Origin of the sequence: Micrococcus antarcticus, from assembly GCF_044872765.1 — a bacterium.
Lineage (GTDB): Bacteria > Actinomycetota > Actinomycetes > Actinomycetales > Micrococcaceae > Micrococcus.
Genome location: NZ_CP085253.1, coordinates 2152905 through 2383590 on the forward strand (window position 1 = coordinate 2152905; position 230686 = coordinate 2383590).

Below are 230686 nucleotides of genomic sequence, written 5' to 3' on the forward strand. Positions count from 1 at the left end.
GTCCGGGGAGTACACGAACAGGCCGTCCGACGCGCCCGGGGTGGCGTCGACGGCGTCGCCGCCGGTGCCCGCCGTCTGGATGTAGTAGCCGTTGTAGCCGCCCGTGGAGTACACCGCGGTGACGACGCCGGTGGTGGCGACGGACTGGCCCTCGAGCGGGGACACGGCGCCGGTGCCCTGGATCTCGGCGATGGTGACGTGCTCCACCGGGGCGGGCTCGACCGGGTCGACCGGATCGACGGGGTCGGTCGGATCCGTGGGCTCCGTGGAGGAGCTCGTGGAGTTCATCGGCGTCACGTCGGCGGTGACGGTGAAGTCCGCGGAGTTGTCGTTCGTGTCCACGCCGTCCGCGCGGGTCAGAGACTTCGGGTCCGCGTTGGCCGAGGGGGCGCCGGAGGGAGCGGTCTCGTAGGTGTTGGTGGAGCCGTAGCCCAGCAGGTCGGCGACGCCGGCGGTCTCGTCGGTCACGGAGCCGACGGGCAGACCCGCCAGGGTGCCCGCCTGGTCCGCGAGCACGATGGCGCCCTTGGTGCCGGCGGGGTTGAACGAGCCGCCCGCGTTGAGGTCCGGCGTCGGGAGCGCCTCGCCGGAGGTGCCGTTGGAGCCGCCCTGGATCAGGAAGTGGCCGTGGGCCGGGACCACGCCGCTCAGGGCGACGGTGTTGTTGGTGGCGCCCGTGCCGGTGCCGGAGCGGTACTGCAGCGACCAGCCCTCAAGCGAGATGGGCTCGTCCGTGGGGTTGTAGAGCTCGACGAACTTGTCGGTGTACACCGCGTTGGCGGAGCCGCCGTTGGTGTACGCCTCGTTGATCACGAGGCTGTCGCCGGAGGGGGAGGCCATGGCTGGGCCGGCCACCACGGCGGGGGCCAGCAGGGTGAGGGCCGCGAAGACGGCGGCGGGGCGCGTGCGGCGCAGGGAGATCGGCATGATCGTTGTCTCTCTTCTCAGTCTGTCGTCGTCTCAGCGGCCGGTGGGGGCGGTGCCGAAGGCCTTGCGGAAGCGCACGAGCGCACCCGCACCGAGCGCGGCGATCCCGGCGAGCCACCACGCGGCCTCATCGCCGGTCTGCACCTTGGTGGGGACGGTGTGCTCGGCGGTGTCGGACTCGGCCGGCTTGGCGGGCTTGGCCGGCTTCTCCGGGTGGCCGGGCTGCGCGGGCTTGGCGGGCTTGGCCGGCTTCTCCGGGTGGCCGGGCTGCGCGGGCTTGGCGGGCTGAGCAGGCTCGGCGGGCTCGCCCGGCTTGCCGGGGTTCGCGGGGACGGCCGGCTCGGCCGGCTGAGCCGGGGTGGTCGGCTCGGTCGGCTCGGTCGGGTCGGTCGGCTCGGCGGGGACCTCGGCGGCCAGCACCTCGAGGGCGTGGCGCACCACGGTCTCGGTGCCGTCGGCGTAGCGCACGGTCATGCGCAGCTCACCGGCGCCGGCGGTGGCCGGGGCGGTGATGCCCGAGAGGGTCACGGTCTCAGCGCCGGCGGGCACCTCCACGGTGCCCAGCTCCACGGCGGTGCCGTCCGTGCCCACGAAGGCGACGTCCACGGCGGTGGCGGCGGGGGCGCCGTCGGAGTCGATCACCAGGTCGCCGAGGGTGAGGACGATCTCCTCGCCCGCGGTCACGGTGGCCGGGGCGCCAGTGACCGGCACGCTCTTCTTCGCGTAGTCGGGGGCGACGGCGCCGTCCTCGGCGGCCTGGGCCCGCGCGTAGTCCTCGACCGCCTGGGAGTCGAGCAGGCCCGTGTTGACGAAGTTCTCACGGCCCTGCGCGAAGGCGGAGTAGCCGTCGGGGGCCTTGGCCGGGTCGCCGAGGGCCACCCAGGTGTCGTCCGCCAGGAAGGACTGCGTGGCCACGGTGTACATGGCGTCCATGTCGATCGGCTCGCCGTCGATCCAGATGCCGGTGACCTTGTCGCCCTGGGCGCGGGAGTCGTCGTAGGTCCAGGTCAGGTTCTCGGACCAGCCGAGGGTGAAGCGGCGCTCGCCGTCGCGCCAGTTCTGCTCGATGGCCTCCTTGATGGAGGAGCCCGGGATGTCGAAGTAGGCGATGGTGTTGCCGAACGGCGCGACGTCCAGCAGCTCGCCGAGGGTCAGCTGGCCGGTGAGGTCGCCCTTGGAGGTGAACGTGCCGCCGTCGTTGAACTGGTCCTCGAGCAGCTCGGAGCGCAGGCCGCCGGGGTTGGTCACGCCGAGGTCCACCTCGGGGTTGACGGCGGAGGCGGCGTGCTTCACGGCGTCGCCGACCCAGTTGCCCAGCGTGGTCTCGGCCATGCGGGTGCCGCCGGCCTTCCACGGCTTCCCGGCCTCGATGAGCTTCCGGTAGTCGGTGGTGATCGAGCCGTCCAGGTCGGCGACGACCTCGGACTGCATCTCCTCGAAGACCTTCACGGCCTCCTGCTCGATCTCGTAGACCTCGGCGGTGACGGCCGACTCGGCGGCTGCCTCGGCGGGATCCTGGGTGGAGCGCTCCAGCATCTGCTGCGTCACCGAGGTGACCTCGCCGGAGGCGTCCAGGGTGAGCTCGACGGCGGCGAGGTTCTTGCCGGACTGCGCGGCCTGCATCACGGGGCGGGCCACGCCGCCGTTCTCGGTGGAGTACTGGTAGAGCTGGTGGGTGTGGCCGTTGAAGATGACGTCCACGGCGGGGACGGTGTCCTCCACCATGCGCTGGAAGACCTCGCGGTCGGCGAGCTCGGAGGCCAGGTCTCCGCTGCCGGCGGCGCCGTCGTGGTACGAGGCCACGATCACGTCCGCGGAGCCCTCGTTCTCGATCTGCGTGGCCACCGCGTTGACGGCGTCCACCATGTCGATGACCAGGTTGCTCTCGAGGCCGGCGCCCGTGGTGGTGGCGTACAGCTCGTTCGGGGAGGCGCCGATCACGGCCACGCGCACGCCGTTGACCTCGCGGATCACGTGGGAGGTGAGGACGGGCTCCTTGGAGGTCGGGTCCACGAAGTTGGCGGAGAGCACCGGGAAGTCGGCGCGCTCGGCGACGCGGCCCTGGAGGTCGTCCAGGCCCTTGTCGAACTCGTGGTTGCCCGCGGCGAGGGCCTCCAGGCCCAGGGCGTTCATGATGTCGATCGTGGGGTTGTCCTGCTGCACGTTGGAGACCGAGGCGGAGCCGCCGATCAGGTCGCCCGCGGAGGTGAGCAGCACCGAGTCCGCGCCGTGCTCGGCCTCGAACGCGGTGCGGTAGTCCTCCACGGTGTCGGCGAACTGGGTGCCCGAGTAGCCGGAGGAGAGGGCGCCGTGGAAGTCGTTGAACGAGAGGATCGAGATGGTCTTCTCGTCCGCCGCGGACGTCTCGACGGCGAGGGCGGGCATGGCGCTCGCGGGCGCGAGGATCAGGGTGGTGCAGACGACGGTGGCCGCGGTGCGGCGGCTGAACAGGCTGGACATGGTTCTCCCCGGGGTGCGTGGTGATGAGGCGGTGCCGCGCGGTGCGTGGCGCATCACCCCGATCACAGCACCGTGAGGTGACCTCCGGATGAACGCCGGGTGGGGAGAGAATGACGGGTGAGTGGGGCCAGCGCCGGGCGGCGGCGGCCTGTGCGGGCCGCCGCCGCCCGGGACGGCGCGGATGGTGTGGGATTCGAACCCACGGTGCAGGGTTGCTGCACACCGGTTTTCAAGACCGGGTCCTTCGGCCGCTCGGACAACCATCCTCGACCGCGGTCCGCTCTCGAACCGCTCGGGCAACTCTACCGACTCGCCCCGCGGGAGGCTCGGGCCCGGTGGCCGCCGCGCCGCGGGCGGGGAGATGATAGGAGGAGGAGTCAGGGCGCGGAACGAGGCGAGGAGACGTCATGGACGAGCACGGGACGAGTGCAGAGGCCGGGCACGGGGAGATGCTCGCGGTGCGGTACACGGGCGGGGAGGGCGACGCCGGGATCCGGGCCGCGCGCGAGGCGCGCCCCGCCGTCGGGCCGGGGGAGGTGCTCGTCCGCGTGGCCGCCGCGGGGCTGAACCGGGCGGACCTGATGCAGCGCGCCGGGGTGTATCCGCCGCCGTCGGGCGCCTCGGAGATCCCCGGCCTCGAGGTGTCGGGCACCGTCGTGGAGGTCGGCCCGGCGGCCGGGCTGCCGGGGGAGGGCCGGTTCGCCGTGGGCGACGAGGTGTGCGCGCTGCTCGCCGGCGGCGGGTACGCGGAGTACGTGGCCGTCCCCGCGGGCCAGCTCATGGCGGTGCCGGACGGGGTGGACCTGGTGGACGCGGCCGCCCTTCCGGAGGTGGCGTGCACGGTGTGGTCCACGATGTCCGAGCGAGGCGGCGTGCGCGCGGGCGACGTCGTGCTCGTGCACGGGGGCTCCGGCGGGATCGGCTCGTTCGCCGTCCAATACCTCGCGGCGATCGGCGGGCGCGTCCTCTCCACGGCGGGCGGGCCGCAGAAGTGCGAGCGCGTCCGCGCGCTCGGGGCCGAGGACGTCTTCGACCACCGGGCCGCCGAGCCGGGCGCGTTCGCGGAGTGGGTGCTCGAGCGCACGGGCGGGCGCGGGGCGGACGTGATCCTCGACGTCGTCGGCGGGCCCTACCTGGACGCGAACGTGCGGTGCCTGGCGGAGGAGGGCCGGATCGTCGTGATCGCCGCGCAGGGCGGGGTCAAGGCCGAGGGGTTCAACCTCATGCGGCTCGTGGCCAAGCGCGGGTGGCTCACGGGCGCCACGCTGCGCTCACGGCCGGTGGTGGAGAAGGCGCGGATCGTGGCGGGGACGGAGAGGGCCGTGTCCCCGCTCGTGGCCGCGGGGCGGATCGACCTGTCCGTGGCGGCGCGCTTCCCGTTGGCCGAGGCGGCCGCCGCGCAGGAGTGGTTCGACCACGCCGCGCGTGCGGGCAAGGTCCTGCTCGTGACGGACCCCGCCGACGCGGATCACGCGCCTGGCGAGCCCGGCGACGGCGCCGCGGAGGCCCGCGCGTGAGGGGGCCCTTCGCCCGCTTCCGGCAGGGGCGCAGCGACGACCGGGAGCTGGGCACCGGCCTGTGGCGACGCAGCCACGACCGCTTCGTGCGCGCGATGGACCGCTACTGGCAGGTGGTTCAGGACGCGCGCAGCCCCAGCGCGCTCACGCCGGAGGAGCACAACGGCGTCGTCCACGCCGGCAACGTGCTCGCGGACCGCGTCCCCGCCGTGCGGGCGCTGTGCGTGCGACTGCAGGAGACCCACCCCGGCGACGGCGAGCACATCCCCACCGCGGTGTCCGAGGTGCACCGGGAGCTCTCCCGGGCCTCCCACGAGCTCGCCGCCACGGCCCAGGCCGCCGCGATGTTCCGGCTGGGCCAGGGGACGGCGGACGCCGTGAGCCGCCACGCGGAGCGGACGCTCGGGCACGTGGCACGCGCGGAGGAGCTGGCGTCCCGGGGGTGATCCGCCCGGGCGCACGCCCGCGCCGGTCCCGGAACGGGAAGGACCCCGCCGCCTCGAGGAGGTGACGGGGTCCGTGGGAGCCCCCTGCCGGATTCGAACCGGCGACCTGCTCTTTACGAGGGAGCTGCTCTGGCCAGCTGAGCTAAGGAGGCACGTGACCGGCAACGGCCACGGCAGTCCATCCTACCCGGTTCGGAGCGCCGATTCCACCGGCACCCGATATGCGATCGTGACCGGATCCTCCGGCGGCGTTCACCCGGCCGCCATGCGCCCGTCAGCTGGCCGGGATGGACTGGGGTCCAGCCGATCCCACCCTTGGAGCCGTCCCATGCGCCTGCACCCCGCCGCCCCCGTCCGTCTCGGCCCGGGCCACACCGTTCCCCGGGCCGTGGGCGGGGGGCCCGCCGAGCCGTCCGCCGTCCCCGCCCGGTCTCCGCGCCCCTCGGACGTCCCGCTGCGCCTGGCCGTGGTGGACATGTCCGGGACCTCGATCGTGGAGGGAGGGCTGCAGGACACCGCGTTCTCCGAGGCCCTCGCGGCACACGGCGTGACGCCTGGGACGCCCGAGCACGATCGGGCGGTCCGCACCTTCGAGCAGCAGCGGGGCACCTCCCGCAGCGCGGTGTTCCGAGAGGTGTTCCCCGAGCGCGCGGCCGCGCTGGCCGCCACCCGCTCCTTCGAGACCGCCTTCGACCGGCTGCTCGCCGAGCACGGCGTGCGGGCCGTGCCGGGGGCGGAGGAGGCGCTCACGCGCCTGAGGGAGCTCGGCCTGGACCTGTGCCTGTGCACCGGATACGCCCGCCACACGCAGAACATGATCCTCGAGTCCCTGGGCTGGATGGGCCTCGCGGACCTCAGCCTCTCTCCCGACGACGCGGGCCGCGGCGTGCCCTACCCGGACATGACGCTCACGGCCCTGCTCGCCCTCGACCACGAGGACGTGCGCAGCGTGCTCACGGTGGGGGACACGGCCGCCGACATCCTGGCGGGGCGCCGCGCGGGCGCGGGGCTGGTGGTGGGCGTGCGCTCGGGGGAGGGCGACGCCGGGCAGCTGTGGGAGGCCGGCGCCGACCACGTGGTCGACTCGCTCGGCCAGGTCCCCGGGCTCGTCGAGGTCCGCGGCTGACTCAGCCGCGAGCGCCGGAACGGGCCCGGCGCGGCAGGAGCGCGAGCATCATGGCCTCCAGGGCCAGCTGCTCCGGCACGTTGCCGGCGAGCCGGGTCCGGGCCTGGGCCACGGCGTCGATCCGGGCCACCACGTCCGCCGAGGAGCCCGCGGCCCCGCGTGCGTACGCCTCGATCTCCGCGCGGCGGTGCTCGTTGATCAGCTCGCCCTCCGCGCCCAGCTGCACGCGCAGCACGTCCCGGAAGAGGCCGATCACGTCGATCATCGCCCGGTCCAGCGCGTCCCGCACGGAGCGCTTGCGGCGCCGGGCCTGCTCCTCCTCGAGGCGCTTGACGTGATGGCGCAGCTTGGGCGGCACGGCCTCCGAGCCCTCGATGCCGAGCGCGCGGCGCAGCCCGGCCAGCTCCTCCGCGTCCCGCGCGGCCGAGGAGGACTCCGCCTCGGCGCGGGAGACCTCGGCCAGCTCGGCCGCCGTCGCCATCGCATCGGAGACCGCGGTGGCCCGCAGGGGCAGGGAGAGGACGGCCTCCCGGCGGCGCAGCGCCTCGGGGTCCCGGGCCAGGCGCCGGGCCATGCCCACGTGGGACTGCGAGATCCGGGCGGTGAGGAGCGCGGTGTCCGTGTCCAGCCCGTCCCGGCGGTGCAGCAGCGCGGCCACGTCCTCGACGGCCGGGATCCGCAGGGTCACGAGCCGGCAGCGGGAGCGGATGGTGGGCAGCACGTCCGCCGGGGAGGGCGAGCAGAGCATCCAGACGGTCCGCTCCGGGGGCTCCTCGATGGCCTTGAGCAGCACGTTGGTGGCCCGCTCGGTCATGCGGTCCGCGTCCTCCATGAGGAAGATCCGCCACCGGCCCGTGGCGGGGGTGGACTGGCCGGTCTCCACGAGGGCGCGCACGTCCTCGATCCGGTAGCTCACGCCCTCCGTGGCCAGCACGGTGACGTCCGGATGCGTCCCCGCCAGGGCGGTGCGGCACGCGTGGCACCGCCCGCAGCCGCGCTGCAGGGGATCGGGGGACTCGCACTGCAGGGCGGCGGCGAAGGCGCGCGCCGCCGTCGAGCGCCCGGAGCCGGGAGGGCCGGTGAAGAGCCACGCATGCGTGGGGCGCTCCTCGGCCGCGGCGCGCCGCAGCTGGGCCACGACCGCGTCCTGGCCCGCGAGGTCGGCGAACACGCCGGCGGTCTCCGGCGCCGTCTCCCCGATCATCGGGCCGCCGCCGTCAGGACGCGCTCCACGATGCGGCGGGTCAGCTCCTCCGGCGGGCGCGCCGCGTCCAGCACGAGGTAGCGCGCGGGCTCCTGGTGGGCGCGGGCCAGGAACGCGGCGCGCAGGGTGCCGTGGGCCGAGGCCGTCTCCTGCTCCATCCGGTCCGGGGCACCGCCCCCGGCGCGCTCGCGCCCGGTGCGGCGACCGGCGGCCGTCTCCGGTTCCGCGTCCAGCAGCACGGTGAGGTCCGGGACGAGCCCGTCCGTGGCCCACGCGTTCAGCTCGGCGATCCGCGGCGCGCCCAGGCCGCGCACGGCCCCCTGATAGGCGATCGAGGAGTCCACGTACCGGTCCGTGATCACGACGCGCCCGGCCGCGAGAGCGGGGCGCAGCGTGCGCTCCACGTGGGCGGAGCGGGCCGCCGCGAAGAGCAGGGCCTCCGTGCGCGGATCCACGGGGGCGTGCGCCGGATCCAGGATGAGCGCCCGGAGGAGCTCGCCCAGGTCCGATCCGCCGGGCTCGCGGGTGAGCAGCACGTCCCGTCCGGCCGCGCGCAGGGCCTCAGCGAGGGCGCGCGCCTGCGTCGACTTCCCGGAGCCGTCCGTGCCTTCGAGGGCGACGAACAGGCCGGGATGCGCTGCTCCGGGGTGCTCGGGCGAGGTGCTCACCCCCCGAGCCTAGACGGAGGGGTGGACGCCGAGGCACCCTGTGGACGACGCCGCCCGGCGCCCCCCTGCCTCTAGACTGGCGGGCATGAGCGCTCCCATGGTCTTCGCCCTCACGTTCGAGCACTGGCTGTTCCAGGCGATGGCGCTCGTGGCCGTGGGCGTCGAGATCTGGGCGTTCGTGGACGTGCTCCGCCGCGGCCCCGCCGAATTCCTGCGTGCCGGCCAGCGGGACCGCAGCTTCTGGCTGCTGCTCACCGGCATCGCGCTCGCGGTGGGCGCGATGGGCCTGCTCATGGGCGCCGGCCTCGGCATGTTCAGCATCGCTGCGGTCTGCGTGGCCGCCGTCTACCTCGCCGGTCCGCGCGGAGAGCTGCGCCTCTACAGCCGCTGAACGCTCCGCCTGCTCGGCCGCTGAGGGCTGCGGCTCCGCGCCGCTCCCGCCCGCATCACGCCGACGGCGCCACCGCGTCCCAGCGCACGCTCAGCTCCCCGCGCCGCCACTGGTGCGCGCGCCCCAGCACCGGCCACCCCTCGGTCCGCAGAGCGTCCGCCGTCGCGATCCAGCGCTGCCTCGGCCCGTAGGGCGCGAGCGGGGCGAAGCGCTCCCACGCCGCGTCGGCGGCGGCGAGGAACCGGTGCACGGGCTCGCCGGGCACGTGCCGGTGGATGAGGGCCTTGGGGAGGCGCTCGGCGACGTCGCTGGGCCGGGCGAAGGCGCCGAAGCGCATCGCCACCGTGAGCGAGTGAGGCCCCTCCGGGCGCAGGTCCACCCACGCCGCCCGCCGCCCGTCCTCGGAGCACGTGCCCTCCACGAGCACGCCGCCCCCGGCGAGGCGGGACCGCATCATGGCCCACACGTCGGGCACATCCTCCTCGCGGTACTGGCGCAGCACGTTGAAGGCCCGCACCACCGTCGGCGCGCGGGGGACCGCCAGTTCGAAGCCGCCCACCTCCCATGTCAGCCCGGGGACGCCGGCTGCGCGCTCACGGGCACGGGCCACGCGTGCCGGGTCGATCTCCAGGCCCGTCAGCTCGAGCTCCGGGTTCACGGCGCGCAGGCGGTGGAACATCTCGACGGCGGTCACGGGCTCGGCGCCGAAGCCGAGGTCCACCACGAGGGGCCTCGGGGTGCGGCGCAGCAGGGGGCCATGGACGTCGGCGAGCCAGCGGTCGACCCGGCGCATGCGCTGGGCGAAGGTCGTGCCCCGCGTGACGTGCCCCTGGGGCCCGCGCGCCACGCCGCGGGCCGCCGTCACGGGCGCGCGCAGCCGCCGGGCCTTCTCCACCATGGCCGCCAGCCTAGGCGAGCGCTCCGGCCGCCGGCGGACGTCGGAGGCGGGCCGCAGCGGGGGCCGTCCCTGGCCCGGCGTGAGGGGGCCCCGCCTATCATGGGGCCATGGCGAACACCACTTACACGCTGGTCCTGCTGCGGCACGGCCAGAGCGACTGGAACGAGAAGAACCTCTTCACCGGCTGGGTGGACGTGCCGCTCACCGAGAAGGGCCGGGCCGAGGCGACCCGCGGCGGTGAGCTCATGGCGGCCGAGGGCATCGCCCCGGACGTGCTGCACACCTCCCTGCTGAAGCGCGCCATCACCACCGCCAACCTCGCGCTCGAGGCCGCGGACCGCCAGTGGATCCCGGTCAAGCGCGACTGGCGCCTGAACGAGCGCCACTACGGCGCCCTCCAGGGCAAGGACAAGGCCCAGGTGAAGGAGGAGTTCGGCGAGGAGCAGTTCATGGTGTGGCGCCGCTCGTTCGACACCCCGCCGCCCGCACTCGACGACTCGTCCGAGTTCTCTCAGGCCGGGGAGGAGCGCTACGCCGAGCTGGGCGACGACGCCCCGCGCACCGAGGCCCTGAAGAACGTCATCGACCGCCTCCTGCCCTACTGGGAGGGCGAGATCGTGCCGGACCTCAAGGCCGGGAAGACGGTGCTCGTGGCCGCCCACGGCAACTCGCTGCGCGCGCTCGTGAAGCACCTGGACGGGATCTCCGACGAGGACATCGCCGGCCTGAACATCCCCACCGGCATCCCGCTCGTGTACGAGCTGGACGAGGACCTCAAGCCCGTCACCCCGCACGGCCGCTACCTGGACCCGGAGGCCGCCGCCGCCGGTGCCGCCGCCGTGGCCGCGCAGGGTCAGAAGCACTGACGTCCCCACGCGCGACGACGGGCCGGGCCCCCTCCTGTGAGGAGGGGGCCCGGCGCGTGGTGCAGGAGGAGTCAGGCGCCGTTGGCGTCCGCGCCGCGGTGGTGGTGGCATTCGCCCGTCACCAGGTAGCGGACCTTCAGCGCGACGGCGAGACCGTGGTCGGTGAACCGCTCGAAGTATCGCGAGGCCAGGGTGACGTCGGTGGTCGTGGAGGGCGAGGCTGTCCAGTCGGGTGACGCGATGGCCCGGAACACGGACAGGTGCAGGGCGTTCACGTCCACGTTCAGGGCGTGGATGCGGTCCGCGTGGGCCAGGTCCAGGGTCTCGAGCAGGAGGACGGCCTCCTCGGCCACCTCGACGGCGGCGTCCGCCAGCTGCGTGAAGACGGGGCGCACGGCCTCCGGGATCACGTGCTCCGGGTACCGCAGCCGGGTGAGCTGGGCGATGTGCCGGGCGAGGTCGCCCATGCGCTCCAGCGAGGAGCTCATCCGCAGCGAGGCGACGACGGTGCGCAGGTCCGTGGCCACCGGGGCCTGGAGGGACAGGAGACGGACGGCCTGATCGTCGAGGGACTCCTGGAGCATGTCGATGCGGGCGTCCTCGGAGATGACCCGCTCCGCTCCGTGCACGTCCGCGGTCTCGAGCGCCGTGCGCCCGTCGAGGGCGGCGCGGTGGACGAGGCGGGCGATCTCCACGAGGTCGCGTCCCAACCGGTCGAGGTTGGCGCGGTACAGCTCCCTCATGACGTCCTCTCCGCGTGCGGGCGCACCGTCTGCCGTGCTTCCTGCCGTGCTGCGCCCCTTCAATGAAGCATTCACCATGTCAGGTGGAGGTGAACACGGCATGAACGGCGCCCGGCGGCGGATCGACGCTCTCCTGGCCGCCCGGTCGCCCCGTGCCGCAGGCTAGGCTGGGCGCGTGGATCCCGTCATCATCGGCCTCCTCTGCGGACTGGTCGGACTGCTCATCGGAGTGGCCTCCATGCTGGCCTTCCGGGCATCCGAGCGCTCGCGCACGGTGGACCTGGCCGTCGAGGAGCCCACTCTCGCTCCCGGCACCGCGGAGGTTCTCTCCGTCATCGGCCGTGCCTACGTGGTGGTGGACGCCGTCGACGGCGTGGTGCGCGCCAATCCGTCCGCCTACGCCTTCGGCCTCGTGCGGGGCCACTCCCTCGTCCACGAGCAGCTGCGCGAGTTCACGGGCGCCGTCCGCTCGGACGGCGTGATCCTCGAGCGGCGGATCGAGCTCTCGCGCGGCCCGCTGGCCCCCTCGAGCCTCGTGGTGGAGCTGCGGGTGGCCCCGCTGGACGAGGAGTACATCCTCATCCTCGCCGACGATCGCACGGACCTGACCCGCACGGAGGCCATGCGCCACGACTTCGTGGTCAACGTGTCCCACGAGCTGAAGACGCCCGTGGGTGCCATCTCCCTGCTCTCGGAGGCCATCGGGGACGCGGCGGAGGACGAGGAGGCCGTGCGCCGCTTCGCGATGCGCCTGGGCATCGAGTCGAAGCGGCTCACCGCCCTCGTGCAGGACATCATCGAGTTCTCCCGGCTCCAGGCCAAGGACGTGGTCCAGGAGGGCCGCGCCGTCGACCTGCGGACCGTGGTCCTCGAGGCCGTGGACCGCCTGCGCCTCACGGCGGAGGCCCGCGGCATCACCCTGAAGGTCGGCGGCCGCATGGACGCCATGGTCCACGGGGACCCGGACCAGCTGATGACGGCGGTGCGCAACCTCATCGACAACGCGGTGCGCTACTCCCCGGACGGCACCACCGTGGGCATCGGGCTGAGCGCGCACGACGGGCTGGCCCAGGTGACCGTCACGGACCAGGGCATGGGCATCAGCCCGGAGGACCAGGAGCGCGTGTTCGAGCGCTTCTACCGCGTGGACGCGGCCCGCTCCCGCCAGACCGGCGGCACGGGCCTGGGCCTGAGCATCGTCAAGCACGTGGTGATCAACCACGGCGGCGAGGTCACGCTGTGGTCCCAGCCGGGACGCGGCTCCACCTTCACCATCCGGCTGCCCGAGTGGGAGGACGACGGCAGCCCCGTCGTCGGCGGGCAGGCCGGCACCCATGTCACGCAACGCCGCGGTCATCGAGTGACCGCATCGGCCGCACCCCGGAAGGAGATCAGCGCATGAGCCGCATCTTGATCGTGGAGGACGAGGAGTCGTTCAGCGACCCGCTGTCCTACCTCCTCAACAAGGAGGGCTTCGAGGTCACGGTGGCCGCGGACGGCAACGAGGCGCTCGCGGAGTTCGAGCGCTCCGGTGCGGACCTCATCCTGCTCGACCTCATGCTCCCGGGGATGTCCGGGACGGAGGTCTGCCGCCAGGTGCGCCAGCGCTCCAACGTCCCGGTCATCATGCTGACCGCCAAGGACTCGGAGATCGACAAGGTCGTGGGTCTGGAGATCGGGGCGGACGACTACGTCACCAAGCCCTACTCCTCCCGTGAGCTCGTGGCCCGCGTGCGCGCGGTCATGCGCCGCCAGGGGGAGCCCGAGGAGCTCGTGGCCTCCGCCGTGGCCGCCGGCCCGGTGCGCATGGACATCGAGCGGCACGTGGTGGCGGTGGACGGCCAGCAGGTCTCCCTGCCGCTCAAGGAGTTCGAGCTGCTCGAGATGCTGCTGCGCAACGCCGGCCGCGTCCTCACCCGCGGCCAGCTCATCGACCGCGTGTGGGGCTCGGACTACGTGGGGGACACCAAGACCCTCGACGTCCACGTCAAGCGCCTGCGCTCCAAGATCGAGCCGGACCCCTCGAGCCCGCGGCATCTGGTGACCGTCCGCGGCCTGGGGTACAAGTTCGAGGCCTGAGACCGGCCGGCCTCCGCGCGGGACGACGTCGGCCCCGCACCTCCGGCGAGGAGGATGCGGGGCCGACGTGGCGGTGCTGGGCTCAGTGGCCCTCGCCGTAGTGCAGGCTCTCCTCGTGGAGGTGGCCCTCGAGCTCCTCGTCCGAGGGGCTGACGCCCTCGGGCAGCAGGTCGCGGTACTGCTCCTGCGTGGCGGACATCAGCGGCACCCGGGCCTCGGTCTCGAAGCCCTGTCCCTTGATGACCACGGGGAGCAGCTCGCCGACCCAGGCGTCCTTGCGCTCCAGGGCGATGTCCTGGTCTTCGAGGACGACCGTCTCACCGGCGGGCACGTCGACGGTGGCGGAGCCGCCCGTCGGCGTGGTGAAGGTGTACGCCATGTCCTGGTCCGAGGGGTTCTCCAGGGAGCCGATCAGGCGCGCCGGACCCGAGTCCCCTGCGCCCACGAGGAGGAGGTTGGAGTAGCGGATGAACCCCTCCGAACTGCCGTTGACGCCGTCGGAGGCGGAGTACTGGATGCCGGTGGCGACGGGGCTCACGGCGGAGCAGCCGGTGACGCCCAGGAGGGCGGCGGCGGCGACGGCGCCCGCGGCGAGGCGGCGCCGGGCGGGCCGGGTGGCGGCGAACTTCACGGGGTTCTCCTACAGGTGCGAGGGCGGAGGGGCCCGGTCGGGGCCTCACCCGTCAGGGTACCGCATGGCCGGATGCCGCCCCCTGATCGCTCCGGCGGCCCCACTACCACAGGGAGCGGCCTGGAGAGGGGGGACGCGCGCGGGGAAATGGCTTATCCGTGATAGAATGAGCCGTCTGGAAAGGGGCACATCACATGGTTTTTGAGGTCGGAGAGACCGTCGTCTACCCCCACCACGGTGCTGCGCGGATCGAGGAGATCAAGATGCGCACCATCAGGGGTGAAGAGAAGATGTATCTCAAGCTCAAGGTGGCGCAGGGTGACCTGACCATCGAGGTCCCGGCGGAGAACGTGGACCTCGTGGGAGTGCGTGACGTCGTGGACTCCGAGGGTCTGGACCACGTGATCGAGGTGCTGCAGGCCGAGCACGTCGAGGAGCCCACCAACTGGTCCCGCCGGTACAAGGCGAACCTGGAGAAGCTCGCCAGCGGTGACGTCAACAAGGTCGCCGAGGTCGTCCGCGACCTGTGGCGCCGCGACCAGGACCGCGGGCTGTCGGCCGGGGAGAAGCGCATGCTCTCCAAGGCGCGCCAGGTGCTGGTGTCCGAGCTCGCGCTCGCCAAGAAGACCTCCGAGGAGGAGGCCGAGGGCATGCTGGACAAGGTGCTCGAGGGCTGACCCTCCGCCGTCGCGGACGGATCGGAAGACATGGGCAGGATCTGCGTCGGAGACGCAGGTCCTGCCCATGTCTGCAGGTCCTGCAGTGCGGGCCGTCCCTAGGATGGGGGCCATGCCCACCGCGCTCGTGATCGCCGCCGCCGGCTCCGGCACCCGCCTCGGCGCGGGGATGCCCAAGGCCCTCGCCCCGCTCGCGGACGGGCGTGCCCTCCTCGCCCACTGCCTGGACGCCGTCGCCGCGGCCCGGGACGCCGGAACGTCGCTGGACGCCGTCGTCGTGCTGGTCCCCGCGGACCCGGACGGCGGTGCGCGGGTCCGCGCGGTCGTCGCCGAGGGGCGGGCCCGGCTCGGGGCGCCCGTGGCCTGCGTGCCCGGCGGCGCCGAACGGGCGGACTCCGTGCGCTCCGGGCTCGCCGCCGCCGACCGCGCCCTGGGGCGCGGGGTGCCCGGTCCGCGCCACGTCCTCGTGCACGACGCCGCCCGCGCGCTCACGCCGCCGGCCGTGTTCGCCGCGGTGCAGGAGGCGCTGGACGCCGGCGCCGTCGCCGCGATCCCCGGAGTCCCGCTGACGGACACGGTGAAGGAGGTCGTGCTGGCGGACGCAGGAGCGGCGCCGGGCGAGCGGACCCTGCGCCTCACGGTGCGCGGCACCCCGCCCCGCGGCGGACTGCGCGCCGTCCAGACCCCGCAGGGCTTCGACCTGGACGCGCTGCTCGCCGCCCACGAGGCCGTCCGCGCCGATCCCGCCCGGGACGCCGCCGCCCTCACGGACGACGCCATGGTGATGGAGGCCGCGGGCCATGCCGTCGCGGTGGTGCCCGGCCACGCCGAGGCGTTCAAGGTGACCACCCCGCTGGACCTGGACCTGGCGGCCGCGCTCCTCGCGCGCCGCCCCGCCGACCGCACGCCCGACGAGAGGACCGCCATGGCCGACGCCACCGCCACCCAGACCCCCGCCCTCCCCGTGCTGCCCCGCACCGGCATCGGCACGGACATCCACCAGTGGGCACCCGAGGACGCCCCGCGCCCGCTGTGGCTCGGCGGGATCCACTGGCCCGGCGAGCGCGGCGTCGCCGCCACGTCCAACGGCGACGTCGCGGCCCACGCCATGTGCAACGCGCTGCTCTCCGCCGCGGGCCTCGGCGACCTCGGCGCCGTCTTCGGCACGGATCGCTGGGAGATGAAGGACGCGACGGGCGAGGCCATGCTGCGCGAGGTGCTGCGCCTGCTGGCGGAGGCCGGCTTCCGTGTGGGCAACGTGGCCGTGCAGGTCATCGCCCCGCGTCCCAAGGTGGGCACGCGCCGGGCCGAGATGGAGGCCGCGCTCTCGGCCGCGCTCGACGGCGCCCCCGTGTCCGTCAGCGCCGCGACGACGGACGGGCTGGGGTTCATCGGAGCGGGCGAGGGGCTCGTCGGGCTGGCCACGGCGCTCGTGGTGCCCGCCCACTAGGCTGAACCCGTCCCCGACCGCCCTGCTCAGGCTCGCTGACCCACGACTCTCTGACACAAGACAAGGACGCCGCCCCATGGCCCAGCGCTTCTATGACACCCGCACCGCGCAGATCAGGGACTTCGAGCCCCTCGTGCCCGGCCAGGCCTCGGTCTACTACTGCGGGGCCACGGTGCAGGGGATGCCGCACGTGGGCCACGTGCGCAGCGCGATCGTGTTCGACGTGCTCATCCGCTGGCTCGAGGCCACGGGGCTGCGGGTCACCTCCGTCCGCAACGTGACGGACATCGACGACAAGATCCTCGACCGCTCCGCCGCCTCCCACGCCCCCGGCTTCGAGGCCTCGGATCTCTACCCGGCGCAGGAGCCGTGGTGGGCGCTGGCCTACCGCTTCGAGAACGCCTTCGACGCCGCCTACCTCGCGCTCGGAGTGCGCCGGCCCACCTATGAGCCGCGCGCGACGGGCCACGTCCCGGAGATGTTCGCGCTCATCCGGCGGCTCCTGGACGGCGGTCACGCGTACGCCGCGGCCGACGGCTCCGGGGACGTGTACTTCGACGTGCGCTCGTGGGAGCGCTACGGCGAGCTGACCCGCCAGCGCGTCGAGGACATGCAGGACGCCCCCGACGCAGACCCGCGCGGCAAGCGCGACCCGCGCGACTTCGCCCTGTGGAAGGGCGCGAAGGAGGGCGAGCCCGCCACCGCGGTGTGGGTGTCCCCGTGGGGTGCGGGCCGCCCCGGCTGGCACCTGGAGTGCTCCGCCATGTCCACCAAGTACCTGGGCGCCGAGTTCGACATCCACGGCGGCGGCCTGGACCTGCGCTTCCCGCACCACGAGAACGAGCTCGCCCAGTCGGCCGCGGCCGGCGACGGGTTCGCCCGCTTCTGGCTGCACAACGGCCTCGTCACGTACGAGGGCGAGAAGATGTCCAAGTCCGTGGGCAACACCATCTCCCCGGAGGAGATGCTCGGCATGGCCCGCCCGAAGGCCGTCCGCTACTTCCTCGGCCAGGCCCACTACCGCTCCCAGCTGGACTACCGTCCCGGCGCCCTCCAGGAGGCCGCCGCCGCGGTGGAGCGCATCGAGAACTTCGTGGACCGCGCCCGTGCGCAGGCCCCCGACGACGCCGCCGGCACCTCCGGCGCGCCGCTCGCCGAGCGCGTGCCCGCGGCCTTCCGCGCCGCGATGGAGGACGATCTCAACGTGCCGCAGGCGCTCGCGGCCGTGCACGAGGCCGTCCGCGCGGGCAACACGGCGCTCGCCGCGGGTGACGCCGCCGCCACCGCGGCGCGCCTCGCGGAGGTCAGCGCGATGACGGCCGTGCTCGGCCTCGACGACGTCCCGGAGGCGGGCGCGGGCGGCGCCGGTCCCGCGGCGGCCGCGCTCGACTCCCTCGTGCGCTCGCAGATCGCGGCCCGCGCCGAGGCCCGCGCGGCCAAGGACTGGGCCGCCGCGGACCGCATCCGGGACGCGCTGGCCGCGGCCGGCGTCGTGGTGGAGGACGGCGCCGAGGGCGCCACGTGGCGCCTGGAGGGCTGACACCTAGACTGGAGGCCGATCCGGCGCGCCGAGCAGGCGGCGTCGACCCCAGCCCCACCCACAGCAGGAGTCCCCTCATGTCCACCGCACCCCGCTCCGGCGGATCCCGCAAGCCCCAGGGCAAGAAGGGCCCGCTGAAGGGCACCGGCGGCCACGGCCGCAAGGCCCTCGAAGGCCGCGGCCCCACGCCCAAGGCGGAGGACCGCACGTACCACAAGGCGCACCGCTCGAAGCAGCTGGCCGAGCGCTCCGCCGCGAAGCGCCCCGGCGCCGGCCCGCAGCGCGCCGCCCGCCCCAAGCTCTCCGACGAGACGGTCTCCGGGCGCAACCCCGTGGTCGAGGCCCTGCGCGCCGGCATCCCCGCCAAGGCGCTGCACGTGGCGGTGCGGATCGAGGTGGACGACCGCGTCCGCGAGGCCCTGCGCCTGTGCGCCGAGCAGGGCGTGCCGGTCATGGAGAACACCAAGCCCGAGCTGGACCGCCTCTCCGCCGACGCGATCCACCAGGGCCTCGTCCTGCAGATCCCGCCGTACGAGTACGCGGACGCGCTCGACCTGGCCCGAGAGACCCTCGAGAAGGGCGAGAAGGCGCACCTGCGCACCGCGCCGCTGCTGATCGCCCTCGACGGCATCACCGACCCCCGCAACCTGGGCGCCATCATCCGTGCCGGCTCCGCGTTCGGCGCGGACGGCGTGATCGTCCCGGAGCGCCGCTCCGTGGGTGTCACGGCGACGGCGTGGCGCACCTCCGCGGGCGCGGCGGCCCGCGTGCCTGTGGCCCAGGCGGGCAACCTCAACAACACCCTCGCGGAGCTGCACCGCATGGGCTACTTCGTGCTCGGCCTCGACGGCGACGGCGACGTCTCCCTGCCCGGCCTCGAGCTCGCCACCGAGCCCCTCGTGCTCGTGGTGGGCGCCGAGGGCAAGGGCCTGTCCCGCCTCGTGCGCGAGCACTGCCAGCAGATCGTCTCGATCCCGATCGACTCGACCATGGAGTCCCTCAACGCCTCGATGGCCGTGGGCATCTCCCTCTACGAGATCTCGACGCGCCGCGCCGGCGCGCGCTGAACCCCCAGCGGTGCCTGTCCGGCCGTCGGCCCCCGCGGATCCCCTCCCGAGGATGCGCGGGGGCCGTCGGCGTCAGGGCTGATGTCGTCTGGGCCGGACGCCTCTGTGCCGAGGACATCCGTTCCCCGCGGCGCGTGGTCGACGTCACAATGTCCACATTTTCATGGGCCATATTGCGCGTGATGCAGTTCACGCTGCACAGTGATGGTCACTGTGACCACGCGACCACCCCCGCGGGCGCAGCCCCCTGACGCACCCTGCCTGCAGAACGAGGTCCTCGTCCCATGAACCACCGCTCCCTTCGCATCACCGCCGCCCTCGCCGCCGTCGCCCTCGGGCTCACCGCGTGCGGCGGGTCCGGCTCGGCCGACTCCGCCTCGTCCTCGGCGGCGGGCTCCGCCGGGGACTCCTCCGCTGCGGTCGAGGAGTACACCGTGGGCATCAACCAGCTGACCACCCACCCGGCCCTCGACGCCACGCGTGAGGGCTTCAAGGAGGCCTTCGCCGACGCCGGCCTGAAGGTGGAGTTCGATGAGCAGAACGCCCAGGGCGACCAGGCGACCGTCACCTCCATCGCCTCCACCTTCGCGTCCGCGTCGGACGTCGACCTCGTGGCCGCGATCGCCACCCCGGCTGCCCAGGGCACCGCCTCCGCCGTGAAGGACAAGCCGGTCGTGTTCATGGCCGTCACGGACCCGAAGGCCGCCGAGCTCGTGAAGGCGGACGACGCCCCGGGCGGCAACGTCACCGGCGTCTCCGACCGCAACCCGGTGAAGGAGCAGCTGCAGCTGCTCAAGGACGTCAAGCCGGATGCCAAGACCGTGGGCATCGTCTACAACTCGGGCGAGGTCAACTCCAAGGTCCAGGTGGACCAGGCCAAGGCTGCCGGCAAGGACCTGGGCCTCGAGGTGAAGGAGGCCACGATCACCAACTCGTCCGAGGTCCAGCAGGGCGTCCAGGCGCTCGGCGACGTGGACGGCATCTACGTCCCCACGGACAACGCCGTGGTCTCCGCGCTCGAGACCGTCCTGTCCTACGGCAAGGACAAGAAGGCGCCCGTGATCTCCGCGGACACCGACTCGGTGGAGAAGGGCGCCCTGGGCACCTTCGGCATCGACTACAAGGAGCACGGCAAGCAGGCCGGCGAGATGGCGGTGAAGATCCTCCGGGACGGCGCCAAGCCGGAGTCCACCCCGGTCGGCTTCGCCGACCCCGCCTCCCTCGAGCTGGTCCTGAACAAGGAGGCCGCGACGTCCTTCGGCGTCGAGCTCCCCCAGGAGCTGCTCGGCAGGGCCGACGAGGTGATCGGCGGCTGACCGCCCTCCTCCGGTGATCCCGGTCGGCCCCGGACGCGCCCGTGTCCGGGGCCGATGCGCGGATCCCGCGTCTCTTCCCCTCCCGGCCCCGCCTCCGAAAGGCCCCCCATGATCACCGCAGTGGAGCTCGGTCTGATCTACGCCGTCATGGCACTCGGCGTGTACCTGACCTTCCGCATCCTCGACTTCCCCGACCTCACGGTGGACGGCTCGTTCACCACGGGCGCCGCCACGGCGGCCGTCCTGATCACGAACGACGTGCCCGTCGCCCTCGCCCTGCTCGCCGCGTTCGTCGTCGGCTGCCTCGCGGGCCTCGTGACGGGCCTGCTGCACACGAAGGGCCGGATCGACGGGCTCCTCGCCGGCATTCTCACCATGATCGCGCTGTACTCGATCAACCTCCGGATCATGGGCAAGGCCAACATCCCGCTGCTCGGCCAGGACACGCTGTTCACCTGGCTCGCGGACATGGGCCTGGCGCGGAGCATCGGCTCCGTCGTGGTCCTGTTCCTCGGCGTGTTCGTGCTCAAGCTGGTCATCGACTGGTTCCTGCACACGGACCTGGGTCTCGCGCTGCAGGCCACGGGCGACAACGAGGAGATGATCCGCTCCTACGGCGTCTCCACGGACCGGATGAAGATCCTCGGCCTCATGCTCTCCAACGGCCTCGTGGGCCTGTGCGGCGCGCTGCTGGCCATGTACCAGGGCTTTGCGGACATCAGCATGGGCATCGGCCTGATCCTCGTGGGCCTCGCGTCCGTGATCGTGGGCCAGGCGATCTTCGGCCAGCGCACGGTCTTCATGGCCACGCTCGCCGTGATCGTGGGCGCCGTGCTCTACCGCATCATCATCCAGCTCGCGCTCAACGCGGGCCTGAACCCCAATGACATGAAGCTCATCTCCGCCCTGCTCGTGGTCCTTGCGCTCCTCCTGCCGCGGTTCGGGTTCGCGAAGCGGCTGAGCCTGCGCTCGCGGCACACCACGGCCGAGCCCGTCTCGCAGCGGACCGGCGCCCCGACGCCGGCCGACGACGCGGTGGCCGAGGGCGCCGCCGCGTACGCATCCGCCCCGAAGGAGGCACCCCGTGCTTGAGATCCACGACGTCTCGAAGACCTTCTTCCCGGGCACCGTCAACGAGCGCCGTGCCCTGCGGGGCATCGACCTGCGTCTGGCGGAGGGCGACTTCGTCACGGTCATCGGCTCCAACGGCGCCGGCAAGTCGACCATCCTCAACACCATCGCAGGCAAGCTGACGCCGGACTCCGGCACCGTGAGCGTGGGCGGCCGGGACGTCACCCGGATGCCCGACCATCGACGCGCCTCCTGGATCGGCCGCGTGTTCCAGGACCCGACGGCCGGCACCGCGCCCTCGCTGAGCATCGAGGAGAACATGGCGCTCGCGTGGCGCCGCGGCCACACCCGCGGCCTCTCCCGTGGCGTGACCGCGTCCCGCCGTGCGGTGTTCCGGGAGGAGCTCACCAAGCTCGAGCTCGGTCTCGAGGACCGCCTCACCTCGAAGGTGGGCCTGCTCTCGGGCGGCCAGCGCCAGGCGCTCAGCCTGCTCATGGCCACGTTCTCCGGGCCGAAGATCCTGCTGCTGGACGAGCACACGGCCGCGCTGGATCCGTCCCGTGCCGAGCTCGTCACCCGCCTGACCCGGCAGGTGGTTGCGGAGCGCTCGCTCACCACGCTCATGGTCACGCACAACATGTCGCAGGCGCTCGAGGTGGGCGACCGGCTGATCATGATGCACGACGGTCAGGTGATCCTCGAGCTGGATGCGGCCCAGAAGGCTCGCATGACCCCCGCCGACCTCCTCGCGGAGTTCGGCAAGATCAAGGGCGCCGTGGTGGATGACAAGACGATGCTCTCCTGATGCCCCGGTCCCGGGCGGGTCGGACCCGCCCGGGACCGGCCAGGCATTCATTCGGGGGCCCGGTCGCGGTAGCGTCGGGCGCGTGAGCACCTCGAAGAGCGCCCCCGTCAGCGACGTCCGCCTCTCCACCGTCACAGGCCGCATCCCGGTGACCGCCGTCCAGCCGGTGGTGCTGGACGGCCGCTTCCCGGCCAAGGCCGTGGTGGGGGAGGACGTCCCCGTCCGCGCGACGGTGTTCCGGGAGGGCCACGACGCCGTCCGCGCCACCGTCCGTCTCCTCGATCCGGACGGAGCCGAGGTGCAGCGGGTGCCGATGCGCCCCGGTCGCCCGGGCCTGGACGAGGTGCTCGGCACCCTGCGTCCCGCCGAGACGGGCCTGCACCACTTCGTCGTCGAGGGCTGGCACGATCCCGTGGGCACATGGCGTCACGCCGCCACGGTGAAGATCGCCGCGGACGTGGACGTGGAGCTCATGCTGGCGGAGGGCGCCGCCCTGTTCGGCCACGCGGCGCAGGATGCCGAGCGCCCCGCCGAGGACCGCGCCGCCTTCGAGGCCGCCGTCCGCGGGCTGTCCGACGCCGCCCTCACGCCCGCGCAGCGCCTCGCCGCCGCCGAGTCCGCCGACGTCGCCGCGGCCCTGGACGCCCGTCCGATCCGTGAGCACGTCACCAGATCCGAGCTCTACCCGCTGGACGTGCAGCGCGAGCTCGCCGGCCGCGGCGCGTGGTACGAGTTCTTCCCGCGCTCCGAGGGGGCACGGTTCGAGGAGTCCACGGGCACGTGGCACTCGGGCACCTTCGCGACGGCGGCCCGCCGCCTCCCCGGGGTCGCCGCGATGGGCTTCCAGGTGGTCTACCTGCCGCCGATCCACCCGATCGGCCGCGCGCACCGCAAGGGCCCGAACAACACCCTCACCGCCGGCCCGCAGGATCCGGGCTCGCCGTGGGCGATCGGCGCGGCCGAGGGCGGGCACGACGCCGTCCACCCGGACCTGGGCACGCTCGAGGACTTCGAGGCGTTCGTGGCCGCGGCCGCGGAGCTGGACCTCGAGGTGGCCCTGGACCTCGCCCTGCAGTGCGCCCCGGACCACCCGTGGGTGGCCACCCACCCCGAGTGGTTCACCACCCGCGTGGACGGCACCATCGCCTACGCGGAGAACCCGCCGAAGAAGTACCAGGACATCTACCCGCTGAACTTCGACAACGACCCGGACGGCCTCTCCGCCGCGGTGCTCGACGTCGTCCTCGGCTGGGTGCGGCGCGGCGTGCACATCTTCCGCGTGGACAACCCGCACACCAAGCCCCTGTGGTTCTGGGAGTGGCTCATCCGCGAGGTGCGCGAGGTGGAGCCGCGCGCGGTGTTCCTCGCCGAGGCGTTCACGCGCCCCGCCATGATGCACGGGCTCGGCCAGGTCGGCTTCCAGCAGTCCTACGGCTACTTCACGTGGCGGAACACCCGCGAGGAGCTCGCCGAGTACCTCGCGGAGATCAGCCATGAGACCGCCGGCTTCTACCGCCCGAACTTCTTCGTGAACACCCCGGACATCCTCACGGAGTATCTCCAGACGGGCGGCCCCGGGGCGTTCCGCATCCGCGCCGCGATCGCCGCGACGTCCAACCCGCTCTGGGGCGTCTACGCGGGCTTCGAGCTCTTCGAGCACGTGCCGCGCCCGGGCGCGGAGGAGTACATCGACAACGAGAAGTACGAGTACCGCCCGCGCGACTGGCAGGGGGCGGAGGCCGCCGGCGCCTCGCTCGCGCCCTATCTGACCCGCCTCAACGAGATCCGGGCCGCGCATCCGTCCCTGCGGGACCTGCAGAACCTCACGCTGCACGGCTCCACCCACGAGGACCTGCTGGTCTTCTCCAAGACGCGATCGGCCGCCCCGGAGGGCGCGCACCGCGACGCCGCCGCGGTGACCGACGCCGGTCCCGCCGAGGACACCGTGATCGTGGTCGTCACCACGGACCCCCACGGGGTCACCGAGGCGACGCTGCGCCTGGACCTGGACGCGCTGCAGGTCCGGGCCGAGGACCGGGACGAGGAGGGCCGCTTCGAGGTGGAGGAGCTGCTGACCGGGCAGCGCTGGCACTGGGGCGCCGAGCCCTACGTCCGCCTCGACCCCGAAGCGCCGGCACACGTGCTGCGCGTCGTCCGCCGCGGCTGAGCCGCCCTCCCGGCGCACCCCCGCCGACCCCGACCGTGACCCCTGAACAGGAAGATCCCATGGCCCCCCGCACCGTCGCCCCCCTCCCCGTCGACCCGGAGGTGCTGGCCGCCGTCGCGGAGGGCCGCCACCATGACCCGCACAGCGTGCTCGGGGTGCATCTCCACCCCGACGGCGCCGGGGTCACCTACCGTGCGCTGCGCCCCTTCGCGCGGACGGTGACGGCGGTCCGCGCGGCCGACGGCTCACGCGTCGAGCTGGAGCACGAGCACGACGGGGTGTTCGTCGGCGCCGGGCCCCTGACCGCGGCAGGCCCCGGAGCCGTGGGCGAGTACCGGCTCGAGGTCGCCTATCCGGGCGCGGAGGGCGAGGCCGACGCCGTGGAGGCGTGGGACGACCCCTACCGGCACCTGCCGACGCTGGGCGATCTGGACCTGTACCTGATCGGCGAGGGCCGGCACGAGCGGCTGTGGGAGGTGCTCGGCGCCCGCGTGCACCGGGACGCGGCGGGCGAGGCCATCGGCACCGCGTTCGCGGTGTGGGCGCCCAACGCCCGGGCGGTGCGCGTGGTGGGCGAGCACAACGGCTGGCAGGGGCGCACCCACGCGATGCGCTCCCTGGGCTCCTCAGGCGTGTGGGAGCTGCTCGTCCCCGGCGTGGGCCACGGCGCGCGCTACAAGTTCGAGATCCTCGGCCCGGACGGGCTCTGGCGTCAGAAGGCGGACCCCATGGCCCGCTGGACCGAGGTGCCGCCGGCCACGGCCTCGCGGGTGCTGGACTCCACCTACACGTTCACCGACGACGCCTGGATGGAGCGGCGCCGCGCGACCGATCCGCACGAGCAGCCGCTGAGCATCTACGAGGTGCACCTCGGCTCGTGGCGCCCCGGGCTGGACTACCGGCAGCTCGCCGAGCAGCTCGTCGAGTACGTGCAGTGGCTGGGCTTCACCCACGTGGAGCTCATGCCCGTGGCCGAGCACCCGTTCGGCGGCTCGTGGGGCTACCAGGTCACCGGCTACTACGCGCCGACGTCGCGCTTCGGCACCCCGGACGAGTTCAAGCACCTGGTGAACGCCCTGCACGAGGCCGGGATCGGCGTGATCGTGGACTGGGTGCCGGCCCACTTCCCCAAGGACGAGTGGGCGCTGGCACGGTTCGACGGCACGCCCCTGTACGAGCACCCGGACCCGCGCCGCGGCGAGCATCCGGACTGGGGCACGTACGTGTTCGACTTCGGCCGTACGGAGGTGCGCAACTTCCTCGTGGCCAACGCCCTCTACTGGCTGGGCGAGTTCCACGTGGACGGGCTGCGCGTGGACGCCGTCGCCTCGATGCTCTACCTGGACTACTCCCGCGAGGACGGCGAGTGGGAGCCCAACATCCACGGGGGCAACCACAACCTCGAGGCGATCGGCTTCCTGCAGGAGGCGAACTCCGCGGCCTACCGGCTGCACCCGGGGGTGCACATGATCGCGGAGGAGTCCACGGCGTTCAGCGGTGTGAGCGCTCCCGTGAGCGCGGGCGGCCTGGGCTTCGGCAAGAAGTGGAACATGGGCTGGATGCACGACACCCTGGCGTACCTCTCCGAGGACCCGGTGAACCGCCGCTGGCACCACGGCCAGTGGACGTTCTCCATGGTCTACGCGTACTCCGAGAACTACGTGCTGCCGCTGTCCCACGACGAGGTGGTGCACGGCAAGGGATCGCTCCTGCAGAAGATCCCCGGCGACCGCCGCCAGCAGCTGGCCACCCTGCGCGCGTACTTCGCGTACATGTGGGCGCACCCGGGCAAGCAGCTGGTCTTCATGGGCGCGGAGTTCGCCCAGCCCTCCGAGTGGTCCGAGGGGAACGGGCTGGACTGGCCCGTCTCCTGGGACGAGGCCCACCGCGGGGTGCAGCTCACGGTGCGCGAGCTCAACGCGCTCTACCGCGTGAAGCCCGCGCTGTGGTCCGCGGACCACAGCCCCGAGGGGTTCGCGTGGGTGGACGGCGGGGACGCGGACGGGAACACCCTCGTGTTCCTGCGCCGGCCTGCGGGCGGCGGGGGTCAGGCCGAGGCGTCCCCCCTGCTGTGCATCACGAACCTCTCCGGCTCCGCGCGCCAGGGTCTGCGCGTCGGCGTGCCGAGTGCGGGGGAGTGGACGGTGGTGCTGGACACCGACGACGCCGACTTCCACGGGGACGGATGGCGCGAGCAGACCGGCCAGGTCGAGTCCCCCGTCGCCGAGCCGGGCGAGTGGCAGGGGCAGCCGGCCCACCTCACGGTGAACGTGCCGGCGCTGAGCACCCTCTGGCTGCAGCCTCACCCGGGCACGGGCGACGAGCCCATGGCGCACGGCACGGTCACAGCAGGGGAGGCGGACGTGGCGGGGACCCCGGTGGTCGACCCGCAGGCCCAGGAGCCGGTGACCGAGCCTCACCCGTCCGACCGTCCCGAGGCCGCCCGCCGAATGTGAGGCAGGCCATGGCGGAGCGCCGGCACGCCTGAGTGAGGTGAACGTCGGATGAACGCTGCGGAACCCCCGTGATCATGCGGGTGGAAGGTGATCGGGGGCGGTGCACGCGGTGCACGGCCCCCGATTTTGCGTGGGGGTCGTGGTGTGTGTAGAGTTCCATCTCGTGCTGAGGCGCGGTTCGAGGAATCGGACGGCCGGGTGAAGAACATGGAATCCGCGGATTCTTGCCGAGAATGGCAGGTCCAGGGCGGATGTGCTCACACAGTGTGCAGTGTTCCTGTGAGGGGATGCTGGTATTCCTGAAGAGATGATCTGGTTTGACTACTGGTGATCGTGTGGTAGGCTTTTGTAGCCTTCTTCATGAATTTTCACTGGATGACGACGTCGGATGACGGAGTTGACAGGAACTGATCGTGTGGTAAGGTTGCGAAACCGGATCACGTGAACAGCTGCTGAAGACTTCGGAAACGGGGTTGACAGGGTCTGATCGGATGGTCTAGGATGGAGAAGTTGCTCCAGAGCGAAACGTTCCGCGAGGCGGGATGGTGAGTCTGGAAGCGCCTGTTGTTTGAGAACTCAATAGTGTGCCAAGTTTGTTGATGCCAATTGTTTTAACACATTGGTTGACCATACACCCCGCACCCCCGTGTGAGTGGTGGTGGTCTGCCAGCGATTGAATTGATGTCATGACACTTATTTCCGGGTGTTGTGAGGTCGTTCTGTAATTTTTTTACGGAGAGTTTGATCCTGGCTCAGGATGAACGCTGGCGGCGTGCTTAACACATGCAAGTCGAACGATGAAGCCCAGCTTGCTGGGTGGATTAGTGGCGAACGGGTGAGTAACACGTGAGTAACCTGCCCTTGACTCTAGGATAAGCCCGGGAAACTGGGTCTAATACTGGATAGGAACGTCTACCGCATGGTGGATGTTGGAAAGAATTTCGGTCATGGATGGACTCGCGGCCTATCAGCTTGTTGGTGAGGTAATGGCTCACCAAGGCGACGACGGGTAGCCGGCCTGAGAGGGTGACCGGCCACACTGGGACTGAGACACGGCCCAGACTCCTACGGGAGGCAGCAGTGGGGAATATTGCACAATGGGCGAAAGCCTGATGCAGCGACGCCGCGTGAGGGATGACGGCCTTCGGGTTGTAAACCTCTTTCAGTAGGGAAGAAGCGAAAGTGACGGTACCTGCAGAAGAAGCACCGGCTAACTACGTGCCAGCAGCCGCGGTAATACGTAGGGTGCGAGCGTTATCCGGAATTATTGGGCGTAAAGAGCTCGTAGGCGGTTTGTCGCGTCTGTCGTGAAAGTCCGGGGCTTAACCCCGGATCTGCGGTGGGTACGGGCAGACTAGAGTGCAGTAGGGGAGACTGGAATTCCTGGTGTAGCGGTGGAATGCGCAGATATCAGGAGGAACACCGATGGCGAAGGCAGGTCTCTGGGCTGTAACTGACGCTGAGGAGCGAAAGCATGGGGAGCGAACAGGATTAGATACCCTGGTAGTCCATGCCGTAAACGTTGGGCACTAGGTGTGGGGAACATTCCACGTTTTCCGCGCCGCAGCTAACGCATTAAGTGCCCCGCCTGGGGAGTACGGCCGCAAGGCTAAAACTCAAAGGAATTGACGGGGGCCCGCACAAGCGGCGGAGCATGCGGATTAATTCGATGCAACGCGAAGAACCTTACCAAGGCTTGACATGTTCTCGATCGCCGTAGAGATACGGTTTCCCCTTTGGGGCGGGTTCACAGGTGGTGCATGGTTGTCGTCAGCTCGTGTCGTGAGATGTTGGGTTAAGTCCCGCAACGAGCGCAACCCTCGTTCCATGTTGCCAGCACTTCGGGTGGGGACTCATGGGAGACTGCCGGGGTCAACTCGGAGGAAGGTGGGGACGACGTCAAATCATCATGCCCCTTATGTCTTGGGCTTCACGCATGCTACAATGGCCGGTACAATGGGTTGCGATACTGTGAGGTGGAGCTAATCCCAAAAAGCCGGTCTCAGTTCGGATTGGGGTCTGCAACTCGACCCCATGAAGTCGGAGTCGCTAGTAATCGCAGATCAGCAACGCTGCGGTGAATACGTTCCCGGGCCTTGTACACACCGCCCGTCAAGTCACGAAAGTCGGTAACACCCGAAGCCGGTGGCCTAACCCTTGTGGAGGGAGCCGTCGAAGGTGGGACCAGCGATTGGGACTAAGTCGTAACAAGGTAGCCGTACCGGAAGGTGCGGCTGGATCACCTCCTTTCTAAGGAGCATTAGTGCCCGTTGCATCACCGCGTGTGTGATGGCGGGTTGCTCATGGGTGGAACATCAACGAATGGTGCTGGGGAGTGTCCTGGTTCTGGCTGAGTACGCCGGCTGTTTGCAGCTGGTTGGAATGGTTGGGGCTGGTGATGGTTTCTGGTGTTGGCACACTGTTGGGTCCTGGGACAGCAGGCGCCTGGCAGCCTTTTGGGGTTGTTGGGTGGTGTTGTTTCTGTTTCCCTTGCTTGGTGAGTCGCATCGTTGTGGTGTGGTGAGCGGGTGTGGGGGTTGTTGTTTGAGAACTGCATAGTGGACGCGAGCATCTTATTTTTGTTGCTGCACTGTTGATCGCCGTGTTTCCCCCTGGGGACGTGGTGTGAGGTGTGGTGACGCCGAAAATGACATCTTAGTTATATTTGCTCATTTTAGGGCTTTCATGTGTGTGAAAGTTTCTAAGGGCGCATGGTGGATGCCTTGGCAACAGGAGCCGAAGAAGGACGTGGGAATCTGCGATAAGCCTGGTGGAGTCGATAACCGGACGTTGAGACCAGGATTTCCGAATGGGGAAACCCCGCACGACGTGTCGTGTGACCGCCCGTTGAACACATAGACGGGTTGGAGGGAACGTGGGGAAGTGAAACATCTCAGTACCCACAGGAAGAGAAAACAAAAGTGATTCCGTTAGTAGTGGCGAGCGAACGCGGATGGGGCTAAACCGTATGTGTGTGATACCCGGCAGGGGTTGCATGTGCGGTGTTGTGGGCCCCTCCTTGTCATGTCTGCCGGCATGGCGCGGTGAGGTGCGGGTGTATAGACGAACCGCTTTGGATGGCGGACCGTAGAGGGTGAGAGTCCCGTAGTCGAAATGCATTCCGCCGCCGTTGGAGGGTTGCCCGAGTAGCACGGGGCCCGAGAAATCCCGTGTGAATCTGCCAGGACCACCTGGTAAGCCTGAATACTACCTGTTGACCGATAGCGGATAAGTACCGTGAGGGAATGGTGAAAAGTACCCCGGGAGGGGAGTGAAATAGTACCTGAAACCATGTGCCTACAAACCGTCGGAGCCTCCTTGTAGGGGTGACGGCGTGCCTTTTGAAGAATGAGCCTGCGAGTTAGTGATACGTGGCGAGGTTAACCCGTGTGGGGAAGCCGTAGCGAAAGCGAGTCTGAATAGGGCGATTGAGTCGCGTGTCCTAGACCCGAAGCGGAGTGATCTACCCATGGCCAGGTTGAAGCGCGTGTAAGAGCGCGTGGAGGACCGAACCCACTTCAGTTGAAAATGGAGGGGATGAGCTGTGGGTAGGGGTGAAAGGCCAATCAAACTCCGTGATAGCTGGTTCTCCCCGAAATGCATTTAGGTGCAGCGTCACGTGTTTCTTCCCGGAGGTAGAGCTACTGGATGGACGATGGGCCCTACAAGGTTACTGACTTCAGCCAAACTCCGAATGCCGGGAAGTGAGAGCGTGGCAGTGAGACTGTGGGGGATAAGCTTCATAGTCGAGAGGGAAACAGCCCAGACCACCGGTTAAGGCCCCTAAGCGTGTGCTAAGTGGGAAAGGATGTGGAGTTGCTGAGACAACCAGGAGGTTGGCTTAGAAGCAGCCATCCTTGAAAGAGTGCGTAATAGCTCACTGGTCAAGTGATTCCGCGCCGACAATGTAGCGGGGCTCAAGTACACCGCCGAAACCGTGGCATTCAGCTTTTGTTGGATGGGTAGGGGAGCGTCGTTCACGAGGTGAAGCCAGCGAGTGATTTCTGGTGGATTGTGGACGAGTGAGAATGCAGGCATGAGTAGCGAAAGACGGGTGAGAAACCCGTCCGCCGGATGACTAAGGGTTCCAGGGTCAAGCTAATCTGCCCTGGGTAAGTCGGGACCTAAGGCGAGGCCGACAGGCGTAGTCGATGGACAACGGGTTGATATTCCCGTACCAGTGAAGAACCGTCCCTGCTGAGCCGGTGATACTAACCGCCCGAACCATCCCAAACCTGGTCTTTGATCAGGATGGTGGTGGGGAGCGCGGGACCTGAACCGGGGAGGCAAGCGTATTAACAGGTGTGACGCAGGAAGGTAGCCGGGCCAGGCAATGGAATCGACCTGGTCTAAGGGTGTAGGGCTGCTGGTAGGTAAATCCGCCAGCTTTGTGCTTGAGACCTGATGGGCGCCCACTTGGTGGGTGATCCGGTGATCCTATGCTGCCTAGAAAAGCATCGGCGCGAGGTTCAAACTGCCCGTACCCTAAACCGACACAGGTAGTCAGGTAGAGAATACTAAGGCGATCGAGAGAATCATGGTTAAGGAACTCGGCAAAATGCCCCCGTAACTTCGGGAGAAGGGGGGCCCCAACCTTGAGCATCACTTGCTGGTGTGAGGGGATCGGGGCCGCAGAGACCAGGGGGAAGCGACTGTTTATCAAAAACACAGGTCCGTGCGAAGTCGTAAGACGATGTATACGGACTGACTCCTGCCCGGTGCTGGAAGGTTAAGAGGACCCGTTAGCTTCGGCGAAGCGGAGAATTTAAGCCCCAGTAAACGGCGGTGGTAACTATAACCATCCTAAGGTAGCGAAATTCCTTGTCGGGTAAGTTCCGACCTGCACGAATGGAGTAACGACTTCCCCGCTGTCTCAACCGTGAACTCGGCGAAATTGCATTACGAGTAAAGATGCTCGTTACGCGCAGAAGGACGGAAAGACCCCGTGACCTTTACTATAGTTTGGTATTGGTGTTCGGTGTGGCTTGTGTAGGATAGGTGGGAGACTTTGAAGCGGGCACGCCAGTGTTCGTGGAGTCATCGTTGAAATACCACTCTGGTCACTCTGGATATCTAACTTCGGCCCGTGATCCGGGTCAGGGACAGTGCCTGATGGGTAGTTTAACTGGGGCGGTTGCCTCCCAAAATGTAACGGAGGCGCCCAAAGGTTCCCTCAGCCTGGTTGGCAATCAGGTGTCGAGTGCAAGTGCACAAGGGAGCTTGACTGTGAGAGTGGCAGCTCGAGCAGGGACGAAAGTCGGGACTAGTGATCCGGCGGCTCGTTGTGGAACGGCCGTCGCTCAACGGATAAAAGGTACCTCGGGGATAACAGGCTGATCTTGCCCAAGAGTCCATATCGACGGCATGGTTTGGCACCTCGATGTCGGCTCGTCGCATCCTGGGGCTGGAGTAGGTCCCAAGGGTTGGGCTGTTCGCCCATTAAAGCGGTACGCGAGCTGGGTTCAGAACGTCGTGAGACAGTTCGGTCCCTATCCTCTGCGCGCGTTGGAAATTTGAGAAGGTCTGTCCTTAGTACGAGAGGACCGGGACGGACGAACCTCTGGTATGTCAGTTGTACCGCCAGGTGCATGGCTGATTAGCTACGTTCGGGATGGATAACCGCTGAAAGCATCTAAGCGGGAAGCCGGCTTCGAGATGAGATTTCCTTGCCCCTTGAGGGTGTGAGGCCCCCAGCGAGAACACTGGGTTGATAGGCTGGATGTGGAAGCGAGGACTGAAGACTCGTGGAGCTGACCAGTACTAATAGGCCGATGATTTTTACACACATGTTCCTTCTGCTGCTTCAAGCGGGAGGGGTGATGGTGCTTGCGTCCACTGTGCGGTTGTCTGATTGCAACCGGTCCTGTTCCTTGTGGGGGTGGGGTTGAGAATTGAAGAGTGTGTCACTGTTGTGTGACCCGATGGTTTCCCGCTGCGCCTGTTTGGGTGTGTAGGTGGGGTTAGGGTTACGGCGGTCATAGCGTGGGGGAAACGCCCGGTTCCATTCCGAACCCGGAAGCTAAGGCCCACAGCGCCGATGGTACTGCAACCGGGAGGTTGTGGGAGAGTAGGTCGCCGCCGGACATCTTTTGAGGCAAAGGCCCCGCATTCGTGCGGGGCCTTTGCTGCGTTCAGGGGTCTTCTCCGCTCCGTTCCACCACGGCGAACACGGGGAAGCCCCGAGCCCTCAGTCCTCCAGCAGCTCTCCCTGGGCCTCCAGGGCTGAGGTCAGGACACGCGTGAGCCGGCGCCGTGATCCTTCGACCCGCCGGCCCAGGACCTCGATCTGTCGAGCGAACTCGTCGGCGTGCCAGGGCTTCTGGTCGTCTGGGATGGCGAGGAACGCGTCCACGGCTCGGGGGAGGTGCCGCTGCAGGACGTCGAGCACGTCGAGAGCCTCCGCTGCGCGCGCGGCGGCCATCCGATCCCAGGCAGGAAGCAGTGCCTCCACCCCGGCATGGAGGTCCCACAGTTCCCTCCACGTGTCCGGGCGCAGACGGTCACTCTCCCGCGTCAGCAGCTCGCGGAGGCCGTCGGCGGCGGCCTTGAGGTCCTCCCTCGGGGCCAGGCTCTCACGGACGCCTCGCGGCCGGTCCTCGGCACGAGCGGGCATGTCGGCGCGGGAGGAATGCCTCCAGGGCGGCCAGTGCATCTCTCCTCCTCTGCTGTCACCTGCGGCGGCGTCGTGACCATCCTGCCTGACGAGCGGGGGCATGGGCTGGTTTGGCTCCGTCACTCCACCGTGGTAGTGTGGCTCCCTGTTGGATTCCGGTCTTCGACCGCCAACGGGGTGTGGCGCAGCTTGGTAGCGCGCGTCGTTCGGGACGACGAGGCCGCAGGTTCAAATCCTGTCACCCCGACCACAGGGAAGGCCCCCGCTCAGCTGAGCGGGGGCCTTCGTCGTCGGCACCGTCGAGGTGCCGAGCAGCCGTCGTCATCCCCGTTGCCGTGGACGGTGCCGACCACACGGCGGCCGGCGGTGCCCCACCGGGCCGCGCCTGCCTGCTCGAACAAGCGGGAGGGGCGGGACGCGCGTCCCGCCCCTCCCGTTCTGAGGCCGTCAGGGACGACCGTTGCCCTTGCCGGGGTGGCCGTCGCGGTGTCCCGGGGGGACGCCGTCCTTGAGGCCCTTGCCCTTGCCGGGGTGGCCGTCGCGGTGTCCCGGGGGGACGCCGTCCTTGAGGCCCTTGCCCTTGCCGGGATGCCAGGGGGCAGGTCCCGGCTCCACCTCGGCGGGCGGCTCGGTGGGGGACACGACGACGAACTCACGCACGGCGCTGAGGTCGACGGCGCCGTACGGGTCCTCGGTGCGGATGTACCAGCCGTACTCGCCGGGCGTCAGGCCTGCCCAGGTCGAGCTCACGGTGGAGCCGGAGGCCACGTCGGCCTGCTGGTCGATGAGCTTGCCGGTCAGCACCTCGACGGTGACGGCGTCGGTCCCGAGGGTCTTGGTCCGCGACTCGATGCCGAGCTGGGCGTAGGACACCTCGAACTCCTGGTGCTGCGGCTCCAGGGACGGATCATCGGCGTTGTAGTCCTGCAGGGACGGCGAGTAGGTCCGGGCGAGCATCCGCTGCCCCTCGTTGTCGAAGTGCAGCAGGCGCAGGTATCCCAGGCCGCCCTCCGCGAGGCCCTGGTAGTCGAAGAGAACCTGCGTGACCTGACGGTCGTCGACCCCGTCCCCGTCGTCGTCGAACCCGTCGACGCGGGTGAAGGCGTCGTGGTAGTGACCCGAGAACACCAGGGAGACGTTCGGGTTGGTCGCCACGACCTCGTCGTAGATCCGCTGCGGGATCGGTCCGAGGCCGCCGGTCGTCAGCATGTACTCGTGGAGGTTGAGGACCGCGGTGCGCTCGGGGTACTGGGCCAGCACCTCGTTCATCCAGGCGATCTCCTCGTCGCCGGCCCCCCACCCCTGGTACAGCATGATGAAGTCCACGCCGTCGACCGTGATGAGGTCGTAGTGGCCCCGGTTGTCCTCGTACGACCCGCCGTACCAGGGGTTGCCGTCGAACCGCTCCGCGCCGAAGAACGTGCCGTAGGGCCCGTAGTCCTCAAGGGCGTGCCCCACGTCGTGGTTGCCGGCCAGGACTCCATACGGCAGACCCGCTTCGTCGAGCATCCGGTAGGCGTCGTCGGCGCGCTCCCACTGCTCCGGCTTGTCCCACTCGTCCACGATGTCGCCCGTGTGGAAGACGTAGGCCAGGTTGAGCCGCTCGCGCGCCTGGAGGAAGTACTCGTGGATCGCGAGCTGATGCTCGTACCAGGTCTCGTTGTAGTACTGCGTGTCCGACTCCCAGCCGAGGGTGAAGTCGTACTCGGAGCGGGGCACGTCCTCCGGGTGGCCGCCGGCCACCGCGGACTCGCGGGTGCTCAGGTCGGTGTGGGCGAAGCCCTCCGAGTGCTGGACGAGCAGCTGGACGCTGCCGTCGCGCACGTGGTCTGCGACGTCGACGAGGCCCTCGAGCGTGAACTCCGTCGGGTTGTCCCCGGTCGTCAGGGCGCGGTCGAGCTCCTCCCAGCGACCGGTGGCGGTGTTCAGCACCGAGAGGATCACCTTGGCGTCCGGATTGGCGCTGCCGTCCCAGGTGACGCGCACCTTCCCCTCGGCGGTGACGTCGTCGACGGGGACCTCGAGGAGCTGGTACGGGAATGCGTCGTCCGAGCTCACGACGTGCTCACGGCCGTCGTCGGCGCCCATCAGCTCGAGCGCCGCGGCGTCGGCCACGACCTTGCCGTCCCGCTCGGTGGCCGCGGCCACGGTGGTCTCACCGGTCCACACGTCGAGGCCCTCCTCGCCCGGAGCGACCTCCCGGCCCGCGTAGAAGTCGACGTCGAGCGCATCGCCGCTGGGGTCCGTGACGGTCGCGGACAGCTCCACGTCCGGGCCGTCGACGGCTGCGCCGTCCGCCGGTGACACCGGCGTCGCCCCGGGCTGCTCGACCGGGGTCGTGAACGTGATCGTCCGGGTCGAGGTGTTGCCGACCAGGTCCCGCGCGGTGAGCACGAGCCGGTGCTCGCCCGCCGGCAGGCTCAGCGAGCTGATCTCATGGGGAAGCTCGACGGGCGTGCCGTCCAGCTCGGCGGTGAGGACGTCCACGCCGGCCCCGGCATCGGAGGCAGTGGCCTGAAGGGTGTGGGCGCCGCGGACCTCCGCGCCGTCGGCCAGGTCGATGCTGATCTCCGGTCCCGTGTTGTCCACGGTGACGGTCCGGGTGACCGTCGTGGTGCCGTCCGTCGCCGTCACGGTGTGCTCGCCGTCGGCCACCGTGGTGGTGTCCCAGTCGAACGCGGTCGCGGAGAAGGCGTCCTGGGGCAGGTGGAAGGAGGCGTCGACGTAGTCGTTCTTGCCCGCGGAGTCGCCCATGGGGATCCACTGCGTGCCGTCCTCGAGGCCTGCCGGGCGCAGGGTGCGGCCGTCCGGCAGGACGAGGCGCAGGTTGCGGATCTGGAAGTCGTCGTTGTTCTCGTCCGGGTCGATCTCCGGCCAGGCCTTGGTGCCCGCATAGACGCTGAGCGTCAGCGGCTCCCCGGCGGTGATGTGCTCGAGCGGCACGTCGACGGGCACGGTGACCTCTCGGTCGTAGAAGCCCTCGTCGAAGATGTGCAGCACCTCGTCACCGACGAGCACGCCGTTGCGGAAGAAGGCGTCGGTGCTGGTGGCCTCGAAGGCGAACACCGGGCGACCTTCGAGTGCGGCCTCGGTGCCCTCCACACGCACGCCGTCCACCGCGACGGTGGTCGTGGAGGGGTAGGCGTCGCCGCCGGCGGTGATCCGTTCGCGGCCGGAGACGACCTCGCCCTCGGCCACGGACAGGCGGACGCCACTCTGATCGACGCCCGCGACCGGCACACGGTGGGTCTCCAGCTCCGTGGTGTGCGTGCCGTCGGAGGCCACGACGGAGTACTCGACCCACCGCTGACCGGTGAGGTCGACTGCGTTGATGACGTGCCGGTAGAGGTCGCCTTCGGCAGCCCGCAGGGTGTGCGTGACGGGCTCGGCCATGCCGGAGGTCCGCACCGCCACGGTGACCGTCTTGACCTGGACGTCGTCAGCGATGTGCAGCTCGATGGGGAAGTCCGCCGCCGGGTCGACCTCGGTGGCGGTCCGGTCCTCGATGACGGGTCCGGCGGCGTCCGCGGCGGGAAGCATGAGGCCGGCGGGGACCTGCTCGGTGGTAACGCTGCCGGGGGAGGCGGGGGCGGTGCCGACGAGGGTCTGCCGGTTCGGGTCAGCCGGGTCGACGGCGTACTGGATGCCCTGGTCGGCGATCGCGTCGTCCGCGCCGTTCAGGTTGTAGTAGGCCGTGTTCACCGGGAACCCGGTGTTCGTGACGATCTGCAGGCCACGCGGGCTGCCGTTGGCCATGCCGCCGGTGTGGATCTCCACCAGCTCGGCTCCGGCCGCGAGGTCGGTGCCGAAGTGGGTGTTGAAGTCGTCCGATGTGAGGTGGTCGTTCTTGCCGTTCTTGATCCAGAACACGACGGTCTCGCCCGGCTGGATGAGGAAGGAGGCGGGATCTGCCGGCCACGTGACGACGTTGTTGTTGGTCAGATCGTCCGCGGGGTAGAGGTAGTCGAGCGTGTAGTCGCCGAAGTCCACCGGTTCGGAGGTCGCGTTGTAGACCTCGATGAACTCGTAGCCGTCTGCGCCGTCGACGTTCGCCGTGTCAGGAGTGACCTCGGTGATCTGCAGCGGCGCCGTGGCCAGCGAGGGATCGGGCACCGGCGCCGGCTCCCCGGGATCGGGCTCCGGGGTCGGGGAGGCGAGCGCGTCGGACGAGACCTGGCCCGGGGTCGGGACGGCCGGCCCCTCCAGCAGCGCGGTTCCGGCGTCGCCGTCGTCGTCCACGCGGAACTGTGCGGTGCGGCCCGCCGAGGTCGAGCCCGCGGGATAGAAGGACCACGTCGTCGTGCCGTCGGGCAGGGTGAGGCGAACGCCCCGCTCACCGCCGTTGGCCATGCCGGGCTGGCCCTCCACGCGCACGAGGCGGTAGTCGGTCCCGGCGCCCTCGGTGGCCCAGTAGTCGCGGAAGTCCTGCTCGGTGCGGGCGAAGCTGTCAACGGTGCTGCTCGTGTAGGAGAGCCACAGCACGACCGTCTCGCCCGGCTGCACCAGCGTGCCGGACGGCACCTTCAGGGCGACGTCGCGGGACGTGTCGTCGCTGTCCGCGTAGATGTAGGCGAGACCGGCCTGCGACAGGTCGACGGCGGTGTCGCCGGTGTTCCGGACCTCGATGAACTCGAAGTGGTCGGAGCCCGCGGTGTCCGGGGCGATCTCGGTGATCATCAGCGCCGGCAGGGTGGGCGCGGCGCTGGCGGGCGAGGCCGCGAGCGGCGAGGCCACGAGGGCGGCGGCAGCCGTCAGGGCGACGAGCTGACGTGATCCGTGGGGCAGGGGAGCCATGGGTGATCCTTCGGGTGACGGACGGGTGACTTCCGCACTGTTCCAGTCGTGGGCGACGACGATTCGATCGTTCGGCCACGGGAAGGTGAACGGTCGACGACGGCCCGGCCGTGAGGGCACTTCCAGCGCCTGACAAGGACGCGGAGGGCGTGGGGTGTGGTGCCGTTGGGGGTGTGCGCCGCTCTGAGGAGGCCGTGGGGAGGATCCGGATGGCGGGGCCGTGGCTCTGAGGGGCGCGGCGGAAAGGTATTGACTGTCGATAGGATCCGGTCGAAACTCGGGTCATGACACATCGCCTCACCACCTGGGTGCTCCAGGCGCTGCTCGCGGTCGCCGGGGTGCTCATCCTCCTCCTGCAGGTGATCGGCCTGCCGGCCCTGGGCGCGGAGATGGCCCGAGAGCTCCCCGCCGAGGCCCACATGCGCTGGCCCATCACCGTTCTCGCGATCCTCGGCCTGGCGTGCGTCCAGGGCGGGATCGTGTGCACCATCCGCCTGTTGGCCCTGACCCGGTCGGACCGCATCTTCACCTCCCGCGCGCTGCCATGGGTGAACGCCATCGTGGGCTCCTTCCTCGGCGGCGCTCTCGTGTGCGCGGCCACGCTCACCTATCAGTCCGCCACCGTCGCCGGCCCGCCGCTGTGGCTCCTCCTGCTGTTCGCCGGTGTCGCCACGGGCCTGGCCATGGCGCTGCTCATGCTCGTGATGCGGGCCCTCCTGGTGCGCGCCACGCGGCTGCGCACCGAGATGGACGAGGTGATCTGATGCCCATCGTGGTGAGGATCGACGTCGAACTGGCCCGCCGCAAGATGTCCGTGGGGGAGTTCGCCGAGCGGGTGGGCATCACGCCGGCCAACGTGGCGGTGCTGAAGAACGGGCGGGCCAAGGCGGTGCGGTTGACCACCCTCGATCGGATGTGCGAGGTCCTGCAGTGCCAGCCGGGAGATCTGCTGGAGTGGGTCCCTGAGGGCGACGACGTCGGCGCCCGCGCCTGAGGCAGGCCAGGCCCGGCGGAGCAGGCGCCGGCGCCCCGCTCAGAAGCTGCCCGACGAACCGGAGCCCGAGAACGAGCCGCCGGAGGAGCCGTAGCCGGTGCCCGAGCCCGTCGAGCTCTGGTGGGACGACTCCACGGAGGAGACGCCGGCGCGGTAGCCGGCGTCGAACGAGGTGATCGTCCAGTACGTCCGCCAGCCGTCGCCGGCGTCGAGGATCGAGCCGCGCGCGTCCCGCGGACGACGGCGATGTTCGTCCAGCCCCTCCTCCATGAGCCGGGTGTCGTCCGAGTCGTCCTGGGCGAGCGAGACGGCCTGGGCGACCTGCTCCAGGAGGTCGGTGAGCCGGCGGCGGAGGCGGTCGAGCGACTCGAGCGCCGCCTGCGGGGTGACCCTCCGCTCGCTCAGGCCGGCACCGGTCGACTCGAGCTCGCCCAGGGCCTCGGTGCGGAAGGACTCGAGTGCGCCCAGCGGGGCCGCCGCGCCCGCGACCCCGTCGAGGTGCTCGCGCAGGTCGCCGACGTGGTCCAGGTCCGAGCGCAGGGGCCCGGCCTGGCGGTCCCAGGCGTCCTCCCAGCCGGGGAGGCGGTTGAGGAACGTGTTCGCATCGGCGATCGCGTCGTCGAGGCGGTCGAGCTCCGCGACGTCGTCGCGCAGGCTGTCGGCGTCCTTCCTGAAGGACTTCGCGTGACGGCGGCCCGGCGGCACGGCGTCGAGGTCCTCGAGCCGCCGCGTCGCGTCGAGGGTGGACTGGTGGAAGCCCCGGAACCGCTCCATCAGGCGCGCGCCGAACGGGTCGTCGGTCGGCACGGTGGAGGCGTTCACCTCCGTGGCGTCCCAGTCCATCGTCACGCTGGTGAGGTGGGTGCGGGCCGCGTCGAGGTCGGCCTCGGCCTTCCGGCGCTGGGATCGCCGGGTGGCGATCACCGCCGCGGCCGCGGCCGCCCCTCCGACCGCGACGCCGCCCGCGCCGAACCACAGGCCCGGCTCCTCGTGCAGCGGCCGCCCGATGTGGGAGGCCGCCGAGTCCACGATGTCCACGACGGCGTCCGTCCACCGCGCGTCGCGGGCCGCGTCCTTGCCGTCGTCGCGGACGGCCGCCTGTGTGTCCGTGCTGAGCCTGCGGTCCTCGCCCTGGTACACGCCGAGCATCCGGTTGTCCGGGTCCACGGCGACGATCACGAGCCCGTCCGCCCACTTCTGCCCGTCCGCGCTCAGCCAGTCGGGCCGCTGCGTGCGGGCGTGGTCGAGGACGCGCCCGTTGAAGGCCTGGGACCGGCGGTCCTCGTCGAGGTCCCGGATGTCCGGGCCGCGCTCGGTGAAGACGGCGACGCGCGTGGGCTCGCGGAACTCGATCTCCGCGAGGTCGCGCAGCAGCTGGTTCCGGTCGAGGATCCCCGCGGTGTCCGCGAGGTCCACCTGCTCGGCCGGGACGGCGCTCGCGGCAGGCGCGAGGGCGAGGGCCGCGGCCGCGGACGTCCCGGCGACGGCCCCCGCCGTCAGGGCGGGAGTCCCCGCACCGGCCACCGCGGCGGCAGCCAGGGCCAGGGCGGCCGCGCGAGAGGCGGTGCGGTGCGGGCCCGAGCAGCGCGGGGAGGAGAGCGGAGCGTCGGGCGTCGGCCGGGTCATGGCGGTCCTCTCGGGGTCCGGGTGATCAGTCGATGACAGCCTACGCACAGGCGCGGGCGGCGTCGGCGTCATTCCCGCGGCCACGCGTCCGGTCGCGCATCCGGCCACTCCGGAGAAGAGCTCATGCGGCGGGACAGCTCCTCGAGGTCTCCGCCTGAGCCGAACGCGGGGCCGCCGGGCTCGAGCCGGACTCCCTCCTCGAACCCCTGGTACACGACCCCGTCGAAGCCCATCGCGTGGACGAGGTCGATCACCGTGTCCCGGGCGCGCAGCCGCTCCCGTCCGCCGGGGAGGGCATGCCCCCCGCCGTCGGTGTGCCGCTCCGTGCCGATGGCGAGCGCCCAGCGCGGTGCCTCGGTGCGGCCTGCGACGCCCAGGTCGTGGTGCGAGATCTCGGAGAACGCGCGGACCAGGGGCGCCGTGAGCCCGGCCGCCGCCCAGCGCGCGGCGAGGCGCTCCGTGCCGAGTCGTGGGTCGCCGTCGTGCGGGTCCATCCAGTCCGGCAGGGGCTCGGCCTCCCAGGTGTTGGTCATGTCCACCACCGCCCGGGTGGCGGGCCCGGCGAACCAGGCGGGGTCGACGTCGTCGAGGGCCTCGCGCGGCACGGCGACCACGGTCAGCTCCGCCTGAGCGAGGTCCTCCGGGGCGACCGCCACCGCCTCCGGGGCGTAGATGCCGAGGTGGCGCTGCACCGCCGCGGGCCGGCGCGTGGCGGCCATGACGACGTCAGGCGCGGCGATCCAGGGATGGAGCCGGGGGATGCGCGCGAGGGCGCGGGCGAGCGCGGTGCCGGCGCGGCCGGCCCCCAGGATCCCGACGGTCGACGGGAGATGCGGGAACCGGGGGAGGGCGGGGTCCACGGACGTCGGGCTCATGGGACCATCCCATCACGGGAGGAGGGAACGAGCCCTGCGTCGTCGTCCACGTCCGGCGCCGATGGGCCCCACAGCGCAGGGCTCGTCTCTCAGGTGGTCCCGCCCCGCACCGACTGTTCACCGCCGCGCCACCGGCCCGGCGTCTGCGCGCCGTACCGTGGCCGCCGTCGTCGTCCCCTCCCGAAGGAGTCTCCCCATGCGTCCCCTCCGCACCCTCAGTGCCGCGATCGCCGTCGGCGCGCTCGCGGTGACCGGCGCCGTCGCCTCCGGCGCGGCTCCCGCCCCGCACGCCAAGGCCCGCGACGCCGTCGAGGCCGGACCGGCGAAGGCCGTCGAGGCCCGCACCAAGCACGACGTGCGCATCGCCACGTACAACGCGTCCCTGAACCGCGGCGCCGAGGGCCAGCTGGTCCGCGACCTCTCCACGCCGGACAACGCGCAGGCCCAGAACATCGCCGAGGTCGTGCAGACCACGCGCCCCGAGATCCTGCTGGTCAACGAGTTCGACTTCGACGCCGCCGGTGAGGGCGCCCGCCTGTTCCAGGAGAACTACCTCTCCGTGGGCCGGAACGGCCACGAGCCCATCGAGTACGCGTACCGCTACACCGCTCCCGTGAACACGGGCGTCCCCTCGGGCCTGGACCTGAACAACGACGGCACGGTCGGCGGCCCGGACGACGCGTGGGGCTTCGGCCTGTTCCCGGGCCAGTACGGCATGGTCGTCTACTCTCAGCACCCCATCCTCGAGGGCAAGATCCGCACCTTCCAGGACTTCCGCTGGCAGGACATGCCGGGCAACGTCATGCCCACCGACTTCTACAGCCCCGAGGAGCAGGAGCAGCTGCGCCTGTCCTCGAAGTCCCACTGGGACGTGCCCGTGCAGGTCGGCACCACGACGCTGCACCTCCTCGCCGCGCACCCCACCCCGCCGTCCTTCGACGGCCCGGAGATGCGCAACAAGCGCCGCAACCACGACGAGATCCGCCTGTGGGCCGACTACGTCACCGGCGGCAAGACCGCCGAGTACCTCTACGACGACGCCGGCGTGCACGGCGGCCTGGACCGTGGCGAGCGCTTCGTCATCCTGGGCGACTACAACGCCGACCCGGTGGACGGCGACTCGTGGGACGGCGCGATCGACCAGCTTCTCTTGCACTCCCGCATCCGCGACCCGAAGCCCACCTCCGCGGGCGGCGCCGAGGCGTCCGTGCTGCAGGGCGGCGCCAATCTGACGCACGAGGGCGACCCGAGCCTCGACACGGCCGACTTCAACGACAGCCCGGCCCCGGGCAACCTCCGCGTGGACCTGGCGCTGCCGTCCAAGAACCTCCCGCTGCGCGGCGCCGGCGTCTTCTGGCCCGAGAAGGGCCAGCCCGGCTCCGAGCTGACCGGCGAGTATCCGTTCCCCACCTCCGACCACCGCCTCACCTGGGTGGACGTGAAGGCGCCCGGCAAGCGCTGAGGCCCCTCAGCTCCAGACGAGCCCTGTGTCGTCGCGCCTGTCCGCCGCGGACAGGCGCGACGACGCAGGGCTCGTCGCCGTCTGCGCGGATCAGCAGAGCTCGTTGCGCTGCCGGCCCAGCCCGGTGATCTCCACCTCCACGACGTCGCCGGCGCGCAGCCACGGGCGGCGGCCCTCCTCGTCCTTGCGGGCCAGCGCGACGCCGGCCGGGGTGCCGGTGAGGATGAGGTCGCCCGGGTTCAGCGTGATCAGCTGCGAGGCGTAGGCCACGAGCTGCTCGGGGGAGAACACGACGTCGGCCACGTGGCTCTCCTGCCGCACCTCCCCGTTCACGTGGGTCAGGATGCGGGCGCCCTTGGACAGCTCGTCCGGGGTGACGAGCCACGGGCCCACGGGGGTGGAGGCCTCCCAGACCTTCCCCTGGAGCCACTCGGAGGTGCGGCCCTGGAAGCCGCGCATCGAGACGTCGTCGGCCACGGCGAACCCGGCGATGTGCGCGCGCGCGTCCTCGACCGCGATGCGCCGCCCGGGCTCGCCGATCACGATGCACAGCTCGCCCTCGTAGTCCACGCGGTGGTCCTCCTCGGGGACCTCGATCGGGTCCAGCGCGCCCGTGAGCGACTGCGCGAACTTCGCGAACAGCGTGGGATGCTCGGGGCGCTCCTGGCCCGTCTCCGCGATGTGGTCCGTGTAGTTCAGCCCCACGCAGATCACCTTCGTGGGGAACGGGATGAGCGTGTCGTACACCAGCTGCGTGGTGTCCAGCAGGAGGGAGTGGTCCTCCTTGGCGGCGCGCAGTGCCTGCTCCACGCGCTCCTTCTGCTCCTGCGGCGTCGAGGTCAGGTGCTCGCCGACGTCGCGGCAGCCGGGGAGGGCCACGGCGCGCACCGCGACCTCGGGGTCATCCGGGTGCACCGAGGTGATGACGGCGGCGAAGGTGTCCCCGGGGTAGGCGGCGTCGGAGTCGGGCTGGCGGAACGTGGCGAGCTTCATGCGCCCATCTCACCACAGGGCCCCATGAGACGCTGAGGGCATGAGCACAGCCGAGCACGCCGCCGCGTCCCCGCTGATCCTGGGCACCATGGGATGGGGCGTCCCCGTCGACGACGGCGAGGGTCCCCACAGCGCAGGCCCCGGCGCCGGCGCCGACGTCGCCCTGGCGCGGGCGCGCGGCGCGCTGCGCGCTGGCCTCGAGGCCGGCATCACGGTGCTGGACACCGCGGACATCTACGGCGGCGGCCTCTCCGAGTCGACGACGGGGGCCCTGCTGGCCGAGCTGGACCCGGCCGAGCGGGGGCGCCTGCGTGTGCAGACGAAGGCCGGGATCGTGCTCCCCGGGCAGGACCCCGCGGGAGGCGGCGCCACGCGCTACGACTCCTCTCCGGCGCACGTGCGCCGCGCCCTCGAAGGCTCGCTGAGCCGCCTGGGCGCGGGCGCGGTGGAGACGCTGATCATCCACCGCCCGGACGTGCTCACTCCCGTGGAGGACACGGTGCGGGCGTTCCTCGACGCGCGGGAGGCCGGGCTGGTGCGCCGGCTCGGGGTGTCCAACCTCGGCACCGGTCGCCTCCTGTCGTTCCAGCGCGCCCTCGGCCGCCTCGCCGCAGACGGCACGGGCCTGGCCTGCGCGCAGCTCGAGCTGGGCCTGCACCACCGCACCCTCGTGGAGGCCGAGGTCCTCGCCAATCACGGCGCGGCCCCGGCCACCGCCGGCGCGGCGGACCTGGGGCGGGTGTGCGCCGAGGAGGGGATCGAGCTTCAGGCCTGGGGTCCGCTCGGCCAGGGCCGCTTCACCCCGGGCTCGGACGGCTCGGTGCCCACCGACCCCGCCGAGGCCGCTGCACTGGCCTCGGCGGGCGGGCCGGCAGCCGTCGTGGCGAAGGTGGCGCAGGAGCTGGGCGCGGGGCGGGAGGCCGTGGTCCTCGCCTGGCTGCTCAAGCTGCCGTGGGGCGTGCGCCCCGTGGTGGGAAGCCAGGACCCCGCCCGACTTGCGGCGTGCGCCGCAGCGCCCGAGGTGGCCGCCGCGATGGATGCGGCGCAGTGGCATCGGCTCTGGACCGCCGCGCGCGGCGAGAACCTGCCCTGACCCCGCCCTCCGGGGCGGAGCGGGTGAATCCGCGTCCGCGGCACGAGCACTCGATGTGACATGGCCCACAATGGAGCCATGGACTTCTCGCGTGTGGACCTCTGGACGCCCTGGATCCTCTACTGGACGGCCGCGGTCGCGGCCGTGGCGGGCGTCGCCCTCGTGGTCGCGGGGGCGTGGCGCGCGCACCGGCACCGCCGGTTCGCGGCGTCGACGGGGCGCAACCAGGACGTGCGGCTGCTGCGGGACACCCGCACGCAGCGCCGCGTGGGCATGGGATTCCTCGCGGTGACGGGGCTGCTGCTGGGGCTCGGCGTCTGGCTGCACCTCAGCGGGCTCGCCGCCCTCCGGGAGAACCTCGTGCGGAAGTACGGCTACACGGCCGTGGAGGGCATCCGGCAGTCCGGCAGCGGCTTCACGGCCGACCTCACCACCGCGGACGGCACGGTGCTGGAGGACGAGCTGGTGCTCCTCGAGCCCACGGGGGAGCCCCTGGTGGGGGAGGACATCTTCGACGACGTGCCCGGGGGGCGCTGAGCCCCCTCGGCGCGGGCGGCGACGTCCGGTCCTCCTGCCGCGTCCGGAGCCTCTGTTAGCGTCGGCGGAGTGATCCCCGCTGAGCGTCCCGTGCCCGCGTCCACCTATCGGCTCCAGGTCAGCCCGGACCTCCCGTTGCCCTCCGTGGCCGAGCTCGTGCCGTACCTGCACCGGCTCGGGGTGGACTGGCTCTACCTCTCCCCGCTGCTCGCCGCGGAGCCGGGCTCGGACCACGGCTACGACGTCGTGGACCCCAGCCGCGTGGACCCCGCCCGCGGAGGCGCCGAGGGCCTCGCCGAGGTGGCGCGCGCCGCGCACGAGGTGGGGATGAAGGTCCTCGTGGACATCGTCCCCAACCACGTGGGAGTGGCCACGCCCGAGGCGAACCCGGCGTGGTGGGACCTGCTGGCGCACGGCCGGGAAGCGCAGCACGCCGCGTGGTTCGACGTGGACTGGGGGGCCGGGGACGGCCGTGTGCTCATTCCCGTCCTGGAGGACGGTCCTGAGGGAGGCGATCGCGGGGACGACGCCGCGATCGAGCGCCTCGTGGTGGTCCCGGGCGAGGGGCCGGACGCCGGCCGGCTCCTGCACTGGGACACCGCCTATCCGCTGGCCCCCGGCTCGCTCGAGCATGCCGAGGCCGCCACCGGCCTGGGCGCCGCTGAGGTGTTCGCCGGCGCCCGCCCCGAGGACGATCCGACCCCCGAGCGCGCCCGCCTGGCCCACGCCGTGCACGAGCTGCAGCACTACCGCCTCATCGGCTGGCGCCGCGGGGACGCCGAGCTGAACTACCGGCGCTTCTTCACCGTGACCACCCTCGCGGGCGTCCGCGTCGAGGACCCGGAGGTCTTCGACGCCACCCACGCGGAGATCGCCCGATGGGTGCGCGAGGGGCTCGTCTCGGGGCTGCGCGTGGACCATCCGGACGGCTTGGCGGACCCGGCCGGCTACCTCCGCCTCCTGCGTCGACGCGTGCTGCCGCAGGGCTGGCTCGTCGTGGAGAAGATCCTGGAGCCCGGCGAGCTCCTGCCTGCGGCCTGGGACGCGGACGGGACCACCGGCTACGACGCCCTGGGCGAGGTCGAGCGCGTGTTCATGCCCCGTGCTGCTGGGGGGACGCCCGAGGAGGACGCGGCCCGCCGGGCGGAATGGCACGAGCTGATCGCCGAGGCCAAGGAGGACGTGGCCACCGGCTCGCTCGCGGCCGAGACCGGGCGCCTCGTGCGGGAGGCCCGCGCGGCCGGCGTCCTCGGCGCCCACGACGACGAAGCCCTCACCGCGGGCCTGGCGGAGGTGCTCGCCCAGCTGCCCGTGTACCGCACCTACCTCCCCGTGGGACAGGGCCACCTCGAGGCGGCCGTCGAGGCGGCCGCCGTGGAGCGACCGGAGCTCGCACCCGTGCTCGCGGACCTCTTCGCGGTGCTCTCGGACCCGGAGTCCCCGGTGGCCCGACGCTTCCAGCAGACCTCCGGCATGGTGATGGCCAAGGGCGTGGAGGACCGCTCCTTCTACCGGTATGCCCGGTGGGCCAACCTCAACGAGGTGGGCGGGGATCCCGCGCACGTCGCCCTCACCCTGAGCGGGTTCCACGCCGCGCAGCAGGCACGGCAGGCGTCCTGGCCCTCCTCCATGACCACACTCACCACGCATGACACGAAGCGCAGCGAGGACGTGCGCGCCCGCATCGCCGTGCTGGCCGAGGACCCCGAGCGCTGGGCGGCCGATCTGACGCAGCTGTGCGCCCTCCACCCGTTGGGGGAGCCGGACGCCGCGCGCCTGGTGTGGGAGTCCATCGTGGGCGTGTGGCCCACGGACGGCACCGCGCCGGACGCCGAGCGCGTGCTCGGCTTCCTCCAGAAGGCGGCGCGCGAGGCTGCCGTCCACACCACGTGGACGGACCAGGATGCCGACTACGAGGCCCGCCTCGCGGAGCTGGCCCACGCCGTCACGGCGGCGGACGGCCCCGCGCGCGGCCTCGTGCAGGCGGTGGCGGACCGGATCTCCGAGGCCGGGCTCGCGGTGCAGCTGGGCCACAAGCTCGTGCAGCTCACGGCGCCGGGCGTCCCGGACGTCTACCAGGGCACCGAGCTCCCGTTCCCCTCGCTCGTGGACCCGGACAACCGCCGCCCGGTGGACTTCGCGGCCCGCGCCGCCCTCCTCGACCGCCTCGACACGGGGTGGCGCCCCACGCGCCAGGACCCCGACGCGGCCAAGCTCGCCGTGGTCGCCGCGGCGCTGCGCACCCGCCGCGACCGACCGGAGCTGTTCACGGGATACCGCCCGCTGGACGTCTCCGGTCCGGCCGCCGAGCACGCCGTGGCCTTCAGCCGCGGCGGCGCCCTCGCCGTGGCCACCCGCTGGCCCGCCACGCTCACCGAGCGCGGCGGCTGGGGGGAGACCACCGTGACCGTCCCCGCCGGGGCGTGGGAGGACGCCGTGACGGGCCGCCGCGTCCAACCGGACGAGCGGGGCGCCGTGCGGCTCGCCGAGCTGCTGCACGACCTCCCGGTGGCGCTGCTCGTGCCCGCCGCCTGACCGAGCCGTCCACCCCAGGAGACCCGCCATGCGCGACCACACCGCCCCCGACACCGCCCCCTCCCGCGCGCCGCAGGCCGCCGCGGACGTCGTCGCCGCCCCCGTGCCGGATGCGGGCCTCGGCCTGCGCCGCATCGGGGTCGATCCGGTGGACCCCACCGGTGCGGAGCCGGAGGCCGCGGCCCAGGCGCGGCGCACCCCCTACGCGGTCTGGGCTCCGCACGCGCAGACCGTCGAACTCGTGCTCGTGGACGCCGTGCCCGGGTCGCGGCACGACGCGCAGGACCGCTGGGCGGGCGCCCGCGCGGTGGCCATGGACCGCGCGGCCGGCGGGTGGTGGACGCCGTCGCAGGACCCGGCGACCGTGCTCGGCACCCCGGCCCCCGCCGACCCCGGCTACGGCTACCGCGTGGACGGCGGCGACCCCGTGCCGGATCCGCGCTCGCGCCGCCAGCCGGACACGGTGCACGGGCCCTCCCGCCGCGACGTCGAGGGCGCGGACTTCGCGTGGACGGACGCGGACTGGCGCGGGCCGGCCGGCGTGCTCGCGGATCCGGCCGCCCCGCAGGGCGGGGGGCTGCGCGGCGCGGTGCTGTACGAGCTGCACGTGGGGACCTTCACGGCGGAGGGGACGCTCGAGGCCGCGATCGAGCGGCTTCCCCATCTCGTCGAGCTGGGCGTGACCCATCTCGAGCTGCTGCCCGTGAACTCCTTCAACGGCCCCCGCAACTGGGGCTACGACGGCGTCGCGTGGTTCGCGGTGGACGAGTCCTACGGCGGTCCTCAGGCGTACCGGCGCTTCGTGGACGCCGCGCACGCCGCGGGGCTCGGCGTGGTGCAGGACGTGGTCTACAACCACCTCGGCCCCGCCGGGAACTACCTCGGGGCCTTCGGCCCGTACCTCACCGCGGGGGACACCGGCTGGGGCGAGGGCGTCAACCTGGACGGTCCGGACTCGGACGAGGTGCGCCGCCACATCCTGGACAACGTGCGCATGTGGATCGAGGAGTTCCACGTGGACGGGCTGCGCCTGGACGCCGTGCATGCCCTGCGGGACACCCGCGCCGTGCACCTCCTCGAGGAGATGGCCGCGCTCGCGGACGAGGCCGCGGCCCGCGCGGGCCGCCCCGTGCCGCTCATGGCGGAGTCCGACCTCAACGACCCCCGGCTCGTGCTCCCGCGCTCCGCCGGCGGGCTGGGGCTGGCCGCCGCGTGGAACGACGACGTCCATCACGCCCTGCACGTCGCGACGACGGGCGAGACGGGCGGCTACTACGCGGACTTCGCGCCCCTGGAGGCGGTGGCCAAGGTGATGGAGCGGGCGTACTTCCACGACGGCACCCGCTCGACGTTCCGCGGACGGGACCACGGGCGTCCCGTTCCGGCGGACGTGCCGAACGAGGCGTTCATCGTGAGCATCCAGAACCACGACCAGGTGGGCAACCGCGCCGCCGGGGACCGCACCGGGGCGACTCTGAGCGAGGGGTCGCTGGCCGCGGAGGCGGCCCTCCTGCTCACCGGCCCGAACGTGCCCCTGCTCTTCATGGGCGAGGAGTTCGCGGCGAGCACACCGTGGGCGTTCTTCACCTCGTTCCCGGACGAGGAGCTGGGCGAGGCGGTGCGCCAGGGCAGGCGTCGCGAGTTCGCCGCGCACGGCTGGGACCCGGCCGACGTGCCCGACCCCCAGGACCGGGTCACCCGCGACTCCGCGGTGCTCGACTGGGCCGAGCCGGGGCAGGGCCGCGGGGCCCGCGTGCAGGAGACGTACCGCCGCCTCATCGGGCTGCGCCGCACCCTGCCGGCACTCACGGAGCCGCGGCGCTCGCTCACCCGCGCGTGGGTGGACCCCGAGCGACGGCACGTGCGCCTCGAGCGCGGACGGGCCGAGCAGGCGGCGTGCGGCGACGTCGTGCTCCTCGCCGCCCTCGGCGACCTCCCGCTCACCGTCCCGGAAGACCTGCGGGGCGCGCACGTGCTCGCCGGCCACACCGACGCCGGCCCGCTCGCCGCGGACGCGGAGGCGCCCGCCGCCGCGCCGGTGGAGGTGGCCGCGCCGGGCTTCCTGCTGCTGCGGCGCTGAGCCGGCTCAGCCCGCGCCGGGCTCCGGGTCGGGCACGGCCCGCAGCATCGTGGTGGTGGGGTGCAGGGCGAGCGCGTCCTCGTCCCTGCGGGCGCGCAGGATCGTGTCCACGTAGGAGTCCACGGCCTCCTGGAGGGGCACGGCCGCGCCGCGCGCCTCGGAGAGGTACCAGCGGTGCTCGAGAAGCTGGTGCATGATCTCGGCAGGCTCGAGCTTGGCGCGCAGCTCGAGTGGGACGGAGTGCACCACGGGATCGAAGACCTCCACGACCCAGCGGTGGGCGGCCCCCTCCATGTCCAGGTACGGGTCCCAGGCCCGCCGGGCCGCGTCGATGTCCACGAGCAGGCGTCGGGCCTGGTTCTCCTGCACGTGCAGGCCCGTGAGCCGCTCGAGGCGGCGCCGGTGGAACCCTGCGAGGACCTCCGTGGGCCGGGCCGTCATCATGCCGGGGGCCTCCGCCGCCCGCAGGGAGTACTCCTCCACCTCGAAGCCGAGCTCGCCGAGGCGGCGGAATCGGCGGTCCATGCGCCACGGCTCGGCACGGGGGAAGGCGACCGGAGCGGTCAGCTCCTCCCACAGCCGGCGGTACGAGTCCACCATGAGGTCGGGGGTGGCCGCGGGGTCCACGTCCGGGTCGGCGAGCCCGCTGGCCAGCAGGTCCAGCAGCTCACCGCCCACGTTCACGCGGGCCACTTCGAGATCGTGCGCGCGCTGGCCCGTGGAGAGCCGTTCCCGCAGCTCGCCGGTCTCCGCGTCCACCAGGTGCGCCGCGAATCCGCCCGCGTCCCGGCGGAACAGCACGTTGGAGAGCGAGACGTCGCCCCAGAAGAACCCCTCCAGGTGCAGCTCCACCAGCAGGGTCGCCAGCGCCTCCATGAGCCGCACGAGGGTCGGCCGCTGCAGCCGCTCGGAGAACACGGCGCGGTAGGGCAGGGAGAAGCGCAGGTGCCGGGTGACCAGTGCCGCGGGCAGGGGCGTGCCGTGGTCGCGGGTGCGTCCGGTGACGACCGCGACGGGCTCCACCGAGGGCGGCGGGCGGTCCGCGAGGCGGCGCAGCAGCCGATATTCGCGGAAGGCGAGCTCCTCCGTGGTCTCCTTGACGGCCACGATGCTCCCGCCCACGTGGGCGAAGCGCACCACGTGCCGCGAGATGCCGCGTGGCAGGGCGGCGAGGACGTCCTCCGGCCACTCCTCGAGCGGCGTGGACCACGGCAGCGCGAGCAGGGCCGTCGCGGGGTCCTCGGTCGCGTCGCCGGACGGGGCGCCGGTGACGGTCAGGCGGTCGGCGGGGGAGGGGGCGTTCGTCTCCGGGGGGGCCATGCCGCCGATCCTCCCAGACTGGGCGGATATGCTCACCTCGCGCATCGCGAGCCCGGCCCCGGCAGGTGCCCGCGCCCGCCGCCCGGAGCGCACCGGGACGCACACTTCGACCCCAGGAGGACCCTTGGCCAGCAGCAGAGCCTCGACGCCGTCGACCGACGCCCGAGCGCGCGCCCGCCGCATGCAGGAGGAGCAGCAGCGCAGGGACCGCCGCCGCCGCTCCCTCTGGATCTGGGGCGCCGTACTCGCCGCCGCGCTCGCGGCCGCCCTCGTGGTGGCGCTCGTGGCGAACCAGGGCCGCGACGCCGCCGCCGAGGCCGGGCCCCTGCCCGCCGTCGCGAACACCGAGGGCGGCGTGGCCCTCACCTCCACCACCGCGCTCGCCGACGGCGGGGAGGACGTCGGCGAGGTCAAGGCCGCCGACGTGCAGGTCCCCGAGGGCGCCGGCGGCCAGCCGGAGAGCGTCCCGGGCGCCGAGGCGCCCGCGGACGGGGAGCCCCACCACGTGGTGGTGTACGCCGACTTCAACTGCGTGCACTGCGCCGAGTTCGAGAAGAGCAACGCCGAGCAGCTGAACACGTGGCTCGACGAGGGCAAGGCGACCGTCGAGTACCGGATCGTCGACTTCCTCAGCACCCCGGGCAACCAGAACTACTCGGCGCGCGCCGCGAACGCCGCGTACTGCGTGGCCGAGCAGAAGCCCGAGGCCTACAACGCCTTCGTCGAGGGTCTGTTCGCGGCCTACCAGCAGCACGGGGGCAAGGGCATCTCCGACGACGAGCTCGTGGACCGCGCCGAGGAGCTCGGCGCGGACATCTCCTCCTGCGTGAAGGACGACGCCTACCGGCCCGCCGTGGCGTACGCGACCGCCAAGGCCAAGGCCGCCGGCGTCGGCGGCACGCCGACCGTCCTCATGGACGGCAAGAACTGGGCCATCGACGGCGCCGAGGACTCCTTCGGCGACTGGGCGTCCGCCAAGATCGAGGGCTGATCCCGGTATCCTTCAGGGGGTCGGTGCCGCGCCCGCGCGGACCCGGCCCCCTGCCCGCCCCCTTAGCTCAGCTGGCCAGAGCATCTGCCTTGTAAACAGAGGGTCACCGGTTCGAATCCGGTAGGGGGCTCGCGACGACCTCTGCATCCGTGCTGGTCAACTCCGCGCGTCGTGCCCTAATGTGAGCCTCGTCACCCCCGGTGCCCGATCCCTCGGACTCCACCGCAGGCGGTGGCCCGTCCCCTCTTGGAGCAGCACGATGACGCCCTCTCCCCCCTCCCGCACGCGTCGTCTCGGCGCCCTGCTCGCCGCCGCCGTCGTGGCCGGCAGCGCCCTCGGCGCCTCGCCGGCCGTCGCCGTCGATGCCGCCCCCGACGCCTCACGCCCCGCGGCCTCCGCCCCGGCGCGCACGGCCGCGTCCACCGCCGCGGACCCGAACGCGGACGGCTACGACTCCTTCATCGTCACCTACAAGGAGACCGCGTCCGTCTCCGGCCCGAAGGGCAGGGCCCTCGCGTGGGGCAAGGCGGCGAAGGAGGCGGGCGTGTCCGTGAAGGAGCTGCGCGAGACCGCGCTCGGCTCCCACGTGATCGCCACGGACGAGAAGCTCAGCCCCTCCGCGTCCGCCGCGTTCATGGCGGACCTGAAGGCCTCGAGCCTGGTGGAGGCCGTGGAGCCGAACGCCATCATGACCGCGAGCGGCCTCACCCCCGCCGATCCGTCCTACGGGCAGCAGTGGGGCTTCACCGGGGTGAACGGCATGCGCGTGCCGGGGGCGTGGGACAGCACCACGGGCACCGGCTCGATCGTCGCCGTGATCGACACCGGCATCACCTCCCATGCGGATCTCAACGCCAACGTGGTGGCCGGCTACGACTTCATCTCCAACACCACCTCCTCGCGTGACGGCAACGGCCGTGACGCCAACCCCGCCGACGAGGGCGACTGGTACCTCGCCGGCGAGTGCGGCGATCCCAACCCGTCGAACTCCTCCTGGCACGGCACGCACGTGGCCGGCACCGTGGCGGCCGCGGCGAACACGGTGGGCGTCGTGGGCGTGGCCCCGAACGCGAAGATCCAGCCGGTGCGCGTGCTGGGCAAGTGCGGCGGCTCGCTCGCCGACATCGCCGATGCGATCGTGTGGTCCGCGGGCGGCTCCGTGCCCGGCGCCCCCCTGAACGCCACCCCGGCCGACGTGATCAACATGTCCCTCGGCGGCTCCGGCACCTGCGGGACCACCTACCAGAACGCCATCAACGCGGCCGTGGGTCGCGGGGTGCCCGTCGTCGTGGCCGCCGGCAACGAGAACCAGCCTGCCGCCAACGCCCGCCCCGCCAACTGCCAGAACACCATCACCGTGGCCGCGTCCGACTCCTCCGGCCGCCGCTCCTCCTTCTCCAACTACGGCAGCGCCGTGGACGTGACGGCGCCGGGCAGCTCCATCATCTCCACGGTCAACACGGGCACCACCCGGCCGTCCGGCGCGGGCTACGCCTCCTACAACGGCACCTCGATGGCCACCCCGCACGTGGCGGGCCTGACCGCGCTCATGCTCACGAAGCAGCCCGGCCTGACCCCGGCACAGGTCGAGTCCACCCTGAAGTCGACCGCCCGCGCCATGCCCGTGACCTGCTCCGAGGGCTGCGGCGCCGGCCTGGCCGACGCCACCGCGGCCGTCGCCGCCGTCGGCGGGACGGCGCCGACCGACCCGACTGCTCCCGTGGAGCCGGCCCCCGCACCCTCCGGCAACCTGCTGGTGAACCCGGGCTTCGAGTCGGGGGCCACCGGCTGGAGCGGCACCGGCCGGTCGCGGTACGAGTCCGTCTCCCCGCACTCGGGGATCTACCACGGCGTGCTCAACAACCTCGGCTACGCGAACACCGCGACCCTCTCGCAGACCGTGGCCGTGCCCGCCGGCACGACCACGACGCTGTCCTACTGGGTGCGCGTCGACTCGGCCGAGACCAGCTCGTCCACCGCGTACGACAAGCTGTCCGTGCAGGTCCGCGACGGCGCATACGGCACGTACACCCTCAAGACCCACTCCAACGTGGAGAAGGGTCGCGGCTGGGTGCAGCACACCGTGGACGTCTCCCGCTTCGCGGGCAGGACGGTGACCCTGCAGTTCCGGGGCGTGGAGGACTCGTCCGCCTGGACGGCCTTCAGCCTCGACGACCTCGCGCTCTCCGCGAAGTGAGGCGAGCGGCAGGAGGGCCGGCCGGCCCTCCCGCCGTCGCGCGGACTTGCCCCCGCCGGGGGGATCCGGTAGAGTTCTGCGAGTTGTCCGGTCCGCCACGGCGGAACGGGACGCGCGCGGATCTTTAGCTCAGTTGGTTAGAGCGTTCGCTTCACACGCGAGAGGTCGCTGGTTCGAGTCCAGTAAGATCCACCGCAGCGGGGCCCTCCTTCGGGAGGGCCCTTCTGCGTGCCCGAAGGTGCGTCCGGCGTGATTGGATGTCACCGGCGACCAGCCGCGATCGAGGAGCAGCCAGGCGCAGAGCGCAGGAAGGACACGGTGGACGGCGTGGACCCGGACGGCCCCCAGGAGGCGGAGCGCTTCGACCCGCGCATCCCCGAGCCCGCCGCGGAGCCCACCCTGATCCCCGTGATCCGCCCCGCGGCCGCCGCGGAGTCCCCCGGGCGGCCGGCGCCCCCGGTGATGCTCAGCCCGGACTCGGCGGTGGACCTGGACCCGCTGCTGCTGGACGAGGACGCCGTCAACGAGACCGGGCTCGCGGCAGACCCCGGCCTGCACCCGGACCAGGGCGTCGTCCAGGCGGACGGGGCGGAGGACGCCACTCCCACCCCGGCCGCCGACTCGCCCCTGACCGAGCCGCCGCTCTCGGAGCAGGTGCCCACCTCGGTGCTCTCCCCGGCGGACGCCGACGGCGCCCTGCCCGCGCCGGCCGTGATCCCCGAACCGGACGTCACCGTCCCGGACCCGGTGGTTCCGCACGGCCCGCCGGAGAAGAAGGGCCGGCGCCGAGGGCGGCGGGGGCGCCAGGACCGCGCCGTGTTCGAGGAGGCCCTGCCCACGCAGACCCTCGCCATGGTGGAGCGTCTGCAGAGCTCGCCGTACGGGCGCAGGATGCGCTCCACCCTCCAGCAGCGCAGGGACGTCGAGCACCATTCCGTCGAGGCGCGGACCACCCTGGACTTCGCCCTCAAGCTGGGGGAGACGATGTTCAGCTTCGGGGCCACCTCGCTGGACGTGGAGACCTCGATCATCGTGGTGACCCAGGCCTACGGCATCCAGGAGACCGAGGTGGACCTGACCAACCAGGCCATCTCCCTCAACTACGCGCCCGACTCCTCCCGCGGCGAGGTGCCGTACACGCTGCAGCGCGTGGTGCGCTCCTCGTCCACGCACTTCGACGGCCTCGTGGCCGTCCACCGGCTCGTGGAGCAGATCTCCGAGGGGAAGGTCGAGCGCTCCGAGGCGCAGCGCCGTCTCGTGGAGATCCGCCACCGGCCCAAGCCGTTCCCGCCCTTCTTCGAGGTCCTGTTCGCGGGCGTGTTCGCGGGCTGCTTCGTCCCGTTCATCGGCGGCTCCTGGGAGGGCGCTCTGCTGGGCATGGTCTCCACGTGGCTGGTGTTCTGGCTCAAGGTCCAGGCGGACAGGGCCCGCTTCCCCGAGATCTTCTCCGCCATGTTCGCCGCCTTCCTCGCCACGGTCATCGCCCTGGTGGCGTTCGCCCTCCGGGTGCCCGTCAACCCCGCCGTGGTGACCGCGGGCGGCATCATGATGCTCCTGCCGACGGTGCGGTTCGTGACGGCCACCCAGGACGCGATCAACGGGTTCCCCGTCACGGCCGCCGGCCGCTTCATCTCCGCCCTGCTCGTCTACGCGGGGATCATGGGAGGGATCATGCTCGCGGTGGGGGTGGCGGAGATGGTCGGGCTGCCGCCGCTGGACCTCGCCGAGACCTCGCAGGAGAGCCACCCGTTCCTGCTCCTGCTGGCCCTCGTGGCGGTGGCGTCCATGTCCGACGCGGTGGTGGAGCAGAACCGCAGTCGCGCCATCCTCGCGAGCGGGGCGGTCTCCGCGGTGGGCTACCTCGTCTTCACGGCGGTCACCGCGGCGGGCACGAGCGGTCGGCTCGCCCCGGCGATCGCGGCGGCCGCGATCGGCTTCACGGCGCGGATCGTGGCGGAGCGGATCGGTGCTCCCGCCCTCGTGGTCGCGCTGCCCAGCGTGCTCTTCCTGCTCCCCGGCCTGACCATCTTCCGCTCCCTCTACGGATTCACCGTGGAGTCCCAGTCGGAGATGCTCGGGATCGTCGGGATCGTCGACGCGATCGTCATCGTCGCCGCGATCGCCGCCGGCGTGGCCCTGGGCAACACGGTGGCCAAGCCCGTCACGGACCGCCTGCGGGACTCCTCGCCCCGCGCGCTGCCGCCGCGCCTGCGCTGACGGGACCCGCCCGGCGTCGTCGGGGCGGGCGGGACCGACTCAGGCCGGGAGGTGCCAGTCCACCGGCTCCGCGCCCGCCTCGGCGAGGAGGGCGTTGACCCGGCTGAACGGCCGCGAGCCGAAGAAGCCCCGCTGCGCGCTCAGGGGGGAGGGGTGCGGGGACTCCACGACGCCGCACCCCGCCTCGCGCAGCACCGGAGCCATGCGCCGGGCATCGGCGCCCCACAGCAGGCCCACGAGGGGGGTGCCGCGCCCCGCCAGCGCCCGCACGGCGGCCTCGGTGATCTGCTCCCAGCCCATCCCGCGGTGGCTCGCCGACGCGCCCGCGCGCACCGTGAGGACGCGGTTGAGCAGGAGCACCCCCTGGTTCGTCCAGGCGGTCAGGTCGCCGTGCTCGGGCGGCGTGACGCCGACGTCGTCGTGGAGCTCCCGGTAGATGTTGGCCAGGGAGCGCGGCAGCGGACGCACACGGCGGTCCACCGCGAAGCACATCCCGATCGGGTGGCCCGGCGTCGGGTAGGGGTCCTGGCCCAGCACCAGCACGCGCACGTCGTCGAAGGGCTGGCGGAAGGCTCGGAGGATGTCCTCCGGTGCGGGCAGGACGTGCTCGCCGGCGTCGCGGCGCGCGCGCAGGGCGGCGCCGACGTGCTCGAAGGCGTCCGACTGCGAGGCCAGCGCCCTCTCCCATCCGGGGTCCAGGGGTGCGAGGAGATCCATGCTCCGAGCGTATCCGCGCGCCGACGGCCGCGACGGTCACTACAGTGGCCGTCATGCCTCAGCCGGATCTCCGCCCCGACGACGCCGCCGCGCGCGCCTCCCGCGCGCCCCTCGGCGGTCTCACGGAGCAGGAACGGGCCGTCCTCGACCTCGAGGCCGCGACCTGGCGGCACACCGGCGCGAAGGACCACGCGATCCGGGAGCGCCTCGGACTGGCGCCGACCGCCTACTATCAGGTGTTGAACGGACTGCTGGATCGCGAGGCCGCCCTGGCCTACCGCCCCCTCCTCGTCCGTCGCCTGCTGCGCACGCGCGGCACCCGGCGACGGGCGATCAGGAGGCCCGTGACTCCCTCGTCCACCGCTCCCGCTTCCCCCCGCCAGGAGAACTGACCGATGGCATACCGGCCCGACCGCTTCGACGACGTCCCCGAGTACACCGACCAGCGCGGCGCGCACCGCGCGTCCTTCGCACCGGCCGCCGCCGGCGCCACCGCCGCGTCCGGCGGCGCAGGCGGGGGCGCTCTCCGCCCGCTGCTGCTGCTCGCCGGGCTCGTGCTGCTCGCGGGCCTGTTCCTGGGTGTGATCCTGCCGTGGCTCACCGGCGGGGACGACCGCCCGACGGCCGGCGCGGCGGACTCCTCGTCCTCCTCGGCGCCCACGAACAGCACGACCGAGGCCCCGGCCTCCTCCTCCGAGGCCGCCGCGTCCTCGACCGAGCCTGCCCCGCCCTCCGCGACCACGGACGCGTCGAGCACCGGGCCCGCTCCGGCCGCCGAGTCCTCCCGTGCCGCGCAGGAGTCCGCCGCCCAGGCGTCCCGTGACGCGGAGGCCTCCCGCGCCGCCGAACAGTCCTCCGCTGCCGCGCAGGCCGCCGAGTCCTCCCGTGCCGCGCAGGCCGCCGAGTCCTCCTCCGCCGCGCAGGCCGCCGAGTCCTCCCGTGCCGCGCAGGAGTCCGCCGCCCAGGCGTCCCGTGACGCGGAGGCCTCCCGCTCCGCCGCCGCGTCGGCCGAGGCCGCCCGCGCCGCCGAGGCATCGCGCTCCCAGGCTGCCGAGGCATCGCGCTCCCAGGCTGCCGAGGCCTCCCGCTCGCAGGCTGCCTCGGCGTCGCGCTCGCAGGCCGCCGAGGCGTCCCGCAAGGCCGAGGCCTCCCGTGCCGCCGCAGCGGCGAAGAGCACCCGTGTGACGGTGTACAACGCAACCCGCATCAACCGCCTGGCCGCCCGCAACGCGCAGGAGCTCAAGAACGCCGGCTTCACGTCGGTGTCCGCCCAGAACTGGAGCGGCCCCCGCGTGGGCGCCTCCACCGTGATGTACAACCGCTCCGGGGACAAGGCCGCCGCCGAGGCCGTCGGCCGCGAGCTGGGCCTCCCCGTCGTCCAGAGCCCGAACCTGCAGGTCGACGGCGTCGCCGTCGTCGTCACCGGCTGACCCCGTCGGCGGCGCGTCCGCCGACGCTGTGCGACCCCCGTGGGCGCCACCCCCTGAGGGGACGGCGCCCACGGGGGTCGCGTGCATCCGGACCCGCGCGCCGTCCTCGTGTCGTCCGCCCGGTGCGGATGCGGGCGAACGACGCCCCAGCCTTTTGCACTCTCCCGGGGAGAGTGCTCATAATGGGGTTAGCACTCCGAAGGTGGGACTGCCAGTCGTACCCCGGCCGGCACCCCCGTGGAGGAGGACCTGTCCATCGGTGAGGCCCCGTTCCGGGCCGTCCGTCGCGGGCATCGGTGCGGGTCAGCCACCAGCAAGGAACGTGACGTCCAGAAAGGACATGCACTCATGGCCAAGACCATCGCATTCGACGAAGAGGCCCGCCGCGGTCTGGAGAAGGGTCTGAACACCCTCGCGGACGCCGTGAAGGTGACGCTCGGCCCCCGCGGCCGCAACGTGGTGCTCGAGAAGAAGTGGGGCGCCCCCACCATCACCAACGACGGCGTGTCCATCGCCAAGGAGATCGAGCTCGAGGACCCCTACGAGAAGATCGGCGCGGAGCTCGTCAAGGAGGTCGCCAAGAAGACCGACGACGTCGCCGGCGACGGCACCACCACCGCCACCGTGCTCGCCCAGGCGCTCGTGCGCGAGGGCCTGCGCAACGTGGCCGCCGGCGCCGATCCGCTCTCCCTGAGGCGCGGCATCGAGAAGGCCGTCGAGGCCGTCACCGCCGAGCTGCTCTCCGCGTCCCGCGAGATCGAGACCAAGGAGCAGATCGCCGCCACCGCGTCCATCTCCGCCGCCGACCCGCAGATCGGCGCCCTCATCGCCGAGGCGCTGGACAAGGTCGGCAAGGAGGGCGTCATCACCGTCGAGGAGTCCAACACCTTCGGCCTCGAGCTCGAGCTCACCGAGGGCATGCGGTTCGACAAGGGCTACATCTCCGGCTACTTCGTCACGGACACGGACCGCCAGGAGGCCGTCCTCGAGGATCCCTACATCCTCATCGTGAACTCCAAGATCTCCACCGTGAAGGACATGGTGGCGATCCTCGAGAAGGTCATGCAGTCCGGCAAGCCGCTGCTGATCATCGCCGAGGACGTCGACGGCGAGGCCCTGGCCACGCTGGTGGTCAACAAGATCCGCGGCACCTTCAAGTCCGTGGCCGTGAAGGCTCCGGGCTTCGGCGACCGCCGCAAGGCCATGCTCGCCGACATCGCCATCCTCACCGGCGGCCAGGTCATCTCCTCCGAGGTCGGCCTCTCCCTGGAGAACGCCACCCTCGACCTGCTGGGCACCGCCCGCAAGGTGGTCATCACCAAGGACGAGACCACCATCGTGGAGGGTGCCGGCGACGCCGAGCAGATCGCCGGCCGCGTGGCCCAGATCCGCGCCGAGATCGAGAACACCGACTCGGACTACGACCGCGAGAAGCTCCAGGAGCGCCTCGCCAAGCTGGCCGGCGGCGTGGCCGTCATCAAGGCCGGCGCGGCCACCGAGGTGGAGCTCAAGGAGCGCAAGCACCGCATCGAGGACGCCGTGCGCAACGCCAAGGCGGCCGTGGAGGAGGGCATCGTCGCAGGCGGCGGCGTGGCCCTGATCCAGGCCGGCGCGAAGGCGTTCGAGGGCCTGCAGCTCGAGGGCGACGAGGCCACCGGCGCGAACATCGTCAAGGTCGCCATCGAGGCCCCGCTGAAGCAGATCGCCTTCAACGCGGGCATGGAGCCGGGCGTCGTGGCGGACAAGGTCAAGACCCTCGAGGCCGGCCACGGCCTGAACGCCGCCACCGGCGAGTACGAGGACCTGCTGGCCGCGGGCATCAACGACCCGGTCAAGGTGACCCGCTCCGCCCTGCAGAACGCCGCGTCCATCGCGGGCCTGTTCCTCACCACCGAGGCCGTCGTGGCCGACAAGCCGGAGAAGAACCCGGCCGGCGGTGCCGAGGGCATGGACCCGATGGGCGGCATGGGCGGCATGATGTGACCACCCGCTGAGCCCGCCCGGTCCTCCCGGGCGCCCAGCACGCGAGGCCCGTCTTCCCGATCCGGGGAGGCGGGCCTCGCCGTGTCGGCTCAGGAGCGCAGGGCCTCCAGCTCGCGGCGCAGGTTCAGACGCGCCGGCTGCTCCCAGCGGGCGCGGCCGGTGGCGGTGGCGTAGAGGTGCTCGGCGGAGAGCAGGTGCTGGAGGACGGCAGCCCTCCCGGTGCGCCAGTGCGCGTCAGCGACGTGCGCGAAGTCCGCGCGCACGGCCTCGACGTAGCCGTCATACCCCTGGGGGGAGCTGCCGAGCACCGCGAGGTCCGCGTCGCTCAGAGCAGCCCCGGCGGGGTCGCCCGGGGCTGGGCGGTGGTCCACGGTGAGCAGCACGAGCCGCTCGACCTCGGCGACGAGGGCGGTGGGCACCCGCAGCCGCGGATCGCCGAGCAGGTGGAGGGCGAGCTCGGCCGAGTCCGCCTCGTCCTGGCCGGGGTCGGCCGTCTGGTCCGCCGCGTAGACGGCGTCGTGGAACCAGGCCGCCAGACGCACGGCGCGGGGGTCCGCCCCGAGGTCCTCACCAGCGGCGTCGAGCTCGTCCAGCGCCTCGAGCACGGCGAGCAGGTGCGCGGGGGAGTGGTAGTGGCGGTGCTCCTCGGCCCACCGCGTCAGCAGCTCCTGACCCGTCGCGAGCACCGCGTCCGGGTGGGCACCGGCCCCCGCGAAGAGCCGCTCCCAACGGCGGCGCAGCACCGGGGCGATCCGCGCCGGCCGGCGTCGGGCCGGAACGCGCAGGCCCGATCGGACGAGGCGCCGGACCAGCTCCGCGCCGCTGACCTCCTCCGCCCCTGCCGCCACGAGGTCCGCGTGGCGGTGCGCAGGCACGTCGTAGTGGTCCAGGTCGAAGGCGCGCGGGCTGAGGCCAGCCGTCCGCGCGAAGGCGTGCAGCTCCTCGAGGGAGGCGTCCGAGACGAGGTGCGAGAACACCGTGCCGTGCGCGGGCCAGACGGGTGGGTCGATGAGCACGCTCATGACCGCCACTCTAGGCCGCGCGCGGCACGGGCCCCGGATCAGAAGCGGAACATCGAGGCGTTCGCCGCCTCTGCGTCCTGGTACTGCTGGGCGGCGGCGTCCATGGCCTGGCGGATGGACGCCAGGGAGGCCTCCACGCGCTGCTGGGTGGCGCGCCACTCGGTCAGCACGCCCTGGAAGTTGCTGGACGCCTGGCCGCGCCACGTGTCCTGGAGCTGGCGGAGGCTCGCCTCCATGGTGTTCACCTCGGCCTGCAGGCGGCCGATGGACCCCTCGACGGCGCCGCTCTTGGCGCGCAGGTCCTCGATGTCGATCTGGACGATGGTCATGTGCGTGTCCCCTCTGTGAACGCCGGAGGTGCGGCCGGCTCCGCTGACCCCCACGCTAGGGACGGCCGCTGCCGGCCCGCCGTCGGTCCCCGCGGTCTGGGGACCGGCCGGGGGAGCGGTGAGCCCTGTGCAGGAGCCGCGGCCGGGCCGCGGGACTCAGCCGCCGTCGCGCGGGCCGCGGTCGCGACGGCTGGCCGCAGCGCGGCGCAGTCGTCCGGCGACCCGCGTCAGCCGACGGCGCTGGACCGCGGACGAGGCGCCCGCCCCCGAGGGGGCCGCAGAGGAGGAGGCGCGTCCGGCGGGATCCGCCGTCGGACGCCCGCCCTCCGGGCCGTCCTCCTCGAGGCCGGCGTCGACGTCGTCCTCGTGCCCGGATTCGCCGTCATCCTCGAGGTCGTCGTCCTCGAAGGGGGTCCACGGCAGGTGCACGGAGAACGTGGCGCCGCCGCCCTCGGTCTCCAGGAGCCGGACGGAGCCGCCGTGCTGGGCGGCGATCGCGGCGACGATCGCCAGGCCCAGCCCTGTGCCGCCGGTCTCGCGGTGGCGCGAGGAGTCCGCGCGGTAGAACCGCTCGAAGATCCGTGCGCGGTCCTCCTCGGAGACGCCCTGGCCGTGGTCGCGGATCTCGATCACCGAGTCCCGGTCCGGTCCCCCGCCGGGGCCGCCGGAGCCGCCGGAGGGGATCTCCACGGTGCCCACCGCGATCTCGATCGGGGTGCCGGCCGGGGTGTACCGCAGCGCGTTCGTCATGAGGTTGACCACCACCTGGCGGATGCGGTTCTCGTCGCCCATGAGGGGGGCCGAGGAGGCCCGTCCGCCGTCCAGCCCGACGAGCCGCACCGTGCGGTCCGGGGCGTTGACCGAGGCGTCCATCATGGAGTCCACGCCCAGCACGAGCAGGTCCACCGGCGCGTGCTCGAGGGGCCGCTGCTCGTCCAGGCGGGCGAGGGTCAGCAGGTCCTCCACGAGGCGCGTCATGCGGGCCGCCTCGGACTCGATCCGGCCCATCGCCGCGGCCACGTCCTCCTCCTTCGTGATGCCGCCGTGGCGGTAGAGCTCGGAGAAGCCGCGGATGGTCACGAGCGGGGTGCGCAGCTCATGGGACGCGTCCTGCACGAACCGGCGCATCTTGCCCTCGGAGACCTCCTTGTCCCGGAAGGCGGACTCGATGTGAGCGAGCATCGCGTTGAGCGAGCGGGACAGTCGCCCCACCTCGGTGTCCGGGGGCGCGGTCTCGACGCGCTGGCTCAGATCGCCCGCCGCGATCTTCGCGGCCGTGCGCTCCACGCGGTTCAGCGTCCGGAAGGCGCGCTCCACCGCCAGGTTGGCCACCACGACGGCGCCCGCCGTCGCCAGCAGCCCGATGGTCACCACGAGCGCGGTGACCCGCTCCACGGAGGAGGAGACGGTGTGCAGGGGCAGGGCGATGGCGATGGAGCCCTCGCCGCTGCGCAGGGGGTACAGCTGGACCCGCCAGCCGTTCGAGTCCGCCTGCGTGCCGGGCACCTCGAAGGACTCGGAGCCGATCTCGCGCACGCGATCCAGGGAGAGCCCCTCGAGGCGCGGGGCGTCCGCGTCCATGATCACGGGGGTGCTGACGACCGGCGCGCCCGTGGTGTCCCACAGGGCGCCGTAGAAGCGCAGGATCCCGTGCTGGGGCGTGTAGTACCCGCCGGTCTGGACCACGGTGGTCAGGTACACGGACACCGCGTCCCGGTTGGTGACCATGTCCTCGTCCAGCTGCCGCACGAGCTCCTGCCGGAACAGGGCGGAGGTGACGAGGGCGGTGACCGCCACGAGGGTGAGCATGAGCGCCGTGATCATCACGACGAGCTTGGTGCGCAGGGACTGGGCCGACCACGCGCCCCGAGCCCACGTGCGGGGGTGCCGCAGCCGGGACGACGCGACGCGGAGGCGCTCCGCCACCTCAGCGCTTGTCGGCCGTGCGCAGCATGTAGCCCACCCCGCGCTTGGTGTGGATCATGCGGTCCCGCCCGCCCACGTCGATCTTGCGACGCAGGTAGGAGATGTAGGACTCCACGATGGAGGCGTCCCCGTTGAAGTCGTACTCCCACACGTGGTCCAGGATCTGGGCCTTGGAGAGGACGCGGTTCGGGTTCATCATCAGGTAGCGCAGGAGCTTGAACTCGGTGGGGGAGAGGTCCACCACCTCGCCGCCGCGACGCACCTCGTGCGCGTCGTCGTCCAGTTCGAGGTCGTCCACGCGCAGCACGGCGCCGTCGTCGTCCAGGGACGCGGTGCGCCGCAGCACCGCGCGGATGCGGGCCACCACCTCGTCCAGCGAGAAGGGCTTGGTGACGTAGTCGTCCCCGCCCACGGTGAGGCCGGTGACCTTGTCCTCGGTGCCGTCCCGGGCGGTGAGGAACACCACGGGGAAGTGGCGGCCCGCGGCGCGCAGCCGGCGGGTCACGGTGAATCCGTCCATGTCCGGGAGCATCACGTCCAGCACCGCCAGGTCCGGCTGGAACTCCTCCGCCGCCTCGAGGGCGTCGTGGCCGTTGGCGGCGGCGCGCACCTCGAAGCCCGCGAAGCGCAGGGACGTGGAGAGGAGCTCGCGGATGTTGGGCTCGTCGTCCACCACGAGGAGGCGGGCTTCAGGGTTCTGAGACTGCATGAGTCCAGTCTGGCCACTCCACCTGGGAGTCCGCTGGGCGTTCGCTGACGTGCCGGGCCGCTCAGGAGCGGGCGCGCCGCACGGCCGAGAGGACCAGGTGCAGCACCAGCAGGCCGAACCCCGCGGGAAGCCCGTAGAGGGCCAGGCGGTACAGGAGGGGCAGGGCCGGGGCCGAGAGGAAGTAGGCCACCAGGAGGGCCGCCAGCGCGAGGGCGGAGACCGCCGTGACGGCCACGCCCGCCACGAGCACCGCGCGCAGCCACGGGCTGGGCGCGCGGCCTTCCGCGAGGTCGGTGGCGGGTCGGCGCGCGGCGGAGGGGACGGTGGCAGGCATGGCCGCCACTGTAGTCCGGCTATCCTGGAGGATCAGTGCAGCACGTCCATCGCCGTCCCTCGAGGGCTCACGGTCTGAGGCGGTCCCACCGATGCCGCGGCCTCACCGCGCCGGTGCAGTCCAGGACCCCGCCGATCCCTCGGGCGAGACCCGGCCGAGCGCCCGTCGGAGACGGCGGCGGCGCCCGCCGGAGAGGCCGGTGGGCGACCCGACGACGAAGAAGCAGGTACCAGAGATGCCCACCGGTCGCATCAAGTTCTACGACTCCGCCAAGGGGTTCGGATTCGCCCACACCGACGAGGGCGAGGAGGTCCACGTGCCCTCGTCGGCCCTGCCCGCGGGCGTGACGGAGCTCCACTCCGGGGCTCGCGTCGAGTTCGGCGTGGCCGAGGGGCGGCGCGGAAAGCAGGCGCTCTCCCTGCGCGTGCTCGACTCCGCCCCCTCCGTGGTCCGCAACCACCGCCCCAGGCCCGATGAGATGGCGGTCCTCCTGGAGGACCTCATCCGGGTGCTGGACCAGACCTCCAACGGCCTGCGCCGCGGGCGCTACCCGCAGCCCGCCCAGGCCGGCAAGATCGCGCAGGTCCTGCGCCGCGTCGCGGACGACCTCGAGGCATGAGCGCCGTGAAGCACGAGACGGAGCAGCCCGTGACGCCGTCCGCGAGCGGACAGAGCCCCGAGACCGAGGCGGCCGCCGTGCCGGCGCCTCCCGTCCGGCGTCGGGCCCCCAAGCGGGACGAGCTGCTGGCGGAGGCCGTGGAGACCGCGCGCGCCGCGCTGGCCGAGGATGCGGAGGAGGGCCAGGTGGGCGAGCACCTGGACGCCACGGCGGACGACGACCGGCTCGTCACCCATCGCTTCGCCGCGCACCTGCCCGGCTACGCGGGGTGGGCCTGGTACTGCACCCTCGCCCGGGCCCCGCGCTCGAAGCACGTGACCGTGTGCGAGCTGGGGATCCAGGCGCATGACGGGGCCCTCGTGGCCCCGCCGTGGGTGCCCTACGCCGAGCGCGTGAACGAGGACGAGCGCGAGCGTCTGGCGGCCGTCGCCGAGGGCCGCGTCCCCGGCGAGGCCTGAGCCCTGCTCAGCCCAGGCGCTCGACCACGTGGTCGATGCAGGCCAGCAGCGCCGTGACGTCGTCCGGCTCGATGGCCGCGAACGTGGCGATGCGCAGCTGGTTGCGCCCGAGCTTGCGGTAGGGCTCCACGTCCACGACGCCGTTGGCGCGCAGCACCTTCGCCACGGCGGCGGCGTCCACCGCCTCGTCGAAGTCGACGGTGCAGATGACGGCGGAGCGGTCCTCGGGGCGCGTCACGAACGGGGTGGCCACCGCGTGCCGCTCGGCCCACTCGTACACCCGGCGCGAGGACTCGGCGGTGCGCGCGGTGGTGAAGTCCAGGCCGCCGTTGCCGTTCATCCACTGCAGCTGCGCGTCCATCATCACCAGGGTGGCCAGGGCCGGCGTGTTGTACGTCTGGTCCTTGAGCGAGTTGTCCACGGCGGTGGCCAGGTCCAGGAACTCCGGGATCCACCGGCCCGAGGCCGAGACCTCCTGCACCCGCTCGAGCGCAGCGGGGGAGAACAGCGCGAGCCACAGGCCGCCGTCGGAGGCGAAGTTCTTCTGCGGGGCGAAGTAGTAGACGTCCGCCTGCGCCACGTCCACGGGCAGGCCGCCGGCCGCGGAGGTGGCGTCGATCAGCACGAGCGCGTCGTCGTCGATCCCCGCGGGGCGCTCCACGGGCGCCATGACGCCCGTGGACGTCTCGTTGTGGGGCCACGCGTACACGTCGACGCCGGCCACGGCCTCCGGCTCCGGGCGCGTGCCCGGCTCCGCGATGCGGATGTCCGAGGCGCCGAGGAACGGGGCGGCGTCCGTGGCGCGGGCGAACTTGGAGCCGAACTCGCCGAAGCTCAGGTGCTGCGCACGCTCGTGGACCAGTCCGAAGGAGGCGGCGTCCCAGAACGCGGTGGACCCGCCGACCCCGAGGACCACCTCGTAGCCCGCGGGGGCGGAGAAGAGCTCGGCGACGCCGGCGCGCACGCGGCCCACGAGGTCCTTCACGGGCTTCTGGCGATGGGAGGTCCCCATGAGCCCGGCGGCGTCGGCCACGGCCTGCAGCTGCTCGGGGCGGACCTTGGACGGTCCAGCGCCGAACCGGCCGTCCGCCGGCAGCATGTCCGTGGGGATGACGATCTCGGCGGGGGAGGTCGGGTTCATGGTGCGCTCCTGGGCAGGGGACGGGGTCGTCCTCATTGTGGCCCAGCGGCGCTCGCGCCCCGTGAACGTGACCCCGGTCCCGTGGCTAGGATGGCGCGAGAGGAAGACCACGGGAAGAGGACGGCGCGATGACCGATTTGATCGACACCACGGAGATGTACCTGCGCACCATCCTCGAGCTCGAGGAGGAGGGCATCACGCCCCTGCGTGCGCGCATCGTGGAGCGGCTGGACCACTCCGGCCCCACGGTCTCCCAGACGGTGGCCCGCATGGAGCGCGACGGCCTCGTGCACGTCGGCGCCGACCGCCGCCTGGACCTCACCGTGGACGGGCGCGAGCGTGCCGTTGCCGTGCTGCGCAAGCACCGCCTGGCCGAGCGCCTGCTCTCGGACGTCATCGGCCTGGACTGGGCGCTCGTGCACGACGAGGCCTGCCGCTGGGAGCACGTCATGAGCGACCAGGTGGAGCGCCGCCTGCTCGAGATCCTGGAGAACCCGAGCGTCACCCCGTACGGCACCCCGATCCCGCCGCGCCCCGAGCAGCGCTCCGCCGAGGACTGGAGCCGGGACATGGGCCTCGCCGGGGAGAGGCTGGCGACGGCGGCCGCCACCCCCGGCCGGTTCCGCGTCCTCAGCCTCGCCGAGGGGATCCAGGCCGACCCGGAGCTCCTGGCGGACCTCGCCGCCGCGGGCGTCGTGCCCGGCGGCGTCCTCCGGGCGCAGCCCGCGCTCGAGGCCGGATACGTCCGGATCGAGGCGGAGGCGGACGGCGACGCCGCCGCCGGCGACGCGCTGGAGCTGCACGGGGACACCGCCGCGCACGTGTGGGTGGAGGCCCTGCCCGGCGAGTGACCGGCGCGTGAGGCGCAGGTGACCGATCGGTGAAGACTTTGCGCACCCGCGTGCGACACGCCGCGCGCAGGGACCGGAGGCCCGTAGCGTGGGACCGTCCGCTCCCCGTCCCGAGGCCCGCCATGCGCACACTCGTCCTCAACGCCGGCTACGAACCCCTCTCGGTGGTCTCCGACCGCCGAGCGCTCCTGCTCGTGGCCACGGGCAAGGCCAGCGTCCTGGAGGACGGCGGGGATCCCATGCTGAGCCCGACGCGCGCGTGGGGCCGCCCCCTGGTGATCCTCCTGCACCAGTACATCCGCGTCCCCCACGGGGAGGCGGCACCCGTCTCCCGCAAGGGCGTGCTGCGCCGGGACGGCCACCGCTGCGCCTACTGCGGGGCCCACGCCACCACGGTGGACCACGTCCGGCCCCGTTCGCGCGGCGGGGAGAACTCGTGGGAGAACCTGGTGGCGTGCTGCCTGCGCTGCAACGGCGCCAAGGCGGACCGCTCGCTCGAGTCCCTGGGGTGGCGGCTGCGCGTGGACCCGGTGCGCCCGCGCGGTGCGCAGTGGCGTATCCGCGAGCTCGACCGCCCCGCCGAGGCGTGGCAGGGCTACCTGGGCCTGGCGGCCTGACGCTCCCAGCGGAATCCCCCCGCCGCTCCCGGGGCGCTCCCTAGACTGCTCTCGGTCACGAGACGACAGGGGAGTGATGCGCATGAGCATGGAGTCGGCGGCACGGGCGTCCATGATGCGCATGACGCGCAGCGGCCCGGAGGCGTCCCAGTCCCTCAAGAAGGGCACCGTGCGGCGCGCGGTCGCGTTCGCCGGACGGTACCGCGCCCGGCTGGTCGTGTTCGTCCTCGCCTCGATCCTGGGGGCCGTGCTCGGCGTCGCCTCGCCGGTCCTCGCGGGCGACGTCGTCAACGCGATCACCGGCGGCCGGGACGGCGACCTGATCGTGCGGCTCGCGCTGCTCATCGCCGCGGTCGCCATCGCCGACGCCGTCCTCGGCGTGTTCACCAAGTGGCTCTCCGCGGGCCTCGGCGAACGGGTCATCTTCGACCTGCGCACGCAGGTCTTCGACCACGTGCAGCGCATGCCCGTCGCCTTCTTCCAGCGCACGCGCACGGGCGCCCTGGTCTCGCGCCTGAACAACGACGTCGTCGGGGCCCAGTCGGCCATCTCCCGCACCCTCTCCGGCGTCGTGGCCAACGTGGTCTCCGTGGCGCTCACCCTGGCCGTGATGATCGCGACGAGCTGGCAGATCACCGTGCTCTCGCTCGTGCTCCTTCCGGTCTTCCTGTTCCCCGCCCGGTGGGTGGGCCGGCGCCTGGCCGGGCTCTCACGCGAGCGCGCCGGGCACAACGCCGCGATGGGCGACCAGATGACCGAGCGCTTCTCCGCGCCGGGCGCCACCCTCATCAAGCTCTTCGGCGACCCGGCCACGGAGTCGGCGGAGTTCGCCCGGCGCGCGGACCGCGTGCGCGCCACCGGCGTGGACATCTCCGTGCGCCAGGCCGTGTTCACCACGCTGCTCACGCTCGTCTCCGCGCTCGCTCTCGCGGCCGTGTACGGGGTGGGCGGGCTCCAGGCCCTCGCGGGCACCCTCGACGCCGGCGACGTCGTCACGCTCGCCCTGCTCCTCACGCGCCTCTACGCCCCGCTGACCGCGCTGGCCAATGCGCGCGTGGAGATCATGAGCGCGCTCGTCTCCTTCGAGCGCGTGTTCGAGGTCCTCGACCTGGAGCCCCTCATGCGGGAGCCGGAGCCGGGCCGCGCCGTGGCCGTGCCCGAGGGGCCGCTCTCCGTGCGCCTGCGGGACGTGCGCTTCTCCTACCCCACCGCGCAGGAGGTGTCCCTGGCCTCGCTCGAGGAGGTGGCCGTGCTGGACACGCGCGGCGGCGAGGAGGTGCTCCACGGGATCGACGTCGAGGTGCCGGCCGGGCGCACCGTGGCCCTCGTCGGCTCCTCCGGGGCCGGCAAGTCGACGATCGCCTCCCTCGTGACCCGCCTGCAGGACGTGAGCTCCGGCGCGGTCGAGCTGGGCGGCGTGGACGTGCGGGACATGACCTTCGCGGATCTGCAGCAGGCGGTCGGCATGGTCACGCAGGACGGACACCTGTTCCATGACACGGTGCGCGGCAATCTCGCCCTGGCCCGCCCCGACGCCACGGACGCCCAGCTGTGGGATGCGATCGAGCGCGCCCGCCTGGGAGACGTGATGCGGGCCCTGCCCGACGGCCTGGACACCGTGGTCGGCGAGCGCGGCTACCGCCTCTCCGGCGGCGAGCGCCAGCGCATGACCATCGCGCGCCTGCTGCTGGCCGCCCCGCGCGTCGTGGTGCTGGACGAGGCGACGGCGGCGCTGGACTCCACGAACGAGCGCGCCATCCAGGACGCGCTCGGGGAGGCGCTCGCGGGCCGCACGGCGATCGTGATCGCCCACCGGCTCTCCACGGTGCGCAGCGCGGACGAGATCCTCGTGGTGGAGGCCGGGCGGATCGTGGAGCGCGGCACGCACGCGGCGCTGCTCGAGCGGGGCGGCCGATACGCCGAGCTCTACACGACCCAGTTCGCCGACGCAGGCTGAGGCACGCAGGCGCCGCGACGGCGGTGGTGCCCCAGGCCGGAATCGAACCGACGGCCTACCCTTTAGGAGAGGGTCGCTCTATCCAACTGAGCTACTGGGGCGGGGACCCGTGGCCGGGTCCGGTCGGTCAGTCTAGCCGAGCGCGTCAGGCCGAGGCGGGCACCGACGTCGCGGCCTGCCGGCCCTTCCCGCCGCGCACCAGCATCACGACCACCGCGAGCGCGATCAGGGCGAGCAGCACCCAGCGGGCAAGGGTGAGCGCGGACGCGAGGCCGGCGCCGGGGCCGCCCGCGGCGATCGCCTGCTCGATGGCGATGTTCTCGGCGATGTCCACCACGGCGAACAGCACGCCGAGTCCGAACGCGCCCCACTTCGCCGCCGCGGGACGCAGGCGCCAGGCCGCCACCGCGGTGAGCGTCAGGGCGACGGCGATCGGGAAGATGACCCCGGCCGTCTTGTGCACCCAGTTGAGCTGGCCGCGCGCCGCCTCGTCCATCACGCCGGCGAGGGCCCGCACGTGGTCCTGACCGTAGACGAGCATCGAGTCCGGCACGGCCAGCCCGCCGGTGAGCTGCGTCATCTGCTGCAGGACCAGCAGGTGGTAGTAGGCGCCGACGAACAGCGTGGTGCCGATCAGCGCGATCACGAGCATGGTCGGGTCGCCGTCCGAGCGGCTGGCGGCGGTCGGAGCGGGAGTCATCGCCGTGGACGACGACGGTCGGGGCGTGCGGGACTTCTTCGACATGGGACCTCCAGGGGACATCATCGCAGACGGCCCCCCGCTGTCGTGTCCGGGGCCGCGCCTAGACTGGACGGGCCATGGCTGACCTGTTCTCCGCGCTCGGACGCGACCCCCTGCCCTCCTCTCGGACCCGCCCGTCGGCGGATCCGCAGACCGCCCTGCCCGGGCTCGTGCCCGCCGCGGTGACGCGTGCCGCGCTGGACCCGGAGGCGCCGGGGGGAGCGTGGGGCGGGGACGGCGTCGGGAACGGCGCGGGCACCTCCGCCCACACCCCGGAGTCCCTCGTGGAGGGGCTGAACCCCCAGCAGGCGGCGGCGGTGACCCATGCCGGGGCGCCGCTGCTGATCGTCGCCGGGGCCGGCTCGGGCAAGACGCGCGTGCTGACCCATCGGATCGCGCACCTGCTGGCCACGGGGCGGGCCCGCCCGCACGAGATCCTGGCCATCACCTTCACGAACAAGGCCGCCGCGGAGATGCGCGAGCGCGTCGCCGGGCTCATCGGCCCCACGGCGCAGCGCATGTGGATCTCGACGTTCCACTCCTCCGCCGTGCGCATCCTGCGCAACGAGGCGGCGAGCATCGGGCTGAAGTCCACCTTCACCATCTACGACGCGGCGGACAGCCTGCGGCTGGTCACCACGATCGCCAAGCTGCACGAGCTGGACCCCAAGCGCTTCGCGCCCAAGGCCCTGCTCAACCGCATCAGCTCCCTCAAGAACGAGCTCATCGAGGCGGACGACTATGCGGGCACCGTGTCCGAGACGGATCCGTGGGCCCAGGCGGTGGCCGCGGTGTACCGCGACTACACGGCGCGGCTGCGCCAGGCCAACGCCCTGGACTTCGACGACCTGATCGGCATGACCGTCCACATGTTCGAGGCGTTCCCGCGCGTGCTGGACAGCTACCGCCGCCGCTTCCGCCACGTGCTCGTGGACGAGTACCAGGACACCAACCACGCGCAGTACCGTCTCGTGCGGCTGCTCACCGGCCCAGCCGGCGAACCCGAGGGTGTGGACACCCCCGGCGGCGAGCTCACCGTGGTGGGCGACTCGGACCAGTCGATCTACGCCTTCCGCGGCGCGGATATCCGCAACATCGTGGAGTTCGAGCAGGACTTCACGGACGCGGCCACCATCCGGCTCGAGCAGAACTACCGCTCCACGCAGACCATCCTGGACGCGGCCAACGCGGTCATCCAGAACAATCCGGACCGCCGCAAGAAGGACCTGTGGACGGCCGAGGGTGCGGGGGAGAAGATCACCGGCTACGCCGCGGAGAACGAGTCCGCGGAGGCCGAGTGGATCTCCTCCACCATCGACCGCCTCCAGGACGAGGGCGGGGTGCGCCCGGCCGACGTCGCCGTGTTCTACCGCACCAACGCCCAGTCACGCGCCCTCGAGGAGCGCCTCGTCACCCGCGGCATCCCGTACCGCGTGATCGGCGGCACGCGGTTCTACGACCGCAAGGAGATCAAGGACGCCCTCGCGTACCTGCGCGTGGTGGTCAACCCGGCCGACGACGTCAACGTGCGCCGCATCCTCAATGAGCCCAAGCGCGGCATCGGCGACCGTGCTGAGGGCGCCGTGGCCGCGTGGGCGCAGCGCCAGCGCACCACGTTCTTCGACGCCCTGCGGGACGCGGAGAACGCCCCGGGCATGGCCACGCGATCCGTGAAGGCGATCCGCGGGTTCGTCCAGATGATGGACGACCTCATGCAGCTGACGGAGGGCGAGAGCCCGGCCACCGTCCTCGAGGCCGTCCTCGAACAGTCCGGCATGCTCGCCGCGCTGCGCGAGTCGGAGGACCTGCAGGACGAGTCCCGCGCGGACAACCTCGGCGAGCTCGTGGCCGTGGTGCGCGCCTTCTCCACCGCTCACCCGGACGGCACGCTCTCGGACTTCCTCGAGCAGGTGGCGCTCGTGGCGGACGCGGACCAGCTGCCCTCGCCGTCGGACGCCGAGGGCGCGGACCTCGCCGAGGCGCAGGGCCAGGTGACGCTCATGACGCTGCACACGGCCAAGGGCCTGGAGTTCCCGGTCGTCTTCCTCACGGGCATGGAGCACGGCGTCTTCCCGCACGCCCGCTCCATGACGGATGAGAAGGAGCTCGCGGAGGAGCGCCGCCTGGCCTACGTGGGGCTGACCCGCGCCCGTGAACGGCTGTTCCTCTCCCGCGCGGAGGCGCGCTCCCTGTGGGGCCAGCACCAGTTCAACCCGCCCAGCCAGTTCCTCGGGGAGATCCCCGAGCGGCTCATCGAGTGGGAGCGCGAGGGGACCACGCGCCCGGCCGGCTCCCTGACCTCGCTCACGGGGGCGGGGACCTCGCGGTACGCGGTGCGGTTCGGCTCCGGCGGCGAGGGCGGCCGGCCCTCGTGGGCCTCTCGCGATGACGGCACCGGCGCGCGCCCCGCGAGCCTCACCCGCGGCGAGGAGGCCGCGGACCTGACCGTGCCGTCGTCGGTGGTGCGCGGCAAGGCCCCCTCACGGGTGCAGCCGCAGAAGGAGATCGCGGCCCTGAACCCCGGAGACCGCGTGTCCCACGCCACCTTCGGTGCGGGCCGCGTAGACGCCGTCACCGGAGCCGGGGACAAGACCGTGGCCACGGTCACGTTCGAGGACTCGGGGGCCCAGAAGCGCCTGCTGCTGCGCTATGCACCCCTCACCAAGCTGGAGGGCTGAGAGCCCTCTGCGCGCCGGGCGGTGTGGACTACAGTGACGGAGGAGAGCTCCACGACGTCGTCTCCGCGCCTCCGCGCGCGGCGGACCGGCGCGGGGCCCGCTCCCGCCGAGGCGCCGTGATGCGGCACCCCGGCAGACCGAAGTCTTCGACCCAGAAGGACATCCACCGTGGACCTGTATGAGTACCAGGCGCGCGATCTGTTCGAGAAGCACGGCGTCCCCGTGCTCGCCGGCATCGTGGCGCAGACCCCGGAAGAGGCCAAGGCGGCCGCTGAGAAGATCGGCGGCGTGACCGTCGTCAAGGCGCAGGTGAAGGTCGGCGGCCGCGGCAAGGCCGGCGGCGTCAAGGTCGCGAAGACCGCCGACGAGGCGTACGAGCACGCCAAGGCCATCCTGGGGATGGACATCAAGGGCCACACCGTGCACCAGGTCATGATCGCGCAGGGCGCCGACATCGCCGAGGAGTACTACTTCTCCGTGCTGCTGGACCGCGCGAACCGCACCTACCTGGCCATGTGCTCGGTGGAGGGCGGCATGGACATCGAGACCCTCGCCGAGGAGCGCCCCGAGGCCCTCGCCAAGGTGCCCGTCTCCGCGCTGACCGGCATCGACGCCGAGACCGCCCAGAAGATCGTCGCCGAGGCGAACTTCCCCGAGGAGCTGCGCGCCGACGTCGCCGACGTCCTGCAGACGCTGTGGACCGTCTTCGAGAAGGAGGACGCCACCCTCGTCGAGGTCAACCCGCTGGTGAAGACCGGCGACGGCAAGATCCTCGCCCTCGACGGCAAGGTCTCCCTCGATGACAACGCCGAGTTCCGCCAGGAGGGCCACGCGGCCCTCGTCGACGAGCGCACCGAGGACCCGCTGGAGGCCAAGGCCAAGGCGAACGACCTCAACTACGTGAAGCTCGACGGCCAGGTCGGCGTGATCGGCAACGGCGCCGGCCTCGTGATGTCCACCCTCGACGTGGTGGCCTACGCGGGCGAGAAGCACGGCGGCGTGAAGCCCGCCAACTTCCTTGACATCGGCGGCGGCGCCAACGCCGAGGTCATGGCCAACGGCCTCGACGTCATCCTCGGCGACGAGCAGGTCAAGTCCGTGTTCGTGAACGTCTTCGGCGGCATCACCGCGTGCGACGCCGTCGCCAACGGCATCGTCAAGGCCCTCGAGATCCTGGGCGACTCCGCCACCAAGCCGCTGGTCGTGCGCCTGGACGGCAACGCCGTGGAGGAGGGCCGCCGCATCCTGCAGGAGGCCAACCACCCGCTGGTCACCCTGGCCGCCACCATGGACGAGGGCGCCGACAAGGCCGCCGAGCTCGCCCACTCCGCGAACTGACCGTTCGGAAAGACTGAGGAACAGCTATGTCGATCTACCTGAACAAGGACTCCAAGGTCATCGTGCAGGGCATCACCGGCGGTGAGGGCACCAAGCACACCCGCCTGATGCTCAAGGCCGGCACGAACATCGTGGGCGGCGTGAACGCCCGCAAGGCCGGCACCACCGTGTCCCATGAGGACAAGGACGGCAACGCCGTCGAGCTGCCCGTCTTCGGCTCCGTCACGGAGGCCATGGAGAAGACCGGTGCGGACGTGTCCGTCGCCTTCGTGCCGCCGGCCTTCGCCAAGGACGCCGCGATCGAGGCCATCGAGGCCGAGATCCCGCTGCTCGTGGTCATCACCGAGGGCATCCCGGTGCAGGACTCCGCCGAGTTCTTCGCCCTGTCCCAGTCGAAGACCGGCGCGGACGGCAAGCCGAAGACCCGCATCATCGGCCCGAACTGCCCCGGCGTCATCACCCCGGGCGAGGCCCTCGCGGGCATCACCCCGGCGTCGATCACCGGCTCCGGCCCCATCGGCCTCGTGTCCAAGTCCGGCACGCTGACCTATCAGATGATGTACGAGCTGCGTGACTTCGGCTTCTCCACCGCCATCGGCATCGGCGGCGACCCGGTCATCGGCACCACCCACATCGACGCCCTCGAGGCGTTCGAGGCGGACCCGGAGACCAAGGCCATCGTCATGATCGGCGAGATCGGCGGCGACGCCGAGGAGCGCGCGGCCGACTACATCAAGGCCAACGTCACCAAGCCCGTCGTCGGCTACGTCGCGGGCTTCACCGCCCCCGAGGGCAAGACCATGGGCCACGCGGGCGCCATCGTGTCCGGCTCCGCCGGCACCGCGGCCGCCAAGAAGGAGGCCCTCGAGGCCGCCGGCGTGAAGGTGGGCAAGACTCCCTCCGAGACCGCTGAGCTCATGCGTGAGATCATGAAGGGCCTCTGAGTCCCCAGATCTCGGGCCGATCCCGACGACGCGGGCCCCGTGCCTCCCGAGAGGGAGGTGCGGGGCCCACTGCGTTCTTGCTCCCGTGTTCCTGCGTTGTTCCTGCGTTGTTCCTGCGTCGTTCCTGCGTGCGGGAGGGCTGACATGGACGCTGCCGCCGATGAGCTGGGCGCAGTACTGCCAGGTAACCCCCGAGGTTACCTGGCAGTACTGCGCCCAGCTCAGGTGGACGCCGCCTGTTCCGCCTGTCGCGCCTGGTGCTGCCGTGGCGGCCCTTGCACCCGTGGCCGAACCCCGGAGCGCCCGGAGGTCAGCCCACGTCGCCGCCCACCAGCATGCCCAGCACGTAGGTCACCGCCGCGGCGCCGTAGCCGATGGCCAGCTGGCGCAGGCCGCGCGCGAGCGGGGAGGAGCCGGAGAGCAGTCCGACCACGCCGCCGGTGAAGAGCAGGGCCACGCCCACCATCGCCGCCGCCAGGCCCAGGGCCCACAGCCCGGACATGCCGAAGATGTACGGCAGGATCGGGATGAGCGCGCCGGAGGCGAAGAACGCGAAGCTGGACAGGGACGCGCTCCACGCCGAGCCGATCTCCGCGAAGGAGCCCGAGTGGTCCACCGGTCCCTGGGAGCCGTCGGGACGGGCGGAGAACTGCGGGTTGCAGTCGCACGTGAGATAGCCGAGGCGCTCGAGCGCGCGGTGCTCGGCGTCCTCGGGCGTCATGCCGCGGGCCAGGTAGACGAGCTTGAGCTCATTGTGGTCCAGGTCCAGGTGCTGGGCCGCCTCGAGGGTGATCTGGGTGGGGGAGGAGGCCTCGAGCAGCTCCCGCTGGGACCGCACCGAGACGTACTCGCCGGCCGCCATGGACAGGGCGCCCGCCAGCAGGCCGGCCACACCGGTGAACAGCACCACGGACGACGCCACGCCCGTCGCACCGATGCCCATCACGAGCGCGAGGTTGGAGACCAGCCCGTCGTTCATGCCGAAGACGGCGGCGCGGAAGTTGCCGGCCAGCTGCTCACGACCCCGGGCGGCGAGGCCGCGCACGACCTCCTCGTGGATGGCTTCATCCGCCACCATGCCCTCGGGGGCGTCCTGGTCCTCCGCGTAGGGAGTGTCCGACTCGGCGCGCTGGGCCAGGGCCAGCACGAACACGGAGCCGAAGATCCGCGCGAGCCAGCGCAGCAGGATGCGGTGCAGGGAGGGGCGCGGCGGGTTCTCGGCGTGCTCGCCCAGGAGGGCCCGCCAGTGCTGTTCGTGCCGGCGCTCGGCCTCCGCGAGGCCGAGCAGGATGTCGCGCTCCACGCCGTCCTTGCGAGCGGCGATGTCGCGGTAGATCTGGCCCTCGGCGATCTCGTCGGCGAGGTAGCGGCGCCAGCGGCGGACCTGTTCACGGGTGGGTTCGGGCAGTGCCGCGGGGGTGGCGGCATGGGCGGGACTCATGGGGCTCCATCGGACGGGCGGGATGGGGATGGGGCGCCGCCGTCGCGGGCCGCGGCGGCCGGGCGCGCTCGACCGGCCAGTCTACGCCGCCACTACCATGGCCGCATGGACGCAGCGCAGACTCCCGAAGGCCCCGAGGCCACCGCGCACGACGGCGGCCGGCCGGCCTGGCAGCGCCGCCTCCTGGCGGGTGGGGACGAGCCGGACCCCCGGTTCACGCTCGCCAACGAGCGCACGTTCCTGGCCTGGGTCCGGACGTCGCTGGCGCTGCTGGCCGGCGGGGTCGCGGTGGAGGCGTTCACCGGCGCCCTGTTCGCGCCGCCGGTTCGGGTGGCGCTGAGCACGGTGCTGCTCGTCCTTGCGGCGCTGCTCGCCCTGGGCGCGGGTGCGCGCTGGCTCCGGGTGGAGCGGGCGATGCGCCGCGGCCGTCCGCTGCCGCTGCCACTGATCGTCCCGGTCCTGGCGGGGGGAGTCGTGCTGGCCGTCGTGGTGCTGATGCTCGCCGTCGTCCTGCCGCGGGGCTGAGGCGATGCGCCTGCACCCCGACCCCGGGCTGCAGCCCGAGCGCACCGTGATGAGCTGGGGCCGCACGGTCCTGGCGCTGGGCGTCCTCAGCCTCACGTTCCTGAGGTGGTGGCCGGCCGTCGGCGCGTGGGCGTTCGGGCCTGCGGTGGTGGCGGCCGTCGGCGGGGCGGCGGTGCTGGCCACCCAGCGCCGGCGCTACGTGGCGCAGGCGCGCGGGATCGCAGGGGAGCGGGCCCGGCCGGCCCTGGCGTCGGTGGCCGGCATGGTCGTGCTGGTGGTGGGCTTGGCGGCCCTCGGGATCACTGCGACGCTGCTGCACGCGGCCTGATCCGCGGACGACGACGGCGCCCCTCACCTGCGCGGGCAGGTGAGGGGCGCCGTCGTGCCGCCGGAGGCGAACCGCTCAGCGGGCGATCATGCCGTGGGGGTCGATGACGAACTTCTCCAGGGAGCCCTGGTCGAACTCCGCGTAGGCCTGGGGTGCCTCGTCCAGGCTGATCACGCGCGGGTTGACCATCTCCGTCAGGTACGGCATCCGGTCCCACAGGATCGACATCATCAGCTGACGGTTGTAGCGCATGATGGGCGCCTGGCCGCCGATGATGTGGGGCGACTTGATCCAGGCCTTGCCGAAGTCCACCGGGAAGGTGCCCTCCTGCTCAGCCTTCGTCTCCGCGATCGGGTCCGGCCCGTAGATGCCGATGATGCCCGTGGCACCGCCCGGACGGGTGATGTCCAGGACCTGGTTCACAGCGGCGATGGGCTGCATCTCATCGGACGCGGAGCCCAGGCCGTGGGCCTCGGAGCCGACGCAGTCCACCGCGCAGTCCACCATCGGCTCGCCGAGGATGTCGTTCACGGCGTCCTGCAGGTTCTCCGTGACGGAGAGGTCGATGGTCTCGCAGCCGTGCTTGCGCACCAGCTCCAGCCGCGAGGCGTCCTGGTCGCCCACGATGATGCACGAGGCGCCCAGCAGCCGAGCGGCAGCCGCGGCGCACCGGCCCACGGGGCCGGCACCGGCGATGTAGACGGTGGAGCCGGGCTTGGCGCCGGCCTCCACGAGGCCGTGGAACGCCGTGGGGAGGATGTCCGAGAGCACGGTCAGATCCAGGATCTTCTCCATCGCCTGCTCCTGGTCCGGGAAGCGCAGCAGCTGGAAGTCGGCGTACGGCACGAACAGGTACTCGGCCTGTCCGCCCTGGAAGCCGCCCAGATTGAAGCCGTAGGCGGCGGCCGCCTGCTCCGGGTTGGCGGTCTCGCAGATCTCGGTCCGGCCGGCGCGGCAGTTGCGGCAGCGGCCGCAGGCCACGTTGAACGGCACGGAGACGAGGTCGCCCTCCTTCAGGAACTGGACGTCGCTGCCGATCTCCAGCACCTGGCCGGTCATCTCGTGACCCAGCACCATGCCCTCGGGCGCGGGGAAGGACCCGCGGTAGATGTGCAGGTCGCTGCCGCAGATGTTGGTGGCGACGATCTTGAGGATGACGCCGTGCGGGGCGGCGGAGCCGTCAGGCATCTCCAGCTTGGGGAAGTCCAGCTCGTCGACGCGCACGTCCTTGATGCCGTGGAATGCCACGGCGCGGTTCTTGGTGGTCATGGAAACTGTTGCCTTTCTGTCTCCAGCGAGGCCCCAGGTGGGGCGAGAGACGGGGCGAACCCGAGGGGTAGTCCCAGTCCCGGGCTGTACGGACACACTAGGGGCCGGGGGGAGCCTGGGGGAAGGGTCGCCCGCCGCCACCCGCCGCCACCCGCCGCACCGGTCACCTGGCCTCGGCCATCGTGTGGGCGTCGGAGGATCACGGGCCCCGGGAGCGTCGGTCAGACCTGCGCTCGGACCGCGGGGTCGACGCCGTGGCGGGAGCGCACCCGCCAGGCCTCGAGGACCGCGGGGTCGGTGGGCCGGGTCATCAGGCTGAGGAGGACGTACACGATGGCGGAGGCGGCCAGGCCGACGTAGATCGGCTCGTTCGCGAAGACGCCCTCGAAGGGCTCGGCCGCGTTCAGCTCGAGCCAGCCCATGGTGCCGAGGGTGCCCAGCGTCCCGACCACCATGGACCACAGGGCCGCCGTGCCGGTGCCGCGCTTCCATACGAGGCCGCCGACGATCGCGACGAACAGGCCGCCCACGAGGATGTCGTACGCGATGGTCAGGGCCGCCACCACGTCCGGGACGACGATCGCCAGCCCCAGCACGACGGCGCCGAGCAGCAGCACCCAGCCGCGGTTCGAGGCGAGCTCCGCCGCGGTCTCCGTGGCCGCGTCCTCGGTGGTGGCGCCGTCCTCGGAGGCGGCGGCCTCGCCGCGGAGGATCGGGAGGATGTCGGTGCGCATCACGGTCGAGGCCGCGATGATCGCCCCCGATGCGGTGGACATCATGGCCGCGACGGCGGCCGCCAGGGCCACGCCACCGACGCCGACGGGCGGCAGGTTCTGGGCGACCCACGCGAACACGTCGTCCGTGGTGGCGATGTCCGCGGTCACCGTGCGGGCGGCCATGCCGATCAGCGCGCCGGCGACGCCGTACACGATGCAGTACAGCCCCGCGGTGGCGCCGCCGATCTGGGCCACGCGCGGGGAGCGGGCCGTGAAGACGCGCTGCCAGACGTCCTGGCCGATCAGCAGGCCGAGGGTGTAGACCACGAAGTAGGTGACGATCGACTGCACGCCGATCCCGTCCCAGCTGAAGAACTCGGCGCCCAGGCGCTCCTGCATGGCGCTCCAGCCGCCGGCGTTGGCCAAGGAGAGGGGGAGCATGAGGGCGAACATGCCGATGGTCATGATGAGGAACTGCGCCATGTCCGCCAGGGTGATGGACCACATGCCGCCGAGCACGGAGTAGGCCAGCACGATGCCGCCGCCCACCAGGACGGACAGCCAGCGGTCCCAGCCGAAGAGCACCACGAAGATCGACGCGTAGGCGCCGGTGGAGGTGGCGGCGAGCATGAGCGTGTACGCGAGCATCACGAAGGAGGAGGCGTGGGAGGCCCCGCCGCGGCCGTACCGCAGGCGGAGCATCTGCGAGACGGTGTAGATCTTCAGGCGGGCGAGGATCGGGGCGAACGCCACCGACAGGATGAGCACGCCGACGCCGATGGCGGCCACGAGCCACGCACCGGAGAGCCCGAACTGGTACCCCAGGCCGACGCCGCCCACGGTGGCGGCGCCGCCGAGCACCGCGGCGGCCATGGTGCCGGTGAACAGCGCCGGCCCGAGGCGACGGCCCGCCACGAGGTAGTCCTCCGCGCTGGCTGCGCGGGTCTTGCCCCACCAGCCGAAGGCGAGCATGCCGACCAGGTAGACGGCGACGATGGTCAGGTTGATGGTCACGGGTGGTCCTTGGGGCGAGGGGATCCACGGCGCCGGGGATGCGGAGGCGCTGTGGGCGAGCGGGGCGCGGCCAGCGTGTTGCCGATCACACGATCAGGGTCTACGGTAAACATATGTTGTCCATCGGGCAACATGCCGTCCAGGATGACATCGCGACGTCGCCCGACGCGAGGAAGGAGCGCGATGAAGGCCCTCCCGCTCGAGACCGCACCGGCCCAGGCCTTGATCGGTCGTCGGCTGCGCGCGCTGCGCGAGGCGCGGCGGCTCACCGTGGCGCAGCTGGCCGAGGCGGCCGGGGTCAGCAAAGGTTTCCTCTCCCGCCTCGAGCGAGACCTGACGAGCCCGTCCGTCAACACGCTCGTCACCCTGTGCCAGGTGCTCGGCGCGAGCCCGGGCGACGTCCTGGACGCGCCCGAGGTGACGGTCGTGCGCCTCGCCGACGCGCCCGCCATCAGCCTCGGCGGTGAGGGCATCCGCGAGCGCCTGATCACCCCGCGCGGCAACCGCGACCTGCAGATCCTACGCGCGGAGATCGCGCCGCACGGCCGCGGTGAGACGGAGCTGTACACCGTGGACTGCCGCGTGGAGGCGGTGCACGTCGTCACCGGCCGCCTCGAGCTGCGGACCACCGAGGCCGTGCACCTGCTGGAGGAGGGGGACACCGTCACCTTCCCCGGCCGCGAGCCCCACTCGTGGACCAATCCGGACGGCCACCCCGCCGTCGTGCTGTGGACCCTCGTGGGCCACGCCTGAACCCGTGCGGCGCGCCCGCACCTGACAGGCCCCACCGACCAGACCGCACCGAACTGAACCACCCAGAGAGGACATCCAGATGCTCGAGATCCCCCGCGTCGAGGACAACGGCCGCATCGGCCCCGTGAACTCCGCCCTCGTGCCCCGCTACGGCGGCGCCCCCACCTACGCCCTGCTGCCCCGCCTGGACGAGGCCGCGGCCGCCGGCGTCGCCCCGGAGATCAAGGTCGTCGGCGTGCCGTTCGACGCCGGCGTCTCCTACCGCCCTGGCGCGCGCTTCGGGTCCGGCCACGTGCGTCAGTCCTCGCGGCTGCTGCGCCCGTACAACCCCGCCACGGGCACCTCGCCCTTCGCGCAGGCCCAGGTGGTGGACGCCGGGGACATGGCGGTGAACCCGTTCACCATCGGCGAGGCCATCGAGGCGATCCAGCAGGACGCGATGGACCTCACCGAGGACGGCGCCTCGCTTATGACCATCGGCGGCGACCACACCATCGCCCTGCCGCTGCTGCGTGCCGCCTCCGCCCGCGCGGGTGAGCCCGTGGCCCTGCTGCACTTCGACGCCCACCTGGACACGTGGGACACCTACTTCGGCGCCGAGTACACCCACGGCACCCCCTTCCGCCGCGCCGTGGAGGAGGGCATCCTGGACACGGAGGCCATCTCCCACGTCGGCACCCGCGGTCCCCTGTACGGCAAGAAGGACCTCGACGACGACCACCGCATGGGCTTCGGCATCGTCACCTCCTCGGACGTGTTCCGCAAGGGCGTGGACGAGATCGTGGACCAGCTGCGCACCCGCATCGGCGACCGCCCGCTGTACATCTCCGTGGACATCGACGTCCTCGATCCGGCCCACGCACCCGGCACCGGCACCCCCGAGGCCGGCGGCCTCACCAGCCGCGAGCTGCTGGAGATCCTCCGCGGCCTGCGCGGCCTGGACATCGTCGGCGCCGACCTCGTGGAGGTCGCCCCGGCCTACGACCACGCCGAGCTGACCGGCGTCGCCGCCTCGCACGTGGCCTACGACCTGGTGTCCCTCATGGCCGACCGCCGCGCCCAGCGCGCGGCCGCCGGGGTCGGGGCGTCCGCGTGAGCGCGCAGCACGCCTCCGCCCCGCACGAGGCCGCGGACATGGCGGCTGCTGCCGAGCACGCCGGCGGCGAGACGCCGGTGCGCAACGGCGGCGACCTGGCCGTGGAGACCCTGCACGCGCTCGGCGCCAGGACCGTGTTCGGCATCCCGGGCCAGCACGCGCTCGGGCTGTTCGACGCGCTCTCCCGCTCGCCGCTGGAGTTCGTCTCGAACCGCGTGGAGAACAACGCGGCCTTCGCGGCGGACGGGTACGCCCGCGCCACCGGCGAGGTCGGCGTGCTGTTCCTCTCCACGGGCCCGGGCGCGCTGACGTCCCTGGCCGGTCTCCAGGAGGCCTACGCCACGGGCGTGCCCATGCTCGTCATCGCCTCCCAGATCCCGCTCTCGGGACTCGGGGCGCGCCGCAAGGGGATGCTGCACCAGCTGGACGACCAGAAGGCCTCCGCGAAGAACGTCACCAAGGCCCAGTTCACGGTGCACCACGCCTCCGGCATCCCCTCGGCCATCCAGGACGCGTGGGCGGACGCCGTCACCGTGCCCCAGGGCCCCGTGTGGGTGGAGATCCCGCAGGACGTGCTGCTCGGGGAGGTCATGGTGCCGCCCGTGCAGGACGCGCTCGCGGTGCCCTATGACCACCCGCCGCGCGCCGAGCTCGTGGACGAGTCCGTGCGCTGGCTGAAGGACGCCTCCCGCGTGGCGATCGCGGCCGGCGGCGGTGTGCGCCGCTCCGGCCGCGCCGCCATGGAGTCCCTCAAGGACGTCGCGGAGCTGCTGCAGGCCCCCGTGGTCTGCTCTCCCGGCGGCAACACGGCCTTCCCGTGGGAGCACCCGCTCTCCCTGGGCGGATGGGTCGAGGACCGCGTCGTCACGGACCTGCTCGAGGACGCCGAGGTGCTCCTCGTGGTCGGCTCCGCGCTCGGCGAGGTCACGTCCAACTACTTCACGCTCGAGCCCCGCGGCCGCCTCATCCAGGTGGACGCGGAGCCGCGCGTGCTGGAGACGAACCACCCCACGCTCGGCGTCCGCGCCGACGCCGGCCAGATGCTCGCCATGCTCGCCGACGCCCTCCGCGAGGCCGGCGTCACCCGCGCCCAGCGGGAGGCGGGCTGGCACGGCCGGGCCGCGGCCGACGTCGTGGCCGAGACCAACGCCCGGGTCATCGCCCGCCTCGACGCGCAGGACCTCGGCCGGGAGCGCCGCCTCATGGCGGACATCCGCGCCGCGGTCCCGGCGGGCATGCAGACCTACTGGGACATGACCATCGCCGCGTACTGGGGCTGGAACTGCTGGGACGCGCAGGACGGCGAGTTCCACTCGGCGCAGGGCGCCGGCGGCCTCGGCTACGGCTTCCCCGCGGCGTTCGGCGGCGCGCTGGGCCTGGCCCACCTCGGCCGGACCGGCATCGACGGGCGCGTGCTCGCCGTGGCCGGCGACGGCTCGGCCATGTACTCCATCGCCGAGCTCGCGGCGGCGAAGCAGCACGATGCGGCGGTCACGTGGCTGATCGTCGACGACGGCGGCTACGGCATCCTCCGCGAGTACATGGAGGGTGCGTTCGGCAAGGCCACCGCCACCGAGCTCGACCGGCCGGACTTCCAGCGGCTCGCGGAGTCGTTCGGGGTCCCGGCCGAGACGGTGACGGTCGAGGATGTGCGGGGCGCGCTCGAGAGAGCGTTCCAGGCCGAGGGGCCGAACGTCGTCGTGGTGCAGACGCGCCTGGCGATGTGGGCGCCGAGCCACCTGGGGGAGGCCCCGGAGGTCTGATCCGCCCCCGGCGGAGCACACGTGGTTCGTGTTGAACCGGCGGATCATCGGCAAGGAGTTCGCGCTCTCCGGGTCCGAGCAGAACCCGGACCTCACCGGGCGCTCGGTCCGCGCCGTACTCGGCCGGGCCACCCAGGACGTGCCCGATCCCGTGCAGGCCTTCCTCGACCGTGGTGAGGACTTCGTCCAGGCCGACTCACTGGACGGGCTCGTCACCGCGATGAACGCCCTGGTCGAGCCCAACGGCGGCCCGCGCGTGGACGAGGCGGCGGTGCGGGCCGCCGTCGCCGAGCACGAGGCCGGGGCCGAGCGCCCCGGCACGGACCGCCAGGTGGACGCCGTGCGCGGCGCACGCCGCTACCTCGGCGACCGCCTCATCCGCACGGTCGCCCCGCATCGGCTCACCGATCCGAAGGCGGGGCCGCTCATCGCGGTGCGCCTGCGCACGCTGACCCGCAAGACCCTCGGCGGGCTGCACACGGACCTGCAGGGGCGGGTGCTGGACGCCGGCGCCGCCGTGATCCCGGGTCTCTACGCGGCGGGCGAGGCGGCCGGCTTCGGCGGGGGCGGCATGCACGGGCACCGCGCGCTCGAGGGAACATTCCTCGGCGGGTGCCTCTTCAGCGGCCGCACGGCCGGGCGGGCCGCCGCGGCCGAGACGGCCTGATCAGTCCGTGCGGTGCGCGTCGATGCCGGCCGCGCCGTCGTCGTCGGTGCGCTCGGGGTGCTTCCCGAACGTGAAGTGGCGGCCGCTCAGGCGGGTGACGTCCACGCGGACGTAGTAGTCCTTCAGTGTGGGCACCCACGGCGTGATGCCGAGCGCCTCGGCCTCGGTCACCTCCGCCTCCGTCTCGAGGCGGCGCGCGGTGCCGCGGGCGAGCACGGACCACGCCTGGTCGGCCAGGATGCCGTCCGCCTGCACCACCACGTTGGGGTTGACGGCGAGCTCCGCCAGCTTCGAGCCGGGGGCCGTGCGGAAGTACACGCCGCCGTCGTGGACGCGCACGTTCACGGGCACGATGTCCGGCTCGCCGTTCACGGCCAGGCCGAGGCGCGCGTGGCGGGTGTGCCCGAGGAGCCTCCACGACTGCTCGTCGGTCAGGGTGAGCACGGGCTCGCCGTCGGCGTGCGGGAACATCAGCCCGTCGCCGGGGCGCGCCGCGGGGTCGAGGCGCTGCATCGGGGGAGCGGTGGGGTCCTGGTGGCGATCGGTCATCACGGCCTCCTCGGGGGGTGAGAGGACGGCGCCACGGGATGCGACGCCGGTCACGTCTCCACTCTAGGCCCGGCTGTCGGCGCGGACGGCCAGCAGCTCGCCCAGCACCGCCTCCGCGGTCGGCGCCGCCCGGTGCGGGGCGAGCGCCAGCGCGAACGCCGCTTCGTGCGCGCGCGGCGAGTCCGGGGTGAGGCCGGCACCGCCGGGGCCCGCCGGCGTCAGGTACGCGCCCCCGGCCCGGCGCAGGATGAGCTGCCCCGCCGCGACATCCCACGGCTTCGTGTCCACGAGCAGCGCGGCGTCCGCCCAGCCGGCGGCCACGTGGCAGAGCTCGAGCGCTCCGGACACCGTGCGGCGCACCGTGGCGTACGTCGCCACGAGCCGCCCGAAGCGGCGCAGCGCGCCCTCGCCCTCCGCGTCCAGCGCCTCGCCCGCCGGATAGGAGGTCACGACGTTCAGCGCACGCTCACCGCCGGCGGGGGCCGGGCGCCCGACGTCGGCCAGCGGCGCGTCCCCGAGGTACGCCCCGGTCTCGTCGGCGGAGAACGCGAGCCCGTTGACCGGGTCCAGCACGACGCCGGCCACCACCTCGCCGTGCACGACGGCCGCGATGGACACGGAGAACATGGCGAAGCCGTGCGCGAAGTTGGAGGTGCCGTCGATCGGATCCACGATCCACTCGAGCGGGGGACCGCCCTCGGCGTCCGCGCCGCCCCCGTGGCGCCCGAGCTCCTCGCCGAGCACCCGTGAGCCCGGCACCGCGGCGGTCAGCGCGGCGACGATCCGCTCCTCGGTCCTCCGGTCGTGCACGGTGACCAGGTCGTGGTGGTTCGACTTGGTCTCGGCGGACGCCGGGGCGCCGCGGGTGGGGCCGGCACGGAACGCCGCGGCCAGCGCGGGCGCCACCGCCCGGGCCGCCGAGAGCGCGACGGCGCGCAGGGCACCGGGGGGTGGGACGACGTCGTGGGGGGAGGCGGCGGGGGCGACCATGGCTCCCAGCGTAGGCGCGGGGGACAATGGGGGGACCCGACGCAGAGGAGACGCCCATGAGCGAGGACCGCACGCTGACCGGCCCCCAGGAGCCCACCCCGGAGCGCGTGGCCGCGGTGCGCGCGGTGCTGGCCGGGGGCGAGGGGACGCCGGAGGGCGTGCCCGCGGGGGATGCGCCGTCCCTGTCCGCCGACGACGACCGCGTGATGAACGGGCTGATCGCCGCGCAGGAGCTCTCCGGCGTGGATCTCGACTACCTGCGGCACGTGGACGCCGTGAGCGACCGCGGGATCGCCGCGGCCTCTCTGGCAGACCTCGGCACGCTGTTCACGTACGTGCTGCGGGGCGAGCGGTTCTCCGAGGGTCACATCCGGGCGGCGATCGCCACGGGCAAGGTCGCCCGCATGCTGGACCGCCTCGCGGAGTGGGTGCCCGAGACCCGCTGAGACCCGCGGTCGCCGCGGTGCACTACCCTCGGCGGTGGACGCCGCCGGGCCGCACGCACCGGGCGGCGCCTCGGCCCCTGCTCGTGGAAGGACGCCCCCGTGCCCCGCCCCGTCGCCTCGAACTCCGCCTACTTCCCCGGCCTGGACGGCCTGCGCGCGCTCGCGGTCCTGCTCGTGGTGGCCTACCATCTGGGCGTGCCGCACGCCTCCGGCGGCCTGCTCGGCGTGGGCGTGTTCTTCACGCTCTCCGGCTTCCTCATCACCGCGCTGCTGCTGCGCCGGCACGAGCGGCACGGCGAGCTCGACCTCAAGGACTTCTGGATCCGCCGCTTCCGGCGCCTGCTGCCGGCCGTCGTCCTGGTGCTGATCGCCGTGCTGGCCGCCACCGCGCTCGTGGAGCCGGGGGAGTGGGACGAACGCGTCGGCGAGTCCCTCGCCGCCCTGTTCTACGTGGCCAACTGGCACACGATCCTCACGGGCGGCAGCTACTTCGAGCAGATGGACGGCCCCGGGCCGCTGGACCACCTGTGGTCCCTCGCCGTGGAGGAGCAGTTCTACCTTGTCTGGCCCCTCCTTCTGCTCGGGCTGCTGGCCCTCACCCGCGGCCTGGGTGGACGGCGGCGCACCGTGGTGCTGTTCGTCGTCGTCGTCCTGCTGGGCACGGCGTCCATGGTGCTGCTGGCTCTCCTCGCGGATCCGCTGGGGGACACGACGCGGGCCTACGAGGGCACCGACACGCGGGCCGGCGGCCTGCTGTGGGGCGCGGCCCTCGCGCTCCTGTGGCGGCCCGCGAGCGTGGGGCGGGTGCGCGGCGCGGCCGTCTGGGCCCTCGACCTCGTGGGCGTCCTGGGCCTCGCCGGGATCCTGGCCCTGGTGGCCACCACGGACCAGGACTCGCCCTCCCTCTACACGTGGGGCATCGCCGCGCTGACCGTGGCCACGTGCGCCGCCGTCCTTCCCCTCGTGCACCCCGCGTCCCGGCTCGGCCGCGTCCTCGGCGTCGCGCCGCTGCGCTGGATCGGCGCGCGCAGCTACGGGATCTACCTGTGGCACATGCCCGTGGTCGCCTTCCTGCCGGACCGCGCGCTCTACGGCCAGCCCGTGCTGCGCGGGGCCCTCATCCTGGGGCTCACCCTACTCATCGCGGCCCTGTCCTGGCGGTTCGTGGAGGACCCCATCCGCCACCACGGCCTCCGCGCCGTCCTGACGGGCCGCGCGCCCGCGCGGCGGTCCGGGGCGGAGGGGGAGACGACGTCGGGCGCCTCCGCGCGCTCGCGAGGGTCCCGCGGGGTGCGGTCCGGCCTGGCCGCGGCGGCCGTGGCCGTGCTCGCCGCGGCGGGCCTGGCCGGGCTGACGGCCCTGCCGCAGACCTCCACCAGGGAGATCGTGGCGCAGGCCGGGCACGCGGACCCGGCAGTGCAGGACGCCGACCCGGCTCAGGGCGCCTCCACGCCGCCCGGGGAGGGCCCCGGCTCACCCGTGACGGCCCCGGCCTCCGCGGCGAGCCCGTCGGCCGCCGCCTCGTCGGCCCCCGCGCCCGCCACGACCTCCTGCACCGAGGTGGTGCACATCGGCGACTCCAGCTCCCTGGCCTCCGGCAACACCGACGCGACCGTGATCAAGGACCCCGCCCTGCGCATCACGGCCCAGTACGAGGACGTGGGCGTGGAGGAGGTCGTGGAGGACATCCGGCCCGGGCGCGGGATCGTCGAGCGCTTCGAGAAGGACCCGGGCCAGACCAACGCCGTGCAGGCCATCACGGCCCATCTGCCCGGCCTCGACCCGGACGGCTGCTTCGTGGTCAACGTCGGCATGAACGACGCTGCCCTGTTCACCAAGGTGGACATGTGGGACCAGCGGGAGCCGCGGATCGACATGGTGATGAAGGCCGCCCAGGGCCGACGCGTCCTGTGGGTGGACGTGATGCTGATGCCGTGGGCCGCCCTCCCGAACTACACCATGGAGGGTGCGGCCCGTTTCAACGAGGGGCTCGTCGCCGCCACCGAGCGCCACCCCAACCTGTGGGTCTACGACTGGGCGCACGACGCGGCGGACCGCCCCGAGTGGTTCGGTGAGAAGGACTCCCTCCACAACACCGTGGCGGGGGCGGTCGCGAAGGCCGCGAACATGGCCGAGGCCCTCACGCTGGCCTTCCCCGCGGGCCGGGAGCCCTCCACGGAGCGGGTCATCGTCGTCGGGTGAGAGCCGCACCCCCCGGCGCACCCCCGACCGGGCCCATGCGACATACTGGGGCCCATGCCCGCCGACGCCGCCCGCACCGATCCCGCCCGCCCGCCGCGCCAGGCGGGGGTTCCGACCCCCGCCGAGAACATGGCCACCCACCTCCAGGAGAGCTGGAACCGGTGGCACCGTGCCCGCGCCCTGCGCGCCGGCCACGTGCCCACGATCATGGCGTTCACGGGCTACGGCTCCACCTCGTGGGTGCGGGTCCTCTCCCGCGTGGTGATCGCCAACGACGCCGACTTCCTCAACGGCCGGCGTCTGTCCAAGGTCGTGGCCGACGGCGTGCGAGGCTGGCGCAACTTCGTGGCCCCGCCCATGGCGTACGCCGAGGTCACGGTCACCGTGGGGGAGCGGACCACCACGGTGCGCGCCGACCGCATGGGTGTGGTGGACGCCGTCATCGACGTCCAGCTGGAGCCCGGCTGGCAGACCGCCACGCTGGACGTCGGCGACGAGGAGTCCGTGACCATGGACCTCTACATCGCGGACCCGGCGGCGCGCGTCGGCCTCGTCTCGGACATCGACGACACCGTGGTGGTCACGTCCCTCCCTCGCCCGATGCTGGCCGCGTGGAACTCGTTCGTGATCGACGAGCACGCCCGCACGCCCACTCCGGGCATGGCGGTGCTGCTGCGGCGCATCGCCGAGCTGGAGCCGCACGCGCCCGTGATCTACCTGTCCACGGGCGCATGGAACGTGGCGCAGACCCTCTCCCGCTTCCTGGGCCGCAACCTGTACCCGCTGGGCGCGCTGCTGCTCACCACGTGGGGTCCCACGAAGGACCGCTGGTTCCGCTCCGGCCAGGAGCACAAGGTCACCCAGCTCCAGCGCCTGGCCGAGGAGTTCCCGGACATGCAGTGGATCCTCGTGGGCGACGACGGCCAGCACGACCCCGAGATCTACGCCGACTTCGCGCATCGCCACCCGGACAAGGTCAAGGCGATCGTGATCCGTCAGCTGACCCCCTCGGAGGCCCTGCTCGCGGGCGGCCGCGCGGAGGGCACCCGTCAGTCCACCCCCGGCATCCCGTGGTGCTACGGGCCGGACGGGGCCGCCCTGTCCGAGCAGCTCGAGAAGCTGCGCATCCTGCCCGTGGAGTTCGTGGACGTGCACCCGGAGGGCTGGCGGGAGGACATCCTGGGCGACGACGCGACGGCGCTGGGAGTGCGAGAGACGTCGGACGAGGCGGCAGAGGACGACGCGCTGGCGCGGCGTTCCGTGGCGGAGGGCTCGTGACCGGCGCCGCGGAGCTGCGCTCCGTGGAGGTGCGCATCCCGCTGCGCTGGGCGGACATGGACGCCTACGGCCACATCAACAACATCGCCGTGGTGCAGCTGCTCGAGGAGGCGCGCGTGGCCGCGTTCGGCGTCCCCTCGGGGACGGGCGCGGGCGGCGGGGCGCCGGCGCCGATCGACCTGCTCGAGGGCGTCGGCGAGGGCGTGCGCACGTTCATCTCCGAGCACACCGTGAAGTACCGCGCGCAGATGCCGTACCGGCCCGTGCCGCTGCGCGTTGTCGTGAGCGTGGACGCGGTGAAGGCGGCATCCGTGCACGTGGGCTACCGGCTGCACGACGGCGTGGACGACGCCCTGTGCGCCACCGCCACGTCCGTCATGGTGTTCGTCGACGGGCAGACGGGCCGCCCGGTGCGGGTGACCCCGGAGCAGCGGGCGGCACTGGCCGGCTGAGGTGGGCCGCTGACCGGTCGGCAGCCGCCCAGCGACATCACCGCCGTGCAGCACGGCTGCGATGTCGCAGAGCGGAGGTCGACCGCTCGGGCTCGCAGAGTCGAGACAGGGCCCGCGGGATGGCCGCGGATCAGACCGAGCGGGGGACGCCCGCGGCGGTGAGGATCCGCGCCAGCCGGTCCGGCCGCAGGAGATCGCCCCACGTCCAGTGCGCGCCCGCCCGGGTGACCAGCTGCAGGGCCACCTCCCGTTCCTTCTCCCGGCGGATGCTGGCGCGGCGGGCCGTGTCGTCACCGTCGAAGAACGACAGGTCGTACTTGCCCAGCCCGTCGAACTCCCCGTACACCCGCACCTGCTCCCACCAGAAGTCCGTGCGGGCCACCTCGCGTCCGTTCGCATCCCGGTGGCGATGCTGCAGCGCCGTGGGCGGGACGAAGCCGAGCTCGTGGAGGATGGCCCGGCTGTAGGACTCCCCGGCGGATTCCGCCCGCGCGTCCGCGAAGTGCCAGGCCCGCTCGAATCGGCGGAGGGCGGCCGCGGATTCGAGTCGGCTCTCCGCCTGCCTCGCCCAGCGTGCGGCCTCCTCGGGCCGGGCTCGGACGAGCGCGTCCAGCGGGGCCACGGCGTCGCGGAACGGGGTGGCCGCCCCCAGCACCAGCAGCACCGTGGGCAGCGGATCCGCCAGGACGGTTCCCAGGCTCTGCCCGTCCGACAGGACGGCCCCGACCGGCTGAGGCGCGGCGGGGGCCGCCTCTGGCAGCCCCCATCGGGGTCGGCGGCGCGGCGGGACGGGAAGCCGGCGATCGTGGGCCACCACGGAGGGGGCGAAGGGACGGCGGATCAGCGGCCCGGCGCCGTGATGCCCGGGCGAGGGGGCGCGCAGCTCGAGCGCGGGCGGCTCGACGGCCGGCCCCAGACCGTGCAACCGGGCCGCGGTCAGGCCCGTGAACACCGTCGCGGGGCGGGCGATCGAGAGGGCGACGGCGGACACGACCGCCCTGTCCCACGGACGCAGCGCGGCCCAGTCGCCGGCGCTGATGTAGACGCGCGGGCAGAGCCGCACGAGGACCCCGCGGGTCCAGGCGCGTTCGAGACGGCGCCGCGCCGCCCCGTCGTGGGGGTCCGCCGCGCTGAGCAGGGGCCCGCGTCCCGGGAGCAGCGCACGCGCGTGGTCGGAGAGCTGGGTCATGCGGCCCAGTGTCGTGGGCCCGTCCGGGGCGCGAGGGGTCGACCGCGCCGGACGGTGGAGGGCACCCGCCGTCGGGGGTCCTGTGCAGGAGTCGGGTGCCCTCGAACGACCGCCGCCCTGCGACATCACCGCGCGTCAGAACGGCGGTGATGTCGCAGGGCGGCGGAGGATCACGGAAGGGGCAGGGCCGGGCCTCAGACCACGCCCTGGGAGATCATGGCGTCGGCCACCTTGATGAAGCCCGCGATGTTCGCGCCGGCCGCGTAGTTGCCCGGCGTGCCGTACTCCTCGGCGGTCTCCACGCAGCGGTCGTGGATGTCCCGCATGATCTGCTCGAGGCGGTCGTGGGTGTACTCGAAGCCCCACGAGTCACGCACCGCGTTCTGCTGCATCTCCAGGGCGGACGTGGCCACACCGCCGGCGTTGGCCGCCTTGCCGGGGCCGAACAGCGTGCCGGCGGCCACGAACAGGTGGGCGGCGGACTCGGTGCAGGGCATGTTCGCACCCTCGGCCACGGCCTTCACGCCCTGCTTCAGAAGCGTCTTCGCGGCGTTCTCGTCGAGCTCGTTCTGCGTGGCGCAGGGCAGCGCGACCGTGCCCTCGACGTCCCACACGGAGCCGCCGGCCACGTAGCGGGCGCGGCCGCCCTTGCGCTCGGCGTACTCGGAGATGCGGGCGCGCTCGACCTCCTTGAGCTGCTTGAGCAGGTCGACGTCGATCCCGTCCGGGTCCACGATGTAGCCGGCGGAGTCCGAGGCCGTGAGCACGGTGGCACCGAGGGCGGCCGCCTTCTCCGCGGCGTAGATCGCCACGTTGCCGGAGCCGGAGATGAGGACCTGCTGGCCGTCCATTGACTCGCCGCGGGTGCGGAGCATGGAGTCGGCGAACATGACGGCGCCGTAGCCGGTGGCCTCGGTGCGCACGAGCGAGCCGCCCCAGGTGAGGCCCTTGCCCGTGAGCACGCCGGCCTCGAAGCGGTTGGTGAGGCGCTTGTACTGGCCGAACATGTAGCCGATCTCGCGCCCGCCCACGCCGATGTCTCCCGCGGGGACGTCCGTGTGCTCGCCGATGTGGCGGTGCAGCTCGGTCATGAACGACTGGCAGAAGCGCATGATCTCGCCGTCGGAGCGGCCGGCCGGGTCGAAGTCGGAGCCGCCCTTGCCGCCGCCGATCGGCATGCCGGTGAGGGAGTTCTTGAAGATCTGTTCGAAGCCCAGGAACTTGATGATGCCCAGGTACACCGAGGGGTGGAAGCGCAGCCCGCCCTTGTACGGGCCGAGGGCCGAGTTGAACTCCACGCGGAAGCCGCGGTTGACCTGCACGGTGCCCTGGTCGTCGACCCACGGCACGCGGAAGATGATCTGGCGCTCCGGCTCGCAGAGGCGGTGCAGGACGCCCGCCTCCACGTACTGGGGGTGGCGCTCCACCACGGGATCCAGTGCCTCGAACACCTCGGACACGGCCTGGTGGAACTCGGCCTCACCGGGGTTGCGGGCGAAGACCTCGTCGCGGAGCGTGTGCAGAACCTGATGCATGGTGTCCTCCTGGTAGACGTCTCGTCGGGGGCGGTGCGGGCCCGCCTCGCCGACGGCGTCCGCGGCGGAGGAGGGAGGCCGCGGTGCCTGCCGTCATCCTGGCATGTGAGCTGGTTCATGACGGAATTGAGACGCGGACCGTCGGATGGTCCGCATGCTGAGACGGTCGGGCCCCGCTCGCCTCAGCCGAAGACGCGGTGGGCCAGCAGGGCCGGCGAGGTGAGGAGACGCCGCGCCAGCTCGCCGCGGCGGCGGTGCTGCACGTGGATGGCCTTCTCGTAGTAGCCCACGAGCTGCTCGCACAGCACGGGCCACGTGCGGCCCTGCACGGACTCCCACGCGGCGTGCGCGAAGGCGGCGCGCTTGACGTCGTCGTACACGAGGTCGGCGACGCGGTCCCGCATCTCGTCGAGGTCGCCGGGCTGGTAGATCCAGCCGGTGCGGGAGGAGTCCACGATGTCCAGCGGGCCGCCGCGGCCCACGGCCACGACGGGCACGCCCGAGGCCATGGCCTCTTGGAGGGTCTGACCGAAGGTGTCCGACTCGCCGGGGTGCACGAACAGGTCCAGGCTGGCCACGTGCCGGGCGAGGTCCTCGCCTCCCTGGAAGCCGGCGAAGTGGGCGCCGGGCAGCTGGCGCTCGAGCGTCTCGCGCAGGGGGCCCGAACCGATGACGACGAGGCGCGTGCCGGGCAGGTCCGCGAGCGCGCGGAGGTCCTCCACCTGCTTCTCGTGCGCCAGACGCCCCACGAAGCCGATGAGGCGCTCGCCGTGGGGGGCCAGCTCGGCGCGCAGCGCCTCGTCCCGCTTGGCGGGGTGGAAGCGGCGGGAGTCCACGCCGCGGCCCCACAGGTGCACGCGGCGCACGCCCACGCGGTGCAGCTGGCGCACGGTGAACGACGACGGCGCGAGCGTGAGGGTGGCCGTGTTGTGCAGGCGGGCCACGTGGTTCCAGAGCACGTCCTCGAGCCACGGGAGCCCGTACTTGGTGGCGTAGCGCGGCACTTCGGTCTGGTAGACGGCCACGGAGGGGATGCCGAGCTCCTCGGCGGCCTGCACGCCGCGCCAGCCGAGCACGAACGGGGAGGCGATGTGCACCACGTCCGGGCCGAAGTCCGCCAGGATGCCGCGCAGGCGGGCCACGGTGCCGGCGGCCACGCGCACGGACGCGTAGCCGGACATGGGCATGGAGGGGAGGGCGTGCACGGGGAAGCCCTCGACCTCGCGGGGGGCGTGACCGGCGCCCGCGCGCTGGGTCCAGCCCGCGGTCCACGAGGCGGCGGGGGCGATGACGATGGCCTCGTCGCCGCGCTCCCGCAGGTGACGCAGCACCTGGAGGATGGAGTTGGTGACCCCGTTCATGTGGGGCAGGAAGGACTCAGCGATCACGGCTACACGCACAGGGCCAGCGTAGGGGCCGCGGGCCACCGCACGGGCATGTCCCGGCGACCCGCCGGTGGCCCGAGGGTGAACGTTCGGTGACCCCGCCGTGCCCGCGCCCGGCCGGCCGCGGGTGGCACCATAGAGGGGGTGAGCCGCCGAATGCCCCCTCTCCTGCGCCCCCTGCCCCTGCCGCTCTGGCTCCAAGGGGTGGTGGAGGCGCTCGTGACGGCGCTGATCAGCCTGCTCATCGTGCTGATCCCCACCCTGCTGGTGTGGGTGACCGGCGGGTTCCACCGTCCCCGCATCGACGACGTGCTGCAGGTGGGCGGAACCCTGTGGCTCGTGCAGCACGCCGTGCCCGTCACGGTCACCACCACCCTGCCCTCGGCCGCGGAGCCGAGCCTCGTCGGGACGGCGTGGCTCGTGCCATGGGGGCTCACCCTCGTCCCGCTCGCGCTCAGCTGGCGCGCCGGGCGGCGGCTCGCCCGGGCCTCGTACCGCGATCAGGCGTGGCAGGCCTTCGCGGGCGCGGTGGCCGCCTACGCGCTCGTCGGCCTGACCGTGGCCCTGCTGCCGGCCCTGCTCTTCACGGGCGCGGCGCTCGCGGGCGCCCGCCGGGAGGCCGGCACGTGGGCCCACCTGATCGGCGTGGACCTCACCGAGCGGATCGCCCGCCGGTCCCAGTACGAGCGCTGGGCCGGCACGTACGCGTGGTCGGTGGTCCGCGCCGCCGTCGTGGCGCTCGTGAGCCTCGCCGGCCTGTGCGCGCTCCTGGTCGCGGGGCGCCTCGTGGGCGAGTGGACCGCCGTCGTGCACCTCTACCAGGAGGTCGGCGCCGGGACGCTCGGCGGGACCATGCTCACGCTCCTGCACGTGGGCTACCTGCCCACCTTCACGGCGTGGGCCGCGGCGTGGACGGCGGGCCCCGGGTTCTCCGTGGGCTCGGACAGCCTGTACTCGGCCTTCGGGGCGACGGCGTCCGCTGCCCCCGCGCTGCCCGTCTTCGCCGCGCTGCCCGCGCCGGGGCAGCCATGGCATCCCGTGTTCGTGCTGGTCCCCGTGCTCGCCGGGGCCGTCGCCGGCTGGTGGCTGCTGCGCGAGGGGGAGGACCACCTCGACGACTGGCTCGACGCCCGCTTCCCGAACCGCGCCGCGTCCCTCGCGCTCTCCACGCTCGCGCTCTCGGTGCTCCTGGGCCTCGTGGCCGCGCTGCTCGCGCTGCTCCCGCTCGCCCTCACCAACGGGACGCTCGGGGTGGGCACGCTGACGCAGATCGGGTCGAACGTGGGGGCCGTCGCGGCTGCTCTGGCCGGGTGGCTCGCGCTGGGCTGCGCCGTCGGCTATCTGGCGGCCCTCGCCCTGCAGGACCGCCCGTGGGAGGGCGCGCGGGCCCGCGCCGGGACCGCGGCGCGGCGCGGGGCCGCCGGCGGTGCGTCGGCCGTCCGGGACCGGGCGCTCGCCACGGGTGCGCGCGTGCGCTCTGCGGGGGAGGGGCTGCTGGTGCGGGGACGACGCGCGGGCCAGGACGGGTGGGCCGCCGCGCGCGCACGCATGCCGCGCCGCGGGTCCCGGGCCGTGACACCCCAGGACGCGCCGACGCCGTCGGGCTCCGGCTCGAGCGCCGCGCCGTCTGCGGGCGAGGCACCCGCCTCCGGTCAGGCAGCCGCCGCCGGTGAGGCTCCCGCCCGTCCTGCGGCACCGGCCGATGCTGGACGTCGGACCCCACGGTCCCGACCGCGGCCGCGCCGCGCCCTGGACTGAGCGCGACGCCGGGGCCTCAGCCCGCCTGCGGCAGCCCGGTGAGCTCCTCCACCTGACGCGTGAACTCCGCGGCGCACTCCTGCTGGGCCCGCACGGTGAGGGCGGAGGCGGTGCACTGCTCGAGCTGGACGGTCTGGTTCCACGCGAGCAGGGGCAGGGCGCCGATCGTGAGGCCGAGGAGGCCCAGGGCGATCCCGGCGGCGGCCGCCGCACGTCCGGCGCCCGTCGCCCCGGCGCCGGACCCGCGGGAGCCCGCGCTGCCCGCGCCGCTGCGCCCGGCGCGGCGGGAGACGGTCCAGGTGCGCACGCCGAGCACCACGGCGGCCAGGGCGAGCGCGAGCGTCAGCAGCTTCCACGGCAGCGGGAGGGAGAACGCCCCGATCATCCCCAGCAGGGCCGCGGACTGCCACAGCAGCAGCCGTCCGACGCGGGCGCGGCCGGGATCCGGGGCGCCGTCGGGGGTGCGGGAGGTCGGGGGAGGCAGGGGCTCGGACACCCCCTCACCCTACGAGACGCCCGCCCTACGATGGGGGCATGCGCATCGTTGCCCTCGTCTCCGGTTCCGGCACCAACCTCCAGGCCGTCCTGGACGCCGTCGCGTCCGGGGCGCTGGACGTGGAGGTCGCCGCCGTCGGCTCGGACGTTCCCGCCGCCCAGGGCCTGGAGCGCGCCCGAGCACACGGGATCCCGGCGTTCGCGGTGCCGCCGGCGGAGCACGCCTCCCGCGCGGAGTGGGACGCCGCGCTCGCGGATGCCGTGGCCACCCACGAGCCGGACTGGGTGGTCTGCTCCGGGTTCATGCGGATCCTCGGCGCGCCCCTGCTCGAGCGCTTCCCCGGGCACATCCTCAACACCCACCCGGCCCTGCTGCCCGCGTTCCCCGGAGCTCACGGCGTGCGGGACGCCCTCGCACATGGCGTGAAGGTCGCCGGCTGCACCGTGCACGTGGTGGACGCCGGCGTGGACACCGGGCCGATCCTGGCGCAGGCCGCCGTCCCGGTGCTGGACACGGACACGGAGGAGACCCTCCACGAGCGCATCAAGGTGCAGGAGCGCGCACTGCTGCTGCGCACCCTCGGCGAGCTGTCCGGGGCGCCGCGCCCCTGACGCCGCGCCCCGGCGGCCCTCAGTTCGCGTCCACCTCCAGGGCGCGGCCGCGGGTCTCGGGGGCGAAGGCGAACATCACGACGGCGGCGAGCACCACGAGGCCGCCCGTCACGGCGAAGGCGCCGGGCAGCCCCAGCGCGGGGACGAGCGTCCCCACGAAGAACAAGGGGCCCAGGCCCGCGCCCACGCGGGACGCGGCGGAGGCCCACCCGAACCCGGAGGCCCGCAGCGAGGTGGGGTAGAGCTCGGTCACGTAGGTGTAGAGCACGGGGATGGCCACCTGCACGATGAAGCCGAAGACGAGCACGAGCGGGAGGGCGGCGGCGGGCACGCCGATCACGGCGGCCAACGCCACGAGCACACCGCTCGCGAGGATCGAGCTGACGGCGAGCAGCCAGCGGCGGCCCGTGCTCTCCACCAGGAGCGCGGAGACCACCACGCCGAGCAGGCCGACGGCGGCCATGCCCGAGGTCATCACGAACGCCCGGTCCTCGGCGTAGCCGGCCTCGATGAGGAACTGCGGCAGCCACTGCAGGGCGATGTAGTAGGTGAGCATGATGGTCACGAACAGGGCCCAGGCCACGGCCGTGATGCGCGGAGAGAAGCGCCACACGGCGGCCAGCTGGGAGCCGATCGCCCCGAGGCCGCCCGCCTGGCGCTCCTGGGCGGCGGGCATCACGTACGGGCGGGGCTCGGCGCCGGTCGCCGCGACCATCCGGTCGATCACGCGGCGCGCCTCGGCCTCGCGGCGGTGGCTCATCAGGAACAGCGGCGACTCGGGGATGCCCAGGCGCACGACGAACACGAGCAGGGCGGGCAGCACCATGACGAGCAGGGGCAGACGCCAGTCGCCCCACGTGCTCACGAGCCATGCGGAGACCACGCCGCACAGGGCCGCGCCCACCGGCCACCAGCCGTCCATGGCGGTGAGCACGCGGCCCCGCAGCCGCTTCGGAGTGAATTCGCTGACCAGCGCGTAGTCCACGGGGATGGTGCCGCCCAGGCCGATGCCGGCCAGGAAGCGGAACGCCGCGAACCACACGAGCGAGTCCGCCAGGGCGCCGGCCACCGTGAAGACGGCGAACACGAGGAGGGTCCAGGAGAACGCGGCCTTGCGGCCGATCCGGTCGGCCACGGTGCCCCACAGGAACGCGCCCAGGCCCATGCCGATGAGGTTGGCGGTGCCGATCCAGGCCGCCTCGGGCCGCGTGAGGCCCCACTCGGCGGAGAGCAGCGGGATCATGACGCCGTTCAGGGCCACGTCCCACGCGTCGAACATGAAGCCGAGGCCGCCGATGAGGAAGATCCGGCCCTGGACGGACCAGCGCCAGGGCAGCTCCTGCACGACGGACTCGCCGGTGGGCGGGGCGGGGGAGTCCAGGGGGGAGGTGCGGGTGGCTGAGGACACGGTGACGGGCTCCCTTGTGACGGCCGGGCGGGACGGGTGTAGGGCCATTATGCGCGGTCCTAGACTGGGTGGCGGCCCCGCACCGCATCCCCCCACCGAAGGAGAGTCCCCCGTGACCTCAGCCCAGTCCGCCCCCACCGTCCTGGACACGGTCCCGCTCAAGCGCGCGCTGATCTCCGTCTATGACAAGACCGGGCTGGAGGAGCTGGCCGCGGGCCTGCACGCCGCGGGCGTGCAGATCGTCTCCACGGGCTCGACAGCGCAGCGCATCGCCGGCGCCGGTGTCCCGGTCACGGAGGTCGCCGACGTCACCGGGTTCCAGGAGTGCCTGGACGGCCGCGTGAAGACCCTGCACCCGCGTGTGCACGCCGGCATCCTCGCGGACCGCCGCCGGGAGGACCACGTGGCGCAGCTGCGCGACCTCGAGGTGGAGCCCTTCGACCTCGTGGTGGTGAACCTCTACCCCTTCGTGGACACCGTGAAGTCGGGCGCCGGGGAGGACGCCGTCGTCGAGCAGATCGACATCGGCGGCCCCTCCATGGTCCGCGCCGCGGCGAAGAACCACGCCTCCGTGGCGATCGTCGTCGACCCGGCGCGCTACGGGGACGTCGTGGCCGCGGCCCAGTCCGGCGGCTTCGACCTGCGCACCCGCAGGCGCCTGGCCTCGCTGGCCTTCGCGCACACCGCCGCCTACGACAACGCGGTGGCCGCCTGGACCGCGTCCCACTTCGGCGACGAGGACGCGGACGAGACCCCCGTGTTCCCGCCCTACGCCGGCTTCTCCCTCGAGCGCGCCGCGAGCCTGCGCTACGGCGAGAACCCGCACCAGCCGGCCGCGCTCTACGTGGACCACGCGGCCACCCCGGGCATCGCGCAGGCGGAGCTGCTGCACGGCAAGGCCATGAGCTACAACAACTACGTGGACGCGGACGCCGCCGTGCGCGCCGCCTTCGACCACAAGGCCCCCGCCGTGGCGATCGTCAAGCACGCCAACCCGTGCGGCGTGGCCGTGGCGGGCGAGGGCGAGGACGTGGCCGTGGCGCATGCCAAGGCGCACGCGTGCGACCCCGTCTCCGCGTTCGGCGGCGTGATCGCGGCCAACCGCCCCGTCACCGCCGCCATGGCGCAGCAGGTCAAGGACGTGTTCACGGAGGTCGTGGTGGCGCCGTCCTTCGACGTCGAGGCCGTGGAGATCCTCTCCGCGAAGAAGAACCTGCGCCTGCTGAGCCTGCCGGCGGGCTTCGCCCACGACTCCGTGGAGGCCAAGCAGGTCTCCGGCGGCATGCTGCTGCAGGTCGCGGACGCCGTGGACGCCGAGGGCGACGACCCGGCGACCTGGACCCGCGCCGCCGGTCCCGCCGCCGACGAGGCCACGCTGGCCGACCTCGCCTTCGCGTGGCGCGCGGTGCGCGCCGCCAAGTCGAACGCCGTGCTGCTGGCCTCCGACGGTGCCACCGTGGGCGTCGGCATGGGCCAGGTCAACCGCCTCGACTCGTGCCGCCTGGCCGTGGAGCGCGCCAACACGCTCGGCGCGGCGCAGACCGGCGGCCAGGACGTGGTCAAGGAGATCACGACGGCGGGCGGCGCGGAGAACGTCTCCGGCACCGGCGCCCCTGAGCGGGCCCGCGGCGCCGTGGCGGCCTCGGACGCGTTCTTCCCCTTCGCGGACGGTCTGCAGATCCTGATCGACGCCGGCGTCGAGGCCGTCGTCCAGCCCGGCGGCTCCGTGCGGGACGAGGAGGTCGTGGCCGCGGCCGAGGCGGCCGGGATCACGATGTACCTCACCGGGGCGCGGCACTTCTTCCACGGCTGACCATGGCGTCCGCCCCCGGCGGTGTCTAGTCTGGGCGCATGATGGGGGACGGAATGATGACCGAGGTGCTGATCGGCAGCGGCTGGGCAGGGCTGCTCGCGTGCATGGTGGTGGGCGCCATCGCCCGGCTCCCTCTGGCCGCGGCGGGGAAGCGGCGTGCCGTCGGGCGTCCATGGGCCGGCCACGCGGCGCTGGGCCTCGGCCTGGTCGCCGTCGCCCTGGCCGCCGCGCTCTCCGCCCTCGGCTCCTTCTTCGGGCTGATGGGCCTCGCCTTCGCCGCCTTCATGGCCGTCGGAGCGTGGCAGTCCTTCGCGGCGGCGGAGCGCCGGCGCCGGGCAGCGCAGGAGCAGATCGATCACGCCGCGCGCCTCGGGGCGGCGTTCCGAGGCTCGAGGGCCGCGTCGGGCACGCTCCCCGGCGGCGAGGCCGGCGTGGACGACGGCCTCGGCGCCCGCTCCCCGGCCGCGCCGCCGGCATCGGCGGACAGGAGGCCGGGCTGGTACTCGTCGCAGGGTCCGGACCGGCAGGGTCCCGAGCCCCGCTGACAGCGCGCAGCCGGGGCGTGCCCGCCGGCGTCGCGCGCGTCCACACGCTGTGACGCGTGCGACCCGCCGGGTAGATTGGCGGTGAGACACCCGTCCCATGCCGACCACGGACGTGCCCCCGAGCGCGGCCAGAATGGAGAGATCCGCATGTCGAAGATCATCTACACGCTCACCGACGAGGCGCCCATGCTGGCGACCGCCTCCCTGCTGCCGATCGTGCGCGCCTACGCGGGCACCGCCGGCGTTGAGATCGAGACCCGGGACATCTCCCTGGCCGGCCGCATCCTCGCCGCCTTCAAGGACGTCCTCCCCGAGGACCAGCGCGTCGACGACGCCCTCGCCGAGCTCGGCGAGCTCGTGAAGACCCCCGAGGCCAACGTCATCAAGCTCCCGAACATCTCCGCCTCCGTGCCGCAGCTGCGCGCAGCGGTCAAGGAGCTCCAGGCAGACGGCTACGCCCTGCCGGACTACCTCGACGACCCGCAGACCGACGAGGAGAAGGACGCCCGCAAGCGCTACGACTCCGTCAAGGGCTCCGCCGTGAACCCGGTGCTGCGCGAGGGCAACTCGGACCGTCGCGCGCCCAAGGCCGTGAAGAACTACGCCAAGAAGTTCCCCCACTCGATGGGCGCGTGGTCCGCGGACTCCAAGACCGCCGTCGCCACGATGGGCGCGGACGACTTCCGCGCGAACGAGAAGTCCGTGACCATGCCGGCGGACGACACGCTGAGCATCGAGTTCACGGGCGCCGACGGGTCCGTCGAGGTCCTCAAGGAGGGCCTGAAGGTCCTCGAGGGCGAGGTCGTCGACGGCACGTTCATGTCCGCGAAGGCGCTGGACGCGTTCCTCGCCGAGCAGGTGGCGCGCGCGAAGGAGGAGGGCATCCTCTTCTCCGCCCACCTGAAGGCCACCATGATGAAGGTGTCCGACCCGGTGATCTTCGGCCACGTCGTGAAGGCCTACTTCGCGGACCTGTTCGCGCAGTACGGCGACCAGCTGGCCGCCGCGGGCCTGGACCCGAACAACGGCCTCGCCGCCATCGAGGGCGGGCTGGACAAGCTCGACGCCGAGACCGCCGAGGGCGTGCGCAAGGCCATCGCCGAGGCCTACGAGAACGGCCCGGACGTGGCGATGGTGAACTCGGACAAGGGCATCACCAATCTGCACGTGCCCTCCGACGTGATCGTGGACGCCTCCATGCCGGCCATGATCCGCACCTCGGGCCACATGTGGGACAAGGACGGCGCCGAGCGCGACACCCTCGCGGTGCTCCCGGACTCCTCCTATGCCGGCATCTACCAGGCCGTCGTCGAGGACTGCAAGGCCAACGGCGCCTTCGACCCGACCACCATGGGCACCGTGCCGAACGTCGGCCTCATGGCGCAGAAGGCCGAGGAGTACGGCTCGCACGACAAGACGTTCGTCATGGACGCAGCGGGCACCGTCGCCGTGAAGAACGCGGCCGGGGAGACCCTGACCTCCCATGAGGTCGGCGAGGGCGACATCTGGCGCGCCTGCCAGACCAAGGACGTCGCGGTGCGCGACTGGGTGAAGCTGGCCGTGACCCGCGCCCGCGCCTCCCAGACCCCCGCCGTATTCTGGCTGGACGAGTCCCGCGCCCACGACCGCGAGCTCATCACGAAGGTCGAGGAGTATCTCAAGGACCACGACACCGAGGGCCTGGACATCCGCATCATGTCCCCGGTGGAGGCCACGAAGTTCTCCATCGAGCGCATCCGCCGCGGCGAGGACACCATCTCCGTGACCGGCAACGTGCTCCGTGACTACAACACGGACCTGTTCCCGATCCTCGAGCTGGGCACCTCCGCCAAGATGCTCTCCGTGGTCCCGCTGCTCAACGGCGGCGGCCTGTTCGAGACCGGCGCCGGCGGCTCCGCCCCGAAGCACGTGCAGCAGCTCGTCGAGGAGAACCACCTGCGCTGGGACTCCCTCGGCGAGTTCCTCGCGCTGGCCGTGTCCTTCGAGCACGAGGCGACGACGAACGGCAACGCCCGCGCCCAGGTGCTCGCCGACACGCTCGACGCCGCCACCGGCACCCTGCTGATCGAGGGCAAGTCCCCCGAGCGCAAGGCCGGGCAGCTCGACAACCGCGGCTCGCACTTCTACCTGGCCCTGTACTGGGCGCAGGAGCTGGCGAAGCAGACCGAGGACCAGGCCCTGGCCGACGCCGTGACGCCGATCGCCGAGGAGCTCGCCGCGAACGAGGAGAAGATCGTCTCCGAGCTCAACGGTGTGCAGGGCAAGCCCGTGGACATCGAGGGCTACTACGCGCCGTCCATGGACAAGGTCGTCGACGTCATGCGTCCCTCTGCCACGCTGAACGCGATCATGGACAAGCTGTCCGTCTGATCCACGGAGACCGGCGTCCCCTCAGGGGGCGGGACAACACGAGGGCCCCGGCACCGTCATGGTGCCGGGGCCCTCGTGCGCCCGGGGGTCAGGCCACGTGCCGCGCCTCGTGCTCCAGCAGCGCCCGCTTGGCGGCGGGGCCGTACAGGTACTGTCCGACCCCGCCTGAGGTCGGCACCACGCGGTGGCACGGCACGACGACGGCCACCAGGTTCGCGGCGCACGCCCCGCCGGCGGCACGCACGGCTCGCGGCGACCCGGCGCGCTGGGCCAGCTCCGTGTACGAGACGGGCGCGCCGGGCGTGATCCCCCGCAGCGCCGCCCACGCGGCCTGGCGGAAGGCGGTGCCCGGCTGCGTCACCGCAAGGGCGTCGAGCGCGGCGACGTCGCCGGCCGCATACGCCCCGAGCGCATCGGCCACGGGCTGCGCCACGCCCGCACGGGGCTCGACCGGCAGCGGGTGCATCTCGCGGTCCGCCGTCGGCGGGTCCAGCACGGCCAGTCGGTCCATCAGCGTCAGCAGGAGTCGGCCGATCGCCGCGGCGTGCGGCTCGCCGTCCTCGGGGACGGCCACCCCGGAGGCCCGCACGGTGTGGTCCTCGGGGGAGTACACGGCCACGAGGTTTAGGCCCGTGTCGGGGAGGGCGGCGGCGGTCCAGCGCAGCTCGGGGGCGAAGTCCATGCCCCCATTGTCCGTCAGCCCGGGCGCGCCCCGCTCCGGTGTGCCAGGGTGAGGGCATGACCGAGACCCACGTGTTCGAGCACCGCACCCTCCTGCGCCACCCCCGCGACGTCGTGTTCCGCTGGCTGGCCAACCCCGGGGCGCTCCAGCGCATGAACCCGCCGTTCGCCTCCGAACTCGTGCACGGGCCCACGAACGGCCTGGCGGTCGGCTCGGAGACCCGACTGCGCATCAGCCCGCCGGGCTCGCTCGGACTGCTCGCGGACACCTCCCGGGGCCTGCTGGCCGGCATGCTGCCGGACGCCGTGTCCTCCCGCATCCCGGCGGCTGCCACGCCCAAGGTGCCGTGGCACGCGCGGCACACGGCGTACGAGGAGGGCCGGATGTTCCGGGACGAGATGGTCTCGGGCCCCCTGCGCTCCTGGACGCACACGCACACCCTGGAGGACGCAGCCCCCGGCGAGGCGGACACGGCCGCCGGCACCCCGGGCACGGTGGTGCTGGACCGCATCGAGTACGTGCTGCCGGGGGAGGGGCTGCTGGGCCGTGTGCCCGGCATCGGCGGCACCGCGGCCGCATGGGCCGGCCGCGGCTTCGAGGCCGAGCTGCGCCGCCAGTTCGCCTACCGCGCGCGCGTGATGGCCGACGACCTCGCCTTCCACGCCGCACACCCCGGCCCGCTCACCGGCGGGCCCGCGCGCACTGTGGCGGTCACCGGGGCGTCCGGGCTGATCGGCGCCCAGCTGACCGCGCTGCTCATGAGCGGCGGGCACCGCGTGATCCGCCTCGTGCGCAGCCCGGAGCAGGCTGCGGCCCCGGACGCCGCCCTGTGGGACCCGTCGCGCGAGCGGGTGGACGAGTCCGCGCTCGCCCAGGTGGACGTGATCGTCAACCTCGCGGGGGAGCCGATCGCCGGCCGCTTCACGGACGCGCACAAGGAGGCCGTGCACGACTCCCGTGTGCGCGGCACGCGCACCCTCGTCGACGCGATGGGGCGCCTGCCCCGGGTTCCCGCGCTCGTGAACTGCTCGGCCATCGGCTACTACGGCGCGCACGCCGGCACCGGCCCGTTCGGCGCGGGGCTCGGGGAGGAGCTCGAGCCCGGCGACGACTTCCTCGCGGAGGTCTGCGCGGACTGGGAGGCCGAGGCCGTGCGGGCCGAGGCCTTCGGCGCCCGGGTGGCCCGCGTGCGGGTGGGCGTGGTGCTCAGCCCCGCCGGCGGCATGCTCCAGCAGGTGCTGCCGCTCTTCCTCGCCGGGCTCGGCGGCCCCATGGCCACCTCCGGCGGCGAGAGCCACGACGGGAGCCCGTGGGTCAGCTGGGTGGGGGTCGACGACGTCGCCGGGGCCTTCGCTCACGCGGTGCTCGACGACGACGTGGCCGGGCCGCTCAACGCCGTCGCCCCCGAGCCCGTCACGGCCAAGGAGTTCGCCACCGTGCTGGGCCGCGTGCTGCACCGTCCGTCCGTGCTGCCGGTGCCCGCCTTCGGGCCGCGGCTCCTGCTCGGCGCGGAGGGGGACGCGGAGACCGTCCGCGCGGACCAGAAGGTGGAGGCCGGGCGACTCGTGGACTCGGGCTATGCGATGCGGGACGACGAGCTGGAGGGCGCGCTGCGCCACGTGCTCGGGCGCTGAGTCGCCCGCCGCGGTCGCCGCGCAGTGCGGTCGCCACGCCACGGCCGCGCCGAGCCCGTCGGCCCTCAGTCCTGCAGGGCGCCCGTCTCGCGGATGAGCTGGCCCAGGGCAGTGAAGGCGTCGCGCGCCAGCGCCTCCCACAGCTTGATGGCCAGCTGCGGGGACCCCTCCTGCAGGGCGTACATCACGTGCGCGGTCAGGACCCGGGCGGTGACGTCGCCACGGGCGCGCACCGTGGAGGGCTGGCGGCCGGACTGGCCGAGCGCCATCTCGCCGAAGGTCATCCCCGGGGTGAGCACGGTCCTGCGGGTGCGCCGCCCGCCCGTGCCCTGCCCCGTGAGCTCCACGCGGCCGGACGTGATCACGTAGATGCCGCCGAAGGGCTGGCCCGCGCGGCGGATGATCTGCCCGTCCGTGTACACGCGCTCGTCCATCATGGACTCGAGCAGGCCCGCGTCCTCGGCGGAGAGGTGCTGCAGCAGGGGCGCCACCGCGGCCTCCTCCTGCGAGTGGGGCAGCAGCTGCGGGGCGTGGCGGACCAGCAGGCGCTGCTCGGCCCACTGGATGGCCCGGGAGCGGGAGTCGAAGAACAGGAACTCCGGGCGGTCCGGGGCGGACTCGAGGTCCCGCGCGGCCTCCTGGCGGGGATCCGGCAGGCTCACGTCCACGGACTCCTCGACGGCGGCCATCAGCTCCGCCACCATGGCCTCGTCCCGGTCCACGAGCACCACGTCCAACCCCGAGTCCAGGGCATAGGCGAACCACCGCGCCACGAGCAGGCGGGCGGAGCGGGTCACGGTGCTGACGGACCGGATGTCCACGAGCAGGGTCTCCAGCTCGTCCGGGAGGCCGCGCACCACGCGGGCGAGCGCGTCCACCTGGCTGAACCCGACGTGCCCGCCCAGCTCCAGCACGTGCACTGTGTCCCCGAACGCGTCCAGTGCGTCCTGCACCTGGGCGCTGCGCACCGCGCCGGAGGGTGCCTGGTCCACGCGGTAGTGGGCGCGGAAGGCGGCCCGGGGCGAGCCGGTGACCACGGAGGGGTGCAGCTCGAAGTCCTCCACGATGCAGCGCAGCGCGGCCATGCCGGCGGCGGACACGCGGTGCTCGTCCAGGTCAGGCGCCTGCAGGGCCAGGCCCATGTGCCCGGGCACGACCACCATGATCGTGCCGCCGCGGGTGGACGCCCAGCCGGGCTGGCCGACGTCGTACGCCCACAGGGGCTGCCGGGTGTCCATGCCGCACGAGTCCAGCACGGAGAGCACGGCGCGGACGGTCTCCTCCTCCAGCACGCGGGCCCCGGTGACGGGGTGGATGCCGCCGTGGGCCAGGGTGCCCGCCACGAGGGCGAGGTCCTCGACCTTCACGGGCACGGCGCGCAGGGTCGCGAGGTCCTCGAGCAGGGGCTCCGGGTCCGTGTCCAGCACGTCCAGGGACTTCAGCAGCCACGCGGCGGCGCGCGTCTGGTGCTGGGCGCGGTTCTCCACCTTGACGGCCGTCTCCGTGACGCTGACCTCGCGGTCCAGGAGGGTGGAGAGCAGCTGGAGCAGGCGCCCGGCCCGGTCCCGCCCGCCGCGGCCCTTGACGAGGGCGGCGGTGGCCACCACGCCCGTGTTCTGCAGCGGGTTGAACGCGCGTCCCGTCTCCGCCTCCACCTCGAGCCGCGAGTCGTCCTCCGGGACGGGCGTGCCGCCCACCCGCTCGGCCACGCCCGCCGCGCCGAGGTCCTCCACGGCGAGGGCGTGGAGGACGGGGGAGGCCAGGGCCGCCAGCGGCACGGCGGCCGAGGAGCCGGAGACGTAGCGGTGCCCGTCCACGAGGGTCACGGCCACGCCCAGGCCGCCCCTGCCCTCGTCGTCGCCGGGGAAGGCGGCGGTCAGGCGGTCGAGGTGGTCCTGGACGGGAGTCATCATGCGCCTCAGCCTAGTCAGTGCCCCGCGCGCCGGACAGGTCCGCGGCGGCCGCCACAATGGACGGTGATGCCCACCTCCGCCAGCCGCCCCCGCACGCCCGCGGACCCCGTCGCCTCCCGCCGGCCGGGGGCCCCGCCCGCGACGCCGCAGGGCCGGATCGCGGCCGCCCTCGATGCGCTCGGGGCCGGCCTCACGGTCACCGCGGTGCTGCCCGAGCTGGAGGCCGCCCTCGAGGCGCACGGGGCCGCCGTGGTCCACGCCCCGCCCGGCACGGGCAAGACGACCGTGGTGCCGCCCGCCGTCGCCGTCCGGCTCGCGCGGCAGGGCGGTGGGCGCACCCTGGTCACGCAGCCGCGCCGGGTGGCCGTGCGCGCCGCATGGCGGCGCCTGCACATGGCCGTCGGCTCAGACGATCCTGACGACGCAGTCGGCTACGCGGTGCGCGGCGAGTCGGTGGGCGGAGGCCGCTCGGCGGTCGAGTTCGTGACTCCGGGCCTGCTGCTGCGCCGCCTCCTGGCCGACCCGGGCCTCGACGGCGTCGGCGCCGTGATCCTGGACGAGGTCCACGAGCGCGACCTGGACACGGACGTCCTGTTCGCCCTCCTCGCCGACCTGCGGCAGCTGCGTCCCGAGCTGCTGCTCGTGGCCATGTCCGCCACGGTGGACGCCGAGTCCCTGGCCGCTCGCTGGGCTGCCGGCATGGGCGTCGACGCCGACGCCGTCCCGGTGGTGCGCACCCCGGCCGTCCTGCACCCGCTGCGCGAGGAGCACGCCCCGTTCGGCGCCCCGCGCCTCACCGCGGACGGCCGCGTCGAGCGGGCCTTCCTGGACCACGTGGCCGACGTCGCCGTCCGCTCCCACGCGGAGGCCCTCGCGGCCGACCCCACCGTGGACGCGCTCGTCTTCCTCCCCGGCGTCGCGGAGGTGGAGGCGGTGGCCGAGCGCATCACGCGGCGCGCCCCCGGCACCGAGGTGCACACCCTGCACGGCCGCCAGGAGGCCGCCGAGCAGGACGCCGCCCTCGCCGGACGCACGCGGCCGGAGGTCCCCCGCGTGGTGGTCACGACGGCGGTGGCCGAGTCCTCCCTGACCGTCCCGGGGGTCCGGCTCGTCGTCGACTCCGGGCTGGCGCGCGAGCCCCGGCGGGACCGCGGCCGCGGCATGACCGGCCTTGTCACGGTGCAGGCCTCCCGCGCGGCCGCCGGCCAGCGGGCAGGCCGCGCCGCCCGCCTCGGCCCCGGCACGGTGGTGCGCTGCCACAGTGCCGCGGCCCTCGGCGCCGCCCCCGCCGCCCCGACGCCGGCCCTGGCCGTGGTGGACCTCGCCCCCGTGGCGCTCGCGCTCGCGGCGTGGGGCGCGCCGGGCGGAGAGGGCGTGGTGCTGCCCGAGGACCCGCCCGCCGACGCGATGGCCGAGGCCCGTCGAACGCTCGCCGAGCTCGGAGCCGTGGACGGGGACGGCCGCATCACGGCGCACGGGACGGTCCTGGCCGGCCTGCCGGTGGACCCGGCGCTCGGCCACGCGCTCCTGGCCGGCGCGGACCGCGTGGGCGCGCGCGCCGCCGCCGCGGCCGTGGCCCTCCTCGCCCTCGACGTGCGCGCGCCCGGCGCCGACCTCGAGGCGCTGCTCGCCGCGCTGCGGGGCGGGGGCCACCCCGAGTCCGGCCGATGGCGGCGGGAGGCCGAGCGGCTCGAGCGGATCGTGACCCGGGGGTCGAGCGGCGGACGGGAGACGGGGCGACGCGCCGGCCGGGCCTCCGACGGGGGCGCTGACGGGGGCCGGGCCGCGCACGCGGCGGGCATCGTCGTCGCACTGAGCGCCCCGGGCCGGGTGGCGCGGCGGGTGGAGGACACGGACGCCTACCTGCTCGCCTCGGGGACGCGCGCATCCCTGCCGCGCAGCGGCGGGGGAGAGCTGCGGGGCGCGGCGTGGCTCGCCGTCGCGGAGGCCTCCCGCGCCGCCGGCGACGCCGAGGGCACCGGCGCCGTGATCCGCGCGGCCGCCCCGATCACCCGGGAGATCGCCGAGGACGCCGCGGCGGCACTCCTCCGGGACGAGGCGGACGCGGCGTGGAAGGGCGGACGGCTCACGGGCCGCCGCAGGACGATGCTGGGGGCGATCCCGCTCGCGGAGGGGCCCGCGCGCGTCGACGCCGCCGCGGCCGCGGACGCCGTGCGCGCCGCCCTGGCCGCGGAGGGGCTGGCCCGCTTCGAGCCCGGGGCCGGACCAGGTGCGGGGGAGCGCCTTCGCCGCCGCGTCCACCTCCTGCACCGGGTGCTGGGCCGGCCGTGGCCGGACCTCTCCACCGCCGCCCTCCCGGACCTCGGGCCGCTCGTGGCCGGGATCGCGGCGGAGCTCGCGGCGGGCCGCTCGGCCGCCTCCGTGGACGTCGCCGGGCTGCTGCGCGGGATCCTGCCGTGGCCGGAGGCCGGGCGCCTCGACGAGCTGGCGCCCGAACGGCTGCCCATCCCCAGCGGGCGGACGGCGGCCGTGGAGTACCCGGCCACGGACGAGGAGACGGCGCCGGTGGTGGCGGCCAAGCTGCAGGAGTTCCTGGGGGCCGCGCAGAGCCCCGCCGTGGCGGACGGCCGGCTGCCCGTGGTGCTGCACCTGCTCTCCCCGGCGGGGCGGCCGCTCGCCGTCACCGCGGACCTGCCCTCCTTCTGGGCGGGACCCTACGCCCACGTGCGTGCGGAGAACCGGGGCCGCTACCCCAAGCACCCGTGGCCTGAGGACCCCGCGACGGCGTCGCCCACGGCGAAGACGAAGCGCGCCGCCGGCGCCTGATGTGAGGTGGGCCACGCGCATCCGCGAGGAGTAGGGTGTGTGTCACATCTTCCGGAGCGAACGAGGTTTGCAGTGACGAGACAGCAGCGGGCTCGGCTCTCACGGGGGGCGACGATGGCCTCCGTGATGACCGCCGGAGCGCTCATCCTGGCCGGATGCGCCCCGGCCGAGGAGGGGGCGCCCACCCTCACCTGGTACACCAACCCGGACGACGGCGGGCAGGCGGCCATCGCGAAGCAGTGCACGGACGCGGCCGGCGGCGAGTACGCCGTCGAGACGTCCATGCTGCCCACGGACGCGGCCTCCCAGCGGGAGCAGCTGACGCGCCGGCTCGCGGCGGGCGACACCTCGATGGACATCATGTCCCTCGACCCGCCCTTCGTCCCCGAGCTCGCGGAGCCCGGCTTCCTGGCCCCCGTGCCGGAGGATCTGCAGCAGCAGGCGAGGGAGCACGCCCTCGAGGGTGCGTTGGCCGGCGCCACATGGAAGGACGAGATCGTCACGGTCCCGTTCTGGGCCAACACGCAGCTGCTGTGGTACCGCAAGTCGGTGGCCGAGGCGGCCGGGCTGGACATGTCCCAGCCCGTCACGTGGGACCAGCTCATCGAGGTGGCCCGCGAGCAGGACAAGGAGCTGGGCGTCCAGGGCGCCCGCGGGGAGTCGATGACCGTGTGGCTCAACGCCCTCGTGGAGGGCGGTGGCGAGCACATCCTCGCCAACCCCGACGCGCCCGCGGACGAGGTGCAGACGAACTTCGGGTCCGAGGCCGGCCGCAAGGCCGCCGAGATCATCTCCACGATCGGCAAGGAGGGACTCGGCAGCGCCGGCCTCCCCACGCAGGACGAGAACGCCTCGATGCTGCTCTTCCAGGGCGAGTCCGGGTCCTTCATGGTGAACTGGCCGTTCGTGTGGCCGGCCACCCTCGCCTCCGTCAAGGAGGGCTCCCTGCCGGAGGACCTCCCCGAGGACATCGGCTGGGCCCTCTACCCCCAGACGACGCAGGGGAAGGACTCCGCCCCGCCCGTGGGCGGCATCAACCTGGGCGTGGGCGCGAAGTCCGAGCACGCGGACCTCGCGTGGAAGGCGGTCCAGTGCATCACCACCGCCGAGCACCAGGCCCAGTACTTCCGGGACAACGGCAACCCGCCGGCCGACCCTGTCGCCTACGAGGACCCCGAGGTCATCCAGAAGTACCCCATGGCGCCCGCGATCCGGGAGTCCCTGGAACAGGGCGCACCGCGCCCGCAGACGCCGTACTACAACGAGGTGTCCACCGCGATCCAGCAGCGCTACGCGCCGCCGTCGAACGTGGACCCGGCCGTCACCCCGGCCGAGACCGACGCCTTCATCCAGGAAGTCCTGCGAGGGGAGCGCCTGCTGTGAGCACCGCTGTCACGTCCATCACCGCACCGGAGCAGTCGCGCCGGCCGCGCCGTCGGAAGTCCGCTCGCGCGACGTCCGAGGCCCGCCTCGGCTGGATGCTCGCCGGCCCGGCGTTCTTCGTCATGCTGTTCGTGGTGCTCTACCCGATCCTGCAGGCGCTCTACGACTCGCTGTTCACCTACCGCTTGACGGCGCCGGGGGAGCGGGAGTTCGTGGGGCTCGGCAACTACGGCGTGATCCTCTCGGACCCGGTCTTCTGGCGGGACCTCGGGATCACTCTGCTGATCACCCTGGTCACCGTGGTGGTGGAGCTGATCCTCGGCTTCCTGCTGGCCCTGGCCATGCACCACGCCATCACGAGCACCCGCGGACTGATCCGCACCATGATCCTGGTGCCCTACGGCATCATCACCGTGGTGTCCGCCTTCGCGTGGTTCTACATGTTCTCCATCGACTCCGGCTTCATCAACCACTGGTTCGACTGGGTGCCGGGGATCAGCACGGACCTGAACTGGTTCGCCCAGGGCTCCACGGCGCTGTCCGTGATCATGCTCTCGGAGATCTGGAAGACCACGCCGTTCATCTCCCTGCTCCTGCTGGCCGGCCTGGCCCAGGTGCCGGGCGACCTCACCGAGGCAGCCGCCGTGGACGGCGCCTCGTGGTGGCAGCGCATGCGCCTCGTGATCCTGCCGACCATGAAGGCGTCCATCATGGTGGCCGTGCTGTTCCGCGCGATGGACGCGTTCCGCATCTTCGACTCCATCTACATCATGACCAACGGCGCCTACGGCACCGAGGTCCTCTCGCTGCTGGCCTACCGCACCTCCATCGGACGGCTCGAGATCGGCATGGGCTCCGCGATCTCCGTGCTCCTGTTCCTGTGCGTGGCGCTGATGGCGTTCATCGCGATGAAGGTCTTCAAGGTGGACCTGGCCGACCGAGGAGGTTCCAAGTGAGCAGCGCCGTCCCCGTCCCGTCGGTCGAACCCGCCGACCACCCCGAGCTGACCACCGCTCCCGTCGACCGCCACACCCCCGCCCGCCGTCCAGGCGCCGCCCGCCAGAGCCTGCTGTGGTGGCTCCTCGCCGTGGTGATCGGCGTGTGGTGCCTCTTCCCGCTGTTCTCCATCTTCGCCACGAGCTTCAAGACGCCCGCGGACCTGGCGAACGGGAAGCTGCTGCCCACGCAGTGGTCCACGGTCAACTACGAGGAGATCTTCGTGGGCGGCTCCCGCGAGCTGTTCCTCACGGCGCTGCGCAACTCGATCGGCATCACGGTGATCGCCACCCTGATCGCCGTCGTCCTGGCCACGCTGTGCGCCTACGCGATCGCCCGCCTGGACTTCCCGGGCAAGAAGCTCGTGCTCACCGTGTCACTCATGGTGTCCATGTTCCCCGTGATCTCGCTCGTCACGCCCCTGTTCAACATGTGGCGCACGCTCGGGCTCTACGACACCTGGCTCGGCCTGATCATCCCCTACCTGTCCCTGACGCTGCCGATCTCCATCTGGACCCTGACCGCGTTCTTCCGGCAGATCCCGTGGGAGCTGGACCAGGCCGCTCAGGTGGACGGGGCCACGCCGCTCGAGGCCTTCCGCAAGGTGATCGTGCCGCTGGCCGCCCCCGGTGTCTTCACGACGGCGATCATCGCCTTCTTCATCGCGTGGAACGACTTCGTGTTCGGCATCTCGCTGACCTCCACCGAGGACGCCCGCACGGTCCCCGCCGCGCTGGCCTTCTTCACCGGCGCCTCGCAGTTCGAGTCGCCCACGGGCGCGATCTCCGCGGCCGCCATCATCGTGACCATCCCGATCGTGATCCTGGTGCTGCTCTTCCAGCGCCAGATCGTCGCCGGTCTGACCAACGGCGCGGTCAAGGGCTGAGGCCCGCGAACGAGACCTTCCCGAAAGGACCCACCCCATGGCCTCCATCACCCTGAACCACATCGACAAGACCTACGACGACGGCTACCACGCCATCTCGGACGTGAACCTCGACATCGAGGACGGCGAGTTCGTCATCCTCGTGGGCCCCTCCGGCTCCGGCAAGTCCACGCTCCTGCGCATGATCGTGGGCCTCGAGGACATCACCGACGGCGAGCTGCTGATCGGCGGGCGCCGCGTGAACGAGGCGGCCCCCAAGGACCGCAACCTCGCGATGGTGTTCCAGAACTACGCGCTCTACCCCCACCTGACGGTGTACGAGAACATCGCGTTCCCGCTGCGCCTCGTCCGCGACGGCAAGCCCTCCGACGAGGAGATCGACCGCAAGGTGCGCGACGCCGCCCGCGTCCTCGAGCTGACAGACCACCTGGAGCGCAAGCCGGGCAACCTCTCCGGCGGCCAGCGCCAGCGCGTGGCCATGGGCCGCGCAATCGTCCGCGAGGCGGACGCGTTCCTCTTCGACGAGCCGCTCTCCAACCTGGACGCCAAGCTCCGCGGCCAGATGCGCGCGGAGATCTCCCAGCTGCAGCGTCGCCTGGCCACCACCTCCGTGTACGTGACCCATGACCAGACCGAGGCCATGACGCTCGGCGACCGCGTGGCCGTGCTCAAGAAGGGCGTGCTCCAGCAGGTCGCCAGCCCGCGCGAGCTCTACGAGCAGCCGCTGAACCTGTTCGTGGCCGGCTTCATCGGCTCGCCGTCCATGAACTTCCTGCCCGCCTCTCTGCGCTCCGAGGGCGGACGGCACGTCCTGTCCTCCCCGATCGGCGACATCCCGATCCCCGAGGCGAAGGCGCGCGCGGCCGCCGGCCGGGACCTCGTCCTCGTCGGCCTGCGCCCTGAGTTCTTCGAGGACGCCTCCCTCGTGGACGAGGACAAGAAGGCGGCGGGCTCCGTGTTCCGGGCCTCCCTCACCCACCTCGAGTGGCTGGGCCACGAGCAGTACGGCTACATCGAGTTCCAGCCGGACCCCGAGGTCGCGGGCGTGCTCGCAGACCTCGCGAAGGACCTGGACGCGGACGAGATGCGCCCCGTCGTCGTGACCACGCTCTCCGCGGAGTCCCTGGCCCGCCCCGGGACGCCCCTGGACCTGTGGGTGGACACCTCCCGCCTGCACCTGTTCGACCCCGAGTCCGGGGAGAACCTGACCCGGGATCCGGAGGCCGGTGCGGAGCTGACCCGCCGCGCCGCGGACGAGCGCCGCCGGCAGATCGAGCTCGCCACCCAGCGGGACGCCGCACCGCGAGCCTGAGGCGTCCCCCGGAACGCGACGCGGCCCCGACTCGATCGAGTCGGGGCCGCGTCGCGTTCCGGGGGAGGTCAGGACTGCGTGACGGTCTCCTCCCCGGGCATCTCCTCCGTCACGACCGCGGCGCGGTGGGCGGCGGCCAGTTCCAGGTACGTCGCGGCGTTGGCCTTCAGTCCCTCGCGCTCCTCGTCGGTGAGGGGGCGGCGCACCGTGGCGGGGACGCCGGCCACGAGGGAGCCCGGCGGCACCTGCGTGCCCTCCAGCACGACGGCGCCCGCCGCCACGAGGGTGCCCGCCCCGATCACGGCGCCGTTCATCACGGTGGCGGACATGCCGATGAGGCAGTCGTCGCCGACCGTGGCGCCGTGCACCACGGCGGCGTGGCCCACGGAGACGCCCGCACCGAGGGTGCAGGGGACGTGCTCGTCCGCGTGGAGGACGACGTTGTCCTGCAGGTTGGTGCGCTCGCCGACGCGGATGGGCGCAGAGTCGCCGCGAACGGAGACGCCGTAGAACGCGGAGCAGCGCTCGGCCATCTCCACGTCGCCGGTGATCGCGGCGGTGGGGGCGAGGAAGACGGTCTCGTGGATGCGGGGCGTGGCGCCCTGGACGGTGAGGATGTGTGCCATGCCACGAGCGTACGCACGCGGGGCGGCCGCCGTCAGGGGCGCGTGACGAGCCGCCTCACGCGAACACCACCGTCCGCCTCCCGTCCACCAGCACGCGGTGCTCGGCGTGCCAGCGCACGGCCTGGACGAGCGTGGAGCCCTCCACGTCCCGGCCGCGCTCCACGAAGTCCTCCGCGGTCTGGGCGTGGGTCACGGGCTGGACGGACTGGGCGATGATCGGCCCCTCGTCGAGGTCGGCGGTGACGTAGTGGGCCGTGGCGCCGATGATCTTCACGCCGCGCTCGTGCGCCTGGTGGTAGGGCCGCGCCCCCTTGAACGAGGGCAGGAACGAGTGATGGATGTTGATGGCCATGCCCTCGAGGTCCCGGCACAGCTCGTCCGAGAGGATCTGCATGTAGCGGGCGAGGACCACGAGGTCGATGTCGTGCTCGCGGATCAGCTCGCGCAGGCGGGCCTCGGCGGCGGCCTTGGTGCAGCGGCTCGCCGGGTCCGTGGAGATCGGCACGTGCACGAAGGGCACGCCGTAGAAGGCGGCGAGGGGCTGCAGGTCGAGATGGTTCGAGACGACGACGGGCACCTCGATCGGCAGGCTGCCCGCGCGCTGCTGGAACAGCAGGTCGTTGAGCGTGTGCCCGTCCTTCGAGCACATCACGAGCGTGCGCATGCGGCGGCCCGCGTCCCACAGCTGGGCGCGCATCCCGAACTCGGCGCGCACCGGGGCCAGAGCGGCCTCGACGGCGGAGCGCGCCTCCGGCGTCGTGAACTGCACCCGCAGGAAGAAGTCGCCCGAGTCGGGGGAGCCGTACTGCTGCGACTCCGCGATGTCCGCGCCGGCGCCCAGCAGCGCCCCGGACACCGCGTGCACGATCCCCTTGCGGTCCGGGCACGCGACGGTGAGGACGAACGGGTTCTCCCCGGGCGGAGGCTCGAGCGGTGCGGCGGGGGAGGGCAGGGCGGGGTCCATGCCCCGATGCTAGCCACGCGTCGGTGCCCGTCTGCTTCATGACGGGGCCGCGCATCGTGGCCCCGGGGCGGGTCAGTGTGACACCCTGAGAGCTGGTCCGCCACACCGCCTCGCCGGTGAGGGTCGGACGGTGGCGCCGGGCTGGCCGGCCGCCCCGAGCTACCGAGGAGTCCCTCATGACGAATGACCAGCTGTACTGGATCATCGGGGCGATCATCGTCCTGATCGCCATCGCCCTCCTGATCACCCTGATGTCCCGCCGCGGGCGCGGTGACGACGTCGTGGAGACCCGCCATGAGGAGCCGGTCCGCCCTGCCGCCGCGCGCCCCGAGGCCACCGCGACGACGGTGCGCCCCGCCGGGGACGAGCAGTCCCGCACCCGCCTCTCCTCGCTGGACGCGACGGCCGCTCCGGCAGACGACACGGCGACCGCCTCGAAGGCCGACGGCGCCGGCGCGTCTGCCCTCCGCGCCTTCGACGCGACCGCGATCGACGAGAAGGGCGCTGGGACGTCCGCCCCCGCGCCGTCAGCGTCCCTGAAGCCCGCGCCCTCCTTCGGCTCCACCGCCTCGCCGGCCCCGCTCGAGGCCACCGAGACCGCCCCCGCCCCGCAGGCCGTCGATCCGCTCGCGGCCGCCGTCGAGGCGCTGCCGGAGCAGACTCCCGCCGAGATCGCCGCCGAGGCCCTCGAGGACGCGGCGCCCGCCGCCGAGACCTCCGCGGTGGCGAAGCCCGCGGCCGCCGCCCCGGCCACCGTCGCGCTGCCCGTGACCGACCGCACCGACTCCGCGTCCTCGACGTCCGAGGGCACCCTCGGCCTCGGCGCGGCGGGCGTGGCCGGCGGCACCGGCGTCGTGGTGGACGAGAACCAGGGCGGCGTGGACCTGCCCGAGCCGGCAAAGCCCGCCGAGCCCGTTGTGAAGGCCGAGCCGGCAAAGCCCGCCGAGCCCGTTGTGAAGGCCGAGCCGGCGCAGCCCGCCGAGCCCGTCGTGAAGGCCGAGCCGGCGCAGCCCGCCGTCGCGGTGAAGCCCGCCCCGGCCGTGAAGTCTGCTGAGACCGCCGCTGCGGACGAGACCATCGCCCCCGCCGTCACGGCCGAGCACGACGCCGAGGACGCCCCGGCCGAGGCGATGGTCCCGCCGGTCCTGGCGCCGGCCGTCGACCCCGCGCCGACGTCCTCCAGCCAGACGCCCGTCACCCCCGTGGCCGGGCAGGTCCTGCGGGACGAGAAGCAGGGCTCGGCCGCGGGGATCTCCGCCGCCGGTGCCGCCGCGGCCTCCGTGAGCGCCGGCGTCGCCGGAGGGACCGGCGTGACCGTGGACGAGCAGGTGGCACCGGCTGCCGCCGCCACGACCACGACCGCAGCCGCGACCACGCCCCGCGCGTCCGCCCAGGCCCCCGGCCTGATCGGCACCGCGGAGTCGCACCCGACCACGCCCATCCCCGCGGCGGAGGCCCCGGCCGCTCCGCGCGGTCCCGTCGTGGACGGCACCCCCGGTGTCCCCGGCCGCGTGGCCTTCACCGCCCCGGACCGCCACGACGAGGTCGTCGCCGTCTCCCCGGACGAGGCCGCGCACGAGTCCGGCATCCTCGGCAGGGCCGCCGAGACCCTCAAGGAGAAGGCGGCCCCGCTCGCCGAGAAGGCCGCCCCGCTGAAGGACAAGGCCGCCCCCCTCATCGAGAAGGCGGTCCACACCGCCGCCCCGATCGTGGAGAAGGCCGTGGACTCCGCCGTGCCGCTGGCCAAGAAGGCCGCCTCCACCCTCAAAGACAAGCTGGCCCAGGCGCAGCAGCGCCGCTGGGGCAAGCGCTGACCCCGGGGCCGGCGTGCCCGCCCACCCCTGAGGCGACCCCCGCCACCGGTCACGGTGGCGGGGGTCGCCTCGTCGGGGCGCGTCCGGCCGAGGGCGTCCGGCACCGCCGCGCCTCCGCACGCGTCCGGAGGAGGCGGAGCCGCGCGGTGTCCGCCGGATCACTAGGATGGGCGGCACCGGCCCGTTCCGGTGCCCGCTGCCCCCAGTCGAAGGGAAATCCCGTGACGCAGTCGCCCGACATCAACACCCAGCCCCTCTCCGAGGTGGATCCGGAGATCGCCGCGGCCCTCGCGGACGAGCTCGGCCGCCAGCGGGGCACCCTCGAGATGATCGCCTCGGAGAACTTCGTCCCGCGCGCCATCCTGCAGACCCAGGGCTCCGTGCTGACCAACAAGTACGCCGAGGGCTACCCGGGGCGCCGCTACTACGGCGGCTGCGAGTTCGTGGACGTCGCCGAGAACCTGGCCATCCAGCGCGCGAAGGACCTGTTCGGCGCCGAGCACGCCAACGTGCAGCCGCATGCCGGCGCGCAGGCCAACGTGGCCGTGATGACCGCGCTGCTGGACCACGGGGACACCATGATGGGCCTGTCCCTCGCCCATGGCGGCCACCTCACCCACGGCATGAAGATCAACTTCTCCGGCAAGAACTACAAGATCGCCGCGTACGAGGTGGAGCCGGACACCTACCGGATCGACATGGACACGGTGCGCGAGGCCGCGAAGGCCGCGCAGCCGAAGGTGATCGTCGCCGGCTGGTCCGCCTATCCGCGTCAGCTGGACTTCGCGGCGTTCCGCGAGATCGCCGACGAGGTCGGCGCCAAGCTCTGGGTGGACATGGCCCACTTCGCGGGCCTCGTGGCCGCCGGCCTGCACCCGAACCCGGTCCCGCATGCCGATGTCGTCACCTCGACGGTGCACAAGACCCTCGCCGGCCCGCGCTCCGGCTTCATCCTCGCCAAGGAGGAGCTCAAGAAGAAGATCGACTCCGCCGTGTTCCCCGGCCAGCAGGGCGGGCCGCTCATGCACGCGATCGCCGGCAAGGCCGTGGCGTTCAAGATCGCCGGCTCGGCGGACTTCAAGGAGAAGCAGGAGCGCACCCTGCAGGGCGCCCAGATCCTCGCCGAGCGACTCACCGCCCCGGACATGGCGGAGCTGGGCATCTCCGTGCTCACCGGCGGCACGGACGTCCACCTCGTGCTCGTGGACCTGCGCGAGTCCCAGCTGGACGGCAAGCAGGGCGAGGACATCCTGCACGAGGTCGGCATCACCGTGAACCGCAACTCCGTGCCGTGGGACCCGCGCCCGCCGATGACCACCTCGGGCCTGCGCATCGGCACCCCGGCCCTGGCCTCCCGCGGGTTCGGCGAGGCCGAGTTCCGGGAGGTCGCCGAGATCATCGCGGCCGCCCTCACGCCGAGCCCGGACGTGGAGGCGCTGCGCGCCCGCGTGGTGAAGCTGACCGAGGACTTCCCGCTGTACGAGGGCCTCGAGTCCTGGTGACATCGGCCACGGGCCGCTGACATGCGCCGCGGGGCGGTCTCCGGATGCGAGAGACTGTTCCGCGGCGATGTGCATTTCGACGAAGGGGAGCGTGCGATGACCGCGAAGGTGCTGGACGGCAAGGCGACGGCGGCCGCCATCAAGCAGGAGCTGCGCGGGCGCGTGCAGGCCCTCGCCGAGCGAGGGATCACCCCGGGGCTCGGCACGCTGCTCGTGGGGGAGGACGCCGGCTCGCAGAAGTACGTGGCCGGCAAGCACCGCGACTGCGCCGAGGTGGGCATCGAGTCCATCCAGAAGGAGCTGCCGGCGGACGCCACCGAGGAGCAGATCCTCGAGGTCGTGCGGGAGCTGAACGAGGACCCGGCCTGCACCGGGTACATCGTCCAGCTGCCCCTGCCGAAGCACGTGGACACGCAGAAGGTCCTCGAGGCCATCGACCCGGACAAAGACGCCGACGGCCTGCACCCCATGAACCTCGGGCGCCTCGTGGCCTCCGTGGGCGGGGAGCTGGACTCGCCGCTGCCGTGCACCCCCGCCGGGTGCGTCGAGCTGCTGAAGCACCACGGCGTGGAGCTCGCGGGCAAGCACGTCCTCGTGATCGGCCGCGGCGTGACCATCGGCCGTCCCGCGGGACTGGTGCTCACGCGCCGCGAGGTCAACGCCACCGTGACGCTGGCCCACACGGGCACCACGAACCTGGACGAGCTGCTGGCGCAGGCCGACGTCGTGATCGCCGCCGCCGGCTCCGCGCACATGGTGAAGCCCGAGCAGGTGAAGGACGGCGTGATCGTCCTGGACGTGGGCGTCTCCCGCGTGACCGGCGAGGACGGGAGGAGCCGCGTGCTCGGCGACGTCGACCCGGCCGTGAAGGAGAAGGCGTCCTGGATGGCGCCGAACCCGGGCGGCGTCGGTCCGATGACCCGCGTCATGCTCCTGGCCAACGTGGTGGAGGCGGCCTCGCGTAGGATCCCTCCCTGTGATCCACACCACTCCCTCCGCTGACGCGCCCGAGACCGCCGGGCGCCCCGCCCTCACGCCCGAAACCGCCGCCCCCGTCATCCGCGCGCGCGGCCTGCGCAAGCAGTACGGCGAGTTCCATGCCGTGAAGGGCATCGACCTGGACGTGCGCCCCGGGGAGTGCTTCGGCCTGCTCGGCCCCAACGGCGCGGGCAAGTCCACCACCATGCGCATGCTCGCCGGCACGTCGCAGCGCACGGCGGGCGAGCTGAGCATCATGGGCATCGACCCGGAGGACGACGGCCCCGCCGTCCGTGCGCACCTGGGCGTGGTGCCCCAGCAGGACAACCTCGACGAGGAGCTCACGGCGCGGGAGAACATCCTCATCTACGGCCGCTACTTCGGCCTGCCGTACTCCTACCTCAAGCCCAAGGCGCAGGAGCTGCTCGAGTTCGCCCAGCTCACCGAGAAGGCCGACGCCAAGGTCGCCGACCTCTCCGGCGGCATGAAGCGCCGCCTCGTGATCGCCCGGGCGCTCGTCAACGAGCCGGCCCTGTTCCTCCTGGACGAGCCCACCACGGGCCTGGACCCCCAGGCCCGCCACACCCTGTGGGACCGCCTCTACCGGCTCAAGGAGCGTGGCACCACCCTCCTGCTCACCACGCACTACATGGACGAGGCGGAGCAGCTGTGCGACCGGCTCGTGGTGGTGGACGCGGGCGAGATCATGGCCGCCGGCACGCCCGCGGAGCTCATCCGCGAGCACGCCTCCCGCGAGGTCCTGGAGGCCCGCTTCGGCACGGACCGCAACGAGGCCGCCGCCCGCACCCTGCAAGCCCATGTGGGCGACGGCGTCGTGCACCGCGTGGAGGTCCTGCCCGACCGCGTCCTCCTCTACGCCGAGCGCGCGGACGACCTCCAGCACGCGCTCCAGCGACTCGTCGACGACGGTGCCGTGCCCGCCCCCGCCACCACCCTCACCCGCCGCGCGAGCCTCGAGGACGTGTTCCTCATCCTCACCGGCCGCACCCTGGTGGACTGAGCCGTGGCCGCCTCCGCCTCCACCCCGCCCGCCCCGGACTCGCCCCCGACGACGGCGCCCGCCGCCGCCCCGACGACCGCCGGCCCCCTGCGGCCCCCGATCTCCGCGGCCGAGAGCGCCGAGCGCGTGCGGGCCCGTGGCGTGCTCTTCTACGCCGAGCACACGTTGCGGACCATGCGCCGCTACGGGGCGGTCCTGATCGTCGGCGCGCTCGGCGAGCCGCTCCTCTACCTGCTCGCCATGGGCCTCGGGCTCGCCCAGCTCATGGGCGGTGGCGCCCCGCAGGAGGCCCTCGGCGGCGTCTCCTACGTCGCGTTCATCGCCCCCGCGCTGCTGGCCTCGGGCGCCCTGATGACGGCCTCCGTGGAGTTCTCCTACCCCGTCATGGGCGGGTTCCAGTGGCACAGGACGTACTACGCCGCGCAGGCCACCCCGCTGTCCCCGGCGCAGATCGCGCTCGGGCACCTCGCGGCCGTGAGCCTGCGGTTCCTCTTCCAGGCGGCCGTGTTCTTCGCGGTCATGCTGGCCTTCGGCGTGGTCTCGAGCCCGTGGGGCTGGCTGCAGGTGCTCACGGCCACGCTCGGCGGCCTGGCCGTGGGCGCGCCGATCATGGCGTTCGCGGCGTCCCTCACGGAGGACAAGGGCCAGTTCGCCACCCTGCAGCGCCTCGTGATCATGCCGCTGTTCCTCTTCTCGGCCACGTTCTACCCGCTCGACGCCCTGCCCGTGTGGCTGCGGTGGATCGGCTGGATCTCCCCGCAGTGGCACGCCGCCCAGCTCGGCCGCGTGCTCTCCTACGGCATGGCCGAGCCCGCCTGGCTCACGGCCGTGCACCTGCTCGTCCTGCTCGCCCTCGCCGGCATCGGCACGTGGCTCGCCGTCCGCGTCTACACGCGCCGGCTCGGCTGGATGCGGGGTGCCCCGGATCGCGACGCCGTCGCCGTGCCCCGCACGCGCACCGCCTCCCGCCTCGGGGGGAGGCCGAGCCCCGCCGAGGCGGCGTCGGCCGCCCGGCCCGGCGCGTCGTCGTCCGCGGCGGTGGGGTCGGCCGCGGACGCCGTGCCGCCCATGCCGCCCATCACGGTGCGCCGCGGCCCGCTGTCCGGCATGTACTCGGGGAACGTGCGGGCCGTCATGGAGCGGGCCCTCCTCTCCCTGAAGTCCAACAACTGGGTGGTGTTCTTCTCCGGCTTCTTCGAGCCGGTGCTGTACCTGGCCTCGATGGGCATCGGCCTGGGCACGCTCGTCGGCGACGTCACGGGTCCCGACGGCACGCCCGTCCCGTACGGCATGTTCATCGCCCCGGCGCTGCTGGCGGTCTCCGCGATGAACGGCGCGATCTACGACTCCACGTGGAACGTGTTCTTCAAGCTGCGCTACGCCAAGACGTACCAGACCATGCTCGCCACCCGGCTGGGGCCGCTGGACGTGGCCGTCGGCGAGATCGCCATGGCCCTGCTGCGCGGGCTCATCTACGCGGTCGGGTTCCTGATCGTCATGACGGTCGCCGGCCTGGTCACGTCGTGGACGGCCGTGCTCATGATCCCGGGCGCGCTGCTGGTGGCGCTCGGCTTCGCCTCCCTGGGCATGGCGGTCACCAGCTTCATGAAGACGTTCCAGCACATGGACTGGATCCAGATCGTCCTCATGCCGATGTTCCTCTTCTCCGCCACGTTCTTCCCGCTCAGCGTGTATCCGCCGGCCATCCAGGGGGTCATCCAGGTGTTCCCGCTGTGGCACGCCGTGGAGATGATGCGCGCGCTCGCGGTGGGTGTGATGACGTGGGGCACGCTCGGGCACGTCGCCTACTTCGTGGCGATGGCCGCCGTGGGCGTGTGGCTCACCTCGCGGCGGCTGGGCGCGCTGTTCCTGCGCTGAGGGTGCCCGGCCCGGTGCCGCGCGTCGGTGGTGCCGCTCAGGCCGCGCGGGCCCGGGACCGACGGCGGCGCAGCAGGTCCGCGCCCGCGGAGACCAGCACGAGGGCCCAGCTGCCGGCCACCACCGCCAGCGCGCTGCCGCCCGCCACGCCGTACTCGTGGGCGGTGGGGGCGTGGCCCGTGCCCGCGAGGGCGGAGAAGTACACGCCGGTGACCATGGCCAGGCCGATCGAGGTGCCCACGCGCTGCGCGGTCTGGGCGACGCCGCCGGCCGACCCCGCCTCCTCGGGGAGGACGTCGTCCATCATGAGCACCTGGGCGCTCGTCATGATGAGCGCCTGGGACGCGCCCTGCGGGATGAGCAGCGCGGCGAGCGTCCAGAGGGGCCACGCGCCGTCGGCCACGCGGACGAAGGCGAGCATGAGGGCGAGCATGGAGGCCACGCCCAGGGCCGCGCCCGTGAACACGAACCACGGGCCGAACCGGTGCACCTGCGAGCCGATCCACGTGGAGGACGCCGTCACCAGGAGGGCGGAGGCCAGGGTGATCATGCCCGCCGCGAGGGCGGAGTGCCCCAGGCCCTGCTGCACGAACACCGCGATGACGGCGAACGCGCCCGGCATGGTGCCCATGTAGACGGAGGTGTGCAGGGTGGCGAACGTGAACGAGGGGCGCCGCAGCAGGGCCGGGTCCACCATGGGGTGGACTCCCGTGTGCGGGGCGGCGGCCCGCACCCGCTTCTCCCACAGCCACCACGCGGTGAGCAGGGCGGCCGCCATGGCCAGCAGCCACCAGGTGCCCGGCAGGATGAACGGGAGCATGAGGGACACGGTGGCCGCCCCCAGCAGCACGACGCCGACGGGATCCAGGGCGCGCAGCCCGCGCGGGACGACGGCGGCGGTCCGCGTCGGCGGGTGCAGCCACAGCACGCCCAGGAGCAGGGCGAGCAGCCCGATCGGGGCGTTGACGAGGAACGACGCGCGCCACCCCGCCTCCGGACCGAGCAGCCCCATGAGCAGCCCGCCCAGGAGCGGCCCCACCGCCACGCCCAGGCCGATCACGGTGCCGAACATCCCGTAGGCCGTGCCGCGCGCCCGCCCGGAGAAGGTGGACTGGATGACCCCGATGATCTGCGGGTTGAACAGTCCCGCGCCGATGCCCATCAGGAGCCGGGCACCGTTGAGCACCACGGGGCTCCAGGCCAGGCCCGCGAGCAGCGAGCCGAGGACGTACACCGCGATCCCGGCGAGGAACAGCGGCTTGCGGCCCCACAGGTCGCCGGCCCGTCCGGCCGCCACGAGGACGACGCCGAACGTGAGGGTGTAGCCCGAGAGCACCCACTGGAGGTCCGCGCTGCTCGCCCCCAGGCCCGACTCGATCGCGGGCAGGGCCACGTTCACCACGGACACGCTCATGAGCGACAGGAACAGCGGCATCAGGAGGATCGCGAGCACGCGCCGCTGCTCCGGGGTGAAGTGGGCGTCTGCGGGGCCGGGCGCGGCCGCGGGAGAGGAGGTGGGGGTCACCGCCCAAGGATAGGGCCCGTGCGCCGCTCGATTCGGAGCGCGGCGCCCGCGTGCGGGATGATGGTGGCCAGCCTCGTCCGCCTCCCGTCAGGATCCCCATGTCCAGCAGCCTGCCCACCGGTTCCGCCGCTCCCAGCCGTCGCGCCCGCGCCTCCCGCGCGGGACTGCCCATCGGCTCCACCGCCTTCACGGTGATGATCATCGTGCTCCTGGTGGCCATCGTCTTCGCGGCCAACGCGAACGACGTCATCGGCTGGCTCGTGGTGGCCATCGCCGCGGGGTGGCTGGTCTTCGCGGTGATCGTGTTCCTGCAGCTGCGCGCGGGCGTGCGCTCGGCGGCGGCCACGGTGGACCGCACCGTGTCCACGGTGCGCGCCGACGTCGCCGCCCTCGGCAAGCCCATGGTGCGCGGCGAGACCGTGGAGCCCGTGGTCGACCCGATGCGGGACACCAAGCTGGACCACTCCTTCAAGATCGTCCAGGTGCAGGCCCGCGTGGTGAAGGAGCAGCTCGCCGCGGAGGGCGGCATGGACCGCGAGATGGTGGACCGCGCCCTCGAGACCATCCACATCACCTCCGCCAACGCGCGGGACATGCTGACGGACGACAGGGCCGCGCGATGAGCGAGTCGACGCCGGCCGAGCCCGTCGTTCACGCGAACGCGGGCGCCCCCAAGGCCGACGGCGCGGTGCGCATCGCCACCGTGAACGTCAACGGCATCCGCGCCTCCCACCGCAAGGGCATGGTCCAGTGGTTCGCCGGCCGCGGCGTGGACGTGCTGACGCTGCAGGAGGTCCGCGCACCCCGCGCGATCACGGAGAAGCTCGTCCCCGAGATCGTGGGCGGCGAGTGGACCGAGGTCCACGTCGCGGACCACGAGGCCGCCGCGAAGGGCTGCGCCGGCGTCGCGATCGCTTCGCGCTTCCCCATCGAGGACGTGCGCGCGGGCATCAGGGACGAGCGCGGGTACTTCGACGACGCCGGCCGCTGGCTCGAGGCGGACCTGCGCCTGCCGGACGGCTCGCTCCTGACCGTGGTCTCCGCCTACGTGCACTCGGGCGAGGCCGGCACCCCCAAGCAGGACGACAAGTACCTCTTCCTCGGCGAGATGTCCCGCCGCCTGGCCGAGCTCTCCGCCGCCAGCCACCCGGCCCTCGTGACGGGCGACCTCAACGTGGGCCACACCGAGCGGGACATCAAGAACTGGAAGGGCAACCTGACGAAGGCCGGCTTCCTCCCCGAGGAGCGCGCCTACTTCGACCGCTTCTTCGGCGAGCTCGGCTGGGTGGACGTGCACCGCGCCCTCGCCGGGGACGTGCCCGGCCCCTACACGTGGTGGTCCATGCGCGGGAAGGCGTTCGACACGGACGCGGGCTGGCGCATCGACTACCACATGGCCACCCCGGACCTCGCCGAGAGGGCGAGCGGCGCCGTCGTGGACCGTGCCCCCAGCTGGGCCACCCGCTTCTCCGACCACGCCCCGCTCGTGGTCGACTACCAGTACTGACCCCCACCGACGCGAAGCATCGAGGCACGCCGTGAACACCCCCCAGAAGAAGAACACCGTGCAGGACGTCCTGGCCACCGACGTCTCCGCCACCGCCCACCTCACCGGCGCCTCCACGCGCCACCGCGTGCTCTCCGGCATGCAGCCCTCCGCGGACTCCCTGCACCTGGGCAACTACCTCGGTGCGCTCGTGAACTGGGTGAGGACGCAGGACGACTTCGACGCCTACTTCTTCATCCCCGACCTGCACGCCATCACGGTGCCGCAGGACCCGGACGCCCTGGCCCAGCGCACCCGCGTGGCGGCCGCCCAGTTCATCGCCGGCGGGATCGACCCCGAGCGCTCCACGCTGTTCGTGCAGTCCCAGGTCCCCGAGCACGCGCAGCTCGCGTGGATCCTCACGTGCATGACCGGCATGGGCGAGGCCATGCGGATGACCCAGTTCAAGGACAAGTCCGCCAAGCAGGGCGCCGACGCCGCCGGCGTGGGCCTGCTGGCCTACCCCATGCTCATGGCCGCGGACATCCTGCTCTACCAGCCGCACGGCGTGCCCGTGGGCGACGACCAGCGCCAGCACGTGGAGCTCACCCGCGTCCTCGCGCAGCGCTTCAACCACCACCACGGCGAGACGTTCGTGGTGCCCACGGGCTTCTACCCGGAGACCGGCGCGCGCATCTACGACCTGCAGAACCCGACCGCGAAGATGTCCAAGTCCGCGGAATCCCCGAACGGACTGATCAACATCCTCGACGAGCCGAAGGTGATCGCCAAGCGCATCAGGTCCGCCGTGACCGACGACGGCACGGAGGTCCGCTTCGACCGCGACGCCAAGCCCGGCGTCTCCAACCTGCTGACCATCCTCTCGGCCGTCACGGACACCCCGATCGCCCAGCTCGAGGAGCGCTACGTCGGGAAGATGTACGGCCACCTCAAGGTGGACGTGGCGGACGCCGTCGTCGAGCGCCTGAGCCCGATCCGGGAGCGCGCCACCGAGCTGCTCGCCGACCCCGCCGAGCTGGACCGGATCCTCGCCGTGGGCGCGGCCAAGGCCCGCGAGGTGGCCACCCCGGTGCTCCAGGACGTGTACGGCCGGCTCGGCTTCCTTCCTCCGCTCGGCTGAGGCCGCTCCTCCCTTCGTCGCGGCAGGATCATCCCCGCGGGGGAGGCGCCCGCCCCGGGCCCTGTGTCACGCTGGGGCCGGCGCCCGCGACGGGCGGGCGCCGCCCGCCCCGTGCACGGGACGCGGGCCTCAGCGCAGAGGGAGAGCACGTGAGCCACACCGTCCACACGACCGCGGGGGCACGCTCCCCGGGTGATGCGATGCCGTTCGGCGGGGTCGAGCCGATCCTGGAGACCGAGAACCTGGTGAAGGTCTACGGTCGCGGCGAGTCCCGCTTCGACGCGCTCAAGGGCGTCACCCTCCAGCTGCGCGCGGGGGAGTCCGTGGCCGTCGTGGGCAAGTCCGGCTCGGGCAAGTCCACCCTGATGCACCTGCTCGCGCTGCTGGACCGCCCGACCTCCGGCGTCGTCGCGATGGACGGCCGGCCGGTCTCGGGCGTGAGCCCTGCCGAGGTGTCCCGCCTGCGCAACGCGACCTTCGGGTTCGTGTTCCAGCAGTTCTTCCTCAACGGGAACCAGAGCGTGCTGGAGAACGTGGTGCTGCCGCTCAAGATCGCGGGCGTGCCCCGCCGCGAGCGCCGGGAGCGCGGCATGGACGTGCTCGCCCAGCTCGGGATGGCGGACAAGGCCGGCAACCGGGCCACCGACCTCTCGGGCGGCCAGAAGCAGCGCGTGTGCATCGCCCGCGCCCTGGTCAACCGCCCCACGGTGCTCTTCGCGGACGAGCCCACGGGCAACCTGGACTCGGCCACCTCGCGGTCCGTGGAGGACATCCTCTTCGGCCTCCAGCGGGAGCAGGGCATCACCCTCGTGGTGGTCACGCACGACGACGACCTCGCGGCACGCTGCGACCGTCGGCTCGTGATGCAGGACGGGATGATCGTGGACGAGGAGTCGGGGGCGCGCGCATGAGGACCACGGACCTGGTGGGCACCGCGCTCGCCAACACGATGCGCTCCAAGCTGCGCACCTTCCTGACCGTGATCGCGATCGTGATCGGCGCGTTCACCCTCACCCTGACCACGGGCCTCGGCGCCGGCATCAACAAGTACGTGGACAACATGGTGGAGGGCTTCGGCGCCCCGGACGAGATGACCGTGACCAAGCAGGCGGACATGGGCAGCGGGTTCTCCATGGGCGGGGCGCCCTCCGAGTACGACCCCGAGGGGGCCTCCTCCGGGGAGATGTTCGGCATGCCCCTGCTCACGGGGAAGGACCTCGAGACGATCCGGGACGCCGAGCACGTGACGGCCGTGGAGACCGCCCGCCTCGTGGAGCCGGAGTTCATCGAGGGCGCGGACGGCCGCCAGTGGGCCGTGCCCTTCATGGGAGCCTCGTACGAGATCGGCACGCTCTCCATGGCCGCCGGGCGTGAGCCCGCCGAGGACGCGGCCGAGATCACGGTGCCGACGGACTGGGTCGAGGCGCTGGGCGGCACGGAGCCTGAGGACGTCCTCGGGCAGACGGTGACCCTGGTGGCCGCGGATCCGCTGGGCGAGCAGAGCGGGATGGAGGCGGAGGTGGTCGGCGTGACCGAGGCCGTCGCCTCGGGCTCGGGTGTCGGGCCGGTGCCCTCCCGCGCCGTCGAGGACCGCCTGCACGAGATCCAGACCGCAGGGCTGCCCGAGGAGCAGCGCGACACCTACTTCTCCGCCACGGTGACGGTGGAGGGCATGCCCGAGAACGAGGCGGCCGTGCAGGCGGCCCTCGCGGAGCAGGGCTACTCCGCCCAGACCCTCGAGGACCAGCTCGGCGTGATCCGAGGGATCATCGACGCGGTGACGTGGGTGCTCAACGGCTTCGCCCTGATCGCCCTGCTGGCGGCCAGCTTCGGCATCATCAACACCCTCCTCATGGCGGTGCAGGAGCGCACCCGGGAGATCGGCCTCATGAAGGCCCTCGGCATGACGGGCGGCCGGATCTTCGGGCTCTTCACCCTGGAGGCCGTGATGATCGGCCTGCTGGGGTCGCTGATCGGCATCGGGCTGGGCGTGGCCGTGGGCCTGACCGCGAACGCGCTGCTCACGCAGGGCGCCCTGAGCGGGGTCACCGGCTTGGTGCTGTACGCCGTCGAGCCGCTCTCCCTGCTGCTGATCGCCCTGCTGATCCTGGCGATCGCGTTCCTGGCCGGCACCCTTCCCGCCGCCCGGGCCGCCCGCAAGGACCCCATCGAGGCACTGCGCTACGAGTGAGCGGCCCCGCCCACGCCTGAGTCCACCATCCCCTGAGAGGAACCGACATGACGACCACCCCTCCCCAGAACCCGAGCCCCTACGGTGAGCCCGACCCGATCGACCGGCCCCAGTACTCCACTCCGGGCCAGTACCCCGCCGCAGGCCAGTACCCCGCGCCCAGCCAGGACCCCGCACCGGGCACGGCCCCCGGCTCGCGGTACGGCACCCAGCCGTACGCACCGATGGGCCAGGGCGGTGTCCTCCCCGAGCCTCGCCGGCACCGCACCCTGCTGACCCTCACCCTGGCGTCCGCGGCGCTGTGGCTGCTCGCGAACGTCCCCCCGCTCTTCGGACTCGACGACATGATGCGCGTGGTCCGCGAGTCCGTCTCGGCCGAGGGCGGCGTTCCGCCGGAGGACGTCGACAGGTTCGAGGCCTTCTTCCGGGCCTCGTTCATCGGCGGCGTCGTGGTGGCCCTGCTGATCGGCCTCGCCGTGTACGCCCTCGTGTACTTCGGCCTTCGGGCCGTGAAGAACTGGGCGCGGATCGTGGGCATCGTCGCCGCGATCCTGGGCACGCTCGGCGCCCTCGCCGGACTCCTCAGCTTCACCACGTTCCCCGGCCTCGCGGGCGTGATCGCGTCCCTGGCCAGCCTCGGCCTCCTGGTCGTGAACATCCTGTGGCTGGTGAACGCGTTCAGTGGCGAGGAGGCCGCCTACACCCGGCAGGGCCGCCCCGCCGGCGCCTGACCTCGGCGCTCGACCGTCGCGGACCCTCCACCCTCGCCTGCCCGTTCCGTGAGCGCATCCGGCTCCGCCGCGACGCACGGTGCTCAGCGGACCCCGGCCGACCGAAACGACTCCCGCACCGGAGGGGGAATCCCTGAACAGTCCCCCTCCTGTGCGGGTGTTGTCGCATCCGGGGGAGGATGGGGACATGCACGCGCACCCCTCTGACTCCTCGCCCGCGGGCGCCGACCCGGCGCCCGAGACGTCCCTCGACGCCGCCGCCGTCCACGACCGCGTGGTCCGCCGCCCGATCCGTCGCCTTCAGTTCCTGACGCTCGTGACGGGGGTGCTCAGCGCCGCCGCCACGGCGGGCGTGCTCGCCCTCCAGTCGGTCTCGGGCTACGCCCGCGCGGTGCTCGAGGCGCGTGCGTGGGGTGCGGTGGCGGTGACGGACGCCGACGTCGCCTCCTTCCTCACCCCGCCGGGGCTGCTGCCGGCCGCCGTCGTGGGGATCCTGGCGGCCACCGCGCTCCTGATGTGGGGCGCGGCGCGCCTGATCGGCGCCACCCGCTGGGTCGGCACGGTGCTCGTGGGGATCGGCCTGCTCACCGCGGCCTTCTGGATGGTCGACGGCGGCCGCATGGTCGCCGCCGGAGGGGCGGGGCCTCTCGTGCTCGCGTCGGTGGTGGCCATGCTCATCGCGTGCGCGGCGTGGCTGTTCATCACGCATCTGCGCTCCACCCGCGACGCCTTCGACGGCTGAGCCGCGACCCCGTGGACGCAGAACGGCGGCCCGTCTCCCCGCGTGGGAAGACGGGCCGCCGTCGTGGTCGCGAGGCCCGGGAGCCCGGGCCTGAGCGGATCAGAAGGAGCGCGCCAGGATGGCGTTCTTGACCTCGGCGATCGCCTGGGTCACCTGGATGCCGCGCGGGCACGCGTCGGTGCAGTTGAAGGTCGTGCGGCAGCGCCACACGCCCTCCTTGTCGTTGAGGATCTCCAGGCGCATGTCGCCGGCGTCGTCGCGCGAGTCGAAGATGAACCGGTGCGCGTTCACGATGGCGGCCGGGCCGAAGTACTGGCCGTCCGTCCAGAACACGGGGCAGGACGAGGTGCACGCGGCGCACAGGATGCACTTGGTGGTGTCGTCGTAGATCGCCCGGTCGGCCTGGGACTGGTAGCGCTCCTGGGTGGGCTCGTGGCCCTTGGCCACGAGGAACGGCATGACCTCGCGGTAGGACTGGAAGAACGGCTCCATGTCCACGATCAGGTCTTTCTCCACCGGCAGGCCCTTGATGGGCTCCACCAGGATGGGCTTGGACAGGTCGAGGTCCTTCAGCAGGGTCTTGCAGGCCAGGCGGTTGCGGCCGTTGATGCGCATGGCATCGGAGCCGCACACGCCGTGGGCGCAGGAGCGACGGAAGGACAGCGTGCCGTCCAGGTCCCACTTCACCTTGTGCAGGGCGTCCAGCACGCGGTCGGTGCCGTACATGGTCAGGCGCCACTCGTCCCAGTAGGACTCCTCGGAGGTGTCCGGCAGGAAGCGGCGGACCTTCAGGACGATGTCGAACGACTCGATCTCGCCGACGCCGCCCGAGGTCTTCTGCTCGGTCGGCTCGGCGACCTCGACGGTCTGCTCGGCCACGGGGGTCTCGGTCTCGTGTGCTGCGTGGCTCATCAGTACTTACGCTCCATCGGCTGGTAACGGGTCACGACGACGGGCTTCGTCTCGAAGCGGATGCCCTTGACGCCCTCCATCTCCGCGGTTTCGTCACGGTAGATCATGGTGTGCGCCATGAAGTTGGCGTCGTCGCGGTCGGGGTAGTCCTCGCGGTAGTGGCCGCCGCGGGACTCCTTGCGGCCCAGGGCCGCGAGGGTCATGGCCTCGGCGATGTCGAGCAGGTAGCCGAGCTCCATGCCCTCGAGCAGGTCGAGGTTGAAGCGCTGGCCCTTGTCCTGCACCGACACGTTCTCGTAGCGGCCGCGCAGCTCCTCGATCTTGGCCAGGGCGCGGCGGATGGAGTCCTCGTCGCGGAACACCTGCATGTCCGCGTCCATGGACTCCTGCAGCTCGGCGCGGATGTCCGCGACGCGCTCGCTGCCCGTGGCCGAGCGCAGGCTCTCGATGTGCTGGCGGGTCGGCGCCTCGCCGTTCTCCGGGAGCTCCACCCAGTCGGCGGTCGCCGCGTACTCGGCGGCGAAGATGCCGGCACGGCGGCCGAAGACGTTGATGTCCAGCAGCGAGTTGGTGCCCAGGCGGTTGGAGCCGTGCACGGACACGCAGGCCACCTCGCCGGCGGCGTACAGGCCCGGCACCACGGTGTCGTTGTCCTGCAGCACCTCGGCCTTGATGTTCGTGGGCATGCCGCCCATGAAGTAGTGGCACGTGGGGAACACCGGCACCGGCTCCGTGTAGGGCTCGACGCCCAGGTAGGTGCGGGCGAACTCGGTGATGTCCGGGAGCTTCTCGTCGATGTGAGCGGGCTCCAGGTGCGTCAGGTCGAGCAGCACGTAGTCCTTGTTCGGACCGGCGCCGCGGCCCTGGCGGACCTCCTCGGCCATGGAGCGCGCCACGATGTCGCGCGGCGCGAGGTCCTTGATGGTGGGGGCGTAGCGCTCCATGAAGCGCTCGCCGTCCGCGTTGCGCAGGATGCCGCCCTCGCCGCGGGCCGCCTCCGAGAGGAGGATGCCCAGGCCGGCCAGGCCGGTCGGGTGGAACTGCACGAACTCCATGTCCTCCAGCGGCAGGCCGGAGCGGTACGCGATGGCCATGCCGTCGCCCGTGAGGGTGTGGGCGTTGGAGGTGGTCTTGTACACCTTGCCGGCGCCGCCGGTGGCGAACACCACGGACTTGGCCTGGAAGGTGTGCAGCTCGCCGGTGGCCAGCTCGTAGGCCACGACGCCGGCCACGCGCTTCTGCGTGAACGGGGTGCCGTCGGCGCGGGTCGCGTCCTCGTCCACCATGAGCAGGTCGAGCACGTAGAACTCGTTGTAGAACTCCACGTTGTGCTTGACGCAGTTCTGGTAGAGCGTCTGGAGGATCATGTGGCCGGTGCGGTCCGCGGCGTAGCACGCGCGGCGCACGGGCGCCTTGCCGTGGTCACGGGTGTGGCCGCCGAAGCGGCGCTGGTCGATCTTGCCCTCGGGGGTGCGGTTGAAGGGCAGGCCCATCTTCTCCAGGTCGAGCACCGCGTCGATGGCCTCCTTGGCCATGACCTCGGCGGCGTCCTGGTCCACCAGGTAGTCGCCGCCCTTCACGGTGTCGAACGTGTGCCACTCCCAGTTGTCCTCCTCGACGTTGGCGAGGGCCGCGCACATGCCGCCCTGGGCCGCGCCGGTGTGGGAGCGGGTGGGGTAGATCTTGGTGAGGACGGCCGTGCGGGCGCGCTGGCCGGACTCGATCGCGGCACGCATTCCCGCGCCGCCTGCGCCGACGATCACCACGTCGTACTTGTGTACCTGCATTCAGGTTTCTCTCTCTCGGTGTCTTGCGGGCGCGGTGGCCGGGGGGTCACGCCGCGCGAGCGGGGGAGGCGGATCCGGTGGGGATCAGCGGCAGATGGCGGGGGAGCGCTCCATGAGAGCGCCGGAGGCGTCCACCATGCAGGCGTCGAACGTGAAGATCACGAGGGTGCCCAGGATGATGATCGCGGCGGTGGCGCTGTACAGGATCATCGACAGCCAGAAGCGGACGCGGTCGCGCTCGGCGTAGTCGTTGATGATGGTGCGCATGCCGTTGGCGCCGTGCAGCATGGCCAGCCACAGGAGGGCCAGGTCCCAGAACTGCCACAGCGGGTGCGCCCACTTGCCGGCCACGAAGCCGAAGTCGATCCCGGAGATGCCGTCTCCCACCATGAGGTTGGTGAAGAGGTGCGTGAAGAGCAGGACCACGAGGATCACGCCGGACACGCGCATGAAGAGCCACGCGAGCATCTCGAAGTTGCCCTTGCCGCCCTTGGAGCGGGTGTACTTGGGGTCCAGCTTGCCCGAGCGGGGGGCCGCGAGGGGGGTCTCAGCGGTGGTGCTCATGATCAGTGACCTCCCAGAGCCAGGCCGAAGTGGCGGATGCAGAAGCCGAGGACCAGGACGGCCCAGACGGCCAGGACGATCCACAGCAGGGTCTTGTGGTGGCGCGTGCCGCCCTTCCAGAAGTCCACGGCGATGATGCGCAGGCCGTTGAGGGCGTGGAAGAGGATCGCGGCCACGAGGCCGGCCTCGCCGAGTGCGAAGTACCAGGTCTTGTATGCGCCGATGACGACGTCGTATGCCTCGGGGGAGACCCGGACCATGGACGTGTCCAGGACGTGGACGAGCAGGTAGAAGAAGATGACGACGCCGGTGACGCGGTGGCCCACCCAGGACCACATGCCGCCGTGGCCCCGATACAGGGTTCCGCGGCCGCTCTGAGCCGGGGCCTGCGCAGTGGCGCTAGACACGGTTGATACCTCCAGGGGGAATGCACGATCCCTGGCCTGGGCAGGGTTCTGCCGGGGCGCGGGACGTGTGCGAGTGGATTCCTCCGACCAGGGTAGACCCTCGGGGGCCCGCCGCGCGTGCGGGCGCCGCCACTGTGACGCGTCCCGTCGGGCCCGCGGAGCCCGCCCCGGCGGCGCACCCCGCGGGCGCACCCGGCGCCGCCGCGCCCGCGGGGCCGATTGGTGCCCCCTGGGGCGGTTTCGTACCCTGAGCCGGTGAGCACCGACCGAAACCCCGCCGCCGCGCCCTCGGACGCCGAGGCCCCCGCCCTGGCCCGCTTCCACGCCGTGATCCCCGCGGGAGGCGTGGGCACCCGCCTGTGGCCCCTCTCGCGGGCAGCGGCGCCGAAGTTCCTCCACGACCTCACCGGCTCGGGCCAGACCCTGATCCGCGCCACGTGGGACCGCCTCGCGCCGCTGGCCGCCGGGATGATGGTGGTGACCGGAGAGGCGCACCAGGACGCCGTGTGCCACCAGCTCCCGGCCCTGCAGGACGGAGACCTGGTGCTCGAGCCCTCGCCCAAGGACTCCGCCGCCGCGATCGGGCTTGCCGCGGCCATCCTCTCCCTGCGCGATCCGGACACGATCATGGGCTCCTTCGCCGCGGACCAGGTGATCGGCCCCGTGGAGGTGTTCCAGGACGCCGTGCGCCAGGCCGTGGCCACCGCCGCCACGGGGCGGATCGTCACCATCGGCATCACCCCCTCGCACGCCGCCACCGGCTTCGGCTACATCCGCCAGGGGCGCGCGCTGAAGGTGCCCGGCGCCCCGGACGCGCACGACGTCGCGGCCTTCGTGGAGAAGCCGGACCAGAAGGTGGCGGAGCGCTACGTGAAGTCCGGCCGCTACCTGTGGAACGCGGGCATGTTCGTGGCCCCGGTCGGCCTCATGCTCGAGCACCTCGCGGCGAACGAGCCGGAGCTGCACGCGGGACTCATGGAGATCGCCCACGCGTGGGCGACGGACCGGCGTGACGAGGTCATGCAGCGGGTGTGGCCCACGCTCAAGAAGACCGCGATCGACTACGCGGTGGCCGAGCCTGCCGCCACGGCCGGTGACGTGGCCGTCATCCCCGGCACCTTCACGTGGGACGACGTGGGCGACTTCGCCGCGATCGCCCGCCTGAACCCGGTGAAGGACGCCTCCGGCATCACCGTCATCGGGGACACCCCCCGGGTGTACTCGGACGACGCGTCCGGCGTGGTGGTCACGGACACGAAGCGCGTGATCGCGCTCATCGGCATCGAGGACGTCGTGATCGTGGACACCGAGGACGCCCTCCTGGTGACCACCACGGCCCACGCGCAGGACGTGAAGAAGGCCGTGGAGTCGCTCAAGGCCACCGGCGCCGACGACGTCCTCTGACGGCGGGCCCTGACGCGGGGCCCGGGGACGCCGGCGGTCACCGGGCGGGGACGTCCGCCCGCGCTGCGGGTAGGGTCCTGCCCCATGAGCACCTCCGACTCCGTCCTCCGCGACGCCCGCGCGCCCGCGGCCGTGCCGTCCGTGGCCGCGGTCGTCCGTGACCTCGAGGACGTGGCGGTGGCCGTGCGCCGCGAGCTGCACCGCCACCCCGAGCTCTCCTTCGAGGAGTACCGCACCACGGACCTGATCATGGAGACGCTCGCGGACTACGGACTGAACCCCGTGCGCCTCGAGGGGACGGGCCTCTACGTGGACGTCGGCGAGGGGCCGATCGTGCTGGCGCTGCGCGCGGACATCGACGCGCTGCCGGTGGAGGAGGAGACGGGGCTGCCCTACGTCTCGGTCAAGGACGGGGTGGCCCACGCGTGCGGCCACGACGTGCACACCGCCGTCATGCTCGGCACGGCCCTGTCCCTCGCCCGCATCCTGCGCGGCTCCACGCCCGACCCGCGGCTGCGCGCCGCCGCCGAGCGGGTGCGGGGCCGGGTGCGCATCATCTTCCAGCCCGCCGAGGAGCGCCTGCCCGGCGGCTCGCTCTCCGTGATCCGCCAGGGCGTGCTCGAGGGCGTGCCGCGCATCCTCGCGGCCCACTGCGACCCTCACGTCGACGTCGGCACGATCGGCACGCGCATTGGCGCCATCACCTCGGCCGCGGACACCATCCGCATCACGCTCACCGGACGCGGCGGCCACACCTCCCGCCCGCACCTGACCGAGGACATGGTGTTCGCGCTCTCGCAGATCGCGATCAACGTGCCCGCCGTGCTCTCGCGCCGCATCGACGTGCGCTCCGCCGTCTCCGTGGTGTGGGGCCAGATCGCCGCCGGCAGCGCGCCGAACGCGATCGACAACACCGGCTACCTCGCGGGCACCATGCGCTGCCTCGACGCGGACGTGTGGGAGGAGGCGGGTGAGCTCCTCGACGAGGTGGTCACGCAGGTGGCCGCCCCCTACGGCGTGGACGTGGGCCTCGAGCACATCCGCGGCGTGCCGCCCGTGCACAACGCGGAGGCGGAGACGGCCCTGATCGAGCACGCGGCGCGCCGCGAGCTCGGCCCCCGTGCCATCCAGCTCACCCCGCAGTCCATGGGCGGCGAGGACTTCGCGTGGATGACGCAGACGGTGCCCGGCTCCATGCTGCGCCTGGGCACCCGCACCCCGGGCGGCATCACGTACGACCTGCACCGCGGCGACTACGTCCCGGATGAGCGGGCCATCGGCGTGGGCATGCGGGTCTTCGCGGCGGCCGCGCTCGAGGCGCTGACCGGGGGGGAGACCCTCTGACCTGGACCCCGCCCGAGGGTCCGGGGCACGGCGTGCGGACACGGAGAGAACATTGGGTAAACTCACGCGCATCGAGCACGCGGGCGCTCGCCGTGCCCCGCACCGGCCCGTCCGCCGCCGCCGTCGCAGGCCTCCCCGGAGGTCCGCTCTCATCGCATCGCGCCTTCCGAAAGAGGACCCCATGGGCATCGTCTCCGCCTCGTCCGACCGCCGCCGTCTCCTGATCCCCGCCGCCGTGCTCGGCTCCAGCCTCCTGCTGGCCGGCTGCGGCGCCCCGCCGGAGGAGTCCTCCTCCTCCGCCGCCGGCTCGACCGGTGCCTCCGCCGAGGCCGCCGCCGGCTCGGACAACAAGGACTACAAGGCCTGCATCGTCTCGGACGAGGGCGGCTTCGACGACCGCTCCTTCAACCAGTCCTCCTACGAGGGCCTCAAGGCTGCCGAGGACCAGTACGGCATCGAGATCGCCGAGGCCGAGTCCAACGACGCGAGCCAGTTCAGCCCCAACCTGACCTCCATGGTCAACCAGGACTGCGACGCCGTCTTCGGTGTGGGCTTCATGCTGGGCAAGGCCATCCTGCCCGTGGCCGAGCAGAACCCCGACGCGCACTTCTACGGCGTGGACGTGACCGACGGCGACTTCACGGACAACGTGCAGAAGCTGACCTACGACACGGCGCAGGCCGCCTTCCTGGCCGGCTACCTCGCGGCCGCCACCACCGAGACCGGCACCGTGGCCACCTACGGCGGCGTGGAGCTGCCCACCGTGACCATCTTCATGGACGGCTTCGCCCGCGGCGTGGAGCACTACAACGAGGCCAAGGGCGAGGACGTGAAGGTCCTCGGCTGGAACCCCGATGCCAAGACCGGTTCCTTCATCGGCAACTTCTCCAACCAGGACGCCGGCAAGACCAACACGGCCAACTTCATCAACGAGGGCGCGGACATCGTCATGCCGGTGGCCGGCCCCGTGGGCCTGGGCACCCTGGACGCCGTGACCGAGGCCAACGACGGCGGCAAGGACGTCAAGGTGATCTGGGTGGACTCGGACGGCTACGAGTCCACCGAGGACGGCGAGGTCATCCTCTCCTCCGTGGTGAAGAACATGGGCCAGTCCGTCACCGACGTGATCGGTCAGGACCTCAAGGGCGAGTTCTCCTCGGACCCGTACGTGGGCACCCTGGAGAACGGGGGCGTCGAGCTGGCCCCGTTCCACGACTTCGAGGAGTCCGTCCCCCAGGAGCTCAAGGACGAGCTGAAGGCGCTCCAGGAGCAGATCGTCTCGGGCGAGCTGAAGGTCGGCTCGGAGTACTCCCCGGCGTCCTGACCGGCAGCCGCACCGGCCGCGGGGCCGGCCCGGACCCGTTCCGGGCCGGCCCCGCGCCGTGCGGGGCCCGTCCCCGGGCACTGACCAGCACGAGTGAGACCAGAATGACGGAAGGCCACCGATGAGGCTCGAACTGCGCGGGATCACCAAGCGCTTCGGCACCTTCGCCGCGAACGAGGACGTGAACCTGACCGTGGAGTCGGCGCGGGTGCACACCCTCCTCGGTGAGAACGGCGCAGGCAAGTCCACCCTGATGAACGTCCTGTTCGGCCTCTACGAGCCGACCGAGGGCGAGATCCTCCTGGACGGGGAGCCCGTCCGCTTCTCAGGGCCCGGCGAGGCCATGCGCGCCGGCATCGGCATGGTGCACCAGCACTTCATGCTGGTGCCCGTGTTCACGGTGGCGGAGAACGTGGCGCTCGGCGACGAGCACACCCGCGCTCTTGGGGTGCTGGACCTCGAGTCCACGCGCCGCCGCATCCGCGAGATCTCCGCCCAGTACGGGTTCGACGTGGACCCGGACGCCGTGGTCGAGGACCTGCCCGTGGGCGTGCAGCAGCGCGTGGAGATCATCAAGGCCCTGGTCCGCGACGCCCGCATCCTCATCCTCGACGAGCCCACCGCGGTGCTCACCCCGCAGGAGACCGACGAGCTGCTGGGCATCATCCGCCAGCTGCGCGCGGACGGCACGGCGATCGTGTTCATCTCCCACAAGCTGCGCGAGGTCAAGGCCGTCTCGGACGACATCACGGTGCTGCGCCGCGGCCGCGTGGTCGGCACCGCAGACCCCACGGCCGAGGCCTCCGAGCTGGCCGCGCTCATGGTGGGCCGCGACGTCGTCCTCGAGCGCCAGAAGACCCCCGCCACCCTGGGCGAGGAGACCTTCCGGTTGCGGGACCTCTCCGTGGTCTCACCCACCGGCCAGGTGCTGCTGGACTCCGTGTCCTTCGGCATCCGCCAGGGCGAGGTGCTCGCCGTGGCGGGCGTGCAGGGCAACGGCCAGACGGAGCTCACCGAGGCCATCATGGGCCTGGTCAAGGCCACCGGCTCCGTCACCCTGGACGGCGCGGAGCTGATCGGCCGCTCCACCCGGAGGATCATCCGCTCGGGTGTCGGCTTCGTGCCGGAGGACCGCTCCACGGACGGCCTCGTCGGCTCGTTCTCCGTGGCCGAGAACATGGTCCTGAACCGCTACGACGTGGCCCCGGCCGGCAACGCCCTGCAGATGCGCCCCTCCGCGGTGCGCCGGTTCGCCGAGACCCGCGCGGCCCGGTTCGACGTCCGCACCCAGGGCGTGGACCTGCCCGTCTCCTCGCTCTCGGGCGGCAACCAGCAGAAGGTCGTCATGGCCCGCGAGCTCGTGGACGGGCTGCGCCTGTTCATCGCCTCCCAGCCGACGCGCGGCGTGGACGTGGGCTCGATCGAGTTCCTCCACGACCGGATCATCGCCGAGCGTGACTCGGGCACCCCGGTGCTCATCGTCTCCACCGAGCTGGACGAGGTCCTCGAGCTCGCCGACCGGATCGCCGTGATGTACCACGGCCGGATCGTGGGCATCGTGCCCGGGGACACCTCGCGCGAGACGCTCGGCCTCATGATGGCCGGCCAGACCCCCGACGCCGTCGCCCCGGTCGCCACCGCACCCGCGGGCGCATCTACCGCCGCCCCCGCCCGCCCCACCTCGGAAGGAGAGCGCCCGTGAGCACCGCCGCACCGCTCAAGCCCGCGGCCGCGCCCGGCGCCGGCCGGCCCGCCCCCGCGGAGTCCGACTCCGCCCTGCGCCGGATCCTCTCCGGCAACGGCACCGTCACCGTCCTGGCGATCCTGCTGTCCCTGCTGGTCTCCGGCCTGCTGATCATCGCCGTGGACGAGGACGTCCAGGAGGCCCTCGGCTACTTCCTCGCCCGCCCGGGCGACCTGCTCGGCGCCGCCTGGACCGCGTTCTCGGAGGCCTTCGCGGCCCTGTTCCGCGGCGCGATCTTCAACTACGAGGCCTCCACGCTCCGCGGCATGCTCTACCCGCTGACGGAGACGCTGACGGTGGCCACGCCGCTGATCATCATCTCCCTGGGCATCGCGATCGCCTTCCGCGCGGGCCTGTTCAACATCGGCGGCCAGGGCCAGTTCGTCTTCGGCGCCATGTTCGCCACGTGGTTCGGCGTCCACCTGCAGCTGCCCTTCGGCGTGCACCTGCTCCTGGTGCTGATCATGGGCGCGCTCGGCGGCCTCCTGTGGGGCACCGTGGTGGGCGTGCTCAAGGCGCTCACCGGCGCCCACGAGGTGATCCTCACGATCATGCTCAACTACGTGGCCGTGAACCTGCTGGCCTACCTGCTCAACACCCCGGTGCTGCGCGCCCCCGGCAGCACGAACCCGATCTCGGAGTCGCTGCCGGCCACGGCCATGTTCCCGCGGATGTTCGGCGACGGCTTCCGCCTGCACTGGGGCTTCGTGGTGGCGCTGCTGGCCACCGCCTTCGCGTGGTGGCTCATGCAGCGCTCCACCCTCGGCTTCCGCCTGCGCGCCGTGGGCGCCAACCCGGACGCCGCCCGCACCGCGGGCATCTCCGTCAAGGGCTCCTACGTGGCCGCCATGGCGATCTCCGGAGCCCTGGCCGGCCTGGCGGGCATGACGCACGTCTCCGGCACCGAGGGCAGCCTGAACGGCTCCGTGGCCGGATCCTTCGGCTTCGACGCGATCACCGTGGCGCTGCTGGGCCGGTCCAACCCGGTGGGCGTGCTCTTCGCCGGCCTGCTGTTCGGCGCTCTGCGCGCGGGCGGCGTGACCATGCAGTCCGAGACCGGCGTGCCGATCGACATCGTGCTCGTGGTCCAGTCGTTCATCGTGCTGCTGATCGCCGCCCCGCCGCTGGTGCGCACGATCTTCCGCCTGCCCGCCCCGGGTGCGGCCCGCGCCCGCCGCACCGCCGACCCCGTGACCCAGCCGGCCGCCGCCGGCGCCGCCGTCACCGGGGCCTCGGGTCAGGCCGCCGTCCCCGCCGAGTCGGTACAGGAGGCCGCCGCCGGCGCCTCCGCCGCGCCGACCCCCGCCGCCCAGCGTTCATCCGAGAAGGAGGGGCAGGACCGATGAGCACCGCCGTCACCGCCCATGAGACGCCGACCGTCCGCCCCGAGGCGGCCGAGCCGGAGCAGGTCGTGGTCCGCCACTGGACCGTCCCGATCGTCCTGAGCCTGTTCGCGCTGCTCTCCCTCGGGCTGTTCGCCGTGGGCGCGCCGTCCGAGACCGCCACCTTCCGCATCTCCGCGCCCGGGGACGCCGTCGCCCTGCCGGACCTCTCCGCAGACCCCGTGCTGTGGGGCTGGCTGCTCACCGGCCTGCTGATCGCGCTGGCGGCCCTGAGCTGGCTGACCATGCGTCGCACCGGCCGTGTGCCGGGGTGGGTCGCGGGGCTGTTCGCCCTGGCCTTCGTCGCCGCGTTCCTGATCTGGGTGATCGGCTCGGCGGACAACAGCACCGTGTTCCTCACCGGCCTCGTGGCGGGCTCCTTCGCGCTCGCCGTGCCGCTGATCTTCGGTTCGATGGCCGGCATCCTGGCCGAACGCTCCGGCGTGGTGAACATCGCGATCGAGGGCCAGCTGCTCTCCGGCGCGTTCACCGCCGCCGTGGTGGGCTCGCTCACCGGGTCCGTGTGGGCGGGCCTGGCCGCCGCCGTCGTCTCCGGCGTGCTGGTCTCCTGGCTGCTGGCCGTGTTCTCCATCAAGTACCTGGTGAACCAGGTGATCGTCGGCGTGGTGCTCAACGTGCTCGTGGCCGGCCTGACCAACTTCCTGTTCTCCACGGTGCTCACCGGCAGCGCCGGGATGAACCGGCCGCCGCACTTCGAGAACATCCGCATCCCCGTCCTCGCGGACATCCCCGTCCTGGGCCCGATCCTCTTCAACCAGACGATCCTGGGCTACGGGATGTACGCGATCGTCGTGGTGCTGTGGTTCGCCCTGTTCCGCACCCGCTGGGGGCTGCGCGTGCGCGCCGTGGGCGAGCACCCCAAGGCCGCGGACACCGTGGGCATCGACGTGAACCGCACCCGCTACCTCGCCGTCATGCTCGGCGGCGCGGTGGCCGGCATGGGCGGCGCGTTCTTCACCCTGGTGGCCTCGTCCTCGTTCTCGAAGGAGATGACGGCGGGCCAGGGCTTCATCGCCCTCGCCGCGGTGATCTTCGGCCGCTGGAACCCGATCGGCGCGTTCTTCGCGGCGCTGCTCTTCGGCTTCGCCACCAACATGCAGTACGTCCTGGCGATCCTGGGCACCCCGGTGCCCAGCCAGTTCATGGCGATGCTGCCGTACCTGGTCACGGTGTTCGCCGTCGCGGGCCTCGTGGGCCGCTCGCGCGGTCCCGCCGCGGCCGGCACGCCCTACGTGAAGGAGTGAGCGTGGACGTGGACTGGGCCGCCCTGCGCGCCGAGGCCCTCGCGGCCACCGCGCACGCCTACGTGCCGTACTCGGGCTTCCGGGTCGGGGCGGCGGCGCTCACCGCGGACGGCCGCGTGGTCCGCGGCTGCAACATCGAGAACGCGTCCTACGGGCTGACCCTGTGCGCCGAGTGCTCGCTCGTGGCGGACCTCCGCATGGGCGGGGGCGGGGCGCTCGTGGCGTTCGTGTGCGTCAACGGGGATGATGTGCTGACCATGCCGTGCGGCCGCTGCCGCCAGCTGCTGTGGGAGTTCCGGGCCCCCGGCATGGTCCTGCTGACCCCGTCGGGTCAGCGCACCATGGAACAGGTGCTCCCGGACGCCTTCGGCCCGGAGGACCTGGACCGCGCGGCCGACGCCGCGCCCGCCGCCGTCGCGGCCGACGCCTGACCGACCAGAGACGAGGACACCGTGAGCACCGAGAGCCAGAGCACCGCCGAGCCGTTCGACGCCATCGAGGTCATCCACGCCAAGCGGGACGGCCACGCGCTGACCCGCGAGCAGATCGACTGGGTGGTGGACGCCTACACGCGTGACGTCGTGGCGGACGAGCAGATGTCCGCCCTCACCATGGCGATCTTCCTCAACGGTATGGAGCGTCGGGAGATCGCAGAGTGGACCGCCGCCATGATCGCGTCGGGCGAGCGCATGGACTTCGCGGGGCTCACCACGCCGGAGGGTCGCCCCCTGGCCACCACGGACAAGCACTCCACGGGCGGCGTGGGGGACAAGATCACGCTGCCGCTGGCCCCGCTCGTGGCCTCCTACGGCGTGGCCGTCCCGCAGCTCTCCGGCCGCGGCCTCGGCCACACGGGCGGCACGCTGGACAAGCTCGAGTCCATCCGCGGCTGGCGTGCGGACCTCTCCAACCAGGAGATGATGCGGCAGCTGAGCGAGGTGGGCGCCGTCATCTGTGCCGCCGGCGCCGGTCTGGCGCCCGCGGACAAGCGCCTCTATGCCCTGCGCGACGTCACCGGCACGGTGGAGGCCATCCCGCTGATCGCCTCCTCCATCATGTCCAAGAAGATCGCCGAGGGCACCGGCACGCTCGTGCTCGACGTGAAGTGCGGCTCCGGCGCCTTCATGAAGAACGAGGAGGACGCTCGCGAGCTGGCCCGCACCATGGTGGACCTCGGCCGCGACGCCGGGGTGAACACCACCGCGCTGCTCACCGACATGTCCGTGCCGCTCGGCCTGACCGCGGGCAACGCCCTCGAGGTGCGTGAGTCGGTGGAGGTGCTCGCCGGCGGCGGCCCCGCCGACGTCGTGGAGCTGACCGTGGAGCTCGCCCGCGCGATGCTCGCCGGCGCGGGCGTCACCGGCGTGGACCCCGCGGAGAACCTCCGCAACGGCCGCGCGATGGACGTCTGGACCCGCATGATCGAGGCGCAGGGCGGAGACCCGCGCGCGCAGCTCCCGACGGCGGCGCACACGGAGGCCGTGACCGCGGAGACGGACGGCGTGCTCACCGAGCTCGACGCGATGGCTGTGGGCCTGGCGGCGTGGCGCCTCGGCGCGGGCCGCGAGCGTCAGGGCCAGCCGGTCCAGGCGGGCGCGGGCGTCGAGCTGCACGCCCGCCCGGGCGACCGCGTGGCGAAGGGCCAGACGCTCATGACCCTGCACACCGACACCCCGGAGCGCTTCGAGCGCGCGAAGGCGGCGCTCGCCGGCGGCTGGGCCGTGGCCGAGGCGGACGAGGCGGCGGCTGCCGCGCTGCGGGAGCGCTCGGTGATCCTGGACCGGATCGGCTGAGGACGTCCGTGCTGGCCTGGCTCGAGGACACCATCCGGGAGGCGGCGGCGCAGTGGTGGGTCCTCCCGCTCACCGCGGCGCTGTGCCTGCTGGACGGCGTCGTGCCGGTCTTCCCCTCCGAGTCCGTGATCGTGGCCCTCGCCTCGATCGTGCATGACGGCCATCCGTTCTCGCTCGGGGCCCTCTGGGCGGCCGGCTTCCTCGGGGCGTTCCTCGGGGACCTCGCCGCCTACCTGATCGGGCGCTCGGTCGGGGTGGAGCGCTGGCGCTGGATGCGCACCGCGCGGATCCAGGCGAGCGTGGCCGTCGCGCGTCATCACCTCACGGACCACGGGGCGCTCATGCTCTTCACCGCCCGGTTCATCCCGGGCGGCAGGGTGGCCGTGAACCTCACCGCGGGGGCGGTCCGGTACCCGTTCTGGCGGTTCGGCCTGTTGGACGTGTTCTCCACCATGGCGTGGTCCGCGTACTCCATCCTGATCGCGCGTCTGACGGCCGGCTGGCTGCACAACGCGGTGCTGCAGATCCTGCTCTCCGTGGCGGTCGCCGGGGCCGTGGGACTCCTGGTGGACCGGGCCGTGAAGGCCGTGCTGCGCCGCCGCCTCGCGCGGGATGCCGGGGGCCTCACCCCGCAGGAGCACGAGGCCCTGGGCTGACTCGCTCCCTGTCGTAGAGTGAGGCCGTGAACACCGCCACGCAGACCCCGGACTCCGCCGCCCCCTCGCCCCTGCAGATCGACCTGGCCGCGTTGCCCAAGGTCTGCCTGCACGACCACCTCGACGGCGGCCTGCGCGTGGCCACCGTGCTCGAGCTCGCCCGCGAGGCGGGCACGGACGTCCCGGCCGAGAACGAGGACGCCCTCGCCGCGTGGATCGCCTCCCACGCCAACGGGGAGTCCCTCGAGAAGTACCTCGAGGTGTTCGCCCTGACCACGTCCGTGATGCAGACCCGCGAGCAGCTGCGCCGCGTGGCCCGCGAGTTCGTGGAGGACCTCGTGGAGGACGGCGTGGTCTACGCGGAGATCCGCTGGGCCCCGGAGCAGCATCTGACCGCCGGCCTGAGCCTGGACGAGGCCGTCGAGGCCGTGCAGGCGGGCCTCGAGGAGGCCGTGGACGCCGCCGACGAGGCCGGCCACCTGATCCGCGTGGGCCAGCTCCTCACGGCCATGCGCCACGCCGACCGCGCCCAGGAGATCGCCGAGCTCGCCGTCCGCCACCGCGAGAAGGGCGTGGTGGGCTTCGACATCGCCGGCGCCGAGGCCGGCTTCCCGCCCTCCCGCTTCACCGAGACCTTCACCTGGCTCGCCGAGCAGCACCTGCCCGTCACGGTGCACGCCGGCGAGGGCGACGGACTGGCCTCCGTCCAGGACGCGCTCGTGCACGGCCGCGCCCTGCGCCTGGGCCACGGCGTGCGGATCGCCGACGACATCTCGGTGGAGTACGGCGCCGTGGACGAGGACGGCGAGCGCCTGCCCGAGGACACCGGGATCGTGGACCTCGGCCCCACGGCCGCGTGGGTGCGCGACCGCCAGATCGCCCTCGAGGTCTGCCCCTCCTCGAACCTGCAGACCGGGGCGGTCGCCGCCGCCGAGGGCATCGTGGGCCACCCGATCGACCTGCTCATGCAGCTCGGCTTCCGAGTCACCGTGAACACGGACAACCGCCTGGTCTCGGACGTCTCCCTCACGGACGAGCTGTACCTGCTGGCCGAGACCTTCGACTACTCCCTGGCCCAGCTGCTGGACCTGCAGCTCAACGCCGCCGAGGCCGCCTTCCTGCCTGTGGACGAGCGGGAGGACCTCGCCGAGATCCTCGTGGCCGGCTGGGGCGAGGCCATCTCCGGCGGCGCCTCCGACGCCGCGCTCGAGGAGCTCGCGTCGGACGACGACGCCGAGGACGCCTGATCCGCGCGGGCGGGGCCACCCATGAGTGAGGCGGTCGACCGTCTGGTCGGGGTGGTCGAGGCGCTGCGCGACCACTGCCCCTGGACGGCCGCGCTCACCCACGCCGACCTCACGGAGCACCTCGTGGAGGAGGCGTACGAGGCGGTCGCCGAGATCGAGTCCCGCGACGCCGAGTCCTGGGCGGACACGGCGGCGCGGCGCGCGGACGGCTCCTACGCGGCGCTGGCCGGGGAGATGGGCGACGTCCTCTTCCAGGTGGTCCTGCACGCGGCGGTCTCGCGTGCGCCGGGGGCGCCGACGGCGGCGGCCGGCTTCCGCCTCGACGACGCCGCGGACGCGCTCGCGGCCAAGATGATCCGCCGCAACCCCCTCGTGCTCACCCCCGAGGGCGGCCTGCGTTCGGCCGAGGAGCGGGCCGCCGTGACGCCCGAGGCCGTCGAGCTGGCGTGGGAGCGAGTCAAGGCCGCCGAGCGCGCCGCTGCCGCCCGCGCCGCCTCGAGCCTCCGCGACGACGGGGAGAGCGGTGCGGGCGCGAGCAGTGCCGGCGACGCCGCCGTCTCCTTCGGCGACATCCCCGACCGGCTCCCCGCGCTGGCTGCCGCCGCGATGATCGCCGACCGTGCCGCCAGGCAGCCCGAGGACCCGCTCCGGAGGCACGCGCCGCTCGCCCCGGCCGAGCACGCGGGCGCCGACGTCGCCGACGTCGCTGGCTGGGCGGACGAGGCCGAGCTCGGCCGCGAGCTGTTCGCCCTGGTGCGTCGTGCCCGCGCCGCCGGCCTGGACCCCGAGCGGGCCCTGCGCGCCCTCACCGTCCGCGTGCGCGCGGGGGAGTGGGACGCGCTCAGCGCCGCCCCCGACGCCGGCTGACCGAGCGCCCGTCACGCGGTCCGTGGCGCGGGGCACGCCGGTAGGCTGAGGACGTGCCCGCCGATGCGCACGCTTCGACTCGATTGAAGGAGACCCGTTCCATGGCCCTGATCGACGCCATCCACGCCCGCGAGATCCTCGACTCCCGCGGCAACCCCACCGTCGAGGTGGAGGTGCTGCTCACCGACGGCTCCCTCGGCCGCGCCGCCGTCCCCTCGGGCGCCTCGACGGGCGAGTTCGAGGCCGTCGAGCGCCGCGACGGGGACAAGGACCGCTACCTCGGCAAGGGCGTCCGGGACGCCGTCGCCGCCGTGGGCGAGCTCGCGGAGGAGCTCGAGGGCGAGTTCGCGGCGGACCAGCGCGCCGTGGACCGCCTCATGCTGGACATGGACGGCACGGAGAACAAGGGCAAGCTCGGCGCCAACGCGGTGCTCGGCGTCTCCATGGCCGTGGCCGTGGCCGCCGCGCAGTCCGCGGACCTGCCCCTCTACAAGTACCTGGGCGGCCCGAACGCCCACGTGCTGCCCGTGCCCATGATGAACATCCTCAACGGCGGCGCCCACGCGGACTCCAACGTGGACATCCAGGAGTTCATGATCGCCCCGATCGGTGCGCCCTCCTTCGCGGAGGCCCTGCGCTGGGGCGCCGAGGTCTACCACGAGCTCAAGAAGGTGCTCCAGGAGAAGGGACTGTCCACCGGCCTGGGCGACGAGGGCGGCTTCGCCCCCTCGCTGGAGTCCAACCGCGCCGCCCTGGACCTGATCGGCGAGGCCGTGGGCCGCGCCGGCTACACCCTCGGCACGGACATCGCCCTCGCGCTGGACGTGGCCTCCTCCGAGTTCTTCGAGAACGGCTCCTACACCTTCGAGGGCCAGCAGCGCTCCGCGGAGGACATGGCCGCCTACTACGGCGAGCTCGTGGACAACTACCCGATCGTCTCCATCGAGGACCCGCTCGACGAGGACGACTGGGAGGGCTGGAAGCACCTCACCGGGCAGCTCGGCGAGCGCGTGCAGCTCGTGGGAGACGACCTCTTCGTCACCAACGTGGAGCGCCTCCAGCGCGGCATCGACGAGCGCTCGGCCAACGCCCTGCTGGTGAAGGTGAACCAGATCGGCTCGCTCACCGAGACCTTCGACGCGATCGCCCTGGCTCAGCGCCACATGTTCCGCTGCATGATCTCGCACCGCTCGGGCGAGACCGAGGACACCTTCATCGCGGACCTCGCCGTGGCCACCAACGCCGGCCAGATCAAGACCGGCGCCCCGGCCCGCTCGGACCGCGTGGCCAAGTACAACCAGCTGCTGCGCATCGAGGAGGACCTGGGCGACGCCGCCGTGTACGCCGGCCGCTCCGCGTTCCCGCGCCACCAGGGCTGACCCGCTCCGCCCACCGAGACGGCCGCGCCCCCGCACCGGGGCGCGGCCGTCGCCGTCCCTCCTCCCAGGCGGGCCGACTACCCTGGAGGCGTCCCCGCGACCGCACCGCACCGGTCCCGCGATCCCCGAAGGAGTCCGCGCATGAGCCCTCGCCGCCCCCGCGTTCCCCGGGTGGACCCCGCGCTCGCGCCGCAGGATCCCGATGCCGCCGCACCCCGCGCGACGCCGGATCCGACCCCGGCCGCCGAGCCCACCCGGCAGGCCCGCCCCGAGCCCACCCGGCAGGCCCGCCCCGAGCCCACCCGGCAGGCCCGCCCCGAGCCCACCCGGCAGGCCCGCCCCGGGCCGGTCACGCTGCAGGTGGTGACCACCGGGCCCGCGGAGGAAGAGGAGGACGCCGAGGAGTCGGCGCCGTCCTCATCAGCCCCGGCCACGGCGGACGAGGCACCGCCGCGGGCACCGCGTCGCGCGGCGCAGGCCGGTGCGGTCAGCCAGGCCGCCCGTCGTCGTGCTCCGCTGCCCGAGCCGGTCCCCGCCCGCCAGATCACGGGCCGCTCCCTCCTCGTGGTGGCCGCGCTCCTCGTGGCCGCCGTGCTGCTGGCCCCCACCCTGCGCGTGTTCCTGAACCAGCAGCTGGAGATCTCCGCCACGCGAGCGGACATCGCCGAGCGCAAGGAGGAGCAGGCCCGGTACGAGGAGCGCATCCGCCGGTGGGACGACCCCGCCTACGTGGCGCAGCAGGCCCGGGACCGCCTGGACCTCGTGATGCCGGGAGAGACCCTCTACACCGTCTCCGGCCTGCCCGAGGAGGGCGCCGCGCCGGCGGAGGACGAGGGTCAGCCCGCTCCCACCGACGCCGTGAACGCCCGCCTGCCGTGGGCCGAGGGCCTGTGGGACTCGGTGGTCCGCTCCGCCACGGAGTGACCGTCCGCCGCCCGGCCCGCCCCCGCCATCCACTTTCGAAGGACGCCATGACCGACACCTCCCGCCCCGCCACCTCCGACGCCGCGTCCCGCGCCGTCACCGACGAGGACCGCGACACGCTCTCGCTGCAGCTCGGCCGCCCCGTGCGCGACGTGGTGGAGATCGGCGCGCGCTGCGTGTGCGGCAACCCGCTCGTGGCCACCACGGCCCCGAGGCTGTCCAACGGCATCCCGTTCCCCACCACCTTCTACCTGACGCACCCCGTGCTGACCGCGGCGGTCTCGCGCCTCGAGGCGGACGGGGAGATGGCACGCATGAACGAGAGGCTCGCCACGGACCCGGAGCTCGCCGCCGCGCACCGCGCCGCGCACGAGGCCTATCTCGCCGAGCGGGCCCGCGTGGGCGCCGACGCCGGCACGGGCGAGGTCCCGGAGATCGACGGGATCTCGGCCGGCGGCATGCCGGAGCGCGTGAAGTGCCTGCACGTGCTCGTGGGCCACGCGCTCGCGGGGGGACCCGGCGTGAACCGCCTGGGCGACGAGGCGCTCGCGCTCGTGGCCGAGTGGTGGACCCCGGACTCCTGCGCGTGCGAGGGCGCGTGGGACACCGACGCCGCCGTGCCCACCCGCGACCTCTCCCGCCACGTGAAGCACCTGGAGCGCGTGGCGGAGCTGGAGCGGATCACCGTGGCCGGCGTCGACTGCGGGACCAACTCGATCCGCCTGCTCATCTCCCGTCCCGCGGAGGGCGCGGACGGCGCCGCCGCCCCGCTCGCCGACGTCGTGCGCGAGATGCGCGTGGTGCGCCTGGGGGAGGGTGTGGACGCGACCGGTGCGTTCGCCGAGGCCGCCCTCGAGCGCACGTTCGCCGCGGTGGACGAGTACGCCCGCCTGGTCCAGCGCCACCACGCCGGCCGCGTGCGCTTCGTGGCCACCTCCGCCAGCCGCGACGTCTCCAACCGGGCCGGGTTCGTGGCCGGGGTGGCCGAGCGCCTGGGGGTGGAGCCCGAGGTGGTCTCGGGCGAGGAGGAGGCGCGGCTCTCCTTCTCCGGCGCGGTCTCCGCCGTGGACGTCGCGGGACTCGGCGCGGAGGACCTGATCCTCGTGGTGGACCTCGGCGGCGGCTCCACCGAGTTCGTGGTGGGCACCGCGGACGGCACGGTGGTGGGCGCTGTGAGCACGGACATGGGCTGCGTGCGCTTCACCGAGCGCTTCCTGCACTCGGACCCGCCATCGGCGGACGAGGTGGCGGCGGCGCGGGCCGCCGTCGGGGAGATCCTCGACGACGTCGCCGCCCGCCTGCCGCTCGAGCGCGTCGCCCGCGTGGTCGGCGTGGCGGGGACCGTGACCACCGTGACCGCGGAGGCCCTCGGCCTCGAGGAGCACGACGCCGAGCGGATCCACGGCACGCACCTCCCCGTGGAGCGCTTCCGCGCGGCCGCCGAGGCCCTGCTGGCGGCCTCGAGGTCCCAGCGTGCCGAGCGCGGCTTCCTGCATCCGGGACGAACGGACGTGATCGGCGCCGGCTCCCTCATCTGGGCCCAGCTGCTCGAGCGCGTCGCAGCGGTCTCCGGCGTGGCGGAGGCGTGGGCGAGCGAGCACGACATCCTCGACGGGATCGTGCTGTCCCTGCGCTCCTGAAGGGGCCCCGAGGGGCTGAGCCGGCGGCCGGGCTGGGCGTAGGATGGGCACCATGTCACTCACCCCTGAGCTCTCTCCCCAGCCGCGCCTGCTGATCGTCGGCGGCGGCTATGCCGGCTTCCACATCGCCAAGGCCCTGCAGACGAAGGTGAAGGATCGGGGTGGCGTCGTCACCCTGGTGGACCCCCTGCCCTACATGCAGTACCAGCCCTTCCTGCCCGAGATCGTGGGCGGCCACATCGAGGGCCGCCACGCCGTGGTGGACCACCAGACCCACCTCAAGGACACCGAGGTCGTCCGCGGCACCGTCGTGAAGGTGGAGCACGCCCGCAAGGTCGCCACCGTGCGCGGCGAGGACGGCGCCGAGTTCGAGCTCCCCTACCAGGACGTCGTCATGACGGCCGGCGCCACCACGCGCGTCTTCCCGATCCCGGGCCTGGGCGAGAACGGGATCGGCCTGAAGACCGTGGAGGAGGCCGTCGCGCTGCGCAACCAGATCCTGGAGCGCCTCGACGCCGCGTCCCTGTCCACCGACGCCGAGGAGCGCCGACGGGCCCTGACCTTCGTGGTGGTCGGCGGTGGCTTCGCCGGCATCGAGACGGTGGCGGAGATGGAGAACGTCATCCGCACCGCCGTGGAGCGCAACGAGCGTCTCTCCCAGTCCGAGGTCCGCATCGTCCTCGTCGAGGCCATGGGCCGCATCATGCCCGAGGTCTCCGAGGACCAGGCCGAGAACGTGGTGAAGCACCTGCAGGACCGCGGCATCGAGGTCCTCCTGAACACCTCGCTGGGCGATGCGACCGGCCGCGTCATGACGCTGACCGACATGAAGAGCGAGGACAAGGCCGTCAAGGAGAAGTTCCCGGCGGACACCCTCGTGTGGACCGCGGGCGTGGCCGCCAACGGCGTGGCCAAGCAGACCGACTTCCCCGTGGAGCAGCGCGGCCGCATCGAGGTCACCCCCACCCTCCAGGTGAAGGACGGCGAGTCCGGCGTGCTCGAGGGCGCGTGGGGCTGCGGCGACGTGTGCGCCGTGCCCGACCTCACCGGCTCCGGCCCCGGCGGCTTCTGCGTGCCGAACGCCCAGCACGCCGTGCGCCAGGCCAAGCAGCTGGCCGCCAACTACATGGCCGTCCGCCACGGCGAGGGCGAGGTCGCGGAGTACGTGCACAAGTCCCTCGGCGCCGTCGCCGGCCTCGGCTTCCTCAAGGGCGTCGGCAACCCGATGGGCCTGAAGATCAACGGCGTGCCGGCCTGGCTCGCCCACCGCGGCTACCACATCTACGCCATGCCCACCCTGGAGCGCCGCTTCCGCATCGCCTCGGGCTGGATCGCCGAGACCCTCTTCGGCCGTGACACCACCTCCGTGAGCGGCCAGGACACCCCGTTCAACGCCTTCCGCGCGGCGGCCGGCGTCGAGCTGGAGCCCGTCCGCTTCGAGCAGCGCGAGCGGGACACGGCCCAGGCTGAGCCCGCGATCTGATCCTGCCGACCCGCGGCGGCCCCGTCCGAGGAATCGGGCGGGGCCGCTGCTCGTCCGCGGTGTGCGGGGCCCGCCCCGCCGCCGCCCCCGTGGCCCAACTGGCAGAGGCGGCCGACTTAAAATCGGTGTGTTGCGGGTTCGAGTCCCGCCGGGGGCACCAGGGGTGCCGCGCGCTCGGTGCGCCGGCAGGCCCACCCAGCGCAGGCCCAGGAACTGCGCCCACCGTGAACAGCCGACGGGCGCATGCGGGGGATCGCCGTCGCCCGGAGACGTCCGTGGAGCATCCCGATATACTGGAGCGGATCCTCCGGAGCATGCGCGGCGTCCCCCCGGCGTCCGCGTGACCGGGCCGACCATGACCCAAGGAGCACGCCGTGGCCAACCCGGTGATGAACTCACAGAACTTCCAGCAGCAGATGCATGCCGGCCAGCAGCAGCCGGGGTGGTACCAGGGCGGCACGCAGAGCGCCCAGGCCCCCTACGGCCAGCCGCCGTCGCCCTACGGCCAGGCCCAGGCGTTCGGCGCCGGCCAGGCCGCCCAGCAGCACGCGCACCAGCAGAGCATGGAGGACGCGTTCCGCGGCCCCGCCGCCGGTGCCGAGCACACGGGCCGCATGACCTACAACGACATCATCGGCAAGACCGGGCTCATGCTGATCCTCGTGATCGTGGGCGCGGCGGTCGGCTGGGCCCTGCCCGCGCTCATGGCGATCGGCGCGATCGTGGGCCTCGTCCTCGGCCTGGTCAACTCGTTCAAGAAGAACCCCTCGCCGGCCCTGATCATGCTCTACGCGCTGGCCGAGGGCCTGTTCATCGGCGGCATCTCGCGGGTGTTCGAGAGCAGCTACCCGGGCATCGTGGTGCAGGCCGTGCTCGGCACGTTCTCCGTGTTCGCCGTGATGCTCGCGCTCTACACCTCGGGCAAGTTCCGCCCCACGCCGAAGATGACCAAGATCGTCATGGCCGCCATGCTCGGCTACCTCCTCTTCTCCCTGATCAACATGGTCCTGACCTGGACCGGTGTGCTCGAGGGCTTCGGCATGCGTGAGGGCCCCCTCGGCCTGCTGATCGGCGCCGTGGCCGTGCTCCTCGCCGCGTACTCCCTCACCATGGACTTCGAGATGGGTGCGGAGGGCGTGAAGGCCGGAGCTCCGCAGAAGTACTCCTGGACCGTGGCCTTCGGCCTGACGGTCACGCTCGTGTGGCTGTACGTGGAGATCCTTCGCCTCCTGGCGATCTTCCGCAACAACGACTGACCCGGCGCCGGGCGGCCTCCCGCCCCCCGCCGGCTCCCGCAGGCCGCCCCGTCCCTCACCGGACGGGGTGGCCTGCGTGCTGAACGCGTAGATTGGGCATGATCGCCCCCGCCCCCTCACTGCTCAGGAGCTCGTGTGACCCCCTCTGAGACGCCTCCGGCCGCCTTCGGCGCGGCCGCGGCCGGCGGCACCCAGTACCGCCTCGAGCGGGCGGGCGCCGAGGCCGTCGTCGTCGGCCTGGCCGGCGCGCTGCGCACGTACCGCGTGCACGGGGTGGACCTCACGGAGCCCTACGGCGAGGACGTGATCCCGCCCGCCGGCAACGGCATCCAGATGAGCCCGTGGCCCAACCGCGTGGCCGCCGGCCGCTGGAGCCTGGGCGGGGTCGAGCAACAGCTGGACATCACCGAGCCGGCCCGCGGCCACGCGATCCACGGGCTGCTGCGGAACACGCAGTTCGTGCCCGAGCAGGTCTCCGCGCACGAGGTGCGCCTGCGCGCGGAGGTCCACCCGCAGCACGGCTGGCCCTTCCGCCTCACGCACCGCGTCGCGTACGCGCTCGGCGACGACGGCGCCCTCACGGTCACCATGGAGCTGGAGAACCACGCGGCCGCCGCCGCGCCCGTCGCGTTCGGAGCGCACCCCTACCTGCGCGTCGGGGACGTGCCGACCCAGGACCTCACGCTCACCGTCCCCGCCGCGGCCTGGATCCGCACGGGGGAGGACCTGATCCCCGTGGAGACCCTGTCCGTGGAGGGCACGGACCGCGACTTCCGTGCCGGACGCGCCGTGGGCACGGCCGGCCTCGACGTCGGCCTCACGCAGCTGCGGGCCGACGACGACGGACGCCACCGCCAGACCCTCCGCGCCCCGGACGGCCGGTCCGTGACCCTGTGGACCGATCCGGCCTTCGCCTGGACCCACGTGTTCGTGACCGACCGGCTCCCGGGCCGGGAGACCGCCCTCGCCGTGGAGCCGCTCACGGCCCCCGCGGACGCCCTGAACTCGGGTGAGGGCCTGCACCGCCTCGCCCCCGGCGCCCGCTGGTCCGCCCAGTGGGGCCTCATCCCGTCCATCGCACCCGAGGAGACCGACGCATGAGCTCCACGCTCTCCGCGCAGACCAAGATCAACAAGGACGTGCCCTACGGGCTGACGGTGGCCGCGGCGTGGTCGTGGCGCATCGTGGCGATCATCGTGGGCCTCGCCGTCGTGTGGCACCTGGCGAGCTTCGTCAGCCTGATCATCATCCCGCTGCTCGTGGCCGCCCTGCTCGCCACGCTGCTCACCCCGGTCTACGAGGCACTGCGCAAGGGCGGGGTCACCAAGGTCCTCGCGTCGCTCCTGTGCGTGCTGCTGCTGATCCTCGTGGTGGTCGGGCTCGCCGCGCTGGCGGGCCAGCAGGTCGTCCAGGGGTTCGCCGACCTGAGCGAGAGGCTCGGCCAGGCCGTGGACGGCGCCGTCGCCTGGCTGGGCACCATGGGCGTGAACACGCAGATCAGCTCGGAGAGCCTGGACAGCATGTGGCAGACGATCCGGGACCACTCGGGCGCGGTCATGGACAGCGCGCTGAGCTTCGGCACCACCGCGGCCAACATCGGCACCGGCGTCTTCATCGCCCTGTTCACCCTGATCTTCTTCCTCTACGACGGCGACCGCATCTGGCGCTTCCTGCTGCTCTTCGTGCCCAAGGCGCACCGCCACACCGTCGACCGCGCGGGCCGCTCCGGCTGGCGCTCCCTCGGCTCCTACGTGCGCGTGCAGATCCTGGTGGCCTTCATCGACGCCGTGGGCATCGGCCTGGGCGCGCTGCTCCTCGGGGTGCCGCTGCCCATTCCGCTCGCGGTGCTCGTGTTCCTGGCCTCCTTCATCCCCATGGTCGGCGCCGTGGTCAGCGGCGGCCTGGCCGTGCTCCTGGCCCTCATGGCCAATGGGCCGGTCAACGCGCTGCTCATGCTCGGCGTGGTCATCCTCGTGCAGCAGCTGGAGTCGAACGTCCTCCAGCCGCTCGTGATGGGCAAGGCGGTCGCACTGCATCCGCTCGCCGTCTTCCTCGCCGTGGCCACCGGCTCCACCGTGATGGGCCTCGTGGGCGCCGTCTTCTCCGTGCCGCTGCTCGCGTTCGTGAACTCGTTCATCCGAGGGCTCAGCGTCGAGGAGCCGGAGTCCCTCACCTCCCGTTCCGACGCACACCTCGACCCGGCAGCGTCCGTGGACGCCGCGGGATCGCACAGGCACGTCCCCGACGACCACCAGGACCCCGCCCTGGCCTCCCAGGAGGAGGCCGCCACGCACACGGACCGCGCGTGAGCGCCGCACAGGGAGAAGGGGACGTCGGCCACGTGGCCGGATCCGACGTCGGGGTGCGCTGGGTGCGCCCCGCGCCGCGGGACCCCGCGGCAGATCCGGGTCATTCCCTGCCCGTGACCCTGGCCGACGTCGAGCGGGCCCGGGAGGTGCTCGCCGACGTCGCCGAGGTGACCCCGCTGCAGCACGCGCGTCCGCTCAGCCGGGAGGCGGGCACCCCGGTGCACCTCAAATGCGAGAACCTGCAGCGCGCAGGATCGTTCAAGGTGCGCGGCGCGTACGTGCGCATGGCCGCGCTCTCCCCCGAGGAGCGGGCGCGCGGCGTGGTGGCCGCCTCCGCCGGCAACCACGCGCAGGGCGTGGCCTCGGCGGCGGCGCGGCTCGGCATCCGTGCGCGGATCGTGATGCCCCGCGGCGTCGCCCTGCCGAAGCTGCAGGCCACGCGGGAGCACGGCGCCGAGGTCGTGCTGCACGGGTCCACCGTGGACGAGGCGCTCGCGGAGGCCCAGCGGCACGCCGACGAGACGGGCGCGGTGTTCATCCACCCGTTCGACAGCGCCGACGTGGTGGCCGGCCAGGGGACCGTGGGCCTCGAGATCCTGGATGCCCTGCCCGAGGTGGACACCGTCATCGTGGGCATCGGCGGTGGCGGGCTGATCTCCGGCGTCGCCGTCGCCATGAAGGAGAGGGCCCGCCTCTCCGGGCGCGAGGTCCGCGTGGTAGGGGTGCAGGCGGCGGGCGCGGCGGCCTATCCGCCCTCGCTCGCCGAGGGTCGCGCGCAGGCCCTCGAGCACACCTCCACCATCGCGGACGGGATCGCGGTGGGCCGGCCCGGCGCCGTGCCGTTCGCGATCGTCTCCGCGCTCGTGGACGCAGTGGTCACCGTGACCGACGACGAGATCGCCGCGGCCCTCGTGCACCTGCTGGAGCGCTCCAAGCTCGTGGTGGAGCCGGCGGGCGCGGTGGGGGTGGCGGCGCTGCTCTCCGGGCGCGTCGCGGACCTGGGCTTCGAGCTCGGCACCACCGCGGTGGTGCTCTCCGGCGGGAACATCGACCCCATGCTGCTGCTGAAGTCCATCCAGTCCGGCCTCTCGGCCGCGGGCCGCTACATGACCGTGCGGATCCCGCTGCGGGACCGGCCGGGCGAGCTCGCGACGATCTCCCGGATCATCGCGGAGGAGGAGGCCAACGTGGTGCGCGTGGACCACACGCGCGTGGGCCCGCAGCTCTCCCTGGGCGGGGTGCACATCACGATCGACATGGAGACGCGCGGCCATGAGCACTCCCTCGCGGTGCTCGAGGCGCTGCGGTCCGCCGGCTACAGCCCTCGGCAGCACCTCTGAGAGGCGCCGCCCGGCGCGTCAGTCGGACGTGACCCCGGCCGCGGTGGCCGCGATCGCGCCGCCGCGCCCGGCCACCGCCGCCCGCACGGCCTGCACCAGCAGGTCGGAGCGGGTGAGGGCCTCGATGCGGCGGGTGAACTCGCGGCGGTCGTAGCGCTCGTGCGCGCCGGGCAGCAGACGGCGGGCGAGGTTGAGGTGCTGGAGGATTCCGAGGAGCAGGACGTCCTCGGCGGTGGGATCGGCCTCGTCCAGCACGACGGCGGTGAGGTGGGACGTGAGGCCGTCCTTGACGGAGGTGGTCACCGGCACGCGGCGGGTGGTGAGGAAGGCCTTGTGCTCCTCGAGCTCCCCGGTCTCCACGAGGTGCGCCGCCACGGGCTTGAGCGCCGCCGGCCTGCCCTTGGCGACCACCGCGGACACCTTCTCGCCGGAGAGCGCGTCCACGCCCGGGAGCAGCCCGTCCAGCACGGGGTCGCCCGCCGTGCCGCCGGCCACCACCCACAGCCGGGCGGACGCCACGGGGGCGTCCTCCACCCGCACCATGCCCGCCTCGCGCAGGTCCGCGAGCGCGGCGGCGGACAGGGCGATCCCGTGGTGGGCAGGGGACTCGGAGCGGCCGTCGGCGCGGGTGAGGAGCAGGTGGGTCTTCTCGGCGGTGAGCATGGCCACAGCGTAGCAACGCCGGGGGACGCACGACGGCGGCCGGTGCGCCCGCTCTCGGGTGCTCCGGCCGCCGTCGCGCGTGCCCGGGGGAGGGGTCAGCCCTTGTACGGCTGGACGTCCTTGACCTCGACCTTGATCTCCTTGCCGTTCGGCGCGGTGTAGGTGACCTTGTGGCCCTTCGTGGCGCCGTTGATGGCCTCGCCGAGCGGGGAGCGCTCGGAGTAGACCTCGAGGGACTCGTCGTCGGCCGCGATCTCGCGGTTGCCGAAGAGGAACGTCATCTCGTCGCCGGCGACGACGGCGGTCACCACGGTGCCCGGGTGCACGGCGCCGTCGTTCTCGGCGGCCTCGCCCACGCGGGCGGTTTCGAGGAGGTGCTTGAGCTCGGCGATGCGGCCCTCGTTCTTGGACTGCTCCTCGCGGGCGGCGTGGTAGCCGCCGTTCTCCTTGAGGTCGCCCTCGTCGCGGGCCGCCTCGATGCGCTCGATGATCTCCTGGCGCCCGGGGCCGGAGATGTGCTCGAGCTCCTTGGACAGGCGATCGAACGCCTCCTGGGTCAGCCACGGGGCGTCGGACTGGTTCGTCGTCATGCTGGCCGCCTTTCTCGTCGTCATGGGGATGGGTGGGCGCGGTCGGCGCGGACGGGGGTCCGGGGCCGGCCTGCGCCCACATGCGAAGAACCCCGCCGTCCAGGTGACCGCGGGATCCGGGAGGGATCCGCAGGCGCCTGCCTGACCGGCGGGGCGGGAAACTCGGTCCAGTCTACGTCAGCGGCGGGCGTCACACCAAGGTCCACGGGTGCGCGGCGGGAGGACGGTGATCGTCCGCCGGCCGGTCGGGGGCGCGTCAGGGACTGGTCAGGGGCGCGTCAGACGGCGCGGCACGTGTCCACGACCCCGGTCACGCCCCGGCCGACCGTGCGGACGTCCACGGTGTAGGACCAGGTGGAGTCGGAGGGCCTCGTCCGCTCGTCGGCGGGGAGCGATGCGGGCCGCACGGTGCGGAAGCCCACCGGGGCGGCCTGGGCGTCCATCACCACGATGTCGCACTCGGCGGTGACGTCCTCCGGGACGCTCACCTGGAACGTGACGCGCGCGAGGGAGTCGTCCACGATCTCGTAGCCGATCTCCTTGGACTCGATCCGCCCCACCGAGACGCTCAGGCCGATCACGATCGCCAGGGCCACGGCGGAGAGGAACGCGACGACACCCAGGGCGATCCAGGCGCGTCGGCGGCCCGGGCGCGACTGGTCCGTCCCGTAGCGGTTGGCTAGGGTGGGCTCCTGCGCGTGAGCGGCGTGCGGGGTGGCGGAGGACATCGCCGCCCAGCCTATCCTGCACGGTCCGTGCGGCGCCGCTGAGCCGCTCCCCTGCACCCCCTCCGCCCCGTCGAAAGCGAGCCACCGACCGTGAACGCGCAGCCCTCCGCCACCACCGATCCGGCCGCGCGGGTGCCGGCCTCGCAGGGTCTGCGCCTCATGGCCGTGCACGCCCACCCGGACGACGAGTCCTCAAAGGGCGCGGCCATGATGGCCGCCTACGTGGAGGCCGGCGCCGAGGTGATGGTGGTGACCTGCACGGGCGGCGAGGCCGGCGACCTGCTGAACCCGCAGTACGAGGACGCCGTGCGCACGGATCGGGACATCGCCGCGGTGCGCCGGGACGAGATGGCCGAGGCCGTGGCCGCGCTCGGCATCCGGCACGAGTGGCTGGGCTTCCTCGACTCCGGCCTGCCCGAGGGCGACCCGCTGCCGGCCCTCCCGTCGAACTGCTTCGCCGTGACGCCGCTGCGCACCGCCGCCGCCCCGCTGGTGTCCCTCGTGCGGAGCTTCCGGCCCCATGTGCTGATCGCGTACGACGAGGAGGGCGGCTACCCGCACCCGGACCACATCCAGGCGCACCACGTGACGGTCGAGGCCTACCGCGCCGCCGGCGATCCGGCGGCGTACCCCGAGACCGGCCCCGCGTGGGAGGTCTCGAAGCTGTACTACGACCGCGCGTTCAACCCGGAGAAGTACCGCACGCTCCACGAGGCGTTCGTGGCGGCCGGGGACGAGTCCCCCTTCGGCCAGCGGATGTCCTTCTACGCACAGATGGAGACCATGCGGGAGGTGCTGCGCCGTCGGGAGGCCGGGGAGGACGTCCCGGACCCGGAGCACGTGCCCGCGTGGGTGATGCCGGACCACCCCGTGACCACGCAGGTCCCCGTGGCCGACTACCTCGAGCACCGGGACGCCGCCCTGCGCGCGCACCGCACCCAGGTGGACCCGGACGGCCCGTTCTTCGCCGCCCCGAACGAGATGCTGCGGGCCGCGTGGCCGTGGGAGGACTACTGCCTCGTGGACTCCCGCGTGCCCACGCAGCTGCCGGAGGACGACGTCTTCGCCGGGCTGCGCTGAGCCGGCCGGCCGGTAGAGTGGTCGGTCGTGATCACCCTGTCTGGCCTGTCCCTCGCCCTCTCCGCCGCCGCGGTGGCCGCGAGCACGGCGCCCCTGCCGGCCGCGCCCGAGCCCACCCTGCGTCCCGGCCTCGAGGAGGCGGACGTGACCCCGGGCATCGAGGGGTTCCTGTTCACCGCCCTCATGGTGGCCATGGCCGTCATCGTGCTGCGGCTCATGGTCCGCTCCGTGCGCCGCGTGCAGCAGCGCTCCCCGCAGGCCGAGGCCATGCTCGTGGACCGGCACCAGCGGCACCTCCCGGAGGAGGTCCGGGAGGGCGGCGAGCACCTGGACGCCGACGCCGAGGACCGCCTCGAGCGCCTCCGCGCCAAGTACCCCGGCTACCTCGCCGAGCCCACCCCGGAGCCGAAGGCGCCGGACACCGGACGCCCCTGACCCGCGCGTCGTCCCCCAGGACGAGGGAGCCGCCGCCGCTCAGCGCGCGGCCAGGACCACCATCATGATGGCCACGAAGTGGCACACGAACCCGCCCACCGTGAACACGTGGAAGAGCTCGTGGAAGCCGAACCACTCACGGTGGATCGTGGGCGCCTTCAGGGCATAGAACACGGCCCCCACGATGTACGCCGCGCCGCCGGCGCACACGAGGACGGCGGCGGGCACGCTCGCGGCGAAGAAGTCGCCGATGAACAGCAGCGCCGCCAGGCCCAGGAGCACGTACACGGGCGTGTACAGCCAGCGCGGCGCGTCCGTCCACACGACGCGGAACGCGACGCCGGCCACCGCGCCCACCCACACGAGCGTGAGCAGCAGCCGGGCCGTGTCCGGCGGCAGCATCGCCAGCGCGAGCGGCGTGTACGTCCCGGAGATCACGAGCATGATGTTCGTGTGGTCCAGCCGCTTGAGCACGCGGGAGACCGTCTCGTTCCACTGGATGAGGTGGTAGGTGGCCGAGACGCCGAACAGCAGCAGCCCGGTGATCACGTAGACCACGCACGCGGCGCGCAGGTGCGGCGGCGCCAGGGCGATCAGCACGATGCCCGCCACGAGCACGAGCGGGGCCATCACCGCGTGCACCCAGCCGCGCAGCCGCGGCTTGTACAGGGGGTGCTCGGGGTCGCGGACCCGTTCGATCCGCCAGCGCGGGGGTCGGGGCCGGGTGGTGGCGTCCGTGCGGGGCGTCGCGTCGTCCATGCCCTCCATCTTCCTCCTCTGCCGGTGGTGCCGCCTCCAGGGACCTCCGAGGCGGACGCACGTATCCTGAGACCTCCGGAACCTGCCGCCCGGCCCCTCGGCCGGCCGTGAAAGCGAGGTGCGCCGTGCGCCAGCCCGACGTCTTCTACCGCCTGTACGAGCGGCGACTGGCCCGCGGCCTGGACGCGGAGCGCCTCCCGCACCACGTGGGCGTGCTCGTGGACGGCAACCGCCGCTGGGCCCGCGCGTTCGGCGCCACCACGCAGGAGGGGCACCAGGCCGGTGCGGAGCGGATCCTGGACTTCATCGGGTGGTGCGACGACGTCGGGGTGCCCGTGGTGACCCTGTACATGCTCTCCACCGAGAACCTCAGCCGCCCCGAGGAGGAGCTCGCGCCCCTGCTGGAGATCATCATGTCCACCGCCGAGCGCCTCGCCGAGCCGACCGAGGGCCGGCGGCCCGTGCGCGTGCAGCCGGTTGGCGCCGTGGACCTGCTCCCGCCCGGCATGGCCCGGCGGCTGCGCGCCCTCGCGGAGCGCACGCAGGGGCACGACGGGGTGCACGTGAACGTGGCGGTGGGCTACGGGGGCCGGCTCGAGATCGTGGACGCGGTGCGCGAGCTGCTGCGCGAGGCCGACGCCGAGGGCCGCTCTGCCGCGGACGTGGCCGCCGAGCTGACGGTGGACAAGATCTCCTCGCGCCTCTACACCCGCGGCCAGCCGGACCCGGACCTGGTGATCCGCACCTCGGGTGAGCAGCGGCTCTCCGGCTTCCTCACGTGGCAGTCCGCGTACTCGGAGTTCTACTTCTGCGAGGCCATGTGGCCCGCGTTCCGCCGCGTGGACTTCCTGCGTGCCCTGCGCGACTACGGCTCGCGGCAGCGTCGCTTCGGCGCCTGAGGCGCGGCGCACTGGCCACGGTGCTGGGCTCCGCACCGCTGTGCCGGGCACCGCACCGCTGCGCCGGTCACCTCACCGCTGTGCCGGTCACCTCACCGCTGTGCCGGGCACCGCACCGCTGTGCTGGGCGCAGTACTGCCAAGTAATCGGCGGCCTACTTGGCAGTACTGCGCCCAGCGGGCGGGGGTGCTGCCTCAGAACCAGCGCTGCTCCGCGGCGGAGGCGAGGGCGGCGTCGTCGCGGGAGGCACGCCGCTCCAGGACGCGGGCGGCGCGGTCCCGGCGGCCCCACCACAGCGCCAGCAGCACCCCGACGACGGCGCCGGCCAGGTGCCCCGTCCAGGACAGGCCCGGCTGGGGCAGCAGGCCGAGGAGCGAGGAGCCCAGGTGGGTCACCGCCACGACCACGGAGACCACGACGGCCAGGGCGCGCCGGGCCACGATGCCGTAGACGAGCAGGAACGCGATGAGCGCGTAGACGATGCCCGAGGCGCCGATGTGCACCCCCGGCGTGCCGATGAGCCAGGTGAGCAGGCCCGAGCCGAGCCACGAGGCGGCCAGGAGCGCGACCGGGCGGCGGGAGACGAGCGCGGCCACCGGGCCGAGGACGATCAGCGCCGTGGTGTTGCCGATCAGGTGGCCCCAGCCGGCATGGAGGAGTGGGGAGAAGAGCACGCCGTCCAGGCCCCCCAGGTGGCGCGGGATCAGCCCGGCGCCGGGGATGATCAGGCGGCCGCCCAGGATCAGCACGAGCTGGGCGATCCACATGAGGACGATCAGCACGGCGGTGGGGGCGGCGGCGCGCAGCAGGCCGGCACTGGCGCGGTCGGCGCGGGAGGCGAGGCCGGCGCCGCGGGAGGACTCGGGGGACGCGAGGGGGCCGGGGGTGCTGCGCATGGGGGCTCCTGACGGAGGACGGGGTGGGCTGGGCCCCAGTCTAGGAAGCCGACCTGGCCGATGCCCGGATTCTTCATCCAGGGTTCACCCTCGGCGTCGCCCGCGTTCCCCGCGCGGACCTAGCGTGAGCCGCAGGCGGGCGCCGCCCGCCCTTCACCCCGGCACAGGAGGCACGCAGCATGGAGCAGCAGGCGCAGACCGCGGAGACGGGCACCCGGAGCCCGCGGGGGGACAGGGCGAGCGTGGGGGAGCGCTCCTATGTGGTGGACACCTCGGTGCTCCTCTCGGATCCGCGGGCGCTGCTGCGCTTCGCCGAACATGAGGTGATCCTGCCGCTTGTGGTGATCTCCGAGCTCGAGGCCAAGCGTGCCGATCCGGACCTGGGCTACTTCGCGCGCACTGCGCTGCGCATCCTCGACGACCTGCGCACGCGCCACGGCGCCCTGGACCGCGACGTCCCGCTCACGCCCGAGGGCGGGACCCTGCGGGTTGAGCTGAACCACGTCTCCACGGACGTCCTGCCGTTCGGCATCCGCGGGACGGACAACGACTCGCGCATCCTCGCCGTCGCGAAGGCCTTCGCGGACGAGGGGCGGGAGGTGACCGTGGTGTCCAAGGACCTGCCGATGCGCGTGAAGGCCGCGGCCATGGGCCTGTCCGCGGACGAGTACCGCCATGAGCTCGTGCGGGACTCGGGCTGGCGCGGCACCGTGGCCCTGCCGCTGGACGAGGAGCGGCTCGACACGCTGTACGAGGAGGGCGTGGTCTCCCTCGAGGGCGTGCCGCTCCCGGACCTGCGCGGCACGGGTGTGGAGGAGCGCCCGGGGCAGGAGCAGCCGGGCGCCGAGAGCCTCCCGGTGAACACGGGGCTGGTGCTCTCCTCGACGCGCGGCTCCGCACTCGCCCGCGTGGTCGACGGCGGTCGGGCGCGTCTGGTGCGCGGGGACAAGGACGTGTTCGGACTGCACGGCCGCTCGGCGGAGCAGCGCCTGGCCATCGACCTGCTGATGGACTCCAGCGTCGGGATCGTCTCGCTGGGTGGCCGCGCGGGCACGGGCAAGTCGGCCCTCGCGCTGTGCGCAGGCCTGGAGGCCGTCATGGAGCGCCGGGAGCACCGCAAGGTCGTGGTGTTCCGGCCGCTGTACGCCGTGGGCGGCCAGGAGCTCGGCTACCTGCCCGGCGGAGAGGGCGAGAAGATGGGCCCGTGGGCGCAGGCGGTGTTCGACACCCTCTCCGCGCTCGTCTCCCCGTCCGTGATCGATGAGGTGACGGACCGCGGGATGCTCGAGATCCTGCCGCTCACCCACATCCGCGGCCGTTCCCTGCACGACGCGTGGGTGATCGTGGACGAGGCGCAGTCATTGGAGCGCAACGTGCTGCTGACCGTGCTGAGCCGCATGGGCAGGAACTCCAAGGTGGTGCTCACCCACGACGTCGGCCAGCGGGACAACCTGCGCGTGGGCCGGCACGATGGGATCGCGGCCGTGGTGGAGACCCTGAAGGGGCACCCGCTGTTCGGGCACGTCACCCTCACCCGATCCGAGCGCTCGCCGATCGCGGCGCTGGTGACCGAGCTGCTCGAGGAGGAGCGCTGAGCGGGAGGCCGCGCCGGAGATGACAGAGGGGCCGCTGCACAAGGCAGCGGCCCCAACGGCGGGGGTGCTCGGCCCCGCGGAGGGGGGATTGGGGACCGAGGAAGCCCGCCACCATGGCCCCTCAAAAACGGGATCGGGGCCATGGAGTCTCAGGAATGATCCGACCCTGGGGCCTGACCATCACTGAACTGTAGCCCCACTCTTGCGGCAGACGCAACGTTGTGTTCCGTATGTGAGAGAGCTGACGGCGGGCCGGGAGAAGTGCGGCGCATCGGGATCCGCGGCCTGTGGATGAGCGGGTGCGCGCCAGGGAGACGGCCCTACGCTGGGCCGGGGAGGGGGGTGGTCCGCATGGGTTGGTGGGCGTGGGCGGTGGCTGCCGGGCACATCACGACGGCGGCGGTGTGGGTGCTGGCCGTCGCGTGGTTCGCGCTGTGCTGCGCGGTGCTCGTGCGGACGGACCTGCGGGAGCACCGGCTGCCGAATCGCTGGACCCTGCGGCTCGCGCTGGGCGGGCTCGTGGGGATGGCCGGGGGAGCGGCGCTCGCGGGACGGTGGGACCTCGTGGCGGGCGGCATGCTCGGCGGGCTCGGCTACGCCGTGGCGATGTTCGTGCTGCATCTGCTCAGCGGAGGCGGCCTCGGCATGGGCGACGTGAAGCTCGCCGCGGGCCTGGGCCTCTACACGGGCGTGGCCGGCGGGCCGGCCGCCGTGGTGGCGGCCGGCGTCGGGGCGATCCTGCTGGGCGGGCTCTCAGCGCTCGTGCTGGTGGCGCTGCGGCGGGCGAGCCGGTCCACTGCGCTGCCGTTCGGGCCGGCGATGGTGGCGGCGGCCGTCGGGGTGCTGGTGATGGTCCGCTGAGAGTCCTGACGACGTCCAGGGGGCGCGGCTCAGACTGGCGCCCGGGACGTCGTGGTCGGTCACGGCGGGTCCTTTCGAGACTCTTCGGCGCGGCCACCACAGATGCCAGAGTCGCCGACACCCCGACGCACAGCGAAGGCCACCCCCCGCCGGGAGGTGGCCTTCGTCGTCGTGGGTCAGGGCAGCGGCGCTCAGCCGCCCGGGAGGATCACTCCGGGTGCGTCATGGACATGGTGTCCAGGGCCTTGTCGAGCTGCTCCTCGGTGACCTCGCCGCGCTCCACGTAGCCGAGGTCCACCACGGCCTCGCGCACGGTCATCTTGTTCTTCACCGAGTGCTTGGCGATCGCGGCGGCGGCCTCGTAGCCGATCACCTTGTTCAGCGGGGTGACGATGGACGGGGAGGCGCCGGCCAGGAAGGTGCAGCGCTCCTCGTTGGCCTCGAGGCCGTCGATCATCTTGTCCGCCATCACGCGGGCGGTGTTGGCCAGCAGGCGGATGGACTCGAGCAGGTTGGCGGCCATCACGGGGATGCCCACGTTCAGCTCGAACGCGCCGTTGGTGGAGGAGAGGGCGATCGTGGTGTCGTTGCCGATCACCTGGGCGCACACCATGATGGCGGCCTCGCAGATCACGGGATTGACCTTGCCCGGCATGATCGAGGAGCCCGGCTGCAGGTCCGGGATCGCGATCTCGCCGAGGCCGGTGTTGGGGCCGGAGCCCATCCAGCGCAGGTCGTTGTTGATCTTCATGATCGAGTAGGCGATGTTGCGCAGCTGGCCGGAGGCCTCGATCAGGCCGTCGCGGTTGGCCTGCGCCTCGAAGTGGTCGCGGGCCTCGGTGATCGGCAGGCCGGTCTCCTCGGCGAGCAGCTCGATCACGCGGGCGGAGAAGCCCTTCGGGGTGTTGATGCCGGTGCCGACGGCGGTGCCGCCGAGGGGCACCTCGGCCACCCGGGGCAGGGAGGCGTCGATGCGCTCGATGCCGTAGCGCACCTGGGCGGCGTAGCCGCCGAACTCCTGGCCCAGGGTCACCGGGGTCGCGTCCATGAGGTGGGTGCGGCCGGACTTCACGATGCCGGAGAACGCCTCGGCCTTCTTCTCCAGTGAGGCGGCCAGGTGGTCCAGGGCCGGCTTCAGGTCGTTGATCAGCGCGCCGGTCACGGCCACGTGCACGGAGGTGGGGAACACGTCGTTGGAGGACTGCGAGGCGTTCACGTGGTCGTTCGGGTGGACGGTCTCCTCGGAGCCGGCCGCCTGGAGCGACTGCGTGGCGAGGTTCGCGAGCACCTCGTTGGTGTTCATGTTCGAGGAGGTGCCGGAGCCGGTCTGGAACACGTCGATCGGGTACTGGTCGTCGTGCTCGCCGGCGATCACCTCATCCGCGGCGGCCACGATCGCGTCCGCGCGCTCCTGGGAGATGATCCCGAGCTCGGCGTTCGCCTTCGCGGCGGCCTTCTTGATCTGGGCCAGCGCGTGGATGTGGGCGGGCTCGAGGGTCTTGCCGGAGATCGGGAAGTTCTCCACGGCGCGCTGCGTCTGGGCGCTGTAGAGCGCGTCGACCGGGACCTTCACCTCGCCCATGGTGTCGTGCTCGATGCGGAACTGCGGCTCACTGTTCTGTGCGGTCATGCCGCCATCCTAGTTCTCGGGCCCCACCGCGCACCGTCTTTCGCTTTCCCTCGGGAAACCGTCGTCTCGCCGTCACGACGGCGACGGGGAGACGACGATCTCCCGAACGAAAGTGCCGGGGCTCAGACCTCGAGGTCGCCGAGCACGCGGCCGGGCTGCGCGGTGCCCTCGGCCAGCGAGTAGGTCAGGCCGACAACGGCGGCGCGCCCGTCCCGGACAGCGCGGTACAGGGAGCGCGAGCTCTCCACGAGGCGGTCGCAGGTCTGGTCCACGTGCTCCGCGACCGTGCCGTCCACGTCCGTCACGCCGGCGCGCTGCGCGGCGAACACGGACGGGGTGATGCGCTCCACGAGTGAGCGGATGAAGCCGGCCGGCATCGTCCCGGTCTCGTAGGCCTCGACGGCGGCGGTCACCGCGCCGCACGAGTCGTGGCCGAGCACCACCACGAGCGGGATGTCCAGGACGTCCACGGCGTACTCGAGCGTGCCGAGCACGGCGTCGTCGATGACCTGGCCCGCCGTGCGGATGACGAACACGTCGCCGAGGCCCACGTCGAAGATGATCTCCGCGGCGAGGCGGGAGTCGGAGCAGCCGAAGATCGCCGCGATGGGCTCCTGCCCGGCGGTCAGGTGGGAGCGGCGCTCGGCGTCCTGGTTGGGATGGCCGGGGTCGCCCTCCACGAACCGGCGGTTGCCCTCCTGCAGGAGGCGCCAGGCCTCGGCCGGGGTGTGCGGGCGCCGGGCCATCGGGGCCGCGGCGGCGGCGGGCTTCTGGGGGGTGGTCATCGGATCTCCTTTGCAACGGCGCGGGCCAGGTCTTCCAGGACCTCGCGTCCGCCGGTGGTGGTCAGCACCACGATGCTGCCGTCCACCTCGGCCACGAAGTGCTGCTCGGCGGACTCCTTGGGCTCCATGTGCTGCCACGTGATCCCGTCCACGTCCACGGACTCCTCGGCCGGGGCGGTGCCCACGCGGAGCGCGAGCCAGGTGGGGTCGGCGTCCGCGGTCTGCCGCAGCCCGGCGAACACGGTGTCCGTCACCACCCAGCCGACGTCCCACGTCTGCAGCCCGTCCATCGGCTGCAGTCGCGCGTAGTTGGCGTACCAGGGCTCCGGGACCTCGGGGGCCAGGGCCGGGAGGGCGCCGTCGTCGTGAGGGACCGTGGCGGCGGCCTCCGCCACGTCCACCCGGTCCCCGGGAGCGCGCGGCGCGGGGTTCGGGTTGAGCGCGACCACCACGAGCACGAGGGCGAGGGTGGCGAGCACCGAGAGCAGCATGCCGATCCACGGCTGGTTGGCCCGCTGCGCCTGCTTGGCGGTCAGGACGGGGCGGGGCGCCGGCGCGGCCGGTGCGGTCTCGGGTGCGGGGGAGCTCACCCGAGGCATTCTGCCACTCCCGCCGTAGGATGACGGGGAGGGCAGAGCCGCCCACACGCCAGTCCGCAGCGACGGCGCACCGCGAGAAGGATCGGAGACACGATGACGAACGCGTCCTCGGAGAAGACCGGCTACGAGAACCATGTCCCGGACCGCAACCTGGCGATGGAGCTGGTGCGCGTGACGGAGGCGGCCGCCATCGCCGCGAGCCCGTGGGTGGGCTACGGCGACAAGAACAAGGCCGACGGTGCCGCCGTCGACGCCATGCGCTCCTTCATGGACACCGTGGCGATGGACGGCACCGTGGTGATCGGCGAGGGCGAGAAGGACGAGGCCCCGATGCTGTTCAACGGGGAGAGGGTCGGCGACGGCGCCGGCGCCCCCGTGGACGTGGCCGTGGACCCGATCGACGGCACCCGCCTCACCGCGATGGGCTACAACAACGCCCTCTCCGTGTTCGCCGTGGCCGAGCGCGGCACCATGTTCGACCCCTCCGCCGTGTTCTACATGGACAAGCTCGTGGTGGGTCCCGAGGCCGCCGACTTCGTGGACATGCGCCTGCCCGTGAAGCAGAACGTGAACCTCGTGGCCAAGGCCCTCGGCAAGCCCGTCTCCCAGGTGACCGTGTGCGTGCTGGACCGCCCGCGCCACGAGGGCCTCGTGAAGGAGATCCGCGCGGCCGGCGCCCGCGTGAAGTTCATCCTCGACGGCGACGTGGCCGGCGCGATCGCCGCGGCCCGCCCGGACACCGGCGTGGACATGATGATGGGCATCGGCGGCACCCCGGAGGGCATCGTCACCGCGTGCGCCATCAAGGCCACCGGCGGCGTGATCCAGGGCCGCCTGGCCCCCGTGGACGAGGCCGAGCGCCAGAAGGCCCTCGACGCCGGCCTGGACCTGGACGCCGTGCTCACCACGGACGAGCTCGTCACCTCGGACCACTGCTACTTCGCCGCCACCGGCATCACCGACGGCGACCTGCTGCGCGGCGTGCGCTTCGTGAACGGCCGCGTGCAGACCCAGTCGATCGTGATGCGCTCGAAGTCCGGCACCGTCCGCACCGTGGACGCCGAGCACGACGTCAAGAAGTGGGCCAAGTGGCTCGAGGAGCGTTGAGCCGCTGACCCCCACCCCCTGCCTTTTCGCTGGCGAAAGTGCTCAGTGGCGGGGCAGGCCCGCCGCGTGGACGGTCGCCGGGGCGCCGTCCGCGCTCGCGACGACGAGCGGGCCGCCCGCCGTCTCCGCGGCCGGCAGGAACACGGCCTCGCCCGGACCGAGCACGAGCTCCTGCCCGGCCAGGGCGAGCCGGGCCCGCCCCCGGGTGACCACCGCGAGCCCGGGGCCGGAGAGCGTCAGCGCGCGGTCGCCGTCGTCGTCGAGGGTGGCCTGCAGCAGCTCGAACTCCTCGAACGGCGGCCGGTACGCCACCACGGAGTCCGCCACGCGCTCGGGCTCGGTGTAGGGCACGGGCAACGCCTCGAACGCCACCACGCGCCGCAGCTCCGGGATGTCCACGTGCTTGACGGTCAGCCCCCCGCGCAGCACGTTGTCCGACGCCGCCATGACCTCCACGCCCAGCCCGTGCAGGTAGGCGTGCACGTTGCCGGCCGGCAGGTGCACCGCCTGGCCGGGGGCCAGGTCCACGCGGTTGAGCAGGACGGCCACGAGCACGCCCGGGTCGTCGGGGTGGTGCCGGGCCAGCTCGACGGCCGTGGCCAGCGCAGGATCCTGCAGGATCAGCTGCTCCGCGCCCTGCAGCGCCTCCACGGCCTGGGCCACGGCACCGGGGGCGGACCACGCGGACTCGCCGTCGAGCAGCGCGCAGAACGTCCCCTCCAGATCGCCCGTGGCGAGCGCCTGGCTCATGCGGGCGGCGGCGACGGCGGCCACGGACGTCTGCCCATCCGCGTACTCGGTGAGGGTCTGGGCGAGCCGCTCGAAGCTCAGGGAGGACTCCTCGGTGGGGCGGAAGCCGCACAGGGCGGAGAACTCCGTGAGGGCCACGAGCATCTCGGGCTTGTGGTTGTCGTCCTTGTAGTTGCGGTGCGGCGCGTCGCGCGGCACGTCCGCGGCCTCCTCGGCGGCGAACCCGGCGCGAGCCTGCTCGAGCGTGGGGTGGGCCTGGATGGAGAGCGGCTGCCCCGCCGCGAGCAGCTTCACGAGGTACGGCAGCCGCCCGCCGGGGGCCGCGGCTCCCAGCATGGCCTCGGGGTCCGCGGCCACGAGCTCGTCGAGGCCCACGCGCCGCCCGTCTCCCATCGGAACGGCGCACGGGGCGCCGGGGTGGGCGCCGAGCCACAGCTCCGCCTCCGGCTCACCGGTGGGCTCGCGGCCCTGCAGACCGGCCAGCAGGGTGGTGGAGCCCCACGCGTAGTCACGGATGATCGGCTCGAGGACTTGCATGCCCTCCAGCTTAGGCGAGGGGCATCGGGGCAGGCGGCTCAGGCCGGCGCGCACAGTCCGTTGGTCGAGGACACCAGGTTGAGCACGTCCTCCTGCCCGGCGTCCTCGGCCCGCATGAGGTCCTCGGCGGTGTAGGGCTGGCCGTCGGGCCGGGTGGGGGCCGCGGGCCAGGTGCTCGGGTCGTCCTTGTCCACGCCGTCCTCCTCCGCGGCGGCCTGGGACAGCACGGCGAGCAGCGGCAGCGGGCTCACGCCCGCCTCGCCCGTCCTGCCCGCCTCGCCCGTCCTGCCCGACGACGGCGCGTTCTCCGACGACGTGTCTGAGGAGGAGCCCGTCCCGGCGAGCGCCTCGTCCACGCGGCGGTGGACCTCGTCGTAGTCGGGGTAGGTGGTGAAGTGGTCTTCGGCGGTGCCGAAGTCCGGGGGGCCGATGGTCAGGCGCTCCATCTCCTGGCCGCGGGAGCGCTCGGCCAGGTCCACGAACGTGCCGAGCTGGCTCTGCGGCAGGTTGGTGGTGACCACCTGCTGGCCCGCCTTCAGGATCTCCTCGAAGCGGGTGAGCACGGTGGCCGGGGTGAACTGCTGCAGCATGGCGGCCTGCATGCACTGCTGGCGGCGGATGCGCGCGTAGTCCGAGGACCAGTGCCGCGAGCGTGCGAAGGCGAGAGCGTCTTCGCCGTTGAAGTGGTGCTCGCCCGGGGCCCACCACACGTTGCCCCACGCGCCGTCCGGGCGCTGTCCGCGGTGGGTGACGTACCCGCCTGAGACCACGTCCACGCCGCCCATGGCGTCGATCAGCTGGGCGAAGCCGCCCATGTCCATGAGTGCGTACCCGGTGATCTCCAGCCCGAGGATGCCGCCGGCGGCGTCCATCATGGCCTCCGCTCCGGGGTCGGCGGCCCCCGGGTAGAGGTCGGCGTGCTTCTTGGTGACGTCCATGTAGAGGGCGTTGAGGATGCAGTCGTCGCCGCAGGAGAAGCCGTCCGGGTACGCCTGCCACAGCGGCGAGTCCTGCGTGAAGGGCGCGTTCTGCAGGTTCCGGGGCAGGGAGAGCATCACCATCCGGCCGGTGCGCGCGTCCACGGAGGCCACGTGCATGGAGTCGGGCCGCAGCCCGGTGCGTCCCTCGCCGGCGTCGCCGCCCATCACGAGGATGTTGTAGCGGCCGTCGGCCTGGGCCACCGCCGGCCCGTCCCCGAACACCTGGCCGAGCGTGCTCCGGCCCGCGTTCATGGCCCAGCCGCCGTAGAGCAGCCCGCCGGTGGTGAGGAGCAGGGCGAGGATCGTGGACGCGGCGGTGAGGTTGCGCGCCCCGGGGGCGAGGAGGTTCACGCGGATCAGGCGGAAGGTGTCCACCCACAGCGCGCCCCAGCCCACGGCCAGCGCGACCAGCAGTGCGGAGAGCGCCAGCAGCACGGTGTCCTGAGCCAGGAGGTTCAGCAGGACGCCGCGGGCCGTCAGCCACAGCACGAGCCCCACGATCAGCACCGCCCACACGGCCATGGTCACGCGCAGCGCGAGGCGGCCGAGTCGGCGGCTGCCCGCCACCACCTGCGCGCCGCCGGGCACGAGGGCGGTGAGCGCCAGCAGGATGGCCCCGCGGCGGGTGCGCTCGGTGGGCGTGGCGGCGCGGGGGTCGCGGACGGGGTCCCGCACGGGATCCAGGCGGTCGGCGGCGGCGATGCTGCCCATCAGCGCTCGGCGGCCATCCGGTCTCGCAGGCGGGAGCCCTTGGCCTGGGCCTGGGCGTTGAGGCCGGCGGCGTGCGCCACCAGGGCGTCCCGCAGGCGGGCGGCCTCCGCGCCCTCGCCCGCGGCGAGGATGCGGGCGGCCAGCAGGCCGGCGTTCGCGGCGCCGTCCACGGAGACGGTGGCCACGGGCACGCCGGAGGGCATCTGCACGATCGAGAGCAGCGAGTCCATCCCGTCCAGGCTCTTGAGCTTCACGGGCACGCCGATCACGGGCAGCGGGGTGACGGCGGCCAGCATGCCGGGCAGGTGCGCGGCGCCGCCGGCGCCGGCCACGATCACGCGGATGCCGCGCTCGTGGGCGCGCGCCCCGAACTCGACCATCTCGTGGGGCATGCGGTGCGCGGAGACCACGCCCACCTCGACGGGCACGCCCAGCTCGCGCAGGGCCTCGGCGGCCGCGCTCAGCACGGGCCAGTCGGAGTCCGAGCCCATCACGACGGCGACGACGGGCGCCTCGTCCTGCAGCGGCTGGGTCAGGGGCGCGTCGGCCTGGGTCTCGGGTGCGCTCACGGGCGGGCCTCCGGGGTGTCGGACGCGGTGGCGTCGGGGGTGGCCGGGCGGGCGGACGACGACGGCGCCGCCTCCGCGCCGTCGCGCAGGATCGCCGCGGCGGACTCAGCCTCGGCGACGACGTCGGCGAGGGCCTCACCGGGCGCGGCGACCACGTTCACGTGGCCCACCTTGCGGCCCGGCGAGACGTCCTTGCCGTAGGTGTGGACCTTGGCCGCGGGGTGGGCCGCCATGGCCTCGGCGAAGCCGGCGTAGAGGTCCTCGCGCGCGCCGCCCAGGATGTTCTTCATCACCACGGTGCCGCGCGGGGCGGTCTCGCCCAGCGGCAGGCCGAGCACGGCGCGCACGTGCTGCTCGAACTGCCCGGTGACGGCGCCGTCCATGGACCAGTGCCCCGAGTTGTGGGGGCGCATCGCGAGCTCGTTCACCTGGAAGCCCGGGCCCACGCCGGGGGTCTCGAACAGCTCGACGGCCAGCATGCCGGTCACGCCGAGCTCCTCGGCGATCCGCGCGGCGGCGGCGCTCGCGGCCGCGGCCACGGCGGGGTCGAGGTCCGGCGCGGGGGCGATCACCAGGTCGCACACGCCGGCGGTCTGCACGGACTCCACCACGGGGTAGGCGGCGGCCTCGCCGGAGGGCGTGCGCGCCACCTGGACGGAGAGCTCGCGAGCGAAGGGCACGAGGGCCTCGGCCAGCAGGGGCGTGATGTCGGCCGCGAGCCACGTGCCCAGCGTGCCGTCCGCCGCGGACGCGCGGGCGTCGTCGGCGTCGTCCAGCGTGAGGACGCCCTTGCCGTCGTAGCCGCCGCGGGGGGTCTTCAGGATCATGGGCCAGCCGTGCTCGTCGCCGAACGCCACCACGTCCTCGAGCGTGTCCACCGCAGCCCACGCGGGGTTGGGCAGGCCCAGCCGCTCGACCGCCTCGCGCATCAGCAGCTTGTCCTGCGCGTACTGGAGCGCGTCCGGGCCGGGGTGCACGGCGACGTCGAGGGACTCCAGCGCGCGCAGGTGCTCGGTGGGCACGTGCTCGTGGTCGAAGGTGAGGACGTCCACGGTGGAGGCGAACGCGCGCAGCGTGGCCAGGTCCGTGTGGTCGCCCACCTCATGCGGGGCCACCTGGGCCGCAGAGGAGTCCTCCGCCTCCGCGAGGACGCGGAAGGGCACGCCCAGCTCCGCGGCCGGGGCCGCCATCATGCGCGCCAACTGGCCGCCGCCGATCACTCCGAGTCGAGGAAAAGTCACCTCGCCAGGGTAGTCCGGCGGTCTGGGAAGTCCGTCACTGATCTCTGTGAACCCGCCCACGCGCCCCGCCCGCCGCGCGTCGTCGCCCACACCCGGGGCTACAGTGTTCCCAGCCGTCCGGGGGGTCCGCTCTGCGCTCCCCCCTCTCTTCCCCTCCCCCATCCGAACGAGGTGCCCCCGCCCATGAACGATCTCTGGCAGCGCTTCACGGGGCTCGTCTCGATGCTCTGGCGCGAAGTCGCCAAGTTCGGCACCGTGGGCGCGCTGGCCTTCGTGATCGACTCCGCCGTGTTCTGGTGGCTCATGACCGGCCCCATGGAGGGCTCCAACGTCAAGGCGAAGATCTGGGCCGGCGTGGTGGCCACCCTCTTCAGCTGGGTGGCCAACCGCTACTGGACCTTCCGCCACAAGCGCCAGGCCAACGTGGTCCGCGAGCTCGTCATGTTCCTCGTGATGAACGCGATCGGCCTGGGCATCCAGGCCGGCTGCGTGTTCATCGCGCAGTACCTCATGGGCGTCACCGACCCCACGGGCCTGTTCATCGCCGGCAACGTGATCGGCCTCTTCTTCGGCACGACGTTCCGGTACTTCGCCTACCGCTTCTGGGTGTTCAAGGACGAGCTGGACGCCGAGCCGGGCTACGAGGGGGACATCGCCCTCCTCACGGGCCAGCTGCCGGTGCTCCACCACCACGACCGGCACCCGGGCGAGCCCATGCCCCAGGACGACGCCGTCACCCCCGAACGCTGACCGCCCGACCCGCGTCCCACGCCTCCAGGGCGTGACGCACGGAGGCGAGGCTGAGGCGCGCCCGCCCCGACCCCGTCGTGGCATCCCCCTTCTCCCCGACCTTCTCCCCGACGCCGTCGGCCCCCGCCGGCAGCATCCCCGGCGTCACGTGGTCCACGGGGCCGGGGAGCGCGTCCGGCTGCGCGCGGATCTCCGCCGCCACGTCCACGACGCCGGGCTCCAGGTCCGCGTCCCCGCCGAACTCGGGCTCGAGCCCGCGCGGCAGCGCGACGGCGAGCACCGCCGTCGCCGGGTCCGTCCAGTCCTGCGGCCGGTCGGTGAGCACCGCGGCGGGCGCGGGGGAGGGACCCGGGCCGGCGCCGCCGTCGTCGGGAGCCCCCGCCGAGAGCTCGGCGCCCGCACACAGCGCGCCGAGCGCGAGGGCGTGGGAGAGCCAGTGCTCGGGCAGGTCCACGTGCACGGCGTCACCGGGGGCGATGCCCTCGTCCGCCAGCAGGCCGGCCGCCTTCGCCGCCCAGTTCACCGTGACCGCGCCGGAGAGCTCGATGCGCTGGTCCACGGCGCCGTGCTCGTCCGCCGCGGGGGCGCCGGCCGGGGAGGGCTCCTGCACGATCGCGGGGCGCGGGGAGGAGGCGAGGCGGGCCACGAGCGGGCCGCCGGAACGGGGCGTGGAGAGGGAGACCATGGGGCCAGTGTGGCACCCTTCCCGCGGGGCGGATCGGCCTCGGCGGCTGCGAATCACACCCGTGTAACTCCCCGTGTAGGGTGTGCTCTGAACCATGCACGCAACGCCCCGGGAGGCCGTCATCATGGAGAGCATGCAGCGCGCCGAGGACGCATTCGCGGGGGAGTCGCGTCAGGCCGCCGCTCGCGCCCGCGCCGTGCCGAGCGACTGGTTCCTGGACCCCGCGGATCCGGCCGCCGGCTGGGCGCAGGAGGAGGGCCTGGAGGCGCAGGCCTCGGCCTTCCTCGCCGCCCACGACGTCGACGACGCCCCGCGTGCCACCGTCACCGCCCTCTTCCCGCAGCAGGTGCCGCAGCAGCCCGCGCCCGCTGTGGCCCCGGCCGTCGGATCCCCGTGGGAGGCGCTGCCCGGCGTCGTGACGGAGCCCGTGGAGGGCGACCTCGCGTGGCAGGTGGACGCGCTGTGCGCGCAGACGGACCCCGAGGCGTTCTTCCCGGAGAAGGGCGGCTCCACGCGCGAGGCCAAGAAGGTGTGCGCCGCGTGCGACGTGCGCCGCCAGTGCCTGGACTACGCCATGGCGAACGACGAGCGCTTCGGGATCTGGGGTGGGCTCTCCGAGCGGGAGCGCCGCCGCCTGCGCCGTGAGCGCGGCTGAGTCCCAGGGCCGTCCGGCCCGCACTGCGGGCTAGGCCCGGCCCCAGCTCGGGTCCAGCACCTGAGGGTCCACGCCGAGGGCCTGCGCACACCGGCTCAGCGCCACGCCGTAGACCGCGCCGTCCAGGTCCCCCGGGTCCGCCGACTCCATGAGGGGACGCTCGAACAGGGTGAGCAGCACGCCGTCCGGGCCCTCGCGCTCCGCCCGCGCGAACAGCGACTCCTCGTCCTGCTCCGCGCCCGCATGGAGCAGCCGCAGCCGTTCCTCCAGGCGGTCCGGGATGCGCTCGACGCGCACGGTCACGCGGGCCAGGCCCGGCGCCTCGAGGTCGCCCAGGCGCTCCACCGCCTTCTCGACGGCCGTCAGCAGCGCCTCGCTGCGGCCGCGCTCCGAGCGGGCCCCGAAGGGGCGTGGGTGTCGGAGCCCGCGGGCGTGGCGGTCGCGCAGGCCGGAGCGACGGCGCCGTCGTCGCCTGCCGGCCGCCGGGGAGCCGTCGTCCGCTCCGCTGCCCGCGCCCGTCCCGTCGCGCGGCGCGTCACCCGTTCCGCCGCCCGGCACGGGCGCGAGGGGGTCGAGAGGGTCCGGCGCGGTCATGCGGACACTGTAGGACACGAGGCCCGGGGCGGGCCCGGCGCCCGGGGCCGAGTAGGCTGGGTCGCCGTGGGAGCCATGCGACGCTGCAGCAAGACCGGATGCCAGGGGGACGCCCTGGCCACGCTGACGTACAACTACGCGGACTCCACGGTGGTGATCGGCCCGCTCTCGCGCCGCGCCGAGCCCCACACCTACGACCTCTGCGGCGAGCACGCCCGCCGCACCACCGCCCCCCGCGGGTGGGAGGTGCTGCGCCTCGCGCTGCCCGAGCGCTACGAGCCGGTCGCGCCGCAGGGCGCCGCCGGCGCCGTGCCCCCGGCCGAGGCGCCGCCCACGCCGTCCGCCTGCGCCGCTCCGCCCGCGCCCGCCGCGCGCCCGGGCCTGCGCCTCGTCCGCGACGAGGGGCCCGAGAATCCGGTGCACTCCTGACACCTTCAGGCCGCCCCCGGGGGAGCTGACCGGTGACGGAGCCGCCGACGATTCTGTGGGCACCCGGCCCGCGGGGGCGCCCACGTCGGTAGGCTGACCGCATGACTGAGACCCCCGCCAGCCCCGCCGTGCCCCGCACCCCCGACGTCGACCCGGCCTACGCCAACCGCGCCACCGTCCCCGGCGCCACGTTCGACTTCACGGTCCGCGACCTGGGCCTGGCCGAGGCCGGCCGCCACCAGATCCGCCTCGCCGAGCACGAGATGCCGGGCCTGATGTCCCTGCGCGAGGAGTATGCCGAGTCCCAGCCGCTCGCCGGCGCGCGCATCGCCGGCTCGCTGCACATGACCGTGCAGACCGCCGTGCTGATCGAGACCCTCACCGCGCTCGGCGCCGAGGTCCGCTGGGCCTCCTGCAACATCTTCTCCACGCAGGACGAGGCCGCGGCCGCCGTCGTGGTGGGCTCCGGCACCCCGGAGGAGCCCGCGGGCGTGCCCGTGTTCGCGTGGAAGAACGAGTCCCTGACGGACTACTGGTGGACCGCCTCCCAGATCCTCACGTGGCCCGGCGCCGCCGAGGACCCGGAGAAGGGCCCCAACATGATCCTGGACGACGGCGGCGACGCCACCCTGCTCGTGCACAAGGGCGTGGAGTTCGAGGCCGCCGGCGCCGTGCCGTCCGCCACCGAGGACGACCCGGAGGAGTACCGCATCGTCCTCGAGACCCTGCGCCGCTCCCTCGAGGAGGACCCCCAGCAGTGGACCCGCACCGCGGAGACCCTGCGCGGCGTCTCCGAGGAGACCACCACGGGCGTGCTGCGCCTCTACCAGCTGGCGCAGGAGGGCACGCTCCTCTTCCCGGCCATCAACGTGAACGACTCGGTCACGAAGTCCAAGTTCGACAACAAGTACGGCATCCGCCACTCGCTGCCGGACGGCATCATGCGCGCCACGGACGTGCTGATCGGCGGCAAGGTGGCCGTGGTGTGCGGCTACGGCGACGTCGGCAAGGGCGCCGCGGAGGCGCTGCGCGGCCAGGGGGCCCGCGTGATCGTCACGGAGATCGACCCGATCTGCGCGCTCCAGGCCGCGATGGACGGCTACCAGGTGGCCACCCTCGACGACGTCGTGGGCCTCGGCGACATCTTCGTCACCACCACGGGTGGCAAGGACATCATCATGGCCGAGGACATGCTGCGCATGAAGGACAAGGCCATCGTGGGCAACGTTGGCCACTTCGACAATGAGATCGACATGGCCGGCCTGGGCCGCGTGCCGGGCGTGGTGAAGACCGAGATCAAGCCGCAGGTCCACGAGTGGACGTTCGAGGCCGGCACGGACGCCGAGCGCTCGATCATCGTCCTCTCCGAGGGCCGCCTGCTGAACCTCGGCAACGCCACCGGCCACCCGTCCTTCGTGATGTCCGCGTCCTTCACCAACCAGGTGATGGCGCAGATCGAGCTGTTCGGCGGCTCCACCGGCACCGGCGCCCTCACCGGTCAGCACTACGAGAAGCAGGTCTACACCCTGCCGAAGATCCTCGACGAGAAGGTGGCGCGCCTGCACCTGGACGCCCTCGGCGTCGGGCTCTCGGAGCTGTCCAAGGCCCAGGCCGAGTACCTCGGCGTGGACGTGGCCGGCCCGTACAAGTCCGACCACTACCGCTACTGACCCCCTCGCGCCGCGGAGCCTCCGGGGTGCCCACCGCAGGACCGATCAAGGAGACACCCATGAGTTCATTCCCGGCGGGCCGCGGGCGCGAGGAGCGCTCCGGGTCCGGCAGTGCCGACTCCGGAGAGTTCGAGTCCGGCCTGGACTACGGCGCCTTCGCGGAGGATGAGCCGCAGACCGACCGCACGCAGGCGCTGCCGCGCACGGGCGCGGACGGAGGCGACCAGCACACCACCGCCCTGGACCCGGACGAGCTGGCCCGCCTGCGCGGCGCCGACGCCCCGTCCGGGGCAGCGGGGTCCTCGGCGGCGGCCCCGGCCGAGGACATCGTGGCCTCGCGGCCGGTGGCCAGCACCACGCCCCTGCACGTCGAGGAGCCGGCGCGCCGCACCGCGCCCATGGAGGCCGTGGCCCCCGCCGCGGCCGCCCCGGCGTGGCCGGGCGCTGCGGGCGCGCCGGCGGCGGGCGGCCGCCCGGCGGCGGGCGGCCGCCCGGCGGGCGCCGTGGCCGAGGGGCCGAGCCCCGAGGAGCGGGCGCGGCTGCCCAAGGGTGGCCCGCGCGTCGCGCAGACGCTGCTGGCCATCCTGGCGCCGCTCTGGCTGCTGCTGACCGCCGTGAAGCTCGTGGCGAGCCCGGCGTTCCTGTGGCTCGAGTACCACCGGCCCGGCTTCCCGGCGGACCGCTTCGGCTTCACCATGGACGACCGCATGCACTACGGATCCGCGGGCCTGGACTACCTGGGCAACCTGGCGGGCACGCGCTACCTCTCGAGCCTGACGCACGAGGGGGCGCCGCTGTTCACGGAGCCGGAGATCGCCCACATGGCGGACGTGAAGACCGTGATGCTGTGGGCCACTGTGGCCCTCGTGGTCCTGACCGTGCTGTGCATCCTGCTGATCGTGCACCTGCTGCGGAACAGCCCGGGCGGGGTGCGCCGCGCCCTCTTCGCGGCGGCCGCCTGGTTCCTCGTGGCCCTCATCGTGCTGGCCGTCCTGGCCGTCATCGGCTGGTCCTCGTTCTTCGCGGGCTTCCACTCGCTGTTCTTCGCGGACGGCACCTGGACGTTCTCCGTGCAGGACGCGCTGATCCGCCTGTACCCCAGCCAGTTCTGGATCGACGCCGCCGTCGCGGTGGGCCTCCTCAGCCTGCTGACCGCCCTGCTCACGCTCGTCTTCACCTGGCCGACGCGCCGCCGTCGCGAGCGCACCGCGGACCAGCGCAGTGCCTTCGAGTCCACGCGCCTGCGCTGGGCCCGCGAGGAGGACGCGCAGCTGCGGTGACGGGCCGCTGAGGCCCCCGCACGAACGCGCCCCGCCCCCCCCCTGTGATGGGAGGCGGGGCGCGGTGCGTCCGGCGGGTGTGCGGGTCTCAGGAGGACGGGGACCCGTCCACGAACGGGTAGTCCGTGTAGCCGTGCGCCCCGCCCGTGTAGAACGTCGTCGGGTCCGGCTCGTTGAGGGGCAGCCCCTCGCGCCAGCGGCGCGCCAGGTCCGGGTTGGCGATCAGCTCGCGGCCCACGGCCGCCGCGTCGGCCAGGCCGTCCTCCACGATCCGGCGGGCCTCCTCCAGGCCCGTGACCGCGCCGAAGCCGCTGTTGAGCACCAGGGGCCCGGAGAAGGACTCGCGCAGGTGCGCCGCGAGGTCACCGGCCACGTCCTGGTGGAGGACGGAGAGGTAGGCCAGGTCCAGGTCGGCGAGGCCGGCCAGGAGCGCCTCGTAGGTGGCCAGGACGTCCGCCCGGTCCTCCTCGAGGGTGCCCTGCACGTTGTGCTCGGGGGAGATGCGCAGGGCGGTGCGCTCGGCGCCGATGGCCTGGGCGACGGCGCGCACCACCTCCACGGTGAGGCGCGCCCGGTTCTCCGGGGAGCCGCCGTAGGCGTCCTCGCGGGTGTTGCTGGAGGGCGCCAGGAACTCGTGGAGCAGGTACCCGTTGGCGCCGTGGACCTCCACGCCGTCGAGCCCGGCCTCGACGGCCCGGCGGGCGGCGTCGGCGAATTCGGCCACCACGCGGGGCAGCTCCTCCGTGTCCAGGGCGCGGGGCACCGGCCCCTCCATCTTGCCGCTGAACCCGCGCACCGGCACCCCGGGGGCGATGGCGCTGGGGGCCTCCGGCTCCGCGCCGCGCAGCAGGTCCGGATGGCACATGCGCCCGCCGTGCATGACCTGGACGAACACGTGTCCGCCGGCCTCATGGACGGCCTGCGCCACGGCACGCCACCCCTCGGTCTGGGCGTCGTCGGCGAGGCCGGTCTGGCCGGGGAACGCCCGGCTGCGGAAGGAGGGGAAGGCGCCCTCGGTGACGAGCAGTCCGGCAGTGGCGCGCTGGGCGTAGTGCTCGGCGTGCAGCTCGGTGGGGACGCCGTCCGCGCCCGCCCTCTGGCGGGTCAGGGGGGCCATGACGATGCGGTTGTCCAGGCGCAGGGCGCCGACGTCCAGAGGGTCGAACAGGGAGGGCACGGTGGTTCCGATCGCTCGGGGAGATGGTCCTCCGCGCCAACCGGCCGCCGCCGGAGGTTATTCCGGAGGCACGGCCGCGCCGCGTCTCATCGGCGGTAGAGCGCCTCGATGTCCGCGGCGTAGTCGGCGAGCACCTGGGAGCGCTTGAGCTTCTGGGACTGCGTCATGTGGCCGGAGGCCTCGGTCAGCTCGTGGTCCAGGATGAGGAAGCGGCGGATGGACTCGGCGCGGGAGACGCCCGCGTTGACGGCGTCCACCTGCTCCTGGATCGCCGCCAGGACGGCGGGGTGCGTCGCGGCCTCCTCCAGGGTGAGGTCGAGCTCGCGGTCCATGCTCCAGCGCTTGAGCTCGTCCGGGTCCAGCGTCAGGAGCGCGCCGACGAAGGGGCGGTCGTCGCCGACCACCACGACGTGCCCCACGAGCCGGTGCTCGCGCAGCTTCTCCTCCATGGGCGCCGGGTAGACGTTCTTGCCGCCCGCGGTGACGATGATGTCCTTCTTGCGGCCGGTGATCCGCAGGAAGCCGTGCTCGTCGAGGGAGCCGAGGTCGCCGGTGCGGAAGAAGCCGTCCTCCATGACCGCGGCGCTGGCCTCGGGCTGCTCGTGGTAGCCGCCGAACACCACCGGGCCGGAGAGCAGGATCTCCCCGTCCTCGGCGATGCGCACGGTCACGCCGGGCACGGGGAGGCCCACGGTGCCCACGCGCATGGCGGCGGGGATGTTCACGGTGGCGGGCGCCGTCGTCTCGGTGAGGCCGTAGCCCTCCACGATCGGCACGCCGACGCCACGGAAGAAGTGCACCAGCTCGGAGGAGAGCGCGGAGGCGCCTGAGACGCAGGAGACGACCTCGCCGCCCAGCGCCTGACGGATCTTGCGGTAGACCAGGCGGTCGAAGAGGGCGTGGCGGGCGCGCAGCGCGCGGGAGGGGCCGGGGCCGCCGTCGTACGCGCGGGCCTCCTCGGCCTCGGAGAACGCGATGGCCGTCTGCTTCGCGGCGGCGTAGATCCGTCCGGTCCCGGCGCGCTCGGCATTGGCCGCGACGCCGGCCTCGAGCTTCTCGAACACGCGCGGCACGGCGAGCAGCCAGGTCGGGCGGTAGGAGGGCAGGTCCTGCATGAGCGTGGCGGGGGAGGGGGCGTGCGCCACCTGGATCCGCGCGTAGAGGCAGATGACCTGCACGGCGTGGGCCAGCACGTGCGCGAGCGGCAGGAACATCAGGGTTCGGGAGTGGAGGCCCGGCCCCCACTGGACGACGTCGCGCGCGAAGTGCAGCTCGTTGATCGCGGCCGCCGCGAAGTTCCCATGGGTGATGATCGCGCCCTTGGGCGAGCCCGTGGTGCCGGAGGTGTAGACGATCGAGGCGGGGTCGGCGAGGGACGGGCGCGCGCGGGCGGCCTCGAGGTCCTCGGGGGCGACGGCGGCGCCGTCCTCCTCGAGGGCGGCCAGGCCCGCCTCGGACAGGGGGAACAGGTCCAGCTCGACGTCGGCCGACGTCGCCGCGGCGCGGGCGAGGTCGCCGAGCGTGTCATCGGCGTGGGCCAGGACGCGGGTCCCGGAGTCGGCGAGGATGTGGCGGACCTGGCTCTCGGAGGAGGTCTCGTAGATCGGCACGGAGACCGCGCCGGCGAACCACACCGCCTGGTCGAGGACAGCCCACTCGTAGCTCGTGGGGGCGAAGATCGCGACCCGGTCGCCGGGGGCCACGCCGCGGGCGATCAGTCCCCGCGCGACGGCCCGGACGCGGTCCAGAAAGGCGCCGAAGCGGACGTCCGTCCAGCCGCCGGCGCCGTTGCGCAGGGCGTAGACGGGCGCCGTCGGGTCCTCGGAGCACGAGGCGAGGATGAGGTCGGTGAGGTTGCTGTCCGCGGGAGGCATCGCCACGAGGTCGGTGGCGGACTCGGTGAGCGGGCTGGAAGTGGTCACCCCCCGAGGGTAGCCATACCGGTGGTCGCCGTCAGTTCCATGTACCCACGGCAGGGCAGGCTATGTCAGGCCGGGGTCGCTCAGATCCAGCTGCTGAACCACATGCGCCAGCGCCACTGCGGGTAGGGGATGGTCTCGCCAATCCACACGGGCAGGAAGAACAGGGACACGGCGACGGCGAGCGCCACGTACGCGGCGACGATCGCCCCGCCCCAGCGCGGGCCGGGCCGATGGCCGGGGCGCAGCAGCAGGGAGAGGACGAGCACGATCATCAGGATGAGGAAGGGCTCGTAGGCGATCGAGTAGAAGAAGAACATGGTGCGCTCGGGCCACAGGAACCACACGATCTGCCCGGCCACGTAGGCGCCCAGGAGGGCGCCGGCACGCCAGTCGCGGTACCGGACGAGCACGGCCAGGCAGACGAGCACGGCCGCCAGGCCGGTCCACCACACGAACGGGTTGGCGATGTCCGTGATGGCCGCCGCGCAGTCCGCGGCGGCGCTCGCGGGACAGCCGTCCTCCCCGGGCTTGCCGCCCTCGTAGTAGTAGCTGACGGGGCGCCCCATGAAGGGCCATGTGTACGGGCTGGCGCCGTAGTCGTGGGGGCTCGTCAGGCTCTCGTGGAACGCCGTGGACTCGAGGTGGTAGTGCACCAGCGAGCGCAGCGGTCCGGGCACCAGCGCCGCCGGCCCCTGCGCCGGGTTCTCCTCCGCCCAGTGCCGGTGGTAGCCGCCGTCGGTCACGAACCAGCCGGTCCACGAGGCCAGGTACGTCAGCGCGCCGCCGCCCACGACGGACGCGAACGCCAGGAATCCGTCCCGGCGCACGGCCGCGCTGATCCACTGGCGGATGCCTGCGGTCCGGCGGGCCTCCATGTCCCACAGCACCGTGAGCAGGCCGAACACGGCCATGAAGGCCAGCCCGGAGAGCTTCACGGCGCAGCCCGCGCCCAGCAGCAGCCCGGCCAGCAGGCGCCAGGGCCGCCAGCCCAGCCACGGGCCGGTGGCGAGGGGGTCGGGGTGGCCGCGCCCGACGTCGCGGGCGATGCGCGCGGCCAGCTGCCGCCGCCCGTGCACGCGGTCCGCCAGGAGTGCCGCGAAGGCGGCGATCACGAAGAAGGAGAGGAACATGTCCAGCAGGCCGATGCGGGACATCACCAGGTGGTGGCCCTCGGTGGCGAGCAGCAGCCCGGCGACGGCGCCGAGGGCGACGGAGCGGAACAGGTGCTGGGCGATCAGCGTGGTGATCAGCACGGAGAGCGTGCCCGCCACCGCCGCGCTGAACCGCCATCCCACGCCGTTGTCCGCGCCGAAAGCCAGCATGCCCAGGCCGATCAGCCACTTGCCCAGCGGCGGGTGGACCACGTAGGCGGGGTCGGGGAGCGGCTCGGCCTCGCCGCGGGCGAAGGCGTCGTTCACGTCCTCCTCCCAGCGGCGCTCGTAGCCGGACTCCAGGAGGGAGTAGGCGTCCTTGGGGTAGTAGGTCTCGTCGAAGATCAGCTGGTCCGGGAAGCCCAGATTGGTGAAGCGGACGACGGCGGCCAGCGCCGTGACCAGCAGCGGCACGATCCAGTGCCAGCGGGTCAGCGCCGCGTCGGGGACGCCCAGGCGCTCGCGGAGGGCGGGCGCGGAGAACGGCGCGCGACGGGCGGCATGCGCCCCCCGAGGGACGGCAGGGCCGGACGACGGGCGCGAGGCGAGGGCGGAGGCGGGCACGCGCCCATGCTACGGGGGCGGTGCGGCAGGGCGGGGGCCGCCGGGGAGGCGTGAAGGACGGCGACGCAGAGAGCGGCCCCCGCGTAGTCTCGAACGCGTCCCCGTCCCCTCCCCTCAGGAGCCCCATCGTGACTCACGGCCGTGTCATCTTGGCCGCCACGCCCATCGGCAATCTCGGGGACGCCTCCGCGCGGCTGCGGGAGCTGCTCGCCGAGGCGGACGTGATCGCCGCCGAGGACACGCGCACCGCGCGGCACCTCTGCCAGGCGCTCGGGGTGAGCGCCACGGGCCGCTTCCTGGCCCACCACGAGCACAACGAGGAGGCCTCCGCCCGGGGGCTGCTGGAGCAGGTGCGTGCCGGCGCCACCGTGGCCGTGGTGTCGGATGCCGGCATGCCGACGGTCTCCGACCCCGGCTACCGGCTCGTGGCCGCCGCCGTCGCCGAGGGGATCCCCGTGACGTGCGCGCCCGGGCCGAGTGCGGTCACCACGGCGCTTGCCCTGTCCGGCATGCCCACGGACCGCTTCGCCTTCGACGGCTTCCTGCCCCGCAAGGACGGCGACCGGCGCCGTCGCTTCGAGGAGATCCGGGGCGAGGCGCGGACGGTGGTGTACTTCGAGTCGCCGCAGCGGATCGCGGGGGCACTCGCCTTGCTGGCCCAGACGCTGGGCCCGCAGCGGCCGGTGTGCGTGGCGCGGGAGCTGACGAAGCTGCACGAGGAGGTCGTGCGCGGCTCGGCCGAAGAGGTCCTCGCCTGGGCGCGAGAGCGCGAGGCGAGCCAGGTCGGGATCCGGGGGGAGATCGTGCTCGTGGTGGGGCCGGCGTCGGCTGCGGACGAGGCCGAGGACGTCAGCGAGGCGGACGCCGTCGCCGAGGTGGGGGTGCTGGTGGATTCCGGCACCCGGCTGAAGGAGGCGGTGGCCGCCGTCGCGAGCGCGCACGGGCTGCGCAGCCGGGATCTCTACCAGGCGGTGCTGGCGGCGCGCGCTGGCTAGGATCCCAGGTGGGCGCCGCGTGCCGCGCGCGTCGGAATAGGACGGGTCACCAGGCGGTTGACCTGCGCGTGTGCGGGATGCCGTTCGGCCCCCGCGACCGAGTTGAAAGAGGTGCACCCATGACCGTGACCCCCGAGCGCGAGAAGACCCTGCTGGAGTCCGTCCCCACGGGCCTGCTGATCGACGGGGAATGGCGCGACGCCTCCTCCGGCAAGACCTTCGACGTGAAGGATCCGGCCACCGGCAAGGTCATCGCGAGCCTGCAGGACGCGAACTCCGACGACGCCATGGCCGCCTTCGACGCCGCGTGCGCCGCGCAGGCCGACTGGGCCCGCACCCCGGCCCGCGAGCGCGCGGACATCCTCCGCCGCGCCTACGACATGATCAACGAGCGCGCCGAGGACTTCGCGCTGCTCATGACCCTCGAGATGGGCAAGCCGCTGGCCGAGGCCCGCGGTGAGGTCGTCTACGGCAACGGGTTCCTCCGCTGGTTCTCCGAGGAGGCCGTCCGCCACTACGGGCGCACCCTCACCATGCCGGAGGGCACCCTGAAGATGCAGGTGCACCACAAGCCGGTCGGCCCGTGCCTGCTCATCACCCCCTGGAACTTCCCGCTGGCCATGGCCACGCGCAAGGTCGGCCCCGCCGTCGCCGCCGGCTGCACCATGGTGCTCAAGGCCGCCAAGCTGACCCCGCTCACCACCCAGCTCTTCGCGCAGGTGCTGATGGACGCCGGCCTGCCCAAGGGCGTCCTCAACGTGGTCTCCGGCTCCTCCGCGTCGGCCATCTCCGGCCCGATCATGCAGGACTCGCGCCTGCGCAAGGTCTCCTTCACCGGCTCCACCCCGGTGGGCGTGCGCCTGATGAAGGACGCCGCGGACAACGTGCTGCGCACCTCCATGGAGCTCGGCGGCAACGCCCCGCTGATCGTGTTCGAGGACGCGGACCTGGACAACGCCGTGGACGGGGCCTTCGCAGCCAAGATGCGCAACATGGGCGAGGCCTGCACCGCGGCCAACCGCTTCCTCGTGCACGAGGACGTCGCCGAGGAGTTCACGCAGAAGTTCGTCGCCAAGCTGGAGGCCCTCAAGCCCCTGCGCGGCACCGATCCGGAGTCCACGCTCGGCCCGATCATCTCCGAGGACGCCCGCGAGGACATCCACGCGCTCGTCAGCGAGGCCGTCGAGGCCGGTGCCGAGGTGCTCACCGGCGGGCAGAAGATCGAGGGCGACGGCTACTTCTACGCGCCCACCGCGCTGAAGGTCCAGAAGGGCAACCCGATCCTGAAGCAGGAGATCTTCGGCCCCGTGGCCCCGATCGTCACCTTCTCCACTGAGCAGGAGGCCATCGAGATGGCCAACGACACCGAGTACGGCCTGGCCTCCTACCTGTTCACCCGCGACTACACCCGCATGTACCGCGTGGCCGAACAGATCGAGTTCGGCCTCATGGGCTACAACGTGGGCGTCATCTCCAACCCGGCGGCCCCGTTCGGCGGCATGAAGCAGTCCGGCCTCGGCCGCGAGGGCGGCGCCGAGGGCATCGAGGAGTACACCACGGTGCAGTACATCGGCATCGCCGACCCCTACGCGGACGCGCCGGCCCCGGCCGCTCCGCAGGACGGCGCGGTCAACGCCGACTGACCTCTCGCCGAGCGCATGACGCGGCCCGCCGCCCCCGGAATGCACGGGGCGGCGGGCCGCCGTGCCGTTCACGGCCGCCGGGCTATCCTCCGAGGGGGGAAGCCGTGAAGAACCTCGCCCGCCGTGCCGCGCTCGCCGCGGCGGTGCCGGCCGTGACTGCCCTCGACGCCTGGCGCTGCCGGGGCCGGGACACCGCCGACCTCGCCTCCGACGTCACCGTCTGCGTCAAGACGTTCGAGCGACCGGCCGTCATGGCCCGCTTCGTGCGCAGCACCCGGCGGATCTTCTCCGGGCTGCCCGTGGTGGCCAAAGCCCCGCAGGTGTACCTGCCGCGCACGGCGTCCCTCCGGAAGGTGGGGTGGGACGAGGACCTCCGCATGGTCGACCACCGGGACTTCTTCTCTCGGGCCAGCGGCACGCTCGTGTTCGTCACGGCGCCGTTCCCCGCGTACCACTCCCGTCCCCCGTGGAACCGCTTCTTCACGGAGCATCGGAACGACGTCGAGGGAGACTTCTCACTGCTGCACCGCAAGTGGAGCGATCGCGCCGCGGCGGGGGCCCCGGTGCGTCCGCGGCCGGCGCCGGTCGGCTCGTTGACGTCCGACCTCTGAGCCGTGCCGTCACGGCCGTGAACCTACAGTGGTGGGCATGACCGACCCGCATGCCCCCCGATCGACTGCCCCGCACTCCGACAACGCGGATCACGAGGCCGGCGTTCCGGTGGCCTATCGGCCGCCCTCGATCTCGGACTCCGTGGCAGCGGACGACGCAGGGACCGGACCCCGCCGCGACGCGCGGGAGGAGAAGTCGGGACGCCGGCGCCGTCTCGAGTACCCGCCCGCCCCGGAGCCGTTGCCGGTGGCCGTGGTGGACAACCACACGCATCTGGACTTCCGGGACGGCCTGGTCCGCGTGGACGTGCATCAGGCCATGGACGCCGCGGAGGCTGTCGGTGTGGTCGGTGCTGTGCAGGTGGGGTGCGACGTCGAGTCGGCCCGCTTCACGGTGGAGGCGATCGAGGCCGAGCCGCGGCTGCTGGGTGCCGTGGCCATCCACCCGAACGACGCCGCCCGGCACGCCGAGCGCGGCGACCTGGACGCGGCGCTCGCGGTGATCGATGAGCTGGCCCGGCACCCCCGGGTGCGCGCGGTGGGGGAGACGGGACTCGACTACTTCCGCACGCAGGACGACGCGGGCCAGGCCGCTCAGCACGAGGCCTTCCGCTGGCACATCCGCCTGGCCCGCGCCCTCGGCAAGGCGCTGCAGATCCACGACCGGGACGCGCACGACGACGTCGTCCGGATCCTGCTCGAGGAGGAGGCCGACGGCGGCCTGCCGCCCCACGTCGTGTTCCACTGCTTCTCCGGGGGACCCGAACTGGCGCGGACGTGCATCGAGCAAGGGTGGCACATGAGCTTCGCCGGGCCCGTCACGTTCAAGGCCAACGACGCGCTGCGCGAAGCCCTGCGCCTCGCCCCGCCGGAGCTGGTCCTGGTGGAGACGGACGCCCCCTTCCTCACCCCGCACCCGCACCGCGGCCGTCCCAACGCGCCCTACCTGATCCCACTGACCCTGCGGGGCATGGCTGCAACGCGGGGCGAGGACGTGGCCGACCTGGGGCGGGCCGTGATGGCCAACACCACTCGGGTATACGGCGAGTGCTGATCCAGGTACTCCGCCTACGATGGATCGCGTGCTGACCCGATTCCTGAAGAGGCGACTCCCGGACGGGACGCAGTACCTCGTCGACCGGGGCATGCGCATCCGCCTGGTGTTCGTCGTGCTCGGCTCCATCGTCGTCGCGCTCCTGGAGATGGCGGCGCTGGCTTCCATCCTGCCGCTCGTGAACCTCCTGACCTCCGGGAAGACCGGCGTCCCCGTCCTCGAGGGCCTGCTGGCGAGCTGGGGCGCGACCACGGTGGGCAGGCAGGCCCTCGCGTTTTCCGGGATCATCGTGGTGGCGTTCCTCCTCAAGGCCGTGCTCGTCCTGGCCTTCCGCTGGTGGACCATGGGGTTCACCAACCGGAACCTGATCGAAACCTCGTCCAAGCTCCTCCGGTACTACCTGCGCGCCGACTACGGCCTGCATCTGACCCGCACGGTGGGCACGCTGGTGAACAATGTCACCGGTACATCCACCATGGCGTACACCGGGGTGATCAACGGCGCCGTCACCCTGCTGACCGAGGCGGTCACCCTCGTGGCCGTTGCGGTGGTGCTGGGCGTGTCCATGCCGCTGACGGCGCTGGGAATGGCGGTCTACTTCCTGCTGGTCACCTTCGCGCTCAAGCAGTTCATCCGCCGCCCTGCCAGCAGGCTCGGCTGGATGCTGGTGACCACGGGCGAGGCCGCGAACACCGCCGCGCTGCAGGGCCTGGAGAACTACAAGGACGTGAAGATCCGGGGCAACGACTCGGCCTTCATGAACCAGTACCGCAACGCCCGCACCGCGGGCGCGGCCGCCACCCGGCTCAAGTTGATCCTCACGATGATGCCCCGGTACGTGCTCGAGGTGGCCTTCGTGGCCGCCATCGCCGGACTGGTGGCCTTCGCGTTCCTCTCCGGGCGAGGCGAGGAGGCCTTCGGCTCCCTCGCGCTCCTCGCCATGGCGGGCTTCCGCGTGCTCCCCTCGATGGCGGCCATCATGGCCACGAGCAACGAGATCCGGACGTCCTGGCCGGCCTTCGAGCGCACAGTGTCGGAACTCAAGGACGCCCAGCCCGTGCTCGCCTCGGCAGACCGCGCGTACGAGCACATCGACTTCACGCGCTCCTTGGAGGTACGGGACGCGAGTTTCACCTACCCCGGCAAGGACGAGCCGGTCCTGAAGGACATCGACCTCACCATCCCGTTCGGCTCCTCCTACGCCTTCGTGGGCGGCAGCGGCGCCGGCAAGACCACGCTCATCGACCTGCTGATCGGCTTCCACCACGCGCAGGCCGGCGGCGTGTACGTGGACGGGCAGAAGCTCGATGCGAACCCGCGCGGCTGGTGGGACAACGTGGGGTTCGTCCCGCAGTCCGTCACCGTGGTCAACGGCACCGTGCTGCACAACGTCCTGCTGGACACCGAGGCCGCCGAGACCGTGGACCGCTCCGAGGTGGAGCGCGTCCTCCGCGACGCCCAGCTCGGCGAGTGGCTGGACGCCTTGCCCGACGGCCTGGACACCGTCATCGGCGAGGGCGCCGTCGGCGTCTCCGGCGGCCAGCGCCAGCGCCTCGGCATCGCCCGCGCGCTGTACCGGCGCCCGCGGCTCCTCGTGCTGGACGAGGCGACGTCGGCGCTCGACAACCTCACGGAGCGCCGCGTGACGGACGTGATCCAGGCTCTCAGCGGGAGGATCACCGTGCTGGTGGTGGCCCACCGGCTCTCCACCGTGAAGCACTGCGATCAGATCGTCCTCATGGACCAGGGCCGCATCGCCGGCCAGGGGACCTTCCAGGGACTCCAGGAGACCAGCCCGGAGTTCCGCGAGCTCGTCGAGCTCGGCGACCTGTCCACGTGAGCCGGAGGCGCCCGCCCCTATCGCGTCCCGCTCCGCCGATAGACTCCCACGCATGACCCAGCACCCCGAGGCACCCGCGCCGGCCCCGCTCCTCAGCGCAGCGGACGTGCGGCGCATCGCCGCGGAGCTGGACCTGCGCCCCACCAAGCAGTGGGGCCAGAACTTCGTGATCGATCCCAACACCATCCGGCGCATCGTGCAGGCGGCCGGAGTCGGCCCGGAGGAGCACGTGCTGGAGATCGGGCCCGGTCTCGGCTCCCTCACGCTGGGCCTGCTGGACGCCGCGTCCGCGGTCACCGCGGTGGAGATCGACCCGGTGACCGCCGCGCGGCTGCCCCGCACGGTGGCCGACTACCGGCCGGAGGCGGCGGACGCCCTCGCGGTGCTGCACGCGGACGCCATGACCCTCTCCGCGCACGAGCTGGACGCGGTCCGGCCCGCGGCCGCCGGCACGGGCCCCACGGCCCTCGTGGCCAACCTCCCGTACAACGTCGCCGTGCCCGTGCTGCTGCACGCGCTCGCGGTCCTGCCAGGACTGCGTCACGGACTCGTGATGGTGCAGGACGAGGTCGCGGACCGCCTCGCCGCCCCGCCCGGCTCCCGGGTCTACGGCGTCCCCTCCGCCAAGGCCGCCTGGTACGCGGACGTCCGCAAGGCCGGCGTGATCGGCACGCAGGTGTTCTGGCCCGCCCCGCGCATCCACTCCGGCCTCGTCGCCTTCACACGCCGCGAGCCCCCGGTCTCGGACGTCGACCGCCAGGACGTGTTCGCCGCGGTGGACGCCGCGTTCTCCCAGCGCCGCAAGACCCTGCGGGCCGCCCTCGCGAGCTGGGCCGGCACGCCGGCGCTCGCGGAGGAGGCGCTCCGCGCCGCCGGCGTGGACCCCCGCGCGCGGGGCGAGCAGCTGGACATCGCCGCCTTCGCGCGCATCGCGCGGCACCGCCCTGCGGCAGGGGAGGCCCGCCCGTGAGCCAGGACCCCACCGCCCGCCACGTCACGGCCACCGCCCCCGGCAAGGTCAACCTGTCCCTGCGGGTCGGCCCGCCCGGCCTCGACGGCTACCACCCGGTGGCCACCGTGTACCTCGCCGTCAGCCTGCGGGAGACCGTCACGGCCATCGTCCGCCCGGACGCCCGGATCACGGTCGCCCCGTCGCAGCGCCAGGTGAGCCTCGTCGACACCGCGGACGTGCCGTGGGACGAGCGCAACCTCGCCCATCGGGCGGCCGTCCACCTCCGGGAGACCCTCGGCCTGGAGGCGGACACCCACGGCGTGGACCTCGAGGTCGCCAAGCAGGTGCCCGTGGCCGGAGGCATGGGCGGCGGCTCCGCGGACGCGGCCGCCGCACTCCTCGCGTGCGCCGCCCTGTGGGAGACGGGCCTGACCCGCAGCCAGCTCGCCGAGATCGCGGCCCCCCTCGGCGCGGACGTGCCGTTCGCCGTCATGGGCGGCGCCGCCGTCGGGCTGGGCACCGGGGCGGACCTCACCCCCGTGGCAGCGCGCCGCCCCGTGCACCTCGTGCTCGTGCCGGCCGACGCCGGACTCTCCACTCCCGTGGTGTTCCGCACCCTGGACGAGCTGCGCCGGGACGGCGTCCTGACGGATGCCGCCGGGGCACCGGAGGTCAACCAGGACGTGCTGCGCGCGCTCACCGCCGCGGACCCGCTCGACCTCGCCACCGCGATGGACAACGACCTCCAGACCCCGGCGGTCGCCCTGTTCCCGGACCTCTCGGACATGCTCGACCTGGGCCTGGACGAGGGGGCCCTGGGCGGCATGGTCTCCGGCTCCGGGCCCACCCTGCTCTTCGTGACGCACACGGAGCAGGACGCCCTGCGCCTGGCCACGGCCATCCAGGAGCGCACCGGCGTGGACGCCCTGCCCGTGCGCGGCCCCGTTCCCGGGTCCCACGTGCTCTGACGCTCCGCGCGCCTCTGCTCTCGCCCCCCCGCACCCGCCTCTCCCCGCCTCCTTCCGGAAGGACCTCCACCCCATGGCCCACCTGCTCGGCGCCGAGAACATCGGCATCGCCTTCGGCACCCGCACCATCCTCGAGGGGCTCTCCCTGGGGGTGGACGAGGGCGACCGCATCGGCCTGGTGGGCCGCAACGGCGACGGCAAGTCCACCCTCCTGCGCATCCTCGCCGGCCTGCAGACGCCGGACTCGGGGCGCGTCACCCGGCGTGGAGGGGTGCGCGTGGGCGTGCTGGACCAGCAGGACCGCCTGGACCCGGAGGACACGGTGCGCCACGCTGTCGTCGGGGACGTGGACGACCACGTGTGGGCCTCGGACCCCACGATCCGGGACGTCCTCGGCGGCCTCCTCACGGGCCTGGACCTCGAGCAGAGGGTCGAGGGCCTCTCCGGCGGCCAGCGCCGCCGCGTCGCGCTCGCTCGGCTCCTCGCCGGGGACGACGACGTGGTCTTCCTCGACGAGCCCACCAACCACCTCGACGTGGAGGGCGTGGCCTGGCTCGCCCAGCACCTGAACTCCCGCTGGCGGCCCACCGACGGCGGCCTCGTGATCGTGACCCACGACCGCTGGTTCCTCGACGCCGTGTGCACGCGCACGTGGGAGGTCCACGACGCCACCGTGGACCCCTTCGACGGCGGCTACGCGGCCTGGGTGCTCGCGCGCGCGGAGCGCGCCCGCCAGAGCGCCGTGGTGGAGCAGAAGCGCCAGCAGCTCATGAAGAAGGAGCTGGCCTGGCTGCGCCGCGGCGCCCCGGCCCGCACCGCCAAGCCCAAGTTCCGCATCGAGGCCGCCAACGCGATCATCGCGGACATGCCGGAGCCGCGGGACTCCGTCTCCCTCGCCAAGACCGCCACGGCACGCCTGGGCAAGGACGTGCTGGACCTCGAGGACGTGAGCCTGACCCTGGGGGACAAGCGGATCCTCGAGGACGTCACCCTGCGCCTCGCCCCCGGCGAGCGCCTCGGGATCGTGGGCGTCAACGGCGCGGGCAAGTCCACGCTCCTGCGCCTCCTCGACGGCAGGCTGGCCCCGGACTCCGGGAAGATCAAGCGCGGCAAGACCGTGGTCACCGCCACGCTCACGCAGGACGTGAAGGAGCTGGACGAGGTCTCCCACCTGCGCGTGGCCGAGGTGATGGCACGCGAGGGGACCACATTCCAGGTGGGCGGCAAGGACGTCTCCGCGGGGCAGCTGCTGGAGCAGCTCGGGTTCGGTCCCACCCGTCAGTGGACCCGCGTGGACGAGCTCTCCGGCGGCGAGCGGCGCCGTCTGCAGCTGCTGCGCCTGCTCGTGGGGGAGCCCAACGTCCTCATGCTGGACGAGCCCACCAACGACCTGGACACGGACACCCTGGCCGCCGTGGAGGACGTCCTGGACGGCTGGCCCGGCACGCTCGTCGTCGTCTCGCACGACCGCTACCTCCTCGAGCGCGTCACCGACCACCAGATCGCCCTGCTGGGGGACGGGAAGGTGCGCGGCCTGCCCGGCGGCGTGGAGCAGTACCTCGAGCTGCGCGCCGCCATGGAGGACGGCGCCGCGGCCCCGGCGGGCTCCGGCGCGCCGTCGCGGGGGCGGAACAACGCCGTCGGCACGTGCGCAGGGATGGGAAACCCGAGGTCGGCTGCCGCCTCCGGCGGCTCCGAGGCGGAGCGCCGCCAGGCGCGCAAGGACATGGCCCGGATCGAGAGGCAGATGGACCGGCTGCGCGAGAAGCGCGCCCGGCTGGACGCCCGCATGGCCGAACTCGGCCAGGCCCAGGAGTTCGACGGGCTGTCGGCCGTCTCCGCCGAGGTGCGCGACGTGGACGCTCAGCTCGAGGTCCTCGAGGAGGAGTGGCTGTCCGCCGCAGAACTCGAGGGCTGAGCCGCGCGGGTGCTGCACAACTGCAGCACAGGATCCGCTGTGCGGAGGGGAGCGCTCCGTCTATGATTCTTCAGGAACCTGCGTCATACGGCGAAACACGGAGTGAGGAGTCGAGACAGGTGCCTGACACCAACGCAGCGCCGCCGGCCCCCTCGGGGCTGTCGGCCGGCGCCACGGTCCGACGCCGCGTCCTCGGTGCCCCCTGGGAGCAGGGGCTGCCGCGACTCGTGCTCCTCGTGGACGTGCTGGCCGTGGTGCTGGCCACGTTCCTCTCCGCCGAACTGCGCTTCGGCGCCGCCGGTCTCGAGCCGATCCCCGGCCTGGACGCCGTGAACTACGGGATCATCAGCGTGGTCCTGAGCGTCCTGTGGGTGCTCACGCTGGGGGTGGAGGGCGCCCGGGACATCCGCATCCTCAGCGTCGGCGCGGAGGAGTACAAACGGGTCCTGCGCGCCACGCTCCACCTCTTCGGCGTGGTGGCCATCGTGGCCTTCGCATCGGGACTCGAGGTGGCCCGCGGCTACATCGCCCTCGCCCTTCCCCTGGGCGTCCTGCTCCTGCTGATCGGCAGGTTCGTGGTGCGCGGCTGGGTGGCCCGCCGGCGCCAGGCGGGCGCGTTCCGCCGTCGCCTGCTGCTGGTGGGCGGCCCGCGGGCCGTCCAGCACGTGTTCGACGCGCTCGACTCGGAGGCCGGTGCCGGCTACGCGCCCGTGGCCGCGCTGCTGCCCGGCTACAAGCCGCGCGCGGCCGGATGGCTGCCCGTTCCCGTCCGCACGGACGTGGAGGGCGTGGCCGAGGTGGTCGCCCAGGTGGAGGCCCTGGAGATCGACGCGGTGGTGATCACCTCGGGCCACCCCTTCGTGCCGAGCGACGTCCGGCAGCTGGGCTGGGGGCTGCAGGAGCGCGGGGTCTCCCTCATCATGGCCCCCGCCCTGCTGGACGTGGCCGGGCCCCGGCTGCACACGCAGCCGCTGGCCGGCCTGCCGCTGATCCACCTCTCCACCCCTCGCCTGGCGCCGGGCAAGGCATTCACCAAGCGGGCCTTCGACCTGGTCGCCGCGTGCCTGGGCCTCGTCGTCATCTCCCCGCTGCTGCTGGCCGTCGCCATCGCCGTGAAGGCGACCGACGGCGGCCCCGTCCTCTTCCGTCAGGAGCGCATCGGCCTGGGGGGCGTCCCGTTCACCATGCTCAAGTTCCGTTCCATGGTGGCGGACGCGGAGGAGGTCAAGGCGCAGCTGGAGTCCGACTCCGGCGAGGGCAACGTGCTGTTCAAGATGAAGGACGATCCGCGCATCACGAAGGTGGGCAAGGTCATCCGGCGCACGAGCATCGACGAGCTGCCCCAGCTGGTGAACGTGGTGAAGGGGGACATGTCCCTCGTGGGTCCCCGGCCGCACTTGGCGCACGAGGTGGAGCAGTACGAGGAGCACGTGCACCGCCGCTTCCTGGTGCAGCCCGGCATCACGGGCCTGTGGCAGGTCTCCGGGCGCTCGGACCTCTCGTGGGAGGACGCCGTGCGCCTGGACCTGTACTACGTGGAGAACTGGTCCATCCTGGGGGACATGGTGATCCTCGCCCGCACCGCCCGTGCGGTGGTGGCCGCCGAGGGCGCCTACTGAGCCTGTGGAAGAATGAGCCGTCGTCGCGCCCGGCGTGGGCCGTGACGCTCCGCCCTGGTGTAATGGCAGCACGCCGGCCTTTGGAGCCGTGCAGTCTAGGTTCGAATCCTAGGGGCGGAACGCCCGCTCCCTGACCGGGAGCGCGGCACGCCCCGCTTCCCCGAGCATCAGGAGCCCCGCGCATGACGCAGCCTGCCGTCCGTCCCTCCGCCGTGATCGTGCTGGCCGCCGGCCAGGGCACCCGCATGAAGTCGGCCACGCCGAAGATCATGCACGCCATCGGCGGCCGCTCGCTCGTGGGCCACGCGCTCGCCGCCGCGCAGTCGCTGCAGCCGGAGCACCTCGTGGCCGTCGTGCGCCACGAGCGGGACCGCGTGGCCGAGCACATCGAGGGCGTCGCGCAGGACCTGGGCATCACCGGCCTGGCGATCGCGGACCAGGACGAGGTGCCGGGCACCGGCCGTGCCGTCGAGCTCGGCCTCGCCGCCCTGCCGGAGGACCTCGCGGGCACCGTGGTGGTCACATACGGCGACGTCCCGCTGCTCACCCCGGAGACCCTCGCGGACCTCGTGGCCACCCACGAGGCGGACGGCAACGCCGTCACCGTGCTCACCGCCACCCTCGAGGACGCCACCGGCTACGGGCGCATCGTCCGCGACGCGGAGGGCCTCGTGGAGCGCATCATGGAGCACAAGGACGCCCTGGCCCACGCCGCGTCCACCGGCGACTCCTCCTTCGTGGAGATCGCGGAGGTCAACTCCGGCATCTACGCCTTCGATGCCGCCCTGCTGCGCCGCACCCTCCCGCTGCTCTCCACGGAGAACGTGCAGGGCGAGAAGTACCTCACCGACGTGCTGGGCATGGCTCGCGCGGAGGGCGGCCGCGTGGCCTCCGTGGGCACGGAGGACGTGTGGGAGGTGGAGGGGGCCAACGACCGCCGCCAGCTCTCCGACCTCGGCCGCCAGCTCAACGACCGCGTGCTGCGCCGCTGGATGAAGGAGGGCGTCACCGTCGTGGACTCGTCCTCCACCTGGGTCGACGTCACCGTCACGCTCGCCTCGGACGTCACCCTCAAGCCCGGCACGCAGCTCCACGGCACCACCACGGTGGCCACCGGAGCGGTCGTCGGACCGGACTCCACGCTCACCGACACCCGCGTGGGGGAGTGCGCCACCGTCAAGCGCACCGACGCCACCGAAGCCGTGATCGGTGACGACGCCTCCGTGGGCCCGTTCACCTACCTGCGCCCGGGCACGGTGCTGGGCGAGGAGGGCAAGATCGGCGCGTTCTACGAGACCAAGAAGGTCACCGTGGGCCGCGGCGCCAAGCTCTCCCACCTCGGCTACGCGGGGGACGCGGAGATCGGCGAGTACACCAACATCGGCTGCGGCAACATCACCGCCAACTACGACGGCGTGAACAAGCACCGCACCGTGATCGGCGCCCACGTGCGCACCGGCTCCAACACCGTGTTCACCGCACCGGTGACCGTGGGCGACGGCGCCTACACCGGCGCCGGCGCCGTGGTGCGCGAGGACGTGCCCGCCGGAGCGCTGGCCCTGAACGCGGTGAGCCAGCGGACCATCGAGGGCTGGGTCACCTCCCGCCGGCCCGGCACCTCCTCGGCGCAGGCCGCCGAGGCCGCCGGAACGGGGACCGACGCGGATCAGCGCGGCGGCGCGGGCGCCTGAGCGGGCGCTCGGCCTGGGCGCACACGCCTAGGATGGGAGGCAGGATCAGCGCGGGGGGCGCCTGGCAGGCACAAGCAGCGAGCAGTGGCCGCGGATCCGCGGCCACGGAGAGCAGGGACGTCATGAGTGAACTGAGCCGGAGCGAGGACAAGCGGCTGGTGCTGGCCACGGGGCGGGCACACCCCGAGCTCGCGCAGGAGATCGCCGATGCCCTGGGCACCGAGCTGCTGCCCATGAGCGCGTACGACTTCGCCAACGGGGAGATCTACGTCCGCTCGGGCGAGTCGGTGCGCGGCAAGGACGTCTTCGTCATCCAGTCCCACCCGGCGCCGCTGAACAACCACCTCATGGAGCAGCTCATCATGCTGGACTCCATGAAGCGCGCCTCGGCCCGCCGCATCAACGTGGTCTCCCCGTTCTACCCCTACGCCCGCCAGGACAAGAAGGGCCGCGGGCGCGAGCCCATCTCGGCCCGCCTGGTGGCGGACCTCTACAAGACCGCCGGTGCCTCGCGCATCATGAGCGTGGACCTGCACACCGCGCAGATCCAGGGCTTCTTCGACGGCCCGGTGGACCATCTCTTCGCCATCCCGCTGCTCGCGGACTACATCCGCGGCCAGGTGGAGGGGGAGAAGGTCACCGTGGTCTCCCCGGACACCGGCCGCGTGCGCGTGGCCGAGCAGTGGGCGGACCGCCTGGGCGGCGTGCCGCTCGCGTTCGTGCACAAGAGCCGCGACCTCACCACGCCGAACAAGGCCGAGTCCAAGACCGTGGTGGGCGACGTCGAGGGACGCGTGTGCGTGCTGATCGACGACATGATCGACACGGGCGGCACGATCGCCGGCGCTGTGCGCATCCTCAAGGACGCCGGCGCGAAGGACGTCATCATCGCCGCCACGCACGCCGTGTTCTCGGACCCGGCCGCGCAGCGCCTCGGCGACTCCGGGGCCCGTGAGATCGTGGTGACCAACACCCTGCCGATCCCGCCGGAGAAGCGCTTCGAGAAGCTCACCGTGCTCTCGATCGCCCCGCTGATCGCCCGCGCCATCCGCGAGGTGTTCGAGGACGGCTCCGTGACCAGCCTGTTCGACGGCGACGCCTGAGCATGACGGGTACCACGGCCGCCGCTGAGCCGAAGCACGCCCGCCTGCCCGGATGGCTGGCGGTGCTGCTGAACGTGGCCGTCGCGATCATCGTGGTGGCGGTGGTCCAGGCGTTCTGGGTGAAGGTCTACTCCGTGCCGTCGGGCTCGATGGAGAACACCCTGGAGATCGGGGACCGTATGCTGGTGAACCGGACCGCCTACCCGGACGGCAGGGCGGAGCAACAGGACGTGGTGGTGTTCAACGCCAACGAGGACTGGGCCCAGCCGATGCCCGAGGACGGCCCGCTCGAGGCCGTGGTGCGTGGATTCGGCGATCTCACGGGCATCGGCCGCTCCCACGAGCAGGCGCTCGTGAAGCGCGTCATCGGTGAGGCCGGGCAGACGGTCTCCTGCTGCACCTCGGCCGGCCAGGTCGTGGTGGACGGCTCGCCCCAGGACGAGCCGTACGTGTACGAGGACCTGCCGTTCGTGCCCGGCCGGCTCGACTGCGAGTCCGACGTGGTCTCGTCGCGGTGCTTCGGCCCCGTGACCGTCCCCGCGGACTCCATGCTCGTGATGGGCGACCACCGCTCGAACTCCGCCGACTCCGTGATCGCCTGCCGGGGCACCGTGGGGGAGCAGACCGACGGCTGCGCCCGCTTCGTGCGGCGTGACGACATCGTGGGGAAGGTGTTCACCACGGTGTGGCCGCCCTCGAACTGGGGCGGGCACTGAGCCGTCCGTGGACACGACGGCGGGCCGTCACCCTCGAGGGGTGGCGGCCCGCGGCGCGCTGTGGGCAGAGGGTCATTCGGCGCGGAGGAGTCCTTGCTCGGAGAGCTGGGCCACCGCTGCCTCCACTCTGTCGGCGGCGTCTGGGGGCACGGGCCCGTTGCTGCTCAGCCGGTCGAGGATCTCCTCCGGCGTGAGGGGCTCCGTCAAGAGGAACCAGATCGCCGGTCCGAGCCCTGCGAGCATCACGAGCTCGGTGTCGTGCAGCAGCACGAGGGTGTGGTCGGCGGTGAGGATGCCGTCGTCGGCTCCGCGGCGGCGGATGCGCCGGGGGTCCGTGCTGGGCTCGCCCGCATCCGTCGGGGAGGTCGGGGACGTCGGCTCGCTCGAAGGAGCCAGCTCGTCGTCCTCCAGCGGATCCCATGACCGGTCGAGCCGGACCGGAGCATCGTCGAGGAGCTCCTCCAGCACCGGGCGGAGGCCCTCCGCCTCGGTGTAGACCAGGCGGTGGGCGCCGCCCACGCGGTCCAGGACGCCGCACAGCGTCACGAGGCCGCGGGGCAGCTGCGAGAGGGAGGACGTCTGCGGCACCAGCAGCTGCAGCGCCTCCAGCAGGGGAAGGGGCTCCGCCCGGGCGGGCACGGCCTCCGTCGCATCGCGCACGCGGTCCAGCACGGCCACGCACCGCACCGTGCCCGGCACGGTCGGCCCCAGACCGAGTCCGTCCGGTCCCACTTGGTGCTTCGGACGCACGCCGGCGTCCCCCAGCAGGGAGAGCGGCTTGGCGTACGGGGTCACCCCCAGGTCTGCGGGATCCACGATGGCCGTCTCGTCCGTGAGGTAGGCGAAGTGGGGGCCGAGGCGTCGTGTCGCGGTGGTCTTCCCCGTGCCGGAGGCGGCGGCCAGCACGACGGCGGCGCCCGTCTCCGGGACGGCGAGGCAGGCGCCGTGGAACATCAGGTGGGTGCCGCGGCAGGAGCCGATCGCCGCGGACGTGGCCGCGTACACGATCGACTCGTGGAAGACGTCCCAGTCCTGACCCTCGGCCCGTTCGAGGTCGGCGGCGGCCGGGGTGGGGATCGGGGTGGGGCTGCACCGGGACCAGTCACGGCACAGCGTCTCGCTGGCGGTCTCGTCGAGGCCGCTCACCGTCAGGGTGTCCAGGCCTGCCGTCAGGCGCAGGGAGCGGGGCGTCCCGGCATCAGAGGTGGGCATCGAGGTCTCCCATTCGGCAGCGGGGCGAAGGTCACGGCGAGCGACCGCCTCCCTCCGGCACGGGCCCGAGAGGCGAGTCCAGTCTACGGAGTGCCTGCGGGGCCCGGGGCCGGCGCCCGCCGACGCCCCGCCGCCTATACTGGAGCCGCAGCGTGCACCCTTCGCGCCGCTGAGTCTGCCTGCCGGAGGACCCCATGCCCGAGATCGTCCCCGAACCGTCCGTCACGGTGGTGATCCCGCACTACGGGGACCCGGCTCCCACGGCGGCACTCGCTGCCTCCCTCCTGGAATCCCGGTCCACCTGCCTGGCCGGCGTCGTCGTCGCCGATGACGCCTCGCCCGTCCCCTACCCGGGCAGCGACGACGCCCGCCTCACCGTGGTGCGTCGTCCCGCCAACGGGGGCTTCGGCGCGAACGTGAACACCGGTCTGGCCGAGGTCCGCACGGAGTACGCCCTCGTGCTCAACTCGGACGCGCTCATCACGGGCGAGCAGATCGACGCGCTCGTGGCCGCGGCGGCACCGTTCCAGCCGGCTGTGGTGAGCCCGCAGGTGGTGAATGAGGACGGGACGCCTCAGTGGTCCGGGCGTCACTTCCCCACCGTGCTGCACCAGACCGTCGAGTGGCTCACTCCGCTCGCCCGGTTCCGCCACCTGCCCCTGCTGCACGAGGCCGTGGGCCATGACGTGCACGCGGCTGAGGCCACCGAGCCCGTGCCCGTGGACTGGGTGATGGGCGCCGTGATGCTGCTGCCGATGGCCGAGGTCCGCGCGGTGGGGGGCTTCGACGAGGCCTACTTCATGAACTCCGAGGAGGTGGACCTCCAGCGGCGGCTCCGCCAGCGGGGGATCCCCTCGATCGTGATTCCCACCATCCACGTCACGCATGGCCTGCACGGCTCCACGGATCCGCTGCGGCGTCGCGCGTGGCTCGTGGACTCGCGGTTCCGCTACGCCCGCAAGTTCGGCCGGCCGCGCGCGCTCAGGGCCGCGCTCACCGCGGCCACGGGTGCCAACCTCGCCGTCAACGCCCTTCGGCAGGCCCGGGGCACGGACGTGGACGCGCGCCGTGTGGCGAAGGACGAGCTGCGCCTGATCTGGCGGGGGACCCGCCGATGACCGCCCGCACCTACACCGTCCTCGCGCCCCTGGGCTCCACTCCCGCCCGCGTCGGCGTGCCCGCAGGGCGCCGCACCGAGCGCCTGTTCCTCGTCTCGCCCGCCTTCCACGGCTATCACCGCTCCATCGCCCGCGCGTGGGCGCAGCAGGGCTTCGACGTCACGGTGCACTGCTACGACGCGTACGCCACCCCCGCCATGAAGCTGCGCAACAAGGCCCTCCTGGAGCTGCCGCAGAGGGTCGGCATGGACCGCACGGCCGCCCGCGTCGCGTGGGACACCCAGCGGGCGGTCGCCGCCCTGCGTGAGGCCCGCCCGGACCGCGTGCTCGTCATCAAGGGCGACTCCCTCGGCGAGCAGTTCTGGGACGAGGTCCGAGCGCTCGGCGTGCCCCGCATGCTGTGGCTCTACGACGACCTCCACCGTCACGACTACTCCCTGGACTTCCTGCGCACCGTGGGTCCCGTGCTGAGCTATGCCCGCTCCGAGGCGGACGAGCTCACGGCCGACGGCGTGGACGCCCACTATCTGCCCAACGGCTTCGACCCGGACCTGGACGTGCCCCCCCTCGAACGGAGGGACGAGCTCGTGTTCGTGGGCTCGCGCTACCCCAACCGTGTGGAGCTGCTCGAACGCCTCGCCGCCGCGGGCGTCCCCGTGCGCGCCTACGGCCGGCAGTGGAGCCACCACCCCGTGGACCGCCTGCGGACGTGGGAGCTGCGCCGCCCGGCCCTGCCCGCCGAGCGGGACATCCCCCTCAACGAGGCCTACGCCGTGCAGGCCGCCGCCGCCGGCGCCATCAACGTCCACGGCCTGCAGGCCGGCCATGCGATGCGCACCTTCGAGGTCCCCGGCATGGGCGGGCTCCAACTGGTGGACCGGGCGGACGTGGCGGAGTTCTACGAGCCCGGCGCGGAGGTCCTCGTGTTCGAGAGCCCCGAGCACCTCGTGGAGCTGGGCTCCCGCGCGGTGCGCGAGCCCGCGTGGGGCGAGCGCATCCGCGCCGCCGGCCGCCGCCGCTCCCACGCGGAGCACACCTTCGCGCACCGCGCCGCCGCCGCGCAGGACTGGTGGACCTGATGGCCGGCGGCGCTGACGCCCCCCTGTTCTGCAGGCCCGAGGACCTGCCCCGGTGGCAGCGGTGGCAACGGGCCCAGTGGCCGGCCTCGCGGCGCGCTGCGGACGCCGCGCGCTCTGCCATCCGTGCCGCCCGGGGCACCGCGGCCGGCGCCGAGAGCCCGATGCTGATGCTCCCCGAGGGGGAGGTCCACTCGCTCGTGGCGCTGGAGTCCTTCGGCCCCACGCAGCTCGCCGCGCTGGCCGCGCCCGTCGCGGCCCTGCCGCCGGAGGCTGCCGCCGGCGTCGGATGGGTCCTCCCCGGGGAGGCCACCGCGGAGCAGATCGCGGCGTTGCCGGGGGCACGGACCCCGGGCGTGCGCCTGACGCCGATCCCTGCGGGCGCTGGGCCGTTGCTGCTGCCCCGCCTCGCAGGGCTGCGCCGCGTGCTGGTGGCGGGGGAGTACCTGCCCTCCGGCCGCGCGGCCGTGCGCTGGGCCCGCGAGCGCGGCGCCGAGGTGGCGGTGGTGCAGCACGGACTGCTCGCCGTCTCCACCCCGCCGGTGCCTCGCGCGAGCACGCTCTACGCCTTCACCTCCGAGGACGCCGCGTGGTGGACACAGGGCCGCGCCGACGTGCGCGTCCGCGCGGTCGGGTCCGCCCTCCTGGAGGACGCCCGTCGGACCGCGGCGCACCGGCCCGCCTGCCCCGACGCCGCGGGCCCCGGCGTCTTCCTCGGCCAGCTGCACGGCGCCGAGCTGCCCCGTGCTGACTTCGCCCGGGCGGCGGAGGACTACATCCGCGTCACCGGTGCCGTGTACCGCCCGCATCCGGCCGAGAAGGACCGACTCTCCCGTGCACAGCACGCCCGCTGGGAGGCGCAGGGCATCACCGTGGACCGCTCCGACGTCCCGCTCACGCAGACCACGGGCCCCGTGGTCTCGGTCTTCTCCACGGGCGTGCTGGAGGCGGCGCAGTCGGGCCGGCCCGCGTGGGTCACCCACCCCGACCCGCCGGCGTGGCTCGAGGGGTTCTGGGAGCGCTACGGCATGCGCCGCTGGACGCCGGGCCACCGGCCCGATCCCACGCCGCCGCTGGCCTCGCCCACCGCCGACCCCGCCGCCGCCATCGCGGCCGACCTCTGGAGGACCGCCTCATGAGCATCCTGTGCGTCATCCCCGTGCGCGGCGGCTCCCGTGGCCTGCCGGGCAAGAACGTCCGCCTGCTCGGCGGCCACCCGCTCGTGGCGTGGACCATCCAGTCCGCGCTCGAGGCGGAGGCGGACCTGCACGTGGTGGTCTCCACGGACTCCGAGGAGATCGCCGAGGTGGCCACGCGCTACGGCGCGGACGTGCCCGGCCTGCGCCCTGCGGAGCTCGCGCAGGATGAGACGCCCACCGAACCCGTGATCGAGCACCACCTGGCCATGGAGCGCGCCGCCGGCGTCGAGCCGGAGGCCGTGATGCTGCTGCAGGCCACCAGCCCGCTGCGCCTGCCCGGCACGCTGGACCGCGCCGTCGCACAGTTCCGCGCCACCGGCGTGGACTCCCTCGTCGGCGTCGTGCCGGTCTCCCCGTTCGTGTGGCGCCATGCACCGGACCCGGCGGCGGCCCCCATCCCGGACTTCGACGTCACGCACCGCAAGCGCCGTCAGGACATGACGCGCACGGACCTGCGCTTCCGGGAGAACGGCTCGCTCTACCTCACGAAGCCGTGGGTGTACGACGAGCTCCACAACCGCCTCGGCGGCCGGATCGGCATGCTGGAGCTGGACGACCTCGAGGGCGTGGACATCGACACCGAGCTCGACTTCGCCCTCGCAGAGCAGCAGATGGACCAGTACCTGGCCGTGCACAAGGTGCTGCAGAAGCACCCCGAGCTCGCCCGTCCCCTCAGCACCGAGCCGCTCGCCGGCCCCCCGAGCGCAGGAGCAGCACTGTGATCATCGAACGCCACCTCACCCCCTACCTCGTCTTCCCCGAGGACTCCCTGCTGATCGCCCTCCAGAAGATGACCGACAACCGCGAGCGGATCGTCTTCGTGGTGGACTCCCACGGCTACCTCCAGGGCTCGCTGACCGACGGCGACTTCCGCCGCTGGCTGCTGGCCAGCCCCGGCGCCTCGCTCGAGGTGGCCGCCGTGGAGGCCGCCCACCGCGCGCCCGCCACGGGCCTGCTGGGCGCCACGCCCCAGGAGGTGCTCGCGGCCCTGCCCGAGGGCGCCCTGCACCTGCCGCTGCTGGACGAGCGCGGCCGCCTCGCCGCCCTCGCGATCAACCGGGAGGCCGAGCTGCGCATCGGCTCCCACCGGATCGGGGAGGGCCACCCGGCGTTCCTCATCGCGGAGATCGGCAACAACCACCAGGGCAGAGTGGACCTGGCCCGCGAGCTCGTGGACCTGGCCGTGGAGGCCGGAGCGGACGCCGTGAAGTTCCAGCTGCGGGACATGGACGCCCTCTACCGGAAGGCCGGCGGTGCGACGGCGGGAGAGGACCTCGGCGCGCAGCGCACCCTGGACGAGCTCACCAAGTTCTCCCTCTCGGCGGAGGACATGGTGCGGGTGTTCGACCACACCCGCGACGCCGGCGTCGCCCTGATGTGCACGCCGTGGGACGCCCCCTCGATGCAGGTGCTGGCGGACTACCCGGTGGACGGGGTGAAGATCGCCTCGGCGGACCTCACCAACCACGGCCTGCTGCGCGACGCGGCCTCCCGCGGGATCCCGATGGTGCTCTCCACGGGCATGTCCCGCGAGGAGGAGATCCGCGAGTCCGCAGCGCTCGTGCGCTCGTACGGCGTGCCGTTCGCCATGCTGCACGCGCAGTCCACCTACCCCGCGCCCTACAAGGACGTGAACCTGGCCTATCTGGACCGCCTGGCGGAGATCGCCCAGGCCCCGGTGGGCTACTCCGGCCACGAGCGGGGCTTCCACGTGGCCCTGGCCGCCGTCGTGAAGGGCGCCTCGATCGTGGAGAAGCACTTCACCGTGGACCGCTCCCTCGAGGGCAACGACCACAAGGTCTCCCTCCTGCCGGAGGAGTTCGCGCAGATGGTCCGGCAGACGCGGGAGATCGAGGAGTCCATCGGAACGGCCGGGGAGCGCGTGGTCTCCACGGGCGAGGCGATGAACCGCATCAACCTGGCCAAGTCCCTGGTGGCGGCCCGTCCGCTGCAGGCCGGCGTCACGATCACCGCCGACGACGTGACCGTGAAGTCCCCGGGCCGCGGCCTGCAGCCCAACGAGCTGCCGCGTCTGGTCGGCCGCACCCTCCACCGCCCCATGGCCGAGGGCGACTTCTTCTTCGCCGGCGACCTCACGGACACCGTCCCCACGGGGCGCGACTTCGAGTTCAACCGCCCGTGGGGCCTGCCCGTGCGCTACCACGACGTCGAGGCGCTGACGAAGGACTGCACCCCGGACTTCCTGGAGTTCCACTTCTCCTACAAGGACCTCGAGATCGACATCGACTCGGTGTTCACCGAGCCCATGCCGATGGGCTTCACCACCCACCTGCCGGACATCTTCTCCGGTGACTTCCTCGTGGACCTGGCCAGCGACGACGACGCCGTGTGGGAGCGCTCGATCGCCGAGGTGCAGCGCACGATCGACATCACCCGGGACCTGAAGCGCTGGTTCCCGAACGAGGAGTCTCCCATCATGGTCATCACCATGGGCGGGTTCACCCTGGACCGACACATCCGCCCGGAGGAGCGGCTGCCGAAGTACGAGCGCATCGCCGAGGCCGTGCAGCGCCTGGACACCTCCGGCATCCGGATCGCCGCGCAGACGCTGCCGCCGTTCCCGTGGCTGATGGGCGGCCAGCAGTACCACAACCTGTTCATGGACCCGGACGACACGGTGGCGTTCGTGGAGGCCACCGGCGTGCCGCTGTGCCTGGACGTCTCCCACTCGAAGCTCTCGGCCACGTTCCTGGGGATCCCCTTCTCCGAGATGGTGGAGAAGCTGGCCCCGCACACCATCCACCTGCACCTCGTGGACGCCACGGGCGTGGACGGCGAGGGTCCGCAGATCGGAGAGGGCGACGTGGACTGGCCCGTGCTGTGCGAGCAGCTGGACCGCCTGGCCCCCGGGGTGAGCTTCATCCCGGAGATCTGGCAGGGCCACATCAACAACGGTGAGGGCTTCTGGACGGCCCTGGATCGCCTGGAGCAGTGGCTGTGATCCGCGAGGCCGCGACGACCACTCCGGCCCCGCTGACGCTCTGGGTGGTGCCGGTCGCCGACCTCGGCGGCGTGGCCCGGCACGTCCTCGACGTCGCACGCGTCGGCCTGCCCGGCCTGCGTCTGGGGGTGCTCTGCCCCGAGGGGCCGCTCGCCGAGCGCCTGCGCGAGCAGGGCGCGGCGGTGTTCACGGGGGACGTCGGGCCCGACGCCGGCCTGGCCGCCTCGGTGCGCACGCTCCGCACGGCGGTGCGCACCCTGCGCCCGGCCGCGGTCCACACGCACCTGGCCTACGCCGACCTCGCGGCCTTCACGGCGCTGGGCGCGGGGCGGGCCCTGCGGCGGGCCGGTGCGCCGGCGCTGCTCAGCACCGAGCACGGGATCGCCCCGGACGACGGGCTGTACAACCGCGCCGCGGCGGCCCGGGTGAAGAACGCCGCGCACCGCGCCCGGCTGCGCGGCACGGACCTCGTGATCGCGGTGGCGCAGTCCACCGCGGACGTGCTGCGCCGCAAATGGGGCGCGGGGGCGCCCCTCACCGTGGTGCGCAACGGCGTGGACGGGCCCGCGGTGCGCGCCGCGGCCGCGGGGCAGCGGCGCGCACCGGGGGAGGGGTTGCGGATCCTCTCCCTGTCCCGGCTGGCCCCCGAGAAGAACCTCGACCGGCTGATCGCCGCACTGCCCGCCCTGCTGGAGCGCGACCCCGGGGCGCGGTTGACGTTGGCCGGCACCGGGCCGCTCGCGGCGGCGCTGCGTGCGCAGGCCGAGGACCTCGGCGTCGCGGATGCGGTCGACCTGCCCGGCTTCGTGGAGCCGTGGGGCACCATGGCCGAGCACGACGTGCTGGTGCAGCTCTCCTCTTGGGAGAACCTCAGCTACACCCTGCTCGACGCCGCGGCCGCCGGCCTGCCCGCCGTCGCCACGGATGTGGGCGGCAACGGAGAGATCCTGCCGCCTGAGCGCCTGGTCCACGAGACCACCCCGGCGGCCATCGCTGACGCCGTCGTGCGTGCCGCGGCCGACGGCCCGGGCGAGGTGCGCGTGGGCGACGTGGAGACCATGGCTCGGGCCACCGCCGAGGCGACCCTCGAGGTGCTCGGGCGCCGGGCGGGGAAGGGCGGGCACCGATGACCGCGGCAAGCCCGAACGAGCCGGGATCGGCGTCGGTGGCCCCGGCCGAGAAGCGCGTCCCAGGACCCCGGTTCCGCGAGCTGGACGGTCTCCGGGGGATCGCGGCGCTCGCGGTCGTGTTCTCGCACTTCGGCGGGACGCACAATTTCCACTACCGCGACGATCCCCCGGCTTTTCATGACTTCGTCTGGGGTGGCACGGGGGTCCAGCTGTTTTTTTTTATCAGCGGTTTCGTGATCCTCATGACCGCGCGCCGTGCCTCGCGTCCCAGCGATTTCGTCATCTCCCGAGTGGCGCGGCTGTACCCGCCGTACTGGCTCTCGCTTGCATTCGCCGTCGTGATCCTCGCCCTCGTTCAGGTGCCGGGGTACTCGCTGAGTCCGGGGCAGATCTTCGTCAATCTCACGATGGTCCAACGATGGTTGCTGGTCGACGATGTGGTCGACGTCTACTGGACCCTGGCGGTCGAGATGCAGTTCTACGCACTTGTCTTGACCCTCCTCATCCTCAGCCGGTGTCGCCTGTCGGACCGTCTGGTCCTGTGGGCATGCCTGGGTTGGTCTGTGTTGTCCTGGACGGTGGTGGCTGTGACTTCACAGGCCGCGGCGCCACGCCCAGCGGGGGACCCCACGTGGGTCAAACTCGTCAACAACATCACTGTTGCCGAGTATGCGCCCATGTTCGTCCTGGGCATGGTGGTGTTCCTGGCACGGGAGACGGGTCGCCACCGACGAGCGGTGGCCGCAGCCTATGCATCGGCTGTCGTGAGCCCCTTCGTCTTGCGCGACATGACCCTTGGTCTCTGGGTGCTGGCAGCGGCGACCCTGTTCACTGCTGTGGCCCTCCGACGAAGGACGTGGCTCCTCACAACGCCGCCCTTCCAGTTCTACGGCCGGATCAGCTACTCCCTGTACATCATCCACGTCATTCCCGGTTATCTGGTCATCCATGCTCTATGGCCATACGTAGGCCGGAACATGGCCATGCTCGTGGCCTTGGCCGTGGTCTCCGTACTCGCCTGGGCCCTGCAGAGGTACGGCGAGGAGCACCTCGGCCGCGCGGCCAAGCGGGGGCTGACCCGCGTCCGCTCCATCATGGACGCGCGGACCGGACATCCCCGATCCCGGGAGCCGGCCCGATGAACGGACGCATCTGGATCCTGGCGAACCAGGGTGAGGTGGGCGGCGGCGAGGTGATGCTGCACCACCTCGCCACGGCCCTGCGCGAGATCGGGCGGGACGTGGGCGTCGTGGCCCCGGCGCACCCGGCCGAGACCGCCGATCGCCTGGCCGCGGACGGCTTCGACGTGGTCCGACTGGGTGGGCCCGGACGCCTGGGGTATCTGCGCGCTCTCCGCGCCTGGGACCGTGGCCGAGGCGGGGACGACGTCGCGTGGTGCAACGGGCTGCTGCCGGCGACGGCGCTGGCCGGTCGGCCGCGCCGGATCGTGCACCTGCACCAGGTGCCCGAGAAGCCGCTTCTGCGCGTGTTCTCCGCCCTGGCGCGTCCCGGTGCGCTCGCGGTCCTCGTGCCCTCCCGATTCGCGGCGGACCGCATCCGCGGGGCCCGCGTGCTCCACAACTGGGTTCCGGCCCCGACGACGCCGCAGACACGGCGGGCCCGCGGTGCCGATGAGCCGGCGACCGTGGGCTTCCTTGGCCGCCTGTCCGAGGACAAGGGCATCCTCACCCTGCTGGAGGCCGCCGCGCTGCTGCGGAGGACCGACCCGGGTGCTTTCGTGTTCCGCATCGCGGGGGAGAGCCGGTTCGTGGCGGAGGACGAGGCCGAGCGACTCACCACCGCCCTGACGGCAGCCGGTGAGGACGTCCAGGTGCTCGGCTGGCAGGACACGGGCGAGTTCCTGACCACCGTGGGCGTGCTGGCCGTGCCATCACATGCGGCGGAGTCCTTCGGCCTCGTGGCGGCCGAGGCGATGGCCGCGGGCGTTCCGGTGGTGGCCTCCGATGCGGGGGCCGTTCCCGAGGTGGTCGGCAGCGATCACCCCTTCGTTGTTCCGCAGCGGGACGCTGCCGCGCTCGCGGACTGCCTGCGGGCGGTACGAGCGGTCGATCTGGGCGCGGTGGCCCACTCCCAGCGGAACCGCTGGGAGTCGCTGTTCTCTCCCGAGGCCGGCCGTGCCGCCGTCGCCGAGCTCCTGGATGACCTGTCCCTATGATCCCCGCGGAGGACTCATGACCGAGACGCCCCTGACCCCCGAGGCCAGCGTGATCGTCCCCAGCCGGGGCGGCGCCCAGCGGCTGCCGCGCCTGATCGGCGCCCTCGCCGCGCAGGAGGACGCCCCGCCGTTCGAGGTCCACGTGGTCGTGGACGGGGATGTGGACGGGTCGGAAGGGGTGCTCGCGCAGTTGGCCGCAGAGCATCCGGAGCTGGACCTGAGCTGGACCGTCTTCCGGGAGAACCGCGGACGGGTCGCCGCGCTCAACGCAGGTGCCGACGCGACGTCCGGCCGCATCCTCATCCGCGCCGACGACGATCTCGAGCCCGGGCCCCATTACATCCGGGATCACGTGGCCGCGCACGACGACGTGCGGCGCGGCGTGATCGGATTGACGGCCAATGTCCTCCCGGACTCGGCCTATCAGCGCGTCTACGGAGATGCCCAGGACGAAGCGCACCGTCGTCACGCCTACGCCCTTCCGGCAGAGCAGCAGTGGCGGCACTGGGCCGGCAACGTGTCCGTCCCCCGCGCCCTCCACGAGGAGCTCGGCGGCTACGACCCGGACTACCGCCGCTATGGCTGGGAGGACGTGGACTTCGGCTACCGCCTCCACGTCGCCGGGTATCCGGTGGAGATCCGGCCGGAGTTGGAGACCCGTCACCACGCGGCAGCGGTCACCACCTACACCAAGGCGCGCCGGGCTCTGCATTCCGGGTCCGCCCGGCAGATCTTCATCGCCAAGCACGGGGCGGACGCACTCGGCGGGGACCGCGCCCCGGGCGGGCCGTGGGGCGCCGCCGTGCGGGCGGTGGCTGCTCTGAGCACGGAGCGCACGATCCAGTACGGCTCCGCCGTCGTCGAGCGTGCCGCTGTCGTGTTGCCAGCCCTGGTCGCACGAAAACTGATCGCCTTGCAGGTCGAAGCCGCCGCGGAGACCGGACGCACCCGGCCGGGACGTGCCCGCCGACAGTTCTGAGGGGAGCACCATGATCGACATGACACGCGGCCGGATCGCCATCGCCCACGACTACCTCACCCAGAAGGGCGGGGCGGAACGGGTGGTGCTCGCCCTGCATCGGCTGTGGCCGGACGCGCCCATCTACACGACGTTCTACGACGCCGAAGGCACGTTCCCCGAATTCAAGGACGCGCACATCATCACCTCACCCCTCAACCGGGTGGGGCTGCTGCGAAAGGACCCGCGGCGGGCACTGCCGCTGCTGCCCCTGGCCTCCTCACTGATGCACGTGAAGGAGCCGATCGCCGTCGTCTCGACCTCCGGCTGGGCGCATGGATTCCGTTACGACGGCGCCACGCTCGTCTACTGCCACACGCCAGCACGCTGGGTGTATCTAATGGACGACTACCTGGGCGAGGGAGGTCGGAACAGCATCAAGGGCCGGATCGCCCGCGTGCTGCGCCCGGGTCTGCGCAGGTGGGACCGCGCGGCCGTCCGGCGCCGATCGCGCTATGTGGCCAACTCCACGGTGGTGAAGGAGCGGATCGAAGACGTCTACGGGCTCGACGGCGTGGACCTGGTGTTCCCGCCGCACTCCGTGAGCACGGAGGGCCCGCAGGAGCCGATCCCCGGAGCCGAGCGGCTGGCGGAGGACGGTTTCCTGCTCTCGGTCGCGCGGCTCATGCCGTACAAGCACGTGGACGTGGCGATCGAGGCCGCGGCCCGCGCGGGGCGGCCGCTCGTGGTGATCGGCAAGGGCCCAGAGGAGGCCCGGTTGCGGGCGATGGCGGGGGAGGACGTGGTGTTCGGCCAGGACCTCACCGACGCGCAGCTGCGCTGGGCGTACGCACACGCGACAGCACTGATCGCTGCGAGCCACGAGGACTTCGGCATCACGCCGCTCGAGGCGAGCGCGTGGGGCGTGCCCACCGTGGCGCTGCGCGCCGGCGGCTACCTGGACACCATCGTGGACGGCGTCAACGGGGTGTTCGTGGACGCGCCCACCGTGGCGGACGTGACGGACGGCGTCCGGCGGGCCCTGGCAAGGGTCTGGGATCGGGCAGCGATGCAGGCGCATGCCGTGCGGTTCTCGGAGGACGAGTTCGCCCGGCAGATCCGCGCCCTGGTGACGGAATTGCCGGTGGACCCGGCCGCCAAATGAGGTGGGAGGGACCAGTCGATGAGGAACAGGAGAGGGACTTGCGCATCGCGGTGACATATCCCGGGGACCCCACTGATCCCCGGGTCTGGTCAGGCACGCCGGCAGGGCTCATACGGGGCCTGAGGACGGCGGGAGTCGACGTCATCCCGGTCGATGTGACGCCTCCTCAGCACCTCGCGTCGGTCTGGACCCGTGTCGTGTCCGGGCGAGTCCGTCCCTCCGCACACCACCTCCTCACGGTCACCCGTCGAAGCGCGTCCTACGCCGCTCTCATCAGTGCAACCGCTGCGCGGCGCGTCCCTCGTGACGTTGATGCCGTCTTGCAGATCGGCACGGGATACCGAGTGCCGGGCCGGGTGACCGCGACCTTCGAGGACATGACGGTGGCCCAGGCACTCCGCCACGCCTGGGGTGAACTGGCAGAACTGCCCCCGTCTGTTGCGGACGGGCGGAGGCGACTTCAAGCATCGGTCTATCGAGCGGCAGACGTGTGCTTCCTGGCCACCTCTTGGGCCGCGTCCTCGGTGGTCGAGGACTACACCGTCCCCCCAGAGAAGATCGGCCTCACCGGTCTGGGAGTGAATCGACGGGGTGAACCCGCGTGCGACAAGGACTGGACCCACCCCCGCTTCCTTTTCGTCGGCAATGACTGGCATCGCAAGAACGGCGACGCCGTGCTGCAGTCCTTCGGGGAACTGCACGAGCAACGGCCCGATGCGCGCCTGGATCTGGTCGGTGGTGGTGTCCCGTCCACTGTGCACGACCTCCCCGGTGTGGTTCACCACGGTGCTCTTCCCATGGGCGATCCGCAGGCACAGCGTCGTCTGGCCGGGCTCTTCGCGCAGGCGACCTGCCTGGTGGTGCCCAGCCGTCTGGAACCGGCCGGCATTGTCTACGCAGAGGCCGGGAGCATGGGGATCCCCTCGATCGGGACGACTGTCGGCGGGGCGGCCGACATGATCGGCGACGGCGGACTCGTGGTGGACCCGACCGACCTCGACGCGCTGACGCAGGCCATGGTCCGTCTGGCCGACCATGCCATGGCGCAGGAGGCCGGCGCGAGAGCCCGCCGACACGCGGAAGGCCTCACATGGGAGGCCGTCGGCCTCAGGGTCGCGGAACGGCTCTGGAGGGCTGTCACCGACACTCGGGAAGCGCCTGAATGACGACCTGGTCTGTGCCGCCGATGATGTACTTCGGGTATTCAAGTACCTCCACATGACCGTTCTCGACGGCGGGGGTGCCTTGGGAGACGATGACACACTGACGCGAGTCGGCGAACTGGCCGGCCCAGGACCCGACGACTTCCGGGCGTGCCTCGCTCTCCCCCACGGAGCTGTCCGAGTGGTAGCCGACCCACGCGAAGCCGGCGTCTACATCCTGTGCGTCCACTCCGCGGGACACCAGTTCCTCAGCTGTGCGCCAGACTGCGCCCGTGCTGGCCCAGGTGTGTGCGGTGATCAGGGAGGTCACCAGCAACAGGATCGCACCAGCAGCGGCCGCGAGGAACGACCTGGTGGCGTTCAACCGGATCCCCATGAGCGCGAGGATGGCGACGGGGGCGATGAGCGGGAAGAAGTACCGCTCGAACATGGCCTGCCCGGAGAGGGTCTGCAGAAAGGTGCCTGCCCCGTACAGCCCTAGGAACGCTGTGAGCACGGCGGGGACGACCGTCCAACGGGAGGGCCTGGGTAGGCGCGCGCCGGGGGTCCAGGACAAACGCGTGGCCAGGCACACGAGTCCGACAATGGACACGAGGGCGGCAGCCCACACCAGGGGGGACGGGACCGTCGACCTGGTCCCATGCAGCATGCCAATATAGGCGCCCTCGGGTGCTAGGTAGTTGCCAAGCAGCATTCCGGGCCCGAGAACGGCCAGTAGTCCCAGGCCGACCGCGGCAGCGGCCCCGGATGAGGCCCATCCCAGGGGTCCGTGCGGACGCCTCGCCGCCAGCGCCAGGGCGGGGGCGCACACGAATAGCAAGGACATCACGGCCATCACAGTGGAGCGAACGGCGTAGGTGACGTTCAGTCCCACATGGGGTGGATCGTCCCCCGTAAGGGAACGGCGCCACAGTTCGAATATGACCAGGGAAGTCAAAGCGACCGCGCTGCCGATCACCACAATGAGTCGACGATCGCGGCGCATCAGCCATGCCACCAGGGAGACGGCGGCGAGGGCTGCGAGTCCCTGCTCCCGCACCGTGACGCTCCACGCGCCCAAAAACAACGCGGCCAGCCAGTGCCAGGCCCGGCCGGATTCGACGAAACGGATGCCGAAGTACAGGGCTGCCACAATGCCCGCCATCATCGGCACGTCGGTCATGTAGGACGTGGAGAGAAGGATGAACCCCGGGGCAAGGCCGACCAGTGCTGTCGCGAGTGTGGCTGACGGTCGTGGCAGGACTCGTCGGGCTGTCGCGTATGAGAAAGCCAGCACGGCAGTCCCGCAAGCCATCACGAAGACGTGTTGCGCGACGATGCTCGAGCCGAGGGGGCCCAGGACAGCCATCATGCCGACCATGGAGGCTCGGTTGAATCCGATCAGATGGAGTGCGCCGGTCTCAGCGAGGTCCGCAGCGATGCGGGAATGTGCCCATGAGTCGTTGTGGGGGATCCACAGTGCGCCGGCGCGGGCGGCCAGCAGAGACGGGCCCACGAGCAGGACGAGCACGAGGGCGCCGACGATCGCGACGTCGACTCCCGGGTATCGGCGCCCGGCGGTCGTCGAGGTCATCGACCAGTCTCCAACAGGTCCAACAGGTACGCCCCGTACCCCGACTTCACGAGCGGCTCGGCGCGTCCGCGCAGCTCATCGTCCGAGAGCAGGCCCATCCGCCAGGCGACCTCCTCCGGCGCACCGACCTTCAGCCCCTGGCGGGACTCGACGGTGCGGATGAAGTTCGAGGCGTCGTTCAGGTCCTTGAACGTGCCGGTGTCCAGCCAGGCGGTGCCGCGGGGCAGGACCTCCACGTTGAGCCGCCCTCGCTCCAGGTAGGTGCGGTTCACGTCCGTGATCTCCAGCTCACCGCGGGCCGAGGGCTTCAGACCCCGGGCGATCTCCACAACATCGTTGTCGTAGAAGTACAGGCCTGGCACGGCGTAGTTCGACTTCGGCTGCGCGGGCTTCTCCTCAAGGGAGACGGCCTTGCCCTCGCCGTCGAACTCCACCACGCCGTAGGCCGTGGGGTCCGCCACCCAATAGCCGAACACCGTGGCACCGTCCACTGCGCTGTGGCGACGCAGCTGCTGGCCCATGCCCGGGCCATAGAAGATGTTGTCCCCGAGCACGAGGGCCACGTGGTCGTCGCCGATGTGCTCCTCGCCGAGGATGAACGCTTGGGCCAGGCCGTCGGGGGAGGGCTGCTGCACGTAGCTGAGCGAGACCCCGAACTGCGAGCCGTCCCCAAGCAGGCGCTGGAACTGTGCGGCGTCGTGCGGGGTGGTGATGATCAGGATGTCGCTGATGCCTGCCAAGATGAGCGTGGACAGCGGGTAGTAGATCATCGGCTTGTCATAGACGGGCACGAGCTGCTTGGAGATGCCGTGGGTGATCGGGTGCAGGCGGGAGCCGGTTCCCCCGGCGAGGATGATGCCCTTCATGGGTCCGATGGTATCGGCTGTGGCGGCGCCCACGGATGTGGGACTGCGGGGCGGCGGTTCCGGGTCATGTGCGCGGCAGTGGTCGAGGCAGATCTCTAGGATCGTCGCATGACTGCCTCCGCCCCGTCTGCGCTGCCCGAGAGCGGCCCTCCCGGCTCCCTGGGGATGCGCTCTCCGGGCGTGACAACGCCCTGAACGCCCTCCGCCTGCTGCTCGCCGTCGTCGTGCTGGTGTGGCACTCGTTCGTCGTCCTCGGCCGGGACGCCGACGGGGCGCTGGCCTCGATGGGTGCCACATGGGCGGTCAACGGGTTCTTCGCGGTTTCCGGGTACTTGATCTGCGGGTCCCGGCTGCGCTTGAGGTGACGCCCGTTCCTCTGGCGGCGGGTGCTGCGCATCTATCCCGCGTACTGGGTGGTGCTGGCGGTCACGGGCCTGGTCTTCGCCCCGCTCGCCGCCCTGCTCGGGAGAGGGAGCACGTCGGTCGCGGCCGGGCTGGACTACCTGGTGCAGAACTCCACCCTCTGGCTCCGGCGGTACGGTGTGGGCCACACCCTGGTGGATGTGCCGGAGCAGGGCCTGTGGAACGGGTCTCTGTGGACCCTCATGTTCGAGTTCGGCGCCTACCTCGCCGCCATGGTGCTCCTCGGGGCGGCGCTCGTCCGCTGGCACCTGACCGCCACGCTGGCCGTCCTCCTCGTGCTGATCACCGCGGCGGGCCTCACCGGGCTGGGCTCCGGGATCCAGTTGCCGATGGACCTCCTCAACCAGGGGATCCGACTGGGCGGGTGCTTCGTGGCGGGCATGTTCGTCTACAGTGTGCGCTTCCGACTGCCGGCCGCCTGGCCGCTCGCCCTGGCCTCCCTGGTGATCACCGTGTGGCTCGCCGCCCTCCCGGGCCTCGGACTCCTGGCCGCCCTGCCGCTCGCAGTGGCACTGCTCAGCCTCGGGGCGCTGCTGCCCACCCGGGTGGGCGCCGTGAACGACATCAGCTACGGCGTCTACATCTACGCCTTCCCCGTCCAACAGCTGCTCGTGGTCGTGGCGGGGACCGGGTGGCCCGTGTGGCTGCACGCCCTGGCCGCCCTCGGCCTCACCGCCGCGGCGGCGTGGCTGTCCTGGCTGCTCGTCGAGCGCCCGGCTCTGCGCCTGGCGCACCGAAGCCGGCCACACCGCTCTGCATGAGCCTCCGACACGTGCCGGCCGGCGCGACCGGCACCGTGGAGCCGTAGTCTTCTCAGAGCCGATCGGACACCGACAGAGGAAGAGGACGGACGCATGTGGATTCCCGGCGGTGCTACCGCACGCAGGCTCACCCGGGCCGCTGCCCGCACGGAGCTTCTCCCCAACCGACTGCGAGGGAAGGCCCTGGAACGCCTTGGGCTGAGGGGGGCCCGGGACTCGTGGTGGTGCGCGGGCGGCCGGGTGCTCGCCCCGGAGCGTCTCACCGTGGGCCACGGCTGCTTCGTCAACCGCGAGGTCCTCCTCGACGACGGCTCGATCGAACTCGGTCCGGGCGTTTACATCGGCCATCGGGCGATGATCCTGACCGCCACCCACGAGGTCGCCAGCCCCGACCGCCGGGCGGGACAGCCCGTGCATCGGGACGTCCGCATCGGTATGGGGACCTGGATCGGCGCCGGCGCCGTCGTGCTGCCCGGAGTGACGATCGGGCCCGGATGCGTCGTGGCGGCCGGTGCCGTTGTCGTCCGCCACTGCGAACCCAACGGGCTCTATGCGGGTGTTCCCGCCCGACGAGTGAAGGAGATCGGATGAGCAGGAGCGTCAGGGAGCCCAGAGTGTGGGGCCGCGCGGCGGTCGCGAGGATGCTCGACGGAGTCCGGCGTCGAGAGCCCGCAGTCATCTGGGGGAACGAGCCGATGAACGGCGGCAACTTCCTGTTCCTCTGGGCCACCGCCTGGGCCCGTCACCGGGCGACCGGCAGTCCCTGGCTGGTGCGTCGTAAGCCGAAGATGGCGCCGTGGCTGGAGGAGTTCCCCGCGCTCCAGACCCTCACCGTGGACGAGGCCGACGTCAGCTTCTGGCAGCCCCGGACCGTCGAATGGGGCCAGCAGGCCTACCTGGACTGGTTCTACCGGGACCTCGTGGAGTTCGCCGCCGGCCATCTGCTGAGCTCGAAGCGCTTCCGGCGCCGCCTGGACCGGATGGACCGCGAGGCCGTCGTCGTGAACGTGCGCCGGGGTGACTACTACTCCGATCCGGTGCACCGGGCCAACTACGGGTTCGACATCCCCGGCTACGTCCGCGCCGCCGTCTCCCGCGTTCCCGAGGCAGACCTCGAGCGGATCGTCCTGGTCTCGGACGACGTCGAATGGTGTCGCCGGAACCTCGGCTTCCTGGCCGACCACGCCTCCGTGCACACCATCCCCGGGGCGCACGACATGTTCGACGACCTGGCGCAGATCGCCGGGGGTCGTCACCTGATCCTGGCGAACTCCACGTTCTCCTACTGGGGCGGCTACATCTCGAGCGCGCTGCCGCCGCAGGTGCGCGCCCGGTCGGTCCAGGCTCCGCTGCACTTCACCCGACTCTACGCCCGCGGTGAATCGCCCCTGCTGCTGCCTCAGTGGCGGGCGATCCCGGACGACGAGTTCGACCCCGCCGATGACTGACCCCCAGTAAGCGGACTGGGCGCTGCTGGCAGTCTCAATGCCGACCGAGAAGACCGCGAGCCTCGTTGATGACGAGATGCGCCATAGCGTGCGCAGGGGTTCGCGCTCCACGTGCGGATGACCACAGTTCACTCCGCACCTCTGAGACCGGCATGCCGACACGCCGGGCCCGCTTCGACAATTCCCACCGGGCCCGCCGTGAATGCTGGCGGGCCGTCAATGATGGGCCCTCTTCCGCGTTCTTGAGGGCGCGGATCATTGAGCGGATAAAGCGTGGGCTGTTATGCGCGAATCCGACGGCCCCCAGTGACGTGTCCAGTCGTCTCACCGAGACGAGCGATTCCTCGGTGTAGACGAACCGATGCCGGGCAGCCAGGCGAGTCAGAAGTTCGAAGTCCTCGTAGAACAGGTCCTCGGCATAGCCGCCCTCCCGCTGCAGGACGTCGGAGCGGAGGAAGAGCGAGGCCGCGGGGATCCAATTCCCTTTGACGAGACACGCGAGCGTGTCTGCGGAGCGAGCCGGCTCCTCTGGCCAGGGGAACTCAGCCCGGGAGGAACAGTGGAGCAGTTCCGAGGAAGGACCGATCACGCGAGCGTCGCTGTAGGCGAGGACCACGTCCTCTGAAGAAGAGCTGAGCAGGGCTGCTTGGGCCTCGATCCGGTGGGGTTCCATAGTATCGTCACCGGCGATGTAGGTCACGAATTCCGTGTCCACCTGGGCAAGGAGCCTATTGAGGGTCCTGTTGAGTCCGACGTTCTCGCCGTTCGGTTGGAATTCGAACGTAGGCGGGGCGGACGCAACCCACTTCTCGATGACGGCTCTCGTGTCATCCCCGGGCGAGGCGTCATCGGCGATGAGTACGCGTGTGGGCGGCACTGTCTGCGCAGCGATACTCTCCAAGGTTTCGATGACGTAGGGGGCGTGGTTGTAGGCGACCACGAGAACGGTCGTCCCCGGGCGGCGGTGGGACCACGCCGCACTGTCGTCGTTCAGGCCGTGCCCCACCTTGGAGTGCAGGGGTCGACGCAGCACCAGACGCTCGGCCCAGCCCACGGTGAGCCCCCAGGCCGTCGCTACGCGATCGACCCCCCCCGCCCAGTCCCGGGACTTAGCCCCTACGGCCATACGCGCAAGTGCCCCGCTGGCCCGGGCCAACTCCGTTAAGGGTGAGCGTCTAAGTTCAGGTGCGGCGTCCCACGCGTCGCGGGCGGCAGCGACGTCGGCCAGGGATCTGCCGGCGTTCCGCCGTACGCGCATTCGGTCCCGCGTGGCAGAGGGGCGCGCGTAGATGATGGACATCGCCCCCGCGTCCACGATGGGGATCCCCGCCTGCTCCAATCGGTAGGCGAGGTCGTTGTCCTCCCCGCCCCGGACGAGGGAAGAGTCGAACCCTCCGATTGACATCAGGACCTCCCGGCGCGCCGCGAAGTTGCCCCCCATCAGGGCGGGGCCGATGGAGCCGCGTCTGGCGGGCCGCGGCGGCGCCGGCATAGTCCGCTCCTCGAGGACGGCTCGTCGTTCGACGGGGCCGAGGGCTTCCAGATCGCCGTGGTCCATGACGACGATGCCGCCGCTCACGACGGGGTGCTCCGCGAGGAGGTCCACCGCCTGTCGGCACCAGTCGGGATGGACGAGATCGTCGTCGTCACAGAAGGCGAGCAAGTCAGCTCTCGCCGCGGCAATTCCTCGGTTCCGGGCATAGGCCGCCCCGCGGTGCTCGGTTGCCTCGATGATGCGGATCTGAACGTCATCGGGGAGCGGACTGACTCCCTGCACGACCTCGGCCAGTACAGGATTGCCGCCGTTGTCACACAACAGGATCTCCCGCGGCGGGGCGGACCGCTGATGGGCCAGGGCATCGAGCTGCCATGTGAGCGGCTCACCGCTGCGGAAGCAAGGAATCACGATCGAGAGGATGGGCTGGGATGTGCGGGGCATCGGACGGCTCCTGGACCGGGCGGGGGACGGCTCAAGTGTAGGTGCCGTGGAAGACTGGCCCCATGCACCTCCTCGTCACCGGCGGCGCCGGGTTCATCGGCTCGAACTTCGTCCACCACGTCGTCCGCGAGACCGGGCACGACGTCGTCGTCCTGGACAAGCTGACCTACGCTGGCAATCGGGACAACCTCGCCGGCCTGCCCGAGGACCGCGTCACTCTCGAGGTCGGGGACATCTGCGATGCGGCCCTGGTGGACCGCCTGGTCGCCGAGTCGGACGCCGTCGTGCACTACGCGGCGGAGTCCCACAACGACAATTCGCTGAACGACCCCTCCCCGTTCATCCAGACGAACATCGTCGGAGCCTTCGTCCTCCTGGAGGCGGTCCGCAAGCACGGCACGCGGTTCCACCACGTGTCCACGGACGAGGTCTACGGCGACCTCGAGCTCGACGACCCGGCGAAGTTCACCGAGACCACCCCGTACAACCCCTCCAGCCCGTACTCGGCCTCGAAGGCCGGCTCGGACCACCTGGTCCGCGCGTGGGTGCGCTCCTTCGGCGTGCAGGCCACGCTGAGCAACTGCTCCAACAACTACGGCCCGTACCAGCACATCGAGAAGTTCATCCCGCGCCAGATCACCAACCTGATCGACGGCGTCCGCCCCCGCCTCTACGGCCAGGGCGTCAACGTCCGGGACTGGATCCACACGGAGGATCACTCCTCGGCCGTGCTGCGCATCCTCGAACGCGGCGAGATCGGCCGCACGTACCTGATCGGCTCGGACGGGGAGAGGAACAACAGGGAGATCGTGGAGATCCTCCTCGAGCTCTTCGACCGCCCCGCAGACGACTACGACCTCGTCGCCGACCGCCCCGGCCACGACCTGCGCTACGCGATCGACAACACCGCGCTGCGCACCGAGCTCGGCTGGGAGCCGCAGTTCACGGACATCCGCGCCGGTCTGGCGGACACGGTCCGCTGGTACCGCGAGAACGAGGCCTGGTGGCGCCCGGCCAAGGACGCCGTCGAAGCCACGTACCGCGCCCAGGGCCAGTGAGGGGACACCGCTGATGCGCATCACCGAGACCGCCATCCCCGGCCTGCTCATCCTCGACCTCGACGTCCACGGGGACAACCGCGGCTGGTTCAAGGAGAACTGGCAGCGGGAGAAGATCCGCGCCCTCGCCGCCGAGCACCCCCGCCTCGCCTCGCTCGCCCCGGTGCAGAACAACATCTCCTTCAACGACGCCGTCGGCACCACCCGCGGCATCCATGCGGAACCCTGGGACAAGTACGTGGCCGTCGCCCACGGTCGGATCTTCGGCGCCTGGGTGGACCTGCGCGAAGGGCCGTCCTTCGGTGCCGTCGCCACCGTGGAGCTCGGTCCGGAGAAGGCCGTCTTCGTGCCGCGTGGGGTGGGCAACTCCTACCAGACGCTCGAGCCGGACACGGCCTACACGTACCTGGTGAACGACCACTGGTCCGCCGACGCGCAGGGCCAGTACACGTTCCTCAACCTCGCGGACACGACCGCGGCGATCGCCTGGCCCATCCCGCTGGAGCAGGCCGAGCTCTCGGACAAGGACCGCGCCCACCCGATGCTCGAGGACGTCACCCCCATGCCGCCCGCCCCGATCCTCGTGCTCGGCGCCGGCGGGCAGCTCGGCCGCGCCCTCGTGGCCCGCGCCGAGGCCGCGGGGATCCCGGTCGAGGCCCATGGCCGCGACACGTGGGACATGACCGACCCGGCCTCATGGCCGCGGGAGCACTTCCGCGGCCTGCGCGCCGTGGTCAACGCGTCCGCCATGACCGCGGTGGACGCCGCCGAGACGCCCGAGGGCCGGGCCCAGGCCTGGGCCGTCAACGCGACCGCCGTCGCCGAGCTCGCCCGCCGCTGCACCGAGGCCGGCGTCCCCCTGGCGCACGTCTCCACGGACTACGTGTTCGACGGCACCCTCCCCGTGGGGCAGGAGCACCCGGTGGACCACCCGCCCGCGCCGCTGGGCGTCTACGGCCAGTCGAAGGCCGCCGGTGAGGCCGCGGTGCGCACCGTGCCGCGGCACTGGATCGTGCGCACCTCCTGGGTGATCGGGGAGGGGAAGAACTTCGTGTCCACGATGGCCTCGCTCGCCGAGCGCGGGATCGACCCGGCCGTCGTCGCCGACCAGCACGGCCGCCTCACCTTCGCCGACGACCTCGCCGACGCCCTGCTGCACCTGGTCACCACGGACGCGCCCACGGGCACGTTCCACATGACCAACAGCGGCGACGTGGTCACCTGGCACGACGTCGCCCGGTGGGTCTTCGAGGACACCGGCCACGACGCCGCACGCGTCTCCGCCACGACCACCGCCGCGTACACCGCCGGCAAGGAGGGCGTGGCCCCGCGACCGACCAACAGCGCCCTCGACCTCGGCCCGCTGGCCGCCGTCGGCTACACGGCCCCGGACCAGCGTGAGCGCCTGCGCGAGCACCTGGCCGCACGCGGCTGAGTCCACCCCGGCCGGAAACCCCGCAGCGCGGCGGACCGGATCACCTCGGCGAAGGGCCTCGCACCGATGCTCGGTGCGAGGCCCTTCGCGTCGGAGTGGGGGCGCTGTCAGCTGTTGCGGCGCCGGCCGGGGGTCTTCTCCGCGCGGCGGCTGAGATGCGCCTCCTTGGCGGCGCGCTTGGACTCCGCGCGGGAGGGGCGGGCGTCGTTGCCCTTCAGGTACGCGTCGTGCGACGTGTGGTAGTGGCCGTATCCGTAGCCATAGCCGTACCCGCCCCGCGTGGAGGAGGTTACGCCGTTCAGCACGGTCCCGAGCACCGTGGCGTCCACGCCGGTGAGGAGCTCGGTGGCGGCCTCCAGGTGGTCCTTGCGGGTCTGGCCGGCGCGCACCACGAGCACGGTGCCGTCCACGGCGGTGGACAGGAGCGCGGCGTCCGTGACGGGCAGCACGGGCGGGCTGTCCACCACCACGAAGTAGTCCTGGGAGGCCAGCTGGAGCAGGGCGCGCATGCGCTCGGAGCCGACGAGCTCGGAGGGGTTCGGGGGCGTCCGCCCGGCGGGCAGGAGGGTGAGGTTCTCGATGCCCGTGTCGGCCAGTGCCTCGTCCGCGGGAACCTGGCCGGCGAGCACCTCGGAGAGGCCGACGTCGCCCGGCACCTGGAAGAGGTCGTGCTGACGGGGGCGGCGCAGGTCGGCGTCGATCAGCAGCACGCGCTCACCGGCGAGGGCGAGGGCGCGGGCCAGGTTGGAGGCGACGGTGGACTTGCCCTCGGAGGGGTTGGCGCTGGTGAAGGCCACCACGCGGGGCGGGTGGTCCACCGAGACGAACTTGAGGTTGGTGCGCAGCTGGCGGATCGCCTCGCCGGCGCGGGGGTCGAGGTCCACGGCGGACTCGCCCTTCCTCGCCAGGGTGATGTTCTCGGGGATCGAGCCGATGACGCCGACGCCCGTGATCTCTCGCACGTCGTTCCGGGTGCGGACCTTGACGTCCAGCATGCGGCGCAGCAGCGCCCACAGCAGGCCGAGGACCAGGCCGGCCAGGGCACCCGTGAGGACGTTCTTCGAGGTGTCCGGGCTGATGGGGGTGCTGGGGACCTTGGCGTCCGAGAGCGGGATGACCTCCACCGGGCTGTTCCGGTCCACCTCCGCGGCCACGTCCGCCGTCGCCTTGAGGGCGGAGTTGGCCAGGGTGGCCGCCATCTGAGGGTCGGTGGAGGTGGCCGTCACCTTGATGAGGTTGGAGTCCGGCACCATCGCGGCGGTGAGCGAGCCGCTCACGTCCTGCCCCGTCTCCTCCCGCACGCGGTCCAGCACGGCGGCGCTGTTGGTGAGCGCGAGGTAGGACGCGCCGCGGGACTCGCCCGGCATGCCGCCCGTGATCACGCTGTTCTCCGTGTTGCTGGGCGCCAGGAAGCCCGTGGACTCCGAGGCGTAGAGGCGCGGCTGCAGGGCCGAGTAGCCAAAGGCGAGCGCTGCCCCCAGCAGGGCGGTCAGCGCGAGGAGGAGCAGGTTCGCCCGCAGGAGGCGGAGGAAGTCGACGACCGTCACGGGTACCTCGTTCGGGGCATGGCAGTAGGCGGGGCGGGTGGTGCCCCAGTGCGCCCACGGTATCAACAGAACGCGAGCGGCTCGGGCCGCGTGGCCGGTGCTCCTTCTGTGGCGTCCGACCGTGCCCAGTACGCTGAGGGGCGTCAGCCCGCCGCCGTCAGAAAGAAAGGGTGCCGACGCATGGTCGCGACCCCTCCGCCGTCAGCCGCCGTGACGAATCTCACCCTGACCAGCGGCGACGGATCCCGGGCGGCCGCGGGTGTCTCGCGGTCTGGCCGCCCGAGGCGCCTCCCGGGCCTGGCCCCGGCTCCGCAGGCGGCGTGGACGGCCTCGGCCTGGAACCCGCTGGTCTCCAGCGCGTCCCCCCGCCTCCTGGACGTGATGCTCGGAGCCGGCCTCATGATGGAGGCGGTGCCCGGATGGACCGTCGGAATCCCCTTCCCCGAGATGTGCGCCATCCTCCTGCTGGCGGTGGCGGCCTTCCGTCCGCCGCGGCGCGACCTCTCCCGGTTCGGGCTCGTAGCGGTGGCGGCGGCAGCGCTCCTCGTCTATCTCGTCGTCGTCACCCTCATGAACGACCTCGACCCGCTGCGGCGCGGCGTGCGCATCATGGTTCTCATGCTGTTCATCGTGGCCATCGCTGAGGAGCGCCTCGACGTACGGGGGCTGCTGCAGGGCATGGCCATGGGCGGGCTGATCAACGTGCCGCTCTTCTACGCCGGCCTCGTCTCCCGGGACTACGGCTCCTACCTGACGGGCTTCCTGGGGGACAAGAACGTCGCCGGGCTGTTCTATGCGCTCATCGGGCCGCTCCTCGTCTCAACCGTCCAGCGGACGTGGGTGAAGGCCGCGATCCTGGCCGCGGCGTTCGGGCTCACGTTCCTCACCGGCTCCCGGACGTCGCTCGCGGCGCTCGCGTGCGCCACCCTGTGGATCCTCCTGACGCCGTACCTCGGCCGGGTGATGCGGCTGGGCCTGCTGTGGGGCATGGCCCAGCTGGTGACCTTCGCCGAGGAGAACCTCGCCACCCTCTCCGTGTTCGGGGACCGCACGGGAACGGACTGGTTCCGCGAGCAGATCCATGCTGCGGCGCAGGCGAAGACCGCCGCGGCCCCGTGGTACGGCTCAGGGCTCAGCACCGCCGTCGTCGACCTGGAGCAGGGGCAGTTCTTCTACCACAACTCCTACTGGGCGCTGATCACGGAGGGCGGCTGGGTCTTCCTCCTGACCGTGGTGGGGGCCTATGTCCTGGTGTGCCTGCGCCCGTTCACACAGACACGTCGCACGCCGACGCGGGTGGCCCTGGAGGCTGCAGCGGTCGTCATCCTCGTGACCTCGCTCCAGCTCGGCGAGGTCTTCATCACGATCTACGGAGCTCTCGCCCTGGGGATGGGCCTGCTCCTGGCCGCCCACGAGGCGGAGACGGCGCAGACGGGGACATCGTCCCGCACCGCCCGCATCGTGGAGCAGGCGCGGCGGGACCGGCTGCGCGGCCTCGCGTGAGCGCGTCTCCAGCTCGACCCCTCGGATCGCCCGCCGTCGACCGCCGTCGCCCGCTCCAGCCTCGGCTCTCCCACCGCCGGTGGTATCCTGATCCGGTTGCCCAGGCGAGGGAGCGCTGCTCCGTGAT

190 protein-coding genes, 8 tRNA genes, 3 rRNA genes and 1 pseudogene (1 of these 202 running past the window's edge) are annotated in these 230686 nt (G+C 72.7%); 137 read left to right on the forward strand and 65 right to left on the reverse strand.

Annotation, left to right across the window (positions count from 1 at the left end):
- The 3 genes from LG274_RS10090 to LG274_RS10100 form a co-directional block, all read right to left on the reverse strand.
- On the reverse strand, window positions 1–927 hold the 5' portion of the coding sequence (locus LG274_RS10090; RefSeq protein WP_404464277.1) for an ExeM/NucH family extracellular endonuclease. It extends 1878 nt beyond the left edge of the window; only the first 927 of its 2805 coding nucleotides appear in the window; it begins with the start codon at window positions 925–927; its stop codon lies off the left edge, out of view.
- A 33-nt stretch (window positions 928–960) separates the two neighbouring features.
- A complete protein-coding gene (locus tag LG274_RS10095; RefSeq protein ID WP_404464279.1) occupies window positions 961–3387 on the reverse strand; it encodes a 5'-nucleotidase C-terminal domain-containing protein in 2427 nt (808 codons plus the stop codon).
- 178 nt (window positions 3388–3565) lie between these two features.
- Window positions 3566–3653, reverse strand: a tRNA-Ser gene (locus LG274_RS10100).
- Between the two features lie 141 nt (window positions 3654–3794).
- Between LG274_RS10100 and LG274_RS10105 the strand changes: the two genes are divergently transcribed.
- Together LG274_RS10105 and LG274_RS10110 are read left to right on the forward strand one after the other, a co-directional pair.
- A complete protein-coding gene (locus LG274_RS10105; RefSeq protein WP_248118354.1) occupies window positions 3795–4904 on the forward strand; it encodes an NAD(P)H-quinone oxidoreductase in 1110 nt (369 codons plus the stop codon).
- Window positions 4901–5350, forward strand: a complete 450-nt coding sequence (locus tag LG274_RS10110) for a hypothetical protein (RefSeq protein WP_298713529.1) — start codon at window positions 4901–4903, stop codon at window positions 5348–5350. Before LG274_RS10105 ends, LG274_RS10110 begins: the two co-directional genes overlap by 4 nt.
- 78 nt (window positions 5351–5428) lie before the next feature.
- Here LG274_RS10110 and LG274_RS10115 read toward each other — a convergent pair.
- Window positions 5429–5502 (reverse strand) — tRNA-Thr (locus tag LG274_RS10115).
- Between the two features lie 176 nt (window positions 5503–5678).
- Between LG274_RS10115 and LG274_RS10120 the strand changes: the two genes are divergently transcribed.
- Window positions 5679–6476, forward strand: a complete 798-nt coding sequence (locus tag LG274_RS10120) for an HAD family hydrolase (RefSeq protein ID WP_404464281.1) — start codon at window positions 5679–5681, stop codon at window positions 6474–6476.
- Window position 6477: 1 nt separating this feature from the next.
- Here LG274_RS10120 and LG274_RS10125 read toward each other — a convergent pair whose 3' ends face one another.
- Window positions 6478–7680 (reverse strand): DNA polymerase III subunit delta', encoded by a 1203-nt coding sequence (locus tag LG274_RS10125; RefSeq protein ID WP_248118360.1) that lies wholly within the window; start codon window positions 7678–7680, stop codon window positions 6478–6480.
- The gene (gene tmk, locus LG274_RS10130; protein WP_248118362.1) at window positions 7677–8348 is read right to left on the reverse strand and encodes a dTMP kinase; all 672 of its coding nucleotides are present in this window, start codon (window positions 8346–8348) and stop codon (window positions 7677–7679) included. Before tmk ends, LG274_RS10125 begins: the two co-directional genes overlap by 4 nt.
- 85 nt (window positions 8349–8433) lie before the next feature.
- On the opposite strand from tmk, the gene LG274_RS10135 reads away from it, so the two are divergent.
- Complete coding sequence (locus tag LG274_RS10135) at window positions 8434–8739, forward strand: DUF2516 family protein (protein WP_404464284.1); 306 nt, start codon at window positions 8434–8436, stop codon at window positions 8737–8739.
- A 55-nt stretch (window positions 8740–8794) separates the two neighbouring features.
- Here LG274_RS10135 and LG274_RS10140 read toward each other — a convergent pair whose 3' ends face one another.
- Window positions 8795–9637 carry a class I SAM-dependent methyltransferase gene (locus LG274_RS10140; RefSeq protein WP_404464286.1) on the reverse strand — a complete coding sequence of 281 codons (843 nt, stop codon included), beginning with the start codon at window positions 9635–9637 and terminating at the stop codon, window positions 8795–8797.
- Window positions 9638–9744: 107 nt separating this feature from the next.
- On the opposite strand from LG274_RS10140, the gene LG274_RS10145 reads away from it, so the two are divergent.
- Window positions 9745–10503, forward strand: a complete 759-nt coding sequence (locus tag LG274_RS10145; protein ID WP_404464288.1) for a phosphoglyceromutase — start codon at window positions 9745–9747, stop codon at window positions 10501–10503.
- A 71-nt stretch (window positions 10504–10574) separates the two neighbouring features.
- On the opposite strand, the gene phoU is transcribed toward LG274_RS10145, so the two are convergent.
- On the reverse strand, window positions 10575–11246 hold the full coding sequence (phoU, locus tag LG274_RS10150) for a phosphate signaling complex protein PhoU (protein ID WP_248118369.1): 672 nt from the start codon (window positions 11244–11246) through the stop codon (window positions 10575–10577).
- Window positions 11247–11421: 175 nt separating this feature from the next.
- Between phoU and LG274_RS10155 the strand changes: the two genes are divergently transcribed.
- Together LG274_RS10155 and LG274_RS10160 are read left to right on the forward strand one after the other, a co-directional pair.
- Entirely contained in the window at window positions 11422–12648 is a 1227-nt protein-coding gene (locus tag LG274_RS10155; RefSeq protein WP_248118371.1) for an ATP-binding protein, read from the forward strand.
- Window positions 12645–13325, forward strand: a complete 681-nt coding sequence (locus LG274_RS10160) for a response regulator transcription factor (RefSeq protein ID WP_248118373.1) — start codon at window positions 12645–12647, stop codon at window positions 13323–13325. The genes LG274_RS10155 and LG274_RS10160 overlap by 4 nt, the downstream gene beginning before the upstream one ends.
- 82 nt (window positions 13326–13407) lie before the next feature.
- Here LG274_RS10160 and LG274_RS10165 read toward each other — a convergent pair whose 3' ends face one another.
- Entirely contained in the window at window positions 13408–13956 is a 549-nt protein-coding gene (locus tag LG274_RS10165; RefSeq protein ID WP_248118375.1) for a hypothetical protein, read from the reverse strand.
- 194 nt (window positions 13957–14150) lie between these two features.
- Between LG274_RS10165 and LG274_RS10170 the strand changes: the two genes are divergently transcribed.
- The 12 genes from LG274_RS10170 to rrf all read left to right on the forward strand — a co-directional run bounded on the left by LG274_RS10170 (window position 14151) and on the right by rrf (window position 32589).
- A complete protein-coding gene (locus tag LG274_RS10170) occupies window positions 14151–14633 on the forward strand; it encodes a CarD family transcriptional regulator (RefSeq protein ID WP_248118377.1) in 483 nt (160 codons plus the stop codon).
- 112 nt (window positions 14634–14745) lie between these two features.
- Window positions 14746–16083 (forward strand): 2-C-methyl-D-erythritol 2,4-cyclodiphosphate synthase, encoded by a 1338-nt coding sequence (ispF, locus tag LG274_RS10175; protein ID WP_248118379.1) that lies wholly within the window; start codon window positions 14746–14748, stop codon window positions 16081–16083.
- A gap of 76 nt (window positions 16084–16159) precedes the next feature.
- The gene (gene cysS / locus LG274_RS10180; protein WP_404464292.1) at window positions 16160–17623 is read left to right on the forward strand and encodes a cysteine--tRNA ligase; all 1464 of its coding nucleotides are present in this window, start codon (window positions 16160–16162) and stop codon (window positions 17621–17623) included.
- A 77-nt stretch (window positions 17624–17700) separates the two neighbouring features.
- Window positions 17701–18690 carry a 23S rRNA (guanosine(2251)-2'-O)-methyltransferase RlmB gene (rlmB, locus tag LG274_RS10185; protein ID WP_248118383.1) on the forward strand — a complete coding sequence of 330 codons (990 nt, stop codon included), beginning with the start codon at window positions 17701–17703 and terminating at the stop codon, window positions 18688–18690.
- Between the two features lie 284 nt (window positions 18691–18974).
- Window positions 18975–20006 (forward strand): ABC transporter substrate-binding protein, encoded by a 1032-nt coding sequence (locus tag LG274_RS10190; RefSeq protein WP_404464295.1) that lies wholly within the window; start codon window positions 18975–18977, stop codon window positions 20004–20006.
- A gap of 108 nt (window positions 20007–20114) precedes the next feature.
- Complete coding sequence (locus LG274_RS10195) at window positions 20115–21098, forward strand: ABC transporter permease (protein ID WP_248118386.1); 984 nt, start codon at window positions 20115–20117, stop codon at window positions 21096–21098.
- Window positions 21091–21882: an ABC transporter ATP-binding protein gene (locus LG274_RS10200; protein WP_248118395.1), complete on the forward strand. Its 792-nt coding sequence runs from the start codon at window positions 21091–21093 to the stop codon at window positions 21880–21882. Before LG274_RS10195 ends, LG274_RS10200 begins: the two co-directional genes overlap by 8 nt.
- 82 nt (window positions 21883–21964) lie before the next feature.
- Window positions 21965–24049 (forward strand): maltotransferase domain-containing protein, encoded by a 2085-nt coding sequence (locus LG274_RS10205; RefSeq protein ID WP_404464297.1) that lies wholly within the window; start codon window positions 21965–21967, stop codon window positions 24047–24049.
- Between the two features lie 59 nt (window positions 24050–24108).
- Window positions 24109–26505: a 1,4-alpha-glucan branching protein GlgB gene (gene glgB, locus LG274_RS10210; protein WP_404464299.1), complete on the forward strand. Its 2397-nt coding sequence runs from the start codon at window positions 24109–24111 to the stop codon at window positions 26503–26505.
- 729 nt (window positions 26506–27234) lie between these two features.
- Window positions 27235–28755, forward strand: a 16S ribosomal RNA gene (locus LG274_RS10215).
- Window positions 28756–29196: 441 nt separating this feature from the next.
- Window positions 29197–32289, forward strand: a 23S ribosomal RNA gene (locus LG274_RS10220).
- Window positions 32290–32472: 183 nt separating this feature from the next.
- Window positions 32473–32589 (forward strand): 5S ribosomal RNA (gene rrf, locus LG274_RS10225).
- Together the 16S, 23S and 5S rRNA genes form the textbook arrangement of a ribosomal RNA operon.
- 103 nt (window positions 32590–32692) lie before the next feature.
- Here the strand turns inward: rrf and LG274_RS10230 are convergent.
- On the reverse strand, window positions 32693–33157 hold the full coding sequence (locus LG274_RS10230; RefSeq protein WP_404464301.1) for a hypothetical protein: 465 nt from the start codon (window positions 33155–33157) through the stop codon (window positions 32693–32695).
- 134 nt (window positions 33158–33291) lie between these two features.
- On the opposite strand from LG274_RS10230, the gene LG274_RS10235 reads away from it, so the two are divergent.
- A tRNA-Pro gene (locus tag LG274_RS10235) sits at window positions 33292–33368 on the forward strand.
- A gap of 197 nt (window positions 33369–33565) precedes the next feature.
- Here the strand turns inward: LG274_RS10235 and LG274_RS10240 are convergent.
- A complete protein-coding gene (locus tag LG274_RS10240) occupies window positions 33566–37912 on the reverse strand; it encodes a lamin tail domain-containing protein (RefSeq protein ID WP_404464303.1) in 4347 nt (1448 codons plus the stop codon).
- A 284-nt stretch (window positions 37913–38196) separates the two neighbouring features.
- Here LG274_RS10240 and LG274_RS10245 point away from each other — a divergent pair, with 284 nt between their 5' ends.
- A complete protein-coding gene (locus LG274_RS10245; RefSeq protein WP_404464305.1) occupies window positions 38197–38676 on the forward strand; it encodes a DUF2975 domain-containing protein in 480 nt (159 codons plus the stop codon).
- Window positions 38676–38906, forward strand: coding sequence for a helix-turn-helix transcriptional regulator (locus LG274_RS10250; protein ID WP_248115332.1), 231 nt, complete (start codon window positions 38676–38678; stop codon window positions 38904–38906). Before LG274_RS10245 ends, LG274_RS10250 begins: the two co-directional genes overlap by 1 nt.
- A 39-nt stretch (window positions 38907–38945) precedes the next feature.
- On the opposite strand, the gene LG274_RS10255 is transcribed toward LG274_RS10250, so the two are convergent.
- Window positions 38946–40532, reverse strand: a complete 1587-nt coding sequence (locus LG274_RS10255; protein ID WP_404464307.1) for a DUF5129 domain-containing protein — start codon at window positions 40530–40532, stop codon at window positions 38946–38948.
- A gap of 68 nt (window positions 40533–40600) precedes the next feature.
- On the reverse strand, window positions 40601–41407 hold the full coding sequence (locus tag LG274_RS10260; RefSeq protein WP_404464309.1) for an NADPH-dependent F420 reductase: 807 nt from the start codon (window positions 41405–41407) through the stop codon (window positions 40601–40603).
- Window positions 41408–41603: 196 nt separating this feature from the next.
- Between LG274_RS10260 and LG274_RS10265 the strand changes: the two genes are divergently transcribed.
- Window positions 41604–42869 (forward strand): endonuclease/exonuclease/phosphatase family protein, encoded by a 1266-nt coding sequence (locus tag LG274_RS10265; protein ID WP_404464311.1) that lies wholly within the window; start codon window positions 41604–41606, stop codon window positions 42867–42869.
- 90 nt (window positions 42870–42959) lie between these two features.
- Here LG274_RS10265 and LG274_RS10270 read toward each other — a convergent pair whose 3' ends face one another.
- Window positions 42960–43862 (reverse strand): fumarylacetoacetate hydrolase family protein, encoded by a 903-nt coding sequence (locus LG274_RS10270; RefSeq protein WP_404464313.1) that lies wholly within the window; start codon window positions 43860–43862, stop codon window positions 42960–42962.
- A gap of 40 nt (window positions 43863–43902) precedes the next feature.
- On the opposite strand from LG274_RS10270, the gene LG274_RS10275 reads away from it, so the two are divergent.
- From LG274_RS10275 to treZ, 4 genes are all read left to right on the forward strand, one after another.
- Complete coding sequence (locus LG274_RS10275) at window positions 43903–44955, forward strand: aldo/keto reductase (protein WP_298713869.1); 1053 nt, start codon at window positions 43903–43905, stop codon at window positions 44953–44955.
- A 78-nt stretch (window positions 44956–45033) separates the two neighbouring features.
- Complete coding sequence (locus tag LG274_RS10280) at window positions 45034–45492, forward strand: hypothetical protein (protein WP_404464316.1); 459 nt, start codon at window positions 45034–45036, stop codon at window positions 45490–45492.
- A 69-nt stretch (window positions 45493–45561) separates the two neighbouring features.
- Entirely contained in the window at window positions 45562–48027 is a 2466-nt protein-coding gene (gene treY, locus LG274_RS10285; protein ID WP_366371124.1) for a malto-oligosyltrehalose synthase, read from the forward strand.
- A 28-nt stretch (window positions 48028–48055) separates the two neighbouring features.
- Window positions 48056–50107 carry a malto-oligosyltrehalose trehalohydrolase gene (gene treZ / locus LG274_RS10290; protein WP_404464318.1) on the forward strand — a complete coding sequence of 684 codons (2052 nt, stop codon included), beginning with the start codon at window positions 48056–48058 and terminating at the stop codon, window positions 50105–50107.
- A gap of 6 nt (window positions 50108–50113) precedes the next feature.
- Here treZ and LG274_RS10295 read toward each other — a convergent pair whose 3' ends face one another.
- Window positions 50114–51427 carry a DUF4032 domain-containing protein gene (locus LG274_RS10295; protein ID WP_404464320.1) on the reverse strand — a complete coding sequence of 438 codons (1314 nt, stop codon included), beginning with the start codon at window positions 51425–51427 and terminating at the stop codon, window positions 50114–50116.
- Between the two features lie 124 nt (window positions 51428–51551).
- On the opposite strand from LG274_RS10295, the gene LG274_RS10300 reads away from it, so the two are divergent.
- The 5 genes from LG274_RS10300 to LG274_RS10320 all read left to right on the forward strand — a co-directional run bounded on the left by LG274_RS10300 (window position 51552) and on the right by LG274_RS10320 (window position 56832).
- On the forward strand, window positions 51552–52418 hold the full coding sequence (locus LG274_RS10300) for a thioredoxin domain-containing protein (RefSeq protein ID WP_248115342.1): 867 nt from the start codon (window positions 51552–51554) through the stop codon (window positions 52416–52418).
- A gap of 56 nt (window positions 52419–52474) precedes the next feature.
- Window positions 52475–52548: transfer RNA gene (locus LG274_RS10305), tRNA-Thr, on the forward strand.
- A gap of 129 nt (window positions 52549–52677) precedes the next feature.
- Window positions 52678–54615, forward strand: coding sequence for a S8 family serine peptidase (locus LG274_RS10310; protein WP_404464323.1), 1938 nt, complete (start codon window positions 52678–52680; stop codon window positions 54613–54615).
- A 118-nt stretch (window positions 54616–54733) separates the two neighbouring features.
- Window positions 54734–54807, forward strand: a tRNA-Val gene (locus tag LG274_RS10315).
- Between the two features lie 126 nt (window positions 54808–54933).
- Complete coding sequence (locus LG274_RS10320) at window positions 54934–56832, forward strand: threonine/serine exporter ThrE family protein (RefSeq protein WP_298713889.1); 1899 nt, start codon at window positions 54934–54936, stop codon at window positions 56830–56832.
- Between the two features lie 39 nt (window positions 56833–56871).
- On the opposite strand, the gene LG274_RS10325 is transcribed toward LG274_RS10320, so the two are convergent.
- Window positions 56872–57549, reverse strand: coding sequence for a uracil-DNA glycosylase (locus LG274_RS10325; protein ID WP_404464325.1), 678 nt, complete (start codon window positions 57547–57549; stop codon window positions 56872–56874).
- 53 nt (window positions 57550–57602) lie between these two features.
- Between LG274_RS10325 and LG274_RS10330 the strand changes: the two genes are divergently transcribed.
- The 3 genes from LG274_RS10330 (at window position 57603) to groL (ending at window position 60962) form a co-directional block, all read left to right on the forward strand.
- Window positions 57603–57941 carry a DUF3263 domain-containing protein gene (locus tag LG274_RS10330; RefSeq protein ID WP_248115345.1) on the forward strand — a complete coding sequence of 113 codons (339 nt, stop codon included), beginning with the start codon at window positions 57603–57605 and terminating at the stop codon, window positions 57939–57941.
- Between the two features lie 3 nt (window positions 57942–57944).
- Entirely contained in the window at window positions 57945–58979 is a 1035-nt protein-coding gene (locus tag LG274_RS10335; RefSeq protein ID WP_404464328.1) for a LytR C-terminal domain-containing protein, read from the forward strand.
- Window positions 58980–59327: 348 nt separating this feature from the next.
- Window positions 59328–60962, forward strand: a complete 1635-nt coding sequence (groL, locus tag LG274_RS10340; protein WP_298713897.1) for a chaperonin GroEL — start codon at window positions 59328–59330, stop codon at window positions 60960–60962.
- An 89-nt stretch (window positions 60963–61051) separates the two neighbouring features.
- Here the strand turns inward: groL and LG274_RS10345 are convergent, their stop codons facing one another.
- From LG274_RS10345 to LG274_RS10365, 5 genes are all read right to left on the reverse strand, one after another.
- Window positions 61052–61984 (reverse strand): DUF4031 domain-containing protein, encoded by a 933-nt coding sequence (locus LG274_RS10345; RefSeq protein ID WP_298713900.1) that lies wholly within the window; start codon window positions 61982–61984, stop codon window positions 61052–61054.
- Between the two features lie 38 nt (window positions 61985–62022).
- Window positions 62023–62313: a WXG100 family type VII secretion target gene (locus LG274_RS10350; RefSeq protein ID WP_248115349.1), complete on the reverse strand. Its 291-nt coding sequence runs from the start codon at window positions 62311–62313 to the stop codon at window positions 62023–62025.
- Between the two features lie 156 nt (window positions 62314–62469).
- Window positions 62470–64239 carry a HAMP domain-containing sensor histidine kinase gene (locus LG274_RS10355; protein WP_298713902.1) on the reverse strand — a complete coding sequence of 590 codons (1770 nt, stop codon included), beginning with the start codon at window positions 64237–64239 and terminating at the stop codon, window positions 62470–62472.
- A gap of 1 nt (window position 64240) precedes the next feature.
- Window positions 64241–64948: a response regulator transcription factor gene (locus LG274_RS10360; RefSeq protein WP_298713903.1), complete on the reverse strand. Its 708-nt coding sequence runs from the start codon at window positions 64946–64948 to the stop codon at window positions 64241–64243.
- Between the two features lie 61 nt (window positions 64949–65009).
- Window positions 65010–65282: a hypothetical protein gene (locus LG274_RS10365; protein WP_248115352.1), complete on the reverse strand. Its 273-nt coding sequence runs from the start codon at window positions 65280–65282 to the stop codon at window positions 65010–65012.
- Between the two features lie 235 nt (window positions 65283–65517).
- Here LG274_RS10365 and LG274_RS10370 point away from each other — a divergent pair, with 235 nt between their 5' ends.
- Window positions 65518–65901, forward strand: a complete 384-nt coding sequence (locus LG274_RS10370) for a cold-shock protein (RefSeq protein ID WP_298713906.1) — start codon at window positions 65518–65520, stop codon at window positions 65899–65901.
- Window positions 65898–66359: a DUF3027 domain-containing protein gene (locus LG274_RS10375; RefSeq protein ID WP_298713911.1), complete on the forward strand. Its 462-nt coding sequence runs from the start codon at window positions 65898–65900 to the stop codon at window positions 66357–66359. Before LG274_RS10370 ends, LG274_RS10375 begins: the two co-directional genes overlap by 4 nt.
- 7 nt (window positions 66360–66366) lie before the next feature.
- Here the strand turns inward: LG274_RS10375 and serC are convergent, their stop codons facing one another.
- Window positions 66367–67500: a phosphoserine transaminase gene (gene serC / locus LG274_RS10380; RefSeq protein ID WP_248115355.1), complete on the reverse strand. Its 1134-nt coding sequence runs from the start codon at window positions 67498–67500 to the stop codon at window positions 66367–66369.
- A 128-nt stretch (window positions 67501–67628) separates the two neighbouring features.
- Here serC and LG274_RS10385 point away from each other — a divergent pair, with 128 nt between their 5' ends.
- From LG274_RS10385 to LG274_RS10395, 3 genes are all read left to right on the forward strand, one after another.
- Entirely contained in the window at window positions 67629–68351 is a 723-nt protein-coding gene (locus LG274_RS10385) for a metal-dependent transcriptional regulator (RefSeq protein WP_404464333.1), read from the forward strand.
- Between the two features lie 122 nt (window positions 68352–68473).
- Entirely contained in the window at window positions 68474–68968 is a 495-nt protein-coding gene (locus LG274_RS10390; protein ID WP_248115357.1) for an HNH endonuclease, read from the forward strand.
- A gap of 82 nt (window positions 68969–69050) precedes the next feature.
- Window positions 69051–70925, forward strand: coding sequence for an ABC transporter ATP-binding protein (locus tag LG274_RS10395; protein WP_298713914.1), 1875 nt, complete (start codon window positions 69051–69053; stop codon window positions 70923–70925).
- Window positions 70926–70949: 24 nt separating this feature from the next.
- Here LG274_RS10395 and LG274_RS10400 read toward each other — a convergent pair.
- Window positions 70950–71026 (reverse strand) — tRNA-Arg (locus LG274_RS10400).
- Window positions 71027–71070: 44 nt separating this feature from the next.
- Window positions 71071–71670: a hypothetical protein gene (locus LG274_RS10405; protein WP_298713917.1), complete on the reverse strand. Its 600-nt coding sequence runs from the start codon at window positions 71668–71670 to the stop codon at window positions 71071–71073.
- 74 nt (window positions 71671–71744) lie between these two features.
- On the opposite strand from LG274_RS10405, the gene pcrA reads away from it, so the two are divergent.
- The 3 genes from pcrA to sucD all read left to right on the forward strand — a co-directional run bounded on the left by pcrA (window position 71745) and on the right by sucD (window position 76627).
- A complete protein-coding gene (pcrA, locus tag LG274_RS10410; protein WP_404464336.1) occupies window positions 71745–74345 on the forward strand; it encodes a DNA helicase PcrA in 2601 nt (866 codons plus the stop codon).
- 168 nt (window positions 74346–74513) lie between these two features.
- A complete protein-coding gene (gene sucC, locus LG274_RS10415) occupies window positions 74514–75683 on the forward strand; it encodes an ADP-forming succinate--CoA ligase subunit beta (protein WP_248115363.1) in 1170 nt (389 codons plus the stop codon).
- A gap of 26 nt (window positions 75684–75709) precedes the next feature.
- Complete coding sequence (gene sucD, locus LG274_RS10420; protein ID WP_404464338.1) at window positions 75710–76627, forward strand: succinate--CoA ligase subunit alpha; 918 nt, start codon at window positions 75710–75712, stop codon at window positions 76625–76627.
- A gap of 310 nt (window positions 76628–76937) precedes the next feature.
- Here the strand turns inward: sucD and LG274_RS10425 are convergent, their stop codons facing one another.
- Window positions 76938–78068 carry a VIT1/CCC1 transporter family protein gene (locus LG274_RS10425; RefSeq protein ID WP_404464340.1) on the reverse strand — a complete coding sequence of 377 codons (1131 nt, stop codon included), beginning with the start codon at window positions 78066–78068 and terminating at the stop codon, window positions 76938–76940.
- Between the two features lie 105 nt (window positions 78069–78173).
- Here LG274_RS10425 and LG274_RS10430 point away from each other — a divergent pair, with 105 nt between their 5' ends.
- Together LG274_RS10430 and LG274_RS10435 are read left to right on the forward strand one after the other, a co-directional pair.
- Window positions 78174–78593 (forward strand): YidH family protein, encoded by a 420-nt coding sequence (locus LG274_RS10430; RefSeq protein WP_248115366.1) that lies wholly within the window; start codon window positions 78174–78176, stop codon window positions 78591–78593.
- 4 nt (window positions 78594–78597) lie between these two features.
- Window positions 78598–78921 carry a DUF202 domain-containing protein gene (locus tag LG274_RS10435; RefSeq protein ID WP_404464342.1) on the forward strand — a complete coding sequence of 108 codons (324 nt, stop codon included), beginning with the start codon at window positions 78598–78600 and terminating at the stop codon, window positions 78919–78921.
- Window positions 78922–78996: 75 nt separating this feature from the next.
- Here LG274_RS10435 and LG274_RS10440 read toward each other — a convergent pair whose 3' ends face one another.
- Together LG274_RS10440 and LG274_RS10445 are read right to left on the reverse strand one after the other, a co-directional pair.
- A complete protein-coding gene (locus LG274_RS10440) occupies window positions 78997–80190 on the reverse strand; it encodes an alcohol dehydrogenase catalytic domain-containing protein (RefSeq protein ID WP_298713931.1) in 1194 nt (397 codons plus the stop codon).
- Window positions 80191–80411: 221 nt separating this feature from the next.
- Window positions 80412–81920 (reverse strand): sodium:solute symporter, encoded by a 1509-nt coding sequence (locus LG274_RS10445; protein WP_404464344.1) that lies wholly within the window; start codon window positions 81918–81920, stop codon window positions 80412–80414.
- Window positions 81921–82103: 183 nt separating this feature from the next.
- On the opposite strand from LG274_RS10445, the gene LG274_RS10450 reads away from it, so the two are divergent.
- The 4 genes and pseudogenes from LG274_RS10450 to LG274_RS10465 form a co-directional block, all read left to right on the forward strand.
- The gene (locus LG274_RS10450) at window positions 82104–82673 is read left to right on the forward strand and encodes a helix-turn-helix domain-containing protein (RefSeq protein ID WP_298713935.1); all 570 of its coding nucleotides are present in this window, start codon (window positions 82104–82106) and stop codon (window positions 82671–82673) included.
- 79 nt (window positions 82674–82752) lie between these two features.
- Entirely contained in the window at window positions 82753–83769 is a 1017-nt protein-coding gene (speB, locus tag LG274_RS10455) for an agmatinase (RefSeq protein ID WP_404464347.1), read from the forward strand.
- 38 nt (window positions 83770–83807) lie between these two features.
- Window positions 83808–85532, forward strand: coding sequence for a thiamine pyrophosphate-binding protein (locus tag LG274_RS10460; RefSeq protein WP_404466064.1), 1725 nt, complete (start codon window positions 83808–83810; stop codon window positions 85530–85532).
- A 13-nt stretch (window positions 85533–85545) separates the two neighbouring features.
- Window positions 85546–86199 (forward strand): annotated as a pseudogene (locus tag LG274_RS10465) (FAD-binding protein); the annotation flags it as partial.
- On the opposite strand, the gene LG274_RS10470 reads toward LG274_RS10465, so the two are convergent.
- Together LG274_RS10470 and LG274_RS10475 are read right to left on the reverse strand one after the other, a co-directional pair.
- Entirely contained in the window at window positions 86200–86748 is a 549-nt protein-coding gene (locus tag LG274_RS10470) for a pyridoxamine 5'-phosphate oxidase family protein (RefSeq protein WP_298713941.1), read from the reverse strand.
- 63 nt (window positions 86749–86811) lie between these two features.
- The gene (locus tag LG274_RS10475) at window positions 86812–87738 is read right to left on the reverse strand and encodes an inositol monophosphatase family protein (protein ID WP_343282231.1); all 927 of its coding nucleotides are present in this window, start codon (window positions 87736–87738) and stop codon (window positions 86812–86814) included.
- 56 nt (window positions 87739–87794) lie between these two features.
- Between LG274_RS10475 and LG274_RS10480 the strand changes: the two genes are divergently transcribed.
- The 4 genes from LG274_RS10480 to LG274_RS10495 all read left to right on the forward strand — a co-directional run bounded on the left by LG274_RS10480 (window position 87795) and on the right by LG274_RS10495 (window position 92116).
- Complete coding sequence (locus LG274_RS10480) at window positions 87795–88184, forward strand: DUF6508 domain-containing protein (RefSeq protein ID WP_404464350.1); 390 nt, start codon at window positions 87795–87797, stop codon at window positions 88182–88184.
- Window positions 88185–88283: 99 nt separating this feature from the next.
- Window positions 88284–90386, forward strand: coding sequence for an acyltransferase family protein (locus LG274_RS10485; RefSeq protein ID WP_404464352.1), 2103 nt, complete (start codon window positions 88284–88286; stop codon window positions 90384–90386).
- 54 nt (window positions 90387–90440) lie between these two features.
- Window positions 90441–91664: an App1 family protein gene (locus LG274_RS10490; RefSeq protein WP_298987791.1), complete on the forward strand. Its 1224-nt coding sequence runs from the start codon at window positions 90441–90443 to the stop codon at window positions 91662–91664.
- Complete coding sequence (locus LG274_RS10495) at window positions 91661–92116, forward strand: acyl-CoA thioesterase (protein WP_404464354.1); 456 nt, start codon at window positions 91661–91663, stop codon at window positions 92114–92116. The genes LG274_RS10490 and LG274_RS10495 overlap by 4 nt, the downstream gene beginning before the upstream one ends.
- A 130-nt stretch (window positions 92117–92246) precedes the next feature.
- On the opposite strand, the gene LG274_RS10500 is transcribed toward LG274_RS10495, so the two are convergent.
- From LG274_RS10500 to LG274_RS10510, 3 genes are all read right to left on the reverse strand, one after another.
- Window positions 92247–93305 carry a hypothetical protein gene (locus LG274_RS10500; RefSeq protein WP_248115378.1) on the reverse strand — a complete coding sequence of 353 codons (1059 nt, stop codon included), beginning with the start codon at window positions 93303–93305 and terminating at the stop codon, window positions 92247–92249.
- A 194-nt stretch (window positions 93306–93499) separates the two neighbouring features.
- Window positions 93500–94840 carry an NADP-specific glutamate dehydrogenase gene (gene gdhA / locus LG274_RS10505; RefSeq protein ID WP_404464357.1) on the reverse strand — a complete coding sequence of 447 codons (1341 nt, stop codon included), beginning with the start codon at window positions 94838–94840 and terminating at the stop codon, window positions 93500–93502.
- A gap of 182 nt (window positions 94841–95022) precedes the next feature.
- Window positions 95023–96240: a glycosyltransferase family 4 protein gene (locus LG274_RS10510; protein ID WP_404464359.1), complete on the reverse strand. Its 1218-nt coding sequence runs from the start codon at window positions 96238–96240 to the stop codon at window positions 95023–95025.
- Window positions 96241–96381: 141 nt separating this feature from the next.
- Between LG274_RS10510 and LG274_RS10515 the strand changes: the two genes are divergently transcribed.
- Window positions 96382–97983: a DUF6350 family protein gene (locus tag LG274_RS10515; RefSeq protein ID WP_404464361.1), complete on the forward strand. Its 1602-nt coding sequence runs from the start codon at window positions 96382–96384 to the stop codon at window positions 97981–97983.
- A gap of 16 nt (window positions 97984–97999) precedes the next feature.
- Here LG274_RS10515 and LG274_RS10520 read toward each other — a convergent pair whose 3' ends face one another.
- Window positions 98000–98479 carry a hypothetical protein gene (locus LG274_RS10520; protein WP_248115382.1) on the reverse strand — a complete coding sequence of 160 codons (480 nt, stop codon included), beginning with the start codon at window positions 98477–98479 and terminating at the stop codon, window positions 98000–98002.
- A 38-nt stretch (window positions 98480–98517) separates the two neighbouring features.
- Between LG274_RS10520 and purN the strand changes: the two genes are divergently transcribed.
- On the forward strand, window positions 98518–99090 hold the full coding sequence (gene purN, locus LG274_RS10525) for a phosphoribosylglycinamide formyltransferase (protein ID WP_404464363.1): 573 nt from the start codon (window positions 98518–98520) through the stop codon (window positions 99088–99090).
- 19 nt (window positions 99091–99109) lie between these two features.
- On the opposite strand, the gene LG274_RS10530 is transcribed toward purN, so the two are convergent.
- The gene (locus LG274_RS10530) at window positions 99110–100498 is read right to left on the reverse strand and encodes an MFS transporter (RefSeq protein ID WP_298713970.1); all 1389 of its coding nucleotides are present in this window, start codon (window positions 100496–100498) and stop codon (window positions 99110–99112) included.
- Between the two features lie 112 nt (window positions 100499–100610).
- Here LG274_RS10530 and purH point away from each other — a divergent pair, with 112 nt between their 5' ends.
- The 3 genes from purH to LG274_RS10545 all read left to right on the forward strand — a co-directional run bounded on the left by purH (window position 100611) and on the right by LG274_RS10545 (window position 105226).
- Window positions 100611–102311 (forward strand): bifunctional phosphoribosylaminoimidazolecarboxamide formyltransferase/IMP cyclohydrolase, encoded by a 1701-nt coding sequence (purH, locus tag LG274_RS10535; protein WP_298987797.1) that lies wholly within the window; start codon window positions 100611–100613, stop codon window positions 102309–102311.
- 38 nt (window positions 102312–102349) lie between these two features.
- Complete coding sequence (locus LG274_RS10540; RefSeq protein ID WP_404464366.1) at window positions 102350–102856, forward strand: hypothetical protein; 507 nt, start codon at window positions 102350–102352, stop codon at window positions 102854–102856.
- Window positions 102857–103003: 147 nt separating this feature from the next.
- Window positions 103004–105226, forward strand: coding sequence for an NADP-dependent isocitrate dehydrogenase (locus tag LG274_RS10545; RefSeq protein WP_404464368.1), 2223 nt, complete (start codon window positions 103004–103006; stop codon window positions 105224–105226).
- An 88-nt stretch (window positions 105227–105314) separates the two neighbouring features.
- Here the strand turns inward: LG274_RS10545 and LG274_RS10550 are convergent, their stop codons facing one another.
- Window positions 105315–105908 carry a methylated-DNA--[protein]-cysteine S-methyltransferase gene (locus LG274_RS10550; RefSeq protein ID WP_298987803.1) on the reverse strand — a complete coding sequence of 198 codons (594 nt, stop codon included), beginning with the start codon at window positions 105906–105908 and terminating at the stop codon, window positions 105315–105317.
- A gap of 56 nt (window positions 105909–105964) precedes the next feature.
- On the opposite strand from LG274_RS10550, the gene LG274_RS10555 reads away from it, so the two are divergent.
- A complete protein-coding gene (locus tag LG274_RS10555) occupies window positions 105965–107542 on the forward strand; it encodes a TIGR01777 family oxidoreductase (RefSeq protein ID WP_404464370.1) in 1578 nt (525 codons plus the stop codon).
- A gap of 65 nt (window positions 107543–107607) precedes the next feature.
- Here the strand turns inward: LG274_RS10555 and LG274_RS10560 are convergent, their stop codons facing one another.
- Window positions 107608–109455 carry a glutaminase gene (locus LG274_RS10560; protein ID WP_404464372.1) on the reverse strand — a complete coding sequence of 616 codons (1848 nt, stop codon included), beginning with the start codon at window positions 109453–109455 and terminating at the stop codon, window positions 107608–107610.
- Between the two features lie 66 nt (window positions 109456–109521).
- On the opposite strand from LG274_RS10560, the gene LG274_RS10565 reads away from it, so the two are divergent.
- The 5 genes from LG274_RS10565 (at window position 109522) to LG274_RS10585 (ending at window position 116819) form a co-directional block, all read left to right on the forward strand.
- A complete protein-coding gene (locus tag LG274_RS10565) occupies window positions 109522–112242 on the forward strand; it encodes an ATP-dependent helicase C-terminal domain-containing protein (protein ID WP_404464374.1) in 2721 nt (906 codons plus the stop codon).
- Window positions 112243–112368: 126 nt separating this feature from the next.
- Window positions 112369–113625: an extracellular solute-binding protein gene (locus tag LG274_RS10570; protein ID WP_404466066.1), complete on the forward strand. Its 1257-nt coding sequence runs from the start codon at window positions 112369–112371 to the stop codon at window positions 113623–113625.
- Entirely contained in the window at window positions 113622–114581 is a 960-nt protein-coding gene (locus LG274_RS10575; RefSeq protein WP_248115392.1) for a carbohydrate ABC transporter permease, read from the forward strand. The genes LG274_RS10570 and LG274_RS10575 overlap by 4 nt, the downstream gene beginning before the upstream one ends.
- A 110-nt stretch (window positions 114582–114691) precedes the next feature.
- On the forward strand, window positions 114692–115507 hold the full coding sequence (locus LG274_RS10580) for a carbohydrate ABC transporter permease (RefSeq protein ID WP_248115500.1): 816 nt from the start codon (window positions 114692–114694) through the stop codon (window positions 115505–115507).
- Between the two features lie 37 nt (window positions 115508–115544).
- Entirely contained in the window at window positions 115545–116819 is a 1275-nt protein-coding gene (locus LG274_RS10585) for an ABC transporter ATP-binding protein (RefSeq protein WP_248115393.1), read from the forward strand.
- A gap of 68 nt (window positions 116820–116887) precedes the next feature.
- On the opposite strand, the gene LG274_RS10590 is transcribed toward LG274_RS10585, so the two are convergent.
- Together LG274_RS10590 and purU are read right to left on the reverse strand one after the other, a co-directional pair.
- Window positions 116888–117445 (reverse strand): gamma carbonic anhydrase family protein, encoded by a 558-nt coding sequence (locus tag LG274_RS10590; protein WP_248115394.1) that lies wholly within the window; start codon window positions 117443–117445, stop codon window positions 116888–116890.
- Between the two features lie 55 nt (window positions 117446–117500).
- Window positions 117501–118409, reverse strand: coding sequence for a formyltetrahydrofolate deformylase (gene purU / locus LG274_RS10595; RefSeq protein WP_404464377.1), 909 nt, complete (start codon window positions 118407–118409; stop codon window positions 117501–117503).
- A gap of 176 nt (window positions 118410–118585) precedes the next feature.
- Here purU and LG274_RS10600 point away from each other — a divergent pair, with 176 nt between their 5' ends.
- The 5 genes from LG274_RS10600 (at window position 118586) to LG274_RS10620 (ending at window position 125602) form a co-directional block, all read left to right on the forward strand.
- Window positions 118586–120223 (forward strand): hypothetical protein, encoded by a 1638-nt coding sequence (locus tag LG274_RS10600; protein WP_404464379.1) that lies wholly within the window; start codon window positions 118586–118588, stop codon window positions 120221–120223.
- A 221-nt stretch (window positions 120224–120444) separates the two neighbouring features.
- Window positions 120445–121725: a serine hydroxymethyltransferase gene (gene glyA, locus LG274_RS10605; protein ID WP_404464381.1), complete on the forward strand. Its 1281-nt coding sequence runs from the start codon at window positions 120445–120447 to the stop codon at window positions 121723–121725.
- A gap of 96 nt (window positions 121726–121821) precedes the next feature.
- The gene (locus LG274_RS10610; protein WP_298985592.1) at window positions 121822–122727 is read left to right on the forward strand and encodes a bifunctional methylenetetrahydrofolate dehydrogenase/methenyltetrahydrofolate cyclohydrolase; all 906 of its coding nucleotides are present in this window, start codon (window positions 121822–121824) and stop codon (window positions 122725–122727) included.
- Between the two features lie 55 nt (window positions 122728–122782).
- On the forward strand, window positions 122783–123724 hold the full coding sequence (locus LG274_RS10615; RefSeq protein ID WP_343282415.1) for an ABC transporter ATP-binding protein: 942 nt from the start codon (window positions 122783–122785) through the stop codon (window positions 123722–123724).
- 3 nt (window positions 123725–123727) lie between these two features.
- Window positions 123728–125602: an ABC transporter permease gene (locus LG274_RS10620; protein ID WP_404464384.1), complete on the forward strand. Its 1875-nt coding sequence runs from the start codon at window positions 123728–123730 to the stop codon at window positions 125600–125602.
- Window positions 125603–125639: 37 nt separating this feature from the next.
- Here LG274_RS10620 and LG274_RS10625 read toward each other — a convergent pair whose 3' ends face one another.
- A complete protein-coding gene (locus tag LG274_RS10625; protein ID WP_404464386.1) occupies window positions 125640–127127 on the reverse strand; it encodes an MFS transporter in 1488 nt (495 codons plus the stop codon).
- Window positions 127128–127225: 98 nt separating this feature from the next.
- On the opposite strand from LG274_RS10625, the gene LG274_RS10630 reads away from it, so the two are divergent.
- From LG274_RS10630 to LG274_RS10660, 7 genes are all read left to right on the forward strand, one after another.
- A complete protein-coding gene (locus LG274_RS10630; protein WP_404464388.1) occupies window positions 127226–127750 on the forward strand; it encodes a phage holin family protein in 525 nt (174 codons plus the stop codon).
- Window positions 127747–128634, forward strand: a complete 888-nt coding sequence (locus LG274_RS10635; protein ID WP_404464390.1) for an exodeoxyribonuclease III — start codon at window positions 127747–127749, stop codon at window positions 128632–128634. Before LG274_RS10630 ends, LG274_RS10635 begins: the two co-directional genes overlap by 4 nt.
- A 139-nt stretch (window positions 128635–128773) precedes the next feature.
- On the forward strand, window positions 128774–129754 hold the full coding sequence (trpS, locus tag LG274_RS10640) for a tryptophan--tRNA ligase (RefSeq protein WP_248115502.1): 981 nt from the start codon (window positions 128774–128776) through the stop codon (window positions 129752–129754).
- A 200-nt stretch (window positions 129755–129954) separates the two neighbouring features.
- On the forward strand, window positions 129955–130665 hold the full coding sequence (locus tag LG274_RS10645; protein WP_248115503.1) for an ABC transporter ATP-binding protein: 711 nt from the start codon (window positions 129955–129957) through the stop codon (window positions 130663–130665).
- Window positions 130662–131945 carry an ABC transporter permease gene (locus tag LG274_RS10650; RefSeq protein WP_248115403.1) on the forward strand — a complete coding sequence of 428 codons (1284 nt, stop codon included), beginning with the start codon at window positions 130662–130664 and terminating at the stop codon, window positions 131943–131945. Before LG274_RS10645 ends, LG274_RS10650 begins: the two co-directional genes overlap by 4 nt.
- Before the next feature lie 47 nt (window positions 131946–131992).
- Window positions 131993–132676 (forward strand): hypothetical protein, encoded by a 684-nt coding sequence (locus LG274_RS10655; RefSeq protein ID WP_248115404.1) that lies wholly within the window; start codon window positions 131993–131995, stop codon window positions 132674–132676.
- Window positions 132677–132863: 187 nt separating this feature from the next.
- Complete coding sequence (locus LG274_RS10660; protein ID WP_248115405.1) at window positions 132864–133418, forward strand: hypothetical protein; 555 nt, start codon at window positions 132864–132866, stop codon at window positions 133416–133418.
- Between the two features lie 99 nt (window positions 133419–133517).
- Here LG274_RS10660 and LG274_RS10665 read toward each other — a convergent pair whose 3' ends face one another.
- The 4 genes from LG274_RS10665 to sdhC all read right to left on the reverse strand — a co-directional run bounded on the left by LG274_RS10665 (window position 133518) and on the right by sdhC (window position 137019).
- Window positions 133518–134330, reverse strand: coding sequence for a succinate dehydrogenase iron-sulfur subunit (locus tag LG274_RS10665; protein WP_248115406.1), 813 nt, complete (start codon window positions 134328–134330; stop codon window positions 133518–133520).
- The gene (gene sdhA / locus LG274_RS10670; protein WP_248115407.1) at window positions 134330–136117 is read right to left on the reverse strand and encodes a succinate dehydrogenase flavoprotein subunit; all 1788 of its coding nucleotides are present in this window, start codon (window positions 136115–136117) and stop codon (window positions 134330–134332) included. Before sdhA ends, LG274_RS10665 begins: the two co-directional genes overlap by 1 nt.
- An 84-nt stretch (window positions 136118–136201) precedes the next feature.
- Window positions 136202–136681, reverse strand: coding sequence for a succinate dehydrogenase hydrophobic membrane anchor subunit (locus tag LG274_RS10675; protein ID WP_298714029.1), 480 nt, complete (start codon window positions 136679–136681; stop codon window positions 136202–136204).
- Between the two features lie 2 nt (window positions 136682–136683).
- On the reverse strand, window positions 136684–137019 hold the full coding sequence (gene sdhC, locus LG274_RS10680; RefSeq protein ID WP_248115504.1) for a succinate dehydrogenase, cytochrome b556 subunit: 336 nt from the start codon (window positions 137017–137019) through the stop codon (window positions 136684–136686).
- Between the two features lie 324 nt (window positions 137020–137343).
- Between sdhC and LG274_RS10685 the strand changes: the two genes are divergently transcribed.
- The 20 genes from LG274_RS10685 to ilvA all read left to right on the forward strand — a co-directional run bounded on the left by LG274_RS10685 (window position 137344) and on the right by ilvA (window position 160445).
- Window positions 137344–138492 (forward strand): mannose-1-phosphate guanylyltransferase, encoded by a 1149-nt coding sequence (locus LG274_RS10685; RefSeq protein ID WP_298714035.1) that lies wholly within the window; start codon window positions 137344–137346, stop codon window positions 138490–138492.
- Window positions 138493–138576: 84 nt separating this feature from the next.
- Window positions 138577–139836, forward strand: coding sequence for an amidohydrolase (locus LG274_RS10690; protein ID WP_298714038.1), 1260 nt, complete (start codon window positions 138577–138579; stop codon window positions 139834–139836).
- Window positions 139837–140017: 181 nt separating this feature from the next.
- Window positions 140018–141160 carry a BMP family protein gene (locus LG274_RS10695; RefSeq protein ID WP_298714041.1) on the forward strand — a complete coding sequence of 381 codons (1143 nt, stop codon included), beginning with the start codon at window positions 140018–140020 and terminating at the stop codon, window positions 141158–141160.
- Window positions 141161–141281: 121 nt separating this feature from the next.
- Window positions 141282–142862, forward strand: a complete 1581-nt coding sequence (locus LG274_RS10700) for an ABC transporter ATP-binding protein (protein ID WP_298714044.1) — start codon at window positions 141282–141284, stop codon at window positions 142860–142862.
- Window positions 142859–144250 (forward strand): ABC transporter permease, encoded by a 1392-nt coding sequence (locus LG274_RS10705; protein ID WP_298714047.1) that lies wholly within the window; start codon window positions 142859–142861, stop codon window positions 144248–144250. The genes LG274_RS10700 and LG274_RS10705 overlap by 4 nt, the downstream gene beginning before the upstream one ends.
- A complete protein-coding gene (locus tag LG274_RS10710) occupies window positions 144247–145551 on the forward strand; it encodes an ABC transporter permease (RefSeq protein ID WP_298714050.1) in 1305 nt (434 codons plus the stop codon). Before LG274_RS10705 ends, LG274_RS10710 begins: the two co-directional genes overlap by 4 nt.
- 2 nt (window positions 145552–145553) lie before the next feature.
- Window positions 145554–145982, forward strand: a complete 429-nt coding sequence (locus LG274_RS10715; RefSeq protein ID WP_298714053.1) for a cytidine deaminase — start codon at window positions 145554–145556, stop codon at window positions 145980–145982.
- Between the two features lie 21 nt (window positions 145983–146003).
- Window positions 146004–147344 carry a thymidine phosphorylase gene (locus tag LG274_RS10720; protein ID WP_298714056.1) on the forward strand — a complete coding sequence of 447 codons (1341 nt, stop codon included), beginning with the start codon at window positions 146004–146006 and terminating at the stop codon, window positions 147342–147344.
- 8 nt (window positions 147345–147352) lie between these two features.
- The gene (locus LG274_RS10725; RefSeq protein ID WP_248115417.1) at window positions 147353–148000 is read left to right on the forward strand and encodes a DedA family protein; all 648 of its coding nucleotides are present in this window, start codon (window positions 147353–147355) and stop codon (window positions 147998–148000) included.
- A gap of 26 nt (window positions 148001–148026) precedes the next feature.
- On the forward strand, window positions 148027–149247 hold the full coding sequence (locus tag LG274_RS10730) for an adenosine deaminase (protein ID WP_298714059.1): 1221 nt from the start codon (window positions 148027–148029) through the stop codon (window positions 149245–149247).
- Between the two features lie 21 nt (window positions 149248–149268).
- Window positions 149269–150114: a MazG nucleotide pyrophosphohydrolase domain-containing protein gene (locus LG274_RS10735; protein WP_298714061.1), complete on the forward strand. Its 846-nt coding sequence runs from the start codon at window positions 149269–149271 to the stop codon at window positions 150112–150114.
- Between the two features lie 101 nt (window positions 150115–150215).
- A complete protein-coding gene (gene eno, locus LG274_RS10740) occupies window positions 150216–151493 on the forward strand; it encodes a phosphopyruvate hydratase (RefSeq protein WP_404464398.1) in 1278 nt (425 codons plus the stop codon).
- Between the two features lie 141 nt (window positions 151494–151634).
- The gene (locus tag LG274_RS10745; protein WP_298714067.1) at window positions 151635–152417 is read left to right on the forward strand and encodes a septum formation initiator family protein; all 783 of its coding nucleotides are present in this window, start codon (window positions 151635–151637) and stop codon (window positions 152415–152417) included.
- Window positions 152418–152464: 47 nt separating this feature from the next.
- On the forward strand, window positions 152465–154057 hold the full coding sequence (locus LG274_RS10750; RefSeq protein ID WP_298714069.1) for a DUF501 domain-containing protein: 1593 nt from the start codon (window positions 152465–152467) through the stop codon (window positions 154055–154057).
- A gap of 52 nt (window positions 154058–154109) precedes the next feature.
- Window positions 154110–155540 carry an NAD(P)/FAD-dependent oxidoreductase gene (locus tag LG274_RS10755; RefSeq protein ID WP_298714073.1) on the forward strand — a complete coding sequence of 477 codons (1431 nt, stop codon included), beginning with the start codon at window positions 154110–154112 and terminating at the stop codon, window positions 155538–155540.
- A gap of 83 nt (window positions 155541–155623) precedes the next feature.
- Window positions 155624–155700, forward strand: a tRNA-Leu gene (locus tag LG274_RS10760).
- A 214-nt stretch (window positions 155701–155914) separates the two neighbouring features.
- Window positions 155915–156796, forward strand: coding sequence for a Bax inhibitor-1/YccA family protein (locus LG274_RS10765; protein WP_248115423.1), 882 nt, complete (start codon window positions 155915–155917; stop codon window positions 156794–156796).
- Window positions 156797–156931: 135 nt separating this feature from the next.
- Window positions 156932–157897: an aldose 1-epimerase family protein gene (locus LG274_RS10770; protein ID WP_248115424.1), complete on the forward strand. Its 966-nt coding sequence runs from the start codon at window positions 156932–156934 to the stop codon at window positions 157895–157897.
- The gene (locus LG274_RS10775; RefSeq protein WP_298714076.1) at window positions 157894–159105 is read left to right on the forward strand and encodes an AI-2E family transporter; all 1212 of its coding nucleotides are present in this window, start codon (window positions 157894–157896) and stop codon (window positions 159103–159105) included. The genes LG274_RS10770 and LG274_RS10775 overlap by 4 nt, the downstream gene beginning before the upstream one ends.
- A gap of 53 nt (window positions 159106–159158) precedes the next feature.
- Complete coding sequence (gene ilvA / locus LG274_RS10780) at window positions 159159–160445, forward strand: threonine ammonia-lyase (protein WP_298714263.1); 1287 nt, start codon at window positions 159159–159161, stop codon at window positions 160443–160445.
- A gap of 18 nt (window positions 160446–160463) precedes the next feature.
- On the opposite strand, the gene LG274_RS10785 is transcribed toward ilvA, so the two are convergent.
- The 3 genes from LG274_RS10785 to LG274_RS10795 form a co-directional block, all read right to left on the reverse strand.
- On the reverse strand, window positions 160464–161108 hold the full coding sequence (locus tag LG274_RS10785) for a GPP34 family phosphoprotein (RefSeq protein WP_248115426.1): 645 nt from the start codon (window positions 161106–161108) through the stop codon (window positions 160464–160466).
- 95 nt (window positions 161109–161203) lie between these two features.
- Complete coding sequence (gene greA / locus LG274_RS10790) at window positions 161204–161698, reverse strand: transcription elongation factor GreA (RefSeq protein ID WP_248115427.1); 495 nt, start codon at window positions 161696–161698, stop codon at window positions 161204–161206.
- 278 nt (window positions 161699–161976) lie between these two features.
- On the reverse strand, window positions 161977–162426 hold the full coding sequence (locus tag LG274_RS10795; protein ID WP_248115428.1) for a DUF4307 domain-containing protein: 450 nt from the start codon (window positions 162424–162426) through the stop codon (window positions 161977–161979).
- A gap of 159 nt (window positions 162427–162585) precedes the next feature.
- Here LG274_RS10795 and mca point away from each other — a divergent pair, with 159 nt between their 5' ends.
- Together mca and LG274_RS10805 are read left to right on the forward strand one after the other, a co-directional pair.
- Window positions 162586–163506, forward strand: a complete 921-nt coding sequence (gene mca, locus LG274_RS10800; protein WP_298714266.1) for a mycothiol conjugate amidase Mca — start codon at window positions 162586–162588, stop codon at window positions 163504–163506.
- 27 nt (window positions 163507–163533) lie between these two features.
- A complete protein-coding gene (locus LG274_RS10805; RefSeq protein ID WP_298714081.1) occupies window positions 163534–163941 on the forward strand; it encodes a hypothetical protein in 408 nt (135 codons plus the stop codon).
- Window positions 163942–163980: 39 nt separating this feature from the next.
- On the opposite strand, the gene LG274_RS10810 is transcribed toward LG274_RS10805, so the two are convergent.
- Window positions 163981–164700, reverse strand: a complete 720-nt coding sequence (locus tag LG274_RS10810; RefSeq protein ID WP_248115430.1) for a hemolysin III family protein — start codon at window positions 164698–164700, stop codon at window positions 163981–163983.
- A gap of 125 nt (window positions 164701–164825) precedes the next feature.
- Here LG274_RS10810 and LG274_RS10815 point away from each other — a divergent pair, with 125 nt between their 5' ends.
- A complete protein-coding gene (locus LG274_RS10815; RefSeq protein ID WP_298714085.1) occupies window positions 164826–165599 on the forward strand; it encodes an isoprenyl transferase in 774 nt (257 codons plus the stop codon).
- A gap of 194 nt (window positions 165600–165793) precedes the next feature.
- On the opposite strand, the gene LG274_RS10820 is transcribed toward LG274_RS10815, so the two are convergent.
- On the reverse strand, window positions 165794–166495 hold the full coding sequence (locus LG274_RS10820; protein WP_298714088.1) for a rhomboid family intramembrane serine protease: 702 nt from the start codon (window positions 166493–166495) through the stop codon (window positions 165794–165796).
- 179 nt (window positions 166496–166674) lie between these two features.
- Here LG274_RS10820 and LG274_RS10825 point away from each other — a divergent pair, with 179 nt between their 5' ends.
- Together LG274_RS10825 and LG274_RS10830 are read left to right on the forward strand one after the other, a co-directional pair.
- Window positions 166675–168090: a PhoH family protein gene (locus LG274_RS10825; protein ID WP_248115433.1), complete on the forward strand. Its 1416-nt coding sequence runs from the start codon at window positions 166675–166677 to the stop codon at window positions 168088–168090.
- A 351-nt stretch (window positions 168091–168441) separates the two neighbouring features.
- Window positions 168442–168951: a prepilin peptidase gene (locus LG274_RS10830; RefSeq protein WP_298714090.1), complete on the forward strand. Its 510-nt coding sequence runs from the start codon at window positions 168442–168444 to the stop codon at window positions 168949–168951.
- A gap of 208 nt (window positions 168952–169159) precedes the next feature.
- Here the strand turns inward: LG274_RS10830 and LG274_RS10835 are convergent, their stop codons facing one another.
- The 3 genes from LG274_RS10835 to LG274_RS10845 all read right to left on the reverse strand — a co-directional run bounded on the left by LG274_RS10835 (window position 169160) and on the right by LG274_RS10845 (window position 171965).
- Window positions 169160–170581 (reverse strand): class II fumarate hydratase, encoded by a 1422-nt coding sequence (locus LG274_RS10835; RefSeq protein ID WP_248115435.1) that lies wholly within the window; start codon window positions 170579–170581, stop codon window positions 169160–169162.
- Between the two features lie 122 nt (window positions 170582–170703).
- Window positions 170704–171366 carry a carbonic anhydrase gene (locus LG274_RS10840; RefSeq protein ID WP_404464405.1) on the reverse strand — a complete coding sequence of 221 codons (663 nt, stop codon included), beginning with the start codon at window positions 171364–171366 and terminating at the stop codon, window positions 170704–170706.
- Complete coding sequence (locus LG274_RS10845; protein ID WP_248115436.1) at window positions 171363–171965, reverse strand: DUF4245 domain-containing protein; 603 nt, start codon at window positions 171963–171965, stop codon at window positions 171363–171365. The genes LG274_RS10840 and LG274_RS10845 overlap by 4 nt, the downstream gene beginning before the upstream one ends.
- A 93-nt stretch (window positions 171966–172058) precedes the next feature.
- On the opposite strand from LG274_RS10845, the gene glpX reads away from it, so the two are divergent.
- A complete protein-coding gene (gene glpX, locus LG274_RS10850; protein ID WP_248115437.1) occupies window positions 172059–173072 on the forward strand; it encodes a class II fructose-bisphosphatase in 1014 nt (337 codons plus the stop codon).
- 42 nt (window positions 173073–173114) lie between these two features.
- On the opposite strand, the gene manA is transcribed toward glpX, so the two are convergent.
- From manA to LG274_RS10870, 4 genes are all read right to left on the reverse strand, one after another.
- The gene (manA, locus tag LG274_RS10855; RefSeq protein WP_298714092.1) at window positions 173115–174359 is read right to left on the reverse strand and encodes a mannose-6-phosphate isomerase, class I; all 1245 of its coding nucleotides are present in this window, start codon (window positions 174357–174359) and stop codon (window positions 173115–173117) included.
- A 38-nt stretch (window positions 174360–174397) separates the two neighbouring features.
- Window positions 174398–176050 carry an LCP family protein gene (locus tag LG274_RS10860; protein ID WP_404464408.1) on the reverse strand — a complete coding sequence of 551 codons (1653 nt, stop codon included), beginning with the start codon at window positions 176048–176050 and terminating at the stop codon, window positions 174398–174400.
- Window positions 176050–176541, reverse strand: coding sequence for a 5-(carboxyamino)imidazole ribonucleotide mutase (gene purE / locus LG274_RS10865; RefSeq protein ID WP_404466070.1), 492 nt, complete (start codon window positions 176539–176541; stop codon window positions 176050–176052). Before purE ends, LG274_RS10860 begins: the two co-directional genes overlap by 1 nt.
- Window positions 176542–176615: 74 nt before the next feature.
- Entirely contained in the window at window positions 176616–177860 is a 1245-nt protein-coding gene (locus LG274_RS10870) for a 5-(carboxyamino)imidazole ribonucleotide synthase (RefSeq protein ID WP_404464410.1), read from the reverse strand.
- Window positions 177861–178043: 183 nt separating this feature from the next.
- On the opposite strand from LG274_RS10870, the gene LG274_RS10875 reads away from it, so the two are divergent.
- On the forward strand, window positions 178044–178610 hold the full coding sequence (locus tag LG274_RS10875) for a GtrA family protein (protein WP_319075090.1): 567 nt from the start codon (window positions 178044–178046) through the stop codon (window positions 178608–178610).
- Here LG274_RS10875 and LG274_RS10880 read toward each other — a convergent pair.
- Window positions 178594–179295: a TIGR03089 family protein gene (locus LG274_RS10880; RefSeq protein WP_404464412.1), complete on the reverse strand. Its 702-nt coding sequence runs from the start codon at window positions 179293–179295 to the stop codon at window positions 178594–178596. The two genes, LG274_RS10875 and LG274_RS10880, sit on opposite strands and share 17 nt — an antisense overlap.
- Window positions 179296–179389: 94 nt before the next feature.
- Here LG274_RS10880 and LG274_RS10885 point away from each other — a divergent pair, with 94 nt between their 5' ends.
- Complete coding sequence (locus LG274_RS10885) at window positions 179390–179950, forward strand: WhiB family transcriptional regulator (protein WP_404464414.1); 561 nt, start codon at window positions 179390–179392, stop codon at window positions 179948–179950.
- 30 nt (window positions 179951–179980) lie between these two features.
- On the opposite strand, the gene LG274_RS10890 is transcribed toward LG274_RS10885, so the two are convergent.
- Window positions 179981–180544, reverse strand: coding sequence for a hypothetical protein (locus tag LG274_RS10890; RefSeq protein WP_404464416.1), 564 nt, complete (start codon window positions 180542–180544; stop codon window positions 179981–179983).
- A gap of 75 nt (window positions 180545–180619) precedes the next feature.
- On the opposite strand from LG274_RS10890, the gene LG274_RS10895 reads away from it, so the two are divergent.
- From LG274_RS10895 to LG274_RS10905, 3 genes are all read left to right on the forward strand, one after another.
- Window positions 180620–180973, forward strand: coding sequence for a DUF3499 family protein (locus LG274_RS10895; RefSeq protein WP_404466072.1), 354 nt, complete (start codon window positions 180620–180622; stop codon window positions 180971–180973).
- A 101-nt stretch (window positions 180974–181074) separates the two neighbouring features.
- Window positions 181075–182643 carry an adenosylhomocysteinase gene (gene ahcY / locus LG274_RS10900; RefSeq protein ID WP_404464418.1) on the forward strand — a complete coding sequence of 523 codons (1569 nt, stop codon included), beginning with the start codon at window positions 181075–181077 and terminating at the stop codon, window positions 182641–182643.
- A 59-nt stretch (window positions 182644–182702) separates the two neighbouring features.
- Window positions 182703–183923: a TIGR01906 family membrane protein gene (locus LG274_RS10905; RefSeq protein ID WP_404464420.1), complete on the forward strand. Its 1221-nt coding sequence runs from the start codon at window positions 182703–182705 to the stop codon at window positions 183921–183923.
- A gap of 88 nt (window positions 183924–184011) precedes the next feature.
- Here the strand turns inward: LG274_RS10905 and LG274_RS10910 are convergent, their stop codons facing one another.
- The 3 genes from LG274_RS10910 to LG274_RS10920 all read right to left on the reverse strand — a co-directional run bounded on the left by LG274_RS10910 (window position 184012) and on the right by LG274_RS10920 (window position 188737).
- Entirely contained in the window at window positions 184012–185100 is a 1089-nt protein-coding gene (locus LG274_RS10910) for an alkene reductase (protein ID WP_404464422.1), read from the reverse strand.
- Between the two features lie 86 nt (window positions 185101–185186).
- Window positions 185187–187022, reverse strand: coding sequence for an AMP-dependent synthetase/ligase (locus LG274_RS10915; RefSeq protein ID WP_404464424.1), 1836 nt, complete (start codon window positions 187020–187022; stop codon window positions 185187–185189).
- Between the two features lie 80 nt (window positions 187023–187102).
- Window positions 187103–188737, reverse strand: a complete 1635-nt coding sequence (locus tag LG274_RS10920; RefSeq protein ID WP_248115448.1) for a phospholipid carrier-dependent glycosyltransferase — start codon at window positions 188735–188737, stop codon at window positions 187103–187105.
- A gap of 128 nt (window positions 188738–188865) precedes the next feature.
- Between LG274_RS10920 and rsmI the strand changes: the two genes are divergently transcribed.
- From rsmI to lepB, 13 genes are all read left to right on the forward strand, one after another.
- Entirely contained in the window at window positions 188866–189732 is an 867-nt protein-coding gene (gene rsmI, locus LG274_RS10925; RefSeq protein ID WP_404464426.1) for a 16S rRNA (cytidine(1402)-2'-O)-methyltransferase, read from the forward strand.
- Between the two features lie 119 nt (window positions 189733–189851).
- A complete protein-coding gene (locus LG274_RS10930; RefSeq protein WP_404464428.1) occupies window positions 189852–191375 on the forward strand; it encodes an NAD-dependent succinate-semialdehyde dehydrogenase in 1524 nt (507 codons plus the stop codon).
- Between the two features lie 104 nt (window positions 191376–191479).
- Window positions 191480–191986, forward strand: a complete 507-nt coding sequence (locus LG274_RS10935) for a hypothetical protein (protein WP_404464430.1) — start codon at window positions 191480–191482, stop codon at window positions 191984–191986.
- A gap of 37 nt (window positions 191987–192023) precedes the next feature.
- A complete protein-coding gene (locus LG274_RS10940) occupies window positions 192024–193040 on the forward strand; it encodes a TatD family hydrolase (protein WP_404464432.1) in 1017 nt (338 codons plus the stop codon).
- Between the two features lie 19 nt (window positions 193041–193059).
- On the forward strand, window positions 193060–194880 hold the full coding sequence (locus tag LG274_RS10945) for an ABC transporter ATP-binding protein (protein WP_404464434.1): 1821 nt from the start codon (window positions 193060–193062) through the stop codon (window positions 194878–194880).
- Between the two features lie 52 nt (window positions 194881–194932).
- Window positions 194933–195850 carry a 16S rRNA (adenine(1518)-N(6)/adenine(1519)-N(6))-dimethyltransferase RsmA gene (rsmA, locus tag LG274_RS10950; RefSeq protein WP_248115455.1) on the forward strand — a complete coding sequence of 306 codons (918 nt, stop codon included), beginning with the start codon at window positions 194933–194935 and terminating at the stop codon, window positions 195848–195850.
- Entirely contained in the window at window positions 195847–196800 is a 954-nt protein-coding gene (locus tag LG274_RS10955; RefSeq protein ID WP_248115456.1) for a 4-(cytidine 5'-diphospho)-2-C-methyl-D-erythritol kinase, read from the forward strand. The genes rsmA and LG274_RS10955 overlap by 4 nt, the downstream gene beginning before the upstream one ends.
- 73 nt (window positions 196801–196873) lie before the next feature.
- Window positions 196874–198718 (forward strand): ABC-F family ATP-binding cassette domain-containing protein, encoded by a 1845-nt coding sequence (locus LG274_RS10960; protein ID WP_404464437.1) that lies wholly within the window; start codon window positions 196874–196876, stop codon window positions 198716–198718.
- A gap of 119 nt (window positions 198719–198837) precedes the next feature.
- Window positions 198838–200337, forward strand: coding sequence for a sugar transferase (locus tag LG274_RS10965; protein ID WP_404464439.1), 1500 nt, complete (start codon window positions 198838–198840; stop codon window positions 200335–200337).
- A gap of 48 nt (window positions 200338–200385) precedes the next feature.
- Window positions 200386–200457 (forward strand) — tRNA-Gln (locus LG274_RS10970).
- A 62-nt stretch (window positions 200458–200519) separates the two neighbouring features.
- On the forward strand, window positions 200520–202028 hold the full coding sequence (gene glmU / locus LG274_RS10975; RefSeq protein WP_404464441.1) for a bifunctional UDP-N-acetylglucosamine diphosphorylase/glucosamine-1-phosphate N-acetyltransferase GlmU: 1509 nt from the start codon (window positions 200520–200522) through the stop codon (window positions 202026–202028).
- A gap of 122 nt (window positions 202029–202150) precedes the next feature.
- Window positions 202151–203131: a ribose-phosphate diphosphokinase gene (locus tag LG274_RS10980; protein ID WP_248115460.1), complete on the forward strand. Its 981-nt coding sequence runs from the start codon at window positions 202151–202153 to the stop codon at window positions 203129–203131.
- Between the two features lie 2 nt (window positions 203132–203133).
- On the forward strand, window positions 203134–203847 hold the full coding sequence (gene lepB / locus LG274_RS10985) for a signal peptidase I (RefSeq protein WP_404464443.1): 714 nt from the start codon (window positions 203134–203136) through the stop codon (window positions 203845–203847).
- Between the two features lie 72 nt (window positions 203848–203919).
- Here lepB and LG274_RS10990 read toward each other — a convergent pair whose 3' ends face one another.
- The gene (locus LG274_RS10990) at window positions 203920–205059 is read right to left on the reverse strand and encodes a PqqD family peptide modification chaperone (RefSeq protein WP_404464445.1); all 1140 of its coding nucleotides are present in this window, start codon (window positions 205057–205059) and stop codon (window positions 203920–203922) included.
- A 194-nt stretch (window positions 205060–205253) separates the two neighbouring features.
- Between LG274_RS10990 and LG274_RS10995 the strand changes: the two genes are divergently transcribed.
- The 11 genes from LG274_RS10995 to LG274_RS11045 all read left to right on the forward strand — a co-directional run bounded on the left by LG274_RS10995 (window position 205254) and on the right by LG274_RS11045 (window position 218009).
- On the forward strand, window positions 205254–206177 hold the full coding sequence (locus tag LG274_RS10995; RefSeq protein ID WP_404464447.1) for a glycosyltransferase family 2 protein: 924 nt from the start codon (window positions 205254–205256) through the stop codon (window positions 206175–206177).
- The gene (locus LG274_RS11000; protein WP_404464449.1) at window positions 206174–207256 is read left to right on the forward strand and encodes a glycosyltransferase; all 1083 of its coding nucleotides are present in this window, start codon (window positions 206174–206176) and stop codon (window positions 207254–207256) included. The genes LG274_RS10995 and LG274_RS11000 overlap by 4 nt, the downstream gene beginning before the upstream one ends.
- Window positions 207256–208392: an RNA-binding protein gene (locus LG274_RS11005; protein ID WP_404464451.1), complete on the forward strand. Its 1137-nt coding sequence runs from the start codon at window positions 207256–207258 to the stop codon at window positions 208390–208392. The genes LG274_RS11000 and LG274_RS11005 overlap by 1 nt, the downstream gene beginning before the upstream one ends.
- Window positions 208389–209174 (forward strand): cytidylyltransferase domain-containing protein, encoded by a 786-nt coding sequence (locus LG274_RS11010; RefSeq protein ID WP_404464453.1) that lies wholly within the window; start codon window positions 208389–208391, stop codon window positions 209172–209174. The genes LG274_RS11005 and LG274_RS11010 overlap by 4 nt, the downstream gene beginning before the upstream one ends.
- Entirely contained in the window at window positions 209171–211414 is a 2244-nt protein-coding gene (locus tag LG274_RS11015) for an N-acetylneuraminate synthase family protein (RefSeq protein ID WP_404464455.1), read from the forward strand. The genes LG274_RS11010 and LG274_RS11015 overlap by 4 nt, the downstream gene beginning before the upstream one ends.
- Complete coding sequence (locus LG274_RS11020) at window positions 211405–212544, forward strand: glycosyltransferase (RefSeq protein WP_404464457.1); 1140 nt, start codon at window positions 211405–211407, stop codon at window positions 212542–212544. The genes LG274_RS11015 and LG274_RS11020 overlap by 10 nt, the downstream gene beginning before the upstream one ends.
- A complete protein-coding gene (locus LG274_RS11025; RefSeq protein ID WP_343282273.1) occupies window positions 212541–213686 on the forward strand; it encodes an acyltransferase in 1146 nt (381 codons plus the stop codon). Before LG274_RS11020 ends, LG274_RS11025 begins: the two co-directional genes overlap by 4 nt.
- Window positions 213683–214720, forward strand: a complete 1038-nt coding sequence (locus LG274_RS11030; protein ID WP_343282274.1) for a glycosyltransferase family 4 protein — start codon at window positions 213683–213685, stop codon at window positions 214718–214720. The genes LG274_RS11025 and LG274_RS11030 overlap by 4 nt, the downstream gene beginning before the upstream one ends.
- A 16-nt stretch (window positions 214721–214736) precedes the next feature.
- Window positions 214737–215699 carry a glycosyltransferase family 2 protein gene (locus LG274_RS11035; protein WP_404464460.1) on the forward strand — a complete coding sequence of 321 codons (963 nt, stop codon included), beginning with the start codon at window positions 214737–214739 and terminating at the stop codon, window positions 215697–215699.
- 10 nt (window positions 215700–215709) lie between these two features.
- Entirely contained in the window at window positions 215710–216843 is a 1134-nt protein-coding gene (locus tag LG274_RS11040) for a glycosyltransferase (protein ID WP_343282276.1), read from the forward strand.
- A gap of 320 nt (window positions 216844–217163) precedes the next feature.
- Window positions 217164–218009: a glycosyltransferase family 4 protein gene (locus tag LG274_RS11045; RefSeq protein ID WP_343282277.1), complete on the forward strand. Its 846-nt coding sequence runs from the start codon at window positions 217164–217166 to the stop codon at window positions 218007–218009.
- Here LG274_RS11045 and LG274_RS11050 read toward each other — a convergent pair.
- The gene (locus LG274_RS11050; protein ID WP_343282278.1) at window positions 217981–219579 is read right to left on the reverse strand and encodes a glycosyltransferase family 39 protein; all 1599 of its coding nucleotides are present in this window, start codon (window positions 219577–219579) and stop codon (window positions 217981–217983) included. The genes LG274_RS11045 and LG274_RS11050 overlap by 29 nt on opposite strands.
- A complete protein-coding gene (rfbA, locus tag LG274_RS11055; protein WP_298714195.1) occupies window positions 219576–220445 on the reverse strand; it encodes a glucose-1-phosphate thymidylyltransferase RfbA in 870 nt (289 codons plus the stop codon). The genes LG274_RS11050 and rfbA overlap by 4 nt, the downstream gene beginning before the upstream one ends.
- Window positions 220446–220831: 386 nt before the next feature.
- Here rfbA and LG274_RS11060 point away from each other — a divergent pair, with 386 nt between their 5' ends.
- The 3 genes from LG274_RS11060 to LG274_RS11070 all read left to right on the forward strand — a co-directional run bounded on the left by LG274_RS11060 (window position 220832) and on the right by LG274_RS11070 (window position 223077).
- Entirely contained in the window at window positions 220832–221629 is a 798-nt protein-coding gene (locus LG274_RS11060; protein WP_298714198.1) for a hypothetical protein, read from the forward strand.
- 240 nt (window positions 221630–221869) lie between these two features.
- A complete protein-coding gene (locus LG274_RS11065; protein WP_285139955.1) occupies window positions 221870–222220 on the forward strand; it encodes a DapH/DapD/GlmU-related protein in 351 nt (116 codons plus the stop codon).
- 104 nt (window positions 222221–222324) lie between these two features.
- The gene (locus LG274_RS11070) at window positions 222325–223077 is read left to right on the forward strand and encodes an alpha-1,2-fucosyltransferase (RefSeq protein ID WP_298714201.1); all 753 of its coding nucleotides are present in this window, start codon (window positions 222325–222327) and stop codon (window positions 223075–223077) included.
- 34 nt (window positions 223078–223111) lie between these two features.
- On the opposite strand, the gene LG274_RS11075 is transcribed toward LG274_RS11070, so the two are convergent.
- A complete protein-coding gene (locus LG274_RS11075) occupies window positions 223112–225016 on the reverse strand; it encodes a glycosyltransferase family 2 protein (RefSeq protein WP_298714204.1) in 1905 nt (634 codons plus the stop codon).
- A gap of 62 nt (window positions 225017–225078) precedes the next feature.
- On the opposite strand from LG274_RS11075, the gene rfbB reads away from it, so the two are divergent.
- A complete protein-coding gene (rfbB, locus tag LG274_RS11080) occupies window positions 225079–226074 on the forward strand; it encodes a dTDP-glucose 4,6-dehydratase (RefSeq protein WP_343282279.1) in 996 nt (331 codons plus the stop codon).
- A gap of 13 nt (window positions 226075–226087) precedes the next feature.
- On the forward strand, window positions 226088–227509 hold the full coding sequence (locus LG274_RS11085; protein ID WP_298714210.1) for a bifunctional dTDP-4-dehydrorhamnose 3,5-epimerase family protein/NAD(P)-dependent oxidoreductase: 1422 nt from the start codon (window positions 226088–226090) through the stop codon (window positions 227507–227509).
- A gap of 107 nt (window positions 227510–227616) precedes the next feature.
- Here LG274_RS11085 and LG274_RS11090 read toward each other — a convergent pair whose 3' ends face one another.
- The gene (locus LG274_RS11090; protein WP_298714215.1) at window positions 227617–229056 is read right to left on the reverse strand and encodes a polysaccharide biosynthesis tyrosine autokinase; all 1440 of its coding nucleotides are present in this window, start codon (window positions 229054–229056) and stop codon (window positions 227617–227619) included.
- 180 nt (window positions 229057–229236) lie between these two features.
- Between LG274_RS11090 and LG274_RS11095 the strand changes: the two genes are divergently transcribed.
- On the forward strand, window positions 229237–230559 hold the full coding sequence (locus tag LG274_RS11095; protein WP_343282280.1) for a hypothetical protein: 1323 nt from the start codon (window positions 229237–229239) through the stop codon (window positions 230557–230559).
- Window positions 230560–230686 lie beyond the last annotated feature (127 nt).

Excerpts from the sequence above, each read along its gene's own strand:
- LG274_RS10095 (WP_404464279.1), bottom strand. The coding sequence starts at position 3,387 with ATGTCCAGCCTGTTCAGCCGCCGCACCGCGGCCACCGTCGTCTGCACC.
- LG274_RS10105 (WP_248118354.1), top strand. The coding sequence starts at position 3,795 with ATGGACGAGCACGGGACGAGTGCAGAGGCCGGGCACGGGGAGATGCTC.
- LG274_RS10120 (WP_404464281.1), top strand. The coding sequence starts at position 5,679 with ATGCGCCTGCACCCCGCCGCCCCCGTCCGTCTCGGCCCGGGCCACACC.
- LG274_RS10125 (WP_248118360.1), bottom strand. The coding sequence starts at position 7,680 with ATGATCGGGGAGACGGCGCCGGAGACCGCCGGCGTGTTCGCCGACCTC.
- LG274_RS10135 (WP_404464284.1), top strand. The coding sequence starts at position 8,434 with ATGAGCGCTCCCATGGTCTTCGCCCTCACGTTCGAGCACTGGCTGTTC.
- LG274_RS10140 (WP_404464286.1), bottom strand. The coding sequence starts at position 9,637 with ATGGTGGAGAAGGCCCGGCGGCTGCGCGCGCCCGTGACGGCGGCCCGC.
- LG274_RS10145 (WP_404464288.1), top strand. The coding sequence starts at position 9,745 with ATGGCGAACACCACTTACACGCTGGTCCTGCTGCGGCACGGCCAGAGC.
- phoU (WP_248118369.1), bottom strand. The coding sequence starts at position 11,246 with ATGAGGGAGCTGTACCGCGCCAACCTCGACCGGTTGGGACGCGACCTC.
- LG274_RS10160 (WP_248118373.1), top strand. The coding sequence starts at position 12,645 with ATGAGCCGCATCTTGATCGTGGAGGACGAGGAGTCGTTCAGCGACCCG.
- LG274_RS10170 (WP_248118377.1), top strand. The coding sequence starts at position 14,151 with ATGGTTTTTGAGGTCGGAGAGACCGTCGTCTACCCCCACCACGGTGCT.
- ispF (WP_248118379.1), top strand. The coding sequence starts at position 14,746 with ATGCCCACCGCGCTCGTGATCGCCGCCGCCGGCTCCGGCACCCGCCTC.
- cysS (WP_404464292.1), top strand. The coding sequence starts at position 16,160 with ATGGCCCAGCGCTTCTATGACACCCGCACCGCGCAGATCAGGGACTTC.
- rlmB (WP_248118383.1), top strand. The coding sequence starts at position 17,701 with ATGTCCACCGCACCCCGCTCCGGCGGATCCCGCAAGCCCCAGGGCAAG.
- LG274_RS10190 (WP_404464295.1), top strand. The coding sequence starts at position 18,975 with ATGAACCACCGCTCCCTTCGCATCACCGCCGCCCTCGCCGCCGTCGCC.
- LG274_RS10195 (WP_248118386.1), top strand. The coding sequence starts at position 20,115 with ATGATCACCGCAGTGGAGCTCGGTCTGATCTACGCCGTCATGGCACTC.
- glgB (WP_404464299.1), top strand. The coding sequence starts at position 24,109 with ATGGCCCCCCGCACCGTCGCCCCCCTCCCCGTCGACCCGGAGGTGCTG.
- LG274_RS10230 (WP_404464301.1), bottom strand. The coding sequence starts at position 33,157 with ATGCACTGGCCGCCCTGGAGGCATTCCTCCCGCGCCGACATGCCCGCT.
- LG274_RS10240 (WP_404464303.1), bottom strand. The coding sequence starts at position 37,912 with ATGGCTCCCCTGCCCCACGGATCACGTCAGCTCGTCGCCCTGACGGCT.
- LG274_RS10245 (WP_404464305.1), top strand. The coding sequence starts at position 38,197 with ATGACACATCGCCTCACCACCTGGGTGCTCCAGGCGCTGCTCGCGGTC.
- LG274_RS10250 (WP_248115332.1), top strand. The coding sequence starts at position 38,676 with ATGCCCATCGTGGTGAGGATCGACGTCGAACTGGCCCGCCGCAAGATG.
- LG274_RS10255 (WP_404464307.1), bottom strand. The coding sequence starts at position 40,532 with ATGACCCGGCCGACGCCCGACGCTCCGCTCTCCTCCCCGCGCTGCTCG.
- LG274_RS10260 (WP_404464309.1), bottom strand. The coding sequence starts at position 41,407 with ATGAGCCCGACGTCCGTGGACCCCGCCCTCCCCCGGTTCCCGCATCTC.
- LG274_RS10265 (WP_404464311.1), top strand. The coding sequence starts at position 41,604 with ATGCGTCCCCTCCGCACCCTCAGTGCCGCGATCGCCGTCGGCGCGCTC.
- LG274_RS10270 (WP_404464313.1), bottom strand. The coding sequence starts at position 43,862 with ATGAAGCTCGCCACGTTCCGCCAGCCCGACTCCGACGCCGCCTACCCC.
- LG274_RS10275 (WP_298713869.1), top strand. The coding sequence starts at position 43,903 with ATGAGCACAGCCGAGCACGCCGCCGCGTCCCCGCTGATCCTGGGCACC.
- LG274_RS10280 (WP_404464316.1), top strand. The coding sequence starts at position 45,034 with ATGGACTTCTCGCGTGTGGACCTCTGGACGCCCTGGATCCTCTACTGG.
- treZ (WP_404464318.1), top strand. The coding sequence starts at position 48,056 with ATGCGCGACCACACCGCCCCCGACACCGCCCCCTCCCGCGCGCCGCAG.
- LG274_RS10295 (WP_404464320.1), bottom strand. The coding sequence starts at position 51,427 with ATGGCCCCCCCGGAGACGAACGCCCCCTCCCCCGCCGACCGCCTGACC.
- LG274_RS10310 (WP_404464323.1), top strand. The coding sequence starts at position 52,678 with ATGACGCCCTCTCCCCCCTCCCGCACGCGTCGTCTCGGCGCCCTGCTC.
- LG274_RS10325 (WP_404464325.1), bottom strand. The coding sequence starts at position 57,549 with ATGGATCTCCTCGCACCCCTGGACCCCGGATGGGAGAGGGCGCTGGCC.
- LG274_RS10330 (WP_248115345.1), top strand. The coding sequence starts at position 57,603 with ATGCCTCAGCCGGATCTCCGCCCCGACGACGCCGCCGCGCGCGCCTCC.
- LG274_RS10335 (WP_404464328.1), top strand. The coding sequence starts at position 57,945 with ATGGCATACCGGCCCGACCGCTTCGACGACGTCCCCGAGTACACCGAC.
- groL (WP_298713897.1), top strand. The coding sequence starts at position 59,328 with ATGGCCAAGACCATCGCATTCGACGAAGAGGCCCGCCGCGGTCTGGAG.
- LG274_RS10345 (WP_298713900.1), bottom strand. The coding sequence starts at position 61,984 with ATGAGCGTGCTCATCGACCCACCCGTCTGGCCCGCGCACGGCACGGTG.
- LG274_RS10350 (WP_248115349.1), bottom strand. The coding sequence starts at position 62,313 with ATGACCATCGTCCAGATCGACATCGAGGACCTGCGCGCCAAGAGCGGC.
- LG274_RS10360 (WP_298713903.1), bottom strand. The coding sequence starts at position 64,948 with ATGCAGTCTCAGAACCCTGAAGCCCGCCTCCTCGTGGTGGACGACGAG.
- LG274_RS10365 (WP_248115352.1), bottom strand. The coding sequence starts at position 65,282 with ATGCCTGCCACCGTCCCCTCCGCCGCGCGCCGACCCGCCACCGACCTC.
- LG274_RS10370 (WP_298713906.1), top strand. The coding sequence starts at position 65,518 with ATGCCCACCGGTCGCATCAAGTTCTACGACTCCGCCAAGGGGTTCGGA.
- LG274_RS10375 (WP_298713911.1), top strand. The coding sequence starts at position 65,898 with ATGAGCGCCGTGAAGCACGAGACGGAGCAGCCCGTGACGCCGTCCGCG.
- serC (WP_248115355.1), bottom strand. The coding sequence starts at position 67,500 with ATGAACCCGACCTCCCCCGCCGAGATCGTCATCCCCACGGACATGCTG.
- LG274_RS10385 (WP_404464333.1), top strand. The coding sequence starts at position 67,629 with ATGACCGATTTGATCGACACCACGGAGATGTACCTGCGCACCATCCTC.
- LG274_RS10390 (WP_248115357.1), top strand. The coding sequence starts at position 68,474 with ATGCGCACACTCGTCCTCAACGCCGGCTACGAACCCCTCTCGGTGGTC.
- LG274_RS10395 (WP_298713914.1), top strand. The coding sequence starts at position 69,051 with ATGAGCATGGAGTCGGCGGCACGGGCGTCCATGATGCGCATGACGCGC.
- LG274_RS10405 (WP_298713917.1), bottom strand. The coding sequence starts at position 71,670 with ATGTCGAAGAAGTCCCGCACGCCCCGACCGTCGTCGTCCACGGCGATG.
- pcrA (WP_404464336.1), top strand. The coding sequence starts at position 71,745 with ATGGCTGACCTGTTCTCCGCGCTCGGACGCGACCCCCTGCCCTCCTCT.
- sucD (WP_404464338.1), top strand. The coding sequence starts at position 75,710 with ATGTCGATCTACCTGAACAAGGACTCCAAGGTCATCGTGCAGGGCATC.
- LG274_RS10425 (WP_404464340.1), bottom strand. The coding sequence starts at position 78,068 with ATGAGTCCCGCCCATGCCGCCACCCCCGCGGCACTGCCCGAACCCACC.
- LG274_RS10430 (WP_248115366.1), top strand. The coding sequence starts at position 78,174 with ATGGACGCAGCGCAGACTCCCGAAGGCCCCGAGGCCACCGCGCACGAC.
- LG274_RS10435 (WP_404464342.1), top strand. The coding sequence starts at position 78,598 with ATGCGCCTGCACCCCGACCCCGGGCTGCAGCCCGAGCGCACCGTGATG.
- LG274_RS10440 (WP_298713931.1), bottom strand. The coding sequence starts at position 80,190 with ATGACCACCAAGAACCGCGCCGTGGCATTCCACGGCATCAAGGACGTG.
- LG274_RS10450 (WP_298713935.1), top strand. The coding sequence starts at position 82,104 with ATGAAGGCCCTCCCGCTCGAGACCGCACCGGCCCAGGCCTTGATCGGT.
- speB (WP_404464347.1), top strand. The coding sequence starts at position 82,753 with ATGCTCGAGATCCCCCGCGTCGAGGACAACGGCCGCATCGGCCCCGTG.
- LG274_RS10460 (WP_404466064.1), top strand. The coding sequence starts at position 83,808 with ATGGCGGCTGCTGCCGAGCACGCCGGCGGCGAGACGCCGGTGCGCAAC.
- LG274_RS10470 (WP_298713941.1), bottom strand. The coding sequence starts at position 86,748 with ATGACCGATCGCCACCAGGACCCCACCGCTCCCCCGATGCAGCGCCTC.
- LG274_RS10475 (WP_343282231.1), bottom strand. The coding sequence starts at position 87,738 with ATGGTCGCCCCCGCCGCCTCCCCCCACGACGTCGTCCCACCCCCCGGT.
- LG274_RS10480 (WP_404464350.1), top strand. The coding sequence starts at position 87,795 with ATGAGCGAGGACCGCACGCTGACCGGCCCCCAGGAGCCCACCCCGGAG.
- LG274_RS10490 (WP_298987791.1), top strand. The coding sequence starts at position 90,441 with ATGCCCGCCGACGCCGCCCGCACCGATCCCGCCCGCCCGCCGCGCCAG.
- LG274_RS10500 (WP_248115378.1), bottom strand. The coding sequence starts at position 93,305 with ATGACCCAGCTCTCCGACCACGCGCGTGCGCTGCTCCCGGGACGCGGG.
- gdhA (WP_404464357.1), bottom strand. The coding sequence starts at position 94,840 with ATGCATCAGGTTCTGCACACGCTCCGCGACGAGGTCTTCGCCCGCAAC.
- LG274_RS10515 (WP_404464361.1), top strand. The coding sequence starts at position 96,382 with ATGCCCCCTCTCCTGCGCCCCCTGCCCCTGCCGCTCTGGCTCCAAGGG.
- purN (WP_404464363.1), top strand. The coding sequence starts at position 98,518 with ATGCGCATCGTTGCCCTCGTCTCCGGTTCCGGCACCAACCTCCAGGCC.
- LG274_RS10540 (WP_404464366.1), top strand. The coding sequence starts at position 102,350 with ATGATGGGGGACGGAATGATGACCGAGGTGCTGATCGGCAGCGGCTGG.
- LG274_RS10545 (WP_404464368.1), top strand. The coding sequence starts at position 103,004 with ATGTCGAAGATCATCTACACGCTCACCGACGAGGCGCCCATGCTGGCG.
- LG274_RS10550 (WP_298987803.1), bottom strand. The coding sequence starts at position 105,908 with ATGGACTTCGCCCCCGAGCTGCGCTGGACCGCCGCCGCCCTCCCCGAC.
- LG274_RS10555 (WP_404464370.1), top strand. The coding sequence starts at position 105,965 with ATGACCGAGACCCACGTGTTCGAGCACCGCACCCTCCTGCGCCACCCC.
- LG274_RS10560 (WP_404464372.1), bottom strand. The coding sequence starts at position 109,455 with ATGATGACTCCCGTCCAGGACCACCTCGACCGCCTGACCGCCGCCTTC.
- LG274_RS10565 (WP_404464374.1), top strand. The coding sequence starts at position 109,522 with ATGCCCACCTCCGCCAGCCGCCCCCGCACGCCCGCGGACCCCGTCGCC.
- LG274_RS10570 (WP_404466066.1), top strand. The coding sequence starts at position 112,369 with ATGACCGCCGGAGCGCTCATCCTGGCCGGATGCGCCCCGGCCGAGGAG.
- LG274_RS10585 (WP_248115393.1), top strand. The coding sequence starts at position 115,545 with ATGGCCTCCATCACCCTGAACCACATCGACAAGACCTACGACGACGGC.
- LG274_RS10590 (WP_248115394.1), bottom strand. The coding sequence starts at position 117,445 with ATGGCACACATCCTCACCGTCCAGGGCGCCACGCCCCGCATCCACGAG.
- purU (WP_404464377.1), bottom strand. The coding sequence starts at position 118,409 with ATGGACCCCGCCCTGCCCTCCCCCGCCGCACCGCTCGAGCCTCCGCCC.
- LG274_RS10600 (WP_404464379.1), top strand. The coding sequence starts at position 118,586 with ATGACGAATGACCAGCTGTACTGGATCATCGGGGCGATCATCGTCCTG.
- LG274_RS10610 (WP_298985592.1), top strand. The coding sequence starts at position 121,822 with ATGACCGCGAAGGTGCTGGACGGCAAGGCGACGGCGGCCGCCATCAAG.
- LG274_RS10630 (WP_404464388.1), top strand. The coding sequence starts at position 127,226 with ATGTCCAGCAGCCTGCCCACCGGTTCCGCCGCTCCCAGCCGTCGCGCC.
- LG274_RS10635 (WP_404464390.1), top strand. The coding sequence starts at position 127,747 with ATGAGCGAGTCGACGCCGGCCGAGCCCGTCGTTCACGCGAACGCGGGC.
- trpS (WP_248115502.1), top strand. The coding sequence starts at position 128,774 with ATGCAGCCCTCCGCGGACTCCCTGCACCTGGGCAACTACCTCGGTGCG.
- LG274_RS10645 (WP_248115503.1), top strand. The coding sequence starts at position 129,955 with ATGCCGTTCGGCGGGGTCGAGCCGATCCTGGAGACCGAGAACCTGGTG.
- LG274_RS10650 (WP_248115403.1), top strand. The coding sequence starts at position 130,662 with ATGAGGACCACGGACCTGGTGGGCACCGCGCTCGCCAACACGATGCGC.
- LG274_RS10655 (WP_248115404.1), top strand. The coding sequence starts at position 131,993 with ATGACGACCACCCCTCCCCAGAACCCGAGCCCCTACGGTGAGCCCGAC.
- LG274_RS10660 (WP_248115405.1), top strand. The coding sequence starts at position 132,864 with ATGCACGCGCACCCCTCTGACTCCTCGCCCGCGGGCGCCGACCCGGCG.
- LG274_RS10665 (WP_248115406.1), bottom strand. The coding sequence starts at position 134,330 with ATGAGCCACGCAGCACACGAGACCGAGACCCCCGTGGCCGAGCAGACC.
- sdhA (WP_248115407.1), bottom strand. The coding sequence starts at position 136,117 with ATGCAGGTACACAAGTACGACGTGGTGATCGTCGGCGCAGGCGGCGCG.
- LG274_RS10675 (WP_298714029.1), bottom strand. The coding sequence starts at position 136,681 with ATGAGCACCACCGCTGAGACCCCCCTCGCGGCCCCCCGCTCGGGCAAG.
- sdhC (WP_248115504.1), bottom strand. The coding sequence starts at position 137,019 with ATGTGGTCCTGGGTGGGCCACCGCGTCACCGGCGTCGTCATCTTCTTC.
- LG274_RS10690 (WP_298714038.1), top strand. The coding sequence starts at position 138,577 with ATGAGCACCTCCGACTCCGTCCTCCGCGACGCCCGCGCGCCCGCGGCC.
- LG274_RS10695 (WP_298714041.1), top strand. The coding sequence starts at position 140,018 with ATGGGCATCGTCTCCGCCTCGTCCGACCGCCGCCGTCTCCTGATCCCC.
- LG274_RS10700 (WP_298714044.1), top strand. The coding sequence starts at position 141,282 with ATGAGGCTCGAACTGCGCGGGATCACCAAGCGCTTCGGCACCTTCGCC.
- LG274_RS10710 (WP_298714050.1), top strand. The coding sequence starts at position 144,247 with ATGAGCACCGCCGTCACCGCCCATGAGACGCCGACCGTCCGCCCCGAG.
- LG274_RS10735 (WP_298714061.1), top strand. The coding sequence starts at position 149,269 with ATGAGTGAGGCGGTCGACCGTCTGGTCGGGGTGGTCGAGGCGCTGCGC.
- eno (WP_404464398.1), top strand. The coding sequence starts at position 150,216 with ATGGCCCTGATCGACGCCATCCACGCCCGCGAGATCCTCGACTCCCGC.
- LG274_RS10745 (WP_298714067.1), top strand. The coding sequence starts at position 151,635 with ATGAGCCCTCGCCGCCCCCGCGTTCCCCGGGTGGACCCCGCGCTCGCG.
- LG274_RS10750 (WP_298714069.1), top strand. The coding sequence starts at position 152,465 with ATGACCGACACCTCCCGCCCCGCCACCTCCGACGCCGCGTCCCGCGCC.
- LG274_RS10755 (WP_298714073.1), top strand. The coding sequence starts at position 154,110 with ATGTCACTCACCCCTGAGCTCTCTCCCCAGCCGCGCCTGCTGATCGTC.
- LG274_RS10775 (WP_298714076.1), top strand. The coding sequence starts at position 157,894 with ATGAGCTCCACGCTCTCCGCGCAGACCAAGATCAACAAGGACGTGCCC.
- LG274_RS10785 (WP_248115426.1), bottom strand. The coding sequence starts at position 161,108 with ATGCTCACCGCCGAGAAGACCCACCTGCTCCTCACCCGCGCCGACGGC.
- greA (WP_248115427.1), bottom strand. The coding sequence starts at position 161,698 with ATGACGACGAACCAGTCCGACGCCCCGTGGCTGACCCAGGAGGCGTTC.
- LG274_RS10795 (WP_248115428.1), bottom strand. The coding sequence starts at position 162,426 with ATGTCCTCCGCCACCCCGCACGCCGCTCACGCGCAGGAGCCCACCCTA.
- mca (WP_298714266.1), top strand. The coding sequence starts at position 162,586 with ATGGCCGTGCACGCCCACCCGGACGACGAGTCCTCAAAGGGCGCGGCC.
- LG274_RS10810 (WP_248115430.1), bottom strand. The coding sequence starts at position 164,700 with ATGGACGACGCGACGCCCCGCACGGACGCCACCACCCGGCCCCGACCC.
- LG274_RS10820 (WP_298714088.1), bottom strand. The coding sequence starts at position 166,495 with ATGCGCAGCACCCCCGGCCCCCTCGCGTCCCCCGAGTCCTCCCGCGGC.
- LG274_RS10825 (WP_248115433.1), top strand. The coding sequence starts at position 166,675 with ATGGAGCAGCAGGCGCAGACCGCGGAGACGGGCACCCGGAGCCCGCGG.
- LG274_RS10830 (WP_298714090.1), top strand. The coding sequence starts at position 168,442 with ATGGGTTGGTGGGCGTGGGCGGTGGCTGCCGGGCACATCACGACGGCG.
- LG274_RS10835 (WP_248115435.1), bottom strand. The coding sequence starts at position 170,581 with ATGACCGCACAGAACAGTGAGCCGCAGTTCCGCATCGAGCACGACACC.
- LG274_RS10840 (WP_404464405.1), bottom strand. The coding sequence starts at position 171,366 with ATGACCACCCCCCAGAAGCCCGCCGCCGCCGCGGCCCCGATGGCCCGG.
- LG274_RS10845 (WP_248115436.1), bottom strand. The coding sequence starts at position 171,965 with ATGCCTCGGGTGAGCTCCCCCGCACCCGAGACCGCACCGGCCGCGCCG.
- glpX (WP_248115437.1), top strand. The coding sequence starts at position 172,059 with ATGACGAACGCGTCCTCGGAGAAGACCGGCTACGAGAACCATGTCCCG.
- manA (WP_298714092.1), bottom strand. The coding sequence starts at position 174,359 with ATGCAAGTCCTCGAGCCGATCATCCGTGACTACGCGTGGGGCTCCACC.
- LG274_RS10860 (WP_404464408.1), bottom strand. The coding sequence starts at position 176,050 with ATGGGCAGCATCGCCGCCGCCGACCGCCTGGATCCCGTGCGGGACCCC.
- purE (WP_404466070.1), bottom strand. The coding sequence starts at position 176,541 with ATGGGCTCGGACTCCGACTGGCCCGTGCTGAGCGCGGCCGCCGAGGCC.
- LG274_RS10875 (WP_319075090.1), top strand. The coding sequence starts at position 178,044 with ATGAACGATCTCTGGCAGCGCTTCACGGGGCTCGTCTCGATGCTCTGG.
- LG274_RS10880 (WP_404464412.1), bottom strand. The coding sequence starts at position 179,295 with ATGGTCTCCCTCTCCACGCCCCGTTCCGGCGGCCCGCTCGTGGCCCGC.
- LG274_RS10885 (WP_404464414.1), top strand. The coding sequence starts at position 179,390 with ATGCACGCAACGCCCCGGGAGGCCGTCATCATGGAGAGCATGCAGCGC.
- LG274_RS10890 (WP_404464416.1), bottom strand. The coding sequence starts at position 180,544 with ATGACCGCGCCGGACCCTCTCGACCCCCTCGCGCCCGTGCCGGGCGGC.
- LG274_RS10895 (WP_404466072.1), top strand. The coding sequence starts at position 180,620 with ATGCGACGCTGCAGCAAGACCGGATGCCAGGGGGACGCCCTGGCCACG.
- ahcY (WP_404464418.1), top strand. The coding sequence starts at position 181,075 with ATGACTGAGACCCCCGCCAGCCCCGCCGTGCCCCGCACCCCCGACGTC.
- LG274_RS10905 (WP_404464420.1), top strand. The coding sequence starts at position 182,703 with ATGAGTTCATTCCCGGCGGGCCGCGGGCGCGAGGAGCGCTCCGGGTCC.
- LG274_RS10930 (WP_404464428.1), top strand. The coding sequence starts at position 189,852 with ATGACCGTGACCCCCGAGCGCGAGAAGACCCTGCTGGAGTCCGTCCCC.
- LG274_RS10940 (WP_404464432.1), top strand. The coding sequence starts at position 192,024 with ATGACCGACCCGCATGCCCCCCGATCGACTGCCCCGCACTCCGACAAC.
- LG274_RS10945 (WP_404464434.1), top strand. The coding sequence starts at position 193,060 with ATGGATCGCGTGCTGACCCGATTCCTGAAGAGGCGACTCCCGGACGGG.
- rsmA (WP_248115455.1), top strand. The coding sequence starts at position 194,933 with ATGACCCAGCACCCCGAGGCACCCGCGCCGGCCCCGCTCCTCAGCGCA.
- LG274_RS10960 (WP_404464437.1), top strand. The coding sequence starts at position 196,874 with ATGGCCCACCTGCTCGGCGCCGAGAACATCGGCATCGCCTTCGGCACC.
- glmU (WP_404464441.1), top strand. The coding sequence starts at position 200,520 with ATGACGCAGCCTGCCGTCCGTCCCTCCGCCGTGATCGTGCTGGCCGCC.
- LG274_RS10980 (WP_248115460.1), top strand. The coding sequence starts at position 202,151 with ATGAGTGAACTGAGCCGGAGCGAGGACAAGCGGCTGGTGCTGGCCACG.
- lepB (WP_404464443.1), top strand. The coding sequence starts at position 203,134 with ATGACGGGTACCACGGCCGCCGCTGAGCCGAAGCACGCCCGCCTGCCC.
- LG274_RS10990 (WP_404464445.1), bottom strand. The coding sequence starts at position 205,059 with ATGCCCACCTCTGATGCCGGGACGCCCCGCTCCCTGCGCCTGACGGCA.
- LG274_RS10995 (WP_404464447.1), top strand. The coding sequence starts at position 205,254 with ATGCCCGAGATCGTCCCCGAACCGTCCGTCACGGTGGTGATCCCGCAC.
- LG274_RS11000 (WP_404464449.1), top strand. The coding sequence starts at position 206,174 with ATGACCGCCCGCACCTACACCGTCCTCGCGCCCCTGGGCTCCACTCCC.
- LG274_RS11005 (WP_404464451.1), top strand. The coding sequence starts at position 207,256 with ATGGCCGGCGGCGCTGACGCCCCCCTGTTCTGCAGGCCCGAGGACCTG.
- LG274_RS11010 (WP_404464453.1), top strand. The coding sequence starts at position 208,389 with ATGAGCATCCTGTGCGTCATCCCCGTGCGCGGCGGCTCCCGTGGCCTG.
- LG274_RS11025 (WP_343282273.1), top strand. The coding sequence starts at position 212,541 with ATGACCGCGGCAAGCCCGAACGAGCCGGGATCGGCGTCGGTGGCCCCG.
- LG274_RS11030 (WP_343282274.1), top strand. The coding sequence starts at position 213,683 with ATGAACGGACGCATCTGGATCCTGGCGAACCAGGGTGAGGTGGGCGGC.
- LG274_RS11035 (WP_404464460.1), top strand. The coding sequence starts at position 214,737 with ATGACCGAGACGCCCCTGACCCCCGAGGCCAGCGTGATCGTCCCCAGC.
- LG274_RS11040 (WP_343282276.1), top strand. The coding sequence starts at position 215,710 with ATGATCGACATGACACGCGGCCGGATCGCCATCGCCCACGACTACCTC.
- LG274_RS11050 (WP_343282278.1), bottom strand. The coding sequence starts at position 219,579 with ATGACCTCGACGACCGCCGGGCGCCGATACCCGGGAGTCGACGTCGCG.
- rfbA (WP_298714195.1), bottom strand. The coding sequence starts at position 220,445 with ATGAAGGGCATCATCCTCGCCGGGGGAACCGGCTCCCGCCTGCACCCG.
- LG274_RS11070 (WP_298714201.1), top strand. The coding sequence starts at position 222,325 with ATGAACGGCGGCAACTTCCTGTTCCTCTGGGCCACCGCCTGGGCCCGT.
- LG274_RS11075 (WP_298714204.1), bottom strand. The coding sequence starts at position 225,016 with ATGCCCCGCACATCCCAGCCCATCCTCTCGATCGTGATTCCTTGCTTC.
- rfbB (WP_343282279.1), top strand. The coding sequence starts at position 225,079 with ATGCACCTCCTCGTCACCGGCGGCGCCGGGTTCATCGGCTCGAACTTC.
- LG274_RS11085 (WP_298714210.1), top strand. The coding sequence starts at position 226,088 with ATGCGCATCACCGAGACCGCCATCCCCGGCCTGCTCATCCTCGACCTC.
- LG274_RS11095 (WP_343282280.1), top strand. The coding sequence starts at position 229,237 with ATGGTCGCGACCCCTCCGCCGTCAGCCGCCGTGACGAATCTCACCCTG.